Origin of the sequence: Rubrivivax sp. A210 (assembly GCF_904426505.1) — a bacterium.
In the GTDB taxonomy this organism is placed as follows: Bacteria; Pseudomonadota; Gammaproteobacteria; order Burkholderiales; family Burkholderiaceae_C; genus Rubrivivax.
The window spans coordinates 1-225655 of record NZ_CAJGBN010000056.1; the positions used below are offsets into that span (position 1 = coordinate 1).

194 protein-coding genes, 1 tRNA gene and 2 riboswitches (1 of these 197 cut by a window edge) are annotated in these 225655 nt (G+C 70.3%); of the genes, 90 read left to right on the top strand and 105 right to left on the bottom strand.

Going from position 1 to position 225655, the window contains the following annotated elements:
• The 11 genes from JMV16_RS19880 to JMV16_RS19930 form a co-directional block, all read right to left on the bottom strand.
• The coding region (locus tag JMV16_RS19880; RefSeq protein ID WP_201496056.1) for a hypothetical protein at positions 1 to 214 on the bottom strand (214 nt) is incomplete at its 3' end.
• A 345-nt stretch (positions 215 to 559) separates the two neighbouring features.
• The gene (locus JMV16_RS19885; protein WP_201496057.1) at positions 560 to 1195 is read right to left on the bottom strand and encodes a tetratricopeptide repeat protein; all 636 of its coding nucleotides are present in this window, start codon (positions 1193 to 1195) and stop codon (positions 560 to 562) included.
• Positions 1196 to 1271: 76 nt separating this feature from the next.
• A complete protein-coding gene (locus tag JMV16_RS19890; protein ID WP_201496058.1) occupies positions 1272 to 1730 on the bottom strand; it encodes a cytochrome c-type biogenesis protein in 459 nt (152 codons plus the stop codon).
• Complete coding sequence (locus tag JMV16_RS19895; protein WP_201496059.1) at positions 1723 to 2247, bottom strand: DsbE family thiol:disulfide interchange protein; 525 nt, start codon at positions 2245 to 2247, stop codon at positions 1723 to 1725. The genes JMV16_RS19890 and JMV16_RS19895 overlap by 8 nt, the downstream gene beginning before the upstream one ends.
• Complete coding sequence (locus JMV16_RS19900; protein ID WP_201496060.1) at positions 2244 to 4226, bottom strand: heme lyase CcmF/NrfE family subunit; 1983 nt, start codon at positions 4224 to 4226, stop codon at positions 2244 to 2246. Before JMV16_RS19900 ends, JMV16_RS19895 begins: the two co-directional genes overlap by 4 nt.
• On the bottom strand, positions 4223 to 4687 hold the full coding sequence (gene ccmE / locus JMV16_RS19905) for a cytochrome c maturation protein CcmE (protein ID WP_201496061.1): 465 nt from the start codon (positions 4685 to 4687) through the stop codon (positions 4223 to 4225). The genes JMV16_RS19900 and ccmE overlap by 4 nt, the downstream gene beginning before the upstream one ends.
• Positions 4688 to 4784: 97 nt before the next feature.
• Entirely contained in the window at positions 4785 to 5543 is a 759-nt protein-coding gene (gene ccsA / locus JMV16_RS19910; protein WP_201496062.1) for a cytochrome c biogenesis protein CcsA, read from the bottom strand.
• Positions 5544 to 5549: 6 nt separating this feature from the next.
• Positions 5550 to 6218, bottom strand: a complete 669-nt coding sequence (gene ccmB / locus JMV16_RS19915; protein ID WP_201496063.1) for a heme exporter protein CcmB — start codon at positions 6216 to 6218, stop codon at positions 5550 to 5552.
• Between the two features lie 150 nt (positions 6219 to 6368).
• A complete protein-coding gene (gene ccmA, locus JMV16_RS19920; protein ID WP_201496064.1) occupies positions 6369 to 7016 on the bottom strand; it encodes a cytochrome c biogenesis heme-transporting ATPase CcmA in 648 nt (215 codons plus the stop codon).
• Positions 7017 to 7023: 7 nt separating this feature from the next.
• Positions 7024 to 8205 (bottom strand): pyridoxal-phosphate-dependent aminotransferase family protein, encoded by a 1182-nt coding sequence (locus JMV16_RS19925; protein WP_201496065.1) that lies wholly within the window; start codon positions 8203 to 8205, stop codon positions 7024 to 7026.
• Between the two features lie 22 nt (positions 8206 to 8227).
• Positions 8228 to 9028, bottom strand: coding sequence for an enoyl-CoA hydratase (locus JMV16_RS19930; RefSeq protein WP_201496066.1), 801 nt, complete (start codon positions 9026 to 9028; stop codon positions 8228 to 8230).
• 176 nt (positions 9029 to 9204) lie between these two features.
• Here JMV16_RS19930 and JMV16_RS19935 point away from each other — a divergent pair, with 176 nt between their 5' ends.
• On the top strand, positions 9205 to 9678 hold the full coding sequence (locus JMV16_RS19935) for a cupredoxin domain-containing protein (RefSeq protein WP_201496067.1): 474 nt from the start codon (positions 9205 to 9207) through the stop codon (positions 9676 to 9678).
• On the top strand, positions 9675 to 10598 hold the full coding sequence (locus JMV16_RS19940) for an ethylbenzene dehydrogenase-related protein (RefSeq protein WP_201496068.1): 924 nt from the start codon (positions 9675 to 9677) through the stop codon (positions 10596 to 10598). The genes JMV16_RS19935 and JMV16_RS19940 overlap by 4 nt, the downstream gene beginning before the upstream one ends.
• A gap of 29 nt (positions 10599 to 10627) precedes the next feature.
• Here JMV16_RS19940 and JMV16_RS19945 read toward each other — a convergent pair whose 3' ends face one another.
• The 4 genes from JMV16_RS19945 to JMV16_RS19960 are packed head-to-tail and all read right to left on the bottom strand — an operon-like array spanning position 10628 to position 15832.
• Positions 10628 to 12331, bottom strand: coding sequence for a diguanylate cyclase (locus JMV16_RS19945; protein WP_201496069.1), 1704 nt, complete (start codon positions 12329 to 12331; stop codon positions 10628 to 10630).
• Between the two features lie 27 nt (positions 12332 to 12358).
• Positions 12359 to 14005, bottom strand: a complete 1647-nt coding sequence (locus tag JMV16_RS19950; RefSeq protein WP_201496070.1) for an acyl-CoA synthetase — start codon at positions 14003 to 14005, stop codon at positions 12359 to 12361.
• 56 nt (positions 14006 to 14061) lie between these two features.
• A complete protein-coding gene (locus tag JMV16_RS19955) occupies positions 14062 to 15366 on the bottom strand; it encodes an O-acetylhomoserine aminocarboxypropyltransferase/cysteine synthase family protein (RefSeq protein WP_201496071.1) in 1305 nt (434 codons plus the stop codon).
• A 4-nt stretch (positions 15367 to 15370) separates the two neighbouring features.
• The gene (locus tag JMV16_RS19960) at positions 15371 to 15832 is read right to left on the bottom strand and encodes a CoA-binding protein (protein WP_201496072.1); all 462 of its coding nucleotides are present in this window, start codon (positions 15830 to 15832) and stop codon (positions 15371 to 15373) included.
• A 149-nt stretch (positions 15833 to 15981) separates the two neighbouring features.
• Positions 15982 to 16116: riboswitch (glycine riboswitch) on the top strand.
• Between the two features lie 50 nt (positions 16117 to 16166).
• Here JMV16_RS19960 and gcvT point away from each other — a divergent pair.
• From gcvT to gcvP, 3 genes are all read left to right on the top strand, one after another.
• Entirely contained in the window at positions 16167 to 17312 is a 1146-nt protein-coding gene (gcvT, locus tag JMV16_RS19965; RefSeq protein ID WP_201496073.1) for a glycine cleavage system aminomethyltransferase GcvT, read from the top strand.
• A gap of 30 nt (positions 17313 to 17342) precedes the next feature.
• Positions 17343 to 17723 (top strand): glycine cleavage system protein GcvH, encoded by a 381-nt coding sequence (gcvH, locus tag JMV16_RS19970; RefSeq protein ID WP_201496074.1) that lies wholly within the window; start codon positions 17343 to 17345, stop codon positions 17721 to 17723.
• A gap of 99 nt (positions 17724 to 17822) precedes the next feature.
• Positions 17823 to 20744 carry an aminomethyl-transferring glycine dehydrogenase gene (gene gcvP, locus JMV16_RS19975; protein WP_201496075.1) on the top strand — a complete coding sequence of 974 codons (2922 nt, stop codon included), beginning with the start codon at positions 17823 to 17825 and terminating at the stop codon, positions 20742 to 20744.
• 7 nt (positions 20745 to 20751) lie between these two features.
• On the opposite strand, the gene JMV16_RS19980 is transcribed toward gcvP, so the two are convergent.
• Entirely contained in the window at positions 20752 to 24255 is a 3504-nt protein-coding gene (locus JMV16_RS19980; protein WP_201496076.1) for an EAL domain-containing protein, read from the bottom strand.
• 148 nt (positions 24256 to 24403) lie between these two features.
• Between JMV16_RS19980 and JMV16_RS19985 the strand changes: the two genes are divergently transcribed.
• Together JMV16_RS19985 and JMV16_RS19990 are read left to right on the top strand one after the other, a co-directional pair.
• Entirely contained in the window at positions 24404 to 25795 is a 1392-nt protein-coding gene (locus JMV16_RS19985; protein WP_201496077.1) for an L-serine ammonia-lyase, read from the top strand.
• A gap of 11 nt (positions 25796 to 25806) precedes the next feature.
• The gene (locus JMV16_RS19990; RefSeq protein ID WP_201496078.1) at positions 25807 to 27009 is read left to right on the top strand and encodes a YbfB/YjiJ family MFS transporter; all 1203 of its coding nucleotides are present in this window, start codon (positions 25807 to 25809) and stop codon (positions 27007 to 27009) included.
• On the opposite strand, the gene JMV16_RS19995 is transcribed toward JMV16_RS19990, so the two are convergent.
• The 6 genes from JMV16_RS19995 to JMV16_RS20020 all read right to left on the bottom strand — a co-directional run bounded on the left by JMV16_RS19995 (position 27010) and on the right by JMV16_RS20020 (position 37416).
• Positions 27010 to 30243 (bottom strand): efflux RND transporter permease subunit, encoded by a 3234-nt coding sequence (locus JMV16_RS19995; protein ID WP_201496079.1) that lies wholly within the window; start codon positions 30241 to 30243, stop codon positions 27010 to 27012. It lies immediately after the preceding gene.
• Between the two features lie 9 nt (positions 30244 to 30252).
• On the bottom strand, positions 30253 to 31455 hold the full coding sequence (locus JMV16_RS20000) for an efflux RND transporter periplasmic adaptor subunit (RefSeq protein ID WP_201496080.1): 1203 nt from the start codon (positions 31453 to 31455) through the stop codon (positions 30253 to 30255).
• Positions 31456 to 31609: 154 nt separating this feature from the next.
• Complete coding sequence (locus tag JMV16_RS20005) at positions 31610 to 34522, bottom strand: EAL domain-containing protein (RefSeq protein ID WP_201496081.1); 2913 nt, start codon at positions 34520 to 34522, stop codon at positions 31610 to 31612.
• A gap of 97 nt (positions 34523 to 34619) precedes the next feature.
• Entirely contained in the window at positions 34620 to 35822 is a 1203-nt protein-coding gene (locus JMV16_RS20010) for an MFS transporter (protein WP_310737112.1), read from the bottom strand.
• Entirely contained in the window at positions 35815 to 36915 is a 1101-nt protein-coding gene (gene aroC / locus JMV16_RS20015) for a chorismate synthase (RefSeq protein WP_201496082.1), read from the bottom strand. Before aroC ends, JMV16_RS20010 begins: the two co-directional genes overlap by 8 nt.
• 42 nt (positions 36916 to 36957) lie before the next feature.
• Positions 36958 to 37416, bottom strand: coding sequence for a CBS domain-containing protein (locus JMV16_RS20020; protein WP_201496083.1), 459 nt, complete (start codon positions 37414 to 37416; stop codon positions 36958 to 36960).
• Positions 37417 to 37577: 161 nt separating this feature from the next.
• Here JMV16_RS20020 and JMV16_RS20025 point away from each other — a divergent pair, with 161 nt between their 5' ends.
• From JMV16_RS20025 to JMV16_RS20035, 3 genes are all read left to right on the top strand, one after another.
• Positions 37578 to 39152 carry a methyl-accepting chemotaxis protein gene (locus tag JMV16_RS20025; protein ID WP_201496084.1) on the top strand — a complete coding sequence of 525 codons (1575 nt, stop codon included), beginning with the start codon at positions 37578 to 37580 and terminating at the stop codon, positions 39150 to 39152.
• Positions 39153 to 39228: 76 nt separating this feature from the next.
• Positions 39229 to 40539 carry an O-acetylhomoserine aminocarboxypropyltransferase gene (locus tag JMV16_RS20030; RefSeq protein ID WP_201496085.1) on the top strand — a complete coding sequence of 437 codons (1311 nt, stop codon included), beginning with the start codon at positions 39229 to 39231 and terminating at the stop codon, positions 40537 to 40539.
• Positions 40536 to 41345, top strand: coding sequence for an alpha/beta fold hydrolase (locus JMV16_RS20035; RefSeq protein ID WP_201496086.1), 810 nt, complete (start codon positions 40536 to 40538; stop codon positions 41343 to 41345). Before JMV16_RS20030 ends, JMV16_RS20035 begins: the two co-directional genes overlap by 4 nt.
• A gap of 24 nt (positions 41346 to 41369) precedes the next feature.
• Here JMV16_RS20035 and JMV16_RS20040 read toward each other — a convergent pair whose 3' ends face one another.
• Positions 41370 to 42611 (bottom strand): YihY family inner membrane protein, encoded by a 1242-nt coding sequence (locus JMV16_RS20040; RefSeq protein ID WP_201496087.1) that lies wholly within the window; start codon positions 42609 to 42611, stop codon positions 41370 to 41372.
• Between the two features lie 17 nt (positions 42612 to 42628).
• On the opposite strand from JMV16_RS20040, the gene JMV16_RS20045 reads away from it, so the two are divergent.
• Together JMV16_RS20045 and JMV16_RS20050 are read left to right on the top strand one after the other, a co-directional pair.
• Positions 42629 to 43006 (top strand): DUF2069 domain-containing protein, encoded by a 378-nt coding sequence (locus JMV16_RS20045; protein WP_201496088.1) that lies wholly within the window; start codon positions 42629 to 42631, stop codon positions 43004 to 43006.
• Positions 43003 to 44403, top strand: a complete 1401-nt coding sequence (locus tag JMV16_RS20050) for an FAD-binding oxidoreductase (protein WP_201496089.1) — start codon at positions 43003 to 43005, stop codon at positions 44401 to 44403. Before JMV16_RS20045 ends, JMV16_RS20050 begins: the two co-directional genes overlap by 4 nt.
• 19 nt (positions 44404 to 44422) lie before the next feature.
• Here JMV16_RS20050 and JMV16_RS20055 read toward each other — a convergent pair whose 3' ends face one another.
• From JMV16_RS20055 to tsaD, 25 genes are all read right to left on the bottom strand, one after another.
• The gene (locus JMV16_RS20055) at positions 44423 to 44875 is read right to left on the bottom strand and encodes a DUF1178 family protein (RefSeq protein WP_201496090.1); all 453 of its coding nucleotides are present in this window, start codon (positions 44873 to 44875) and stop codon (positions 44423 to 44425) included.
• Positions 44872 to 45483: an NUDIX domain-containing protein gene (locus JMV16_RS20060; protein WP_201496091.1), complete on the bottom strand. Its 612-nt coding sequence runs from the start codon at positions 45481 to 45483 to the stop codon at positions 44872 to 44874. Before JMV16_RS20060 ends, JMV16_RS20055 begins: the two co-directional genes overlap by 4 nt.
• A gap of 11 nt (positions 45484 to 45494) precedes the next feature.
• Positions 45495 to 46976: an NADH-quinone oxidoreductase subunit NuoN gene (nuoN, locus tag JMV16_RS20065; protein WP_201496092.1), complete on the bottom strand. Its 1482-nt coding sequence runs from the start codon at positions 46974 to 46976 to the stop codon at positions 45495 to 45497.
• Between the two features lie 28 nt (positions 46977 to 47004).
• Positions 47005 to 48483 (bottom strand): NADH-quinone oxidoreductase subunit M, encoded by a 1479-nt coding sequence (locus tag JMV16_RS20070; RefSeq protein WP_201496093.1) that lies wholly within the window; start codon positions 48481 to 48483, stop codon positions 47005 to 47007.
• Between the two features lie 36 nt (positions 48484 to 48519).
• Positions 48520 to 50553 carry an NADH-quinone oxidoreductase subunit L gene (gene nuoL / locus JMV16_RS20075; protein ID WP_201496094.1) on the bottom strand — a complete coding sequence of 678 codons (2034 nt, stop codon included), beginning with the start codon at positions 50551 to 50553 and terminating at the stop codon, positions 48520 to 48522.
• 8 nt (positions 50554 to 50561) lie between these two features.
• Positions 50562 to 50885: an NADH-quinone oxidoreductase subunit NuoK gene (gene nuoK, locus JMV16_RS20080; protein ID WP_201496095.1), complete on the bottom strand. Its 324-nt coding sequence runs from the start codon at positions 50883 to 50885 to the stop codon at positions 50562 to 50564.
• Positions 50885 to 51514 carry an NADH-quinone oxidoreductase subunit J gene (locus JMV16_RS20085; RefSeq protein ID WP_201496096.1) on the bottom strand — a complete coding sequence of 210 codons (630 nt, stop codon included), beginning with the start codon at positions 51512 to 51514 and terminating at the stop codon, positions 50885 to 50887. Before JMV16_RS20085 ends, nuoK begins: the two co-directional genes overlap by 1 nt.
• A 43-nt stretch (positions 51515 to 51557) precedes the next feature.
• The gene (nuoI, locus tag JMV16_RS20090) at positions 51558 to 52055 is read right to left on the bottom strand and encodes an NADH-quinone oxidoreductase subunit NuoI (protein ID WP_201496097.1); all 498 of its coding nucleotides are present in this window, start codon (positions 52053 to 52055) and stop codon (positions 51558 to 51560) included.
• 7 nt (positions 52056 to 52062) lie between these two features.
• Positions 52063 to 53124, bottom strand: coding sequence for an NADH-quinone oxidoreductase subunit NuoH (gene nuoH, locus JMV16_RS20095; RefSeq protein ID WP_201496098.1), 1062 nt, complete (start codon positions 53122 to 53124; stop codon positions 52063 to 52065).
• Positions 53125 to 53130: 6 nt separating this feature from the next.
• Positions 53131 to 55461: an NADH-quinone oxidoreductase subunit NuoG gene (nuoG, locus tag JMV16_RS20100; RefSeq protein ID WP_201496099.1), complete on the bottom strand. Its 2331-nt coding sequence runs from the start codon at positions 55459 to 55461 to the stop codon at positions 53131 to 53133.
• Between the two features lie 4 nt (positions 55462 to 55465).
• Positions 55466 to 56806, bottom strand: a complete 1341-nt coding sequence (gene nuoF / locus JMV16_RS20105) for an NADH-quinone oxidoreductase subunit NuoF (RefSeq protein WP_201496100.1) — start codon at positions 56804 to 56806, stop codon at positions 55466 to 55468.
• The gene (gene nuoE, locus JMV16_RS20110; RefSeq protein WP_236580625.1) at positions 56799 to 57287 is read right to left on the bottom strand and encodes an NADH-quinone oxidoreductase subunit NuoE; all 489 of its coding nucleotides are present in this window, start codon (positions 57285 to 57287) and stop codon (positions 56799 to 56801) included. Before nuoE ends, nuoF begins: the two co-directional genes overlap by 8 nt.
• A gap of 19 nt (positions 57288 to 57306) precedes the next feature.
• Complete coding sequence (locus JMV16_RS20115; protein WP_201496101.1) at positions 57307 to 58560, bottom strand: NADH-quinone oxidoreductase subunit D; 1254 nt, start codon at positions 58558 to 58560, stop codon at positions 57307 to 57309.
• A gap of 1 nt (position 58561) precedes the next feature.
• Positions 58562 to 59161, bottom strand: a complete 600-nt coding sequence (locus tag JMV16_RS20120) for an NADH-quinone oxidoreductase subunit C (protein ID WP_201496102.1) — start codon at positions 59159 to 59161, stop codon at positions 58562 to 58564.
• A 4-nt stretch (positions 59162 to 59165) separates the two neighbouring features.
• Entirely contained in the window at positions 59166 to 59642 is a 477-nt protein-coding gene (locus tag JMV16_RS20125; RefSeq protein ID WP_201496103.1) for a NuoB/complex I 20 kDa subunit family protein, read from the bottom strand.
• 28 nt (positions 59643 to 59670) lie between these two features.
• A complete protein-coding gene (locus tag JMV16_RS20130) occupies positions 59671 to 60030 on the bottom strand; it encodes an NADH-quinone oxidoreductase subunit A (RefSeq protein WP_201496104.1) in 360 nt (119 codons plus the stop codon).
• Between the two features lie 200 nt (positions 60031 to 60230).
• A tRNA-Leu gene (locus tag JMV16_RS20135) sits at positions 60231 to 60315 on the bottom strand.
• A 106-nt stretch (positions 60316 to 60421) separates the two neighbouring features.
• Positions 60422 to 60817 (bottom strand): preprotein translocase subunit SecG, encoded by a 396-nt coding sequence (gene secG / locus JMV16_RS20140; protein ID WP_201496105.1) that lies wholly within the window; start codon positions 60815 to 60817, stop codon positions 60422 to 60424.
• Positions 60818 to 60842: 25 nt separating this feature from the next.
• On the bottom strand, positions 60843 to 61583 hold the full coding sequence (tpiA, locus tag JMV16_RS20145; RefSeq protein ID WP_201496106.1) for a triose-phosphate isomerase: 741 nt from the start codon (positions 61581 to 61583) through the stop codon (positions 60843 to 60845).
• 10 nt (positions 61584 to 61593) lie between these two features.
• Positions 61594 to 62583 (bottom strand): NAD(P)H-quinone oxidoreductase, encoded by a 990-nt coding sequence (locus JMV16_RS20150; RefSeq protein ID WP_201496107.1) that lies wholly within the window; start codon positions 62581 to 62583, stop codon positions 61594 to 61596.
• A 25-nt stretch (positions 62584 to 62608) separates the two neighbouring features.
• On the bottom strand, positions 62609 to 64885 hold the full coding sequence (gene pnp, locus JMV16_RS20155; protein ID WP_201496108.1) for a polyribonucleotide nucleotidyltransferase: 2277 nt from the start codon (positions 64883 to 64885) through the stop codon (positions 62609 to 62611).
• 151 nt (positions 64886 to 65036) lie between these two features.
• Positions 65037 to 65306, bottom strand: coding sequence for a 30S ribosomal protein S15 (rpsO, locus tag JMV16_RS20160; RefSeq protein ID WP_201496109.1), 270 nt, complete (start codon positions 65304 to 65306; stop codon positions 65037 to 65039).
• Positions 65307 to 65489: 183 nt separating this feature from the next.
• Positions 65490 to 66638: a pyridoxal phosphate-dependent aminotransferase gene (locus JMV16_RS20165; RefSeq protein WP_201496110.1), complete on the bottom strand. Its 1149-nt coding sequence runs from the start codon at positions 66636 to 66638 to the stop codon at positions 65490 to 65492.
• Between the two features lie 16 nt (positions 66639 to 66654).
• Positions 66655 to 67941: a branched-chain amino acid ABC transporter substrate-binding protein gene (locus JMV16_RS20170; RefSeq protein ID WP_201496111.1), complete on the bottom strand. Its 1287-nt coding sequence runs from the start codon at positions 67939 to 67941 to the stop codon at positions 66655 to 66657.
• A complete protein-coding gene (tsaD, locus tag JMV16_RS20175) occupies positions 67938 to 68975 on the bottom strand; it encodes a tRNA (adenosine(37)-N6)-threonylcarbamoyltransferase complex transferase subunit TsaD (RefSeq protein ID WP_201496112.1) in 1038 nt (345 codons plus the stop codon). The genes JMV16_RS20170 and tsaD overlap by 4 nt, the downstream gene beginning before the upstream one ends.
• Positions 68976 to 69120: 145 nt before the next feature.
• Here tsaD and JMV16_RS20180 point away from each other — a divergent pair, with 145 nt between their 5' ends.
• Complete coding sequence (locus JMV16_RS20180) at positions 69121 to 70797, top strand: AMP-binding protein (RefSeq protein ID WP_201496113.1); 1677 nt, start codon at positions 69121 to 69123, stop codon at positions 70795 to 70797.
• Positions 70794 to 72545 carry a thiamine pyrophosphate-binding protein gene (locus JMV16_RS20185; RefSeq protein ID WP_201496114.1) on the top strand — a complete coding sequence of 584 codons (1752 nt, stop codon included), beginning with the start codon at positions 70794 to 70796 and terminating at the stop codon, positions 72543 to 72545. Before JMV16_RS20180 ends, JMV16_RS20185 begins: the two co-directional genes overlap by 4 nt.
• 217 nt (positions 72546 to 72762) lie before the next feature.
• On the opposite strand, the gene fdx is transcribed toward JMV16_RS20185, so the two are convergent.
• From fdx to uvrB, 9 genes are all read right to left on the bottom strand, one after another.
• Entirely contained in the window at positions 72763 to 73101 is a 339-nt protein-coding gene (fdx, locus tag JMV16_RS20190) for an ISC system 2Fe-2S type ferredoxin (RefSeq protein ID WP_201496115.1), read from the bottom strand.
• A 2-nt stretch (positions 73102 to 73103) separates the two neighbouring features.
• Entirely contained in the window at positions 73104 to 74960 is a 1857-nt protein-coding gene (gene hscA, locus JMV16_RS20195) for a Fe-S protein assembly chaperone HscA (protein WP_201496116.1), read from the bottom strand.
• Between the two features lie 14 nt (positions 74961 to 74974).
• Positions 74975 to 75508 (bottom strand): Fe-S protein assembly co-chaperone HscB, encoded by a 534-nt coding sequence (gene hscB / locus JMV16_RS20200; protein ID WP_201496117.1) that lies wholly within the window; start codon positions 75506 to 75508, stop codon positions 74975 to 74977.
• Between the two features lie 102 nt (positions 75509 to 75610).
• On the bottom strand, positions 75611 to 75934 hold the full coding sequence (iscA, locus tag JMV16_RS20205; protein WP_201496118.1) for an iron-sulfur cluster assembly protein IscA: 324 nt from the start codon (positions 75932 to 75934) through the stop codon (positions 75611 to 75613).
• A 4-nt stretch (positions 75935 to 75938) separates the two neighbouring features.
• A complete protein-coding gene (iscU, locus tag JMV16_RS20210; RefSeq protein ID WP_201496119.1) occupies positions 75939 to 76352 on the bottom strand; it encodes a Fe-S cluster assembly scaffold IscU in 414 nt (137 codons plus the stop codon).
• 29 nt (positions 76353 to 76381) lie between these two features.
• Entirely contained in the window at positions 76382 to 77596 is a 1215-nt protein-coding gene (locus tag JMV16_RS20215; RefSeq protein ID WP_201496120.1) for an IscS subfamily cysteine desulfurase, read from the bottom strand.
• Between the two features lie 43 nt (positions 77597 to 77639).
• Positions 77640 to 78173, bottom strand: coding sequence for a Fe-S cluster assembly transcriptional regulator IscR (gene iscR / locus JMV16_RS20220; RefSeq protein WP_201496121.1), 534 nt, complete (start codon positions 78171 to 78173; stop codon positions 77640 to 77642).
• 122 nt (positions 78174 to 78295) lie between these two features.
• Entirely contained in the window at positions 78296 to 78787 is a 492-nt protein-coding gene (locus tag JMV16_RS20225; RefSeq protein ID WP_201496283.1) for a low molecular weight protein-tyrosine-phosphatase, read from the bottom strand.
• A gap of 80 nt (positions 78788 to 78867) precedes the next feature.
• A complete protein-coding gene (gene uvrB, locus JMV16_RS20230) occupies positions 78868 to 80976 on the bottom strand; it encodes an excinuclease ABC subunit UvrB (RefSeq protein ID WP_201496122.1) in 2109 nt (702 codons plus the stop codon).
• Positions 80977 to 81132: 156 nt separating this feature from the next.
• On the opposite strand from uvrB, the gene JMV16_RS20235 reads away from it, so the two are divergent.
• The 8 genes from JMV16_RS20235 to JMV16_RS20270 all read left to right on the top strand — a co-directional run bounded on the left by JMV16_RS20235 (position 81133) and on the right by JMV16_RS20270 (position 87249).
• Positions 81133 to 82350: an amino acid aminotransferase gene (locus tag JMV16_RS20235; protein ID WP_201496123.1), complete on the top strand. Its 1218-nt coding sequence runs from the start codon at positions 81133 to 81135 to the stop codon at positions 82348 to 82350.
• Between the two features lie 194 nt (positions 82351 to 82544).
• The gene (locus JMV16_RS20240; protein ID WP_201496124.1) at positions 82545 to 83825 is read left to right on the top strand and encodes a polyhydroxyalkanoate depolymerase; all 1281 of its coding nucleotides are present in this window, start codon (positions 82545 to 82547) and stop codon (positions 83823 to 83825) included.
• Between the two features lie 7 nt (positions 83826 to 83832).
• Entirely contained in the window at positions 83833 to 84552 is a 720-nt protein-coding gene (rsxB, locus tag JMV16_RS20245) for an electron transport complex subunit RsxB (protein ID WP_411565056.1), read from the top strand.
• Positions 84542 to 85201, top strand: coding sequence for an endonuclease III (nth, locus tag JMV16_RS20250; protein ID WP_201496125.1), 660 nt, complete (start codon positions 84542 to 84544; stop codon positions 85199 to 85201). The genes rsxB and nth overlap by 11 nt, the downstream gene beginning before the upstream one ends.
• Positions 85188 to 85406 (top strand): DUF904 domain-containing protein, encoded by a 219-nt coding sequence (locus JMV16_RS20255; protein ID WP_201496126.1) that lies wholly within the window; start codon positions 85188 to 85190, stop codon positions 85404 to 85406. Before nth ends, JMV16_RS20255 begins: the two co-directional genes overlap by 14 nt.
• Entirely contained in the window at positions 85403 to 85717 is a 315-nt protein-coding gene (locus JMV16_RS20260; RefSeq protein WP_201496127.1) for a cell division protein ZapA, read from the top strand. The genes JMV16_RS20255 and JMV16_RS20260 overlap by 4 nt, the downstream gene beginning before the upstream one ends.
• Positions 85718 to 85968: 251 nt before the next feature.
• Positions 85969 to 86433, top strand: coding sequence for an EVE domain-containing protein (locus JMV16_RS20265; RefSeq protein ID WP_201496128.1), 465 nt, complete (start codon positions 85969 to 85971; stop codon positions 86431 to 86433).
• The gene (locus JMV16_RS20270; RefSeq protein ID WP_201496129.1) at positions 86434 to 87249 is read left to right on the top strand and encodes a sulfite exporter TauE/SafE family protein; all 816 of its coding nucleotides are present in this window, start codon (positions 86434 to 86436) and stop codon (positions 87247 to 87249) included.
• Here JMV16_RS20270 and JMV16_RS20275 read toward each other — a convergent pair whose 3' ends face one another.
• Positions 87250 to 88266, bottom strand: coding sequence for a GGDEF domain-containing protein (locus JMV16_RS20275; RefSeq protein WP_201496130.1), 1017 nt, complete (start codon positions 88264 to 88266; stop codon positions 87250 to 87252).
• Between the two features lie 421 nt (positions 88267 to 88687).
• Between JMV16_RS20275 and rpsU the strand changes: the two genes are divergently transcribed.
• The 5 genes from rpsU (at position 88688) to JMV16_RS20300 (ending at position 92308) form a co-directional block, all read left to right on the top strand.
• Positions 88688 to 88900 (top strand): 30S ribosomal protein S21, encoded by a 213-nt coding sequence (gene rpsU, locus JMV16_RS20280; protein WP_009857718.1) that lies wholly within the window; start codon positions 88688 to 88690, stop codon positions 88898 to 88900.
• 97 nt (positions 88901 to 88997) lie between these two features.
• Positions 88998 to 89459, top strand: a complete 462-nt coding sequence (locus JMV16_RS20285; RefSeq protein WP_201496131.1) for a GatB/YqeY domain-containing protein — start codon at positions 88998 to 89000, stop codon at positions 89457 to 89459.
• A gap of 4 nt (positions 89460 to 89463) precedes the next feature.
• On the top strand, positions 89464 to 89808 hold the full coding sequence (locus JMV16_RS20290) for a TIGR01244 family sulfur transferase (RefSeq protein WP_201496132.1): 345 nt from the start codon (positions 89464 to 89466) through the stop codon (positions 89806 to 89808).
• Between the two features lie 134 nt (positions 89809 to 89942).
• Positions 89943 to 90581: a TRAP transporter small permease subunit gene (locus tag JMV16_RS20295; protein WP_236580626.1), complete on the top strand. Its 639-nt coding sequence runs from the start codon at positions 89943 to 89945 to the stop codon at positions 90579 to 90581.
• Positions 90578 to 92308 (top strand): TRAP transporter large permease subunit, encoded by a 1731-nt coding sequence (locus JMV16_RS20300; protein ID WP_201496134.1) that lies wholly within the window; start codon positions 90578 to 90580, stop codon positions 92306 to 92308. The genes JMV16_RS20295 and JMV16_RS20300 overlap by 4 nt, the downstream gene beginning before the upstream one ends.
• Before the next feature lie 104 nt (positions 92309 to 92412).
• On the opposite strand, the gene JMV16_RS20305 is transcribed toward JMV16_RS20300, so the two are convergent.
• From JMV16_RS20305 to pmbA, 4 genes are all read right to left on the bottom strand, one after another.
• Complete coding sequence (locus tag JMV16_RS20305) at positions 92413 to 93495, bottom strand: TRAP transporter substrate-binding protein (protein ID WP_201496135.1); 1083 nt, start codon at positions 93493 to 93495, stop codon at positions 92413 to 92415.
• Between the two features lie 133 nt (positions 93496 to 93628).
• Positions 93629 to 95116, bottom strand: a complete 1488-nt coding sequence (locus JMV16_RS20310) for a bifunctional serine/threonine-protein kinase/universal stress protein (RefSeq protein WP_201496136.1) — start codon at positions 95114 to 95116, stop codon at positions 93629 to 93631.
• Entirely contained in the window at positions 95106 to 95849 is a 744-nt protein-coding gene (locus JMV16_RS20315; RefSeq protein ID WP_201496137.1) for a metallophosphoesterase family protein, read from the bottom strand. Before JMV16_RS20315 ends, JMV16_RS20310 begins: the two co-directional genes overlap by 11 nt.
• Before the next feature lie 10 nt (positions 95850 to 95859).
• Complete coding sequence (gene pmbA / locus JMV16_RS20320) at positions 95860 to 97236, bottom strand: metalloprotease PmbA (protein WP_201496138.1); 1377 nt, start codon at positions 97234 to 97236, stop codon at positions 95860 to 95862.
• An 85-nt stretch (positions 97237 to 97321) separates the two neighbouring features.
• Here pmbA and yjgA point away from each other — a divergent pair, with 85 nt between their 5' ends.
• Entirely contained in the window at positions 97322 to 97882 is a 561-nt protein-coding gene (gene yjgA / locus JMV16_RS20325) for a ribosome biogenesis factor YjgA (RefSeq protein ID WP_201496139.1), read from the top strand.
• Positions 97879 to 98502 (top strand): molybdopterin adenylyltransferase, encoded by a 624-nt coding sequence (gene mog / locus JMV16_RS20330; protein ID WP_201496140.1) that lies wholly within the window; start codon positions 97879 to 97881, stop codon positions 98500 to 98502. Before yjgA ends, mog begins: the two co-directional genes overlap by 4 nt.
• Here mog and cysE read toward each other — a convergent pair.
• Together cysE and JMV16_RS20340 are read right to left on the bottom strand one after the other, a co-directional pair.
• The gene (gene cysE, locus JMV16_RS20335) at positions 98495 to 99274 is read right to left on the bottom strand and encodes a serine O-acetyltransferase (RefSeq protein ID WP_201496141.1); all 780 of its coding nucleotides are present in this window, start codon (positions 99272 to 99274) and stop codon (positions 98495 to 98497) included. The two genes, mog and cysE, sit on opposite strands and share 8 nt — an antisense overlap.
• Positions 99275 to 99297: 23 nt before the next feature.
• The gene (locus JMV16_RS20340; protein WP_201496142.1) at positions 99298 to 100035 is read right to left on the bottom strand and encodes an RNA methyltransferase; all 738 of its coding nucleotides are present in this window, start codon (positions 100033 to 100035) and stop codon (positions 99298 to 99300) included.
• A gap of 105 nt (positions 100036 to 100140) precedes the next feature.
• Here JMV16_RS20340 and JMV16_RS20345 point away from each other — a divergent pair, with 105 nt between their 5' ends.
• Entirely contained in the window at positions 100141 to 101145 is a 1005-nt protein-coding gene (locus JMV16_RS20345) for an inositol monophosphatase family protein (RefSeq protein ID WP_201496143.1), read from the top strand.
• A gap of 7 nt (positions 101146 to 101152) precedes the next feature.
• On the opposite strand, the gene soxA is transcribed toward JMV16_RS20345, so the two are convergent.
• The 7 genes from soxA to JMV16_RS20380 form a co-directional block, all read right to left on the bottom strand.
• Entirely contained in the window at positions 101153 to 101905 is a 753-nt protein-coding gene (gene soxA / locus JMV16_RS20350; protein WP_201496144.1) for a sulfur oxidation c-type cytochrome SoxA, read from the bottom strand.
• 6 nt (positions 101906 to 101911) lie between these two features.
• A complete protein-coding gene (gene soxZ, locus JMV16_RS20355) occupies positions 101912 to 102238 on the bottom strand; it encodes a thiosulfate oxidation carrier complex protein SoxZ (RefSeq protein WP_201496145.1) in 327 nt (108 codons plus the stop codon).
• A 4-nt stretch (positions 102239 to 102242) separates the two neighbouring features.
• Positions 102243 to 102671, bottom strand: coding sequence for a SoxY-related AACIE arm protein (locus JMV16_RS20360; RefSeq protein WP_201496146.1), 429 nt, complete (start codon positions 102669 to 102671; stop codon positions 102243 to 102245).
• Entirely contained in the window at positions 102668 to 103054 is a 387-nt protein-coding gene (soxX, locus tag JMV16_RS20365) for a sulfur oxidation c-type cytochrome SoxX (protein ID WP_201496147.1), read from the bottom strand. The genes JMV16_RS20360 and soxX overlap by 4 nt, the downstream gene beginning before the upstream one ends.
• A complete protein-coding gene (locus JMV16_RS20370; protein ID WP_201496148.1) occupies positions 103054 to 105225 on the bottom strand; it encodes a xanthine dehydrogenase family protein molybdopterin-binding subunit in 2172 nt (723 codons plus the stop codon). The genes soxX and JMV16_RS20370 overlap by 1 nt, the downstream gene beginning before the upstream one ends.
• Positions 105222 to 105722: a (2Fe-2S)-binding protein gene (locus JMV16_RS20375; RefSeq protein WP_201496149.1), complete on the bottom strand. Its 501-nt coding sequence runs from the start codon at positions 105720 to 105722 to the stop codon at positions 105222 to 105224. The genes JMV16_RS20370 and JMV16_RS20375 overlap by 4 nt, the downstream gene beginning before the upstream one ends.
• A gap of 124 nt (positions 105723 to 105846) precedes the next feature.
• Positions 105847 to 106488 (bottom strand): response regulator, encoded by a 642-nt coding sequence (locus JMV16_RS20380; protein ID WP_201496150.1) that lies wholly within the window; start codon positions 106486 to 106488, stop codon positions 105847 to 105849.
• Positions 106489 to 106704: 216 nt separating this feature from the next.
• Between JMV16_RS20380 and JMV16_RS20385 the strand changes: the two genes are divergently transcribed.
• From JMV16_RS20385 to purU, 4 genes are all read left to right on the top strand, one after another.
• Entirely contained in the window at positions 106705 to 108318 is a 1614-nt protein-coding gene (locus JMV16_RS20385; RefSeq protein WP_201496151.1) for a PAS domain-containing methyl-accepting chemotaxis protein, read from the top strand.
• On the top strand, positions 108318 to 109469 hold the full coding sequence (locus tag JMV16_RS20390; RefSeq protein ID WP_201496152.1) for an HD-GYP domain-containing protein: 1152 nt from the start codon (positions 108318 to 108320) through the stop codon (positions 109467 to 109469). Before JMV16_RS20385 ends, JMV16_RS20390 begins: the two co-directional genes overlap by 1 nt.
• Positions 109470 to 109533: 64 nt before the next feature.
• Positions 109534 to 113859: a PAS domain S-box protein gene (locus JMV16_RS20395; RefSeq protein ID WP_201496153.1), complete on the top strand. Its 4326-nt coding sequence runs from the start codon at positions 109534 to 109536 to the stop codon at positions 113857 to 113859.
• Positions 113860 to 113955: 96 nt separating this feature from the next.
• Complete coding sequence (gene purU, locus JMV16_RS20400; protein ID WP_201496154.1) at positions 113956 to 114822, top strand: formyltetrahydrofolate deformylase; 867 nt, start codon at positions 113956 to 113958, stop codon at positions 114820 to 114822.
• A gap of 17 nt (positions 114823 to 114839) precedes the next feature.
• Here purU and JMV16_RS20405 read toward each other — a convergent pair whose 3' ends face one another.
• The gene (locus JMV16_RS20405; RefSeq protein ID WP_201496155.1) at positions 114840 to 115865 is read right to left on the bottom strand and encodes an SLAC1 anion channel family protein; all 1026 of its coding nucleotides are present in this window, start codon (positions 115863 to 115865) and stop codon (positions 114840 to 114842) included.
• A gap of 32 nt (positions 115866 to 115897) precedes the next feature.
• Positions 115898 to 116188 carry a metal-sensing transcriptional repressor gene (locus JMV16_RS20410; RefSeq protein WP_201496156.1) on the bottom strand — a complete coding sequence of 97 codons (291 nt, stop codon included), beginning with the start codon at positions 116186 to 116188 and terminating at the stop codon, positions 115898 to 115900.
• A 236-nt stretch (positions 116189 to 116424) separates the two neighbouring features.
• On the opposite strand from JMV16_RS20410, the gene JMV16_RS20415 reads away from it, so the two are divergent.
• Positions 116425 to 117060 carry a DUF1080 domain-containing protein gene (locus tag JMV16_RS20415; protein ID WP_201496157.1) on the top strand — a complete coding sequence of 212 codons (636 nt, stop codon included), beginning with the start codon at positions 116425 to 116427 and terminating at the stop codon, positions 117058 to 117060.
• An 85-nt stretch (positions 117061 to 117145) separates the two neighbouring features.
• Here JMV16_RS20415 and JMV16_RS20420 read toward each other — a convergent pair whose 3' ends face one another.
• A complete protein-coding gene (locus tag JMV16_RS20420; protein ID WP_201496158.1) occupies positions 117146 to 118117 on the bottom strand; it encodes a glycerophosphodiester phosphodiesterase in 972 nt (323 codons plus the stop codon).
• A gap of 79 nt (positions 118118 to 118196) precedes the next feature.
• Positions 118197 to 118715, bottom strand: coding sequence for a hypothetical protein (locus JMV16_RS20425; RefSeq protein WP_201496159.1), 519 nt, complete (start codon positions 118713 to 118715; stop codon positions 118197 to 118199).
• A gap of 166 nt (positions 118716 to 118881) precedes the next feature.
• On the opposite strand from JMV16_RS20425, the gene JMV16_RS20430 reads away from it, so the two are divergent.
• The 3 genes from JMV16_RS20430 to JMV16_RS20440 all read left to right on the top strand — a co-directional run bounded on the left by JMV16_RS20430 (position 118882) and on the right by JMV16_RS20440 (position 123182).
• A complete protein-coding gene (locus JMV16_RS20430) occupies positions 118882 to 120489 on the top strand; it encodes a sensor histidine kinase (RefSeq protein WP_201496160.1) in 1608 nt (535 codons plus the stop codon).
• On the top strand, positions 120486 to 121190 hold the full coding sequence (locus JMV16_RS20435; protein WP_201496161.1) for a response regulator: 705 nt from the start codon (positions 120486 to 120488) through the stop codon (positions 121188 to 121190). Before JMV16_RS20430 ends, JMV16_RS20435 begins: the two co-directional genes overlap by 4 nt.
• A gap of 75 nt (positions 121191 to 121265) precedes the next feature.
• Complete coding sequence (locus JMV16_RS20440; protein ID WP_201496162.1) at positions 121266 to 123182, top strand: potassium transporter Kup; 1917 nt, start codon at positions 121266 to 121268, stop codon at positions 123180 to 123182.
• 10 nt (positions 123183 to 123192) lie between these two features.
• Here JMV16_RS20440 and JMV16_RS20445 read toward each other — a convergent pair whose 3' ends face one another.
• Positions 123193 to 126555 carry a DUF748 domain-containing protein gene (locus JMV16_RS20445; RefSeq protein ID WP_201496163.1) on the bottom strand — a complete coding sequence of 1121 codons (3363 nt, stop codon included), beginning with the start codon at positions 126553 to 126555 and terminating at the stop codon, positions 123193 to 123195.
• 103 nt (positions 126556 to 126658) lie between these two features.
• On the opposite strand from JMV16_RS20445, the gene JMV16_RS20450 reads away from it, so the two are divergent.
• Complete coding sequence (locus JMV16_RS20450) at positions 126659 to 127558, top strand: LysR family transcriptional regulator (RefSeq protein WP_201496164.1); 900 nt, start codon at positions 126659 to 126661, stop codon at positions 127556 to 127558.
• A 7-nt stretch (positions 127559 to 127565) separates the two neighbouring features.
• On the opposite strand, the gene JMV16_RS20455 is transcribed toward JMV16_RS20450, so the two are convergent.
• From JMV16_RS20455 to JMV16_RS20465, 3 genes are all read right to left on the bottom strand, one after another.
• On the bottom strand, positions 127566 to 127814 hold the full coding sequence (locus tag JMV16_RS20455; protein ID WP_201496165.1) for a DUF2789 domain-containing protein: 249 nt from the start codon (positions 127812 to 127814) through the stop codon (positions 127566 to 127568).
• Between the two features lie 101 nt (positions 127815 to 127915).
• Positions 127916 to 128683, bottom strand: a complete 768-nt coding sequence (gene eutC / locus JMV16_RS20460) for an ethanolamine ammonia-lyase subunit EutC (RefSeq protein ID WP_201496166.1) — start codon at positions 128681 to 128683, stop codon at positions 127916 to 127918.
• Positions 128680 to 130080: an ethanolamine ammonia-lyase subunit EutB gene (locus JMV16_RS20465; protein ID WP_201496167.1), complete on the bottom strand. Its 1401-nt coding sequence runs from the start codon at positions 130078 to 130080 to the stop codon at positions 128680 to 128682. The genes eutC and JMV16_RS20465 overlap by 4 nt, the downstream gene beginning before the upstream one ends.
• 122 nt (positions 130081 to 130202) lie before the next feature.
• On the opposite strand from JMV16_RS20465, the gene JMV16_RS20470 reads away from it, so the two are divergent.
• Entirely contained in the window at positions 130203 to 130739 is a 537-nt protein-coding gene (locus tag JMV16_RS20470) for a hypothetical protein (RefSeq protein WP_201496168.1), read from the top strand.
• A 37-nt stretch (positions 130740 to 130776) separates the two neighbouring features.
• Positions 130777 to 131181, top strand: coding sequence for a diacylglycerol kinase (locus JMV16_RS20475; protein WP_236580627.1), 405 nt, complete (start codon positions 130777 to 130779; stop codon positions 131179 to 131181).
• Positions 131182 to 131203: 22 nt separating this feature from the next.
• On the opposite strand, the gene scpB is transcribed toward JMV16_RS20475, so the two are convergent.
• Positions 131204 to 131986: a methylmalonyl-CoA decarboxylase gene (scpB, locus tag JMV16_RS20480; protein WP_201496170.1), complete on the bottom strand. Its 783-nt coding sequence runs from the start codon at positions 131984 to 131986 to the stop codon at positions 131204 to 131206.
• 62 nt (positions 131987 to 132048) lie between these two features.
• Entirely contained in the window at positions 132049 to 133986 is a 1938-nt protein-coding gene (locus JMV16_RS20485; RefSeq protein ID WP_201496171.1) for a methyl-accepting chemotaxis protein, read from the bottom strand.
• A gap of 201 nt (positions 133987 to 134187) precedes the next feature.
• On the opposite strand from JMV16_RS20485, the gene JMV16_RS20490 reads away from it, so the two are divergent.
• Together JMV16_RS20490 and JMV16_RS20495 are read left to right on the top strand one after the other, a co-directional pair.
• Positions 134188 to 134961 carry a fumarylacetoacetate hydrolase family protein gene (locus JMV16_RS20490; protein WP_201496172.1) on the top strand — a complete coding sequence of 258 codons (774 nt, stop codon included), beginning with the start codon at positions 134188 to 134190 and terminating at the stop codon, positions 134959 to 134961.
• A gap of 78 nt (positions 134962 to 135039) precedes the next feature.
• On the top strand, positions 135040 to 135288 hold the full coding sequence (locus JMV16_RS20495; RefSeq protein WP_201496173.1) for a DUF3297 family protein: 249 nt from the start codon (positions 135040 to 135042) through the stop codon (positions 135286 to 135288).
• Between the two features lie 369 nt (positions 135289 to 135657).
• Here the strand turns inward: JMV16_RS20495 and soxZ (JMV16_RS20500) are convergent, their stop codons facing one another.
• Together soxZ (JMV16_RS20500) and soxY are read right to left on the bottom strand one after the other, a co-directional pair.
• Entirely contained in the window at positions 135658 to 135969 is a 312-nt protein-coding gene (gene soxZ / locus JMV16_RS20500; RefSeq protein WP_201496174.1) for a thiosulfate oxidation carrier complex protein SoxZ, read from the bottom strand.
• A 36-nt stretch (positions 135970 to 136005) separates the two neighbouring features.
• Positions 136006 to 136473 carry a thiosulfate oxidation carrier protein SoxY gene (gene soxY, locus JMV16_RS20505; RefSeq protein WP_201496175.1) on the bottom strand — a complete coding sequence of 156 codons (468 nt, stop codon included), beginning with the start codon at positions 136471 to 136473 and terminating at the stop codon, positions 136006 to 136008.
• A gap of 104 nt (positions 136474 to 136577) precedes the next feature.
• On the opposite strand from soxY, the gene mutS reads away from it, so the two are divergent.
• From mutS to JMV16_RS20530, 5 genes are all read left to right on the top strand, one after another.
• Complete coding sequence (gene mutS / locus JMV16_RS20510) at positions 136578 to 139178, top strand: DNA mismatch repair protein MutS (RefSeq protein ID WP_236580628.1); 2601 nt, start codon at positions 136578 to 136580, stop codon at positions 139176 to 139178.
• Positions 139175 to 139999: a proteasome-type protease gene (locus tag JMV16_RS20515; RefSeq protein WP_201496176.1), complete on the top strand. Its 825-nt coding sequence runs from the start codon at positions 139175 to 139177 to the stop codon at positions 139997 to 139999. Before mutS ends, JMV16_RS20515 begins: the two co-directional genes overlap by 4 nt.
• A complete protein-coding gene (locus JMV16_RS20520) occupies positions 139999 to 140829 on the top strand; it encodes an alpha/beta hydrolase (protein WP_201496177.1) in 831 nt (276 codons plus the stop codon). The genes JMV16_RS20515 and JMV16_RS20520 overlap by 1 nt, the downstream gene beginning before the upstream one ends.
• Positions 140830 to 140899: 70 nt before the next feature.
• Complete coding sequence (locus tag JMV16_RS20525) at positions 140900 to 142780, top strand: M3 family oligoendopeptidase (protein ID WP_201496178.1); 1881 nt, start codon at positions 140900 to 140902, stop codon at positions 142778 to 142780.
• 112 nt (positions 142781 to 142892) lie between these two features.
• A complete protein-coding gene (locus tag JMV16_RS20530) occupies positions 142893 to 143618 on the top strand; it encodes a nucleotide-binding protein (RefSeq protein ID WP_201496179.1) in 726 nt (241 codons plus the stop codon).
• 28 nt (positions 143619 to 143646) lie between these two features.
• On the opposite strand, the gene JMV16_RS20535 is transcribed toward JMV16_RS20530, so the two are convergent.
• Positions 143647 to 144615 (bottom strand): succinylglutamate desuccinylase/aspartoacylase family protein, encoded by a 969-nt coding sequence (locus tag JMV16_RS20535; protein WP_201496180.1) that lies wholly within the window; start codon positions 144613 to 144615, stop codon positions 143647 to 143649.
• A gap of 130 nt (positions 144616 to 144745) precedes the next feature.
• On the opposite strand from JMV16_RS20535, the gene JMV16_RS20540 reads away from it, so the two are divergent.
• The 5 genes from JMV16_RS20540 to JMV16_RS20560 are packed head-to-tail and all read left to right on the top strand — an operon-like array spanning position 144746 to position 150423.
• On the top strand, positions 144746 to 146539 hold the full coding sequence (locus JMV16_RS20540) for a peptide ABC transporter substrate-binding protein (RefSeq protein ID WP_201496181.1): 1794 nt from the start codon (positions 144746 to 144748) through the stop codon (positions 146537 to 146539).
• A 48-nt stretch (positions 146540 to 146587) separates the two neighbouring features.
• On the top strand, positions 146588 to 147547 hold the full coding sequence (locus JMV16_RS20545; protein WP_201496182.1) for an ABC transporter permease: 960 nt from the start codon (positions 146588 to 146590) through the stop codon (positions 147545 to 147547).
• A 7-nt stretch (positions 147548 to 147554) separates the two neighbouring features.
• Complete coding sequence (locus JMV16_RS20550; RefSeq protein WP_201496183.1) at positions 147555 to 148457, top strand: ABC transporter permease; 903 nt, start codon at positions 147555 to 147557, stop codon at positions 148455 to 148457.
• On the top strand, positions 148457 to 149437 hold the full coding sequence (locus JMV16_RS20555) for an ABC transporter ATP-binding protein (protein ID WP_201496184.1): 981 nt from the start codon (positions 148457 to 148459) through the stop codon (positions 149435 to 149437). Before JMV16_RS20550 ends, JMV16_RS20555 begins: the two co-directional genes overlap by 1 nt.
• Complete coding sequence (locus JMV16_RS20560) at positions 149434 to 150423, top strand: ABC transporter ATP-binding protein (RefSeq protein WP_236580629.1); 990 nt, start codon at positions 149434 to 149436, stop codon at positions 150421 to 150423. The genes JMV16_RS20555 and JMV16_RS20560 overlap by 4 nt, the downstream gene beginning before the upstream one ends.
• On the opposite strand, the gene JMV16_RS20565 is transcribed toward JMV16_RS20560, so the two are convergent.
• Positions 150368 to 151039, bottom strand: coding sequence for a TetR family transcriptional regulator (locus JMV16_RS20565; RefSeq protein WP_201496185.1), 672 nt, complete (start codon positions 151037 to 151039; stop codon positions 150368 to 150370). The genes JMV16_RS20560 and JMV16_RS20565 overlap by 56 nt on opposite strands.
• Before the next feature lie 162 nt (positions 151040 to 151201).
• On the opposite strand from JMV16_RS20565, the gene JMV16_RS20570 reads away from it, so the two are divergent.
• From JMV16_RS20570 to JMV16_RS20580, 3 genes are read left to right on the top strand one after another with little or no spacing between them, the layout of a single operon-like run.
• Complete coding sequence (locus tag JMV16_RS20570) at positions 151202 to 152452, top strand: efflux RND transporter periplasmic adaptor subunit (RefSeq protein ID WP_201496186.1); 1251 nt, start codon at positions 151202 to 151204, stop codon at positions 152450 to 152452.
• 9 nt (positions 152453 to 152461) lie between these two features.
• Positions 152462 to 155665: an efflux RND transporter permease subunit gene (locus JMV16_RS20575; protein ID WP_201496187.1), complete on the top strand. Its 3204-nt coding sequence runs from the start codon at positions 152462 to 152464 to the stop codon at positions 155663 to 155665.
• Complete coding sequence (locus JMV16_RS20580) at positions 155662 to 157080, top strand: efflux transporter outer membrane subunit (RefSeq protein WP_201496188.1); 1419 nt, start codon at positions 155662 to 155664, stop codon at positions 157078 to 157080. The genes JMV16_RS20575 and JMV16_RS20580 overlap by 4 nt, the downstream gene beginning before the upstream one ends.
• Before the next feature lie 12 nt (positions 157081 to 157092).
• Here JMV16_RS20580 and JMV16_RS20585 read toward each other — a convergent pair whose 3' ends face one another.
• The 5 genes from JMV16_RS20585 to JMV16_RS20605 form a co-directional block, all read right to left on the bottom strand.
• Positions 157093 to 157890, bottom strand: coding sequence for a helical backbone metal receptor (locus tag JMV16_RS20585; RefSeq protein ID WP_201496189.1), 798 nt, complete (start codon positions 157888 to 157890; stop codon positions 157093 to 157095).
• Positions 157891 to 157908: 18 nt separating this feature from the next.
• Complete coding sequence (locus tag JMV16_RS20590; RefSeq protein WP_201496190.1) at positions 157909 to 158679, bottom strand: ABC transporter ATP-binding protein; 771 nt, start codon at positions 158677 to 158679, stop codon at positions 157909 to 157911.
• Positions 158679 to 159713, bottom strand: coding sequence for a FecCD family ABC transporter permease (locus JMV16_RS20595; RefSeq protein ID WP_201496191.1), 1035 nt, complete (start codon positions 159711 to 159713; stop codon positions 158679 to 158681). Before JMV16_RS20595 ends, JMV16_RS20590 begins: the two co-directional genes overlap by 1 nt.
• A gap of 130 nt (positions 159714 to 159843) precedes the next feature.
• Positions 159844 to 160716, bottom strand: a complete 873-nt coding sequence (locus JMV16_RS20600; protein WP_201496192.1) for an ABC transporter substrate-binding protein — start codon at positions 160714 to 160716, stop codon at positions 159844 to 159846.
• A 6-nt stretch (positions 160717 to 160722) separates the two neighbouring features.
• On the bottom strand, positions 160723 to 162567 hold the full coding sequence (locus JMV16_RS20605) for a TonB-dependent receptor domain-containing protein (protein WP_201496193.1): 1845 nt from the start codon (positions 162565 to 162567) through the stop codon (positions 160723 to 160725).
• 120 nt (positions 162568 to 162687) lie between these two features.
• Positions 162688 to 162942: riboswitch (cobalamin riboswitch) on the bottom strand.
• 125 nt (positions 162943 to 163067) lie between these two features.
• On the opposite strand from JMV16_RS20605, the gene JMV16_RS20610 reads away from it, so the two are divergent.
• The 6 genes from JMV16_RS20610 to JMV16_RS20635 are packed head-to-tail and all read left to right on the top strand — an operon-like array spanning position 163068 to position 168516.
• The gene (locus tag JMV16_RS20610) at positions 163068 to 164723 is read left to right on the top strand and encodes a CTP synthase (protein ID WP_201496194.1); all 1656 of its coding nucleotides are present in this window, start codon (positions 163068 to 163070) and stop codon (positions 164721 to 164723) included.
• Positions 164720 to 165577 carry a 3-deoxy-8-phosphooctulonate synthase gene (gene kdsA / locus JMV16_RS20615; protein ID WP_201496195.1) on the top strand — a complete coding sequence of 286 codons (858 nt, stop codon included), beginning with the start codon at positions 164720 to 164722 and terminating at the stop codon, positions 165575 to 165577. Before JMV16_RS20610 ends, kdsA begins: the two co-directional genes overlap by 4 nt.
• A gap of 39 nt (positions 165578 to 165616) precedes the next feature.
• Positions 165617 to 166906, top strand: a complete 1290-nt coding sequence (gene eno, locus JMV16_RS20620; RefSeq protein ID WP_201496196.1) for a phosphopyruvate hydratase — start codon at positions 165617 to 165619, stop codon at positions 166904 to 166906.
• A gap of 10 nt (positions 166907 to 166916) precedes the next feature.
• Positions 166917 to 167195, top strand: a complete 279-nt coding sequence (gene ftsB, locus JMV16_RS20625; protein ID WP_201496197.1) for a cell division protein FtsB — start codon at positions 166917 to 166919, stop codon at positions 167193 to 167195.
• Complete coding sequence (gene pnuC / locus JMV16_RS20630) at positions 167192 to 167845, top strand: nicotinamide riboside transporter PnuC (protein WP_201496198.1); 654 nt, start codon at positions 167192 to 167194, stop codon at positions 167843 to 167845. Before ftsB ends, pnuC begins: the two co-directional genes overlap by 4 nt.
• Positions 167845 to 168516: an AAA family ATPase gene (locus JMV16_RS20635; RefSeq protein WP_201496199.1), complete on the top strand. Its 672-nt coding sequence runs from the start codon at positions 167845 to 167847 to the stop codon at positions 168514 to 168516. Before pnuC ends, JMV16_RS20635 begins: the two co-directional genes overlap by 1 nt.
• A 22-nt stretch (positions 168517 to 168538) precedes the next feature.
• On the opposite strand, the gene JMV16_RS20640 is transcribed toward JMV16_RS20635, so the two are convergent.
• The 3 genes from JMV16_RS20640 to JMV16_RS20650 form a co-directional block, all read right to left on the bottom strand.
• Positions 168539 to 169855: a dicarboxylate/amino acid:cation symporter gene (locus JMV16_RS20640; protein WP_201496200.1), complete on the bottom strand. Its 1317-nt coding sequence runs from the start codon at positions 169853 to 169855 to the stop codon at positions 168539 to 168541.
• A gap of 122 nt (positions 169856 to 169977) precedes the next feature.
• Positions 169978 to 170946: an Hsp33 family molecular chaperone HslO gene (locus JMV16_RS20645; RefSeq protein WP_201496201.1), complete on the bottom strand. Its 969-nt coding sequence runs from the start codon at positions 170944 to 170946 to the stop codon at positions 169978 to 169980.
• A complete protein-coding gene (locus JMV16_RS20650) occupies positions 170946 to 171470 on the bottom strand; it encodes a gamma carbonic anhydrase family protein (protein WP_201496202.1) in 525 nt (174 codons plus the stop codon). Before JMV16_RS20650 ends, JMV16_RS20645 begins: the two co-directional genes overlap by 1 nt.
• A 36-nt stretch (positions 171471 to 171506) precedes the next feature.
• Here JMV16_RS20650 and JMV16_RS20655 point away from each other — a divergent pair, with 36 nt between their 5' ends.
• The 4 genes from JMV16_RS20655 (at position 171507) to JMV16_RS20670 (ending at position 175150) form a co-directional block, all read left to right on the top strand.
• Positions 171507 to 172301, top strand: a complete 795-nt coding sequence (locus JMV16_RS20655; RefSeq protein ID WP_201496203.1) for a ferritin-like domain-containing protein — start codon at positions 171507 to 171509, stop codon at positions 172299 to 172301.
• Between the two features lie 39 nt (positions 172302 to 172340).
• Positions 172341 to 173207, top strand: coding sequence for a basic amino acid ABC transporter substrate-binding protein (locus JMV16_RS20660; protein ID WP_201496204.1), 867 nt, complete (start codon positions 172341 to 172343; stop codon positions 173205 to 173207).
• 15 nt (positions 173208 to 173222) lie between these two features.
• Positions 173223 to 173975 carry an amino acid ABC transporter permease gene (locus tag JMV16_RS20665; RefSeq protein WP_201496205.1) on the top strand — a complete coding sequence of 251 codons (753 nt, stop codon included), beginning with the start codon at positions 173223 to 173225 and terminating at the stop codon, positions 173973 to 173975.
• 212 nt (positions 173976 to 174187) lie between these two features.
• Positions 174188 to 175150 carry a porin gene (locus JMV16_RS20670; protein ID WP_201496206.1) on the top strand — a complete coding sequence of 321 codons (963 nt, stop codon included), beginning with the start codon at positions 174188 to 174190 and terminating at the stop codon, positions 175148 to 175150.
• 93 nt (positions 175151 to 175243) lie between these two features.
• Here JMV16_RS20670 and xerD read toward each other — a convergent pair whose 3' ends face one another.
• Genes xerD through JMV16_RS20685 form a run of 3 tightly spaced genes read right to left on the bottom strand, consistent with a single transcriptional unit; the run spans position 175244 to position 177799 of the window.
• Positions 175244 to 176200, bottom strand: a complete 957-nt coding sequence (gene xerD / locus JMV16_RS20675; protein WP_255511430.1) for a site-specific tyrosine recombinase XerD — start codon at positions 176198 to 176200, stop codon at positions 175244 to 175246.
• Positions 176201 to 176207: 7 nt separating this feature from the next.
• Positions 176208 to 177185 (bottom strand): tripartite tricarboxylate transporter substrate binding protein BugE, encoded by a 978-nt coding sequence (locus JMV16_RS20680; RefSeq protein WP_201496207.1) that lies wholly within the window; start codon positions 177183 to 177185, stop codon positions 176208 to 176210.
• Positions 177186 to 177205: 20 nt separating this feature from the next.
• The gene (locus JMV16_RS20685) at positions 177206 to 177799 is read right to left on the bottom strand and encodes a chalcone isomerase family protein (protein WP_201496208.1); all 594 of its coding nucleotides are present in this window, start codon (positions 177797 to 177799) and stop codon (positions 177206 to 177208) included.
• Positions 177800 to 177897: 98 nt separating this feature from the next.
• Here JMV16_RS20685 and JMV16_RS20690 point away from each other — a divergent pair, with 98 nt between their 5' ends.
• From JMV16_RS20690 to JMV16_RS20715, 6 genes are all read left to right on the top strand, one after another.
• Positions 177898 to 178803, top strand: a complete 906-nt coding sequence (locus JMV16_RS20690; RefSeq protein WP_201496209.1) for an AEC family transporter — start codon at positions 177898 to 177900, stop codon at positions 178801 to 178803.
• 319 nt (positions 178804 to 179122) lie between these two features.
• Positions 179123 to 179728 (top strand): cistern family PEP-CTERM protein, encoded by a 606-nt coding sequence (locus tag JMV16_RS20695; RefSeq protein ID WP_201496210.1) that lies wholly within the window; start codon positions 179123 to 179125, stop codon positions 179726 to 179728.
• Positions 179729 to 179746: 18 nt separating this feature from the next.
• Positions 179747 to 182554 carry an XrtA/PEP-CTERM system TPR-repeat protein PrsT gene (gene prsT / locus JMV16_RS20700; protein WP_201496211.1) on the top strand — a complete coding sequence of 936 codons (2808 nt, stop codon included), beginning with the start codon at positions 179747 to 179749 and terminating at the stop codon, positions 182552 to 182554.
• Between the two features lie 407 nt (positions 182555 to 182961).
• Positions 182962 to 183678, top strand: a complete 717-nt coding sequence (locus JMV16_RS20705; protein WP_201496212.1) for a cistern family PEP-CTERM protein — start codon at positions 182962 to 182964, stop codon at positions 183676 to 183678.
• Between the two features lie 63 nt (positions 183679 to 183741).
• On the top strand, positions 183742 to 185739 hold the full coding sequence (locus JMV16_RS20710; protein WP_201496213.1) for a DNA topoisomerase IV subunit B: 1998 nt from the start codon (positions 183742 to 183744) through the stop codon (positions 185737 to 185739).
• Complete coding sequence (locus JMV16_RS20715; protein WP_201496214.1) at positions 185732 to 186289, top strand: GNAT family N-acetyltransferase; 558 nt, start codon at positions 185732 to 185734, stop codon at positions 186287 to 186289. Before JMV16_RS20710 ends, JMV16_RS20715 begins: the two co-directional genes overlap by 8 nt.
• Before the next feature lie 33 nt (positions 186290 to 186322).
• On the opposite strand, the gene JMV16_RS20720 is transcribed toward JMV16_RS20715, so the two are convergent.
• Entirely contained in the window at positions 186323 to 188146 is a 1824-nt protein-coding gene (locus tag JMV16_RS20720) for a CHASE3 domain-containing protein (RefSeq protein ID WP_201496215.1), read from the bottom strand.
• A gap of 177 nt (positions 188147 to 188323) precedes the next feature.
• Between JMV16_RS20720 and JMV16_RS20725 the strand changes: the two genes are divergently transcribed.
• From JMV16_RS20725 to JMV16_RS20750, 6 genes are all read left to right on the top strand, one after another.
• Positions 188324 to 190363, top strand: coding sequence for a methyl-accepting chemotaxis protein (locus tag JMV16_RS20725; protein ID WP_201496216.1), 2040 nt, complete (start codon positions 188324 to 188326; stop codon positions 190361 to 190363).
• Between the two features lie 127 nt (positions 190364 to 190490).
• Positions 190491 to 192809 carry a DNA topoisomerase IV subunit A gene (gene parC / locus JMV16_RS20730; RefSeq protein WP_201496217.1) on the top strand — a complete coding sequence of 773 codons (2319 nt, stop codon included), beginning with the start codon at positions 190491 to 190493 and terminating at the stop codon, positions 192807 to 192809.
• Between the two features lie 115 nt (positions 192810 to 192924).
• Positions 192925 to 194757 (top strand): FAD-dependent oxidoreductase, encoded by a 1833-nt coding sequence (locus tag JMV16_RS20735; protein WP_201496218.1) that lies wholly within the window; start codon positions 192925 to 192927, stop codon positions 194755 to 194757.
• Between the two features lie 83 nt (positions 194758 to 194840).
• Complete coding sequence (locus JMV16_RS20740) at positions 194841 to 196694, top strand: 2-oxoacid:acceptor oxidoreductase subunit alpha (protein ID WP_201496219.1); 1854 nt, start codon at positions 194841 to 194843, stop codon at positions 196692 to 196694.
• Entirely contained in the window at positions 196691 to 197746 is a 1056-nt protein-coding gene (locus tag JMV16_RS20745; RefSeq protein ID WP_201496220.1) for a 2-oxoacid:ferredoxin oxidoreductase subunit beta, read from the top strand. The genes JMV16_RS20740 and JMV16_RS20745 overlap by 4 nt, the downstream gene beginning before the upstream one ends.
• A gap of 206 nt (positions 197747 to 197952) precedes the next feature.
• Entirely contained in the window at positions 197953 to 198627 is a 675-nt protein-coding gene (locus JMV16_RS20750; protein WP_201496221.1) for a PEP-CTERM sorting domain-containing protein, read from the top strand.
• A 4-nt stretch (positions 198628 to 198631) separates the two neighbouring features.
• On the opposite strand, the gene JMV16_RS20755 is transcribed toward JMV16_RS20750, so the two are convergent.
• Both JMV16_RS20755 and JMV16_RS20760 read right to left on the bottom strand, forming a co-directional pair.
• Positions 198632 to 199111 (bottom strand): disulfide bond formation protein B, encoded by a 480-nt coding sequence (locus JMV16_RS20755; RefSeq protein ID WP_201496222.1) that lies wholly within the window; start codon positions 199109 to 199111, stop codon positions 198632 to 198634.
• Positions 199108 to 199566 carry a RidA family protein gene (locus JMV16_RS20760; protein WP_201496223.1) on the bottom strand — a complete coding sequence of 153 codons (459 nt, stop codon included), beginning with the start codon at positions 199564 to 199566 and terminating at the stop codon, positions 199108 to 199110. The genes JMV16_RS20755 and JMV16_RS20760 overlap by 4 nt, the downstream gene beginning before the upstream one ends.
• Before the next feature lie 44 nt (positions 199567 to 199610).
• On the opposite strand from JMV16_RS20760, the gene JMV16_RS20765 reads away from it, so the two are divergent.
• The 7 genes from JMV16_RS20765 (at position 199611) to JMV16_RS20795 (ending at position 213304) form a co-directional block, all read left to right on the top strand.
• Positions 199611 to 202031 carry a DNA internalization-related competence protein ComEC/Rec2 gene (locus tag JMV16_RS20765; protein ID WP_201496224.1) on the top strand — a complete coding sequence of 807 codons (2421 nt, stop codon included), beginning with the start codon at positions 199611 to 199613 and terminating at the stop codon, positions 202029 to 202031.
• A gap of 209 nt (positions 202032 to 202240) precedes the next feature.
• Positions 202241 to 203572 carry a sensor histidine kinase gene (locus JMV16_RS20770; RefSeq protein WP_201496225.1) on the top strand — a complete coding sequence of 444 codons (1332 nt, stop codon included), beginning with the start codon at positions 202241 to 202243 and terminating at the stop codon, positions 203570 to 203572.
• Between the two features lie 153 nt (positions 203573 to 203725).
• Positions 203726 to 207289 (top strand): DUF2126 domain-containing protein, encoded by a 3564-nt coding sequence (locus JMV16_RS20775; RefSeq protein WP_201496226.1) that lies wholly within the window; start codon positions 203726 to 203728, stop codon positions 207287 to 207289.
• Positions 207290 to 207297: 8 nt separating this feature from the next.
• Positions 207298 to 209859, top strand: coding sequence for a circularly permuted type 2 ATP-grasp protein (locus JMV16_RS20780; RefSeq protein WP_201496227.1), 2562 nt, complete (start codon positions 207298 to 207300; stop codon positions 209857 to 209859).
• 25 nt (positions 209860 to 209884) lie between these two features.
• On the top strand, positions 209885 to 210823 hold the full coding sequence (locus JMV16_RS20785) for a transglutaminase N-terminal domain-containing protein (RefSeq protein WP_201496228.1): 939 nt from the start codon (positions 209885 to 209887) through the stop codon (positions 210821 to 210823).
• A 25-nt stretch (positions 210824 to 210848) separates the two neighbouring features.
• Complete coding sequence (locus JMV16_RS20790; protein WP_201496229.1) at positions 210849 to 212285, top strand: circularly permuted type 2 ATP-grasp protein; 1437 nt, start codon at positions 210849 to 210851, stop codon at positions 212283 to 212285.
• A 53-nt stretch (positions 212286 to 212338) separates the two neighbouring features.
• On the top strand, positions 212339 to 213304 hold the full coding sequence (locus JMV16_RS20795; RefSeq protein WP_201496230.1) for an alpha-E domain-containing protein: 966 nt from the start codon (positions 212339 to 212341) through the stop codon (positions 213302 to 213304).
• On the opposite strand, the gene mltB is transcribed toward JMV16_RS20795, so the two are convergent.
• Genes mltB through JMV16_RS20815 form a run of 4 tightly spaced genes read right to left on the bottom strand, consistent with a single transcriptional unit; the run spans position 213291 to position 218378 of the window.
• The gene (gene mltB / locus JMV16_RS20800) at positions 213291 to 214367 is read right to left on the bottom strand and encodes a lytic murein transglycosylase B (RefSeq protein ID WP_236580631.1); all 1077 of its coding nucleotides are present in this window, start codon (positions 214365 to 214367) and stop codon (positions 213291 to 213293) included. The two genes, JMV16_RS20795 and mltB, sit on opposite strands and share 14 nt — an antisense overlap.
• A gap of 11 nt (positions 214368 to 214378) precedes the next feature.
• Positions 214379 to 216466, bottom strand: a complete 2088-nt coding sequence (locus tag JMV16_RS20805; RefSeq protein WP_201496288.1) for a transglutaminaseTgpA domain-containing protein — start codon at positions 216464 to 216466, stop codon at positions 214379 to 214381.
• Entirely contained in the window at positions 216466 to 217449 is a 984-nt protein-coding gene (locus JMV16_RS20810) for a DUF58 domain-containing protein (protein ID WP_201496232.1), read from the bottom strand. Before JMV16_RS20810 ends, JMV16_RS20805 begins: the two co-directional genes overlap by 1 nt.
• Before the next feature lie 2 nt (positions 217450 to 217451).
• Entirely contained in the window at positions 217452 to 218378 is a 927-nt protein-coding gene (locus JMV16_RS20815) for an AAA family ATPase (RefSeq protein WP_236580632.1), read from the bottom strand.
• Between the two features lie 85 nt (positions 218379 to 218463).
• On the opposite strand from JMV16_RS20815, the gene JMV16_RS20820 reads away from it, so the two are divergent.
• Genes JMV16_RS20820 through pap form a run of 3 tightly spaced genes read left to right on the top strand, consistent with a single transcriptional unit; the run spans position 218464 to position 222296 of the window.
• Positions 218464 to 219357: a histone deacetylase family protein gene (locus tag JMV16_RS20820; protein WP_411565060.1), complete on the top strand. Its 894-nt coding sequence runs from the start codon at positions 218464 to 218466 to the stop codon at positions 219355 to 219357.
• 23 nt (positions 219358 to 219380) lie between these two features.
• A complete protein-coding gene (locus JMV16_RS20825) occupies positions 219381 to 220634 on the top strand; it encodes a mechanosensitive ion channel family protein (protein WP_201496234.1) in 1254 nt (417 codons plus the stop codon).
• A 48-nt stretch (positions 220635 to 220682) separates the two neighbouring features.
• The gene (pap, locus tag JMV16_RS20830) at positions 220683 to 222296 is read left to right on the top strand and encodes a polyphosphate:AMP phosphotransferase (protein ID WP_201496235.1); all 1614 of its coding nucleotides are present in this window, start codon (positions 220683 to 220685) and stop codon (positions 222294 to 222296) included.
• A 6-nt stretch (positions 222297 to 222302) separates the two neighbouring features.
• Here pap and pdxH read toward each other — a convergent pair whose 3' ends face one another.
• Positions 222303 to 222935 (bottom strand): pyridoxamine 5'-phosphate oxidase, encoded by a 633-nt coding sequence (gene pdxH / locus JMV16_RS20835; protein WP_201496236.1) that lies wholly within the window; start codon positions 222933 to 222935, stop codon positions 222303 to 222305.
• A gap of 140 nt (positions 222936 to 223075) precedes the next feature.
• Here pdxH and JMV16_RS20840 point away from each other — a divergent pair, with 140 nt between their 5' ends.
• Complete coding sequence (locus tag JMV16_RS20840; protein WP_201496237.1) at positions 223076 to 223663, top strand: NTP transferase domain-containing protein; 588 nt, start codon at positions 223076 to 223078, stop codon at positions 223661 to 223663.
• Here JMV16_RS20840 and JMV16_RS20845 read toward each other — a convergent pair.
• Positions 223576 to 224280: a gamma-glutamylcyclotransferase gene (locus JMV16_RS20845; RefSeq protein WP_236580633.1), complete on the bottom strand. Its 705-nt coding sequence runs from the start codon at positions 224278 to 224280 to the stop codon at positions 223576 to 223578. The two genes, JMV16_RS20840 and JMV16_RS20845, sit on opposite strands and share 88 nt — an antisense overlap.
• 107 nt (positions 224281 to 224387) lie before the next feature.
• On the opposite strand from JMV16_RS20845, the gene edd reads away from it, so the two are divergent.
• A protein-coding gene (edd, locus tag JMV16_RS20850) for a phosphogluconate dehydratase (RefSeq protein ID WP_201496238.1) crosses the window boundary here: on the top strand, positions 224388 to 225655 show its 5' portion. Its footprint extends 550 nt past the window's final position; only the first 1268 of its 1818 coding nucleotides appear in the window; it begins with the start codon at positions 224388 to 224390; the stop codon falls past the right edge of the window.

Genomic DNA, 225655 nt, shown 5'->3' on the forward strand with positions numbered 1-225655 from the left:
TGCCCAAAATGTAGTTCGGGTCGGTGATGCTGATGCTCACCGTCACCGCACTCGCCACCGTCGCCTCTATGCTCAACGGGCTCAGGCTCGGCGTGCCCAACACGCCGGCCTGGGCCAGCAGGGGCATCGCAAGCATCAGCCCGTTGGCCAGACGCCGGGTCTGCCTTACGGCGCACTCCGTCAGCTTGCGCACCCACCCTGCGTCCTTGCCCATAGGCGCCTCCCCTGCTCCGTGCTGACCTCAACCGAATGACTGCTGCTCGGCTCGCGGCACGGGGCCGGACTTACTGCTCGAGAGGCGCCTATCGGCTCGCCGGGGCCAGATTTGCATCACAGAGCCGCGGCTTTCGCGGGCCGCATGCTGCAAGCTGGCCTTTGAAATGACGGTATCACGCAGCCTGCGACAACTCTCCTTCGCACGGAGGAGGCAGCCCCCCTCAGTCGCGGGGGTTGGGCCTATTGAAACGTGGGGGGCCGCGGTCGGTGCCCGCGGCAATGGCGGCGCCAGACCGGCTGCTGGGCGGTGTCGGCCCTCTTGGAACCAAGACCGCCGAGCCACTCAGCGAAGGCTGCGGCCCGAGGCCGGCTTCCCCGCCGGCGCGACATCGGATGCCGGGCCGCCGCGACGCCGGGCTTCGGCGATGGCGCCGCGCAAGGCTTGGGCATGCGCGGCATCGGGCTCGGCGCCACGCAGGGCGCGCTCCCAGAAGACGATGGCCTCGGGGTACCGATTGCGGCTGAACGCGATGGTGCCGGCAAGGGTCAGGGCCTTGGAATTGTTGGGGTCCAGGCGCACGGCCTGCATCACCAGTCGCTCGGGCTCGCCGGCCAGCGAACCCTGTTGGACCGTGCCCAGGCTGTCGGCATAGTCGGCCAGGGCCTGTGCGTTCCTGGGTTGCAGCTCGGCAACGCGCTTGAAGGCGGCCACCGCCTCGGCGGGGTGTTCGAGCGACGCTTGCACGCGCCCGAGCAGCGTCCAGGCTTCGGCATCATCGGGTTCGACCTTCAGCCGCTCGTTCAGGTCGGTGATCAAGGCCCTGGCCTGGGCCGCATCGGGCTTTGCAGCGGATTGAGACTCGACCATGCCCGGCTCGTCGCGCCAGCCCGCCGGGTTGCCCATCGCGCCATAGCCCGCCAGACCCACGGCCAGCACGAAGAGGCCTACCGACACCACCAGGCGGCGCGGTGGACGCACGGGGGCGGGGGCAGCGGGAGAGACGGCGGGTGAAGCGTCGGGTGAAGCGGCGGCCTCGGGTGGCAGCAGGGGCGGGCTAGCGGAGGCTGCCGTCGGCGTTGGCATCGTCGGGGGTGTCAGGGTCGAAGGCGTCGTCGCTCGCGCGCTGGCGGCGGCGCAGCGAGACGACCAGCGCCGTGAGCGCGCCCACCATCAGCAGCGCCGGCCCCACCCATAGCAGCAGAGTCGTGGCCTTGAAGGGCGGCTTGTAGAGCACGAAATCGCCGTAGCGCTCGGTCATGTAGGCGCGGATCTGGTCGTCGCTCTGGCCTTTGACGATCATCTCGCCGATCTGCTTGCGCAGGTCGACCGCGAGGTCGGCGTGCGAATCGGCGATGGTCTGGTTCTGGCACACCAGGCAACGCAGTTCGGCCGCCAGCGACATGATGCGCTTTTCCAGTGCCGGGTCGGGCACCGCTGGCGCGGCCTCGCGCGCCAGCGCCGGCTGCAGCGCCGCCAACACAAGGGCCAGGATCAGGAGCAGTTGTCTAGGCATTGAGTTTTCTCACCAGGGGCTCGATGCGGTCGCGCAGCACCTCTTCGGTGACCGGGCCGATGTGCTTGTAGCGGATGACGCCCTGGCGGTCGATCACGAAGGTCTCGGGCACGCCGTAGACGCCGTAATCGATGCCGATGCGGCCGTCGGCGTCGATCACCGAATCGGTGTACGGGTTGCCCAGGCGCTGCAGCCAGTCGAGCCCGGCCTTGCGCTCGTCCTTGTACTGGAGACCGTAGATGGGCACCACGCCCCGCTGCGCGAAGCGCACCAGCACCGGGTGCTCGGCGCGGCAGGCCACGCACCACGAGGCCCAGACATTGAGCATCCACACCTTGCCCGCCATGTCCTGCGGCTTCAGGGTCTGCGCCGGGTTGGACAGCAGGCTGGCGCTGAAGGCCGGCGCCGGCTTGTCGATCAGCGGCGAAGGCACCTCGCGCGGGTCCAGGCGCAGGCCGAAGGCCAGGAAGGCCGCCAGCACGATGAAGAGGATCAGGGGCCAGAGAAAACGCGTCATGCGGTGCTCCCGGCGGCCCCGGTGGCGGCCGCCGTCGCGGCCTGGCGCGAGCGGTAGCGGCGGTCGGTGGTGGCGAGAATGCCGCCGGCCATCATGATCAGGCAGCCCATCCATATCCAGCTGATGAAGGGCTTGTAGAGCACGCGCACCACCCACTCGCCGCTGGGCAGTTGCTCACCCATCGACAGGTAGAGATCGCGCGCCAGATCGCTGTGCACCGCGGCCTCGGTCATGGGATTGGACTGCACGCGGTAGATGCGCTTCTCGGGGAACAGTGTGGCCACGGCCTGGCCGTCGCGCGTGATCTCGATGCGTGCGCGCGCCGCCGTGTAGTTGGGGCCGGGAACCTCGCGCACCTCGGTCATCTTGAAGCTGTAGCCGCCGACCTCGGTGGTGTCGCCGGGGCCCATCTTGACGTCGCGCTCGGTCTCGTAGGTCTTGACCATGGTGACGCCGAAGGCGAAGGCGGCGACACCGATGTGGGCCAACATCATGCCAACCATGGCGCGCGGCAGCTGGCGGGCGCGATGGCCGATCTGGCCCAGGCTGCTGCCGGCCGGCAGCAGGCGGGTCTTGAGGTCGACCAGCAGGCCGGCGACGATCCAGAAGGCCATCATCAGGCCTCCGGTGGCAACGAGCGAGATCTTGCCGGCGGCCAGACCCACGGCCAGGGCCAGCGCCACTACGAGGACCGCGGGCACGACCAGGCGGCGCAGCAGCGGGCCGGCCTCGTCCTGCTTCCAGCGCACCAGGGGGCCGAAGCCCATCACCACCACCAGGGGCAGCATGAGCAGGCCGAACACGGTGTCGAAGTAAGGCGGGCCGACGGAGATCTTGCCCAGGTTCAGCGCATCCAGGAACAGCGGGTAGAGCGTGCCCAGCAGCACCGCGCCGCAGGCCGCCGCCAGCATCATGTTGTTGGCCAGCAGCAGAGACTCACGCGAGAACATGCCGAAGCGCTGGCCCAGGCCCACCTTGGCGGCGCGCCAGGCGAAGAGCAGCAGCGAGCTGCCGATCACGATGACCAGGAAGCCGAGGATGAAGAGGCCGCGCCTGGGATCGGTGGCGAAGGCGTGGACCGAACTCAGCACGCCCGAGCGCACGAGGAAGGTGCCCATCAGCGACAGCGAGAAGGCGGCGATGGCCAGCCACACGGTCCAGACCTTGAAGCCGCCGCGCTTTTCGGTCACGGCCAGAGAATGGATCAGCGCCGTGCCCACCAGCCAGGGCATGAAGGAGGCGTTTTCGACCGGATCCCAGAACCACCAGCCGCCCCAGCCCAGCTCGTTGTACGCCCACCAGCTGCCCAGGCCGATGCCGAAGGTGAGAAAGACCCAGGCCGCGGTGGTCCAGGGGCGCGTCCAGCGCGCCCAGGTGGCGTCGAGGTTGCCGCCGATCAGCGCCGCCACCGCGAAGGCGAAGGCAACCGAGAAGCCGACATAGCCCATGTACAGCATGGGCGGGTGGATGACCATGCCCGGATCCTGCAGCAGCGGGTTGAGGTCGCGCCCGTCCATCGCCGCCGGGATCAGGCGGTCGAAGGGGTTGCTGGTCATCAGCATGAAGAGCAGGAAGCCCACCGACACCAGGCCCAGCACGCCCAGGATGCGGGCGACGAAGGGCAGCGGCAGCGTGCGGCTGAAGCGCGCCACGGCCAGCGCCCACAGCACGAGCATCAGCACCCACAGCAGCAGCGAGCCTTCGTGGCCGCCCCAGACCGCGGCAAAGCGGTACTCGGTGGGCAGCGCCGAATTGGAGTTGCTGGCCACGTACAGCACCGAGAAATCGTTGCGCAGGAAGGAAGCCGCCAGGCAGACGAAGGATGCCGTCACCAGCAGGGCCTGCAGCAGCGCCAGCGGCCGCGCCAGCGCCATCCAGCCCGCGTTGCCGCGCTGCGCGCCGACCAGTGGCAGCACGCCCTGGGCGATGGCCGCGCCGAGCGCGAAATACAGCAGCAGGTGGCCCAGTTCAGGAATCACTTGCGGTCCCCCATCACCAGGGTCGAGGCGTTGTGGCTGGAGGTCTTGCCGGCGCTCTTGAGCGCGGCGGCGGCCTCGGGCGGCATGTAGTTCTCGTCGTGCTTGGCCAGCACCTCGCGGGCGACGAAGACGCCGTCGGGGCCGAGCTGGCCCTGGGCGACCACGCCCTTGCCTTCCTTGAACAGGTCGGGCAGCACGCCGGTGTACTTCACCGGCACCGTCTTGGCCGTGTCGGTGACGGTGAAGCGCACGGTCACGCCGTCACGCGCCACGGTGCCTTCCTCGACCAGGCCGCCGATGCGGAAGGTGCGGCCCTGCGGTGCCTCGTTCGCCGCCACCTGGGTGGGCGAATAGAAGAAGACGAGGTTGCTGTTGAAGGCATTGAGCACCAGGCCCACGGCCAGGCCGACAGCGCCCAGCACACCCACGATGATCAATGCACGTTTTTGACGCGGCTTCATGGCCCAGCTCCTTGCACCGGCAGCGCCGGCGGGTTCGAAAAATGACGGCGCGGCACTGGGCCGCGCGCCGACTTGGAGTCGGCTGTCTGTTGGCAGTTCAATCGAAACGCCCCTGGCCCGCAGCCAGTGCGCGCACCCAGTCGGCGTCTGCTTCCGCCTCGATCACGAGGGCCCGTGTGCGCGACCCGATGACAGCAAAACTGTAGGCCCCCAAGCTTAAGGTGATCAAAATCACCGCGCCCAGCAGGGTCGGGCTGAGGCCCGGCATGGCCTCCAGACTTACAGGTGAAGCGCCCTGGTGCTGCGCATGCCACCACTGCACCGAGAACCAGATGAGGGGCGCGCTCACCGCGCCCACCAGGGCCAGCAGGGCACTGGCATGGGCCGCCCGGCGGCCATCGTCGATGGCCTCGACGAGCGCGATGTAAGCGATGTAAAGCATCAGCAGCACGAACTGCCAGGTCAGGCGGGCTTCCCACATCCACCACTGGCCCCAGCCTGGCCGGCCCCAGAAGGCGCCGCTCCACAACGCCAGAAAGGTGACGAGCGCGCCGGTGGGCGCTATGGCCTGCGCCAACATCGATGCCAGGGGCAGCCGGCGCCGCCAGCCAGCCACGGCACAAACCGCCATCAGCAGGTACAGCAGCGCGGCCAGCCAACCGGCCGGCAGGTGGACGAAGGCGATGCGCCAGGCCTCGCCTTGTTGCGCATCGGCCGCAGGAACAAGCAGCGCCAGCCCTGCTCCAGCCAAGCCCAGGGCGGCGGCGGCGCCCCAGCAGATGGGAAGCCAGGCTCCGGCCAGGGCATGAAAGCGCGTCGGTGCGGCCAGGCTGGCCCCGCGCAGGGCGGCATTCATCGCGCTTCAATCCATCGAGATGCGCAGCGCCGCCGCGGTGGCCAGCGGCGCACCCAGCGCGGTCAGGATCAGCAGCGCGCCCAGCACCGAAAAATGCGCGCGTGCCGACAGGCCGCTGTCGATGGCCGCCACCGCGCCGGTGCCGAAGATCAGCGTCGGGATGGTCAGCGGCAGCACGAGCAGGAAGACCAGGGCGGCGCCGCTGCGCAGGCCCAGGGTGAGCGCCGCCCCGACGGCGCCCAGCAGGCTGAGGATGGGCGTGCCGATGAGCAGCGTGGTGGTGAGCGCGGCGATGGCCGGCCCGCTCATGCCGAAGAGCAGTCCGATCAAGGGCGACATCAGCACCAGCGGCAGCCCGGTGCTGAGCCATTGCGCCAGCACTTTGCCGAGCACGATGCCCAACAGGGGCTGCGGCGACAGCAGCATCTGCTCGAGCGAGCCGTCCTGGTGGTCGCCCGCGAAGAGCTGGGTCACGGAGAGCATGGCCGCCAGCAGCGCGCAGACCCAGACCACACCGGGCCCGATCTGGCGCAAGGTCTGCGGTTCGGGGCCGACGCCGAGCGGAAACAGCCCCGCGGCGACGACGAAGAAGCCCAGCGGCAGCAAGGCCTCGACGCGGCGGCGGCGGGCCAGCAGGAGGTCGCGGCGCGTCGTGGCCAGCAGCACATCGCTCATGCGGGGCAGGTTCCGAGAGAGGCTGCGGGCTGGTGCGTGAAATCTGTCATGGCGCGGCGGATTGTAGGGACCGCTTTTTGCAAGGGGCTTGCGTGCGATCAAGGCGGCCCGAGGGCGCGCCGGCCGAGCCCGCGCCCCCCCGGCGAGGCCTCAGCGGCGACGCACGGTCTCGAGATCGAACTCGACCAGCCCGGCCAGCGGCACGCTCTGATGGCTCGTCAGCAACACCGCGCCGCCGCGCGCCGCCTGCGCCGTGATGAGGGCCGACAGCGTCTGCGTGCTGCCGACGTCGAGCGCGTCGTAGGGCTCGTCAAGTATCCACACGCGCGCCTTCTCCTCGAGCGCCAGGCGCGACAGCGCACCGCGCCGGCGCTGGCCCTGCGACAGCGTGCGCACGGCGGCCGTGCGCCGGCTCTGCAGGCCGACGTGGTCGAGCGCCTTCACGGCGCGCGCATCGGCGTCTTCAACCCCGCCCAGGCGGCCGAGGTAGGCCACCGATTCGGCCAGCGTCAGGTCTTCCTTCAGCGCATTGGCGTGGCCGATGTAGAGCAGGCCGTCGCGCGCCTCGGCGCCGGCCTTGCGCATCGGCGTGCCGCGCCACAGCACCTCGCCCGCCGCTGGCGCCGAGAGGCCGGCCAGGATGCGCATCAGGCTGGTCTTGCCGCTGCCATTGGTGCCGCGCAGCCAGGTCACCGAGCCCGCCTTCAGGCTCAGCTCCAGCCCCTCGAAGAGCAGGTTGCGGCCACGCTTGCAGGCGAGCTGCCGGGCTTCGAGCAGGACTTCGGACGGTTCGGACATGGATTCCTCAGGATTGCGCCAGGCGCTGCACCGCGCGCCGCGTGCCGCCGTCGCCAACATTGACACCCAGCGTGAGCAGCGCCGCCTCGACGCCGCCCAGGGCGCCCAGGATCAGCGCCGGGTTGCTGTCGCCCAGGTGGCCGATGCGGAAGGCACGGCCGGCCAGCGGCCCCAGGCCGCCGGCCACGGCAACCTGGAAGCGCTCACGCGCGATGCGACGCAGCGCGTCGACATCGACGCCCTTGACTGCGATGGTGGTCACCGAGACCGAGCGGCAGGACTCATCACGGGAAAAGAAATCCAGCGCCCCGCCCTCGCGCCAGCCCTCCACCGCCGCCTGCACCAGGCCGGCCAGCAGGCGGTGGCGCGCGTGCACCGCGTCCAGGCCCTCGCGGAAGATCAGGCCCAGCGCCGCCTCAAGCCCGAACATCAGGTTCTGCGGCGCGGTGCCGCAGAACTTGCGGTAGGACAGCGGGTCGCGCCGGCGCAGCCAGTCCCAGTAGAAGCGCGGCGCCGGGTTGTGCCGGGCGGCGGCCATGCCGCGCGCATTGACGGCCACGATGCCCAGGCCGGGCGGGCACATCAGGCCTTTCTGCGAGGCTCCGACCGCGACATCCAAGCCCAGCGCGTCCATCGCGAAGGGCGCCGCACCCAGCGAAGCCACGACATCGGCCACCAGCAGGGCCGGATGCCCGGCCGCAGCCATGGCGCGGCGGATCGCGGCGATGTCGCTGGTGACGCCGCTGGCGGTGTCGGTGTGTACCGCGAAGACGGCCTGGATGGCGTGGCCGCGGTCGTCGCGCAACGCCTGCTCGACGGCTTCGACGTCGATCGGCCAACCCTCGCGCCAGGGCGTGCGTACCACGGTGCGGCCCAGGGCCTCGGTCTGCACCGCCCAGGATTCGGAGAAGTGCCCGGTGCCGGGCACCAGCACCGCCTGCCCCGGCGCGGCCAGGTTCTCGACCACCGCCTCCCACACGCCATGGCCGTTGCTGGCGTAAAAGAAGACATCGGCCGCGCTACTGCCCAGCAGGCGGCGCAGGCCGGCCTCGCAGGCGGCGATGTTGGCATCCACGCGCGCATCGCCCAGGTCCATGGGCTGCACGCTCATCGCGTGCAGCACCTCGTCGGGCAGCGGCGTCGGGCCCGGCGAATGCAGCAGGCGGCGGCCGGGAATGCGGTCGGTCATGCGCCGATGTTACGAGGCGCGCTCAGCGTTCCGTGCCGGGCTTGGCGGCCCAGGCCGGCGGGCGCTTGTCGATGAAGGCCTGCACGCCTTCCAGCGCCGCGGCATCCATCATGTTGCAGGCCATGGTGCGGCCGGCGTCCTCGTAGGCAGCGGCGATGCCGGCCTCGAGCTGGCGGTAGAACAGCGCCTTGCCCGCGGCCAGCGCCACCGCCGGCTTGGCGACGATGCTGGCCACCAGGCGCTCGACCTCGGCATCCAGCTGATCGGCCTCAGCGACGCGGTTGACCAGGCCCTTGGCGCGCGCCTCGTCGGCATCGATGAATTCGCCCGTCACCAGCATCTCGAAGGCCGCCTTGCGACCCAGGTTGCGGCTGAGCGCGACGCTGGGCGTGCTGCAGAACAGGCCCAGGTTGACGCCGCTGACGGCAAAGCGCGTGCCACGGGCCGCCACCGCCAGATCGCACATCGCCACCAGCTGGCAGCCGGCGGCGGTGGCGATGCCCTGCACACGCGCCACCACCGGCAGCGGCAGCTTCTGGATAGCGAGCATCATCTTTGCGCACTGCGCGAACAGGCGCTCGTAGTAGCCGAGCGAAGGCTGGGCGCGCATTTCCTTGAGATCGTGGCCGGCGCAGAAGGCGCGGCCGGCGGCGGCGATGACGACCACGCGCGCCGCGCTGTCGGCCGCCACGGCGTCGAGTGCCGCTTGCAGCGCAGCCAGCATGTCCTCGCTGAGCGAGTTGAAGGCCGATGGCCGGTTGAGTGTGAGCGTGACGACGCCACGCGCGTCTTTCTCGTGCAGCACCAGGGGTTCTTGCGACAAAGCTTGCTCCTCGATACGTCGGCTGCCACGCCGGAGGCGGCCTGTGCGGCAATTGTCGCGCCTGCGGGCCGCGCCGGCTCTTCAACTCGGCTCGCGCCTGACGATACTGGCGCGTGCCCCGCGCCGTATCGACGCCACCCCTGCCCTGCTGCCGCGACGCCGACGAGAATCCTGCCATGCCCCGACTGCCTGCCCTGCCCGCCCTTTGCGCCACCGCAGCACTGCTGGCCGCCTGTCAGACCCCGCCCGCCGCAGCGCCCGGCCATGTCACCGACGGCGCCGCCATCGTCGCGGCGGCCGACTGGGACGCGATGGAAACGGTGACGGTGGAACTGGCCGAACACAGCTTCACGCCCAGCGTGCTGCGCCTGCGCGCCGGCAAGCCTTACCGCATCCAGTTGCGCAATGTGGGCGAGAAGGACCACTACTACACGGCGCCGGAGTTCTTCCGCGCGGTGGCCTGGCGCAAGCTGATGGTGGCCCGGCAGGCGGAGATCAAGGTCGACTATGTCAACGCCGCCGAGGTGCTGGCGCGCAGGGGCCAGCTCGACCTCTTCCTGGTGCCGGTGCGCAAAGGCAGCTACCTGGTCGTCTGCACCATCGACGACCATCGCGAACACGGCATGGAAGGCACGATCGTCGTCGAATGAAGAACCTGCACGCCACCCTGCCCACAGCCCTTTCGGCGGCCCTGCTGGAGGCCGTGCTGCTGGCGCCCGCGCCGGCTGCGGCCCAGGCGGCCCAGGCGCTGCCGGTGCCTGCACTGGCCACGCCGCCCAAGGTGGACGGCGACCTGGCCGAATGGGGCAGCGAGGGCTGGCTGGCGGTGGCGGTGAGGCCGGCGCTGGAACGCAAGGACAGGCCCCGCTACGGCCTGGACGAGGCCGACGACCAGAACCACACCGGCAGCCTGACGGTGCAGATCAAGGCGGGCATCGCCGACGGTCGCCTCTTCATCGCCGTGCGCTACCCCGACAGCCGCGAGGACAAGGACACAGCCGCCTGGGAGTGGCGCGACGGCCGCTATGTCCAGTCGCGCCGGTCGGAAGACCAGTTTGCCGTGCGCTTCCACCTCGCCGGCGACTACGACCGCAGCATGCTCAGCGCCCGGGACTACCGCGCCGACGTCTGGCTCTGGTCGGCCGGCCGCAGCAACCCCACCGGCGTGGCCGACGATTACTCGCACAGCTTCACGACCCGCTCCACCGAGGACGCCGCCGAATACAGCCTGCCCGGCGGCAAGACGGCCTACATCCGCAAGCCGCGCGACGCCGGGAGGCCGGCCTACCGCAGCCTGCCGGCACCGCGCGAGCACAAGGGTGATCGCTTGCCCGCGTTTGAAGCCCAGAAGGCGACGGGCAGCGCCGCCGACGTGGCCGCCCGCGGCCAGTGGAAGGCCGGGTTCTGGAGCCTGGAATTCGCACGCGCCCTCCACACCGGCCAGGCCGACGACGTGGTCTTCGTGCCAGGCCAGAAGCTGCTGGGCCAGATCGCGGTCTTCAACCACGGCCGCGACGAGCACAAGTCGGTCTCGGAGCCGGTGCTTTTCGAGTTCGCGCCGCCGCGCTGACGGCCTGGCCGCCGCGGCCCGGTGGCGGCTCAACTGCCTTGATCGAGCGCCACGCTGTGGGCGATGCAGACGCGGTTGCGCCCCGAACGCTTGGCCTGGTACATGGCGGCGTCGGCGGCCTCGATCAGGCGCGACTGCTGGCTGGCATCGATGTCGGGGAATTCGGCAATGCCGATGGAGGCGGTCACGCGCAGGCCGTCGATGGAGAGCCGCTCGATGTCCTGCCGCAGCCGCTCGGCCAGGCTGTAGGCGCCGGCCTTGTTGGTGTTGGGCAGGATGGCGACGAATTCTTCGCCGCCGTAGCGGCAGGGCGAGTCTGGGCCTCGCAGTGCGGCCCGCATCAGGCGAGCCACTTCCTTGAGCACGCGGTCGCCCATGTCATGGCCGTGGGCGTCGTTGAACCGCTTGAAGTGGTCGACGTCGAACAACAGCACCGACAGCGGCAGGTGGTAGCGCTTGGCCCGCTCGAGTTCGGTCTGCAGCGCCTCGTCCAGGTAGCGCCGGTTGTAGAGCAGCGTCAGGCCGTCGGTGTTGGACAGGCGGCGCAACTCGTCCTCGAGCCGCTTTTCCTCGGTGATGTCGCGCAGCAGCGCGGCACTGCCCACGCGCTTGCCCTCGGCATCGTTGATGCGAGCGGCATGTACGCTCAGCACATGCGAGTTGTACTCGAGGGTGTGGGGGCCGTTGTCGGCGTGAGCCTCCTCCAGCCACTGTTCCATCAGCAGCGGCTCGTCGAACAGCTTGAGGAAGCCCTCTTCGACGATGCGATCCTGGCTCTTGCCCAGCAACCGGGTCGCGGCCGGATTGACCAGCACCACCTGGTCGGTGGCATCGGTGACGATGATGGCCTCGCGCGCACCCAGGATGATGGTGGTCAGCTTGTCCTGCTCGAGCCGCAGGCCCTGGTAGGTCTTGAGCAGCTCGTTGGTCATGGTGTTGAAGCTACCGGCCATCTGGGCCAGCTCGTCCTGGCCCTTCACCGGCACCTTTTGGTCGAGTTCGCCGGCCGAGGCGCGCTTCATCGCGTGCGTCATCTTCTCGATCGGCCTCACCACCGAGCGGCGCATGATGGCGCCAGTGAGGAAGAGCGTAGCCAGCAGGGTCGGCGCGAGCACCAGGATGGATGCCTTGCGGGTTTCGTAGATGTCACCCTCCACCGTCTGCAGCGATGCCCCCAGCAGGATGACGCCGCGCACCGCCTGGGTCTGGCTATGGCACTTGTGGCAGGCCTTCTGGTTGACGATGGGTGCCAGGATGCGCAACGAACGCTCGCCGCGCTCGTTGGTGGTGTAGTGCATCACCGGCGCCCGACTCTCGACCGCCTGCAGCAGCTGCGGGTTGTCGGCGGCCAGCTTGCGCTCCTCGGTCTCCTTGTCGCGCTCGCGAAACACCTCGTCGCCACGGCGGCGGTTGACGTCCTGGATGGTGCGGTTGTCGCCGAAGGCCTCGAGACCGTCGACGCGCAGGACGTGGAAATCGTCGATGCCCTCGACCTTGTGCAGTCGGTTGGCGAAGGACTGGGCGATGTCGGCATAGCCGGCCAGCATCACGCTCTGCAGGTTCTGGCTGACGGTCTCGGTCAGCTTGAGCATGTTGCGCTCGTTCTGCGCCAGCACCGCGCGCTCCTGGTAGTTGACGTAGAACCAGGCGATGGCCACCAGCCCCAGCGTCACGGTCAGCCCCACCACCGCGAGGATGCGGTGGCCGATGCGGTTGAACGAGATCAGCGCCATGGGGATGTCGGTGCCGGGCGTGCGGCTCTATTCGAAGGCCGCACCCGAGCGCGCCCGTTCGCGCAGCTGGAACTTCTGGATCTTGCCGGTGCTGGTCTTGGGAATGGGCTCGAAACGGATCTCGCGCGGCACCTTGTAGCCCGCCAGCAGGCCCTTGCAATGCGCCACCAGCTCGGCCGCGGTGACGGTTGAATCGGCCTTGGTCTCGACATAGGCCACCGGCGCCTCGCCCCACTTGGGGTCGGGCCGCGCCACCACGGCGCAGGCCAGCACCGCGGGGTGGCGGTAGAGCGCGTCCTCGACCTCGAGGCTGCTGATGTTCTCGCCGCCCGAGATGATGATGTCCTTGCTGCGGTCCTTGATCTTGACGTAGCGGTCGGCCTCCATCACCGCCAGGTCGCCGGTGTGGAACCAGCCGCCGGCAAAGGCGGCCTCGGTGGCGGCCGGGTTCTTGAGATAGCCCTTCATCACGATGTTGCCGCGGAACATGATCTCGCCCATGGTCTGGCCGTCGGCCGGCGTCTCGGCCAGGCTCTCGGCGTCGAGCACCGTCATGCCTTCCTGCAGGCCGTAGCGCACGCCCTGGCGGCCGTTCAGGCGCGTCTGCTCGGACAGGCTCTCTGCCGCCCACGAAGGCCGCTTGACGGCCACCGCCGCCGGGCCGTAGACCTCGGTGAGGCCGTAGACATGGGTGATGTCGAAGCCGATGCGCGCCATGCCCTCGATCATGGCCGCCGGCGGCGCCGCGCCGGCGACCATGCCGCGCACCTTCTGCCGTATGCCCTCGCGCTGCTCGGCGGGTGCGTTGATGAGCAGGTTGTGCACGATGGGCGCGGCGCAGTAGTGGTCGACGCCGTGCTCGCGCATGGCATCGAGAATGGCCTTGGCCTCGACACGGCGCAGGCAGACATGGGTGCCGCCCAGCAGCGCCACCGTCCACGGGAAGCACCAGCCGTTGCAGTGGAACATCGGCAGCGTCCACAGGTATTTCGGGAAGTGCGGCATGGTCCAGGTGGCCGCGTTGCTGACCGCGTTGAGGTAGGCGCCGCGATGGTGGGTGACCACGCCCTTGGGGTCACCGGTGGTGCCGCTGGTGTAGCTCACGGCGATGGCGTCCCATTCGTCGGCAGGGCCTTCCAGGCGCGCCAGCGGCGCGTGGGCGGCCAGCAGGGCCTCGTACTCGTGCGCGCCCAGGGCGGCGCCGGCGCCGGTGTATTCGCTGTCGAAGACGTCGATCACCACCAGCTGGCGGCCGTGCTCCTGGGCCAGGGCCTTGAGCGCCGGCGCGATCACGGGCGCGAACTCGCGGTCGGTGATCAGAACCTGGGCCTCGCAGTGGTTCATCTGCCAGGCCAGCAGCGGCGCATCGAGCCGCGTGTTGAGGGTGTTGAGCACGGCGCCCAGGGCCGGCACGGCGTAGTGCGCCTCCACCATTTCGGGCGTGTTGGGCAGCATCACGCTCACCGTGCTGCCGTGGCCCACACCCAGGCTGCGCAGCGCCGCCGCCAGCCGCGCCGCACGTCCGCGCGTCTGGGCCCAGGTGTAGCGGCGCGCGCCGTGAACCACGGCCGGCAGGTCGCCGAAGACCTCGGCGCTGCGCTCGACGAAGCTGGTCGGGCTCAGCGCCACGTAGTTGGCCGCGTTCTTGTCCAGATGCTGGTCGTAGATGCTCATGCGCACGCGCTCCCGGTGAGGGGCGTCATCTTATGCCGGCACCAGGGCCGGCCGGCTCAGCCGGTGGCCCGGGCCAGCGCCTGGTCCATGTCCCAGAGGATGTCGTCGATGTGCTCCAGCCCCACCGAGATGCGCACCATGTCGGGCCGCACGCCGGCGGCAAGCTGCTGGGCGGGGTCGAGCTGGCGGTGGGTGGTGCTGGCCGGGTGGCTGATGAGGGTGCGCGTGTCGCCGATGTTGACGAGGTGGCTCATGAACTGCGCGCCCTCGATGAAGCGCACGCCGGCCGCGACGCCACCGTCGCCATCGCCCGCCGACGGCTTGACGCCGAAGGCCAACAGCCCCGAGGCGCCGCGCATCTGGCGCTGCATCAGCGCGTGCTGCGGGTGGCTTTCCAGCCCCGGGTAGTTGACCCAGCCCACGCGCGGGTCGTCGCGCAGGAAGCGCGCCACGGCCAGCGCATTGGCGCAATGGCGCTCCATGCGCAGCGGCAGGGTCTCGACGCCCTGCAGGATCTGCCAGGCGGCCATGGGCGCCAGCGCCGCGCCGTAGACGCGCAGCGTCTCCATGCGGCAGCGCATCGTGAAGCCGAAGTCGCCGAAGGTCTCGTAGAAGCGCACGCCGTGGTAGCCGGGCGAGGGCTCGGTCATGCCCGGAAATTTGCCGTTGTCCCAGGGAAAGCGCCCGCTCTCGACGATCACGCCGCCCAGCGTGGTGCCGTGGCCGGCGAGGTACTTGGTGGCGCTATGCACCACCAGGTCGGCGCCCAGCGCGCAGGGGTTGCACAGGAAGGGGCTGGGCACGGTGTTGTCGATGATCAGCGGCACGCCGTGGGCATGGGCCACCTCGGCGATGGCGGCGATGTCCAGGACGACGAGGCTGGGGTTGCCCAGGCTCTCGGCAAACACGGCGCGCGTGTTGGGGCGCATGGCCGCGGCAAAGGCGGCGGGGTCGGTGGCGTCGACAAAGCTCGTCTCGATGCCGAACTTGCGCAGGCTGACGGCCAGCATGGTGACGCTGCCGCCATAGAGGGCGCCGGCGGCAACGACGTGGTCGCCCGCCTGCAGGATGGTCATCAGCGCCATGGCCTCGGCGGCCATGCCGCTGGCGCAGGCGATGGCGGCGCGGCCACTCTCCAGCGCCGCCACCCGTTCTTCCAGTGCCGCCACCGTAGGGTTGCTCAGCCGCGAATAGACGTTGCCGAAGGTGGCCAGGTTGAAGAGCTGGGCGGCGTGCTCGGCGCTGTCGAAGACAAAGCTGGTGGTCTGGTAGATGGGCAGGGCACGCGCGCCGGTGGCGGCGTCGGGGATCTGGCCGGCATGGATGGCCAGGGTCTCGGGCTTGTAGGCGTGGTCGGCCATGGTGTCAGACCGGCCGCCGCGCCGAGATCACGCGGGTGTTGACGCCGAACCAGTGCAGGCCGCCGAAGAGCCGCGCGTGCTCGATCTTGACGCAACGGTCCATCACCGAATCCAGCCCGGCGGCCCGCACCAGCGCGTCGGCCTCGGCGTTGACGACGCCGATCTGCTGCCACAGCACGCGCGCACCCAGGGCCACGGCGCTGTGCGCGATGGGCAATACGTCGGCGGTCTTGCGGAAGACATCGACCATGTCGATGGGCTCGGGGATGTCCTCGAGCCTGGCGTAGCAGCGTTCGCCCAGGAGGCTGTCGTAGCGCGGGTTGACCGGCAGCACGCGGTAGCCCTTGGCCTGCATGTACTGGGCGGCGAAGTGGCTGGGCCTGAACCAGTCGGCCGACAGCCCCACCACGGCGATTGTGCGGCAGTTCTTGAGGATGCGGCGCAGGGTGGGGATGTCGTCGGCCATGGCACCATCGTAGCGCGGGGCCGCGGTCCCGCTGCTATACACTGGCCGCCACCAGGAGAGAGCTTGGCCGGCACTGCGCCGGCCGGGCCGCCGAAGGCGCAGTGGTGGGACTAAGCCCTCCTCGAACGCTCAGGCACAACGGACTGGTTTTCGACCTCACTGGAGAGAGGCCGGGCGGGTGCAAGGCACACGCCTTCGGCCCACCGAAGGGGCAAGGTCTGGCGGGCCCGAGAAGGGCTGGGCCAGCACCGAATCTCTCAGGTAAAGCGGACAGCGAGGGCCCCCGTCACACCGCCTGCGCGGTGCTTGCGTCGATGCCCTTGGAAGGATGGCCATGTCCGCTGCCGGCTCCACACCTCTGCTCCAGACCCCTTTGCACGCCCTGCACCTGCGCCTGGGCGCGCGCATGGTGCCCTTTGCCGGCTATGCGATGCCGGTGCAGTACCCCACCGGCGTGATGGCCGAGCACCGCCACTGCCGCGCCGGCGCGGCGCTGTTCGATGTCTCGCACATGGGCCAGATTCGCCTGGTGGGCGCCGACGCCGCCGCGGCGCTCGAGACCCTGGTGCCGGTTGACCTGGTCGATCTCGCACCCGGCCGCCAGCGCTATGCCTTCTTCACCAATGCCAGCGGTGGCCTGCTCGACGACCTGATGGTGGTGCGTCCGGAGGCCGCCGCACGCGAGGCCTTCGGCGATCTCTTCCTGGTCGTCAACGCCGGCTGCAAGGACGCCGACCTGCGCCACCTGCTCACCCACATCGCCCACCGCTGCCAGGTGGTGGCCATGCCCGAGCGCGCGCTGCTGGCGCTGCAGGGCCCGGCGGCGGTGCAGGTGCTGGCGCGGCTGCACGGTGGCGTGGCGCAGCTGAAGTTCATGACCGGCGGCCCCTTCGAGCTGGTGGGCGCGCCCTGCTTCGTGACGCGTTCTGGCTATACCGGCGAAGACGGCTTCGAGATCTCGGTGCCGGCCGACAAGGCCGAGCTGCTGGCCGAGGCCTTGCTGGCCCAGGCCGAGGTCAAGCCGGCCGGCCTGGGTGCGCGCGACACGCTGCGCCTGGAGGCCGGCATGTGCCTCTACGGCCACGACATCAACGAGAGCACCAGCCCGGTCGAGGCCGGCCTGGCCTGGGCCATCCAGAAGGTGCGCCGCCCGGGCGGTGCGCGCGCGGGTGGCTACCCTGGCGCGGCCGTGATAGCAAGCCATCTCGCCGGCGCCGCGCCCAGCCGCCGCGTCGGCCTGGTCGGGCTCGAGCGCGTGCCGGTGCGCGAGGGCACGGCCATCGTCGACGGCCACGGCCACAAGCTTGGCACCGTCACCAGCGGCACGCTCTCTCCCAGCGTCGACCAGCCGGTGGCCATGGCCTACCTGCCGCTGGACCACGCCCAGCCCCACCACGAGGTCTACGCCGAGGTGCGCGGCAAGCGCGTGCCCATGCGCGTGAACCCCCTGCCCTTCCACCCCCACCGCTACCAGCGCTGACCCCCCCGCCTTCGACCAGGAGCCCTGCCCATGACGACCATGTACACCCCCGACCACGAGTGGATCAACATCGAGGACCACGAGGCCGCCATCGTCGGCATCACGCACCACGCGCAGGACGCGCTGGGCGACGTGGTCTTCGTCGAACTGCCCGAGGTCGGCCGCAGCTACAAGAAGGGCGAGGTCGCCGGCGTCGTCGAATCGGTCAAGGCCGCGGCCGACATCTTCATGCCGGTGACGGGCGAGGTGGTCGAGGTCAACGAAGGACTGCGCGACGACCCCTCGCTGGCCAACAGCGATCCGCTGGGCCACGGCTGGTTCTTCAAGGTCCACATCACCGAGGTCGGCATGGCCGAGTTCGACCAGCTGATGGACCCGCCGGGCTACGACGCCCTGCTCAAGACGCTCTGAGCCGAGAGCCGAATCCCTGATCCGCCCGGCCCCACCCGGCGGCCTGGCCCAACCCCCGCAGAGAAAGCCCCGGCCCGCGCCGGGCAGAAAGCCTTGCCCATGTCCGCCCTGAAGCCGCTGGCCGCGCTCGAGAACGCCGCCGAATTTGCAGCCCGCCACATCGGCCCCGACGCCGACGACGAGCGCCACATGCTGGCGGCCATTGCCGCCGGCGGGCCGGCGCTGACGCGCGGCGCGCTCATCGAGGCCATCGTGCCGCGCGCCATCGCACGCAGCCAGGCGATGGAACTGCCGCCGCCGGCCACCGAGGCCGAGGCGCTGGCCGAACTCAAGGCGCTGGCCTCGCGCAACAAGCTGCTGAAGAGCTTCATCGGCCAGGGCTACCACGGCACCCACACGCCGGGCGTCATCCTGCGCAACATCCTCGAGAACCCGGCCTGGTACACCGCCTACACGCCCTACCAGGCCGAGATCTCGCAGGGCCGCATGGAGGCCCTGGTGAACTTCCAGACCATGGTCTGCGATCTCACCGGCATGGCCATCGCCAATGCCAGCATGCTGGACGAGGCCACCGCCGCCGCCGAGGCCATGACGCTGGCCAAGCGCAGCGTCAAGAGCAAGAGCGACACGATCATCGTTGCCGGTGACTGCCACCCGCAGACGATCGAGGTGATCCAGACGCGTGCCGCGCCGCTGGGCCTCACGGTGCGGGTGGGCATGGCGCCGCAGCTGATGGAGCAGCACGACTACTTCGCAGTCATCGCGCAATACCCCAGCACCACCGGCCTGATCCACGACCTCGCGCCCCTGGTGCAGCAGGCGCATGCCAAGCAGGCCGCCTTCATCGTCGCCGCCGACCTGCTGGCGCTGACCCTGCTGGTGCCGCCGGGCGAGTTCGACGCCGACATCGTGGTCGGCAACACCCAGCGCTTCGGCGTGCCCATGGGCGCGGGCGGCCCGCACGCCGCCTACCTGGCCTGCCGCGACGCCTTCAAGCGCGCCATGCCCGGCCGCCTGGTGGGCGTGAGCGTGGACAGCCACGGCGACCCCGCCTACCGCCTGGCGCTGCAGACGCGCGAGCAGCACATCCGGCGCGAGAAGGCCACCAGCAACATCTGCACGGCCCAGGTGCTGCTGGCCGTGATGGCCAGCATGTACGCGGTCTACCACGGGCCCGAGGGCCTGAAGCGGATCGCGCTGCGCATCGCCAGCTACACCGCCATCCTGGCCGCCGGGCTCAGGGCCCTGGGCCACAAGGTGGTGACGCCGCAGGCCTTCGACACCCTGCTCGTCGAGACCGGCCCGCGCACCGACACCATCCTCAAGCGCGCGCTGGCCGAAGGCGCCAACCTGCGCCGCGCCAGCGACCTGCACCTGGCCATCTCGCTGGACGAGACCACCACGCGCGCCGACCTGGCCCTGCTGTGGGGCTGGTTCATGGAGTCGGGCCAGGTGCTGCCCGATGTCGCCGCCTTCGAGCAGGGCGTGGAACCCCTGATCCCCGCGCGGCTGCGCCGCACCAGCGCCTTCCTCACCCACCCGGTGTTCAACCGCCACCACAGCGAGACCGAGATGCTGCGCTACATCCGCAGCCTGTCGGACAAGGACCTGGCGCTGGACCGCAGCATGATCCCGCTGGGCAGCTGCACGATGAAGCTGAACGCGACGAGCGAGATGATTCCCATCACCTGGCCCGAGTTCGCCCAGCTCCACCCCTTCGCGCCGCGCGACCAGCTGGCCGGCTATTGGGCCATGAACGACCAGCTCTGCGCCTGGCTGGCCCAGGCCACCGGCTATGCCGGGGTGAGCCTGCAGCCCAATGCCGGCAGCCAGGGCGAATACGCCGGCCTGCTGGTCATCAAGGCCTGGCACGAGAGCCGCGGCGAGGGCCAGCGCGACATCTGCCTGATCCCCGAGAGCGCCCACGGCACCAACCCGGCCAGCGCCCAGATGGCGGGCATGACGGTGGTGGTGACCAAGTGCGACGCGATGGGCAATGTCGACATCGACGACCTGCGCGCCAAGTGCGAGACCCACAGCGCGCGCCTGGCGGCGGTGATGATCACCTACCCCAGCACCCACGGCGTGTTCGAGGTGCGCGTGAAGGAACTCTGCGCCATCGTCCACCAGCACGGCGGCCGCGTCTATGTGGATGGTGCCAACATGAACGCCTTGGTGGGCGTGGCAGCGCCGGGCGAGTTCGGCGGCGATGTGAGCCACCTCAACCTGCACAAGACCTTCTGCATCCCGCACGGCGGCGGCGGCCCCGGCGTCGGGCCGGTGGCGGTGGTGGCCGATCTCGTGCCCTTCCTGCCCGGCCACCGCACGGGCGGCGTGGGCGGCGCGCAAAGCGTGGGCGCGGTGAGCGCCGCGCCGCTGGGCAATGCCGCGGTGCTGCCCATCAGCTGGATGTACTGCCGCATGATGGGCGCCGACGGCCTGCGCAGCGCCACCGAGGCCGCCATCCTGGCCGCCAACTACGTGGCCGCGCGCCTGGCCGACCACTACCCGGTGCTCTACTCGGGCGGCAATGCCGCGCTCAAGGGCGGCGGCGTGGCCCACGAATGCATCCTCGACCTGCGGCCGCTGAAAGAGGCCACCGGCAAGGACCGTGGCATCTCGGCCGAGGACGTGGCCAAGCGCCTGATCGACTACGGATTCCACGCGCCGACGCTGAGCTTCCCGGTGCCCGGCACGCTGATGATCGAGCCCACCGAGAGTGAGCCGCTGGTCGAGCTTGACCGCTTCTGCGACGCGATGATTGCCATCCGCGGCGAGATTGCCAAGGTCGAGAGCGGTGCCTGGCCGCGCGACGACAACCCGCTCAAGCACGCACCGCACACCGCGGCGGCCCTGCTCGCCAGCGACTGGAACCACGCCTACACGCGCGAGGAGGCCGCCTTCCCGCTGGCCAGCCTGCGGCGCCAGAAATACTGGAGCCCGGTGGGCCGCGTCGACAACGTCTGGGGCGACCGCAACCTGTTCTGCAGCTGTCCGCCGCTGGCCGACCTCGCCAGCTGAGCCGGTCTCAGGTCAAGGCCCAGAGCGCGCGCTGCAACTCATCGCGCAGCGCCAGCAGCGCCGGCAGGCCGTCCACGGCCGCCTCGGTGCGGCCGTGGCCTTGCAAGGCCAGCAACTGCGCGGCCACCGCGTGTACGCGGTGGTGGAGGGCATCGACACGAGCCAGGCCGGGCTGCTCGCCATAGAGCGCTTGGCCCTCGCCGTGCAGCCAGACCGAGAAACGGCACTGGCTGTCGCCGAGGTCGGCCGGCAGCGGGCCACGCCCCTGCAGGTGGTCGGCCACGGCACGTATCCAGGCGTTGTGCTCGACGCTGGCCACGATCAGCGGCCTCTCGGCGGGGGCCAGCGTCCGCATGCCCGTCCACTGCGGTGGCGCGCGCCAGCTGGCCAGCCAGGCGGGCAGCTCGGCCGCCGGCATGGGGCGCGCGATGCCGTGGCCCTGGCCCAGCTCGCAGCCCATGCGCAGCAGCATCTGACCCAGTTCCACCGAAGCCACACCCTCGGCCACCAGCTCGCGGTCGAAGGCGCGCGCCAGGCCCATCACGCCCTCCAGGATGGCCAGGTCCTCGGGCTCGTGCAGCATGTCGCGCACGAAGCTGCGGTCGACCTTGATCTGCGCCACCGCCAGGCGCTTGAGATAGGTCAGCGACGAATAGCCGGTGCCGAAATCGTCGAGCGCGAAGCTCACGCCCATCTCGCCGCAGGCCTTGATCACGCGCGCCACCTGGTCGAGGTCACGCAGTTCGCTGGTTTCCAGCAGTTCCAGCTGCAGCCGCCCCGGCGCGACGGCAGGGTGGCGCGCCAGGCTGGCGCGCAGGCGGTCCACGAACTCGGGCTGCTGCAGCTGGTGGGCGCCCACGTTCAGGCTCAGCGGCAGCGCGATGCCCTGGGCCTGCCAGGCCTCGGCCTGGGCCAGGGCATGGTCTATCACCCATTCGCCCACCTTTACGCTGAGCGCGTGGTGCTCGATCAGCGGCAGGAACTGCCCCGGCAGCAGCAGGCCTTCGGTGGGGTGCTGCCAGCGGATCAGGGCCTCGGCGCCGACGACGGCACCGCTCCTCATGTTCACCTTGGGCTGGTAGTGCAGCAGGAACTCGCCCGCCTCGAGCGCGGCACGCAGGCGGTCCAGGCCCTCGATGTGGCCGCGCAGGCTGCGGTCCTGCTCGGCATCGAAGACGACATAGCGGTTGCGCCCGGCCTGCTTGGCCTGGTACATGGCCTGGTCGGCCTGGCGGATGAGCTGGTCGGCCTCGACCTCATCGGCCTGCGGGTAGAAGCTCACGCCCAGGCTGGCCGTCACCTGCAGCAACTGGTCGCCGTGAGCCAGCGGCTGCGAGGCCGCGTCCAGCATGCGCGCCAAGAGCGGCACGCCGGCACTGACGCTGGACAGGTCCCCGAGCACGGCCACGAATTCATCACCGCCCAGGCGCGCCAGCGTGTCGCCGGCGCGCAGGGCCTGCTGCAGGCGCCGCGCCAGGGCCACCAGCAGCTCGTCGCCGCAGGCGTGGCCATGGGCGTCGTTGACGGCCTTGAAGCCATCGAGGTCGAGGAAGACCAGGGCCAGCAGCTGACCGCGCCGCTGCGCCTGCTGCATGGCCTTGTGCAGGCGGTCGGCCAGCAGCACGCGGTTGGGCAGACCGGTGAGCGCGTCGTAGTGGGCGATGCGTTCGAGCCGGTTCTCTTGCGCCTTCAGCGCCGTGATGTCCGAGAAGAGCGAGACATAGTGGCGCGCCCTGCCCTGGTGGTCGCGCACCGTGCTCACGGCCTGCAGCGCGGCGTAGACGGCGCCGCTCTTGTGGCGGTTCCAGAACTCGCCGTACCAGTGGCCCTCGGTGGTGAGGCGACGCCAGAACTCGGCGTAATGCTCGGGCGACTGCAGGCCCGAGCGCAGCATGCGCGGGTTGCGGCCCAGGGCCTCATCGCGGCCATAGCCGGTGATGCGCGTGAAGGCTTCGTTGACGTCGACGATGGCGCCCTCGGGGTCGGTGATCATGATGCCCTCGCGGGCATGGCTGAAGACGCTGGCGGCCAGGCGCAACTGGTCCTCGGCCTGCTTGCGCGCCGAGATGTCGGTGTGCGAGACCACGGCGCCCTCGCCGGCCGGCCGCAGCGGCGCCACCGTGAGCGCGTACCAGCCGTCGTCGCCCACGTCCAGGCGCGGCAGCTCGCGCCTCAGGTGGCGGGCGCGCCCGCTGAGCACGGTGCGTATGGCCTCGCACAGAAGGATGGCATCGCCATGGCGTGGATCGTCCTCGGGCAGTTCGCAGGCCACGAGGTAGTTGTCGCCGACGCGGCTGCCGCGTGGGGCGACGCCATGCTGCTCGGCCCGCCGCCGCCAGGGCTCGTTGACAGCCACGATGACGCCGTCGCGGTCGAGCACGGCAATCTCGGCCAGCACCGAGTCGAGGATGGCGGCCTTGAAGGCCTCACCCTCGCGCAGGCGATCAGCGCCGCGCCTCACCTCCTCGGTCAGGCGCTGGGCGATGCGGCCGGCGGCGGCGCGCGTGTGGATGACCGAGCGCAGCAGCGCGTACAACAAACCGCTGAGCATCAAGCCGGCGGCGAGCGTGGCCCAGGCCGCGGTGTAGTCGATCGCGGCCGCGGCGCGTGCGTCCTCGAATTCAAGCTGCCAGCTGCGGCCGTAAAAGTCCAGGCGGCGCTGCTGCAGCAGCGCGCCCGCGGCGGGAGGCCCCGGGCGGCTGTCGAAGAGCCGCGCGCTGCCGTCGGCGATGTGCAGGTCGACGGCCCGGCCCTCCTGCTCCATCCAATCGCCCAGGATGCCGCGCATGAGATCGTTCATGCGGTAGGGGCTGTAGGCCCAGCCCAGCAGCACCTGGCGGCGCTGGGCGGCGGTGGTGGGGTCACTGCCCTCGCGGTAGACCGGCAGGTAGAGCAGCACGCCGGTCTGCACGTCCTCGCCGGTCTCCTGCACCAGTTGCACCGGGCCCGAGAGCGTGGCTTCGCCGCTGTCGCGGGCGCGCTCCATCGCCGCCCGCCGCGTGGGCTCGGCATACATGTCGTAGCCAAAGGCGCGCAGATTGCGCCCGGCAAAGGGCTCGAGAAACTTGATCGCGGTATAGGCCGGCCGCGCGCCCACCGGCCACACCTCGTAGTGCGGATGGCCCTCATCGCGCACGCTGGCGATGTGCGCGGCCAGGCGCTCGGACGGCAGCCACTCGGCGAAGCCTATGCCCTGCACGCCGGGCACGGTGCGCTCGGGTTGCAGCGTCTCGACATAAGTGCGCCAGTCGCCGCGCGTGACCGGGTGCGAGGCCGAGAAGCGGCCCGCGGCGCCGCGCAGGATCAGCGCATAGGCGCCCAGACGCTCCTGGACCCTGAGCGTGAGCTGGTCGCAACGGTTGGCAAAATGGCGCGTCGCGTCGGCGTCGATGTCGCGCTTGACCACCAGCGCAGCAGCCACCGAAACCGCCAGGCCCAAGGCGAGTGCCAGCACCGCATGCTGGCCGCGCAAGCCGCTCGTCGACGGGGTTGACTCTTCGGAAGGCGGCATTGGCGGTGTACTGCGGGGCTCGAGCGGGTGCGAACCGGCGCTGTCGGGGGTGATGGCCGGAGCCGAAAATTATCCCTGCCGGCCCTTGCATCGACCTTGATCTGGCGCGGTGCCCCAAGCATCGCGCCCTGTGCCCTAGCATCGCGCCATGGCCGTCAGCGTCTTCGACCTCTTCAAGATCGGCATCGGGCCGAGCAGCTCGCACACCGTGGGCCCGATGCGGGCGGCGCGGCTGTTCGCGGCCCGCCTGGCCGCCGACGGCCAGCTCGACGCCACATCGCGCGTGCTGGCCCAGCTGTACGGCTCGCTCGGTGCCACGGGCAAGGGCCACGGCAGCGACAAGGCGGTGCTGCTGGGCCTGGCCGGTTACGAGCCGGACACGGTGGACGTCGACGCCGTGCCGCAGTTGCTGGCGGCGATGCGCGCCCAGGGCCGGCTGCCGCTGCTGGGCCGCCACGAGCTGGCCTTCAATGAGAAGGACGACCTGTTGTTCCATCGCCGCGAGACCCTGCCGCTGCACGCCAACGGCATGCGCTTCACGGCCTTCGACGCCGCCGGCGCCACGCTGGCCAGCCGCGTCTACTACTCGGTGGGCGGCGGCTTCGTGCTCGGCGAGGAGTTGGCGGCCGACGGCAGCCGCCAGCAGCTGATCGCCCCCGACACCACGGTGCTGCCCCACCCCTTCCACAGCGGCGAAGAGCTGCTGCGACGCACGCGCGAACTCGGCTGCGGCATCGCCGAGCTGATGCGCAGGAACGAACGCCACTGGCGCAGCGACGCCGAGATCGACGCCGGCTTGCTGAAGATCTGGCAGGTGATGCAGGACTGCGTGGCGCGCGGTTGCGCCAGCGGCGGCACCTTGCCCGGTGGCTTCAAGGTGAAGCGCCGCGCCAAGGCCTTGCGCGACGCCCTCACCGCCCACCCCGAGGCCGCGCTGCGCGACCCCTTGCAGGTGCTGGACTGGGTCAACCTCTACGCCCTGGCCGTCAACGAGGAGAACGCCGCCGGCGGCCGCGTCGTCACCGCGCCCACCAACGGAGCGGCCGGCATCGTGCCCGCGGTGCTGCACTACTACACGCGCTTCGTGCCCGGTGCCAGCGAGCGCGGCGTGGTCGATTTCCTGCTCACCGCCGCCGCCATCGGCATGCTCTACAAGGAAAACGCCAGCATCAGCGGCGCCGAGGTCGGCTGCCAGGGCGAAGTGGGCGTGGCCTGCAGCATGGCCGCCGGTGCGCTGTGCGCGGTGATGGGCGGCACGCCCGAGCAGGCCGAGAACGCCGCCGAGATCGGCATGGAGCACCACCTGGGCCTGACCTGCGACCCGGTGGGCGGCCTGGTGCAGATTCCCTGCATCGAGCGCAACGCCATCGCCGCGGTGAAGGCCATCAACGCCGCGCGCATGGCGCTGCGCGGCGACGGCACGCATTTCGTGAGCCTGGACAAGGTGATCAAGACGATGCGCGAAACCGGCGCTGACATGATGAGCAAGTACAAGGAAACCGCCCGCGGCGGGCTGGCCGTCAACATCGTCGAATGCTGAGCCGGCGCGCGATGAGAGCCCCTGGCGCCCAACCCGCCCATTCCGCAGGACCGGACCGCGCCGCCTTCGCCATCGCCGCCATGGGCCTGGTCGGCCTGGCCTCGGCGATGGGCATTGGCCGCTTTGCGTTCACGCCGCTGCTGCCGCTGATGCTGCAGGACGGCCAGCTCACCCTGGCGCAGGGCGCCTGGCTGGCCTCGGTCAACTACCTGGGCTACCTGCTCGGGGCACTGGCGGCGGCGCGTTGGCCCATCGCTCCGGCCACGGCGGCGCGCGGTGGCCTCGTCGGTGTCGCCCTCTTCACGCTGGCCATGGGCGCCAGCTCGTCTTTCGGCTTGTGGATGGCCTGGCGGCTGCTGGCCGGCATGGCCAGCGCGCTGGTGCTGGTCGGCATCTCGGGCTGGGCGCTGCAGGCGCTGGCGGCGGCCGGCCGCCCGGCCTGGGCCGGCCTCGTCTTCGCCGGCGTCGGCAGCGGCATTGCGCTGGCCGGCCTGGTGGGCCTGGGCGCGGCGCTGGGCCAGCAGCCACCCGGCCTCGCCTGGCTGCTGCTGGGCACGCTGGCGGCGGTGGCGGCCGGGCTGGGCTGGCGCCACATCGTCGCCGGGCCGGCCTTGCCCACGCCAGCCGCGGCGGCCACAGCGGCTGCCGCAGGCGGCGTCGCCCGCCACTGGCGCGTGATCGTCGCCTACGGCAGCTTCGGCTACGGCTACATCCTGCCCGCCACCTTCCTGCCTGCAATGGCACGCCAGCAGTTTGCCGACCCCGCCTTCTTCGGCTCGGTGTGGCCGCTGTTCGGCCTCGCCGCCGCCGCCTCCACCCTGCTGGCGGCGCGCGTGGCGCGCGGCCTGGCGCCGCATGTGCTGTGGATCGCGTCCCAGTTGCTGATGGCCGCCGGCGTGCTGGCGCCGGCCCTGTCGCCATCGCTGGCGGCGCTGCTGATCAGCGCGCTGTGCGTGGGCGGCACCTTCATGGTGTTGACCATGGCCGCGATGCAGCAGGCGCGCCTGGACGCCGGCGCCGCCACGCCGCGCTTGATCGCGGTGATGACAGCCGCCTTCGCCGCCGGCCAGTTGGTGGGCCCGCTGACGCTGGGGCCGCTTTCGGGCGGCGCGGCGGGCCCGCGCAACGGCGTGCCGCTCGCCGCCAGCCTGGTGGCCGCTGCGGTGCTGGTGGCTGGCGCGGCGCTGCTGCAGCCGCGCAGCACCAGCACCTGATCAGTCGCGGTCGGCCGGCATGGGCAGGGGCCCGGCGGCGCTGCCGCCCGTCACCTCGGCTGCCGCCTCCTCGGCCGCAGCCTTGCGGCCTCGCGCCAGATAGCTGTAGAGCACCGGCACCACCACCAGCGTGAGCAGGGTGGAAGTAAGGATGCCGCCGATGATGGCGCGGCCCATCGGGGCCTGGATCTCGCCGCCCTCGTTGAAGGCCAGCGCCATCGGCAGCATGCCAAAGACCATGGCAGCGGTGGTCATGATGATCGGCCGCATGCGGATCAGCCCCGCCTGCAGCAGTGCCTCGGCCATGCTGGCGCCGGCCTTGCGGGCGTGGTTGGCAAAGTCGACCAGCAAGATGGCGTTCTTGGTCACCAGGCCCATCAGCATCACCAGGCCGATCATGCTGAAGACATTGAGCGTGCTGCCCGAGACCAGCAGCGCCAGCATCACGCCGATCAGCGCCAGCGGCAGGCTGGCCATGATGGCCAAGGGCTGGAGGAAGCTGCCGAACTGGCTGGCCAGCACGATGTAGATGAAGATCACTGCCAGCGCCATCGCGCTCAGCATGCCGGCAAAGGCCTCGTTCTGCTGCTCGGTCTGGCTGCCGCCGATGTCGAAGCGGTAGCCCTGCGGCAGCGTGGTGGCCTTGATGAGCTTTTGCACATCGGCGCCCACGTCGCCGGCCGGTCGGTCTTTCACGCCGGCGAAGATGGCCTCGCGCCGCTGCAGGTTCTGGCGCCTGATCACCTCGGGGTTGACCACCGGCTCGATGGTGGCCACCGCGTCCAGCGTGATCGGCGTGCCGTCGCGCGCAAAGGCCACCGGCAGGCCGCGCATCTGCTCGACGCGCTCGCGCTGCTCCTGCGGCAGGCGCAACAGCACCTCGACCTGCTCGCCGTCGGGCGTGGTCCAGAAGGTGGCGACATCGCCGTTGACGTAGGCGCGCAGGCTGCTGGCCAGCTGCGGCGCGGTGAGGCCGATCTCGCGCACCGCGCCGGGCTTGAGCCGCACGGCATAGGTGGGCAGCCCCGGCTTGACCGACAGCTCGACATCGGCAATGCCGGGAATCTTCTTGACCTGCTCGGCAAAGTCGCTGGCAATGCGCGCCAGGCCCTCGGGGTCGCTGCCCAGGATGGCGACATAGATGGGGCGGTCAAAGCCGACCGAGGCCTCGATGCCGGCGATGCCGGCGATCTTCTCGCGCAGGCTGTCCTCGATCTGCTTTTGCGTGCGCTTGCGTTCGCTGCGCGGCACCAGGCCGATGTTCAGCGTCGCCTGGTTGCGCCCCACTGACAGGCCCGAGCCCTGGCCGCCGACGCTGGTGGAAAGCATCCTCACCTCGGGCAGCGCGGAGACGATCTCCTCCACCTGGCGCACCTTGGCATCGCTGCGCTCCAGGCTCGAGCCCACGGTCATGCGGATGGCCAGCTGGGTGAAGCTCTGGTCGGTCTGGGGCACGAATTCGCTGCCCACCAGGGGCGCCAGGGCCAGGGCGCCGACGAAGCTGGCCCCGCCGATGGCCAGCACCAGGCCGCGCGGGCTCAGCGTGGCCCAGCGCCAGCGGCGCGGCGAGGCGCGGTCACGCTGGCCGTCGGCACCGAAAGCCCGGCCATAGGCCGGCAGGCCGAGCAGACGGTAGCGCCGCGGGCCGAAGATCCAATGGATCAGCCGCTCGTAGAGGCCATGCAGCGCGTCCATGCCGCGGTCCACCGCCGCGATGAGGTGGCCGATGCCGGCGATCTGGCGCAGGTGGGCGCTGGGCGGGTCTTTCCAGACGCTGGACAGCATGGGGTCGAGCGTGAAACTGACGAACAGGCTCACCAGCACCGCCACCACCACGGTGACGCCGAAGGGGTAGAAGAACTTGCCGATGATGCCGCCCATGAAGGCCACCGGCACGAAGACGGCGCAGATGGCAAAGGTGGTGGCCATCACCGCCAGGCCGATCTCGTCCGTGCCCTCGCGCGCCGCGCGGTGGTGGTCCTTGCCCATGTGCAGGTGGCGCACGATGTTCTCGCGCACCACGATGGCGTCGTCGATCAGCAGGCCAATGCACAGGCTGAGCGCCATCATGGTCATGAAGTTGAGCGTGAAGCCGAAGGCGTAGATGGCGATGAAGCTGGAGATCACCGCGATGGGCAGCGTGAGGCCGGTGATGATGGTGCTGCGCCAGCTGTGCAGGAAGAGAAAGACGATGGCCACCGTGAGCAGCGCGCCCTCGATCAGCGTGTGGCGCAGGCCGGTGAGCGAATCCTTGACGAAGTCGCTGGCGGCGTAGATCAGCACCAGCTCCACGTCGGGCGGCAGCTGCTTCTTGACCTCTTCCATCGCCGCCTTCACCGCCTCGCCGGTGGCGACGATGTTGGCGTCCTGCTGCTTGTAGATGCCGAAGTTGATGGCGCGCTGGCCATTGATGCGGGCGGTGGAATCGGGCTCGCGCTCGCGTTCGACCACGCGCCCCAGGTCGCGCAATGCCAGCGGCAGGCCACCCTTGTGCGCGACGATGAGGTCTTCGAACTGGCGCGGGTCGCGCACCTTGCCCTCGACGCGCAAGATGGTGTCGCCGACGGCATTGCTGAGCAGGCCCACCGGCTGGTCGGCATTGGCGTCGCGCAGCGCGGCAGAGATCTCGGCCGGCGTGATGCCGTAGGCGCGCAGCCGCGCGGCGTCGAGGTCGATGCGCAGCTCGCGCACCGCCAGGCCGCTGATGTCCACCCGCGCCACGCCCTCCACGCGCTGCAGCCGCCGCCCTACCACCTGGTCGCCCAGCACCGACAGCTCGCGTGCGCTGCGCGTCTTGGACAGCAGGGCGAAGTTCACCACCGCCTGGGCGTTGTCGTTGTTGAAGCGCGAGACCAGCGGCGCCTTCACGTCGCGCGGAAAGGCCGCCTGCACCGCCGCCAGGCGGTCGCGCACGTCCTGCATGGCGCGCGACATGTCGGCGTTGAGGCTGAATTCGACGCTGGTCTGGCTGCGCCCCTCAAAGCTGCGCGAGCTGATGCGCTTGACGCCGGCGATGCTGTTGAGCGACTCTTCGACCACCTTGGTGACCTCGCGCTCCACCGCCTCGGGCGAGGCCCCCGGGTAGGCGACATCGATGAAGGCGCCGGGGAAGCTGATGTCGGGCATCTGCTCCACGCCCAGGCGGGCGTAGGAAAACAGGCCCAGCACGCACAGCGCCAGCATCACCATGCAGGCGAAGACCGGGTTGTTGATGGAGACGCGGGTCATCCACATGGCCAGCCCCTAGCGCACGACCGGCTGGGATGCCGACGCCACCGGCGCCGCCCGCGCCGCAACCACCAGGGCCTTGGCGCCTTCGCGCAGGTTGTCGAAGCGCGCCGACAGCACCTGGCTGGCCGGCGTCACCCCTTGCAGCACCTCCACGCGGCCCTCGCGCTCGTCGCGCCGGCCCAGGGTCACGGCACGACGCGCCAGCACGCCGTTCTCGATCACCCAGACGTGGTTCTGGCCCGCCGACTGGCCGACGGCCGCGGCCGGCAGCGTCAGGCGCTCGGTGTCGTCGGCCAGCACGGCGCGCACCAGCGCGTACTGGCCGGCGCGCAGCGTCTCCTTGGGGTTGGGCAGCTCGATGGTGACGCCGATGGAGCGCGTGCCGGGCTCGGCCGCCGGCGCAATGCGCGCGATGCGGCCGGCCACCGGCTTGTCCACGCCCTCGACCTGCACCTGCACCGCCAAGCCCGGCGCAATGCGCGCCACCTCGTGGGTGCCAACGCTGCCGGCCAGTTCCAGCCGCACGAGATCGACGATGGTCAGCAGTTGCTGCTCGGGGCTGACCTTCTCACCCGGCAGCACATGGCGCCTGGCCACGATGCCGGCGATGGGCGAGACCAACGCGGCCTCGCGCAGGCCCACGCGCGCCGTCTCCAGCGAGGCCTGGGCGGCGGCCAGATTGGCGCGTGCGGTGTCGAGCGCAGCGCGCGAGTTCTCCAGCGCGATGGGCGAGATGAACTGCTGCGCCGCCAGGCGCTCGTTGCTGGCGTGGGTGCGCTCGGCCTGCACCTGGGCGGCGCGCGCCGACTCGAGGTTGGCGGCACGCTCGGCAATGCGTGAATTGAGATCGGCCAGCTCGATGCGCCCCAGCGCCTGGCCGGCGCGCACGCGGCTGCCCTCGGCCACCGTCAGCTCGAGCAGGGTGCCGCCGGCCTTGGCGCGCACCACGGCGGTCTGCGGCGCCACCAGCGGGCCCGAGAACTCCACGCTGCCGGGCAGGCGGGCCAGCACCGGCTGTACCACCTCGCGGGGCATGAATTCCAGCGGCGTGTCGGGCTTCGTGCCATCCTTGCCCGCCTTGGGCGCAGCCGCATCGGACTTGGCCAGCGCATCGCCCGCGGGCAGCTTGAGCACGCCCTTCGAGAGCCCCACGCCGACGCCCACCCCGGCCAGCGCCACCACGGCCACGCCGGCCAGCCACCACTTCTTTTTCATCATCCGTCCCTCCGCCAGGCCACGGCCATGGGGCCGCGACTGCCGCGCAGTGTAGGGACGCCCGTGTGACTCCGTCATCCCTTGCGACGAAGCGCCGGATGACGGCGATGAATTGCAGGGCGCCGGGCGCGGACGGCGGCCGGGCCGACCGCGCTCAGACCGGGGTGAGCTGTTCGGCCTCCTGCCGCACCCAGGCCTCGAAGTCTTCGGCATCGAGCGGGCGCGAGAAGAGGTAGCCCTGGCCGCGGTCGCATTCCAGGTGCTGCATCAAAGCCGCCTGGCCCTCGGTCTCTATGCCCTCGGCCACCGTGACCATGCCCAGCGTGCGCGCGACACGGATGGTGGCCTCGATCAGCACGCGGTGGTAGTCCACCGTCTCGGCATGGCTGACGAAGCTGCGGTCGATCTTCACCGTGTCCACCGGCATCAGGTGCAGGCAGGCCAGCGAGGAATAGCCGGTGCCGAAGTCGTCCAGCGCCAGCCGCGTGCCCAGCGCCTTGAGCTTGTGCAGCGTGGCCAGCACTGGCTCGTCCTGGGCAGCCAGGCTTTCGGTGACCTCGAGTTCCAGGCAGGCCGGCGACATGCCCAGCTCCTGCAGCAGATCGCTCACCTCGTCCACCAGGCCCAGGCGCTTGAGCTGGGCACGCGACAGGTTCACCGCCAGCTGCCGCGGCGCCGCGGCACCCAGCGTGCGCTGCCAGGCCATGAACTGGCCGCAGGCCTTGCGCAGCACGGTGGCGCCGACGGCATCGATGAGGCCGCACTCCTCGGCCACGCCAATGAACTCGATGGGCGGCACCAGGCCGCGCTGCGGATGGCGCCAACGCACCAGGGCCTCGGCCCCCACCATCTGGCGCGTGCCCAGCGCCATGACCGGCTGGTAGACGACGAAAAGCTCGTCGTTGCGCAGCGCGCGCCGCAAATCGTTCTCCATCGCCATGGCGCGCACCACGCGCTCGTGCATGGAGTTGTCGAAGATCACCCAGCGCCCGCGGCCGGCGCGCTTGGCCTCGTACATCGCGGTGTCGGCATTGCGCAGCACCTGTTCGGCATAGGCCTCGATGGTGGCCGGGTTGTCGGGCTCGGCCCCGCCCACCTCGGCAGCCGCGGCGCCGCCGCCCTGCCAGTTGGCGAAGGCGGTCGACAGCACCACGCCCATGCTGACGCTGCTCTGCACCGGCGTGCTGCCCAGCAGATAGGGCTCGGCCAGGTCGGCGCTCAGCCGCGCCGCGATGTGCTCGACGGCAGCGCGGTCATGTACGCCCTCGAGCACGACGACGAATTCGTCGCCGCCCAGGCGCGCCGCGATGTCGGTGGCCGAGGCCACGCGGGCCACGGCGTCGCCGGGGCGCAGCGCGCGCAGCAGCCTCGCGGCGATCTGGCGCAACAAGTCGTCGCCGGCGCTGTGGCCCAGGGTGTCGTTGACCTGCTTGAAGCGGTCGAAGTCCATGAAGAGCACGGCAAAGCCATAGCCGGCGTGGCGGCGGGCGTGGCGTATCGCCCGCTGCAGCCGCTCCATCACGACCAGGCGGTTGGGCAGGCCGGTGAGCTCGTCGGTGCGCACATGTTCGGTCAGTCGGTCCTGCAGCAGGCGTCGCTCGGTGATGTCGGAGAAGCAGCTCACGACGCCGGCAATGTGGCCGGCCACGTCCAGCCGCGGCTCGGTGTTGACGAGCAGCCAGCGCAGTTCGCCGCCGGGCAGGTGGACGCCCATGGTCTCGCCGTGCAGCGGCACGCCGCTGCGCAGCGTGCGCATCGCCGGGTGCTCGGCGCCGGGGTAGGGGCTCAAGTCCTCACGCACCGCGCACCAGCGCGGATCGACGGAGTCGCGGCCCTGCAACTCGTCGATGCTCAGGCCGAGCAGGCGCTCGGCCTCGCGGTTGGCGTCGACGATGGCGCCGTCGGCGTCATGCACCACCACGCCGGCCGGCAGCGCTGCCCACAGCGCCAGCAGCTTGGACTGCTGCTGCACACGCGCGCTCACGTCGGTGGCCACACGGATGAAGCCGCTCAGGGCGCCCTGCTCGTCGCGCAAGGGGCGCAGGTCGATGTCGAGCCAGACTTCGCGGCCGTCGCGCGTGCGGCGCAGCCATTCGTGGCGCACGCCGTGGCCGTGTTCGAGCGCCGCGCGCAGATGGCGCTCGACGGTGGTGTCGGCATTGGGGTGGGCCATCAGGTCGGGCGGGCGGCGGCCCACGGCCTCTTCCAGGCTCCAGCCGCAGACGCGCGTGAAGGCGGCGTTGACCCACTGGATGCGGTCTTCGCTGTCGGTGATGGTCACCAGCGCCGTGGTGTGCTCGGCCACCAGGGCCAGCATGCGCACCTCGGCCGACTGCTCGGCCAGGCGGCGCGCGTGGCGGGACACCGAGCGCGCCGTCGGCTCGACCACGGTGAGCGAGAGCAGGCCCATCAGCAGCAGCAGCCCGGCCATGCCCCAGGCCATCTCGCGGCGCAGCTGGTCGCCGCGCTGGTCAGCCGTCTGCCGCATCGCCACGGCCAGGCCTTGCGCCGTGGCCAGTGCCGGCTCGACTTCGGACTGCAGCGCGGCCGTCGCCGCCTTGACCCTGTCTGCGTCGGCGTCGCCGGGCAGGCGCAAGACAGCCTGGGCGCGGTACCACAGGCGCTCGCGCGAGTTGGTCCAGGCCTCGAGCGCCAGCTGCAGGCGCGGGCCGGCATCGCCAGCGGGTGCGATCTGGCGCGCGATGGCGGCGTCGAGGTCAAAGGCCTCGGCCGCCGAGCGCGTGAGCAGTGCATCCAGTCTGTCGCGGTGCCGCTCGCGCGCAGCCGGCTCGGCGGCCCACAGCGCCACCTGGCGGCCGATCTGCAGCGCGAAGCCGCCCTGCTGGCCGGCGCGGTCGATGACTTCGTCGTCGTCGGCACCGCTCTTCTGCTGCCTCAGCGTCAGCAGGCCCTGGGCCACCACCGCCAGCGCCATCACCGCCAGCATGACGTACAGCGCCAGGCGCAGACGCCGCCGCGCACCGCGCGCCGCTCGCGCACCGCTGGCCTGCAGGGCTTGCAGCGAGTGGGGCGTGGCCGGCTTGGGATCGGTCAGGTCGCTTGGCAATGCAGGGCTTCCGTTCATAGGCAGGCGCCGGCACCGCGCCGTCACTGCCTGGGTCGGATATCGGCCGCTTGCGGCAGAACCTGTAGAGCCTGCGACCTCAGTCCGCCGTGAACTCGTGCCGCCTGGCACGGCGGGCACAGCCCCAGCCGGCGACGGCGCACAAAGCGGCGGCCCAGAACACCGCAGCAAAGCCCTGGTGCGTGACCAGCCAGCCGCCGGCCAGGCCGCCCAGCACCCCCGGCAGGCCATAGCCCAGCATGGTGTAGAGCGCCTGGCCGCGCCCGCGCAGCCGGCCCGGGAAATAGCGGTTGAGCAGGGCGATGCAGGCGGCGTGGTGGGCAGCGAAAGTGAGCGCATGCGCCGCCTGCGCCAGCAGCAGCACCGGCATCCAGGCGCCGCCGGCCGCGATGGCGACAAAGCGCAGGGCCGTCACGAGGGCAGCGACGAGCAGCCAGCGGTGCGGGCTGAGAAGCGGAAACCACTGGCCCTGGGTCCAGAAGAAGGCAATCTCGACCGCCACGCTCACCGCCCACAGCGCGCCCACCGCCGCCTTGCCATAGCCCAGCTCGACCACGTAGAGCGAGAAGAAGGCGTAGAGCGCCGTGTGGGCCAGCACGGTGAAGAAGATGGAGGCGAAGAACCAGGCCAGCGCCGGCCGCCGCAGCAGATGCAGGGCCGGTGGCGGCGGCTGGTCATGGCGGCCTTCGGCCCGGGTGCGCGGCAGGCGCAGCGCGGCCACCAGCAACAACGCGTTCATCAGCGCCACGAAGGCCGGGAAGATGGCGATGCCGCGCCATTCGAGCAGGGCGCCAAAAGCCGTGACCGAGACGATGAAGCCGATCGAGCCCCACACGCGCACGCGGCCGTAGCGGGCGGGGTCGACGCCCTGGCCGCTGCTGAGCAGCTGCGAGACCACGGCCTCGTAGAGCGGCACGACGCCGCTGTTGGCGACGAAGAGCAGGCCCGTCATCAACGCCACCGGCAGCGCGGCCTGCACGCCCAACAGGCCCAGGGCGGCCAGCAGCGTGCCGGCCGCGGCCAGGCGGATGAGCTCGACGCGGCGGCCACCGTGGTCGCCGGCCCAGCTCCAGGCATAGGGTGCAAAGAGGCGGGTGGCGCTCTGCAGCGCGGCGATGCTGCCGATGGCCAGGGTCGAGAAACCCAGCGACTGGAACCACAGCGGCGCGTAGGGGTTGAAGAGCCCGATGGCGGCGAAGTAGCAGCCGGTGAGCGCGCTGTAGCGCGCCAGCGCGTGCCGGGTCGTGGCGGCAGCCGGGTCGGCCGCTGCAGGCTCAGGGATGTCCGGCCCCCAGGGGCGGCAGCGGCAGCACCACGTCGCCGCACTGGGCGCGCTGGCGCAGCGCGTGGTCCATCACCACCAGGGCCAGCATGGCCTCGGCGATGGGGGTGGCACGGATGCCCACGCAGGGGTCGTGGCGGCCGTGGGTCTCGACCACCGTGGGCGCGCCGGCGCGGTCGATCGAGGCCTTGGGCAGGCGGATCGAGCTGGTCGGCTTGATGGCGATGCGCACCACCAGTTCCTGCCCGGTGCTGATGCCGCCGAGCACGCCGCCGGCGTGGTTGCTGGCAAAGCCCGCGGGCATGAGCTCGTCGCCGTGCTCGCTGCCACGCTGGGCGACGACGCCGAAACCGCTGCCGATCTCGACACCCTTGACGGCATTGATGCCCATCATCGCATAGGCGATCTCGGCGTCGAGCTTGTCGAACAGCGGCTCGCCCAGGCCCGCCGGCACGCCGCGGGCGCGCACCTCGATGCGTGCCCCGACGCTGTCGCCGGCCTTGCGCAGCGCGTCCATCTGCGCCTCGAGTTGCGCGATCAGGCTGGCATTGGCGGCGAAGAAGGGGTTGTGCGGGATGTGCTCGGTGCCCTCGAAGGGGATCTCGGTCTCGCCCAGCGCGCTCATCCAGCCGATGAAGTGGGTGCCGTGCTTTTCGGCCAGCCACTTCTTGGCCACCGCGCCGGCGGCCACCATGGGCGCCGTCAGGCGCGCCGACGAACGGCCGCCGCCGCGCGGATCGCGCAGGCCGTACTTGCGCCAGTAGGTGTAGTCGGCGTGGCCGGGGCGAAAGGTGTCGAGCAGGTTGCCATAGTCCTTGCTGCGCTGGTCGGTGTTGCGGATCAGCAGGCAGATCGGCGTGCCGGTGGTCTGGCCCTCGTAGACGCCGGAGAGGATCTCCACCGCGTCGGGCTCGTTGCGCTGGGTGACGTGGCGGCTGGTACCGGGGCGGCGGCGGTCGAGATCGGGCTGGATGTCGGCCTCGGACAAGGCCATGCCGGGCGGGCAGCCGTCGATCACGCAGCCAATGGCCGGGCCGTGGCTTTCGCCGAAATTGGTGACGCGAAAGAGTTCGCCGAAGGTGGAGCCGGGCATCGCGCCATTGTAGGCAGCGCCCGGCCAGGCCCGGCGCGGGGCTCAGGCGGCCGGTGTGGCCTTGCCTTCTTCGGGCCAGTCGCGGATGTAGGCCTTGAGCATGCGGTTCTCGAAATCTTGCGCGTCGACCACGGTCTTGGCGACGTCGTAGAACGAGATCACGCCCATCAGCGTGCGCATGTCCAGCACCGGCATGTAGCGCGCATGGCGCAGCAGCATCATGCGGCGCACCTCGTCGATCTCGGTCTCGGGCGTACAGGTCAGCGGCGCATCGTCCATCACCGAGCGCACATGGCGGTCACCGACACTGCCGCCGTTGGTGACGATGGCGCCGATGGCCTCGCGGAAGGTGAGCATGCCCACCAGGTCGCCATGCTCCATCACCACCAGTGAGCCGATGTCCAGCTCGGCCATCGTCGTCAGCGCGGCGGCCAGGGTCTGGTCGGGGTGTACGGTGAAGAGCGTGTTGCCCTTGACGCGCAGGATGTCGGTGACTTTCATGGCTGGTCTCGAGCCGGGCAAAGGTGCGGCGGGCCAATATAGCCCACATTGCCGGCCTGCCGGCGCCTCAAGGCGGCGACGCAGGCGCCGATATCGCGGTGTCGGTGCCCTTGCCGCGCGCTCTCCTGGCGGCCCCATCGACACGGGCAGGAGCCACGCCGATGACCTTCTTTTCCACCTTCAAGGGCCGCATGGCCTTGCTGGTTGGCAGCCTGCTGCTGCTGACCGCCCTCGTCGGCGGCGTCGGCTGGATGTCGACCGCCTCGCTGGCCAGCCAGTGGGCCACCTACCGCAGCGACGCCGGCGAGACCATGCACAGGCTGATCGACACGCAGGTCGACATCCTGCAGACGCGGCGCGGCGAAAAGGACATGCTGATCCGCTTCGACCGCCCCGACGCGGTGGCCAAGGGGCGCAAGCGCTGGGAAGAGAACGTCGCCAAGGTGGATGAGGGCCTGCGCGAGCTGGCGCAGCGCGCGCCCACGCCCGAGCTGGCCGCGCGGTTCAAGGATGCGCTGGCCAGCTTCACCAAGTACCGCCAGGGCTTCGCGTCCGTCATCGAAGGCATCGAGAAGAAGGCCTATGCCAGCACCGGCGAGGCCGACAAGGCGGCCAACCCCCACGCCGAGCACCTGCGCGCCGTCGAGCCCATGATCCAGGAGGCGCTGGCGCACACGATGGAGCGCGAGCAGGCGCTGGCCGCCCGCTTCGACGAAGTCACCGCACTGAGCCGCGGCGTGTTGATGGCAGCCTTGCCCATGGCCGTGCTGCTGGGCGCCCTGGGCGGCTGGCTGTTCATGCGCGCCGCGCTGCGCCCGGTGCACCAGGCCACAGCCATCCTGGAGCGCATCGCCGAGGGCGACCTGACGACCCGGGTCGACGTGCGCACCCACGACGAGTTCGGCCACATGCTGGAGGCGCTGGCAAAGATGGAGCACCAGCTCCACGCCACCGTGACCGCGGTACACGAGGGGGCAGCGGCCATGGGCGTGGCCAGCGAAGAGCTGGCCCGCGGCAACCAGGATCTCAATACCCGCACCGAGCAGCAGGCGGCCAGCCTGCAGGAAACCGCCTCCAGCATGGAGCAGATGACGGCCACGCTGCGCCACAGCGCCGACAGCGCCCAGCAGGCGCGCTCGATGGGCGAGGCAGCGTCTTCCGTTGCCGAGCGCGGCGGCGAGGTGATGCAGGGCGTGGTGGCGGTGATGGGCGAGATCAGCGGCAGCAGCCGGCGCATCGCCGACATCATCGGCACCATCGACGGCATCGCCTTCCAGACCAATATCCTGGCCCTGAACGCGGCCGTCGAGGCGGCCCGGGCGGGCGAGCAGGGACGCGGCTTCGCGGTCGTCGCCACCGAAGTACGCAGCCTGGCCCAGCGCAGCGCCGTCGCGGCACGCGAGATCAAGGAGCTGATAGGCGCCAGCGTCGCCAAGGTCGACGACGGCGGCCGCATGGTCGACCAGGCCGGCCAGACCATGGGCGAGGTCGTGGCGCAGGTCAGGCGCGTCACCGAGCTGATCGCGGCCATCAGCAGTGCCGCCGCGGAGCAGAGCACCGGCATCGTGCAGGTCAATCAGGCGGTGAGCCAGCTCGACCAGATGACGCAGCAGAACGCCGCGCTTGTCGAGCAGAGCACGTCCGCCGCCGCCAGCCTGCGCCAGCAGGCCGAGCAACTGGACCGGTCGGTGAGCTTTTTCCAGCTGAGCGCAGCCGACGTGGCCCGGCGCGGCTGAGTGCCTGTGAAGCCCTGAGATCGGCATCGGCCTTGGCCGACAATCGGGGGCCTACAGGCCCACCCGAGACGCGCGCATGGCTGGCTATTCAGACCCCGGTTTCGACACCCTGGCGCTGCACGCCGGCGCCGCGCCCGACCCGGCCACCGGCGCACGCGCCGTGCCCATCCACCTGAGCACGAGCTTCGTGTTCGAGAACAGCGAGCATGCCGCCAGCCTCTTCAACATGGAGCGCGCAGGCCATGTCTACAGCCGCATCAGCAACCCCACCAATGCGGTGCTGGAAGAGCGCGTGGCGGCGCTCGAAGGCGGCTGCGGCGCGATAGCCACTGCCAGTGGCCAGGCGGCGCTGCACCTGGCCGTGGCCACGCTGGCCGGCGCCGGCAGCCACATCGTGGCCAGCAGCGCGCTCTACGGCGGCAGCCACAACCTGCTGAGCTACACGCTGGCGCGTTTCGGCATCGCCACCACCTTCGTCAAGCCGGCCGACGTGGACGGCTGGCGTGCCGCCATCCGCCCCGAGACCCGCCTCGTCTTCGGCGAGACCCTGGGCAACCCGGGCCTGGACGTGCTGGACATCCCCACCGTGGCCGCCATCGCCCATGAGGCCGGCCTGCCGCTGCTGGTGGACAGCACCTTCACCACGCCCTGGCTGATGAAGCCATTCGACCACGGCGCCGACCTCGTCTTCCACTCGGCGACCAAGTTCCTCTCCGGCCATGGCACGGTGATCGGTGGCGTGCTGGTCGACAGCGGCAGCTTCGACTGGGACGCGGCCCACGAGGCATCCGGCCGCTTCGCCGAGTTGAGCGCGCCCTATGGCGGCTTCCACGGCATGGTGTTCAGCGAGGAGAGCACGGTGGGCGCCTTCCTGCTGCGGGCGCGGCGCGAGGGCCTGCGCGACTTCGGCGCCTGCATGAGCCCGCACACGGCCTGGCTCATCCTGCAAGGCCTGGAGACGCTGCCGCTGCGCATGGCGCGGCACGTCGAGAACACGCGCAAGATCGTCGCCTTCCTGGCCGCCCACCCGCTGGTGGCCGGCGTCGGCTACCCGGAACTCGAAGGCCACGCCAGCCACGCGCTGGCCCAGCGGCTGCTGCCGCGCGGCTGCGGCTCGGTCTTCAGCTTCGACCTCAAGGGCTCGCGCCGCCAGGGCCAGGCCTTCATCGAATCGCTGCAGATCTTCTCCCACCTGGCCAACGTGGGCGACTGCCGCTCGCTCGTGATCCACCCCGCCAGCACCACGCATTTCCGCATGGACGATGCGGCACTGGCCGCCGCCGGCATCGGCCCCGGCACCATCCGCCTCAGCATCGGCCTGGAAGACGCCGACGACCTCGTCGACGATCTCAAGCGCGCCTTCAAGGCGGCGGAGAAGGCGCAATGAAGCTCCAGGTCCAGGGCCATGCGGCCTACGCCTACACCGGCGGCCCCGCCTTCGACGCCAGCCGGCCCGGCGTGGTCTTCGTACACGGCGCGCTCAACGACCACAGCGTCTGGACCCTGCTGGCGCGCTGGCTGGCTCACCACGGCCATGCCGTGCTGGCCGTCGACCTGCCCGGCCACGGCCGCAGCGAGGGCCCGCCGCTGCCCGATGTCGAGGCCACGGCCGACTGGCTGCTGGCGCTGCTGGACGCCGCCGGCGTGGCCCAGGCGGCACTGGTGGGCCACAGCATGGGCTCGCTGATCGCGCTGGAAGCGGCGGCCAGGGCGCCGGCACGCATCACGCGCCTGGTGATGGTGGGCAGTGCCTACCCGATGAAGGTCAGCGAGGCGCTGCTGGCCACGGCGCGCGAGCAGCCGCTGCTGGCCATAGACCGCGTCAATGCCTTCTCGATGTCGACCTGGGCCTCCAAACCCTCCTACCCCGGCCCCGGCGCCTGGGTACACGGCGGCAACCGCGCGCTGATGCGGCGCATCCAGGCCCAGGCCACCCAGCGCCTGGGCCTCAACCTCTTCGCCCACGATTTCGCCGTCTGCGACCGCTATGCCGGCGGCCTGGAGGCCGCCGCCCGCGTGGCCTGCCCGGCATCACTGATCCTGGGCAGCCGCGACCAGATGACGCCGCCGCGCGCCGCCGCCGGGCTGGCCACGGCGCTGAAGGCCCGCGTGACAACCCTGGCCTGCGGCCATGCGCTGATGGCCGAGGCCCCCGACGCCACGCTGGCGGCCTTGCGCACGGCCCTGGGCTGAAGCCGGGCCGCGGCAGGACGCGGCTCAGTTCCTCAGGGCCTGCGCCAGGCTCAGGCCGGCGGCGTGCGTGCCGAAGGCTGCGCTGGCGCCGCCCGGCGCGAGCAAGGTGCGTTCGACCAGCGGCGCGACCGGCGTGCGCTCGGGCTCGCAGATCAGCACCTGGCGCGCGCTGCCGCCTTCATCCAGTCGCGCCACCCAGTCGAGTTCGGCCAGCAGGTCGACCAGCGGCTCCAGCACCAGGGGGTCGACGCGCAGGCTCTCGGCCAGGGCCGGCAGGGTCAGGCCGCGCTGCGGCTGGTGGCGCGCGGTCTCCAGCGCGCGCAGCACCTGCAGCGCCAGCTCGAAACGCCAGCCTGGCGCCGACGGTGCGGCCGGCACCTGCATCAGCAGGCTGGGCGCATAGGCGGCGATCACCGCGCCCATCAGCACGATGACCCAGCCAAGGTAGATCCACAGCAGCAGGATGGGCACGGTGGCAAAGGCACCGTAGACGGCCGAGAAGGTGGGCACGGCGGCCACGTACCAGGCCAGGCCCTTCTTGGCGCCCTCGAAGGCCACGGCCACGAAGAACCCGCCAGCCCAGGCATGGGCCCAGCGCACCGTGGTGTTGGGCACGTAGTGGAAGAGCCCGGAGACGGCGGCGGCCAGCAGCAGGAACTGGATCGTCTCGAGCACCAGGCTGACGGCGCCGGGCAGGGCCGAGACCAGGCCCTTTGACGCCGAGACCGCGTAGGAGGTGAGCGTCAGGCTCAAGCCCAGGGCCAGCGGCCCCAGTGTCAGTGCCGCCCAGTAGACCAAGAGGCGCTGCGCCAGCGGGCGCACGCGGCGCACGCGCCAGATGCCATTGAGCGTGCGGTCTATGGTCAGCACCAGGGCCAGCGCGGTGGTCACCAGCATCACCAGGCCGGCCGTGCCCATGCCGCGCGCCTTGGCCGCGAACTGCGTCAGCGCCCGCATCACCGGGCGGGCGATGTTGTCAGGCACCAGGTTTTGCAGGAAGTATTTCTCCAGCGCGCCTTCGAGACCGGAGAACATCGGAAAGGCGGTGAACACCGCCAGCATCACCGTCACCAGCGGCACCAGCGAGATCAGCGTGGTGAAGGTCAGGCTGCCGGCGGTGATGCCGAGACGATCTTCGCGGAAGCGCACGCGCAGCGTGTGCAGCGTGGCCACCCAGGGCCACACCTTGAGGGTCTGCAGCAGCGTCTGCAAGGCGGCGGCGCCGCGCTCGCCGAGGCCGCCGCCCGGGCGAGGGACTGAGGTCATCTGGCTATGATGCCAGCATGAATGAAGCCAAGGCGCCCGACGCCATCGTCAGAAGTGCGCGCGCCGTGGTGCTGGCCGCCCTGCTGGGCCTGGTCGCGCTGGGCCTGGCCTGGGAACTGTGGCTGGCGCCCACCGGCCGCGGCACGCTGGCGCTCAAGGTGCTGCCGCTGCTGCCCTGCGTGGCCGGGCTGCTGCGCCACCGCATGTACACCTTTCGCTGGCTGAGCCTGCTAGTGTGGCTGTATGTGCTCGAAGGCCTGGTGCGCGCCACCAGCGAGGCCGGCCTGGGTCAAATCCTGGCACTGATCGAGGTCGCGCTGTGCCTGCTGATCTTCGGCGCCAGCGGCCTCTACATCCGCCGCCGCCAGCGTGCCGGCCGGGAGCTTGCCGCGTGACCTTGATTGCCGAACTGCGCGCCCTTGTCGGTGCGCCGCAGGTGCTGACCGAGGGCGACCTCACGGCCTGGGAACTGGACTGGCGGCGCCGCTGGCGCGGCAAGGCGCTGGCGGTCGTGCGGCCCGGCAGCACCGCGGAGGTGGCGGCCGTGGTGCGCGCCTGTGCCGCCCACGGCACGGCCATCGTGCCCCAGGGCGGCAACACCGGCCTCGTGGGCGGTGGCGTGCCCGATGCCAGTGGCCGCCAGGTGCTGTTGAGCCTGCAGCGCCTGAACCGGCTGCGCGCCATCGACGCGGCCAACCTGACCCTCACCGCCGAGGCTGGCTGCGTGCTGCAGGCGCTGCAGGAGGCGGCGCGCCAGCAGGGCCTGCTGTTGCCGCTGAGCCTGGCGGCCGAGGGCAGTTGCACCCTGGGCGGCAACCTGGCCACCAATGCCGGCGGCACCCAGGTGCTGCGCTGGGGCAATGCGCGCGAACTGTGCCTGGGGCTGGAGGTCGTCACCGCCAGCGGCGAGGTCTGGCAGTCGCTCACCGGCCTGCGCAAGGACAACACCGGCTACGACCTGCGCGACCTGTTCGTCGGCAGCGAGGGCACGCTGGGCATCATCACCGCGGCGACGATGAAGCTGGCGCCGCTGCCGGCGGCCACGGCCACGGCGCTGGCGGCCTGCGAGACGCTTGACGGTGCGCTGGCGCTGCTGGCGCGCGCACGCCGCCGGCTTGGCGCCGGCCTCACCGGCTTCGAGGTGATGAACCGTTTCTCGCTGGAACTGGTGGCCAGGCACTTTCCGGCCCTGCCGCGGCCGCTGGCGCCGGCACCCTGGACCGTGCTGCTGGAGCACAGCGACACCGAAGGCGAGGAGCAGGCGCGTGCCCGCTTCGAGGCCTTGTTGGGCGAGGCACTGGAGGCCGGCGAAATCGCCGATGCGGCCGTGGCCGAGAGCCTGGCGCAATCGAAGGCGCTGTGGCAGTTGCGCGAATCCATCCCGCTGGCCCAGGCCGAAGAGGGCCAGAACATCAAGCACGACATCTCGCTGCCCGTGTCGGCCATCCCCGAGTTCGTGGCCGCCACCGACGCCGCGCTGGACCGCCGCTGGCCCGGCGTGCGCCTGGTCGACTTCGGCCACCTGGGCGACGGCAATCTGCACTACAACGTGCAGGCCCCTGCGGGGGCCGATGGCGCGGCCTTCCTGGCCGAGCAGGAGCATGCGGTCAACGAGATCGTCTACGACGCGGTGGCGGCGCGCGGCGGCTCCTTCTCGGCCGAGCACGGCGTCGGCGCGCTCAAGCGCGAAGAACTGGCGCTGCGCAAGTCGCCGGTGGCGCTGGCGATGATGCGCGCCATCAAGGCGGCGCTGGACCCTCAGGGCTTGTTCAACCCCGGGCGGATGCTTTAGGCCACGCCCTGCGGGGTGCCTACTGCACCGGGCCGTCGAGCCCGCGCGGCACCGGCACGGCCACCGTCTCTATGCCCTCGTCCTGCAGCTCGGCGCGCTGCTGCGGCGTGGCCTGGCCACGGATGCCGCGCTGGGGCTGTTCGCCGTAGTGGATGCGGCGCGCCTCTTCGGCAAAGCGCTCGCCCACGTCCTCGGTATTGGCCATGAGCGTGCGCACGGTCTGCAGCCAGGCGGCCTGGAGGTCGGCGGCTCTTGGTGGGGCATGAGGTGCGGCCTGCGGCGCGGGTGCAGCGTCCTCGCGCGCACCCGAGAGGTTGAGGCGCGGTGCGCTGGGCATGCGGCTCACCACGCGGTCGGTACACAGCGGGCATTCGATGAGACCGCGGCCGTTCTGGTCCATGAAATCATCGTCGGAAGCAAACCAGCCTTCGAAGCCGTGGCCGTTGGCGCAGCGCAGGTCGAGCACCTTCATGGCGCCGCCATCACAGGCTCGCGTGCCTCTTCGGCACTGCGCCAGCCCAGCGGCCTTCGTCCATCAAGACCCATCTGCAGCCAGCGCAGGCCGATGACGGTCTTCACGTCGGGCAGGTCATCGGCCACGTCCAGGGCCTCGAGCGAGGCCTCGTCGAGCAACACGGTCTCGACGAACTCTCCCACATCGGGCCGTTTGGCGCCGGCGACCAGGCCGCGTGCGAACCAGATCCAGATGCTTTCGGTGGTGTAGGCGGCGGCGTTGTGGATGCGCCCGCCATAGGCCCACTCGCGCGCCGTGTAGCCGGTTTCCTCGGCCAGTTCGCGCATTGCGCAGGCCAGCGTGGTCTCGCCGGGGTCGCGCTTTCCGGCCGGGAATTCGAGCAACACCTTGGCTATCGGGTAGCGGTACTGGCGCACCATCACCAGCCGGCCATCGTCCAGGATGGGCACGACGGCCACCGCGCCCGGGTGCTGGATGTATTCGCGCGTCGCGCTGCTGCCGTCGGGCAGGCGCACCGTGTCGCGGCGGACTTCGAGAAAACCGCCGGAGAGCAGCGTCTGGCCGCCCGTCCGGTGCTCGATCAGATGCGTGTCGTCGGGCGCCACGCGGGCCGGGCTCAGGTGGCCAGCGCCTTGACGATGGCGTCGCGGCACATCGCCATCAGCCCGCCGGAGAGCGGGCCGAACACCAGCACGGCGGCGCCGTTGAGCGCCAGCAATGCCGTCACGCCGTGGCCCCGCGCGACGGGCGCGGTCTGCAGCGGCTCGTCGAACCACATCACCTTGACGACGCGGATGTAGTAGAAGGCGCCGATCAGCGAGAACATCACCGCCAGCACGGCCAGCCAGATGTAGCCCGGCACATTGGTGGTGACCAGCGCCTGGATGACGGCCAGCTTGCCGAAGAAGCCGATCATCGGTGGCACGCCGGCGAGCGAGAACATGAATACCGTCATCACGCCGGCAATCCAGGGGCTGCGCTTGGCGAGGCCGGCGAGATCGGTGATCTCCTCGCTCTCGAAGCCCTGGCGCGACAGCACCATGATGAGACCGAAGGTGCCCAGCGTGGTCAGCACATAGGCCACCAGGTAGAACATGGCCGAGCTGTAGGCATTGCCGGCCGATAGCGTGTTGCCGCTGACGACGCCGGCCGCCAGGCCCAGCAGGATGAAACCCATCTGCGCGATGGTGGAGTAGGCCAGCATGCGCTTGAGGTTGGTCTGCGCAATGGCGGCCAGATTGCCCACCGCCAGCGAGCCCACGGCCAGCACGATGAGCATCTGCTGCCAGTCGAAGGCCAGGCCCAGCATGCCTTCGACGAGAAGACGGATGGTGATGGCAAAGGCGGCGAACTTGGGCGCACCGCCGATGAGCAGCGTCACCGCCGTGGGCGCACCCTGGTAGACATCGGGCACCCACATGTGGAAGGGCACGGCACCGAGCTTGAAGCCGAGGCCGGCGACGACGAAGACGACGCCGAAGACCAGCACTTCCTTGTTGATGCGGCCGGTGCCGATCTGCTCGAAGACCTTGGGGATGTCGAGCGTGCCGGTGGCACCGTACATCATGCTCAGGCCGTAGAGCAGGAAGCCGCTGGCCAGCGCGCCGAGCACGAAATACTTCATCGCCGCCTCGGTGGCCACGGCGTGGTCGCGGCGCAGCGCGCACAGGGCGTAGAGCGACAGGCTCATCACTTCGAGGCCGAGGTAGACGACGAGGAAGTTGTTGGCCGAGCACATCACCGAGATGCCCAGCAGCACGAACAGCGCGAGCATGTAGAACTCGCCCTTGTTCATGTCGCGCTCGGCCAGCGTGGGCCTGGCATAGGCCAGCGTGACCATCACCGCCACCGCGGCGAAGAAGGCCAGCAGCTCGCCCATGGGGTCGACCACCATCAGGCCCTGCATGGCGTAGGTGGTCATGCCCGAGGTAAAGCCCTCGAGGTGCAGCAGGCCGAAGCCGGCGGCAGCAACCTGGGTGAAGCCGTAGGTGGTGTTGCGCTCGGCGTCAGAAATGAAGAGATCGGCCAGCAGCACGACGCAGGCCATGGCCAGCAGCCAGATCTCGGGGTAGACGACGGACCAGTTCATCGAGGTCATGGTGTGTTGTTCTTCCAGCGCCGTCGGTTCAGCTTGCCAGCTTGCTTATGGCCACATGCTTGAGCAGTTCGGCCACGGAGACGTTCATCGCGTCGGTGAAGGGCCTGGGGTAGAGACCCATCCACAGCACGGCGGCGGCCAGCAGGGCCAGCATCAGGAACTCGCGCGCATTGATGTCGCTGAGGTGCTTGACGTGGTCGTTGGCGACATCGCCGAAGTAGACCCGCTTGACCATCCACAGCGTGTAGGCGGCGCCGAAGACCAGGGTCGTGCTGGCCAGCAGCGCGATCCAGAAGTTGTGCTTGACGGCGCCCAGGATGACCATCCACTCGCCGACGAAACCGGCCGTTCCCGGCAGGCCGCAGTTGGCCATCGCGAACAGCACGGCAAAGGCCGAGAAGATGGGCATGGTGTTGGCCACGCCGCCATAGGCCGCGATCTCGCGCGAGTGGACGCGGTCGTAGAGCACGCCGATGCACAGGAACATCGCGCCCGAGACGAAGCCGTGGCTGATCATCTGCACGATGGCGCCGGCCATGCCCAGGTCATTGAAGATGAAGAAGCCCAGCGTCACGAAGCCCATGTGGGCGATGGAGCTGTAGGCGACCAGCTTCTTCATGTCCTGCTGCACCAGGGCCACGAGGCCGATGTAGAGCACCGCGGTCAGGCTCAGCACGATCATGAAGTTGGCGTACTCGTGGGCCGCGTCGGGCGCAATGGGCAGGCTGAAGCGGATGAAGCCGTAGGCACCGAGCTTGAGCATGATGGCCGCCAGCACCACCGAGCCGCCGGTGGGCGCCTCGACGTGGGCATCGGGCAACCAGGTGTGTACCGGCCACATCGGCACCTTCACCGAGAAGGCGGCGAAGAAGGCGAAGAACAGCAGCGTCTGCGCGTTCAGCGGCAGCGGCAGCTTGTGCCAGGTGAGGATGTCGAAGCTGCCGCCGCTCTTGAAGTAGAGGTAGACCAGCGCGATCAGCATCAGCAGCGAGCCGAGAAGCGTGTAGAGGAAAAACTTGAAGGCCGCGTAGACGCGCCGCGGGCCGCCCCAGACGCCGATGATGATGTACATCGGGATCAGCGTGGCCTCGAAGAACACGTAGAACAGCATGCCGTCGAGGGCACAGAAGACGCCGACCATCAGCCCCGAGAGGATCAGGAAAGCGCCCATGTACTGAGCCACCCGCTCGGTGATGACGGCCCAGCCGGCAATCACGACGATCAGCGTGATGAAGGCCGTGAGCGGCACGAACCACATCGAAAGGCCGTCCACGCCGAGGGCGTAGTTGACGTTGAAGCGCTCGATCCAGGGCAGCTTCTCGGCGAACTGCATCGCCGCCGTGCTGCCATCGAAGCCGGTGATGACCGGAATCGTCACCAGGAAGGAGGCCAGCGCCCCCAGCAGCGCCAGGAAGCGCACGGTGCCGGCGTTCTCGTCGCGGCCGACCGCGAGCAGCAGCGTGCCGAACGCTACCGGCAGCCAGATCGCGATGCTCAGCAGACCCATCTCGTGTTCTCTCTTCGGTTTGTTCTGATGGGCCGCTCAGCGCATGAAGCCGCTGAACAAGGGCCACAGTTGCCAGGTGAGCAGGGCGAAGATGCCCAGCAGCATGACCAGCGCGTATTGGTACAGGCGCCCGGTCTGCAGCTGGCGCACGGCGCCGGCCAGCGACCCCACGGCACCGGCCGAGCCGTTGATGGCGCCGTCGATCACGGCTTGATCGCCGCCCTTCCACAGGCCGGTGCCGATCAGGCGCGCGCCAGCGGCCAGCACATGCTCGTTGAACCAGTCCATGTAGTACTTGTTCTCGAGGATGGTCACGACCGGGCTGAGAGCGCGGCCAATGGCGGCCGGAATGGAAGGCTGCTTCAGGTAGAACCACCAGGCGGTGACGACACCGGCCACCGCCAGCCACAGCGGCAGCGTGCCCAGCGAGTGCAGCGCCATCGCGGTGGGGCCGTGGAAGGCCTCGGCCAGTTCCTTCATCGCCGGGTGGGCCGCGGCGTTGACGAAGATGGCGTCCTTGAAGAAATCGCCGTGCAGCATGGGCGTGATGGTCAGGAAGCCGATCACCACCGAGGGGATGGCCAGCAGCACCAGCGGCGCCGTCACCACCCAGGGCGTCTCGTGCGGCGTGGCGTCGTGGTGGCCGTGGTCGTCATGGGCATGGTGGTCATCTTCCGGCGGGAACGGCTTGTGGTGGAAGCGCTCCTTGCCGTGGAAGACCAGGAAGTACATGCGGAAGGAGTAGAAGGCGGTGACGAAGACGCCGGCCGTCACCGCGAACACCGCGAACGAGGTGCCCGGCAGGTGCGTGGCGTGCACCGCCTCGATGATGCTGTCCTTGCTGTAGAAGCCGGCGAACAGCGGCGTGCCGATCAGCGCCAGGCTGCCCAGCAGCGAGGTGATCCAGGTGATGGGCATGTGCTTGCGCAGGCCGCCCATGTTGCGGATGTCCTGGTCATGGTGCATGCCGATGATGACCGAGCCTGCACCCAGGAAGAGCAGCGCCTTGAAGAAGGCGTGCGTCATCAGGTGGAAGACCGCCACCGAGTAGGCCGAGGCACCCAGCGCCACCGTCATGTAACCGAGCTGGCTCAGCGTGGAATAGGCGACGACGCGCTTGATGTCGTTCTGGATGATGCCCAGGAAGCCCATGAAGAGCGCGGTGATGGAGCCGATGACGAGCACGAAGTTGAGCGCGGTGTCGGACAGTTCGAACAGCGGCGACATGCGCGCCACCATGAAGATGCCGGCGGTCACCATCGTCGCGGCGTGGATCAGGGCCGAGATCGGCGTCGGGCCTTCCATCGAATCGGGCAGCCACACGTGCAGCGGGAATTGCGCGCTCTTGCCCATGGCGCCGATGAAGAGGCAGATGCAGATCACGGTGATCAGCATCCAGTCTCCGCCCCAGGTGGGATAGGGGAAGACAATCTTGGCCAGTTCGGGCGCCTTGGCGAAGGCTTCGCCGTAGTTGAGCGTGCCGGCATAGGCGACGACGAGGCCGATGCCGAGGATGAAGCCGAAGTCACCGACGCGGTTGACCAGGAAGGCCTTCATGTTGGCGAACACCGCGGTCGGCTTCTTGAACCAGAAGCCGATCAGCAGATAGCTCACCAGGCCCACCGCTTCCCAGCCGAAGAAAAGCTGGAGGAAGTTGTTGCTCATCACCAGCATCAGCATGCTGAAGGTGAACAGTGAGATGTAGGCAAAGAAACGCTGGTAGCCGGGGTCGCCGTCCATGTAGCCGATGGTGTAGATATGCACCATCAGCGAGACGAAGGTGACCACCACCATCATCATCGCGGTGAGGCCGTCGACCAGGAAGCCGACCTCCATCACCAGCTTGCCCAGCACCGCCCATTCGTAGACGGTGGCGTTGAAGCGGGCGCCGGCCACCACCTGCTGCAGCACCAGGGCCGAGCAGATGAAGGCGATGGCAACGCCGAGGATGGTGCAGATGTGGGCGCCGCGCCGGCCCACGGCCTTGCCGGCGAGGCCGGCGATGAGGGCACCCGCCAGCGGTGCCAGCGGAATGGTGAGCAGAAGGCCCTGAGAGATCGTCGAAGCCATTTGCTTGCTCAACCCTTCAGTTCGTCGAGTTCTTCGACATTGATCGACGCCCGGTTGCGGAACAGCACCACCAGGATGGCCAGGCCTATGGCCGATTCGGCAGCCGCCACCGTGAGGATGAAGAAGACGAAGACCTGGCCCGCCATGCGGTCGGCCTCGGCCGGCAGGTAGTGCGAGAAGGCGACGAAGTTGAGGTTGACGGCCAGCAGCATTAGCTCGATGGCCATCAGCAGCACGATGAGGTTGCGGCGGTTGAGGAAGATGCCGATCACCGAGAGGGCGAACAGGATGCCGCCCAGCGAGAGGTAATGTCCGAGGGTGATAGCGCCCATTACGCGGCCCCGCCTTCCTTGGGCGCCGACGGCGCTTCGACCACCGGCGCGATCTTCACGATGCGCAGGCGGTCGCCCTTGCGCGCCCGCACCTGCTGGCCCGGGTCCATGTGGCGGCTGTCCTTGCGGTCACGCAGGGTCAGCACGATGGCCGCGATGATGGCCACCAGCAGCAACACCGCCGCCAGTTGCAGCGGGTAGAGGTAGTGCGTGTAGATCTCGATGCCCAGCAGCTTGGTGTTGCCGATCTCCAGCGCCTTGGCGCTGGGCGCCGGCGCGCGCAGCTGGAAGCCCCGCATCAGCACCAGGGCCATCTCGAGCGCGATCAGCGCGCCGACCAGGCCGGCCAGCGGCAGGTGCTTCCAGAAACCTTCGCGCAGGCTGTCGGCGTTGATGTCGAGCATCATCACGACGAAGAGGAACAGCACCATCACCGCGCCGACGTAAACCAGCACCAGCGCGATGGCAAGGAACTCGGCCTGCAGCAGCATCCAGATGCAGCTGGCGCTGAAGAAGGCCAGCACCAGGAAGAGCGCGGCGTGTACCGTGCTGCGCGCGGTGATCACGCGCAGCGAGGCCAGCAGCAGAACCGCCGAGAAGACGTAGAAGAGTGCGGTGATCGTGTTCATGTTTTTTGGGGCTCGCCTCCTCGCGAGCCAGCAGCGTCAAGCCTCAGCGGTACTTCGCGTCGGCGGCGCGGTTGGCGGCGATCTCTTTCTCGTAGCGGTCGCCCACGGCCAGCAGCATGTCCTTGGTGAAGTACAGGTCGCCGCGTTTCTCGCCGTGGTATTCGAAGTGGTGGGTCTCGACGATGCTGTCCACCGGGCAGCTTTCCTCGCAGAAGCCGCAGAAGATGCACTTGGTGAGGTCGATGTCGTAGCGCGTCGTGCGGCGGCTGCCGTCGGCGCGTACATCGCTCTCGATGGTGATGGCCATCGCCGGGCACACGGCCTCGCAGAGCTTGCAGGCGATGCAGCGCTCTTCGCCGTTCTCATAGCGGCGCAACGCGTGCAGGCCGCGGAAACGGGGCGACAGCGGCGTCTTCTCTTCCGGGAACTGCACCGTGATGTTCTTGGACAGGAAATGGCGGCCGGTGAGCGCCATGCCCTTGAGCAACTCGGTCAGCAGAAAGCTGGACAGCACATCCTTGACGGCGGCGAGGGTAGACATTTGCTCGTCACTTCCAGATGTTGAAGGGCGACATGATCCAGAGGCCGACGACGACCAGCCAGACCAGGGTCACGGGGATGAAGATCTTCCAGCCCAGGCGCATGATCTGGTCATAGCGATAGCGCGGGAAGGTGGCGCGCACCCACAGGAACATGGTGGCGACGACGAAGACCTTGATCGCCAGCCAGATCCAGCCCGGGATGAAGGACAGGAACTCGACCGGGGGCAACCAGCCGCCCAGGAACATCAGCACGCACAGGGTGCTGACGAGGATCATGTTGGCGTACTCGGCCAGGAAGAACATCGCGAACGACATGCCCGAGTACTCGATCATGTGGCCGGCAACGATCTCGCTCTCGCCCTCGACCACGTCGAAGGGGTGGCGGTTGGTCTCGGCCAGGCCGGCGATGAAGTAGACGATGAAGATGGGGAACAGCGGCAGCCAGTTCCAGGACAGCAGGCCCACGCCCATGCCGGCGAAGATGCCCTTGCCCTGCGACGTCACGATCTCGGTCATGTTCATGCTGCCGGCGACCATCAGCACGACGACCAGCGCGAAGCCCATCGCGATCTCGTAGCTCACCATCTGGGCCGAGGCGCGCAGCGCGCCCAGGAAGGCGTACTTCGAATTGCTGGCCCAGCCGGCGATGATGACGCCGTAGACCTCGAGCGAGGTGATGGCCATCAGGAACAGCAGGCCGGCGTTGACATCGGCCAGCACGACCTCGGGGCCGAAGGGCACGACGGCCCAGGCCGCCAGCGCCGGCATGATGGTCATGACGGGGCCGAGGAAGAACAGGCCCTTGTTGGCCGCGGTGGGGCGGATGATCTCCTTGAAGATCAGCTTCACCGCGTCGGCGATGGGCGTCAGCAGGCCGAACGGCCCGACACGGTTGGGGCCGGGGCGGATCTGGCTCCAGCCGATGGCCTTGCGCTCCCACAGCGTGTAGTAGGCGACGCAACCCAGCAGCGGCAGGATCAGCGCGACGATCTTGACCAGCGTCCAGATCACCAGCCACAGCGTGGGGCCGAGGGTGGCGTTGGCGGCCTGATGCAGGGAATCGAACATACCGGATCAGACCTTCTCGACGGTGACGGTGCCGAACATGGCGCCCAGCGCCGCCGTGGCGGCCAGGCCGGCAGCGATGCGTACGCTGCCGTCGGCGAGGCTGATGTCTTCACGCGCCGGCAGTTCGAGCTTGGCGCCGCCCTGCCCCACCCGCACGCGGCCACCGGCCTGCAGGCCGAGCTGGCGCCACAGCGCGCTGGGCAGGCCGACCATGGGAGGCCGGGCGTCGGCGGTGAGCTGCAGCGAGGTGGCGCGGCGCACGCTGGCGTCGGTGGCGTAGATGGGCACGTCGGCGACGCGCTGCAGGCCGGCCGGTGTGGCGGCGGGAGCCGTCAGCACGGCGCCGCCGTTGTCCAGGCGCCCGGACAAGGTGGCGAGGTTGCCCAGGGCCTCGGCGCGCACTTGCTCGGCCGATTCCTGGTCGAAGCCCGGCAAGCCGAGCAGATTGCCCAGCACGCGCAGCACCTTCCAGCCCGGGCGCGCATCGCCCTGGGGCTTGACGACGCCATGGAAGCTCTGCAGCCGGCCTTCGGCATTGACGAAGGCGCCGGCGGTCTCGGTGAACGGGGCGATGGGCAGCATCACATCGGCCACATCGGCGGCCACATCCTTGAAGGCGGTGAGCGCGACCACCAGGCCCGATTCGGCCAGGCTCTTGCGCGCCGCGGCGGCATCGGCCGCATCGAGCACCGGCTCGGTGTTGAGCAGCAGCAGCGCCTTCATGGGCTGGCTCAGCATCTGGCCGGCATGGCGGCCGCCGGGGCCGGGCAGGGCGCCGACGAGCTGGGCGCCGACCGCGTTGGCGCCTTCGCCCAGATAGCCGCAGCTGGCACCGGTCTGGGCCGCGATCCACTGCGCCAGCGCCAGCAACGAGCCGGCCTGGGGATGCTGGGCAGCGGCGTTGCCGAGCAGCAGCGCCACGCGCTCGCCCGAGAGCAGGGCGTCGGCGATGGCCTGGGCTTCGGGGCCTGCCTTGCCGGCCATCGGTGCGGCCACGCCCTTGGCGGCAGCGATGGCGGCAGCCACGTCGGCCAGGCCCTGCACCCAGGCGGCGGGCGCCAGGGTCAGGCGGGCGGCCAGCGGCAGCAGCCAGTCGTCGTGCACTGCGTGCAGGCTCATCACACGGGCGCCGTGGCGGGCGGCCTGGCGCAGGCGCTGGGCAAAGAGCGGGTGGTCCTTGCGCAGGAAGGAGCCGATGACGAAGGCGCGGTCCAGCTTGGACAGCGCCGCCACCGAGGTACCCAGCCAGCGCGCACGGCCGGCCGGCGCGGTGTTGCCGAAGTCGGCGTGGCGGGTGCGGTGATCGATGCTCTGGCTGCCGATGCCACGCACCAGCTTGGCCAGCAGGTGCAGTTCCTCGACGGTCGACGAGACATGGCCTATGGCGCCGATCTCGTTGACCGCGCCGGCGCCGAACTCGGCCTTGACGCGCTTGATGCCGTCGGCCACATAGCCGAGGGCGGTGTTCCAGTCGACGGCCTGCCAGGTGCCGTTCTGCTTGATCATCGGCTGAGTCAGCCGCTGCTCGCTGTTCAGGGCCTCGTAGCTGTAGCGGTCGCGGTCGGCAATCCAGCACTCGTTGACCGCGTCGTTCTCGAGCGGCACGACGCGCATCACCTTGCCGGCCTTGACCTGCACCACCAGGTTGGCGCCGGTGCTGTCGTGCGGGCTCACGCTCTTGCGGCGGCTCAGCTCCCAGGTGCGGGCGCTGTAGCGGAAGGGCTTGCTGGTGAGGGCGCCGACCGGGCAGATGTCGATCATGTTGCCCGACAACTCGCTGTCGACGCTGCCACCGGCGACGGTGGTGATCTCGCTGTGCTCGCCGCGGTGGATCATGCCGAGTTCCATCACGCCGGCCACCTCTTGGCCGAAGCGGACGCAGCGCGTGCAATGGATGCAGCGGCTCATCTCTTCCATGCTGATGAGCGGGCCGACATCCTTGTGGAAGACGACGCGCTTTTCTTCGGCATAGCGCGACGCGGTGCCGCCATAGCCCACCGCCAGATCCTGCAGCTGGCATTCGCCGCCCTGGTCGCAGATGGGGCAGTCCAGCGGGTGGTTGATGAGCAGGAACTCCATCACCGACTGCTGCGCCTTGAGCGCCTTGTCGCTGCGCGTGCGCACGACCATGCCGTTGGTGACCGGGGTCGCGCAGGCCGGCATGGGCTTGGGCATCTTCTCGACGTCGACCAGGCACATGCGGCAGTTGGCGGCGATCGAGAGCTTCTTGTGGTAGCAGAAGTGCGGTATGTACACGCCGGCCGCGTCGGCCGCGTGCATGACCATGCTGCCGTCGGGAACGGAGACCTTCTTGCCGTCGAGTTCGAGTTCGGCCATGGCTTTATGCGCTTTGCGGGACCATGCAGGTCTTGTGTTCGACGTGGTAGACGAATTCGTCGCGGAAGTGCTTGAGCATGGCCTGCACCGGCATCGCGGCGGCATCACCCAGGGCGCAGATGGTGCGGCCCTTGATGTTGTCGGCCACGTTGTCGAGCAGCGCCAGATCCTCGGGCTTGCCCTTGCCGTGCTCGATGCGGTCGACCAGGCGCCACAGCCAGCCCGTGCCCTCGCGGCAGGGCGTGCACTGGCCGCAGCTCTCGTGCTGGTAGAAGTAGGACAGGCGCAGCAGGCTCTTGACCATGCAGCGGGTGTCGTTCATCACGATCACCGCGCCTGAGCCCAGCATGGAGCCGGCCTTGGCGATGGCGTCGTAGTCCATCGTCAGCTCCATCATGGTCTTGCCGGGCAGCACCGGCGACGACGAACCGCCGGGGATCACGGCCTTGAGGCCGCCGCCCTTCACGCCGCCGGCCATCTCGAGCAGGGTGGCGAAGGGCGTGCCCAGCGGGATCTCGAAGTTGCCCGGGCGGTTGACGTCACCGACGACGCTGAAGATCTTGGTGCCGCCGTTGTTGGGCTTGCCGCACTCGAGGTACTTCTGGCCGCCGTTGTTGATGATCCACGGCACCGCGGCAAAGGTCTCGGTGTTGTTGATCGTGGTCGGCTTGCCGTAGAGGCCGAAGCTGGCCGGGAACGGCGGCTTGAAGCGCGGCTGGCCCTTCTTGCCCTCAAGGCTTTCGAGCAGCGCCGTCTCTTCGCCGCAGATGTAGGCGCCGAACCCATGGTGGGCGTGCAGCTGGAAGCTGTAGCTGCTGCCCATGATGTTGTCGCCCAGGAAGCCGGCGGCACGCGCCTCTTCGAGCGCGGCCTCGAAGCGCTGGTAGACCTCGAAGATCTCGCCGTGGATGTAGTTGTAGGCCAGCTTCACGCCCATCGCGTAGGCGGCGATGGCCATGCCCTCGATCACGATGTGCGGGTTGTAGGCCAGGATGTCGCGGTCCTTGCAGGTGCCAGGCTCTCCCTCGTCGCTGTTGCAGACCAGGTACTTGGGGCCCGGGTAGGCGCGCGGCATGAAGCTCCACTTCAGGCCGGTGGGAAAGCCAGCGCCACCACGGCCGCGCAGGCCGCTCGCCTTGACCTCGGCGATCACCTGGTCGGGCGTCATCCCTTCGCCGCCGTCCTTGCCCAGGATCTTGCGCAGCGCGCCATAGCCGCCGCGGGCGACGTAGTCCTGCAGGCGCCAGTTCTTGCCGTCGAGGCCGGCATAGATCTGGGCGCCGATGTGGCGGCCGTGGAAGCAGGTCTCTAGACCCTTGGCCTGGAACTTGGACAGGTCAAGCATGGTCAGCCTTCAGCATCGCGAGCAGTTCGTCGAGCTTGTCATTGCTCATGAAGCTGAGCATCTGGCGGTCGTTCACCAGCAGCACCGGCGCATCGGCGCAGGCGCCCAGGCATTCGCTGGGCTGCACGGTGATCTTGCCGTCGGCCGTCGTGCCGTAGGGCTCGACGCCCAGGCGCTTGCAGACATGGTCCAGCGCCTTGTCGCCGTCGCGCAGCTGGCAGGGCAGGTTGGTGCAAACGTTGAGCTTGTAGCTGCCCACCGCCTGCTGGTTGTACATGTTGTAGAAGGTCGTGACCTCGTGTACCGCGATGGGCGCCATGCCCAGGACGGCGCCCAGCGCCTCTTCGGACTCGGGCGAGACATGGCCTTGCTCATGCTGGATGATGGCCAGGCAGGCCATCACGGCCGAGACCTTTTGATCTGCGGGGTACTTGGCCACTTCCTTCGCGAAGAGGGCCAGGGTGGTGTCGGAAAACATCATCGGTCGCTCGTTCTGTCGCTTATCGGTCGATCTCGCCGAACACGATGTCCATGGTGCCGATGATGGCCACGGCGTCGGCAATCATGTGGCCGCGCGCCATCTCGTCGAGGGCGGCCAGATGCGAGAAGCCAGGCGGCCTGATCTTCAGGCGGTAGGGCTTGTTGGCGCCGTCACTGACGAGGTAGATGCCGAACTCGCCCTTGGGGTGCTCGACCGCCGCGTAGACCTCACCCTCGGGCACATGCATGCCTTCGGTGAAGAGCTTGAAGTGGTGGATCAGCTCTTCCATGTTGGACTTCATGTCCACACGCGCGGGCGGCGCCACCTTGTGGTTGTCGGTGATCACCGGGCCCGGGTTGGCGCGCAGCCAGGCGACGCACTGCTGGATGATGCGGTTGGACTGGCGCATCTCCTCGACGCGCACCAGGTAGCGGTCATAGGTGTCGCCATTGACGCCCACCGGCACATCGAAGTCCATGCGGCCGTAGACGTCGTAGGGCTGGTGCTTGCGCAGATCCCACTCGATGCCGGAGCCGCGCAGCATGGGGCCGCTGAAGCCGAGGTTGAGCGCGCGCTCGGGCGTGACGACGCCGATGCCGACGGTGCGCTGCTTCCAGATGCGGTTCTCGGTGAGCAGGGTCTCGTAGTCGTCGACGTTCTTCGGGAAGCGGCGGCAGAAGTCGTCGATGAAGTCGAGCAGGCTGCCCTGGCGATTCTCGTTGAGCGCCTTGATCGCCTTCTCGTTCTTGATGCGGCTGACCTGGTACTGCGGCATGCGGTCGGGCAAGTCGCGGTAGACGCCGCCCGGGCGGAAGTAGGCCGCGTGCATGCGCGCACCCGACACCGCCTCGTACATGTCGAAGATGTCCTCACGCTCGCGGAAGCAGTAGATGAGGATGTTCATCGCACCGCAGTCGATGCCGTGCGCACCCAGCCAGAGCAGGTGGTTCAGCAGCCGCGTCAGTTCGGCGAACATCACACGGATGTACTGCGCGCGCACCGGCACCTCGATGCCGAGCAGGCGCTCGATGGCCAGGCAATAGGCCTGCTCGTTGACCATCATCGACACGTAGTCGAGGCGGTCCATGTAGGGCAGGTTCTGGATGAAGGTCTTGCTCTCGGCCAGCTTCTCGGTGGCGCGGTGCAGCAGGCCGATGTGCGGATCGGCGCGCTGGATGACCTCGCCGTCGAGCTCGAGCACCAGGCGCAGCACGCCGTGCGCGGCCGGGTGCTGGGGGCCGAAATTGAGCGTGTAGTTCTTGATGTCGGCCATATCAGTGCAGACCGCCGTAGTTGTCCTCGCGCACGACGCGCGGCACGATCTCGCGCGGCTCGATGCTCACGGGCTGGTAGATGACGCGCTTCTTCTCGGGGTCGTAGCGCATCTCGACATGGCCGGTGACCGGGAAGTCCTTGCGCATCGGGTGGCCGATGAAGCCGTAGTCGGTGAGGATGCGGCGCAGGTCGAGGTGGCCCTCGAAAAGGATGCCGAAGAGATCGAAGGCCTCGCGCTCGAACCAGTTGGCACTGGTCCAGAGTTCGGTGACCGAGGCCACCGCGGGCATCTCGTCATCGGGCGCGTAGACCTTCAGGCGCACGCGCCAGTTGTGGGTGATCGACAGCAAATGGGAGACGATGCCGTAGCGCCGACCCTCCCAGGGCTGGTTCTGGTATTCCGAGTAATCGAGGCCGCAGAGGTCGATCAGCTGCTCGAAGCGCAGCGTGGCGTCGTCGCGCAGCAGCTTGGCGATCTCGTGGTAATCGGCGGCATCCACGGTGACCGTGATCTCGCCGCGGTCGCGCACCAGCGCCTTGAGCCGGGGGCCGAGTGCGGCTTCGAGCGCCGCCTGCAGGTTGTCGAGCTTGAGCGTCATCGTGTCAGCGGGCGATGGTGTTTTCGCGCCGGATCTTGGCCTGCAATTGCAGGATGCCGTAGAGCAGCGCTTCGGCCGTGGGCGGGCAGCCGGGCACGTAGACATCGACCGGCACCACGCGGTCACAGCCGCGCACCACCGAGTAGCTGTAGTGGTAGTAGCCGCCGCCATTGGCGCAGGAGCCCATGCTCAGCACCCAGCGCGGTTCGGCCATCTGGTCGTAGACCTTGCGCAGGGCCGGCGCCATCTTGTTGCACAGCGTGCCGGCGACGATCATCAGGTCGCTCTGGCGCGGGCTGGGGCGGAACAGCATGCCGAAGCGGTCGATGTCGTAGCGTGCCGCGCCGGCGTGCATCATCTCCACCGCGCAGCAGGCGAGGCCGAAGGTCATGGGCCACAGCGAACCGGTCTTGGACCAGTTGATCAGCGTGTCGACCGAGGTGGTGACAAAGCCTTCCTTGAGAACGCCTTCGATACCCATAGATGTTGTCTCCTGGTGACCTTGACGGTCATTCCCAATCGAGCGCGCCCTTCTTCCATTCGTACACGAAGCCGACCACGAGGATGCCGAGGAAGACCATCATCGCCCAGAAGCCTGACGCGCCGATTTCGCGCAGCGACACGGCCCAGGGGAAGAGAAAGGCGATCTCAAGGTCGAACAGGATGAAGAGGATGGCAACGAGGTAGTAGCGCACGTCGAACTTCATGCGCGCGTCCTCGAAGGCCTCGAAGCCGCATTCATAGGGACTGTTCTTGGCCGCGTCGGGGCGGTTGGGGCCCATCACGAAGCCGAGCACCTGGGGCACGATGCCGATGGCAACGCCCACGAGGATGAAGAGGATCACGGGCAGGTAGTTCTGGAGTTCCATCGCGTCGTCAGCATTCGGTCAGGTTGCAATCGACCACAAAAAAGCGCGCCGGGCCAGTCGCCGTGCGACTGCGTCGGGCGCGCCCTTGAGCGCCTTGTGTGCGTCTCAGGTGCCGGTGCCTTTGCCTGGGCTCATACCTGGGCCAATACCGGACCTGACTTCATGCACCCAATGTGTCTCGCTCCGGGTTCCCGTTGTTCTGGTGCCGACGGCGAGACTCGAACTCGCACAGCTTTCGCCACTACCCCCTCAAGATAGCGTGTCTACCAATTTCACCACGTCGGCAAGACGTTCTTCTTACTCGGGTCTGCTACCCGGCGGCCTGAGGATGTGGCCGCTGGCAAGCTCAAAATTCTAGCGTGAAAACTGCGCGTTTCCAGCCAATGACCGACTACTTGGATGCGGCCGCGGCGGGCGCAGGAACGGGCAGCGGCACGGTCACCGTGGACGGCGCCGAGGCGGCACCCGGGATCACGGCCGCATCGGGCGCGCTGGCGGCCACGGCGGCGCGGTCAAGCACGCTCGAGCCCGCGACACCGCGCGCATCGCCACGGCTGCCCAGGTAGGTCAGCGCCAGCGTACACAGGAAGAAGGCGGTGGCGCAGGCGGCCGTTGCGCGCGACAGGAAGTTGGCGCTGCCGGTGGCGCCAAACAGGCTGCCCGAGGCTCCGCTGCCGAAGGAGGCACCCATGTCGGCGCCCTTGCCGTGCTGGATCAGCACGAGGCCGATCATGGCCAGCGCCGACAGCAGTTGCACGGCCAGGATGAGGGTCATCCAGATTTGCATGATCAAAAGTCTCCGCGATATGAACTCAGGGGGCGGCGCGACAGATGGCGATGAAGTCGGCCGCCTTGAGCGCCGCCCCGCCTATCAGTCCGCCGTCGATGTCGGCTTGCGCGAACAGCGTGGCCGCGTTGTCGGCCTTGACGCTGCCGCCGTAGATGATGCGCATCTGGTCACCGCGGCCGGTGGCCGCCTGCAGCTGCGCGCGCAGCACGGCGTGTACGGCCTGCGCCTGCTCCGGCGTGGCGGTGCGGCCGGTGCCGATGGCCCACACAGGCTCATAGGCCACCACCATCTCGGCGGCGCAATGGGCCAGTTGGTGGATGACGACCGAGAGCTGGCGCTTGACCACGGCCTCGGTCTGGCCGGCCTCGCGCTCGGCCAGGGTCTCGCCGACGCAGACGATGGGCGTGACGCCGCGGGCCAGTGCAGCCTGCGCCTTGAGCGCCACCAGGGCATCGCTTTCGGCGTGGTAGGCGCGGCGCTCGGAGTGGCCGACGATGGCGTAGCGGCAGCCGCACTCGTGCAGCATGGCCGCCGAGACCTCGCCGGTGTAGGCGCCCTGCTCGTGCGCCGAGACGTCCTGCGCTCCCCAGCGGATGTCGCTGCCGGCCAGCGTGGCGGCAGTCTCGTTGAGAAAGACGAAGGGCACGCAGACGGCGACATCGGCGCCATAGGGCCGTCCGCCCGCCAGCGCGGCCAGCAGTTCGGCATTGGCCGGACGGCTGCCATGCATCTTCCAGTTGCCCACCACCAGATTGCGTCGCATCGTTCTTCCTTCAGTCCCAGGTGAGGACGATCTTGCCCACATGCGTGCTCGATTCCATCAGCGCGTGCGCCTCGGCGGCACGCGCCGCCGGGAACACCTGGTGGATCACCGGCTTCACGCGCCCCGATTCGAGCAGCGGCCAGGCCTGCTCGCGCAACTGCCGCGCCAGCACCGTCTTGTAAGCCACTGAGCGCGGGCGCAGCGTCGAGCCGGTGATCGTGAGCCGCTTGCGCAGCACGAGTCCGGCATCGATCTGCGCCTTGACGCCGCCCTGGACCGCGATCAGCGCCAGGCGGCCGTCGTCGGCCATGCAGTCGATCTCGCGCGCCAGGTAGTCGCCGGCCACCATGTCGAGCACGACATCGGCGCCGCTGCCGCCGGTGAGGCGCTTGACCTCGGCGGCGAAATCCTGCGTGCGGTAGTTGATGGCGTGGTCGGCGCCGAGGGCCAGGCAGGCGGCGCACTTGTCGTCGCTGCCGGCGGTGACGATCACGCTGGCACCCATTGCCTTGGCCAGCTGGATGGCGGTGACGCCGATGCCGCTGGAGCCGCCCTGCACCAGCAGGGTCTCGCCCGCCTTGAGGCCGGCGATCTGGAACACGTTCTGCCAGACGGTGAAGAAGGTCTCGGGCAGGCTCGCCGCCTCGACCATGTTCAGCCCCTTGGGCAGCGGCAGGCACTGGCCCGCCGGCGCGACGCAGAACTCGGCATAGCCGCCACCGGCCACCAGCGCGCAGACCGCGTCACCTAGGGCCAGGCCGGCAGCCGCCAGATCGTCGGCGGCGCCGCCGGCCACGGTGCCGGCGATCTCGAGGCCCGGCAGGTCCGACACGCCAGGCGGCATCGGGTACAGACCCTTGCGCTGCAGCACATCGGGGCGGTTGACGCCCGAAGCCTGCACCGCGATGAGCAACTCGCCCGGGCCAGGCTCGGGCGTGGGCCGCTCACAGGGCCGCAGGACGTCGGGCCCGCCGGGAGCCGAGATCTCGATCGCGCGCATCGCTGGTGCTGCTGGCTCGGCCTGATTACTCGGGCTGCTTCGGTGCCTCGTCGGCCGGGGCCGGCGCTGCATCGGCCGGCGCGGCATCGCGGCGCGGGCGGTCGTCGCGGTCGCTGCGCTCGCGGCGCGGGCGGTCGTCGCGGTCGCGGCGCGGGGGGCGGTCGCCCCGGTCGCCACGCGGCTCGAAGCGCTCTTCCGGCATGCCCTCGGGCCGCTCGATCAGGGCCTTCATGCTCAGCTTGATGCGGCCCTTCTCGTCGGTCTCGAGCACCTTGACCTTGACCACCTGGCCCTCGGCCAGCAGGTCGGTCACGTTCTCGACGCGGTGGTGGGCGATCTGGCTGATGTGCAGCAGGCCGTCCTTGCCGGGCAGGATGTTGACCAGGGCGCCGAAGTCCAGGATCTTGGTGATGGCGCCTTCGTAGACCTTACCGATCTCGGCCTCGGCCGTGATCTCGGTGATGCGCTTCTTGGCGAACTCGGCCTTGTCGGCATCGGTGCTGGCGATGGTGATGGTGCCGTCTTCGCCAATGTCGATGGTGCAGCCGGTCTCTTCGGTGAGCGCGCGGATGGTGGCGCCGCCCTTGCCGATGACGTCGCGGATCTTCTCGGGGTTGATCTTGAGCGTATAGAGGCGCGGCGCGAACACGCTCACCTCGGTCTTGGCACCGCCCACCGATTCGACCATCTTGGACAGGATGTGCAAGCGCGCTTCCTTGGCCTGGGCCAGGGCGACCTGCATGATTTCCTTGGTGATGCCCTGGATCTTGATGTCCATCTGCAGCGCGGTGATGCCGGCGTTGGTGCCGGCCACCTTGAAGTCCATGTCACCGAGGTGATCTTCATCGCCCAGGATGTCGGTCAGCACGGCGAAGCGGTTGCCGTCCTTGATCAGGCCCATGGCGATGCCGGCGACGTGCGCCTTCAGCGGCACGCCGGCGTCGAGCAGGCTCAGGCAGCCGCCGCAGACCGAGGCCATCGACGACGAGCCGTTGCTCTCGGTGATCTCGGACACCACGCGCAGCGTGTAGGGGAAGTCTTCCTTCTTCGGCAGCACGGCGATCAGCGCGCGCTTGGCGAGGCGGCCGTGGCCGATCTCGCGCCGCTTGGGGCTGCCCACGCGGCCCGTTTCGCCGGTGGCGAAGGGGGGCATGTTGTAGTGCAGCATGAAGCGGTCTTCGAACTCGCCGGCCAGCGCGTCGATGCGCTGGGCGTCGCGTTCGGTGCCCAGCGTCGCGGCCACCAGGGCCTGCGTTTCGCCGCGCGTGAACAGCGCCGAGCCGTGGGTGCGGGGCAGCACGCCGGTGCGGATCTCGATGGCGCGCACCGTGCGCGTGTCACGGCCGTCGATGCGCGGCTCGCCGGCCAGGATCTGGCCGCGCACGATAGCGCTCTCGATGTTGAACAGCAGGCCCTCGACCTCGACCTTGTCGAACTCCAGGCCCGCGGCCTTGAGGCCGGCCAGCACATTGGCCGTCACTTCGCGGCAGGCCTGGGTGCGCGCCTGCTTGCTGCGGATCTGGTAGGCGGCGCGCAGCGGGCCTTCGGCCAGCTCGGTGACCTTGGCGATGAAGGGCTCGTTCTTGGCCGGGGCGGTCCAGGTCCACTCGGCCTTGCCGGCCTCGCGCACCAGTTCGTTGATGGCGTTGATGGCCACCTTGCCCTGGTCATGGCCGAAGACGACGGCGCCGAGCATGATCTCTTCGCTCAGCTGATCGGCTTCGGACTCCACCATCAGCACGGCGGCCTCAGTGCCGGCCACCACCAGCTCGAGCTGGCTGCCGGCCAGTTGCGTCTGACCCGGGTTGAGCACGTACTCGCCATTGACATAGCCCACGCGTGCGGCACCGATGGGGCCGTTGAACGGGATGCCGCTGATGGCCAGTGCGGCGCTGGTGCCGATCATGGCGGCGATGTCGGCCTGCACCTCGGGGTTGAGGCTCAGCACATGGACGACCACCTGCACTTCATTGAAGAAGCCATCGGGGAACAGCGGGCGGATGGGGCGGTCGATCAGGCGGCTGGTCAGGGTTTCGAGCTCGCTGGGGCGGCCTTCGCGCTTGAAGAAGCTGCCCGGGATCTTGCCCGCGGCATAGGTCTTCTCGATGTAGTCGACCGTGAGCGGGAAGAAATCCTGCCCGGCCTTGGCCTCGGTCTTGGCGACCACGGTGGCGAGCACCACGGTGTCGTCCATGGACACCATGACGGCGCCGCTGGACTGGCGCGCGATTTCGCCGGTTTCCATCGTGACCGTGTGCTGGCCCCACTGGAACGTCTTGCTGACCTTGTTGAACATGCTCATGCGATGTCTTCCTCGGAAGGTGGGCAGCGCAATGCCATTCCAGTGAAGCCAGTCAGGCGTCTTTGGAATGACACAGCCAATGCGGCCCGGGGTGGGAAAGGGTTGATTGACGGGAGCCGCCACGCGGCGGCCCCATCACGGTGCTTGCGGCTTACTTGCGCAGGCCGAGCTTGGCGATCAGCGACGTGTAGCGCTCGGCGTCCTTGCCCTTGAGGTAGGACAGCAGGCGCTTGCGCTGGTTGACCATCTTCAGCAGGCCGCGGCGGCCGTGGTGGTCTTTCAGGTGGAGCTTGAAGTGCGGCGTCAGTTCGTTGATGCGCGCGGTGAGCAGGGCGACCTGCACTTCGGGGCTGCCGGTGTCGGCGGCGCCGCGGGCATGCGTCTTGACGATGTCGGCCTTGATGGCGGTGGCGAGGGTCATGCGATTTCCTTGGGAATCATGGGTGGAAACCGCCGCGCCGGGCGCACCCCATGATGGGAGGCGCTCGCCTGGAGGTTTCCGTTCGTCGACTTGCGGAACACCAGTGAAACCGACCGGTGCCGTGCTTTTCCTCGCTGCCTTTGCCGGGGCATCAGCCCCAGCCGAACAACAAGGAACCGATGATTATAGCCCGAGAGCCGTTTGCAGCCGCAGCAGGCCCTGGTCGAGCCGCTCGGGCTCGCGCGAGGCGAAGCACCAGCGCAGCCAGCCCTCGCCCTCGCTGCCGAAGGCGGCGCCGGGCGCCAAGCCGAGGCCGTGGTCGGTGACCAGGCGCTTGGCCAGGGCCAGCGAATCGTTCTCGCCCTCGACGCGGAAGAAGGCGTACATGCCGCCCGGCGGGCTGGCCACGGCCAGGCCCGGCAGCGCCTGCAGGCCGGCCAGGAGGCGGTCGCGGCGGGCCTGCATGCGCGCCGTGAGCGCCGGCACGAAATCGTTGGCCAGCGCCAGCGCCGCCTGGGCGCCGCGCTGCACGAAGACCGGCGCGCAGGAGCTGTTGAACTCGAGCAGCTTGCCCACGGCATCCATCGCCTGGGGCGGCAGCACCATCCAGCCCAGGCGCCAGCCGGTCATCAGAAAGCTCTTGCTGAAGCTGTGCACGACGACCAGGCGGTCATCGGGCGCGGCCACGTCCAGGAAGGACGGCGCGACGCCGCCGCCGGCGTAGTAAAGCCGCTCGTAGACCTCGTCGGCGACGATCCAGGTGCCGGTGCGGCGGCAATGGTCCAGCAACGCCTGCTGCTCGGCGCGGGTCAGCGTCCAGCCGGTGGGGTTGTTGGGCGCATTGACCAGCAGCACGCGCGTGGCCGGCGTCACCGCATCCAGCAACTCCTGCAGGTCGAGCTGCCACTGGCCCTGGCGCGGGTGCAGCGAGACGCGTCGGACCCGCGCGCCCAGGATGGCCGGCTGGGCCGAAAGGTTGGGCCACACCGGCACCACGGCGACGACCTCGTCGCCGGGGCCGACCAGCATCTGCATCGCCAGCATCAGCGCCGTCACGCCGGATGAAGTGACGGCCACGCGGGCCGCGTCCACCGTGCCGTGCAGCGCGCTGGCATAGGCGGCGATGTCGGCGCGCAACTCGGCCAGGCCGAGGTTGTGGGCATAGAAGGTCTCGCCACGCCGCAGCGATGCGGCAGCCGCTTGCCGGATGGGCTCGGGTGTGACCTCGTCGCTCTCGCCGAACCAGAAGGCCAGCACGTCGCTGCGGCCGAGGCCGGCATTGGCGACTTCGCGGATCTTGGAGGCGGGCAGGTTCTCGATGGCGGGTCGCAAGCAGGACTCCTTGGTTCTATTCAGGCCGCGTCATGCGGCAGGTATGGGGCTGGGACACGGCGTTGGCATCCAGGCGGCGCAGCACGCGGAAGCCATAGCCCGAGCCCTCGACATCGTGGGCCACGCCGGGCGTGCCTGCGCGGTCCATCACGCTCACCAGCAGCGGCTGCTGCAGTTGGTGGTCGGCGGCACGCATCTGGGCCTGGTGCAGGCCGCCCAGCCAGCCGGCATCGAGGCTGGCGCCTTCGAGGGCGCGCGCCACCGCGGCGGCCTCGGCGCTGCCGGCGCGCGCTATGGCCACCGCCAGCATCTCCACCAGGGCCTGCATGCGCACATGGACGTAGTCGTCCTGGGGCAGCGGAAAGCGGCGCTTGAAGTCGGCGCGGAAGGCCTCGCTGGCGGCGCCGCCGGCATTGGGCTGCCACTCGGCCACGGCCAGCACTTGGCCGACGCCGGCCTCGCCCAGGGCCGCCGGCGCGCCCAGGGCATTGCCGTAGAAGGTGTAGAGCCGCGCCGTCGAGCCGACATCGCGCAGCGCGCGCACCAGCAGCGTCAGATCGTTGCCCCAGTTGCCGGTGAGCACCGCCTGGGCGCCGCTGGCGTGGATCTTGGCCGCATAGGGCGTGAAGTCGCGCACGCGGCCCAGCGGGTGGAGTTCATCGCCGACGATGGCGATGTCGGGCCGCAGCTGGGCCACGCGCTCGCGGGCGCCGCGCGCCAGCTGCTGGCCAAAGCTGTAGTCCTGCCCGATGAGGTAGAGCTTCTTCACCGCCTTGTCTTCGCGCAGCACGTCCAGCAGCGCGGCCAGGCGCATGTCGACATGGGCATCGAAGCGGAAGTGCCAGAAGCTGCAGCGCTCGTTGGTGAGCGCCGGGTCCACGGCCGAGTAGTTGAGCAGCAGCGCGCGCCTGCCCGGCTCGCGGGCGTTGTGCTTGTCCAGCGCGTCGACGAGTGCTGCCGTCACCGCCGAGCCATTGCCCTGGGCGATGTAGGCAATGCCCTGGTCGAGTGCGCCGCGCAGCAGGGCCAGGGCCTCGTCGACGCTGCCCTTGCTGTCGAAGCGCAGCAGCGCCAGGGGCCGCGCCCCGCCGGCCAGGCGCACGCCGCCGCGCTGGTTGACGCGCTCCACGGCCCACAGAAGATTGCGGAAGACCGCCTCGCCGGCATTGCCGAAGGGGCCCGACAGGCCCTCGATCATCGCGATGCGCAGCGGCTCACGCGTGGTCTGGGCGCGGGCCGGCGCGCTCAGGGCCGTTGCCAACGCGGCAGGCAGCGCCAGCAGGGCGCGTCGCTTGGGGTTCATGGGTTCAGCTCCTGCAGCGGCCAGCGCGGCTTGACGTCGAAGGCGCCATCGCTGCGCACGTCGGCCAGACCGTGCTGCAGGCGCAGCGCGGCGGCCAGCGCGATCATGGCGCCGTTGTCGGTACACAGCGCCAGCGGGGGGTAGTGGACCTGGGCCCCGATGCGTGCGCAGCCGCGGTCCAGCGCCCCGCGCAGCGCGTGGTTGGCGCCCACGCCGCCGGCGACGACGAGGCGGCGGCGGCCGGTGGCGGCCAGCGCGCGCAGCGACTTGGTGACCAGCACCTCCACGATGGCGGCCTGGGTGGCGGCGGCGATGTCGGCCGCGGTCTGCTCCGACAGCTCGGGCCCCAGCTTGCGCGCCAGCGTCATCACCGCGGTCTTGAGGCCGGCGAAGGAGAAATCGAGGTCGTGGCTGTGCAGCAGCGGCCTCGGCAGCGTGTGGGCCTTGGGATTGCCGCTGGCCGCCAGCCGGGCCAGCTCGGGCCCGCCCGGATAGCCCAGGCCCAGCAGCTTGGCACTCTTGTCGAAGGCCTCGCCGGCGGCATCGTCGATGGTCTCGCCGAGCAGCCGGTAGTCGCCCACGCCCTTCACGTCCATCAGCTGCGTGTGGCCGCCCGAGACCAGCAGCGCGACAAAGGGAAAGCGCGGCGCGTGCTCGGCCAGGAAGGGCGAGAGCAGATGGCCCTCAAGATGATGCACGCCCAGCGCCGGCCGTCCCAGCGCCGCGGCCAGCGCCACCGCGGTGCCGGCACCCACCAGCAGCGCCCCGGCCAAGCCCGGGCCGCGCGTGTAGGCCACGACGTCGATCTCGGCCAGCGTGCAGCCGGCCTGGGCCAGCACCTGGCGCGTGAGCGGCAGCACGCGGCGGATGTGGTCGCGCGAGGCCAGCTCGGGCACGACGCCGCCGTAGTCGGCATGCATCGCCGCCTGGCTGTGCAGTGCCTCGGCCAGCAGGCGCGGCGGGCCGACGTCGCGCGTCTCGACCAGCGCGACGCCGGTCTCATCGCAAGACGACTCGAATCCCAGCACTTTCATGGAGGGGCGAGTCTAGGGCCTGCGACAGGCCAGCCTTGCATGAGCCCCTTCGGATGGGCGTCTCCTTGGATAGTCCCACTAGGCAAGCGCCGCAGGCCCCCGCTACGCTGGCCCGCCCTGCCCTGCCACCACGGAAGCACACACCATGACCGCAGCCAAGCTGATCCTCGACCACGCGCTGGACCATGCGGCCGCGCACGGCGACCGCATCTTCCTGAGCCAGCCGGTGGGCGGCGGCCTCGTCGTCGACTACCGCTGGGACGAGGTGATGGACCAGGCGCGGCGCATGGCGGCGCACCTGCAGGGCCGCGGCCTGCCGCGCGGCGCGCGGGTGGCCATCCTGTCCAAGAACTGCGCCCACTTCATCATCGCCGAGCTGGCGATCTGGCTGGCCGGCTGCACCACGGTGGCCATCTTCCCCACCGAGACCGCCGAGACCGTGCGCCATGTGCTCGAGCACAGCGAGTCCAGCCTGCTCTTCGTGGGCAAGCTCGACGGCTGGCCACAGCAGCAGCCCGGCGTGCCCGCGGGCCTGCCCTGCATCGCGCTGCCGCTGGCGCCGGCCACGGCCTTCGAAGCCTGGGACGCGATCATCGCGCGCACGCCGCCACTGGCAGGCAGGCCGACGCGCGGCGCCGACGAACTGGCGATGCTGATCTACACCTCGGGCTCGACCGGCCTGCCCAAGGGCGTGATGGTGAACTTCGGCGCCTTCACGCGCGCCGCCGTCGGCATCGTCGCCGACCGCCACGAGCGCATCGGCACCGGGCCCAGCCGCATGCTCTCTTACCTGCCGCTGGCGCACAGCTTCGAGCGCTCCTGGGTCGAGGGCGCCTCGCTCGTGGAGGGCGGCGTACATCTCTTCTTCGCCGAGGCGCTGGACACCTTCGTGCAAGACCTGCAGCGTGCCCGCCCCACCCTCTTCATCTCGGTGCCGCGGCTGTGGCTCAAGTTCCAGCAGGGCGTCTACGCCAAGATGCCGCCGGCCAAGCTCGACCGCCTGCTCGGCATCCCCATCCTCGGCCGCATCGTCGCGCGCAAGGTGCTGGCCGGCCTGGGGCTGGACGCCGTGGTGCAGGCCGGCAGCGGCTCGGCGCCCATTCCGCCGGCCCTCATCGCCTGGTACCGCCGGCTCGGGCTCAAGCTCTTCGAGGGCTATGGCATGACCGAGGACAACTCCTATTCGCACAGCTCCAAGGACGGCTTCAGCGAGCCCGGCTGGGTGGGCGTGCCGCTGCCCGGCGTGGAGGTCAAGCTCAGCGACGAGGGCGAGATCCTGATCAAGTCGCCGGGCCGGTTCAGCGGCTACTACAAGGACCCCGAGCTGACCGCGGCCTCATTCACCACCGACGGCTTCTTCCGCACCGGCGACCTGGGTGAGCGCCGCGCCGACGGCATGCTGCGCCTGACCGGCCGCGCCAAGGAATTGTTCAAGACCGCCAAGGGCAAGTACGTGGCGCCGGCCCCCATCGAGAACCTGCTCAACGCCCATCCGATGGTGGAGCTGTCGCTGGTCTCTGGCGTCGGCCAGCCCTCGGCCTACGGCCTGGTGGTGCTGGCCGAAGATCTGCGTGCGCGCCGCGATGACGCGGCCTTGAAGGCCCGCGTGCAGGCCGAGCTGGAACAGTTGCTGAAGCAGGTCAACGGCCAGTTGCCCGAGCACGAGCACCTGTGCATGCTGGTGGTGGCACGCCAGCCCTGGTCCATCGACAACGGCCTGCTCACGCCGACGATGAAGATCAGGCGCAGCCGCATCGAGGCCGCCATCGCGCCGCGCGTCGAGGCCTGGTACGCGGCCGGCGGCGGCGTGCATTGGGAATGAACGACAGGGCCAGGCCCCGCCACGGCGGCGACGCCGTGGCCGAGGCGCTGCAGGCCCAGGGCGTGGCCTGCCTGTTCACGCTCTGCGGCGGCCATATCTCGCCCATATTGAGCGCGGCCAAGGCACGCGGCATCCGCGTCGTCGATGTCCGCGACGAGGCCACGACGGTGTTCGCCGCCGACGCCACGGCCCGGCTCACGGGCCGCCCCGGCGTGGCCGCCGTCACCGCCGGCCCGGGCATCGCCAACACCGTCACCGCACTCAAGAACGCGCAGCTGGCGCAAAGCCCGGTGGTGCTGATCGGTGGTGCCGCGCCCACCGCGCTGCAGGGCCGCGGCGCGCTGCAGGACATCGACCAGCGGCCCCTGGTCGAGCCCCATGTCAAGCGCTGCTTCAAGGTGGGCCGCGTGCGCGACCTGGCGCCGGCGCTGATGCAGGCCTTTGCGCTGGCCCAGGCGGGCGTGCCGGGCCCGGTGTTCGTCGAATGCGCCGTCGACCTGCTCTACGACGAGGCACTGATCCGCCAGTGGTATGCCGACGCCGCCGGCAAGGGCCTCAGCCTGGCCGACCGCGCGCTGCGCTGGTATCTCAATCGCCACGCCGCGAAACTCTTCGACGGCAGCGCGGCGCCGGCCAAGCTGGATGTGCAAGTGCCGGCAGTGCCCGTCGCTGGCGCTGGCGCGCTGGCCCGCGCGCTGGAGGCGCTGCGACGGGCCGAGCGGCCGCTGCTGGTGCTGGGCAGCCAGGCGGTGGTCGAGGCCGCCCAAGCCGAGCGCCTGGCCGAGGCCGTGGCCCGCCTGGGCATTCCCGTCTACCTCTCGGGCATGGCGCGCGGACTGCTGGGGCGCGAGCACCCGCAGCAGCAGCGCCACCAGCGCCGCCTGGCGCTGCGCGAAGCCGATTGCGTGCTGCTGGCCGGCCTGCCCTGCGACTTCCGCCTCGACTACGGCAAGCATGTGCGGCGCGGCGCGACGCTGATCGCCGCCAACCGCAGCGCCCGCGACGCGCGCCTGAACCGCCGCCCCGACGTGGCCGCCATAGCCGACGCCGGCCGCTTCATCCAGGCCCTGGCCCAGGGCCTGGGCGCAGCGCCGGCGCGCTGGGCCGCCTGGACCGCCACCCTGGCCACGCGCGACCAGGCGCGCGAGGCCGAGATCGCCGCCCAGGCCGCGGCCGACGGCGAACACGTCAACCCGCTGGCCTTGCTGCGCGAACTTGATGCCGTGGCGGCGGAGGATGCCGTCTTCGTCGCCGATGGTGGTGACTTCGTCGCCACCGCCAGCTATGTGCTGCGCCCGCGGGGGCCGCTGGCCTGGCTGGACCCAGGCGCCTTCGGCACCCTGGGCGTGGGCGCCGGCTTTGCGCTGGGCGCCAAGCTGGCACGGCCGCGGCAAGAGGTGTGGATCCTCTTCGGCGACGGCGCCTGCGGCTGGGGCCTGGTCGAGTTCGACAGCTTCGTGCGCCAGGGCATCGCCGTCATCGCCGTGGTCGGCAACGATGCCGGCTGGACCCAGATTGCGCGCGAGCAGGTCAAGCTGCTGGGCGACGACGTCGCCACCGTGCTGGCGCGCACGGCGTACCACGAGGTGGCTGCCGGCTTCGGTGCGGCGGGCCTGCTGGTGAAGCACGCGCACGAGGTGGTGCCGGCGCTGGCGCGGGCGCGCGAGCTGGCCAGTCAGGGACGGCCGGTGCTGGTCAATGTCTGGCTGGACAAGACCGAATTCCGCGAGGGTTCGCTGTCGATGTAAGCCGTCTCACGGTGCTGCACGGTGGCGCGCGGCAACGCACCATGAAGAAGCGGCGGGGCCGCGCGCTGGTGCAGGCCGGACCCACCGCAGCCCCGAAAGTCCAGGCACGCTGCTTGCTGAAAGAGTGATGACACCGGTCCGGTGTCTGTCTATCTCCTCAGCAGGGCACGAGCCCGTATCAGCCCCTTCGGCGCAGGCCGGAGGGGCTTTTTTTTCCTCAGTGCTTCTCTCGCGCGTGATTGATCGAGTAGCGCGGAATCTCGATGGTCACGTCCTGGTTGGACAGGATGGCCTGGCAGCTCAGGCGCGAGGTCGGGGTCAGGCCCCAGGCGCGGTCGAGCAGGTCTTCCTCGCTCTCGTCCATCTCGCCCAGCGAGGCCCCGCCCTCCTTCACGACGACGTGGCAGGTGGTGCAGGCGCAGCTCATCTCGCAGGCATGCTCGATGGCGATGCCGTTCTCGATCAGGGCCTCGCAGACCGAGGTGCCGGCGGGCGCCTCGATGCTGTCGCCCTGGGGGCAGTACTCGGGGTGGGGCAGGATCTTGATGATCGGCACGGTCAGACGTCCTCGACTCGGCGGCCGGCGAGTGCCTGGCGTATGCCCTGGTTCATGCGGCTGGCGGCAAAGGCCTCGGTGCCCTCGGCCAGGGCCTTGACGGCGGCCTCGATGGCGCCGGCGTCGCTGCCGGCGGCGACGGCCAGCGTCTGGTTGATCAGCGTCTCGATGGCCGCCTGCTCCTCACCGCTGAGCAGTGCGGCGTCGGCGGCGAGCGCGGCGCGCGTGGCCAGCACCATGCGCTCGGCCTCGACCTGGGCCTCGCGCAGCGCGCGTGCGGCCATGTCGTCCTCGGCATGGGCAAAGCCGTCCTTGAGCATCTGCGCGATCTGGTCGTCGGCGAGGCCGTAGGAGGGCTTGACGGTGACCGCCGCCTCGACGCCCGAACCCAGCTCGCGCGCCGCCACGCTGAGCAGGCCGTCGGCGTCGACCTGGAAGGTGACGCGGATGCGCGCCGCGCCGGCGGCCATCGGCGGGATGCCGCGCAGTTCGAAGCGCGCCAGCGAGCGGCATTCGCTCACCAGATCGCGCTCGCCCTGCAGCACATGGATGGCCATCGCGGTCTGGCCGTCCTTGAAGGTGGTGAAGTCCTGGGCCTTGGCCACCGGGATGGTGCTGTTGCGCTCGATGATGCGCTCGACCAGGCCGCCCATGGTCTCGAGACCGAGCGAGAGCGCGATCACGTCCAGCAGCAGCAGCTCGCCGTCGCGCGCATTGCCGGCCAGGGCATTGGCCTGGATGGCCGCACCCACGGCCACCACCTCGTCGGGGTTGAGGTTGGTCAGCACCTCACGGCCGAAGAGCTCGCTCACCGCCGCGCGCACCAGCGGCATGCGCGTGCTGCCACCCACCATCACCACACCCTGCACCTCGTCGCGCGCCACCTTGGCATCGCGCAGCACCTTGCGCACCGCAGCCAGCGTGCGGTCGACCAGGGGCCGGGCCAGCGCCTCCAGCCGCGCCCGGCTGACCTCGACGTCGACCGCGCCGCCGGCCAGCTCGGCACGCCAGCGCACGGCATCGGCCTGGCTCAGCGTCTCTTTCGCAGCACGCGAGACCACCAGGGCCAGGCGCTTGTCGCGCGCACTCTCGGCGCGCACGCCGGCCTCGGCCAGGGCCCAGTCGGCCAGGGCGCGGTCGAGGTCGTCGCCGCCCAGCGCGGCGTCGCCGCCAGTGGCCACGACCTCGAAGACGCCGCGGGTCAGGCGCAGCAGGCTGATGTCGAAGGTGCCACCGCCCAGGTCATAGACGGCGTAGAGGCCTTCGCTGGCGTTGTCCAGGCCGTAGGCCACCGCGGCCGCCGTGGGCTCACTGATCAGGCGCAGCACGTTCAGTCCTGCGAGCTGGGCCGCATCCTTGGTGGCCTGGCGCTGGGCGTCGTCGAAATAGGCCGGCACCGTGATCACGGCGCCGAACAAGTCGTCGGCAAAGGTGTCTTCGGCGCGCTGGCGCAGGCTGGCCAGGATCTCGGCGCTCACCTCGACCGGCGATTTCTCGCCGTCGCGCGTGGCCAGGGCCACCATGCCGGGGCGGTCGACGAAGCGGTAGGGCAGGCCGCCGCGGTCGGCGATGTCGGCCAGCGTGCGGCCCATGAAGCGCTTTACCGAGACCAGGGTGTTCTCGGGATCGTCGGCCTGGGCCGTGCGGGCGTCGAAACCGATCTGGCGCCGGCCGTCGCCCAGGTAGCGCACGGCCGAGGGCAGGAGCACGCGGCCCTGGCCGTCGGGCAGGCATTCGGCAACGCCGTGGCGCAGCGCCGCCACCAGCGAATGCGTGGTGCCGAGGTCGATGCCGACGGCCACGCGCCGCTGGTGGGGGTCGGGCGCATAGCCCGGTTCGGAAATCTGCAGCAAGGCCATCGCGGGCGATCTATTTATCTCGAAGAATCAAGGGTGTCCAGCGCGTCCAGGCGGCGCTCGATGTCCTGGCGGAAGCGCGCCACGAACATCAGCGCGCGCACCTGCGCGGCGGCGGCGGCGGTGTCGCCGCGGCCGTCGAGCATCTCGGTCAGCTCGGCCAGCAGGCGCTGCTCGTCGCTCGCCACGGTGGCATCAAGGCGTTCGACGGCGGCACTGTCGGCGGCATCGTCCAGGGCCTCGCGCCATTCCATCTGCTGCATCAAAAAGGCCGCCGGCATGGCCGTGTTGCGCTCGGCATCCACCGCCACGCCGCGCAGCTCGCAGATGTAGGCGGCGCGACTCAGCGGGTCTTTCAGGCGCTGGTAGGCCTCGTTCACGCGCACGGCCCATTGCATGGCCAGGCGCTGGGCGGCGGCGCCCTCGGCGGCAAAGCGGTCGGGGTGGACCTGGGCCTGCAGCTCGCGGCGGCGCGCATCGAGCTCGGCGCGGTCCAGCGCCTGCCGCTGCGGCAGGGCGAAGAGCGTGAAGTCGTCGTCGCTGAGCTTCATTCGAGGTTTTGGCCGTGGAAATACGCATTGTCGCGGCAGCCGCAGAGGGCGCCGCGCAGTTCGGCCTGGCTCATGCCCGCCGGCCGGGGCCGGCGCGGGCCATCAAACGCGGAACGACTCCCCGCAGCCGCAGCGGTCTTTCTCGCGCGGATTGTGGAAGCGGAAGCCCTCGTTCAGGCCTTCGCGCACGAAGTCGAGCTCGGTGCCGTCCAGGTAGGGCAGGCTCTTGGGATCGATCAGCACCTTGACGCCGTGGCCTTCGAAGATGATGTCCTCGGGTGCGATCTCGTCGGCGTATTCGAGCTTGTAGGCCAGGCCCGAGCAGCCGGTGGTCTTGACGCCCAGGCGCACGCCCACGCCCTTGCCGCGCCGGCCCAGATAGCGTGTGACATGGCGCGCCGCGGCTTCGGTGAGAGTGACGGCCATCGGCTCAATGTCCTGCGGCTGCGGTCTCGCCGGCGACGCCGTGCTTGGCCTTGTAGTCCTGCACCGCCGCCTTGATGGCGTCTTCGGCCAGGATGGAGCAGTGGATCTTCACCGGCGGCAGCGCAAGCTCTTGCGCGATCTGGGTGTTCTTGATGCTCACCGCCTCGTCCAGGGTCTTGCCCTTGACCCATTCGGTGACCAGCGAGCTCGAGGCGATGGCCGAGCCGCAGCCATAGGTCTTGAAACGCGCGTCCTCGATGAGGCCGGTCTCGGCGTTGACCTTGATCTGCAGCTTCATCACGTCGCCGCAGGCCGGCGCGCCGACCATGCCGGTGCCCACCGAATCGTCACCCTTGTCGAAAGAGCCGACGTTGCGCGGGTTTTCGTAGTGTTCGACGACCTTTTCGCTGTATGCCATGTTGCTGCTCCTGAGTACTGTGTCGAGGTCTAGTGCGCCGCCCACTGGATGGCGCTGATATCCACGCCGTCCTTGAACATCTCCCACAGCGGCGAGAGTTCGCGCAGCTTGGCCACGTTGTCCTGCAGCGTGGCGACGGCGTAATCGATTTCCTGCTCGGTGGTGAAGCGGCCGATGGTCATGCGCAGGCTGGAATGCGCCAGTTCGTCGCTGCGGCCCAGCGCGCGCAGCACGTAGCTGGGTTCCAGGCTGGCGCTGGTGCAGGCCGAGCCCGAGGACACAGCCAGGCCCTTGACGCCCATGATCAGCGACTCGCCCTCCACATAGTTGAAGCTGGCGTTGAGGTTGTGCGGCACGCGGCGCTCGAGGTCGCCGTTGATGAACACCTGCTCGATGGTGGAAATGCCCCTGAGCAGGCGCTGTTGCAACCCGCGGATGCGTTCGCTCTCCGCGCCCATCTCCAGGCGTGCGATCTCGAAGGCCAGGCCCATGCCCACGCACTGGTGGGTGGGCAGCGTGCCGCTGCGCATGCCACGCTCGTGGCCGCCGCCGTGCATCTGCGCCTCAAGCCGCACGCGCGGCTTGCGCCGCACGTAGAGCGCGCCGATGCCCTTGGGGCCGTAGGTCTTGTGGCTGGCCAGGCTGAGCAGGTCGACCGGCAGCGTGTTCATGTCGATGGCCACCTTGCCGGTGGCCTGGGCGCCGTCGACATGCAACACGATGCCGCGCTCGCGGCACAGCGCGCCGATGGCCGGGATGTCCTGGATCACGCCGATCTCATTGTTGACCAGCATCACCGACACCAGGATGGTGTCCTTGCGCAGCGCGTCCTTGAACTTGTCGAGGTCGAGCAGGCCGTTCTCCTGCACCTCGAGGTAGGTGACCTCGAAGCCCTGGCGCTCGAGTTCGCGCGTGGTGTCGAGCACGGCCTTGTGCTCGGTCCTGACAGTGACGATGTGCTTGCCGCGGCTGGCGTAGAAGTGCGCCGCGCCCTTGATGGCGAGGTTGTTGCTCTCGGTGGCGCCGCTGGTCCAGACGATCTCGCGCGGATCGGCATTGATGAGCCGGGCCACCTGCTCACGCGCCTTCTCGACCGCTTCTTCGGCCTCCCAGCCCCAGGCGTGGCTGCGGCTGGCCGGGTTGCCGAAGTGCTCGCGCAGCCAGGGAATCATCGCGTCGACGACGCGCGGGTCGCACGGCGTCGTCGCGCCGTAGTCCATGTAGATGGGGAAATGCGGGGTCATGATCGCAGGAGGCTCTTTGCTGCTATGGCTTTGCTTGTTTCGCTTACTTCGAGAAGGCGCCACCCAGGGCGAACACCGAGTTCGGCGCCGTCACCTTGATGGGCTTGACCACCGGCACGTTGGAGATGGCGCGCTTGACCGGCGATTCGTCGATGGCCACGCCCTTGGCCAACTGCTCCTCGACCAGCTTCTTGAGGGAGATCGAGTCGAGGTATTCGATCATCTTGGCGTTCAGGCTGGCCCAGAGGTCGTGCGTCATGCACTTGCCGGTGTCCTCGCCCATGCAGCCCTCGCGGCCGCTGCAGCCGGTGGCGTCTATGGGCTCGTCGACGGCGACGATGATGTCGGCCACCGTGATCTCGCCCGCAGCCCGGCCCAGCGAATAGCCGCCGCCGGGACCGCGCGTGCTCTCCACCAGTTCATGCCGGCGCAGCTTGCCGAACAGTTGCTCAAGGTAGGACAGCGAAATCTGCTGGCGCTGGCTGATGGCCGCCAGGGCCACCGGCCCGGCGTTGGCGCGCAGCGCCAGATCGATCATGGCCGTGACGGCGAAGCGGCCTTTGGTCGTGAGTCTCATGGGCAATCTCCTGGCGCACAGTGCGCCGCGGGCAAGGAAGCGGACAGGCCTGGGGCGGCGTTTTTGACGCTTTCGCGAACCTGACTAATGCAGTCAAGTATAGCAGAAGCCGACCGATTTGATCAGGCTTTGCCACCGCGGCCCGCCGCGCGGCCGAGTTCGCCGCGCGCCAGGCGCGGCAGCAGGCGCTCGCAGGCGTCCTCGACCAGGTCGAGCACATGGTCGAAACCGGCCGGGCCGCCGTAGTAGGGATCAGGCACCTCATGTACGCCGTCGGCGCGGCCGGCAAAGGGCAGCAGCAGCTGGCAGCGTTCGGCGGTGCCGGCCGGCGCGCGCTTGTGCAGCCAGGCCAGGTTGGCCTCGTCCATGCCCAGCAGCCAGTCGAAGCGCTCGAAGTCGGCCGCCTCCACCGGCCGGGCGCGCAGCGGCTTCAGGTCATAGCCGCGCTGGGCCGCATGGGCCGTGCTGCGGGGGTCGGGCGGCTCGCCAGCGTGGTAATCGGTCATGCCAGCGGAATCGACCCGCACGCGCTTGTCGAGGCCTGCGCGCTGCAGCTTGCCGCGCAGCACCGCCTCGGCCGTAGGTGAGCGGCAGATATTGCCCATGCAGACCATGAGGATGCGAACTTCCACGTCATTTCCTTCGCGGGGGGCGCCACTGGCGCCCACACCCAGCCATTGCTTCACCAGCCGCCTCATTGCGGGCGCCCCGTCGCCGGCAAGGGCAGCACATCGGGCACGGCGGCGCCGAAGGCCTGCTCGCGCAGCAGCGCCAACTGGTCGCGCACGCGCGCCGCCTTCTCGAACTCGAGGTTGCGCGCGTGCTCGAGCATCTGCTTCTCGAGCAGCTTGATGCGCTTGCCGAGATCCTTCTCCGACATCGCCTCCACCTCGGCGGCCGCGCGGGCGGCCTTGAGATCGTCCTTGGCCGTCTTGTCGGAAACGACGCCGTCGATGAGATCGCGGATGCGCTTGTTGACGCCCTTGGGCGTGATGCCCATGGCCAGGTTGTGGGCGATCTGCTTGGTGCGCCGCCGCTCGGTCTCGCCGATGGCGGCGCGCATCGAGTCGGTCATCTTGTCGGCGTAGAGGATGGCGCGACCATGCAGGTTGCGCGCGGCGCGACCTATGGTCTGGATCAGGCTGCGCTCGGCACGCAGGAATCCTTCCTTGTCGGCGTCGAGGATGGCCACGAGGCTGACCTCGGGCAGGTCCAGCCCCTCGCGCAGCAGGTTGATGCCCACCAGCACGTCGAAGGTGCCCAGGCGCAGGTCGCGCAGGATCTCGACCCGCTCCACGGTGTCGATATCGCTGTGCAGGTAGCGCACCTTGACGCCGTTGTCCGAGAGGTAGTCGGTCAGCTGCTCGGCCATGCGCTTGGTGAGCGTGGTGATGAGCACGCGCTCGCTTTTCTCGACGGTGTCGCGAATCTCCTGCAGCACGTCGTCGACCTGGGTCGCGGCCGGCCGCACCTCGACCTCAGGGTCGACCAGGCCGGTGGGCCTCACCACCTGCTCGACCACCTGGCCGGTGTTGGCCTTCTCGTAGTTGCCGGGCGTGGCCGAGACAAAGACCGCCTGGCGCATCTTGCGCTCGAACTCCTCGAACTTGAGCGGCCGGTTGTCGAGCGCGCTGGGCAGGCGAAAGCCATATTCCACCAGCGTGGTCTTGCGCGCCCGGTCGCCGTTGTACATGCCGCCGAACTGGCCGATCAGCACATGGCTCTCGTCCAGGAACATCAGCGCGTCGGCCGGCAGGTAGTCCACCAACGTGGGCGGCGGCTCGCCCGGCGCCGCGCCACTGAGGTGGCGGGTGTAGTTCTCGATGCCCTTGCAGTGGCCCACCTCCTGCAGCATCTCGAGGTCGAAGCGCGTGCGCTGCTCGATGCGCTGGGCCTCGACCAGCTTGCCGGCCTTGACGAACTCGTCCAGGCGCGCACGCAGTTCGTCCTTGATGGTGGCGATGGCATCGACCACGCGCTCGCGCGGCGTCACGTAGTGGCTGCTCGGGTAGACCGTGAAGCGCGGAATCTTCTGGCGCACGCGGCCGGTCAGCGGGTCCAGCAGCGACATCGCCTCGACCTCGTCGTCGAAGAGCTCGATGCGCAGTGCCAGCTCGCTGTGCTCGGCCGGAAAGACATCGATGGTGTCGCCACGCACGCGGAACGAGCCGCGGCCGAACTCGATCTCGTTGCGCTTGTACTGCATGCGGATCAGCTGGGCTATTGCCTCGCGCTGGCTCAGCTTGTCGCCCACGCGCAGCGTCATCACCATCTTGTGATAGTCGCTCGGGTTGCCGATGCCGTAGATGGCGCTGACGCTGGCCACGATGATGACGTCGCGGCGCTCGAGCAGGCTCTTGGTGGCGGAGAGCCGCATCTGCTCGATGTGCTCGTTGATGGCGCTGTCCTTCTCGATGAAAAGGTCGCGCTGCGGCACATAAGCCTCGGGCTGGTAGTAGTCGTAGTAGCTGACGAAGTACTCGACCGCGTTCTTCGGAAAGAACTCGCGGAACTCGCTGTAGAGCTGGGCGGCCAGCGTCTTGTTGGGCGCGAAGACGATGGCCGGCCGGCCCAGGCGGGCGATGACATTGGCCATCGTGAAGGTCTTGCCCGAGCCGGTCACCCCCAGCAGGGTCTGGAAGGTGAGTCCGTCGTTGATGCCTTCGGCCAGCAGGTCAATGGCCGCCGGCTGGTCGCCCGCCGGCGCAAACAGCTGCAGCAGCTGGAAGGGCGAGCCGGGAAAGCTGACGAACTCGCCGGCGGCTTCGGCCGGCGGTTCGGTCACGGCGGCAAGCGGTGGCATGAATGCAATCTCCCTGGGATTTCCCGGATAGGGGCCACTTACAATCGGGCCCACGCGGCGCACGCTGGCGCCGCGATCAACCGCGTAGCGTAGCGCAGCGCGCCGGGGCAAGCCCGGCGTCGCGCGCCGCCCGCGCCAGCCCAGGAAGAAGCCCACATGTCCGCCCCGCTGCCCGTTTCCCTGTTCAACGCCGTCGAGATGGCGCCCCGCGACCCCATCCTGGGCCTGAGCGAGCAGTTCAACGCCGACCCCAACCCGGCCAAGGTCAACCTCGGCGTCGGCGTCTACTTCAACGACGAGGGCAAGCTGCCCGTGCTGCGCTGCGTGGCCGAGGCCGAGAAGCAATTGCTCGAGGCGCCCAAGGCCAAGGGCTACCTGCCGATTGACGGCATCGTGGTCTACCAGAAGGCGGTGCAGGCCCTGGTATTCGGCGCCGAGAGCGAAGCCGTCAAGAGCGGCCGCGTCGCCACCGTCCAGGCCCTGGGTGGCACCGGCGGCCTCAAGGTCGGCGCCGACTTCCTGCGCCGCCTCAACCCGCAGGCCACGGTGCTGATCAGCGACCCGAGCTGGGAGAACCACCGCGCGCTGTTCACCCAGGCCGGCTTCACGGTCGAGACCTTCCCCTACTACGACGCCGCCACGCGCGGCATCCGCTTCGACGCCCTGGTGGCGGCGCTGGGAAGCGCGGCCACCGGCAGCATCGTCGTGATGCACGCCTGCTGCCACAACCCCACCGGCTGCGACCTCTCGCCCGCCCAGTGGCAGCAGGTGGCGGCGCTGTGCGCCGAGCGCGGTCTCGTGCCCTTCCTCGACATGGCCTACCAGGGCTTCGGCGAAGGCATCGCCGAGGACGGCGCTGCGGTGCAGACCTTCCTCGCCACCGGCGCCAGCTTCTTCGTCGCCAGCTCCTTCTCGAAGAGCTTCTCGATCTACGGCGAGCGCGTCGGCGCTCTCAGCGTGGTCTGCGCCAACGCCGACGAGTGCAAGCGCGTGGTCTCGCAGCTCAAGCTGGTGATTCGCGCCAACTACTCCAATCCGCCCACCTTCGGCGCCCAGCTCGTAGCCACCGTGCTCACCACGCCGGCGCTGCGCGCGATGTGGGAAGAAGAGCTGGCCGGCATGCGCCAGCGCATCCGCGCCATGCGCGAGGCCCTGGTTGGCAAGCTGCGCGCCGCCGGCGTGCAGGGCGAGCTCGACTACATCACGCGCCAAAAAGGCATGTTCAGCTACTCTGGCCTGAGCGCGCCACAGATGCAGCGCCTGCGTGGCGAGTTCGGCGTCTACGGCCTCGACTCCGGCCGCATTTGCGTGGCCGCCATCAACAACCGCAACATCGACGCCGTCGTCGCCGCCATCGCCCGCGTCATGCAATAAGGCCGATTCGGGCCCGGAACGTGCTTCGGACGGTGGAATTGCCCCTGCAAACCTGCTCGGCCAGGGGCAAGATGCCATAATCCGTTGCCGTTTTGCTGCAGTGCAGCAAAGTTGTTGCCGGCGTCAGCGCGGGCGCAGCCTGGGTCGCGCATGATGCGGAGGGCGCCCGCCACCATCCAGCCTGGAGACAGTCGATGCTGTATCAGATCTACGAAACGCAACGCGCGCTCATGGCGCCGTTCTCCGAGTTCGCCAGCGCGTCCGCCAAGCTGTTCGACCACCCGCTGTCGCCCTTTGCGCACTTCCCGATGGCGCAACGCATGTCGGCCAGCTTCGACCTGCTGCACCGCCTGGCCAAGGAATACGAGAAGCCGCCCTTCGCCATCACCGCCTCCACGGTGGGTGGGGTCGAGGTCGCGGTGCAGGAGCAGGTGGCGCTGAAGAAGCCCTTCTGCCGCCTGCTGCGCTTCAAGCGCTTCACCGACGACTCGGGCGCGCTCGAGACCATGAAGGCCCAGCCCACGGTGCTGGTGGTGGCGCCGCTGTCGGGCCACCACAGCACGCTGCTGCGCGACACCGTCAAGAGCCTGCTGTGCGACCACAAGGTCTTCATCACCGACTGGACCGACGCGCGCATGGTGCCGCTGTCCGCGGGGCCCTTCCACCTCGACGACTACGTCGGCTATGTGCAGGAGTTCATCCGCCACATCGGCCCCGAGGTGCATGTGATCTCGGTTTGCCAGCCCACGGTTCCGGTGCTGGCGGCGGTGTCGCTGCTGGCCAGCGGCGGTGAGCCCACGCCGCGCACGATGACCATGATGGGCGGCCCCATCGACGCGCGCAAGAGCCCCACGGCGGTCAACAACCTGGCCATGAACAAGAGCCATGGCTGGTTCGAGGCCAATGTGATCTTCGCCGTACCGCCCAACTTTCCGGCCTCCGGCCGCCGTGTCTACCCCGGCTTCCTGCAGCACACCGGCTTCGTGGCGATGAACCCCGACCGCCACCTGAGCAGCCATTACGACTACTTCCGCGACCTCATCCGCGGCGATGACGACAGCGCCGAGGCGCACCGCCAGTTCTACGACGAATACAACGCCGTGCTCGACATGCCGGCCGAGTACTACCTCGAAACCATCAAGACCGTGTTCCAGGACTTCGCCCTCGTCAACGGCACCTGGGAGGTGAACGGCGAACCAGTGCGGCCTCAGGACATCACCACGACCGCCCTGCTCACCGTCGAAGGCGAGCTCGACGACATCTCCGGCGCCGGCCAGACCAAGGCCGCCCACGACCTGTGTACCGGCATCCCGGCCGAGCGCGGCTTCCACTACGACGCCCTTGGCGCCGGCCACTACGGCATCTTCTCGGGCCGGCGCTGGCGCGAGAAGGTCTACCCGCAGGTGCGCGACTTCATCTCGCGCTTCGACGTCGCCGCCAAGGCCGCTGAAGTGAAGGAATTGCGCGCCGGATAATCCGGCGGTGACCCCGCCCGACGCCGCGCCCTCCCACATCGACCGACCCGCCGATCCTGCCGCCCTGGCCGCGCGCCTGGACGCGGCACTGCCGCAGACGCAATGCACGCGCTGCGGCTACCCCGATTGCCGCGCCTATGCCGAGGCCATGGCGCACGAGGGCGCGGCCATCAACCGCTGCCCGCCGGGCGGGGCCGAGGGCATCGCCCGCCTGGCTGTCCTGACCAGCCGTCCGCGGCTGCCGCTGGACCCCAGCCACGGCCATGAAGGCCCGCGCGCCCTCGCCGTCATCGACGAAGCCTGGTGCATAGGCTGCACGCTGTGCATCAAGGCCTGCCCGGTGGACTGCATCGTCGGCGCTTCCAAGCTCATGCACACGGTCATAGCCGCCCAATGCACCGGCTGCGAACTCTGCGTGCCGGCGTGCCCGGTCGACTGCATCGCGATGGTGCCGGTTACCGGCACAAGCAGCGGCTGGCAGGCCTGGAGCCCGGCGCAGGCCGACGAGGCGCGCGCACGCTACGACTTCCACCGCTGGCGCGTCGAGCGAGACCTGCGTGACCACGAGGCCCGCCTCGTCGCCAAGGCCCAGGCCAAGCTGGCCGATCTGGAAGGTGCCAGCCGGCTCACCGACCCGGCGGCGCTGGCCGCCAAGCGCGCCGTGATCGAGGCCGCCCTGCAGCGCGCCCGTGCCCGCCGTGCTGAGACAAGTCCCGATGAAGACTGAAGCCATCGAGCCCTTCTTCGCCACCCTGGCGGCGGCCAACCCCAGCCCGCGCAGCGAACTGGAATACGCCAGCGTCTTCGAACTGCTGGCCGCCGTGCTGCTCTCGGCCCAGGCCACCGATGTCGGCGTCAACAAGGCGACGCCGGCGCTGTTCGCGCTGGCACCCACGCCGCAGAAGATGGTCGATCTGGGCGTAGCGCGTGTCACCGAGCTGATCCGCACCATAGGCCTCTTCCGCACCAAGGCGCGCAACCTGGTCGCCACCAGCCAGATCCTGGTCATGCAACACGGCGGCCTCGTGCCGCGCTCGCGCGAAGCCCTCGAGGCCCTGCCCGGCGTCGGCCGCAAGACCGCCAACGTAGTGCTCAACGTGGCCTTTGGCGAGCCGACGATGGCGGTCGACACCCATGTCTTCCGCGTCGGCAACCGCACCGGCCTGGCGCCAGGGCGCAACCCGGCGGAGGTTGAGGCGCAATTGCTGCGGCGCGTGCCGCCGCGCTATGCCGTCGACGCCCACCACTGGTTGATCCTGCACGGCCGCTACGTCTGCCAGGCACGCGCACCGCGCTGCCAGGCCTGCGCCGTTCGCCAGTGGTGCGACCACGGCGCTTCTACAATGCCCGCGGGAGACAACGATGGGCCAGCTTGAAGACCTTGCCGAACGCGTCGAGCGCCTGCTGCTCAGGCACCAGGAGCTCAAGCGCACGAGCGCCCTGCTCGAACAGCAACTGCAGGCCGTGAGCGCCGAGCGCGACAGCCTGCGCTCGCGCCTGGCGGCGGCGCGCGCCCGCGTCGACGCCCTCATTGAACGCCTGCCGGCCGAAGGCGGCAAGGCTGGCGCCACCACCCCATGAAGCAGGTCGAAGTCAGCATCCTCGGCCAGGTCTATGTGCTCGGCTGCCCCGAAGGCGGCGAGGCCCACCTGGCCACCGCGGTGGCCGCGGTCGACCGCGAGATGACCACCATACGCGAGGCGGGCAAGGTGAGGGCGCGCGAGCGCATCGCAGTGCTGGCGGCGCTGAACCTGGCCTACCAGTTGTCCGAGCGCGGCATTCCGGTGACTGCGCCCGCAGCCGCGGGCACGGCAGCCGGCGCTGCGGCCGACATCGAGGCCCTGGTGCGCCGCATCGACCAGGCCCTGGGCGAAGACGGCCGCCTGCTGTGATTTTCGGCGCGCACGCAGGCGCGGTTTCGAGGTCTAGAATGGACTCGTCCGTCGTGTCCCGTGGGCTCAATATTTCCTTGAACCGATGCTCATTGAGCCAGGGCTTGGAACATTGCCAGGCTGGTGTGATCGTCTCGCGTCAGATGAACCCGAAGCTTGGCTGACCTCGCCCACCTGAACTTCCCTGAGGGTTCAGGAATGCGGCTCACGGTTCACGGCGGACACCCCTTCCACCCGTTCTTCCGCAAGCCATGACGCGCTACTGGCTCATGAAGAGCGAACCCGACGAGGCCTCCATAGCCGACCTCGCCGCGGCCTCCGGCCAGACCCTGCCCTGGACCGGCGTGCGCAACTACCAGGCGCGCAACTTCATGCGCGACCTGATGCAACCGGGCGACGGCGTGCTCTTCTACCACTCGTCCTGCCCCGAGCCCGGCATCGCCGGCCTGGCGCGCGTGGCCGGCCATCCCGCGCCGGATACCACCCAGTTCGACCCCGCCAGCCCTTACCACGACGCCAAGTCCGATCCGGCCGCGCCGCGCTGGCTGCAACTCGACGTGAAGCTGGTGCGCAAGACGCGACTGCTGCCGCTGGCCGAGATGCGCCAGGCCGAGGAACTGGCATCGATGCGGGTGCTCCAGCGCGGCAACCGCCTGTCCATCACCCCGGTCACCGAGGCCGAGTGGCAGGCCGTGCTGGCGCGGCTGGACGCCTGATTGGACCTCGGCGCCACCCTCGTCGTCGAATTGCTGGCCCTGGGCGCGGCGGTCGGCTTCCTGGCCGGGCTGCTGGGCATTGGTGGGGGCATGGTCATGGTCCCGATCATGACGCTGCTGCTCACGCAGCGCGGCGTGCCTGCACCCCTGGCGGTGAAGATGTCCATCGCAACCTCGATGGCCACCATCATGTTCACCTCGCTGTCCAGCGTGCGCGCCCACCACCGCCTCGGCGCGGTGCGCTGGGAGATCGCACGCGCCATGGCGCCCGGCATCGTGACGGGCGGCCTGCTCGCCGGCGCCGGCGCCTTTGCGCTGCTCAAGGGCCAGGGCCTGGCCTTGCTGTTCGCAGCCTTCATCGGCTATTCGGCGCTCAAGATGATGCGCAACACCGCGCCGCGCCCGGGCCGCCAATTGCCCGGCGCCTGGGCCCAGGCCGGCGTCGGCGTCGGCATCGGCTTTGCGTCGGCCCTGCTCGGCGCCGGCGGCGCCTTCATGTCCGTCCCCTTCATGACCTGGTGCAATGTGCCGCCGCGCCAGGCCGTGGCCACGGCAGCCGCCATCGGCTTCCCCATCGCCCTGGCCAGCACTGCTGGCTACCTGATCAGCGGGCGCGATCTCGCGCCGGCGCTGCCGGGCGCCTTCGGCTACCTCTACCTGCCGGCCCTGGCCGTGGTGTCGGTGGCCAGTGTGACACTGGCGCCGGTGGGCGCGCGCACGGCGCAGCGCATCGACGTCACGCTGCTCAAGCGCTTGTTCGCGCTGATGCTGCTGGCGCTTGCCGCCAGCATGCTGCGGCAGGCCTTCGCGACCTGATCAGCCCTGGTCGAAGCGGATCGCGGCCAGCGTGACCTGGTTGCCGCCGCGCCGCCGCGCCTCGGCCAGCGCCGCCTCGCAGGCCGCCGTCAACGCGTCCTGGGTATTGGCCGTGTGCGGGAAACTGGCCACGCCCAGCGCCACCGTGAAGCCGAACTCCTGGCCCTCGTGTACGACGACCTGGGTCGCGCACTGGCGGCGCAGGCCTTCCATGCGCGCATGCGCCGTGGCCAGGCCCACGCCCGAGAGCAGCACCGCGAAGCGCTGCGCCTCGTAGTGGCAGGAGGCATCCATGGCCCGCGTGCCACCACGCAGCAGCCGGCCCATGGCCTCGAGCACGCGGTCGTCGCCGGCACTGCCCAGCGAGCGCGCCTTGGCACCAGCAGGGTCGATCTGGATGAAGACAATGGCGAACTCACGATGCTCGCGCGTCGAGAGGTCGACCTCGCGGCGCAACTGGTCTTCGAAATGGCTGCGCCGGTGCAGGCCCGACAGCGGCTCGCGCAGCGCCTGGTCGCGGATCTCGCGCCGCAGTTGGTCATTCGCGCGCTGCTGCTGCTCGATCTGCTCAAGGGCAGCACGCAGCTGGGCCTCGCGCTGGCGGCGCCCGGCCAGGTCGCTCCAGATGCAGCACAGCCAGCGGTGGCCATTGCCGTCGACCGCGCCGACGATGCGCAACACCTCGAACTCGCGCCGGTTGCCGCGCCATTCGAGGCGATGCTCGCTCAGCAGCGGTTCGTTCTGCGCCTGGGCGGTCAGCTCGGCCGCGCGCAGGGCTGTCGCCAGCGGGGCATCGAACAGCTCGGCATCGCTGCGGCCGATGATCTCGCCGACCGGGCAGCCGATGAAAACGGCCATGGCCTCGTTGACGTGCAGGTAGCGGCCTCCCGCCTGGTCCTTGACGGACAGCAGTTCGCCGCGCGCCGCCAACGCGCTTTCGAAGGCGCTGCCGAGCAAGGCCGAGAGGTCGCGCTTGACGGCGGCGCCGAACGCAGGGGATTCGACAGGCAGGGTCATGGGTTGAACATTCGGGCCGCGCGCCCCCGCACTGGGGCCGCACCATTCTGCAGCGTTGACTCTATGTTGGTGGGGCGGGTGCGGCAGAGCAAGCAACTTCGGCGGCTTATTCCCTAGATTGACCCTTGGCAACGGCCATATTACCCTGGCCTGTATCCAGCGCGACTCAGGTCTATCCTCCATCGTCAGACTGTCGTTGCCCCGCTGCACGATGCGGCTGGCGCGGCGAGTTGAATGCAGTCTATAATTTCGGGCTTTGCTGAGACACACGAGTTCCGCGCGCCCGCTGCGACACCAGTCTCCCTGCTTCCACCCCGGCACCTGCCCGGGTGGCAACGCGGAGGGAACTGGTCCAAGCCCTAAGAATGGGCGAGCAGGCAAACAGGCGCGGAGCGTGTACAACACCTGGATCCCCGTACCCATGACCACCATTCGCGTCAAAGAAAACGAGCCGTTCGACGTTGCCCTGCGCCGCTTCAAGCGCACGATCGAGAAGATCGGCCTTTTGACCGAGTTGCGGGCACGCGAGTTCTACGAGAAGCCCACCGCCGAGCGCAAGCGCAAGAAGGCGGCCGCGGTCAAGCGCCACTTCAAGCGCGTGCGCAGCATGCAGCTGCCCAAGAAGCTTTACTGATCCCGCTGTCGCCGGCTGCCGGCCCGCGCAGCCTGCCGGCCAGACCCAAGCCCGCGCGGCCCGCCGCAGCGGGCTTGTTCCGTTCAGGAGCCCGTCCATGAGCCTCAAGGATCGCATCACCGCAGACATGAAGGACGCCATGCGCGCCAAGGATGCGGCGCGCCTGTCGACCATTCGCATGCTGCTGGCCGCCTGCAAGCAGCGCGAGGTCGATGAGCGCATCGTGCTCGACGACGCCGCGGTGGTCGGCCTCGTCGACAAGCTGATCAAGCAGCGGCGCGATTCGATCACGGCCTTCGAGCAGGGCGGACGCGCCGACCTTGTCGAAAAGGAAACGGCCGAGGTCAGCGTGCTCGAGGCCTACCTGCCGCAGCGTCTTTCGGCCGAACAGGTGGCCGCAGCCGTGGCCTCGTTGGGCGCCGAGTTGGCCGCCGAACAGGGCCGCGCGCTGGGCCCCGGCGACATGGGCCGCGTGATGGCCGCCGCCAAGGCCCGCCTGAGCGGCCAGGCCGAGATGGCCCTGGTCTCGGCCGCGGTCAAGCAACTGCTGGCAAAGTAAGGCCATGAGCACATTGCCCTTCCGCCCGGTTTCGCCCGACGTCTGCGTCGCCCCGCAACTCACGCCCTCGGCCATGGCCGAGGCCGCGGCGGCGGGCTTTCGCAGCGTGGTCAACAACCGCCCCGACTTCGAACACGGCCCCGACCAGCCCACCAGCGCCGCCATCGAGGCCGCCGCCCGCGCCGCCGGGCTTGAGTACCGCCACCTGCCGGTGGACGGCGGCTGGCAGTCGCCCGAGGAGATCGCCGCCTTCGCGCGGCTGATGCAGGAGTTGCCGCGGCCCATCCTGGCTTTTTGCCGCTCGGGCGCGCGTTCGAGCCGCCTTTTCGCCGCAGCGTCTTCGATCTAGCCCGATTCGGTCGCCAGAATAGGGGCATGCCCGCGTGCCTGCCGGCCCAGGTGCAGGCCGGCCGTGGGCCGTCATCCCATAGAGTCTGCTGTTCGCCGCGCACGGGTGGCGCAGCGCAAAGAGGAGGAAGCCGAGTGGGTGCATTTCTGCGACTGTCCAACATCATCGACGCCTGCACCGAGTGGGTGGGCCGCTGGACCTCATGGCTCATCTTGGCGGCGGTGCTGATCAGCGCCGTCAACGCCGTGGTGCGCAAGGCCTTCAACGTGGGATCGAACGCCTTCCTCGAGATCCAGTGGTACCTGTTCGCCGCGGTCTTTCTGCTGGCGGCGGGCTACACCCTGCTGCGCAACGAGCATGTGCGCATCGACGTGATCCTGCACCGCTTCAGCAAGCGCACGCAGATCATCATCGAGGCGGTTTGCATCGTGCTGTTCCTGTTTCCCTTCTGCATCAACGTGATCATGCTGGTGTGGCCGCTGGTGGTGCAGGCCTACGTCACAGGCGAGATGTCGTCCAACGCCGGGGGCCTGATCCGCTGGCCGGTGTATGCGCTGGTGCCGCTGGGCATGGGCCTGCTGCTGGCGCAGGGTGTGTCCGAGTTCATCAAGCGCATTGCCTTCCTGCAGGGCCTGATCGACGACCCGACCAAGAGGAAGGTCGCCAAGACCGCCGAGGAAGAACTGGCCGAGTTCGTGCGCGCCAAGGCCGAGGCCGATGAGGCCGCCGCCGCGGCCGCCCTCGCCGCTGCCGCCCAGGGAGCGCGCAAATGATGGAGTTCCTGTCGGCCTACATGGCCCCCATCATGTTTGCCTCGCTGGTGGTGTTCCTGCTGGTGGGCTACTCGGTGGCCTTCTCGCTGGCCGCCTGCGGCCTGTTCTTCGGCCTCATCGGGGTCGAGTTGGGCCTGATGCCGGCCACGCTGCTGCAGGCGCTGCCGCTGCGCATCTTCGGCATCATGCAGAACGACACGCTGCTGGCGATCCCGTTCTTCACCTTCATGGGCCTGATCCTCGAGCGCTCGGGCATGGCCGAGGACCTGCTGGACACCATCGGCCAGCTCTTCGGCCCCATCCGCGGCGGCCTGGCCTATGCGGTGATCTTCGTCGGCGCCATGCTGGCCGCCACCACCGGCGTGGTGGCGGCCTCGGTGATCAGCATGGGCCTGATCTCGCTGCCCATCATGCTGCGCTACGGCTACGACCGGCGCGTGGCCGGCGGCGTGATCGCCGCCTCGGGCACGCTGGCGCAGATCATCCCGCCCTCGCTGGTGCTGATCATCATGGCCGACCAGTTGGGCCAGAGCGTGGGTGACCTTTACAAGGGCGCTTTCGTCCCAGGCTTCATCCTCACCGGCCTGTATGTCGGCTACATCGCGTTGGTCACCATGTTCCGGCCCACCTGGGCGCCCGCCTTGCCGCCCGAGGCGCGCACCATCCGCGAGCCCGACGGCAGTTCGGGCTTGCGTTCGCTGGGCCTGCTGGTGCTGGCTTCCACGGCGCTGGCCGTGCTGTTCGCCAAGTCGCGCCCGGCCAGCACGCCCACCGACGAGCTGATCGTGGTCTCGATGTGCGTGGGCGTGGGCCTGGCCTTCACGCTTTCAGTGATCAACAAGGTCTTCAAGATCGGCCTGCTGTCGCGCATGGCCGAGCGCGTGACCTTCGTGCTGATCCCGCCGCTGGGCCTGATCTTCCTGGTGCTGGGCACCATCTTCCTGGGCATCGCCACGCCCACCGAGGGCGGCGCCATGGGCGCGATGGGCGCGCTGATCATGGCCATTGCGCGCAAGCGCCTGGACATGAAGCTGATGCGCCAGGCCATGGACTCGACCATGAAGCTGTCGTGCTTCGTGGTCTTCATCCTGGTCGGCTCCACCGTGTTCAGCCTGTCGTTCCAGGCCGTGGACGGCGCGATCTGGGTCGAGCACCTGCTCGGTGGCCTGCCCGGCGGCGCGGTCGGCTTCCTGATCGTGGTCAACATCCTGATCTTCGTGCTGGCCTTCTTCCTCGATTTCTTCGAGCTGAGCTTCATCGTCGTGCCACTGCTCGGGCCGGTGGCCATCAAGCTGGGCATCGACCCGGTGTGGTTCGGCGTGCTGCTGGCGGTGAACATGCAGACCTCGTTCATGCACCCGCCCTTCGGCTTTGCGCTGTTCTACCTGCGCAGCGTGGCCCCGGTCGAGGACTACAAGGACCGCATCACCGGCCGGCCCATCGCCCGCGTCACGACCGAGCAGATCTACTGGGGCGCGGTGCCCTTCGTGATCATCCAGATCGTCATGGTGGGCCTGATCATCGCCTTCCCCGGCATCGTCACGCGCGACACGCACAAGGCATCAGAAGGCAACATGGAAACGCTGCAACAGCTGATCGATGCCGACACGCAGCAGGGCGAGAAGCCCGAGCCGACCATGCCCGAGGCCGACAAGCCGGCGGCGGCAGAGGAAGACCCAATGGAGGCCATCAAACGCGCCAACGAGGCCGACAAGGCCAGGAAGTAGGGACTCGGACACGGGCTCTCCACGCACCGCAAGCGCGGTGCGTCCCAAAGAAAAGGGCCCCCGCGGGGGCCCTTTGTCTTGCAAGGCTGGCGGGAGCCGCAGCCTTATAGCTTCTGCGCCTGCATGAAGTCGTCGAAACCAGCTTCGGTGAAACGGAACCAGAGGTTGGCGTCGCGACGGAAGGAGGCGTAATCCTCGTACACCTTCTTCCAGGCCGGGTTGCTGGCCGACAGTTCGCTGTACAGCGCCATCGACTCCTTGAACGCGGCCTCCATCACGTCCTTGGGGAAGCGGAACAGCTTGGCGCCATTGGCGACCAGCCGCTTGAGCGCAGCCGGGTTGCGCGCGTCGTACTTGGCCTGCATGTCGACGTGGGCATAGGCCGAGGCGGACTCGACGATGGCCTTGTACTCGGGGCTCAACGCGTCGTAGGCCTTGCGGTTGAGGAAGAAATCGACCTCGGGGCCGCCTTCCCACCAGCCCGGATAGGCATAGAAGGGGGCTACCTTGTAGAAGCCCAGCTTCTCGTCGTCGTAGGGGCCGACCCACTCTGCGGCGTCGATGGTGCCCTTCTCGAGCGCCTGATAGACCTCGCCACCGGGAATGTTCTGCGGCACGCCGCCCAGGCGTTCGACCACCTTGCCGGCAAAGCCGCCGATGCGGAACTTGAGGCCCTTCATGTCGGCCAGCGTCTTCATGTCCTTGCGGAACCAGCCGCCCATCTGCGCGCCGGTGTTGCCGCCGGGGAAGCTGATGATGCTGTACTGGGCGTAGAACTCGCGCATCAGCTTCAAGCCGTTGCCTTCAAACATCCAGGCGCTCATCTGGCGGCTGTTGAGGCCGAAGGGTATGGCGGCGCCGATGGCGAAGGTCGGGTCCTTGCCGAAGAAGTAGTAGGGCACGGTGTGCGAGGCCTCGATGGTGCCGTTTTGCACCCCATCGACCACGCCGAAGGCCGGCATCAGCTCGCCCGCGGCGTGCACGCTGATCTGGAACTTGCCGCCCGACATCTCGCTGACCTTCTTGGCGAAGACCTCGGCGGAACCGAAGATGGTGTCGAGCGACTTCGGAAAGCTCGAGGCCAGGCGCCAGCGGATATTGGCCTGGGCATGCACGATGGCCGGCGCGCTGGCGGCAGCCAGGACACCGGCCAGGCCGGCGCTCCTGACGAATGATCGACGTTCCATGAGGTTCTCCTGTAACGGGGCAAAGGGGGGAGGTAAACGGTGAATCGCGCGGAATTCTAGAGTCGCGACCCGCCCGGTCCGGGTGGGTTTTCCCGCTCGGATTGTGCGCCTCGCAAAGGGCCATTCAGGCCCCTCAGGCCCTCACCACGGTGACCGTGCATTCGGCCTGCGCCACCACCTGCGAGCTGACGCTGCCGAGGTAGCGCCGCATCGCCGAATTGCCGCGCGCACCCATCACGATGTGGTCGGCCTGGTTGCGCTCGGCGAACTCGACGATGGCGCCCGCCACGTCAGGGGCCTCGAGCACATGGAAGGTCAGGCGGCCATCGTCGAGATCGAGCTCGCGGCTGATGGGCCGCGCCCAGTGCTTGAGGCCGACGAGCTGGCGCACATGCACGCTGCGGCCCTGCTCGTCGACGAGTTCGTCCATGCCGATGCGCGCCGTCTTCATCACGCTCACGCAGGCCAGGCGGGCGCCAGGCTCGGTAACCATGATGCGGCGCACCGTCTCGCGCAGTTGCTCCAGAAGTGCCGGCGCGGCGTTGTCGACGTCGACCGCGGCCATCACGATGGGGCTCTTCATCAGCTGCGTGGCCACGCCCAGCCTGGGGCGCTGCGCCGGCTCGGAGCCGATGGCAAAGAACCAGCGCTTGAAGCGCAGCAGTGCTCCGCTGCCCTGCAGCCGCTCTGCACGCGCCGTCAACGGCACCTGGTGCGGATCCTGCAGCGCCAGCGCGAGCTGGGCCGCGCTCTGCCAGCGGCGCTCGGGCTTGACCTCCAGGCACTTGAGGATCACCTCTTGCAGCCACGGCGGGCAATCGCGGCGGATGGCGCGCGGCGGCACCGGGTCCACATACAGGCGGCGGCGCAGGCCGCGCACCGAATCGGGGGCGCCGAAGGGGCGCTCGCCGGTGGCAAAGTGGTAGAGGATGACGCCCAGCGCGAAGAGGTCGGAGCGCGGGTCGTTGCGCACGTACTGCACCTGCTCGGGCGACATATAGGGCCCGGTGCCCATGGGCAGGGCGAACTCTTCTTCCAGCAGGTCGGGCAGACGGTCATGGCGCGAGAGGCCGAAGTCGACCAGCACCACGGTGCCGTCGGGACGCTGCAGGATGTTGCTGGGCTTGATGTCCAGATGCACCAGGTGCTGGCGGTGCAGCTCGTGCAGCGCCGTGGCCACGCGCGAACCGATCTCGATCACCTCGTCGATGGCCAGCGGCGCCTCGTCCAGCCGCGGGCGCAGCGAGACGCCGTCGATGCGCTCCATCACGATGTAGGGCGTGCGCGTGAAATCGCCGCGCGCCACATAGCGCGGCACATGCGGCCCCTGCAGCGCCGGCAGGATCATGCGCTCGACCTCGAAGCCGACGATGGAGGCCGGGTCCTCGCCGCCCTTGATGCGCGGCACCTTCATGATCAGCGGCAGGCCTTCGGTGCCGGGTGGCAGCAGCGGCGCGCCTTCGCCCCTTGCCTCGCCCCCGACCTCGCCTGCCACGGCACTCACCCGCCACAGATGGGCCATGCCGCCGGTGTGCAGCTTTTCCTCGATGCGCCAGCCGTCGACCACGTCGCCGGCCTTCAGCGGCGCGGTCTGGGTGTCGGTTGCGCCCTCAGCGTCCATCGGCCAGCCGCGTGGCCAGCGCCTGCGGCAGATCGGCGGCGCGGATCTTGGCGCCCGCGCCCTCGTGGTCATAGGGCACGCGCCAGTAGGTGATTTCGCGCCGGGCGTCGTCATAGACGGCGTAGCAGGCGGCCGGATTGCCGTCGCGCGGCTGGCCCGCCGAACCGGGAATCACCAGCCACTGCCGCGGCGGCAGCAGCGGGATGGGCTCGCCGGCCACCGGCGTGAAATCGCCCGTCTTGCCCGCCGGCGACAGGTGAAACAGCTGGGGCTCGTGCATGTGGCCGACGAAGGTGATGCGCTGGCGCGTGGCCTGCATGCTGCGCTGCGCCTCGCCGCGGCCCTGCACATAGTCCCAGGCCGCCGGATCGTAGGCATTGGCGTGCACGAAGAGCAGTTCGCCCAGGGTGATGCTCAGCGGCAGGTTGGCGAGGAAGGCGAGCTGCGCCTCGTCGAGCTGGGCGCGCGTCCACTCGACCACGCGCTTGGCGTCCAGGCGCATGGTCGGCGAGGCGCCGCGCACCACGGCCATGTCGTGGTTGCCCTGCACCGCCAGGTCGCCGCCGCGAACACGCTCGGCCACCATGTCCACCACCCAGGCGGGGTCGGCGCCGTAGCCGACGAAATCGCCGACGAAGGCATGGCGGGTGATGCCCTGCCCTTGCGCATGGTCCATCACCGCCTCCACCGCCTCGCGGTTGGCGTGCAGGTCGGTGATGACGGCGATGCGCATGGGCGGCGGCTCAGGCGCCGGCCAGCTTCATGCGCGAGACCAGGATGGAGCCCACGGTCTTGCTGCCCTGGGTGTAGGCGTCGGCGCCGACGGCCGCGATGTCGCGGAACATCTCGCGCAGATGGCCGGCGATGGTGACCTCGTGGACCGGATGCACGATGCGACCACCTTCGACCCAGAAGCCGGCGGCGCCGCGCGAGTAGTCGCCGGTCACGTAGTTGACGCCCTGGCCCATCAGCTCGGTGACGAAGAGGCCGCGGCCCAGCTTGCGCAGCATGGCGTCGAGGTCGTCGCCGGGCGCGGTGAGGCGGCTCGTGAGGCTCAGGTTCTGCGAGCCGCCGGCATGGCCGGTGGTGGTGAGGCCGAGCTTTCGCGCCGAATAGCTGGACAGGAAATAGCCCTGCACCACCCCGCCCTGCACCACCTGGCGCGCCCGCGTGCGTACACCCTCGTCGTCGAAGGGCGCGCTGCCCTTGCCCTTGGGCTGGTGGGGCTCTTCATGGATGTCGATGTGGTCGGCCAGCACCGGCTGGCCCAGGCTGTCGAGCAGGAAGCTGGCCTTGCGGTAGAGCGCACCGCCCGAGGTGGCCTGCACGAAGGCGCCCAGCAGGCCCGCGGCCACCGTCGACTCGAACAGCACCGGCACCGTGGCGGTGGCAACGCGGCGCGACTTCAGCCGCGCCAGTGCGCGCTCGGCGGCATAGCGGCCAATGGCTTCGGGCGCGGCCAGGTCAGCGGCATCGCGCATCGTGCTGTACCAGCCGTCGCGCTGCATGTCGCGGCCCTTGCCGGCGATGGGCGACACCGAAAGATAGTGGCGCGAGCTGGCATAGCCGCCGCGAAAGCCGCGCGTGTTGCCGGCCCAGAAGTGCGCCTGCTGGGCCGAAACGCCAGCACCTTCAGAATTGGTGATGCGGCGGCTGACCGCCATCGCCGCGGCCTCGCAGCGCCGCGCCAGCTCGGCCGCCTCGGTGGGCGCGATGGCCCAGGGATGGAAGAGGTCGAGGTCGCGCGCAACGTCTTCGGGGCTGGCCAGGTCTTTGGCATCGGGCAGGCCGGCGGCCGGGTCAACGGCTGTGAAGCGGGCGATGTCGTAGGCCGCCTGCACCGTCTGCTTCAGGGCCGCAGCAGAAAAGTCGGACGTGCTGGCGTTGCCGCGGCGCTGGCCCAGGTAGACGCTGACGCCGAGCGACTTGTCGCGGTTGCGCTCGACGTTCTCGAGCTCGCCCTTGCGCACCGAGACCGACAGGCCCACGCCCTCGGACACCTCGGCCCCGGCGTCGCTGGCGCCCAACTTGCGCGCCAGCGCCAGCGCCTCTTCGACGATCTGCTGGAACTGGTCCCGGCGGTAGCTGAATACCGATTCGGCGCGGCTGGAATGGGGCATCGGCAAGGGCGGGACAAGGCAAGCGGGAGTGCGCACTTATGATACCGGCCCACCCCCGACCCCCACCAACCACACAGGCTCGCCCATGGCTCGACGCGCCGCGCCGCACCGCGGCATCGACATCCACTACGGCGACAGCGACGTCGCCGACGGCGCAGACGCACGCCCGAGCAAGACCCAGCTCAAGCAGAAATCGCACGAACTGCAGGACCTGGGCGAGGCCCTGGCCGCACTGCCCGAGGAGCGCCTGGCCGGCCTGGAAATGTCCGACGCACTGCGCGATGCCCTGGTCACCTGGCACCGCACCAAGTCGCACGAAGGCCGGCGACGCCAGATGCAGTACGTGGGCAAGCTGATGCGCGGCGCCGACGAAGAGGCGTTGCGCGAGGCGGTGGCCCAGGCCACGCTGGGCTCGGCCCAGGCCGCGCTGGCCCTGCACGAGGCCGAGCGCTGGCGCGCCGAACTCATCGCCGACGACGACGCCATGACACGCTGGCTCGATGCCCACCCCGACACCGACACCCAGCAGCTGCGCAGCCTGGTGCGCGCCGCGCGCCGCGATGCCGCCGCGCTGCCGCCCGAGGCGCGCCAGCCCAAGAGCTTCCGCGAACTCTTCCAGTACATCCGACCCCGCTTGAACCCATGAATGACGACGAATTCGACCCGCTGCGCATCGGCGTGGTCTCGATCAGCGACCGCGCCTCCAGCGGCGTCTATGCCGACCAGGGCATCCCCGCGCTCAAGGACTGGCTGGGCCGCGCGTTGCGCAACCCGGTGCAGTGGGAAGAGCGGCTGATCCCCGATGAAGAGGCGCAAATCAGCGCCGCGCTGCGCGAGCTGGTGGACGTGGCCGGCTGTGATCTCGTGCTCACCACCGGCGGCACCGGCCCGGCACCGCGCGACGTGACGCCCGAGGCCACGCTGGCGGTGGCCGACAAGCTGATGCCCGGTTTCGGCGAGCAGATGCGCCAGGTGAGCCTGGCCTTCGTGCCCACCGCCATCCTGTCGCGCCAGGTGGCGGTGATCCGCGGCAAAGCACTCATCATCAACCTGCCCGGCCAGCCCAAGGCCATCGCCGAGACGCTGCAGGGCCTGCCCGAGCGCAGCCCGCCGGTACACGGCATCTTTGCCGCCGTGCCCTATTGCATCGATCTGCTGGGCGGGCCTTACATGGCCAGCGACGAGGCCGTGTGCAAGGCCTTCAGGCCCAAGGCGGCGCAGCGCGCACCGGGGCAGACACGCACGCGCACTGCCGGAGCTACTTGACGAGGCGGTTCAGCCGCTCGGCGTCAAAGCTTTCGGTGGTGTGGGCGTCCTGCGGCACGCAGTCGGCGGCCGGCAGTTCACGGGCGCGGGCCGAGAGCTTTTCTATCGCCGCCCACAGCAGCGCGATCTGGTGCTCGTGGCCGGCGGCGTTGTCGATCAGGCCCTTCATGGCCTGCGACACCGGGTCGTCGCCCTGGCTCACGCCATAGGCGCTGAAGCCCATGCGGGCCGCGGCGGCCTCGCGCGCCGCTTCCGCATCGGCCACGATGATGCGCGCCGGATTGCCCACCGCCGTGGCCCCCGGCGGCACCGGCTTCACCACCACCGCGCCACTGCCGACGCGGGCGCCGTCGCCCACCGTGAAGCCGCCCAGCACCTGCGAATTGGCGCCAACGATGACGCCGCGGCCCAGCGTCGGGTGGCGCTTGGCGCCCTTGGCCAGCGAAGTGCCGCCCAGCGTGACGCCTTGGTAGATGGTGCAGTCGTCGCCGATCTCGGCCGTCTCGCCGACGACCACGCCCATGCCGTGGTCGATGAAGACGCGCCGGCCAATGGTGGCGCCGGGGTGGATCTCGATGCCGGTGAGAAAGCGCGCCAGGTGCGAGGTGAAGCGGCCCAGCCAGCGCCAGCCCAGGCCCCAGAAGCGGTGCGCCCAGCGGTGCAGGAGGAGGGCGTGCAGGCCCGGGTAGCAGGTCAGCACCTCGAAGCCGGAGCGCGCCGCGGGGTCGCGTTCGCGGATGCAGGCAATGTCTTCGCGCAGGCGGGTCAACATCGGCTCAGTGTAGTGGCCGGCCTTCAATCCTGCTGGCGCCGTGACGCCACGGCGCGTGCGATGCCGCGCAGGATGTGCACCTCGTCCTGCGTGATCGCGGCGCGGTTGAGCAGCTGGTTCAGGCGCGGCATCAGCTTCTTGGGCGCCGCCGGGTCGAGAAAGCCGACGGCCTCGAGCGTGGCCTGCCAGTGCGCCAGCAGGCCGGCGATGGCGGCGCCGTCGGCGAGCGCGGCATCGGTGGTGCGCGGCATCACCGCATAGCCGCCCAGGGCCTGGCGCCAGTCGTAGGCGATCAACTGCACCGCCTGCGCCAGGTTGAGCGAACCGTAGTCGGGGTGGGTGGGGATGCTCAGGCAGGTGTGGCAGCGGTAGACATCGTCGTTGTCCATGCCGGTGCGCTCGGCGCCGAAGACGAAGGCCACGCGGTGCGCGCCCGCCGCCAACGTGGCCAGGTGCTCGCGCGGCGCCCGGGTGGGCGGGCCGAAGTCGCGCGGCGTCATCGCGGTGGCGCAGGCGTGGCTGATGCCCTCCAGCGCCTCGGCCAGCGTGGGCACGACGCGCGCCGCGGCCAGCACATCGGTGGCGCCGCTGGCCAGCGCCAGCGTCTCGTCGCGTACCAGCACATCGGCAAAGCGCGGCCGCACCAGCACCAGATCGGCAAAGCCCATCACCTTCATGGCACGGGCCGCCGCGCCCACGTTGCCGGCGTGGCTCGTGCCTATCAGCACGAAGCGCGTCGCGTCGGCAAGGGATTCGGGCATCTCGGAGGGCATGGCCGCTAAAATCAAGGGTTTTCGCGTGGCCATTGTCCCCCGGCCACCGCGCTCTTTTTCATCCCCACCCCAGCCCCCAACCCGCAGGCCACCATGTCGCAAGCGCTCCACCCCATGCTCAACATCGCCATCAAGGCGGCCCGGTCGGCGGGGGCGATCATCAACCGTGCGGCGCTCGACCTCGAGGTCGTCAAGGTCGGCAGCAAGGGGCCCAATGATTTCGTCTCCGAGATCGACCGCGCGGCCGAGGAAATCATCATCCAGACCCTGCTCGAGGCCTATCCGGGCCACGGCATCCTGGCCGAGGAATCGGGCCGCACCCACGGCGCTCGGCACAGCGAGTACACCTGGATCATCGACCCGCTGGACGGCACCACCAACTTCCTGCACGGCTTCCCGGTCTACGCCGTGTCCATCGCGCTGGCCCACCGCGGCCAGGTGCAACAGGCCGTGGTCTACGACCCCACGCGCAACGACCTCTTCTTTGCCAGCAAGGGACGCGGCGCCTTCTGCAACGACCGCCGGCTGCGCGTCTCGCGCCGCACGCGGCTGTCGGATTCGCTCATCGGCACGGGCTTCCCGTTCCGCAAGGGCGACAACTTCAAGCGCTACCTGAAGATGTTCGAGGAAGTGATGCACAGCTGCGCCGGGCTGCGCCGCCCCGGCGCCGCAGCGCTGGATCTCTGCTATGTGGCCGCCGGCTACTACGACGGCTTCTTCGAGACCGGCCTCAACCCCTGGGACGTGGCCGCGGGCTCACTCATCATCACCGAGGCCGGCGGCCTGATCGGCAACTTCACCGGCGAGAGCGACTACCTCTACCAGCGCGAGGTCGTGGCCGGCAACCCCAAGGTCTACGGCCAGCTGGTGCAATTGCTGACGCCCTACACCCGCGTCATCAAGGAAGAGCCGGCCGCCGCGCCGGCCGAGGGCGCAGCCACCGGCAACGCAGAGGCCGTCCCCAACGCCACCCAGGCCTTCGTCAATGCGGCTGCCGACGCGGCCCCCGCGCCTGAAGCTGCAGCGCCGGCTGCGGCGCCGGCGCGCAAGTCGGTGCGCATCCGCAAGCCGGCCGCGGGCGAGGACGCGCCGATCTGACGTCGGCTCAAGGCCGCAGCGCCACGCCTTCCAGCACCATGCCGGCGGCGCGCCGCGCCAGATAGACCTCGAGCGCCAGCCACTCGTCGGCCCCCGCCGCGAAGGGCTCGGCGCGCACCCCAGCCAGGCAGCCGCGCAAACGTCGCTGCAGCGAGCCCAGGCCCTGCCATTCGAGGCGGTAGATGGGATAACCCGTGGGATGCCCCTGCGGAATGGCCGCGCCGCCCAGGCGCAGGCCGGCGCGCTCGTCGTGGCAGTGGGCGCAGGCCAGGTTCAACTGGCCGAAGCGCTGGCGCCAGAGCGCCTCGCCGCGCGCCGACCAGGGCATGAGGCGGGCGTCGTCCGGCGGCGCCAGCGGCCGGCCGCGCGAGCGGTGGGCCAGCCAGGCCGAGAGCGCCAGCACCGCCGGCCCGTCAGCGCCCTCGGCCGCCTCGCCCTGGTGGCGCTGGCGGCACTGGGCTATGCGGCCGGCCAGCGTCAGCGGGCGCGCCAGCCGCTCGTCCCAGGCCGGGTAGCGGGCGGCCACGCCATCCATCGCCTCCGGCGCAGCATGGCAATCGGCACAGCGGCGGCCGTTGGCACCGGCCTCTGTCCAGCGCGAGCGGCCTTCTGCCACCCAGAGCTGGCCTGGGTTCTGGGTGTCGTCGCGCTGCAGGGCCTGCAGTGCCGGGCTCATGAAGTCGACGCCGGGGCGGCGCGCGGGCTGGGCCTGGGCCAGCCCGCAGGCGAGCAGGGCGCAGGCCGCGAGCAAGACCCGCATCGACGCTCAGCCCAGCACCAGCCGCCGCGTCTCGCGGTGGACGAGGCCGTGGTCGCCCTGCCAGCTGAACTGCAGCTCGCCGTCGCGCTCGGCGCGCAAGGTGAAGGCGAGATAGGGGTTGGCGGCGATGGCAGGGTAGAGATCGGCGGCAAAGACCAGGGTGCCGTCAAGCCGGCACTCGAAGCGGGTGACGATGTCGCGCGGCAGCAGCCGGCCCTCGGCGTCAGGCCGGTGGCCGGTTTCCATGGGATGGGCCATCGAGGCTCGGATCGCTATCACCGCGCCGCGCAAGGCCGGGCTGGGCAGGTGGATGAGGGTGCGCACCGTCGCCATGCGGCTACTCGATGCAGGCGGCCAGGGTCACGATGACATCAACCTCGTGGCGCCAGACGCTGCCATCGGCCATGCGGGCCAGCGCGGCCAGGCGCTGGCTGGTGGCCAGCCGCATGCGCGTGGCCACCTCGGCGCGGCCGCTGGCCGGGCCGAGGTGGAAGACGGCCACGTCACGCTGCGGATTGCGCTCATTGAAGAGGGCGATCTGGGTCACATGGTCGGCCGCCGTCATGGGGCTGGCCACGCGCACCGTCACCGGCACGGCGTTGCCGTTCTCGACCAGGGGCGCAATCTCCAGCACCACGCGGCCGTCGCGCGGCGCCTCTCCGCCGGCCCAGGCGCGCACCGCGGCGTCCAGGGCCGGCGCGGCAGCGCGCGCCGCGGGCGCCACAGCCAGCAGGGCCAGCGACAGGCACTGCCGGCGTATGTTCAACGCAGCGTCTCCAGGTAGGCGATCACGTCCTCGAGCTGCTGGGCATCGAGCAGCGGCCGGCCGCGCCGCACGCCGGCCACGCGCGCCAGGCCTTCGGTGCGCGTGGCCGAGGGCATCACGGTCTGCGGGTTGAATCGCGCCGGATCGATCAGGCGCTCGCGCAACTGGGCGGCAGAGAAGCGCGCGCCGACGCCAGCCAGATCGGGCGCCAGGTTGCCGGCCTGCACGGCCGCCACGCCCGGCACCGGGTGGCACAGCACGCACAGGCCGATCGCGCGGCTGGCGACGATGGCGGCGCCGCGCGCCGGGTCGCCCGCCGCAGCGGGGCTGGACGCCGCAGCCCCGACAACGGCGGCCACGGCAACCACCCCCAGCACCGGCATCAGGCGCGCTTGAGGCTGTGGCGCGACAGCGGCAGGTCGCGGATGCGCTTGCCCGTGGCGGCGAAGATGGCGTTCAGCACGGCCGGCGCCGCCACCGCGATGGTGGGCTCGCCAACGCCGCCCCAGAAGCCGCCCGAGGGCATGACGATGGATTCGACCTTGGGCATCTCGGCCAGGCGCAGCGCCGGGTAGCTGTCGAAATTGGTCTGCACGATGCGGCCGTCCTTCACCGTGCAGGCGCCGTAGAGCGCCGCCGACAGGCCATAGACGAAGGAACCCTCGACCTGGGCCTCGATCTGCTGCGGGTTGACGGCGTGGCCGCTGTCGGTGGCGGCCACGATGCGATGCACCTTGAGCACGCCATCGGCACTCACCGAGACCTCGGCGCAGGCCGCCACATAGCTGCCGAAGCCGTGGGTCTGGGCGAGGCCCCGGAAGACCTTCTGGCCGGCTATATCGGGCGCCGGCTTGCCCCAGCCGGCGCGCGCCGCCACCGCCTCGAGCACGGCCAGGTGCTTGGGGCTGTCCTTCAGCAGCTCGCGGCGCAACACCAGCGGGTCGCGGCCGGTGGCGTGGGCGATCTCGTCGATGAAGCTCTCGACATAGATGGCGTTCTGGTTGAGGTTGACGCCGCGCCAGAAGCCCGGCGGCACATGCGGGTTGCGCATGGCGTGGTCGATCAGCAGGTTGGGCACGCTGTAGCCGAACATGGCCTCGCCGCCGCCGTTGTTGAGGCCCTGGAAGACCACCGGGTCCTTGCCGTCCTTGACGTTCTGCGGAAACACCGCGGCCAGGATGGACTGGCCCGAGATGCGCATGTGCAGCGCCGTCAGCCGGCCCTTGTCGTCGAGGCCGGCGCTCAGCTTGCACTGAGTGATCGGGTGGTAGCGGCCGTGGACCATGTCTTCCTCGCGCGACCACAGCAGCTTGACCGGCGTGCCCGGCAGCTGGCGCGCGATCTGCACCGCCTGGCGCACCCAGTCGTGTACCGCGCCGCGGCGCCCGAAGCCGCCGCCAAGATGGACCTTGTAGACCTCGCAGGCGGCTGGCGCCAGGCCGGCGGCCTCGGCCGTGGCGGCCAGCGCGGCCTCGCCGTTCTGCGTGGGCGTCCAGACCTCGCAGCGCTCGGGCGTCCAGCGCGCCGTCGCGTTCATGGGCTCCATCGTGGCGTGGTTCTGGAACGGATAGCTGTAGGTGGCCTCGATGCGGCGCGCCGCCGCCGCCAGCGCTGGCGCCACCGCGCCCTGGCTGTTGCCCACCGCGGCCTGCTCGGCCGTGAGGCCGGTCTTGAGCATGGCGTCGATGTCGGCCTGCTGCACCTTGGCATTGGGGCCCTCGTCCCATTCGATGGGCAGGGCGTCGAGCGCGGTCTTGGCATGCCACCAGGTGTCGGCCACCACGGCCACGGCGCTGTCGCCCACCGCCAGCACCGCCTTCACGCCGCGCCGCTTGGTCACCGCGCTGGCATCGAAGCGCTTGAGCTTGCCACCGAAGACCGGACAGTCCTTGATGGCGGCATTGAGCATGCCGGGCAGTTGCAGGTCGGCGCCATAGACCTGGCGGCCGTTGGTCTTGTCGGCCGTGTCCAGGCGCGCCAGGCGCTTGCCGGCCAGGGTCCAGTCTTTCGGATCCTTGAGCGTCACCTCGGCCGGCGGCGTGAGCTGGGCCGCCGCCAGTGCCACGGCGCCATAGCTGGTGCGACGGCCGCTGCCGGCGTGGCTGATGAGGCCGCGCTCGGCCTTGCATTCGGCCGCCGGCACACCCCAGCCATTGGCCGCGGCCTGGATGAGCATGGCGCGGGCGGTGGCGCCGCCCTTGCGCACGTATTCGTGCGATTCGCGGATGCCGCGGCTGCCGCCGGTGGAGAAATTGCCCCACACGCGCTTGCGTGCCAGGTTCTGGCCCGGCGTCGGGTATTCGGTGGTGACGCGGGTCCAGTCGCAGCCCAACTCTTCGGCCACCAGCTGGGCCAGGCCGGTGAGCGTGCCCTGGCCCATCTCGGAGCGCGCGATGCGGATCACGACGCGCTCGTCCGGGTGTACCACGACCCAGGCGTTGATCTCGGGCGTGCTGCCCTGCTGGGCTGCGGCCTCGGTGGGGAAGCCGAAGACGAAGGCGCCGGTTGCTGCCGCGCTGCCCAGGAAGCCGCGGCGCGAAACGACAGCACTCATGCCTGCCCCCGCTGCAGGTGGATGACCTCGACGGCGGCGGTGCGCGTGGTGATGCCGGCGGCCAGCTTGATGCCCTCGCGCACCCGGTTGTAGGTGCCGCAGCGGCAGATGTTGGTGATGGCAGCGTCGATCTCGGCATCGGTGGGGCGCGGCTTGTCCTTCAGCAGCGCGGCGGCTGCCATCAGCATGCCGCTCTGGCAATAGCCGCACTGCGGCACGTCGAGCTGCACCCAGGCCTTCTGCAGCGCGTGGCCGCCGTCGGGCGACAGGCCCTCGATGGTGGTGATCTTCTGCCCCGGCCGCAGCGCCGACACCGGCACGGCACAGCTGCGAACCGGCGCGCCGTCGATGTGCACGGTGCAGGCGCCGCACTGGGCGATGCCGCAGCCGTACTTGGTGCCGGTGAGGCCGAGCTGCTCGCGCAGCACCCACAGCAGGGGCGTGTCGGGCTCGGCATCGTGGCTGCGCAGGGCGCCATTGACATGGAGGTCGGGCATGCGGCGGGCTCCGGTGGATTGGGTGACGCGGGCGATGATGCGTCGCCCGCCATGTCCTTGCAATCCGGGTGGTCGAGCGGGAAGCCGGGCCGACGGCACGGCGGCCCCTGCGCGGAGCGGACGGCTAGAGCTCGTGGCCCGGGATCAGCCCGGCGCGCAGCGCGAAGCGCACCAGCCCGGGCAGGTCGTGTACCTTCACCTTGGCCATCAGGCGGCTGCGGTAGGACTCCACCGTCTTGGGCGACAGGTGCAGGGCCTCGGCGATCTCGGCGCTGGTCTGGCCGTTGACCACGCGCACGATGACCTGGCGCTCGCGCGCCGACAGCGCCGCCAGCAGCTTGTCGTCGCTGTCGGTGGTGAGCCCGGCAATGGCCAGCTCGGCCACCCGGCCCTGGAAATGGCGCCGGCCCTGGGCCACGGCGGCGATGGCGGCCAGCAACTCGGCGCCGCTCGAACCCTTGAGCACATAGCCATCGACGCCCAGGCGCACCGCCTCGGCGACATCGCGCGCCTGCGTCGACATGGTGGCGACGATGGTGCGCACGGGGATGGCGCGCCGGCGCAGCTCGGACAGCAACTCGAAGCCGGAATGGTTTTCGAGGAAGAGGTCGACGATCAGCAGCTCGGGCTGCAATTGCTGGATTTCAGCCAGCGCACGCGTCGGTTCTTCGGCCTGGCCGACGACCCGGTGGCCGTGGGCCTCGAGCAACGATGCAAACGCCTCGCGGACGATGAGGTGGTCATCGACCAGGTAGAGACGAGCCAAGGGATCCCCCGTACTTCTTTGCGTGGCCGCTGCGGGTGGCGGGCCATACACGGTGATTATTGGCCGCATCGGGGACTTTCCGCACGGAAGCGCACGAGAACCCCGCAGGCCCGATCCAGCTTTCCCGGCAAGGCCGGGCCGCGGCAAGGGCGATAAGAGGGGACGTGCTGCCCGCACGGCCGCCGGCCTGGGTTCGCGCAAGGGAGATTCTCGAAAATGCGTCTCAACGAACCCGTCACCGGCAGCGAGTACCGCTTCCCGGCCGGCGAAACCCTGGTTTCGGTGACCGACCTCAAGGGCCGCATCACCTATTGCAACGGCTCCTTCATCCAGGTCAGCGGCTTTGCCAGGCACGAACTGATGGGGCAGCCGCACAACATCGTGCGCCACCCCGACATGCCGGCCGAGGCCTTCCGCGACCTCTGGGACACGGTGCAGGCGGGCCTGCCCTGGACCGGGCTGGTGAAGAACCGGCGCAAGAACGGCGATCACTACTGGGTGCAGGCCAATGCCACGCCCATGATGGACGGCGACCGCATCACCGGCTTCCTTTCGGTGCGCACCGTGCCCGAGCGCGAGGCGGTGGTGGCCGCCGAAGGCCTGTACGCCCGCATGCGGGACGACGAGGCCAACGGGCGCAGGTTCTATGCGCTGCGCCACGGCGAGCTGGTGCGCTGCGACTGGGTCGGCCAGGCGCTGCGCCGCCTCAACCCGGGGCCGGCCGGCCGCGTGCTGCTGCTGCAAGTGGCGGCCGCAGCGGCGGTGCTGGGCGCGGCAGCACTGCTGCCGGCGCCGGCCGCCTGGGCCACGGGTGCCCTGATCGCGATGGCGGCGGCCCGCCTGGGCTGGCAGCTGACGCTGGCGCCGCTGGTGGGCACGGTGGTGGCCGCCAACCGCCTGGCGGCGGGCGATCTGGTGGTGCCGGTGCCCACCGGCTCGCCCGGCATCGCAGGCCAGATGCAGAAGGCCTTGCAGCAGCTTTCGGTGAACCTGCGCACCGTGGTACTGGATACCCGGCGCGAGATCGAGCAGGTCAACGAGGCGGCGCACGAGATCGCATCGGGCAACCACGATCTCTCGTCGCGCACCGAGAGCCAGGCCAGCAATCTGGAGCAGACGGCGGCCTCGATGGAAGAGATCACCGCCACCGTGCGCCAGAGCGCCGACGCGGCCCAGCAGGGCGCGCAGATGGCCGAGCAGTCGGCCAGCGTGGCGCGGCGCAGCCACGAGGCGGTGCAGGCGGTGGCCTTGACCATGGGCGAGATCTCCGAGTCTTCGCGCCGCATGGGCGACATCGTCCACGTCATCGAGGGCGTGGCCTTCCAGACCAATATCCTGGCTCTCAATGCCGCCGTGGAGGCGGCGCGCGCCGGCGACGCCGGGCGCGGCTTCGCGGTGGTGGCCTCGGAAGTGCGGGCGCTGTCGCAGCGCACTGCCGCCGCGGTGCGCGAGATCCGCGATCTCATCCACCAGTCGGCAGCCCGCGTCGAACTCGGCAACACGCGCAGCACCGAGGCGCGCGAGCGCATGGACGAGGCGCTGACAGCGGTGGGCAAGGTGGGCTCGGTGCTGCAGCACATCGCCTCGGCGGCGCGCGAGCAACAAACGGCCATCGCGCAGGTCAACGCCGCCGTGACCCAGATGGACGGCCTCACGCAGCAGAACGCGGCCATGGTGGAAGAACTGGCCAGCGCAGCACAATCGCTGCAGGGCCAGGTCGACGAGGTGCAGTCGTCGATGCGGCTGTTCCGCCTGCAGGCCGGCGACACCACGGTGTCGCAGGACGACGCCGTGGCCATGCGGCGCGAGGCCAAGGCGCTGGCCGCCTGATGTCGGGGATGCCGGACGTGGCCTCACTGCTCATCGTTGACGACAACCCGGCCAATCTGCAGTTGCTCGTGGGCCTGCTGCTGCCGCAGCACCATGTGCGCGCCGCCATCAGCGGCGAGCGCGCGCTGCAGCTCTGCGACCAGGGCCCGCTGCCCGATCTCATCATCCTCGACCTCATGCTCAGCGGCATGAGCGGCTTCGAGGTGCTGCAGCGCCTCAAGGCCACCCCGGCCACGGCCGCCATCCCGGTGATCATCGTCAGCGGGCTCAACGACGGCGAGGCCGAGGAGCGCGGCCTGGCCCTGGGCGCGGCCGATTTCCTGGCCAAGCCGGTGCGGCCCAACACCACGCTGGCGCGCGTGCAGCTGCAGCTCGAGTTGAAGGCCGCACGCGTGGCACTGCAGAACCGCGCCGCCTGGCTCGAGGACGAGGTGCGGCGCCGCATCGCCGAAAACTCGCTCACCCAGGACGCCAGCATCCTGGCGCTGGCCCACCTTTCGGAGACGCGCGACCCCGAGACCGGCAAGCACCTGCGACGCACCCAGGGCTATGTGCGCGCGCTGTGCGATGCGCTGCACCAGCATCCGCGTTTCGAGGCCTATCTGAGCCGCGATCGCATCGAGCTGATGGTGAAATCGGCGCCGCTGCACGACATCGGCAAGGTCGGCATACCCGACGGCATCCTGCTCAAGCGCGGGCCGCTGACGGCCAGCGAATGGGCGCTGATGAAGACCCACAGCGTGATGGGCTGGGAGGCCATAGACCGCGCCGAGACCGAGATTGCGCAGCCGCTGCCCTTCCTCGAGATCGCCAAGCAGATTGCCCGCCACCACCACGAGCGCTGGGACGGCTCGGGCTATCCCGACGGCCGGCGCGGCCACGAGATCCCGATCCCGGCGCGGTTGATGGCGCTGGCCGACGTCTTCGACGCCCTGGTCTCGATCCGGCCCTACAAGCAGCCCTTCCCGATCGAGCGCGCCACGGCCATCATCGAAGAGGGGCGCGGCAGCCACTTCGACCCCGACGTCGTCGACGCCTTCCACGCCTGCTGGGGCCACATCGTCGACATCGCACGCGACCACGCCGACACCGCCGCCGAGGTGCAGGCCCATCTCGAGCGCCTGCGCGCCCACGAGGCCGCCCCGGGTTGACCCCGGCGGGGCGGCGCAGGTTTATGCTGGACGCCGCCCCACCCACGCTGCTGCGGGCCCACGGATGAAAGCACCGCTGTATCCCCCCGTTCCGGCCGCCTGGATGCAGCGCATCCTGGCGCTGGCGGCGCTCCATTTCCTGACCGGATGGCAGGGACTGTCCATGCCCCATTCCGGCCCGCCCGAGACCCTGATCTGGCTGCCCCATGGCATCGCGCTGGTCGCCCTTTGGCGCTGGGGCCCGTCCATGGCCGTCGGCGTGCTGGCCGGCTCCGCGGCGCTGGCCCTGCTGCGCATGCCCGCCGGTCTTCACGCCCTGTGCTTTGTTGGCGGCCAGGTCGGCGCGCCCGCGGCCGTGGCCCTGCTGCTGCGCCAGTTGGGCTTTCGCAGCCGCTTCCGGCGCCGACGCGACGTGGCGGCCTTTCTCGGCGCGGCTTGTGGCGGCATGACGGTGGCCGCCAGCTTCGGGGTCGCCGCGCAGTGGTTCGGCGGCCACCTGGCGGGCACCGCAACCGCCTCCGCCTGGTTCGACTGGTGGCTGTTCGATGTCGTCAGTCTGCTGCTGGCCGCGCCGCCACTGCTGATGCTGTCGCGCACCTCGCTGCGCCATGCTGGCGCCGGGCTGGCTCGCCACGAGGCGGTGCTGGCTCTCGTCATTGCCTTCGGGTCGGCCATCCTGGTCTTCTCGGTCGGTCCGCCGGCGCCGGAAAACGCCTGGCTGCATGACCCACTGGTCTTCGTGCCCTTCATCCCGGTGGCCTGGCTGGCCGTGCGCTCCGAGCACGGGCTCCTGCCTTCGGCCGCCGTGCTGGCGCTGGCCGGCATTGCCGCCCTCGGCACCGCGCAGGGCTTCGGGCCGGTCGGTGACCACGGCGGCAGCGCAGCGGCGGTGACGGAGTTGCGCGCCTACCTCATCTCGCTCAGCGTCATCGTGCTGCTGCTCGGCGCCCTGGCGGCCGAGGCCGGCGAGTCGGGCCGGCGCTTCGACGAACTGCTCACCCTGGGCAGCGAGGCGGTGATCCTGGGCCGGCCGGACGGCCGCGTCGACTGGGCCAACCCGGCGGCGCAGGCGCTGTTCGGCGCCAGCGAGGCGCAGATGCGCCAGCGCGGCCAGACCGGGCTGCTCGAATCCGCGCCCGGCGTGGCCACCGACGCCGCCCTGCCGGTGGTGCTGGGCCGCCGCGGCGACGGCAGCAGCTTCCTGGCCGAGACCAGCACCACCGTCTACACCGGCAGCGATGGCATCCCGCGCAGCATGATCCTGGTGCGCGACGTGAGCGAACGCCGCCTGCGCGAGCAGCAGCTGGGCGAGTACGTCGCGGCGGTGCAGCAGGCCGCCGACGGCATCGCCATCCTCGATGGCCAGGGCCGTGTCCGCCATGCCAACGCGGCCTGGGCCCGCATGCACCGGCTGGCGCCCGAGAGCCTGCCCGGCCAAGACCTCGCCATCTTCCACACCCCGGCGCAGATGCAGGACGACGTCGAGCCGGTGCTGCAGACCTTGCGCCAGGCCGGCAGCTTTGTCGGCGAGGTGGGCCACAGCCGCGCTGACGGCAGCTCCTTCCCCACCTGGATGTCGGCCAGCATGATGCAAGGGGCCGATGGCGGGCCCGGCGGCATCGTGGCCATTGCGCGCGACATCAGCGAACTCAAGCTTGCGCAGGCGCGCTGGCAGGATTCGGAAAGGCGCTTCCGCCGCATCCTCGACCGCCTGGCCACGCCGGTGTTCAGCATCAGCCGCGACGCTCGCATGGTCTATCGCAACCAGCGCTTTCTGGAGGACATCGGCTACGGCGAAGACGAGGTGCCGGACTTCGAGACCTGGGTCGAAGTGGCCTACGTCAGCGAAGCCCAGCGCGAGGAGGCCCGCGACAGCTTTGCCGACGCCTGCAAGGCGCTGGCGGCCAGGCTGGAGCTGCCCACGGTCATGCGCAGTGTGCGTTGCAGGCATGGCGCCGTGCGCCAGTTCCAGGTCTCCCGCATCCCCATGGACGACGAGATCGTCACCACCTTCTTCGACCTCACCGACCTGCTCGAGGCCAAGGAAGCGCTGCGCACCAGCCAGAACTGGCTGCAGGAGGGCGAGCGGCTGGCCGCCACCGGCGCCTGGCACGCCGACCTCGACAGCGGCCAGGTCCACGTCACGCCCGGGCTGCTGGCCGTGCTGGGCATGGCGGCCGACGCCAGCCTGAGCGTGGAGGAACTGCTGCACCTGGGCCCGGCCGACATCGAGGGCGACGCCGCGCGCACGGCGGCGCAGCGCCGGCTGGCACGCGGCGAACCGTTCAGCGGCAAGTTCCAGACGCGGCGCGGCGACGGCCAGGCGATCTGGCTCGACTACCGCGTCGTTCCCGACGCCAGCGGCGGCCGCGCCGTCACCGGCGTGCTGCAGGACATCACCGAGCGCAAGCGGGCCGAACTGGAGCTGGACATCTACCGCCAGGGGCTGGAACGCCGCGTCATCGAGCGCACCGCCGAGCTGGCCCAGGCCAACCAGGCGCTGACGCAGGCGCGCGACACCGCCGAGGCGGCCAACCGCGCCAAGAGCGCCTTCCTGGCCAATATGAGCCACGAGATCCGCACCCCGCTCAATGCCATCCTGGGCCTCGGCCAACTGCTGCTGGATGGCGACTGGGAGCCGCGCACACGCAGCCAGCTGCAGCGCATCGATGCCGCCGGCCAGCACCTGCTGGGCATCGTCAACGACGTGCTCGACCTGTCCAAGATCGAGTCTGGCGGGCTCACGCTGGAGCAACGACCCTATGCCCTGGCGCCGGTGGTCGAGCGCACGCTGGCGCTGCTGGGTGGCCGCGCCGACGCCAAGCGCATCGGCCTCGTGCAGGCCATCGACGCCGCCCTGCCACCCTGGATGCTGGGCGACGCACTGCGCCTGCAGCAGATGCTGGTGAACCTGGTCGGCAACGCAATCAAGTTCTCGCACCGCGGCCAGGTGCTGGTGCGCGCCGCCGCCGCGGGCGGCACGCCGCCGCAATGGCTGATCGAGGTCAGCGACGAAGGCATAGGGCTGGACGAAGAGCAGCAGCAGCGCCTCTTCCAGCCCTTCACCCAGGCCGACGAATCGACCTCGCGGCGCTTCGGCGGCACGGGCCTGGGCCTGAGCATCGTGCGCCACCTGGCCACGCTGATGGGCGGCAGCGTCGGCGTGCGCAGCCGCATCGGCGCCGGCAGCACCTTCTGGATCAGGCTGCCGCTGCAGTCCGCCGCAGCCCCGGGCTTGGCGGCGGCAGCGCCCGAGGAAGGCAGTGCAGCCTCCTGGTCCGGCCTGCGCGTGCTGCTGGCCGAGGACAACGAGATCAACCGCGAAGTGGCCGTGGACCTGCTCACGCGCAGCGGCCTTGCCGTCGACACCGCCGTCGACGGCCTGGAGGCGCTGGCGCGCGCACGCAGTGGCCGCTATGACCTGGTGCTGATGGATGTGCAGATGCCCTTGATGGACGGCCTGCAGGCCACGCGCGAGATCCGGCACCTGCCCGGCGCCGCCGGCCTGCCCATCGTGGCGATGACGGCCCATGTCTTTGCCGAAGACCGCCAGGCCTGCCTGGACGCCGGCATGAACGACCACCTGGGCAAGCCCATCGACAGGGCACGGCTGGGCGCCGTGCTGCGCCGCTGGCTGCCGGCGTCCGCGCCCGCCCCATCCACACGCGCCGATGGCGTGCCCGACGCGCTGGCGGACATGGCGGCCAGCCGGGCCGCCGGCCTGGACCTGGCGGCCGGCCTGGCCTCGACCGGCGGCAATGCCACCACCTACCGCCGCATCCTGGGCCTGTTTGCCGTGCAGCACGGGCAGGACGCCGAACAGCTGCGCCAGCACATCGCCCAGGGCCAGCCCGAGGCAGCGCGCAAGCTGCTGCACAAGCTGCGCGGCGGCGCCGCCACCATAGGCGCCGGCGACGTGGTGCGCGAGGCCGGGCGGCTGGAGGCGGCGCTGCCCCAGGACGCGCAGGACAGCGGCATCGAGGCGTTGGCCCAGGCCCTGGAGCGGCTGGCCGTGGTGCTGCCCGCCGCCACGGCCCCGCAGCCAGCTGCGCCGCCAGCATCCAGGCCGGCAGCCGCATCGCCGTGGGCTCAGCCGCCGGCACCCACACCCGCAACAACAACTGCACCCGCGCTGGATTCCGCACCGCCCACGCCACCGTCCCCCCCCGCAGAGGCCGAGGCCGCGCTCGACCGCCTCGAGCAGCTGCTGCTCGGTTCCGACGCCGGCGCGCTGGCCTGCTGGGACGACCAGCGCGCGCTGCTGCACCAGCGGCTGGCCGACGCGGCACCACCCATCGAGACGCAAATCCAGCGCTTCGCCTTCGACGAGGCGCTGGCGCTGCTGCGCTCATCCCGCAAGCCGCAGGCCGCGCCCGGGCGCCCGGGCTGAGCACTTGAGCGCTCCAGCCCCGGCGTCCACCCGCATTGCCGAGCCGGGCGGCCACGCGACAATGCCGCCGCCGAGCCACCCTTCACGCCCGCCACCATGACGACGACCCCGCACTGCATCCTCACCATACGCTGCCGCGACGCGGTGGGCATCGTCGCCGCCGTGGCCTCGGCGCTGGCGTCGAGCGAGGCCTTCATCACCGAGTCCAGCCATTTCGGCGACGAGGGCACGGGCCTGTTCTTCATGCGCACCGTCTTCCGCCCCACCGGCACGCGCTTCGTCACGTTGGAAGACTTCCGCGTCGCGCTGGCCCCGGTGGTGCAGCGCTTCGAGATGCAGCTGCAGCTCTTCGACGCCATGCGGCGCATGAAGGTGATGCTGGCGGTGTCGAAGCACGGCCACTGCCTCAACCACCTGCTGCACCGCTGGCACAGCGGCGAGCTGCCCATCGAGGTGGTGGGCGTGGTATCCAACCACGACGAGATGCGCCGCCTGGTCGACTGGTACGGCCTGCCCTACCACCACCTGCCGGCCGGTGACAAGCCGGCGCAGGAGGCGCGGCTGCTCGAACACTTCTCAGAGGCCGGTGCCGAGCTGCTGGTGCTGGCGCGCTACATGCAGGTGCTCAGCGACACGCTGTGCCAGCGCCTGGAAGGCCGCTGCATCAACATCCACCACAGTTTCCTGCCCAGCTTCAAGGGCGCGCGGCCCTACCACCAAGCCCACGAGCGTGGCGTCAAGGTGGTGGGCGCGACGGCTCACTATGTCACCGCCGATCTCGACGAGGGCCCCCTCATCGAGCAGGACACGGTGCGCGTGGACCACACGCTCGATGCCGACGCCTTCGTGCGCCTGGGCAAGGACGTCGAGAACGTCGTGCTGGCGCGCGCCGTGCATTGGCACGCCGAGCACCGCGTGCTGCTCAACGGGCGGCGCACGGTGGTGTTCAGGCACGGGGCCTGAACGGCCGGTCGGCCGGCCTAAGGCGCCACCGCCAGCTTCAGCGGCACGGTCTCCGGCGCCAGCAGGCTGCCGTCGCGCAGGCCGCGCAGCGTGGCGAGGCTGAGCGCAGCGATGAGCAGCGAGACCACGGCCAGCAGCGCCACCGCCAGCATGGCAGGCCAGCCCGAGGGCGCCAGGCGCAGGCTGAGCGCGGTGAAGGCAGCAAGCGGAAAGCTCATGCCCCAGTGGGCCAGGCCGAAGGGTTGCTGGACGATGCGCGGCATCAGGGCCAGCACCCACAGCAGGCAGAAAAGGGCCATGCCCCACAGCGACCAAGCCAGCAGCGGCGGCGCACCGAACTGCAGCAGCGCCAGCCCCACCACCGCCGGCGGCGCCACCAGGATGAAGGCGGCCGGCATCAGGCGCTCGGGCCACAGACCCTGCACGGCAACGCGCACCAGCAGCAGCGCCGTCAGCACCGGCCAGAACAACAGCCCGATGCCGAACTGCGCCGCCGCCCATTCGGGTCGCCCCAGCGGCACACCGGCCAGCGGCACCAGCACATTGCCGACGATGGGGATGAAGAGCGCCGGCGTCACGCTGGCCCAGCCCAGGCCTGCACCAGCCGTGGCGCCTGCCGTACCCCCACCGCCGCGCCACCAGCGCGAAAGTACCCAGACCGTGACTCCCAGTTCGGCCAGCGCGCCAGCCCACCACAGAGCCTCGACCAGTGGCGCCAGCGGCCCTGCATGGAGGCCGCCGGCGACGGCCACGGTGGCCAGCAGCAGCACGGCGATGGGCAGGGCGGCGACGAAGGCGTGGCGCACCGGATGGCGGCAGTCATCGGCCCAGGCCTGGGGAAAGAGGCGCCAGCGCAGCAGCGTGCAGGCGGCCAGTGCCAGGAAGACCAGCGCCGCCAGCACGCCCAGCACCCAGCTCAGCGCGCCCGCGGCCTCGCCCATGGTGGGCACGGCGCGCTGCCAGGCCAGCGCCAGGCCGCAAAGCCCCATCACCACGGCATACCAGGCCGGCACCAGATGCTGCAGCGGCTGCCAGCGGCGCACCGCTGCGCCCGCAGAACCTGCCCCGGGAGCCGTCACCGCAGCTTGCCCAGCAGCACCTGGACGTCGTCGAGCACGGCACTGAGTTCGCTGCCCTGGCCTTCGTCCATGCCCAGCCGGGTCTGCAGCTCGGAGTGCATGAAGCACACCGTCATGCGCACATAGGCGCTGTCCAGCGCCTTGCGCACGGCGGCCATCTGGGCTGCGATGTCGAGGCAGGATTCGCCCTCGCTGATCATGCGCTGGATGCCGCGCAACTGGCCCTCGGCACGCTTGAGGCGGTTCAGGATGTCGGTGCGTTGGTCTTCGTCGATGTGTTCGTTCATGGATCGGCCTGCAAGGAGGCGGGCATGACAGCGCCCGTCCGCCGGGCGAATATTGGCACGCGCCGCGGCGCCCGCATGCCAGAGGCCGAGGCGAACGCTCCCTCATTGCGCCGCTGCAGCCCGCCTCCCCCCTAGATCAACCCATGCGGCGACCCGGGCAGGGCTTGTGACTATGGCCGGCGGCGCCGCGCCGGGCCATGCTGGCGCTCCCTTCACGCCCCACCCCGGAGCCGCCCATGCAAAGACGCCTCGTGCTTGCCCAGATCGCCCGTATCGGTCAGATCACCCTCTTTGCGGCGGCCCTCGCCGGCTGCGCCGCCCTCACACCCGACTCTGGCTGGGTCAGCCTGCTCGACGGCGGCAAGGGCCTGGCGGAGAACTTCGACCGCGTCGGCGACGCCAACTGGCGCACGGTGGACGGCCTCGTCGTCGCCGACAAGGGCAAGGGCGGCTTCCTGGTGAGCAAGGCCAGCTACAAGGATTTCCTGCTGCGCGCCGAGTTCTGGGCCGAGACCGACACCAACAGCGGCCTCTTCCTGCGCCTGAGCGATCCGCTCAAGATCACGGCCGACAACTCCTACGAGGTCAACATCTGGGACATCCGCCCCGACCCGAAGTACGGCACCGGCGGCATCGTCGGCTTCGCGGCCGTGCCGGTGCCCGTGGTCCACAAGGCCGGCGGGCGCTGGAACAGCTACGAGATCGAGGCCCGCGGCGCCCAGCTCACGGTCAGGCTCAATGGCGTCGTCACCACCACGCTGCAGAACGACAAGTTCGCCAGCGGCCCGCTGGCACTGCAGTACGGCGCCGGCGTGCAGGGCGCCACCGGCGGGCCCATCAAGTGGCGCAAGGTGGCGATCAAGCCGCTGTAGGCCCTCATACGGGTTCGCATTCGACCGTGTAACCAGGCGGGGAGCCGAAGACAGTGCGCCAGCACGGCGAGGCGACCCAACGACGTTAGACGGTTGAAGGCGAATCCGTACCGGCCAGCACGGCGGCGACACGGTCGGGGTAGTCGGTGATGATGCCGCTCACGCCGCCGTCGCGCAGCACCCGCATCTGCAGCGGGTCGTTGCAGGTCCAGACATTGACGGCCAGGCCCTCGTCGACGAGGGCGGCCAGCGCCGCGGCGTCAATCTCGCCGGCCACCGAGCCGAAGCCCAGCGAATCGAAGCCGCCGTAGCAGCCCGGGTGGTAGGCATCGGCGTCCAGCAGCGCGAGGTAGCGGCCGATCCGGGCCAGCCGCTCGCCGGCCAGCACGGCGGTGGCGACGCCCTGATCCAGTACACGCACCGCCAGCAGCTGTTCGTGGTCGAAGGACGAAACCAGCACGCGGCCGGCCAGGCCGTGGTGAGCCACACGCGCCATCACGGCACCCGCGATGCCGGGGTACAGGCGCGGCAGCGACTTGATCTCGATGTTGAGCAGCAGCCCGCAGGCCTCGGCCAGCTGCAGCAATTCGTCCAGCGACGGCACATGCACGCGGCCCGAGGCGTAGAAGGCCTCGTCGGCCGGGCTGATGTGGGCGGCGCGCTCGGCCGCCGTGATCGACTGCAGGAAGGCCTGGCGGCGCGGCGCGGCCAGCGCCAGCTCGTCGGTAAACCAGCGCCCGGCGTCCAGTGCCTGGATTTCGGCCAGCGAGTGGTCGGAGATGAAATGCGTGGCCGCCTGCGGCCAGCGCTGGGCGGCGTCGGTGCAGCGCCGCAGGTCGTCGTCGTGGTGCACCACGAGCTGACCGTCGCGGCTGACATGTACATCGCACTCGACCATCTGGCAGCCCAGGCGGGCCGCCTTCTCGAAGGCCGGCAAGCTGTTCTCCGGCGCGTAGGCGCGGGCGCCACGGTGGCCGATGTTGAGCTGGGCCGCGCCCACCGCCGCGTGCAGGGCCGCGATGCGGCGGCTGGCGAGTCTGCCGGTGCTGCGGGTCATGGCCTGGCATCCCCTGCGGCGCAACGGCGCCGCGTGGGCGGCATTGTCCCGCGTTGAACGCCGGCCTCTTGCCGAATCATCAATGGCCGGAGCGGGCGCCGGATCGTGCGCCGAAGCGCACCGGCAGCACGTTGCTGCCAGCCTGGGCGTACTCGGCCAGCAGCGCGCCCTCGGCGGCGGCGCCGTCGGCCAGGGCATCGGCCGCCGCCCACCAGCCGCGCGGCAGCTCGCCACGCTGGCGCGCCAGGCTCGCGGCGGCGGCGGCCTGCCGGGCGCGGGCGGCGTGGATCTCGGCGTGCAAGTCCAGCAACTGCTGCACATGGCGCAAGGGGGCCAGCGCGCGCTGCAGGCCAACCTGGGCCAGCGCCGCGGCATAAAGAGCGCGGCCTCGCGCCGTGAGCATCACCGCGCCGCAGGTGATGAGCGACACATAGCGCGCATCGATGTCATGGGGCGCGCCGTGGCGGGCGAGAAAGTCGCGGTCTTCGACGCAGAGGTCGGGTACAGGCTCGTCGCCCGCGCAGACCGCATCGGCGCCCAGGCAGGCGGCTTGGGCGCCGGCAGAGCGCCGGGCCAACGGGAACTTCAGGACTTGCATGGCGGCACCGTCCTACTCAGAAACACCGCCCCAGTAGACACCCAGGGTGCGACGGCGGCGGCGCGATATCGCCGCCAATTGCCTTGCATCTCAGCCGCACCACGGCCCCCCGGCCGACCGCGCTCCCTATGCTTTCCTGATGCAGTCTGCACTACGCTAGGCCACCATGGACGCCGCTCCTCGCCTGGACGCCCCACCCGCCGGCCCGCAGGAGCTGCCGGCCGACCTGACCCGCGCCCTGCTGGCCTGGGCCGGCGGCTGGTCGGCCATGTTCTGGCTCGACGGCCGGCTGGACCTGGCCAATCTGGCGCTGCTGCTGGTGCTGAGTTCGGCAGTGGCCACGCTGTGGCTGCCCGGCTGGCTGAGCGCCGTCGCCAGCGTGCTGGCAGTGGCCGCCTTCAACTGGGCCTTCGTGCCGCCGCGCCACAGCTTTGCCGTCGATCTGGACCAGCACGCGCTGCTGCTGGTGAGCCTGCTGGCTGTCAACGCCATCGTCTCGGCCCTCGTCGTGCGCCAGCGCCGGCAGGCCGAGGCGGCGCACCGCATGGCCGCCCGGGAGTCCCGCCTGCGCCGCTGGGGCGACATGCTGCGCGAGGCCGACGATCCGGCCGCCCTCGTCGGTGCCCTGCAGGCGGCGCTGGGCGAGGCGGCGCCGCAGGCGGTGACCGTGGCCGTGCGCCAGCGCCTGGATGCCGGGCCCGACGACACCTCGACCCTGCAGGCGGGCGAGGCCGACGACGACCAGCGTGCCGGCCTGGCCCTGTGCATGCGCGAAGGCCGGGCGCTGGGCCCGGGGAGCGGCCGCCACGAGGAGCAGCCCGACCTCTACCTGCCGCTGCGCGGACGCGGCCTTACGCTGGGCGCGGCGCTGCTGCACGGAGGCGGCAGGCGGCGCATCGATGCCGACCTGCGGCCGCATCTGCAAGCCCTGTGCGACCAGCTGGGCACGGCGCTGCAGCGTGCTTCGGGTGAGCAGCAGGCCCGGCGAGCGCGCGAACTGGCGCAGCAGCAGGGCGTGCGCAATGCCCTGCTGGCGGCCATCTCGCACGACTACCGTACGCCGCTGGCGGCGATCATGAGCGCGGCCTCGGCGCTGCAGGAACAGGCCGAGCGCCTGGCCCCGGCGCAACGGCGGCGGCTGGCCACGGCCATCGTCGACGAGGCCGAGCACCTCGGCCGCCTCACCGACAACACGCTGCAGCTGGCGCGCCTGGAAGCACCGGGTGTGGTGCTGTGCTGCGACTGGGAATCGGCCGAGGAGATCGTCGGCGCCGTGCTGCGACGGGCGCGCCGGCGGCCGCAGGGCGAACGCCTGCGGGCGCGGCTGGAGCCCGGCCTGCCGCTGCTGTGGTGCGACGCGCTGCGGGTGTCGCAACTGCTGGAGAACCTGGCCGACAACGCGCTCGCCTACAGCCCGCCCGCGGCGCCGGCCGAAATCCTGGTGCGGCGCGTAGATAGCCAGATCATGCTGGCCGTGCGCGACCGCGGCCCGGGCATCGCGCCGGCCTGGCGCGAGCGCGTGTTCGAGGTCTTCCAGCGCGGCGACGAGGCCAGCCGCGCGCAGGCGCTGGAGGCCAGCCGCCAGGGCTCGGGCGTGGGCCTGGCGGTGTGCCGCGCCATCGCGCGTGCCCACGGCGGCGAGCTGAAGCTGCGCCCGCGCGGCCACGGTGGCTGCGCCTTCGAGTTCCTGCTGCCGATGCGCGTGGCACCACCTGCGGCGCCACCCGAGGACGAAGCGCCGTCCACGCCGCCCGCCGCGGACGCGACCCGATGAGCCTGACCATCCTGCTCGTCGAAGACGACCGCGAACTGCGCCAGACCCTGCGCGAATCGCTCGCGGTCGAAGGCTATGTGGTGCATGCCGCCGCCAGCCTGGCCGACGCACGCGCCCTGCTGGCCCACGCCGGTGCCGAGGGCGGCATCGACCTCGTGCTGCTCGACCTCGGCTTGCCTGACGGCGACGGCGAGGATCTGCTGGCGGCCCTGCGGCGGCGCTGCGCGGCGCCGGTGATCGTGATCTCGGCGCGCGAGGCCGAGGGCCAAAAGATCAGGCTGCTCGACGGCGGCGCCGACGACTACCTCGTCAAGCCCTTCGGTCTGGGCGAGTTGCTGGCGCGCCTGCGCCTGGCCCTGCGCCACCGCGGCCGCGACAGCCGGGCTGCCGTGCTGCGCTGGCGCGCCGGCGCGCTCGACATCGACCTCGCGGCGCGGCGCGTGCGGCGCCAGGGCGCCGAGGTCCACCTCACGCCGACCGAGTTCAAGCTGCTCGCCCGCCTGGTGCGCCAGGCCGGCCAGGTGGTGACGCACCGCCAGCTGCTGGCCGATGTCTGGGGGCCTGAACACACCGAACAGACCCACTACCTGCGCCTGTACATGGCGCAGCTGCGCGCCAAGCTCGAGGACGACGCGGCCGAGCCGCGCCACTTGCTCACCGAGCCGGGGGTGGGCTACCGAATCGCGGAACCGGCCGACTGAACCGGGCGCGCACTTATGCGTTCCTGATGGCCGCGCGGCCATCGTGGCGACATTGCCACCGCCGGATCGTCCCCGATGACCACCACCACCGCTGGCCTGCCCCCGCAAGCCGAAGCCGCCCCGGGCCCGCGCCGACAAGGCCGGGCCGCGCTGACCTTGGGCGCCGTCGGCGTCGTCTACGGCGACATCGGCACCAGCCCGTTGTACACGATGAAGGAGGTCTTCGCGCCGGCCACCGGCGTGCCGCTGGATGCCCACCACCTGATAGGCGCCGTTTCGGTGATCTTCTGGGCGCTGATGCTGGTGGTGACGCTGAAGTACGTGATCCTCATCCTGCGCGCCGACAACCGTGGCGAGGGCGGCGGGCTGGCGCTCACGGCGCTGGCGGCCCAGGCCGTGCGCGAGCGGCCGCGCTGGCGCGCCGCGCTGCTGCTGCTGGGCGTGTTCGGCGCCACGCTCTTCTACGGCGACAGCGTCATCACGCCCGCCATCTCGGTGCTGGGCGCGACCGAGGGCCTGGGCCTGGTGGCGCCCTCGCTCGCGCGCTGGGCGGTGCCGGCCAGCATCGCCATCGTGCTGGCGCTGTTCCTGGTGCAGCGCTACGGCACCGGGCGCGTCGGCCGCTGCTTCGGGCCCGTCATCGTGCTGTGGTTCCTGGTGCTGGGCGCGACCGGCGTGGAGCAGATCGCCCGCCAGCCGGCCATCCTGGCCGCGCTCGACCCGCTGCGGGCCTGGCAGTTCCTGGCCGAACGCGGCGGCCACCTGCTCGCCGCGGTCGGCGCCATCGTGCTGGCACTGACCGGGGCCGAGGCGCTGTATGCCGACATGGGCCACTTCGGGCGCCGGCCCATCCAGTGGGCCTGGGCCGGCCTGGTGCTGCCGGCGCTGGCGCTCAACTACCTGGGCCAGGGCGCGCTGCTGATGGCCGAGCCGGACGCCATCGAGAACCCCTTCTACCGCCTCTTCCCCGAGGCCTGGGTGCTGCCGGCCCTGGTGCTGGCCACGCTGGCCGCCATCATCGCCTCGCAGGCCGTGATCTCGGGTGCGTACTCGATGACGCAGCAGGCCATACAACTGGGCTTCCTGCCGCGCATGACGGTGCGCTACACCTCGGCGCGCGAGGCCGGGCAGATCTACATGCCGGCCGTCAACTGGGCGCTGCTGGCCGGCGTGGTGGCGGCGGTGGCCGGCTTCGGCAGTTCATCGGCGCTGGCCGGCGCCTACGGCATCGCGGTGACGCTGACGATGATGATCACCACCGTGCTGACCTTCTTCGTCGTCAGCCGCGGCTGGGGCCTGCCGCTGCCGGTGGCGGCCGGCGCCACGCTCTTCTTCCTGGCCATCGACGCCCTGCTGGTGGCCGGCTGCGCGGTGAAGCTGTTTGACGGCGGCTGGTTCCCGCTCGTGCTGGGCCTGCTGCTGTTCGGACTGATGTGTACCTGGGCACGCGGGCGGGCGCAGTTGCTGGCCAGCATCCGCCGCGACGGGCTGGAGTTGCTGCCCTTCATCGAGGCGCTGGAACAGGAAACGCTGCCACGCGTTGCGCGCACCGCCATCTATCCGGTGGCCGACCCCGACCATGTGCCGCAGGCCCTGCTGCACAACCTCAAGCACTACCAGGTGCTGCACGAACGCAATGTGATCCTGACCGTGAGCTTCCGCGAGCAGCCCTGGGTGCCCATGCACGAGCGCGTCACGGTCGAGGCGCTCGGCCGCGGCTTCTGGCGCGTGCGGCTGCATTTCGGCTTCATGAACATTCCCGATGTGCCCAGGGCGCTGACCCTGGCCGGGCCGCTGGGGCTTGCCATCCCCGTCTTCGAGACCAGCTACTTCCTCAGCCGCGAAACCGTGGTCCCCGCTGCGGGCGGCGGCATGGCGGGCTGGCGCGAGCGCCTGTTCGCGGCCATGAGCCGCAATGCCGGAAGCGTGATCGACTATTTCCGCCTGCCCGGCCACGCGGTGGTCGAACTGGGCACGCGGATCCAGCTCTGAGGGGGGTCGATCAAGGCGGCTTTGCGCCCGCCGTGCGCGCCGCAAAGCCCAGCGCCACCGCGCCGCCTTCGGCCGGGCGCTCGGCCGGCAGATCGACCTGCAGCCGGGCCTCGGCCACGCCGGCCGCCAGCAGTGCGGCGCGCACGCCAGCCGCCCTTTGTGTGGCCAGCGCCGGCAGGGCGGCGCCATCCAGCGGCTGCTCGGCGCGCAGCCGCGCCAGCATCCGCTCGTGCAACGAAGGCTCAGAAGCCGGCGCGGCTCGCAGCACGGCCAGGGCTGGGGCGCCGAAGCGCTGGCCAAAAAGCCGCTCCAGTGCCGCCTGCGTGCCCCCCTCGGAGGTCACCACCGGGCCCGGCGCTTCGCCCTCGTCCAGCGCGCGGCCTGCGGCCTGGCCGATGTCGCGGCGCAGGGCTTGCTCGCGCAGCGCCTCGCCATCGGCCGCCGGGTCGTAACCCGGCTGCAGCGCCAGCTGCAGCGCCGGGCGCTGCGCCAGGGCCTGCACCAGCTTGACGATCTTCTCGCGCTCCGGCGGCGCCAGCCGGGCCTGGCCGGGTTCGAAAGCCACCCCATCCAGCGCTTCGCCGCCACCCCCCGGCAGCAGGGCCGCGAGCGCGCGGAAGGGCGAGGTGATGACGCGCGTGAGCAGCGTCGTGAAGGCCTTCCAGGCCAGCGCGCCAAAGCCGAACTGGGGGTCGTCCAGGCTCCCCGAGACCGGCAGGCCGAGATCGATGCGGCCGTCGCCGTCCTGCAGCAGGGCCACAGCCAGGTCCAGCGGCAGATCGGCCGCGCCGGGCGCCTGCACGCGCTCGCCCAGCACCATGCGGTCCATCACGACACGGTTCTCACCCTGCAGCTGGCGCTCGGCAATGCGGTATTCGAGGGTCAGCGAGAGCTTGCCCGAGGCGATGCGGCGGCCGGCAAAGGTGGCGGTATAGGGCGTCAACGAGGTCATCTCGACATTGCGAAAACGCAGCCTCAGGTCCATGAAGGCAGCGGGATCGAAAAGCTGCAGCTGGCCGTGGAGGCGGGCGTCGCCGAAATCGTCGACGCGGCCGTCCAGTTCCACCGCGGTGCGTGCGCCGGGCGCGTTGGCGATGCCGACGATCTGGCCTTGCAGATCGTGGATGCGGGCGCCGAAGGGCAGCACCAGGCTGAGGTCGGAGAAATCGATCTGGCCATGGCTCAGGCGCAGGCGGGCGATGGCGATCTTGAAGGCGCTGTCGGCAGCGGGCCTTCCGCCAGCGGTGGCCACCGGGCTGGGTGGTGGAGGTGGTGGAGCGGGCGCAGGCGGACCGGCCAGGTCAGGCGAGAGCGCACGCACCAGGTTGAGTGTGCGGTCCTTGTAGATGGTGAAGGTGCCGCCCAGTCCATCCAGGCGCAGTTCGCCCATGGACAGGCCTGCCTCCGAAACCGCCAGCGCGGGGGACGACAACTCCTTGAATCCGAACAGGGCGGCGCCAGAGGCGCGCTCGTCCAGCCGCAGCTCTCGCAGCGCGGCACGACCGGCGTACTGCCAGTGCGCGCCGGCCAGTTGCAGCCGGCCCCGCGCATCCAGGCTGCCGCCACGAAGTGCCAGCGCCGTGTACCGGGCCAGATAGGGCGCGGCCGGCGCCAGCACCAGGGCGGCAACATCGAGGTTCAAGTCGAGCGCCGGCCGCCCGGGCCATACCGTGCCACGCGCCGCCAGGCGACCGCCGCTGGCGAGCTTCAGTTGCAGGGACAGCGGCAGCGGCGCGTCGAGATCGCCATCGAACGCAGCCCATTCGGCCTGCACTTCGCGCAAGACCAGGCTGGCGGCAGGGGTGACGCTGCGGTCGCCGGCCTTCAGCTCGAAGCCCGCCAGCTTCACCGGGCCGCTGCTGATGCGCCAGGCTGGCGATGGCGTGGCGGCCGGTGGGGCTGGCGGCACGGGCTGTGCCGGCTGCAGCGCCTGCATGAGCACCAGGCGGCCCTTGGCATCGCGCTCCAGTTCCACCCGCCCGCCCTGCAGTGCCAGCGCCCCCAGGGCCAGGCGGCGCTCATGCAAGGCCAGGCGGCTGTCGGCCAGCTTCAGGCTGTCCAGCGTGAACCAGGGCAGGCCCGCGCTGGCCAGCTTCAGTCCGCCGGCATCGATGCTCAGGCCCTCGACCGTGAGGCGGGGCGCGGCGGTATCGAACTCGGCCTCGGCGCGCAGGGCCAGGCCCAGGCGCGCCACTTCGGCTGCCAGCGGCTGGGCCAGGCTGACATCGTCCAGGCGCAGCGCCAGATCCTTGATGCCGGCTGCGGCCACGCGCAAACGCCAGGGCGGGCCCGGCGACTCGCGGGCGGGCGCGGCGGCCGGCTGGGGCTTGAGCCAGGCCTGCAGGTCGAGATTGCCGCGCGCATCGCGCTTCAGCGCGAGGTGGCCGCTGTTCAGCGCCAGGCTGTCGATCTCGATGCGGCGCGCGCCGAGGTCGACGCGGCCGCCGTCCAACGCCAGTTCGCCCAGTGCCAGCGCGGGCTCCTTGGCCTCGCGCCCGTGCACGGCCAGGCCTTGCAGGCGCAGGCGAATCCTGTCGAGGCTGGCCTCCACCGGCATGCCGGCCGCCTGCACCACACGGTAGGCCATCGCCACGCCCAGCCGTCCCTGCGGCGGCGCAGTGTCCAGCAGAGTCTGGAGATAAGGCCACAGCGTTTGGAGCGCCAGGCCGTCGAGCTTGACCTCGCCGCTGGCATTCAGGGGCGCCAGCGCCAGGCGGCCTTCGGCGCTGAGCGTGGCACCGTGCTCGCTGCGCGCCTGCAGGCGGTGGCGGGCCGGCTCGGCGGCAAAGGTAGAGAGGCCTGCGGCGTCGAACTGCAGCGCCTCGATGGCGGCGTGGAAACCACCGACCGGCAAGGCATCGTCGACCACGATACGACCGTCGGCGACACGGAGCCGGGCCAGTTCAACACGAGGCGGCGATGACGCGGCCTCGGCGGTGGGCGCAGCCTGGGGCGGGCCGGCCAGGGCGCTGAGAAAGCGCGCCCAGTCGCTGCTGCCATCGGCGCCGCGCTGCCAATGCAGCACCGGCGTGCGCAACTCGATGGCCTCGATCAGCAGCGCGCCGCGCCAGAGGCTGGCGCCGGCCAGATCGACGCCCAGCCCGTCCAGCGCCAGCAGCGGCGCGCCGTCAGGCGTGTGCAGCTTCAGGCCCTGCACTTCCAGCGCCAGCGCCCAGGGCCGCCACTGCACGCGCTCCAGGCTCAGGCGGTGGCCGCCATGCTCGGCCAGCCATTGCGTCGCCCAGCGCCGCGCCAGGGGCTCGAAGGCGAAGCTGGCCAGGGCCTGGTAGGCCAGCAGCAGGGCGGCCAGCGCCAGGCCCGCGCCCACCAAGAGGCGGCGCAGGCGCGGCGTGTTCGCAGTGGGCTCGTTCATGCTCCAGGCGAAGCCTAAAGCAACTGCGGTGGCCTCGCGGCCAGCCGCCCAGGCAGCGGCATGCGATAAACCGCGCCTGCACCAGCCAGCCAGCGCCGCCGCCATGGACAAGTTCATCGAGATGCAGACCTTTGCCGCCGTCGTCGACGCTGGCAGCTTTGTGCGCGCCGCCGAGGCCCTGGGGCAGAGCAAGGCCGCGGTCTCGCGCTATGTGGCCGAACTCGAGGCGCGCCTGGGCGTGCGCCTGCTGCACCGCACCACCCGCAAGCTCTCGCTCACCGACGAGGGCCAGGTCTTCCACCTGCGCTGCAAGACGCTGCTGGCCGACCTTTCCGAGGCCGAGGCCGAGATCACCTCGCGCAGCGGCCAGGCCAGCGGGCTGCTGCGCGTCAACGTGCCGGTGACCTTTGGCATCCTGCACCTGGCGCCACTGTGGGCCGCCTTCGGCGAACGCCATCCGGGGCTGACGCTGGAAGTGACGCTGGCCGACCGCATCGTCGATCTGGTCGAGGAAGGCTACGACCTCGCGGTGCGCATCGCGCGCCTGCCCAGCTCATCCCTGGTGAGCCGCAAGCTGGCCTCGACGCGCATGATCCTGTGCGCCGCACCGCGCTACCTGGCCGAGCACGGCGCGCCGGCCCATCCGTCCGACCTGGCCGGGCACGCGGTGCTGGCCTACACCCTGCTGTCGGTGGGCGAGCAATGGGGCTTCGAAGGGCCCGAAGGCCCGGTCTCGGTGAAGGTGGCGCCCTGGCTGCGCAGCAACAGCGGCGACACCTGCCGCGCCGGCGCGCTGCAGGGCCGCGGCATCGTGATGCAGCCTTCCTTCCTGGTGGAAGACGATGTGCGCGCCGGCCGCCTGGTGGAGGTGCTGCCGCAGTACCGCGGCATGGCGCTGGACATCGTTGCCGTCTACCCCAGCCGCCAGCATGTGGCGCCCAAGGTGCGGCTGGTGATCGACTTCCTGGCCCAGGCCTTTCGCAGCCCGCCCTGGCGCGGCTGACGGGCGATCAGGCGGCGGCCGGGGCGCGGCGCAGCAGGGCGTCGAACTGGTCGACGATCTCGGCCCAGTCGGCGTCGTCGGCGATGGTCTCGCGCAGCATGCGCGCCTGGGAAGGGCTCCAGAAGGGCGCGTCGGCCAGGCGCAGGGTGCCGGGCAGCGGCGCGTGGCTGGCGATGAACTCGCGCATACCGGCCGTGTCGGTGGGCAGGCCGAGCTGGGCGAAGAGTTCGGACAGGCGGTGGTGGATCGCTTCCATGAGTGGCCTCCCTGGTGCTGCGGCAGCATAGGGGCCGCCGGTGACGCAGCGCCGGCAGCCGGCCCAAGACCCTGACGGCGGCAGGCGTTGCGCGGCCGGCCTCAGCCCGGCGGCGCCAGCAGTTCGATCTCGCTCTCGTCCTTGAGCGCCACGCCACTGAGGCGCCGGCGCAACGCCTCACGCAGCAGCCAGGCGATGCGCCCGGCCGCCCTGTCCATGGCCAGGCCGGCGGGCCGGATATTGCTGACGCAGTTGCGCTGGGCATCAAGCCGGCCGACGGCCGGGGCAAACGTGAGGTAGGCGCCCAGGCTGTCGGGCGAGCTCAGCCCCGGCCGCTCGCCGACAAGGATGAGGCTCATGCGCGCCTGCAGCAGCGCGCCGATCTCGTCGGCCAGCGCGACGCGGGCCTGGGTGGCGATGACCACCGGCGCCCAGCTCAGCGCGCCGCCCAGGGCCTGGCGCAGCTCGCGCAGCAAGGGCAGGCCGTGGTTCTGCACCGCGATGGCCGAGAGGCCGTCGGCCAACACCACGGCCAAGTCGACCGGCGCCGCGGCCAGCGCCTGCAGCCGCAGCGCATCGGCATCGGCGAGGCGGCGGCCGAGGTCGGGCCGGCGCAGGTATTCGGGCCGGCTGGCGGCGCGGCTTGTCACGCGGATGCTGTCCCAGCCCTCATCAATCAAGGCCTGCCGCAGCGCGGCCCCATCCAGCGCCACATGCACCGCATCACGCGCCTGGGCGTGGGCGGCGGCAAAGGACAGCACCGCGGCCGTGGGCAGCGCCACGCCGCTGCGGCCCAGCGCGATGCGCGCTGGCGTGTGGCGGGCCAGTTCGGCCCAGGGGTCGGGCAGGGGCGATGCAGGCGCGGTCACAAAGCCACCCCCGGCAACAGCCGCGCCAGCGAGGCCGCCAGCGCCGGCGCCGCGGTCGGCGGCTGCAGGCGGCCGTCGGCGCCGGTGATGCCCATGCGCTGCAGCCAGGCCTCGAACTCCGGCGCCCGCTTCAGGCCCAGCAGGCGGCGCACGAAAAGCGCGTCGTGGAAGGAGGTGCTCTGGTAGTTGAGCATCACGTCGTCGGCGCCCGGCACGCCCATCACGAAGTTGACGCCGGCGGTGGCCAGCAGCACCAGCAGGTTGTCCATGTCGTCCTGGTCGGCCTCGGCATGGTTGGTGTAGCAGATGTCGCAGCCCATGGGCAGGCCCAGCAGCTTGCCGCAGAAGTGGTCTTCGAGGCCGGCGCGGATGATCTGCTTGCCGTCGTACAGGTACTCCGGCCCGATGAAGCCGACCACGGTGTTCACCAGCAGCGGCCGGTAGCGCCGCGCCACCGCATAGGCGCGCGCCTCCAGCGTCTGCTGGTCGACGCCGTGGTGGGCGCCGGCCGAGAGCGCGCTGCCCTGGCCGGTCTCGAAATACATCACGTTGTCGCCCAGGCTGCCTCGCTGCTGCGCCAGCGCCGCGGCATGGGCCTCGTCGAGCAGCGCCAGGTCGATGCCGAAGCCGCGGTTGGCGGCCTCGGTGCCGGCGATGGACTGGAACACGAGGTCGACCGGCGCGCCGCGTTCGATGGCCTGCAGCGTATTGCTCACATGCGTGAGCACGCAGGCCTGGGTGGGAATGGCGTGGCGCTGCAGCAACTCGTCCAGCAGGTGCAGCAGCCGCGTCAGTTCGGGCAGGCTGTCAGCGGCCGGGTTGATGCCGATCACCGCATCGCCGGCGCCGTACATCAGGCCGTCGAGCACGCTGGCCAGGATGCCGGCCGGACTGTCGGTGGGATGGTTGGGTTGCAGCCGCACCGCCAGATGGCCGGCCAGCCCCAGCGTGTTGCGAAAGCGCGTGACGACGCGGCAGCGCGCTGCCACCGCGATCAGGTCCTGGTTGCGCATCAGCTTGCTCACCGCGGCCACCATCTCGGGCGTCAGGCCCGGCGCCAGCGCGGCGAGCGTTGCGGCGTCGGCGGCATCCGACAGCAACCAGTCGCGCAGGCCGCCCACCGTGAGGTGGGCCACCGGCGCATGGGCGCGTGCGTCGTGGCCGTCGATGATGAGGCGGGTGACGGCGTCGTCCTCGTAGGGCACCAGGGCCTGCTGCACAAAGGTGGCCAGCGGCAGGTCGGCCAGCGCCTGTCGCGCCGCGACGCGCTCTCGCGCGCTGCCGGCGGCAAGGCCGGCGAGCTGGTCGCCCGAGCGCTCGGGCGTGGCCTTGGCCATCAGCTCGCGCAGATCGGCGAATCGAAAGCGCTCGCCACCCACCGTGGCAGCGTGCGTCATGGGCGGGAATCCGGGCCGTTCATGGCCGGCAAGGGTAGCCGAAAGTGCCCGCGCGCCAGCGCACTTGCGCGGCGCCGAATAAACGGTATAAACTGTTTATACCGTAAAAGGAGACTGCAGCCATGAACATCCAGAACATGCCGGCGCCGGACACCGAGACGCCATCCCCGCTGCCCGCCGAAGCTGTCAAGCCTGCTTCCCCGCCGCCCAAGGTCGCGCGGGCAGCCAAGGCGCCGAAGGCTGCCAGGGTCGACAAGGCCGCGAAGCCCGCCAAGCCCGAGGCAGCGCCGCGCAAGAAGGCGCAGGCCTCCCTCAAGCCCGCGGACAAGCCGGTCATGCCGCCTGCGCCGGCGAAGAAGGTCACCAAGCCGGCGACGCCGCCCCAGGGCACCAAGCCCGTGGTCGAAGCCAAGCCGGTGAAGAAGCCGGCCAAGCCGCGGCCCCAGCTGGTGCGCGACAGCTTCACCATGCCCGAGGGCGATTTCGGCCTCATCGCCGCGCTCAAGGCACGCGCGCTCACAGCGCACCGCGCGGCCAAGAAGAGCGAGCTGCTGCGCGCCGGCCTGCAGGCACTGGCCGCACTGGACGCAGCGGCACTGGCCGCCGCTCTCGACCGCCTGGCGCCAGTCAAGACCGGCCGGCCGAAGAAGGGCCGCTGAGGCCGGGGCTGCAATGATCAACGCCATGCCTGACGCCATGAGCGAAACTGCGGCCATGAAATCCGCCAGCGCCTTCAGCCTGCTGCGCGTGGTCCGCGCCGCGCGTTATTCCGGACAGGGTTTTGTCCTCGCCTGGCGTGACGAGGCCGCCTTTCGCCAGGAGTTGATGCTGGTGGTGGCGCTGGCGCCGCTGACGCTGTGGCTGCAGCTGCCGCGGCTGGACACGGTGCTGCTGCTGGCCCTGATGGCCCTGGTGCTGGTGGCCGAGCTGCTCAACTCCGGCATCGAGGCCGTGGTCGACATGGCCGCGCCTGAATTCAATGCTCTCGCCGGCAAGGCCAAGGACTGCGGCAGCGCCGCCGTCTTCGTGGCCCTGCTCACCCTGGCCGGCGCCTGGCTGGTGCTGGCCGGGCCGGCGCTGTGGCAGCGCATCGCCGCCTGAGCCTCGCGGCCGGAACCGTGGCCTAGTCGCCGCGGAACACCGGCTTGCGCTTTTCCTTGAAGGCGCGGATGCCCTCGGTGTAGTCGTGGCTGTCGTAGACCGCGCGCCGCAGACCCTGGATGCGCTCGTAGCCCTGCGGTGACATCGGCTTGGCGCCGGCCAGGATGCGCAGCTGCTCCTTCATCACCGCGATGCTCAGCGGTGCGTTGTCGGCGATGTCACCCGCCAGCGCCAGCGTGAAGGCCTCCAGCTCGCTACTGGGCACGACATAGTTGATCATGCCCAGGCGCTCGGCACGTTCGGCCGAGATCGGCTTGGCCGTGTAGGCCATCTCGCGCACGATGCGCGGCGAGGCGGCATTGAGGAAGGTGAGCATGCCGCTGATGTTGTAGGGCACGCCCCACTTGGCCGGCGTCACGGCGAAGGTGACCTCGGGCGCGGCGACGATGAGATCGCAGGCGAAGACGGTCTCGCAGGCGCCACCCCAGACGCCACCCTCCAGCATGGCGATCACCGGCGCCGGGTGGTTCTCGATCTCGCGCACCAGGTAGCGCAGCGGGTCGTCCCAGCCCAGCGGGTCGCGGCGCGACTCGGGCAGCTCGGCGATGTCGTGCCCGGCCGAGAAGACGGGCGCTCCGGGCTGGGCGCGCAGGATGGTCACGCGCAAGCGGCGCTGGGCGAAGTCGGCCAGCGCCGCCATCACCTCGTCGACCAGTGGCTTGCTCAGCGCATTGCGCTTGGCCGGGTTGTCGAGCGTGATGATGCCGATGGGGCCGCGGACTTCGGTGTGGGTGCTGCTGGGCATGCGGGTCTCCGGTGGAGGGCCGATTGTCGCGGCCCGCCCTTCGAAGACCGCGTCGGCGCGCCTCAGGCGGCGTGGTCGGCCAGCTTGAACGAGTCGACCACGGCCACCAGCTGCTGCGCCTGCTGGCGCAGGCTCTCGGCCGCCGCCGCACCCTCCTCCACCAGGGCCGCGTTCTGCTGCGTCACGCGGTCCATCTGGGTCACGGCCTCGCCGACCTGGCCGACGCCGCTGCTCTGCTCGCTGCAGGCGCTGCTGATCTCGGCCACCACGTCGCAGACGCGGCGGATCGCGGCCACGACCTCGTTCATCGTCGCGCCCGCTCGGTCGACCTGGGCCGTGCCGAGCTCGACGCTCTCCGCGCTGCGGGTGATGAGTTGCTTGATCTCGCGCGCCGCCTCGGCCGAGCGACTGGCCAGCTGGCGCACCTCGCCGGCGACCACGGCAAAGCCGCGCCCCTGCTCGCCCGCCCGCGCCGCCTCGACCGCGGCGTTGAGGGCCAGGATATTGGTCTGGAAGGCGATGCCATCGATGGTGCCGATGATCTCGGAGATGCGCTGCGAGCTGGTGGCAATGCCCTTCATCGTCTGCACCACCTGGCCGACGGCCTCGTTGCCACGCTGCACCGCCGTGCTGGCGCTGCGCGCCAGCTGGTCGGCCTGGTTGGCGTTGGCGGCCGTGTTCCTGACCGTGGAGCCCAGCTGGTCCATCGTCGCCGCGGTCTGCTCGAGCGCGGCAGCCTGCTCCTCGGTGCGGCTGGAGAGGTCGAGATTGCCCTGGGCGATCTCCGAGCTGGCACTGGCCACGCTCTCGGCGTTCTGGCGCACCCCGGTCACCACTGTGGTCAGGCCAGCGCTCATGGCGTCCAGCGCGCGCAGCAGTTCGGCAATCTCGTCATGGCCTTCGGCCTTCACCTTCATGCGCAGGTCGCCCGCAGCCACGGCCCGGGCCAGGCCCAGGGCGCTGGCCAGCGACGCGGTCGTGGTGCGCGTGGCCACCGCCATCACCCACAGCCCCAGCGCGGCCAGCACGCCCAGGCCACCGAGCAGCAGCCACAGGCTCTGGCGTGCCGCGGCGGCTTCGCGGTGGAGTTGTTCGCCCAGCAACTTGAAACCGGCGTCGATGAGCTTGAACTGCAGGTCGATGCTGCGCGTGTAGGTGGCGAAATACTCGGCCGCCGGATGGCTCAGCACCTCGGCACGCAGGATTTGTTCGTCCAGCAGCTTGTGCGCCTGCTGCGCGGCGGCGGCAGCGGCGGAGCGGGGCTCGGCCAGGGTCGCACCCAGGGCCGCGTCGTAGCGGGTGACAAGGCCCAGCAGTTTCTCGGCCTCGGCGCTGCTGCGCGCCAGCGCGCCGGACATGGCCTCGAAGCGGGCCTTGTCCTCGGGCGGGGCCGTGCCACGGGTGAGTACAGCGGCGCCGCGCGCCCGCATCTGGCCCAGATCCTCGGTGATGCGGGGCAACGCTTGCAGCATTGCGGTCTGCAGGAAGTACAGCGGCGGCGACTCCTCGAACACGATGCCGCTGACATGGCTGATGTCCTCGAGCAGGGCCAATTCCTCGGCGATCAGTCCGGTGTGGCGGCTGAAGCTCCGGGGGGTGTCGATGGCACGCGCCGCGACATCGGCCGACAGTTGCTTCCAGCCCTGGGCGATGCGCGCCAATCCGGCGACGAGCTTGTCGTCACCCAGCGCGGCAAGCGCGGCCTGCACCTCGCCAAAGGCCTTGTCCACCTCGGCCTGCTTGGCCTGGCGCGAGCCTGCCATGGCCGCATTGCCGGCCAGCATGCCGGCCGAGAGGCCGCGGTGCTGCTGGGTCAGGCGCACAAGTTGAAGGGTGGCGCCCGAAGGTGCGATGCCGCCGGCCTCGGCCTCGGCCGTGTGGACGCGCTCCAGGCGATCCTGCACCACCAGCACGCCCGGCACGGCCAGCATCAACGTGCCAATCAAGCCCAGCAGCAGGAACTTGTGGGCCATGCGGAGATTGCTGATGAGTGACTTCATGACCTGTGCCTCCGGCCCTGCCGTTGCAATTGCGAACTGCCCTCGACGACAACCAAGCCACCGTCGCCCGGCCAGGGCAGGCACGGGCACGGCGGGCGGATGCGACCATCCCCCGAGGGGTCATCGGCGGTGCGGCGGAAAAATGAAGCCGACTAGCATGGCGGCCGCGGCAATTGGACGCGACGCGACAAGGATGAACGTATGCGCTGGATGCGTTGGGCCCGCCAGGGCCGGCCCGAACTGGGCCTGATCGAAGGCGACACCGTGGCCGTGTACGAGGGTTCGCTGTTCGATGCGCCCAGGGCCACTGGCGAGCAACTGGCACTGGCCGACGTCGCCGCCGCCGACTGGCTGCCGCCCTGCCAGCCCGGCCAGATCGTCGGGCTGTGGAACAACTTCCGTGGCGCCGCCGCCAAGAACGGCTGGGCCGAGCCGGCCGAGCCGCTGTACTTCCTTAAGTCGCCGGGCAGCGCCACCGGCCACGGGCAGCCCATTGCCGCACCGCCGCCCGCGGTGGGCCGCGTCTTCTTCGAGGGTGAACTGGCCGTCGTCATCGGCCGCCCCACCCACCGCGTGACGCCGGCCGAGGCCTCCGCCTGCATCTTCGGCTACTGCTGCGCCAACGATGTCACGGCGCTCGAACTGCTGCAGCGCGACGCCAGCTTCCCGCAATGGACGCGGGCCAAGAGCTTGCCCGGCTTCGGCGCCTTCGGCCCCTGGATAGAGACCGATTTCGACCCCGCCGCCGCCGGCCTGCGCACGCTGGTGGGCGGGCGCGAGCGTCAGAACTACGCCTTCGCCGACATGTTCTTCGCCCCCGCAGCCATCGTCTGGCACCTGTCGCAGGATCTGGTTCTGGCGCCGGGCGACGTGATCCTCTGCGGCACCTCGCTGGGCGCGATGCCGATGAAGCCGGGCAGCACGGTCGAGGTGGTGATAGACGGCCTGGGCACGCTGCGCAACGTCTATGGCTGAGGTCTGCGGCCGGGGCCTGGAGCCGCACCTGCCGCGGCTCCGGGACAATGCTGGCTTTTGCCGACCCGACCCCAAGCCATGAGCGACACCGCCGACCGCCCCGCCATCCCCGACCGCCTGAGCATCGATCCGCGCAGCCCCCACCATGTGGCCGCGGTGTTCGAGCACGACATCGGCATCCGCCTGAACGGCAAGGAGCGTTCCGACGTGGCCGAATACTGCATCACCGAAGGTTGGGTCAAGGTGCCGGCCGGCAAGTCGGTGGACCGCCGCGGCCAGCCGCTGCTGATCAAGCTCAAGGGCAGCGTCGAGGCCTATTACCGCTGACGCAGAAGCGGGCGCACAAAAGAAAATGCCCTGCGAGGCAGGGCATTTCTTGGCGCCACTGAAGGTGGCTTGCCACATCACACGGGGGCGATGTTGGCCGGCAACTAGATGCCGGTGCAGGGGTGAGTGCTGGGGTGAGGCTTGGCTATGAGACTGCCCTCCTTTCACTGCTTCCAGCGACGCTTCGGTATCTGAACCGAGTCACAGGCCTGTCGCTGTATGGCCCCAGTAGACGCCTATCCGCGCGCCGCGTCAAGCCACCCCCGGCAGGCGGCGGCAAAGCCCTTGCGCTCGATCAGGAAGCTGGCAACGGGCCGCCCCGGCAGCCGCCGACTGCGCCAGACTCATGGGTTAGCAACCGTCTCGCATTCAACTCACGGTGGCTTCGTCGCTGCGGCGCTCGCCGCGGTTGTCGACCCAGGCAATGGCGATCTTGTCGCCCGCCTTCGCGCCCCTGAGGTTGAACTGCAGGAAGGGGTTCTTGGCCATCGAGGTGCCCCAATGCGCGGTAAGCACCGTCCTGCCATTGAGCTGGGCCGTGACCTCGCGGATGTACCAGGCCGGAACCAGCTTGCCGGACGTGTCCTTGCGCTGGCCGGTTTCCATCTCGTGCGCCATCAGCACGCGCACGGTGGCCTTGTCGCCTGCCATCTGGGCGCGAATGCGCATCGGCTCTGCCATGTTCGATCTCCTGTTCGTGTGCTGGCCAGGGCCGGCTCAGCCGCCGCAGCCGCCCAGCGTGACCTTGATGTCCTTGACCGCATAGAGAACCTTGCCGTCGCCCATCATCGCCACCGCATAGACATTGGACGACTGGGCCATCTTCACGCGCGTCGAGACACTGGCCTCGACCCCCTCGCCCAGGTGGAAGATGGCCGACAGCATGGCCGGGTTCTTCTCGACCAACACCAGCAGACGCTTGACGCCTGCCAGCGTGGCGGCGGCCACCAGCGGCACGACGGCGCCGTTCTCGGCGACATCGGGTCCGCTGATCGTGACCTCCTTGCTCTCGGCCGGCGCCGCCGCACCCAGGGCCTTCATCAACTCGGCCAGGCTGCGGGCCTCGAAGGCGGCGCCGGGGTAGCCGGCCGGCTGGGCCCGCACCAGTTCGGGCAGCAAGCCCAGCGTGGCCAGCATGCCGGCCAGGCGGGCCGAGCGGGTGATCATCTGTCTTCGGTCTTGCATCTGAGCGCACTCCTGATGCTGCCTATCATCGCGCAGCCAGGCCCCTATAGTTGCCGCCTTTCCCCGCCCTGCCTGGCCACGCGCCCCAGAAACCCGTGCAAACCATGAGAGCCGATGCCGCCGGCAACGCGCCAGCGGATCTCGCCGGCCACACGCCCATGATGCAGCAGTACCTGCGCATCAAGGCCGGCTTCCCCGACACGCTCGTCTTCTATCGCATGGGCGATTTCTACGAGCTGTTCTTCGACGATGCGCGCCGCGCCAACCGGCTGCTCGACATCACGCTTACCACGCGCGGACAGAGCGCGGGTGAGCCGGTGGTGATGGCCGGCGTGCCGGTCCACAGCGTCGAAGCCTACCTGGCGCGGCTGATCCGCCTGGGCGAGGCGGTGGCGGTGGCCGAGCAGGTGGGCGATGTCGCCACGGCCAAGGGGCCGGTCGAGCGCAAGGTGGTGCGCGTCGTCACGCCGGGCACGGTGACCGACAGCGAGCTGATGGCCGAGCGCGCCGACACCCTGCTGCTGGCCATACACAGGCAGCGCGCCACCTGGGGCCTGGCCTGGCTGGGCCTGGCCAGCGGCCAGCTCGGCGTCACCGAATGCGGCGAGCGCGAACTGGGCGGCTGGCTGGCGCGGCTGGACGCGGCCGAGATCCTGCACGAAGGCGCCGAATTGCCGGCCACCGTGCTGCAGGCGCGCGGCGCCCGCACCGCGCGGCCGCCGTGGCAGTTCGACAGCGCCCTGGGCGAGCGCAAGCTGCGCGAGCAGCTGCAGGTGGCCTCGCTGGCCGGCTTCAACGCGCAGGAGCTGAAGGTGGCCCACGCCGCGGCGGCAGCGCTGCTGAGCTTTGCCGAGCACACCCAGGGCCAGGCCCTGGCCCATGTGCGCAGCCTGCAGGTCGAGCGCGCCGGCGAGCTGCTCGACCTGCCGCCGGCCACCCATCGCAACCTCGAGCTGGTGCAGACCCTGCGCGGCGAGGAGGCACCGACCCTGCTGAGCCTGCTCGACACCTGCCGCAGCGGCATGGGCAGCCGCCTGCTGCGCCACTGGCTCACCCACCCGGCGCGGGACCGCACCGCGGCGGCCGAGCGCCATGCCGCCATCGCGCAATTCATCGCCCAAGGCTGCGAGCCCTTGCGCGAGGCGCTGCGCGGCGTCAGCGATGTCGAGCGCAGCACCGCACGCACCGCGCTGCGCCAGGTGCGCCCGCGCGAGCTGGCCGGGCTGCGCCAGACCCTGGCCCTGCTGCCCGTGCTGCGCGAACGCGCGCCGCGCGGCACGCCGCTGCTGGACCGCCTGCATGAGGGCCTGGCGCCGGCGCCCGATCTGGCCGCGGCCCTGGCCACGCTGGCCGACGAGCCGGCCGTGCTGCTGCGCGACGGCGGCGTCATCGCGCCCGGCGTCGATGCCGACCTCGACGAGCTGCGCGGCATCAACAACAACTGCGACGCCTACCTGCTGGACCTGGAGGCGCGCGAGCGCACGCGCACCGGCATCACCAACCTGCGCGTGCAGTTCAACAAGGTACACGGCTTCTACATCGAGGTCACGGCCTCGGGCCTGGACAAGGTGCCGGCCGACTACCAGCGCCGCCAGACGCTGAAGAACGCCGAGCGCTACATCACGCCCGAGCTCAAGAACTTCGAGGACAAGGCGCTGTCGGCGCAGGAGCGCGCGCTGACGCGCGAGAAGTTTCTCTACGAGCAACTGCTCGATCAGCTGCAGCAGTTTCTCCCCACGCTGCAGGCGCTGGCGCGTGCGCTGGCCGCGCTCGACGCCCTGGCCACGCTGGCCGAGCGCGCCGCCACGCTGGGCTGGTGCCGGCCCGAGTTCGTGCCCTATCCCTGCATAGCGATCGAAGCCGGCCGCCATCCGGTGGTCGAGGCCCGCCTGGCCGAGACGGCCGGCACGCCCTTCATCGCCAACCATTGCCGGCTGGACGCGCGCACGCGCATGCTGGTCATCACCGGCCCCAATATGGGCGGCAAGAGCACCTTCATGCGCCAAGTGGCGCTGATCGTGCTGATGGCGGCCATGGGCAGCTATGTGCCGGCCAGCGCCTGCCGCCTGGGGCCTGTGGACGCCATCCACACCCGCATCGGCGCGGCCGACGACCTGGCCAATGCCCAGAGCACCTTCATGCTCGAGATGACCGAGGCCGCCGCCATCGTGCACGGCGCCACCGAGCAAAGCCTGGTGCTGATGGACGAGATCGGCCGCGGCACCAGCACCTTCGACGGCCTCGCCCTGGCCGGCGCCATCGCCACCCAGCTGCACGAGCGCAACAAGAGCTTCACCCTCTTCGCGACGCACTATTTCGAGCTGACCGACTTTCCCAGCCGCCACGAGCGCGCGCTCAACCTGCATGTGGGCGCGGTGGAAAGCGGGCACGACATCGTCTTCCTGCACCAGATCGAGCCCGGCCCGGCCAGCCGCAGCTACGGCGTGCAGGTGGCGCGCCTGGCCGGCATGCCGGCGGCCCTGGTGCGCCAGGCGCGTGCCACGCTCGAGGCCCTGGAGGCCAAGGCCCAGCAGGGCCAGGCCCAGGTCGATCTCTTCGCCGCGCCGCCGCCGGCCATGGCCGCCGCCGAGCCTTCGGCGGTAGAGAGTGCGCTGGCGTCAATCGAGCCTGATAGCCTCACGCCCAGGGAGGCGCTGGAGGCGCTGTACCGCCTGAAACAGCTGCACAAAGAAAGCAAGTCATGACCTATTGCGTCGGCATCCGGCTCAACGCCGGCCTCGTCTTCCTGTCCGACTCGCGCACCAACGCGGGACTGGACGCGATCAGCACCTTCCGCAAGATGATGATCTACGAGAAGCCGGGCGACCGCTTCATGGTCATGCTCTCGGCCGGCAACCTGTCCACCAGCCAGAGCGTGCGCGAGATCCTGCAGGTTGAGAAGATCGACAACGGCGACGAGCCACCGATCACGATCTGGAACGCCAAGAGCATGTTCGACGCCACGCGCGTGCTGGGCGCGGCGGTGCGCCGCGTCTACAGCCAGGACGGCCCCTCGCTGCGCGCCGCCGGCATCGACTTCAACGCCAGCATGATCTTCGGCGGCCAGATCGCGGGTGAGGCGATGCGCCTGTTCCTCGTTTATTCGGCCGGCAACTTCATCGAGGCCACGCGCGAGACCTGCTTCTTCCAGATCGGCGAGAGCAAGTACGGCAAGCCCATCCTCGACCGCGTGCTGACACCGGCCACGCAGCTTGACGAGGCCGCCAAGTGCGCCCTGGTGTCGATGGACAGCACGCTCAAGTCCAACCTCAGCGTCGGCCTGCCGCTGGACCTGATGGTCTACCGCGCCGACGCGCTGCAGTCCGACGAGCATGTCTGCATCGATGAGCACAACCCGTACTTCCAGATGATCCACACCACCTGGGGCCAGCGCCTGCGCGAGGTCTTCGAGGGCATCGAAGACCCGCGCTGGGACGGCGGCGTCGCGCTGCATCCGCTGATGGTGGGCAGCGGGCGTTACGAGCAGATGCGCAAGATCGCCACGCCGGGGGAGCGCATCGTCTGATGGCGGCAGCCGTGCCCGGCGGCCAGGCCGGCACCCTGGTTTTCAGCCATGCCAACGGCTTCCCGGCCGGCACCTACCGCCTGCTCTTCGAGATCTGGCGCGCGGCCGGCTGGCGGGTGCTGGCGGTGGAGCGCTACGGCCACGACGAACGCTGGCCGGTCAGCAGCAACTGGCCCCATCTGCGGGATGAACTGCTGGCCTTCATCGCCGCGCAGGCGCCGGGTGAGAAGGTCCACCTCGTGGGGCATTCGCTGGGCGGTTATCTCAGCCTGCTGGCAGCCTGCAAGCGGCCCGAGATTGCCGCCGGGCTGGTGCTGCTGGATTCGCCGCTGCTGGGCGGCTGGCGCGCGCACAGCCTTCACGCGATGAAACTGAGCCGGCTGCTGCCGCGCATCACGCCCGGCCGCGTCTCGGTGCGGCGCCGCCGCCAATGGCCCTCGGCCGCCGCCGCCCACGCCCACTTTGCGTCCAAGAGCGCCTTCGCGCGCTGGCAGCACGAGGTGCTGGCCGACTACATCGCCTGCGGCCTTGAGCCCGACCCCGAAGGTGGCAGCCCCGATGCCGTGCGCCTGGCCTTCAGCCGCGAGGTCGAGACGCGCATCTACAACACCCTGCCCCACCACCTGGACGGCCTGATGCGCCGCCACCCGCCGGGCTGCCGGGCTGCCTTCATTGGCGGCACGCGCTCGACCGAATTGCACCGGGCCGGCCTGGCGACGACACGCGCGCTGGTGGGCGAGCGCCTGTCGTGGATCGAGGGCTCGCACCTCTTTCCGATGGAGAAGCCGGGCGCGGCAGCGGCGGCGGTGCTGCACTGGCTGACCCCCTGAGCGCGGGTATCCACGTTCCCCACATGAGTGGCAACGGCGACGAGAATCGCGCCCTTGTTCGGAGGGCTTGATGATCAAGAATCGAATCCTTTCCCTGACGGCCCTGGTGGTGGTGGCCTGCGCCGCTGCGCCGGCCCTGGCCCAACCGGCCCCATCGGCCGCACCCGCGGAGGGCGCCATGCCCCTGGTGTGGGACTTGACCCGCCTCTTCCCGAGCGACGAAGCCTGGGACCGCGAACGCATCGCCCTGGCGGCCGAAATTGCGGCACTGCGCGGGCTGAAGGAGGGCTTCGGCCGCGACGCCGCATCGATGCGCGCCGCGCTCGACCAGATGTCGGCCGCCAACCGCCGCCTCTCAAGGCTGTGGACCTATGCCAGCACCCAGGTGTCCACGGCCAACGGCGAGCGCCGCAACCTCGAGCGCAGCGCGCTGATGTCGTCGCTCTGGGGCCAGTTCAGCAGCGCACTGGCCTGGGTCGACCCGGCCATCCAGGGCCTGGGCGCGGCCAAGGTGGCGGCCTGGCAGGTCGCCGAGCCCGAGTTGCAGCGCCATGCCACCCGCCTGCGCAAGACGCTGGCCGAGGCATCGCACACGCTGGCGCCCGAGGCCGAAACGGCGCTGGCCGCGCTCACACCCGTGCTGGGCTCGTTCTCGGGCACGCGCGAACTGCTCATCAATGCCGACATCGAATGGCCCAGCCTCACGGTCGACGGCCGCGCCGAGCGCCTGTCCGACACCGGCTATGTGCGCCTGCGCGCCCACCCCGACCGCGGCGTGCGCAAGCAGGCCTTCGACAGCTTCTGGAAGACCTATGGCCAGTACGAGAACACCCTGGGCGCCCTGCTCGCCCAGCGCGTGCAGGCGGGCGTGATCAACGCGCAGCTGCGCAAGCATCCCACCGCGGTGGCGGCCTCGCTGGCCGGCGTGGAAGTGCCCGAGGCGGTGATGCGCAAGCTGGTGGCCGAGGCCAACAAGGCCCTGCCCACGCTGCACCGCTACTTCAGGCTGCGCCAGAAGCTGCTGGGCCTGCCCGACCTGCACTACTACGACATCTACCCCAACCTGGTGAGCACGACGCGGCGCTACCCGGTGGCCGAGGCCGCCGCCGTCACGCTGGCGGCCATGAAGCCGCTGGGCGACGAATACCAGGACCAGCTGGGCCTGGCGCTGCGCTCGCGCACCATGCATGTGAAGCCGGCACCGGGCAAGCGCAGCGGTGCCTATGCCGCCAGCGTCTACGGCCAGACGCCCTTCATCTTTCTCAACCACAACGACGATTTCGAGAGCCTGGTGACCTTTGCCCACGAATGGGGCCACGGCATGCACTCGGTGCTGGCGCAGCGCGCCCAGCCGTATGAAACCGCCAGCTACCCGCTGTTCCTGGCCGAGATCGCCTCCACCACCAACGAGGTGCTGCTCACTGAACACATGCTGGCCCAGGCCGCAAGCCGCGACGAGCGCATCTTCATCCTCACCGAGGTGCTCGAGCGCCTGCGCGCATCGTTCTTCCGCCAGACCATGTTTGCCGAGTTCGAACTGCTGGCCCATGACGCCCAGCAGCGCGGCGAGGCACTCTCGGGCAAGCGCTTCACCGAGATGTACTGCGGCCTGCTGCGCAAGTACCACGGCGCCGACGCCGGCGTGATGGCCATCGACCCGGCCTACTGCCGCGAGTGGGCCTACATCCCGCACTTCCACCGCCCCTTCTACGTCTACGCCTACGCCACCAGCGCAGCGGCGGCGCAATTCTTCGGCGAGCGCATCGCCCGCGGCGTACCCGGCGCACGCGAGGCCTACCTGGGTGTGCTGCGCTCCGGCAGTTCGGTGCCGCCGCACGAGTTGCTGCAGCGCGCCGGACTCGACCTCAGCAGCGCCACGCCCTACGAGGCGCTGATCCAGCGCATGAACGCGGCGCTGGACGAGATCGAGAAGCTGCTTGCCAAGGGCTGAGGCGCGCGGGGCGGCTCAATTCGGCTGAAGTCTGAGCATTCTCAAAGCACCGCCAAACGCTGGCCGGAGCGGGCTGACGCGGGCCGGGGCCGACCACTATGATGCCGGCACCATGAAACGCCACATCGCAATCATTCTCATTCTGGCCGCAGCCGCGGTCGGTTCCCCGGCCCCCGCGCTGGCACAAGCGCCCTTGAAGGGCGAGGTGCTCGAGGTGCGCGACACCGAGAGCTACACCTATCTGCGCCTGAAGACCAAGGAAGGCGAGACCTGGGCCGCCGTGACCAAGGCCAACGTCGCCAAGGGCGCCCAGGTGAGCATCGAGGCACCGATGGTGATGCACAACTTCGAGAGCCGTGCGCTCAAGAAGACCTTCGACAAGATCGTGTTTGGCTCCATCGCCGAGCCCGGTGCCGCGGGTGCCGGCGCGGCCATGACCGCAGCGCCCCATGGCGGCGCTGCGCCGGGCGCGATGGCCATGCCCAAGCCCGCCCCTGCTGCCGCGCAGGCCCCCATCAAGGTGGCCAAGGCCAGCGGCAAGGACGCGCACACGGTGGCCGAGATCGTCGGCGGCAAGGACAAGCTCAAGGACAAGAGCATCACCCTGCGCGGCCAGGTCGTGAAGGCCAATATGGGCATCAAGGGCAAGAACTGGTTCCACCTGCAGGACGGCAGCGGCAATGCCGGCGCCGGCACCAACGACGTCGCCGTCATCTCCAGCGACCAGGCCGCCGTCGGCGACGTGGTCACCGTCAAGGGCAAGGTCAAGACCGACGTCAAGGTCGGCCCGGGCTACGAGTACGCGGTGCTGGTCGACGAGGCCTCGGTGCGCAAGTAGGGCGCCGCCGGTCCACAGACCGGAGCCGTCAATCTTCCCAGCGGCCCAGCCGCACCGCCGTGGCGCCCGGCGCCAGCCGGCGCGTGGCCGGCATCACCAGCACCGTGTCGTCGTGGGGCGCGCGCCAGACATGGTCGCCGTCCTCGGCGATGACCGTGCCGGCCTTGGGCACGGCCGAAAGCCCCACGGCCGGCACCAGCAGCCGAAATGCGCTGCTTCGCGCCACCACGGCCTCGCTCACGCGCACCAGGCGCTGGCGCGGCGGCAGCGCCAGCCGCGTGTGCGCCGCCACCCAGGCCGCATCGGCCAGGCCGCTGAGGCCGAGAAAGCGCACCAGCGTGTCGATGGCCACCTCGGCCGCGCCGCGCTCCCAGTGCTGGCCGCATTCGATGAGCAGGGCGCGCTTCGCGCTGGCCGGATCGGCAAAGCCGCCGCGGTCGACCATGCGCAGGCCGGCCGGGTGGCCGGTGTCAATGAGCAGATCGCCCGGCACACCCAGTTGGCGCGCATAGGCGGCATTCTTGTCGGCCTGGCCGCACACCATCAGCGGACGGCAGGGTTCGCTCATGCTGTGGATGTCCAGCAGCCGATCGGCCGCGTCGACATAAGGCCGCAGCGCACGCGCCCGCCGCAGCTCGGCGCTGTCGCGCGGGCCGTCCAGCCTCTCGTCGCTCCAGACGCGGTTGTAGTCCTCGTCGACGCAGCGCGAAGCGAAAGGATCGCCGGCGTCGAAGCGGGCATAGGCCTGCACGTTGGCGAAGGCCAGCGTCAGCCGCCCCGCTTGCGGGCGCCAGCCGCTGGCGGCGATGTGGCGCAGCAGCCAATCCAGCGCGATGGCGCCGCAGATCTCGTTGCCATGGGTCAGCGCCTGCACCAGCACGCACGGGCCGGGTGCGCCGCTGTCGAGTTGATGCACCCAATCGACGCCGCTGCCGCCCTCGCGCCAAGGCTGGATGTCGGGCGGGCTCAGTTCCAGCGGCGGATTCTTCTCTGCCATGCGACCTCCCGGTCGGGATAGTGGCGACCCCGATGGCCGCCCGTCGGCGAGCCTATAGCATGGCCGCCCAGGCGCCTTGGTGGCGCAAAAGCTGCTTCCCAGCGGCATGTCATTGGCAACCGGAGGCCTCATGCACGAAAACCAACTGCGCCAGATGATCGAAGAGGTGCGCGAAGGCGCCCTGCCCCGGCGCGGCTTCATCCAGCGCCTGGTGGGCCTGGGCCTGAGCGCGCCGATGGCCGCCATGCTGCTGATGCACGCCGGCGTGGCCAGCGCGCAGACTGCGGCGCCGCCCTACAAGCCCACCAAGCGCGGTGGCGGCGGCGCGCTGCGCGTGCTGTGGTGGCAGGGCACGACCCTGCTGCAGCCCCACTTCGCCAACGGAACGAAAGACCAGGAAGGCTCGCGCATCTTCTACGAGCCGCTGGCCGTGTGGGACGCCGACGGCAACCTCGTGCCGATACTCGCCGCCGAGATCCCCACGCGCGAGAACGGCGGCCTCTCGGCCGACGGCAAGAGCGTCACCTGGAAGCTCAAGAAGGGCGTCACCTGGCACGACGGCCAGCCCTTCACCGCCGACGACGCCGTCTTCACCTGGGAATACGTGCGCGACCCGGCCACCGCGGCCGTGACCAATGGCGTCTACAAGGACGTGACGGTGGTCAAGATCGATTCGCACACCATCAAGGTCAGCTTCCCCAAGCCCACGCCCTTCTGGGCCACCGCCTTCGTCGCGGCCGAGGGCATGATCATCCCCAAGCACCTGTTCGGCCCCTATGCCGGCGCCAAATCACGCGAGGCGCCCAACAACCTCAGGCCGGTGGGCACGGGCCCCTACAAGTTCGTCGATTTCAAGCCGGGCGACATGGTGCGCGGCGAGATCAACAACAACTACCACATGCCCAACCGGCCCTTCTTCGACACCATCGAGATGAAGGGCGGCGGCGACGCGGTCTCGGCCGCGCGTGCCGTGCTGCAGACCGGCGAATACGACTACGCCTGGAACCTGCAGGTCGAGGATGAAGTGCTCAAGCGCATGGAAAGCGGCGGCAAGGGCCGCGCCTACATCGTGCCCAGCGGCGACATCGAGTTCCTCCAGCTCAACCCCACCGACCCGGCGACCGAGGTCGACGGCGAGCGCTCCAGCGCCAAGACCCGCCACTTCGCCTTCAGCGACCCCGCGGTGCGCCAGGCCATGGCCCTGCTGGTCGACCGCCAGAGCATCCAGGAATTCATCTACGGCCGCACCGGCGTGGCCACGGCCAATTTCCTGAACAACCCACCGCGTTACCGCAGCCCCAACAACAGGTTCGAGTTCAGCATCGACAAGGCCGGCCAGATCCTCGACGCCGCGGGCTGGAAGAAGGGCGGCGACGGCATCCGCGAGAAGAGCGGCAAGAAGCTCAAATTCGTCTTCCAGACCTCGGTCAACGCGCTGCGCCAGAAGGAGCAGGCCGTCATCAAGCAGGGCTGCCAGAAGGCCGGCATCGAGCTTGAGCTGAAGTCGGTGACGGCCAGCGTCTTCTTCTCGTCGGATGTCGCCAACCCCGACACCTACGGCAAGTTCTACGCCGACATGCAGATGTACACCACCACCATGACCCAGCCCGACCCCGAGCGCTTCATGGACCAATACCTGTCGCGCGAGGTCTCGTCCAAGGCCAACAAATGGCAGGGCCGCAACATCTGCCGCTGGGTCAGCGAGGAATACGACAAGACCTATGCCGCCGCCGAGCAGGAACTCGACCCGGTCAAGCGCACCGCCCTCTTCATCCGCCTGAACGACCTGCCGGTGAAGGACGGCGTCATCATCCCGCTCATCAGCCGCCCGCGCGTGCGCGGCGCCAGCAACAAGCTGGTGACCTCGCTGACCGGCTGGGACCTCGATTTCGCCGGGCTGCAGAACTGGTACCGCGAAGCCTGAACAGCCCGCCACGGCCTCGGGGCCGCCTGAAGAACTGAAACGGAATCCGTGGGCCCCTACATCCTGCGTCGACTGCTGATTGCGGTGCCCAGCCTGCTGGGCATCAGCGTCGTGCTCTTCACCGTGCTGGCACTGGCGCCGGGCGACCCTTTCGAGGAACTCGCCACCAATCCCAATGTGCCGGCCGAGGTCAAGCAGATGCTGCGCGCCAAGTTCGGGCTCGATGACCCGGTGTGGCAGCGCTATTTCCGCTGGCTGGCGGCCATGCTGCAGGGCGACTGGGGCTACTCCTTCATCAGCCGCGTCGATGTCGACCAGCTCATCGCACAGCGCGTGCCGGTGACGCTGGCCATCATCGGCGCCTCGCAGCTGCTGGCGCTGTGCGTGGCGCTGCCGGTGGGTGTGATCTCGGCCGTGCGGCCCTATTCCTGGTTCGACCGCATCGCCAGCACGCTGGCTTTCATCGGCTTCTCGCTGCCCACCTTCTTCACGGGCCTGCTGCTCATCCTGCTGTTCTCGATCACGCTCGACTGGCTGCCCTTCGTCTACCGCGCCGACATCGCCGGCAGCGGCTGGCCCTGGTGGTGGGCCCACATCAAGCAGGCCATCATGCCGGTGATGGTGCTGGGCCTGTTCCAGGGCGCGAGCTGGATGCGCTATGTGCGCTCGGCGGTGCTCGACGTGATCCGCCTCGACCACGTCACCACCGCGCGCAGCAAGGGCCTGGCCGAAGGCACGGTGGTGATGAAGCACGTCGTGCGCAATGCGCTGATCCCGGTGGTCACGCTGGTGGCGTTGCAGATGCCGGCGGTGTTCGGCGGCGCCATCGTCACCGAGCAGATCTTCCGCATCCCCGGTATCGGCAGCCTGCTGATCGACGCCATCCTGCGCAATGACACGCCGGTGATCATGGCCGTGACCTTTGTCTTCAGCTGCCTGGTCATCTTCTTCAACCTGATTGCCGACCTGCTCTATGGCTGGCTCGACCCCCGCATCTCCTACCGCTGAGCCCACGGTGGCGCACGCCGCGCCACGCGCGCAGGTGGCCTCGCCCTGGGCCGAGGCCTGGCGGCGCTTTCGCCGCCACAAGATGGCGGTGGCCAGCCTGGCGCTGCTGCTGCTGATGGTGGCCGCGGTGGTGCTGGGGCCGCTGGCCTGGCGCCTGGCCATCAACGACATCGACTTCAGCGCTCGCCTGGCCACGCCCTCGCTGGCCCACCCCATGGGCACCGACGACCTCGGCCAGGACATCCTGGCGCGCATGCTCTACGGCGGGCGCATCAGCATCGCGGTCGGCCTGGCGGCGATGACCATGGCCATCTTCGTCGGCGTGCTGGTCGGTGCGGTGGCCGGCATCTCGCGCGGCTGGGTCGACACCGCGCTGATGTGGCTGACCGACCTCTTCCTCAGCCTGCCCCAGCTGCCACTGCTGCTGCTGGTGATCTACCTCTTCCGCGATCGCCTCAAGGCCGTCTTCGGCACCGAAGTCGGCGTCTTCATCCTCATCGTGCTGGTGATAGGCTGCTTCCGCTGGATGCCGGTGGCACGGCTGGTGCGGGCCCAGTTCTTCAGCCTGCGCGAAAAGGAATTCGTCGAGGCGGCGCGCGCCCTGGGCGCCAGCGTGCCACGCCAGGTGCTGCGCCACATCCTGCCCAACAGCCTGGGGCCGGTGATCGTGGCCGGCACCATCGACGTCGCCGCGGCCATCATCGCCGAGAGCACGCTGAGCTTTCTGGGCCTGGGCTTTCCGCCCGACATCCCGACCTGGGGCCGCATCCTCTTCGACAGCAAGGACTACCTCGACATCGCGCCGCACTGGGCGCTGTTTCCGGGCCTGGCGATCTTTCTCACCGTGCTGACGATCAACTTCGTCGGCGACGGCCTGCGCGACGCGCTCGACCCGCGCCGGGTGATGTGATGGCCTTGCTCGAGATCAAGGGCCTCAAGACCCATTTCAAGACCGATGACGGCTGGCTGCACGCGGTCGACGGCGTCGACCTCGCGCTGGACGCCGGCGAGACGCTGTGCGTGGTGGGCGAATCGGGCTGCGGCAAGAGCGTCACCGCCAAGACGGTGATGAAGCTGATCGACATGCCGCCGGGCAAGATCGTCGCCGGCCAGGTGCTGTGGCAGGGGCGCGACCTGGTGCCGATGTCGGCGGCCGAGATGCAGAAGATCCGCGCCAAGGAGATTGCCATCATCTTCCAGGAGCCGATGACCTCGCTCAACCCGGTCTACAGCGTGGGCGAGCAGATTGCCGAGAGCGTGCGCCTGCACGAGGGCTTGTCGCGCAAGGAGGCGATGAACCGCGCCGTCGAGATGCTGGGCCTGGTGCGCATCCCCACGCCCGAGCGGCGCGTGTACGACTACCCGCACCAGTTCTCGGGCGGCATGCGCCAGCGCGTGATGATCGCCATCGCGCTGGCCTGCAACCCCAAGCTGCTGATCGCCGACGAGCCGACCACGGCGCTGGACGTCACCATCCAGGCCCAGATCCTCGACCTCATTGCCGAGCTGAAATCGCGCCTGGGCATGGCGGTGATGCTGATCACGCACGCGATGGGCGTGGTGGCGGAGACGGCGCAACGCGTGGTCGTGATGTATGCCGGCCAGGTGGTGGAAGAAGCGCCGGTGGACGAGCTGTTCGCGCGCCCGCGCCACCCCTACACCCAGGGCCTGATCCGCAGCATTCCGCGCATCGACACCGCGGCCACGCACAAGGTGAGGCTCGAAGCCATCGCCGGCACCGTGCCCAGGCTCATCGCGCCCGGCCCCGGCTGCCGCTTCGCCGCGCGCTGCCGCCACGCGCGGCCGGCCTGCAGCCAGGCCACGCCGGCGCTGCGCGAGGTGGCGCCCGGCCACAAGGTGGCCTGCATCCTCGAAGGAGGCGGCACTTGAGCACACCGACCGCGCCGCTGCTCAAGGTGGAGAACCTGGTCAAGCACTTTCCCATCCGTGGCGGCTTGCTCGGGCGCGAGGTCGACCGCGTGTACGCGGTGGACGGTGTGAGCTTCGAGCTGGCCGCCGGCGAGACCCTGGGCGTGGTTGGCGAATCGGGCTGCGGCAAGAGCACCACCGGGCGCTGCATCCTGCGCCTGATCGAGCCCACCTCGGGCACGGTCACCTTCGACGGCCGCAGCGTCACCGGCGCCGACAAGCAGCAGCTGCGCGCGCTGGCGCGCGAGATGCAGATCGTCTTCCAGGATCCCTACGCCAGCCTCAACCCGCGCATGACGGTGGGCGCCATCGTCGGCGAAGCGCTCACCATCCACAGGCTCACCAGGACGGCGCGCGAATACGAAGACCGCATCGTGCAGCTGCTCGAGACCGTGGGCCTGGCCGCCGACCACATGCGGCGTTATCCGCACGAGTTTTCGGGCGGCCAGCGCCAGCGCATCGGCATTGCGCGGGCGCTGGCGGTAAGCCCGCGCCTGCTGGTCTGCGACGAGGCGGTGAGCGCGCTCGATGTCTCGATCCAGGCCCAGGTGATCAACCTGCTGGAAGACCTGCGCGGCCCGCTGGGCCTGAGCTACGTCTTCATCGCCCACGACCTCAGCGTGGTCGAGCACATCAGCCACCGCGTGGCGGTGATGTACCTGGGCCGCATCGTCGAGATCGCGCCGTCGCGCTCGCTCTACACCGACCCGCGCCACCCCTATACCGAGGCGCTGCTGGCGGCCGTGCCCATCCCCGACCCGCGCGTCAAGCGCAAGAAGGTCCATCTGCAGGGCGACGTGCCCAGCCCCATCCACCCGCCCCCCGGCTGCCACTTCCACACTCGCTGCCCGCTGGCGCAGACCGAGCAGTGCCGGCTTGAGCGGCCACCGCTCAAGCCGGTGGGGGAACCGGGCTCGGGACACTGGGTGGCCTGCCACCTGCGCTGAGCGGCGATTTCAGGCCCTGCAGGTAGCGGTCCACCGCCTGCGTGCCCACGCGCACCAGGTCGAAGGCCTCGTTGTCCAGCATCCAGTTGGCCATCAGCCCGTCGACCAGGGCGTGCAGGCCTATGGCGGCAGCGCGCGCCGGCACGCCGGCGTCGATCTGCCCCAGCCTGGCGGCCTGGCGCAGACCGTGCTCGACCTGGCGCAGCCGCTCGGCCAGACCGGCGACGCGACGCTCGCGCACGCCCGCCGTCTCCTCGACGTACTCGACCTTGAAGAGCGCGATCTCGAAGGTGCGGCGGGCCAGCGGGTCGGTGGCCGTGACCTTCAAGGCCCCCAGGAAGGCAGCGCGGATGCGGCCCAGCGGGTCGTCGTGGCCGGGCTCACCGCTGGCGCGGATCTCGCGATCAAGCGGCATCGTCACCCGTGTCAGCAGCGCATTGAAGAGATCGGCCTTGCCCTCGAAATGCCAGTAGATGGCGCCGCGCGTCAGGCCCGCGGCCTGGGCGATGTCCTGCAGCGAGGTGCGCGAGACGCCCTGCGCCAGAAAGCACTGCTCGGCGGTGTCGAGGATGAGCTCGCGCGTCGCCTGGGCTTCCTCCTTCGTGCGCCTCACCATGCCAAAAGCCCTTTCTGCCCGGTCTCCAACATACATTCAACCTTGTATGTATAGTAGACCCCGCAGCTCGCGCTGTCACCCCGCATACACCCCGTCCGGACCCACCGCCCTCTGCGCCGGTCCGTCGACACCCCACCGGCCACGAGCCGAAAGGTCTGCCCCATGAGCCTCTGGCCCCCTCATTCCAGGCGCGCTTTGGCCTTTGCCCCCTTCGCCGGCGCGGCCTGTGCTGCCGCCCTGCTGGCCGCCTGCAGCCCCGGCACCCAGGCCCCGGCCGGCGGACCCGGCGCGCCGCCGCCGCCCGAGGTGGGCGTGGTCACGGTGGCGCCCGGCGTCGTGGGCCTGGAAACCGAGTTGCCCGGCCGCACCGAGGCCTCGCGCGTGGCCCAGGTGCGGGCCCGCGTCGCCGGCATCCTGCTGCAGCGCCGCTTCCGCGAAGGCGCCGAGGTGCGCGCCGGCCAGGCGCTGTTCCAGATCGACGCCGCGCCCTACCGCGCAGCCCTGGCCGCGGCCGAGGCCGGCGTGGCGCGTGCCGAGGCCAATGTCGCCCAGGCCCAGGCCCTGGCCGAGCGCTACAAGCCGCTGGCCGAGGCGCGCGCCGTCAGCCAGCAGGAATACGTCAACGCCGTGGCCGCGCACAAGCTGGCGCTGGCCGACGTGGCCGCCGGCCGCGCCGCGCTGCAGACGGCGCAGATCAACCTCGGCTACGCCAGCGTGACGGCGCCGATCTCGGGCCGCATCGGTCGCGCCCTTGTCACCGAGGGTGCCCTGGTGGGCCAGGGCGAGGCCACGCAGCTGGCGCTGATCCAGCAGATCGACCCGCTCTACGTCAACATCACGCAGCCGGTGGCCGATGTGCTGCGCCTGCGCGCGGCCATCAGCGGCGGCAAGCTGCGCGCGGCCGAGTCGGCCGCGGTGCGCGTGCTGCTCGAGGACGGCAGCGTCTACCCGCTGGCGGGCAAGCTGCTGTTCAGCGATCTCACGGTCGACCCCAGCTCCGGCCAGATCACGCTGCGCGTCGAGCTGCCCAACCCCAAGGGCGCGCTGCTGCCCGGCATGTATGTGCGGGCGCGGCTGGAGCAGGCCGCCGCCGCCGGCGCCGCGCTGCTGCCGCAGCAGGCGGTGCAGCGCTCGGCCCAGGGCGACAGCGTCCAGGTGGTGGGCGCCGACGGCAAGCTGAGCCCGCGCAAGGTGCGCGTGGGCCCGGGCAAGAACGGCCAATGGGTGGTGCTCGAAGGCCTGCAGGCGGGCGAGCAGGTGATGGTCGACGGCTTCCAGAAGCTGCGCGGCCCCGGCCCGGTGAAGCCCGTGCCCTGGTCGGCGCCCGGCACGGCCAGGCCCGCATCGGGGGCGGCGGCAGCCTCCGGCGCTGCACCGGCAGCGGCACCCGCCTCAGCGGCCTCGCGCCCGTAAAGGCAGGACATGGCCGCCTTCTTCATCGACCGCCCCATCTTCGCCTGGGTCATCGCGCTGTTCGTGCTGGTGCTGGGCGGCGTGTCCATCACGCAGCTGCCGGTGTCGCAATACCCGCCGGTGGCGCCGCCGTCCATCGTGGTCTCGGCCGGCTACCCCGGCGCCAGCGCGCAGACGCTGGAAGACAGCGTGCTCTCGGTGATCGAGCGCGAGATGAACGGTGCGCCCGGGCTGATCTACATGGAATCCGTGGCCCAGGCCGACGGCAGCGGCAACATCACGCTGAGCTTCCAGCCCGGCACCAGTGCCGACCTGGCGCAGGTGGAGGTGCAGAACCGCCTGGCGCGCGCCACGCCGCGGCTGCCGGCGGTGGTGACGCAGCAGGGCGTGCGCGTGGACAAGTCGCGCAGCAACTTCCTGCTATTCGCCATCCTGTCATCCACCAACCCGGCCTACGACCCCATCGCCCTGGGCGACTACGCGGCGCGCAATGTGCTGCCCGAACTGCAGCGCGTGCCCGGCGTGGGCCAGGCCCAGCTCTTCGGCACCGAGCGCGCCATGCGGGTCTGGGTCGACCCCGCCAAGCTGCAAGGCCTGCGCCTGTCCAGCGCCGAGGTGGTGGCCGCCATCCGCGCCCAGAACGCGCAGGTGGCTTCAGGCTCCATCGGCGACCTTCCCAACGTGGCCGGCCAAGGTATCGCGGCCACGGTGGTGGTGCGCGGCCAGCTGGGCACGGTGGAGGAGTTCGGCCGCATCGCGCTGCGCGCCAACGCCGACGGCTCGACGGTGCGCCTGGCCGACGTGGCGCGCATCGAGCTGGGTGCGCAGGGCTACGCCACCCAGGCACGCCTGAACGGCAATCCGTCCACCGGCATCGGCGTGCAGCTCTCGCCCACCGGCAATGCGCTGGCCACCGCGGCGGCCATCCGCGTGAAGATGGACGAGTTGCAGCGCTACTTTCCGCCGGGCATGAGCTACAGCATCCCCTACGACAGCTCGCGCTTCGTCAAGATCTCCATCACCCAGGTGGCGATGACCCTGCTCGAGGCCGTGGGCCTGGTGTTCCTGGTGATGTACCTGTTCCTGCAGAACTTCCGCTACACCGTGATCCCCACCATCGTGGTGCCGGTGGCGCTGCTGGGCACCTTTGCCGTGCTGCTGGCGCTGGGCTATTCCATCAATGTGCTGACCATGTTCGGCATGGTGCTGGTCATCGGCATCGTGGTCGACGACGCCATCGTGGTGGTCGAGAACGTCGAGCGCATCATGAGCGAGGAAGGCCTGCCGCCGCGCCAGGCCACGCGCAAGGCCATGGGCCAGATCCAGGGCGCCATCATCGGCATCACCGTGGTGCTGATCTCGGTGTTCGTGCCGCTGGCCTTCTTTGCCGGCTCGGTGGGCAATATCTACCGCCAGTTCTCGGCCGTGATGGTGGCCTCCATCGCCTTCTCGGCCTTCATGGCGCTGTCGCTCACGCCGGCGCTGTGCGCCACCCTGCTCAAGCCGGTGCAGGCCGGCCACCACCTCGAGAAGGGCGGCTTTTTCGGCTGGTTCAACCGCTTCTTCAAGCGCCGCACCCAGCACTACGAAAGCGTGCTCGGCGGCATGGTGCGCAAGGCCGGGCGCTACCTCATCCTCTACGGCGTGATCATCGGCGCCGTGGGTTGGGTCTACCTGCGCCTGCCCACGTCCTTCCTGCCGGCCGAAGACCAGGGCAACATGATCGTCAACGTGCAGCTGCCGCCGGGTGCCACGCAACAGCGCACGCGTGCAGTGATGGAGCAGGTCGAGGCCTACATCCTCAAGCAGCCCGAGGTGAAGAGCATGGTCGCGGTGCTGGGTTTCAGCTTCTCGGGCCTGGGCCAGAACGCCGGCCTGGCCTTCGTCACGCTCAAGGATTGGGACGAGCGGCCCGACCCGGCCAATTCGGCACAGGCCCTGGCCGGCCGCGCCTTCGGCGCGCTGATGGGCATACGCGACGCCTTCATCTTTCCGCTCAGCCCGCCGCCCATCCCCGAGCTGGGCACGGCCTCGGGCTTCAACTTCCGCCTGCAAGACCGCGGCGGCATGGGCCACGACGCCCTGGTGGCGGCGCGCAACCAGCTGCTGGGCATGGCCGGGCAGAGCAAGCTGCTGGCCCAGGTGCGCCCCGACGGCCTGGAAGACGCGCCGCAGCTGCAGGTGGAGATCGACCGCGACAAGGCCGCGGCCCTGGGCGTGGGCTTCGACAGCATCAACGCCACGCTGTCGACGGCGCTGGGTTCGGTCTATGTCAACGATTTCCCCAGCGCCGGCCGCCTGCAGCGCGTGGTGGTGCAGGCCGACGCGCCGGCGCGCATGCAGCCGCAGGATCTGCTGCTTCTCACCGCCAGCAACAGCCGCGGCGACCCGGTGCCGCTGGCCGCCTTTGCCAGCACGCGCTGGATCACCGGCGCCATGCAGACCGTGCGCTACAACGGCTACCCCGCCATGCGCCTGGGTGGCAGCGCGGCGCCGGGCTACAGCACCGGCGACGCCATGGCCGAGATGGAACGCCTGGCGGCGCAGCTGCCGGCCGGCTTCGGCTATGAGTGGACCGGCATCTCGCGCGAAGAGAAGATCGCCGGCAACCAGGCGCTCGTCCTCTACGGCTTTGCCATCCTGGCCGTCTTCCTGTGCCTGGCGGCGCTGTACGAGAGCTGGTCCATCCCGTTCTCGGTGATCCTGGTGGTGCCGCTGGGCGTGTTCGGCGTGGTGCTGGCCACGCTGATGCGCGGCTACGCCAACGATGTGTACTTCCAGGTCGGCCTCATCACCATCATCGGCCTGGCGGCCAAGAACGCGATCCTGATCATCGAATACGCCAAGGACTTGCAGGCCCAGGGCAAGAGTCCCATCGACGCCGCGCTGGAAGCCGCCCATTTGCGCTTCCGACCCATCGTGATGACCTCGCTGGCCTTCATCCTGGGCGTGATGCCGCTGTTCCTGGCCAGCGGCGCCGGTTCGGCCAGCCAGCGCGCCATCGGCACCGGCGTGGTCGGCGGCATGATCAGCGCGGTGACGCTGTCGGTGCTGTTCGTGCCGGTCTTCTTCGTCGTCGTGCGCCGCTTCTTCAAGGGCAGCGAACGCCAGCGCCGCCTCTACGCGCACGAGATGGATGGTCCCGCTGCACCCGCTATGCCCGCTTCACCCGCCGCACCCCCTGCGGTGCCGCCCGCCAGGAGCGACGCATGATGCCGCGCACCCTTGCCCCGCTGGCCACGGTGATGGCCTGCCTGCTGGCCGCCGGCTGCAGCACCCCCCCGCCGCAGCCGGCCTACCAGCGCCCGGCCGCCCCGGTGGCCGCGGCCTTTCCGGTGCCCGAAGTGGGTCCGCCGCCGGCCGCCACCGGCCCGGCCGCGGCCGAGATCCCCTGGCAGCAGTTCCACGGCGACCCGCGCTGCCGCCGTCTCATCGAACTGGCGCTGGACAACAACCGCGACCTGCGCATCGCCGTGCTCGCCATGGCGCAGGCGCGCGCCCAGCTCGGCCTGCGCCGCGCCGACGAGACGCCCACGGTCAACGCCGGCATTGGCGCCACGCGCCAGGCCACGAATGGCGGCGGCAGCACCGGCACTTACAGCGCCGGCCTGCTGGTGACGTCCTGGGAGGTCGATTTCTTCGGCCGCCTGAACGGCCTGTCCGACGCCGCCGCGGCCCAGTTGCTGGCCAGCACCGAGGCGCGCAAGGCAGCCCAGATCAGCCTGGTTGGCGCCGTCGCCAGCGCCTGCCTGACCGTGCAGGCCGACGAGGAACTGCTGCGCGTGACGACGCAAACGCTGGACACGCGCACCGAAACGCTGCGCCTGACCAAGCTGCGCGTCGACCAGGGCGCCGGCTCGCAGATCGAGCTGCGCGCGGCCGAATCGCTGCTCGAATCAGCCCGCATCGCGCTGGCCCAGACCCAGCGCCAGCGCGCGCTGGACGAGAACGCGCTCGTGCTGCTGGTGGGCCGCCCGCTGCCCGACGACCTGCCCGCGGCGCCGGCCTACGGCAGCGCGCCGCCGCTGCAGGATTTGCCCGCCGGCCTGCCGTCGGAGTTGCTGGCGCGCCGCCCCGACGTGCGCCAGGCCGAGCAGTTGCTGCTGGCCGCCCGCGCCAATGTGGACGCCGCCCGCGCTGCCTTCTTTCCGCGCATCAGCCTCACCGGCAGCCTGGGCCTGGCCAGCACCGAGCTGAGCCGCTTGTTCAGCGGCGGCCTGGCCTGGAGCCTGGCACCCCAGCTGCTGCAGCCGCTCTTCGACGGCGGCCGCAACCAGGCCGGCCTGGACGCGGCCAAGGCCGGCAGCGACATCGCCGTGGCCCAGTACGAGCGCACGCTGCAGACCGCCTTCCGCGAGGTGGCCGACGCCCTGGCCGGCCGCGCCACGCTGGGCGAGCAGCTGCGTGCCCAGCAAGCACTGCTGGCGGCCGAGCAAGACCGCGCCGCCCTCACCGAGCTGCGCCAGCGCCATGGCGCCGCCAGCAGTCTGGACGTGCTGGACGCCCAGCGCTCGCTGTTCGCGGCCCGGCAGGCGCTGGTGCAGACCCAGCTGCAGCAGGCGCTCAACGGGGTGGCGCTCTACCGCGTGCTGGGCGGCGGCTGGATCGAGCCGACCGCGGCGCGCTGATCCGTTTTCGGATCAGCAGGCCTGGGCCGCGGCCCAGGCCGCCAGCGCGCGGTGCAGCTGCTCCAGCCCGTCGGTCAACGCCGCCGGCCCCGGCTGCAGGATGTCGCAGCTCTTGATCTCGTGCAGCCGGCCCCATGCCACGGCCGGCACGGCGGCCCAGCCGGGCCGGGCAGCGAGATGTTCGGGCCGGAATTTCTTGCCGCACCAGGAGCCGAAGATCACGTCCGGCGCGCGCCGCGCCGGCTCGGCCGCATCGGCAATCACGCGGTCGCGGCCCATGGCCTGCAGGGCCAGCTCGGGGAAGACATCGTCGCCACCGGCCAGCGTGGCCAGCTCCGACACCCAGCGGATGGCGCTGATCATCGGCTGGTCCCATTCCTCGAAGTAGACGCGCGGCCGGCGTGGCCAACGTGCCGCCGCGGCAGCGATTTCGGCGTGGCGGGCCAGGCAGCGAGCCATCCAGGCCTCGGCGCGGTCCTGCGCGCCCACCAGGGCCGCCACCATGCGCATCGTGGCGATGATCTCGGCCACGCTGCGCTGGTTGGTCACCCACACATTGAGCCCGGCGCGTATCAGCTTGTCGGCCAGCGCCGCCTGCATGTCGCTGAATCCGATCACCAGATCGGGCTTCAGTTCGACGATGCGCTCTATCTTGCCGTCGAGAAAGGCCGAGACACGCGGCTTCTCCTGGCGCGCACGGCGCGGCCGCACCGTGTAGCCGCTGATGCCGACGATGCGCGCCTCCTCGCCCAGCAGGTAAAGCCACTCGGTGGTCTCTTCGGTGAGGCAGACGATGCGTTGTGGGCCCATTGCGCAAGCCTACAGCGCCTACAAGGCTGGAACTGCCACCCAGCGCGGCCCCTGGGTCGTGGCCACGCGCTCGATGCTGAAGGCGTCGCCGAACACCGCCACCAGGGCCGCCTGCAAGGCAGGGTCGGCCGGTGCGCCGTCGGCCACCAGGCGGCCGGCCTCCAGCACCAGCAGGCGGTCGGCGGCCAGCGCGAGGTTGACGTCGTGCAGCACCGCCAGCACCGCCTGGCCGGCCCGTGCGCGCGCCGCCAGGCTGCGCAGCAGCGCGCGTTGGTGAGGCGCGTCGAGGTGGGTGGTGGGCTCGTCCAGCAGCAGCACGCCGGCGCCGACCGCCAGCGCACGCGCCAGCAGCACGCGCTGGCGCTCGCCGCCAGAAAGCTCGCCCAGGCGGCGCCCGGCCAGCGCGCTGCAGGCGGTTTCTGCCATCGCGGCCGTGATAGCCGCGGCGTCCTCGGCATCGGCCGTGCCGAGCAGGCCGCGGCGCGGCAAGCGGCCCAGCGCCACGACGTCGCGCACGGCGATTTCGCCCTCGGCCTCGCCCACCTGGGCCAGCCAGGCCAGGCGCCGTGCGCGCTCGCGCGCCGGCCAGTCGGCGAGCGGGCGGCCGTCCAGCCTCACCTCGCCGACCGAGGCTGCGCGCAGGCCGGCCAGGGCCTGCAGCAGGCTGCTCTTGCCCGCGCCATTGGGCCCCACCACGGCGGCCCACTCACCGCCGCGCAAGGCCAGCGTGACGCCGTCGACGACCACGCGGCCGCCCAGCTTCAGGCTCAGGCCGGTGCAGCTGATCATCAGCGCTTGCGCAACAGGGCCAGCAGGTAGGCGCCGCCAAAGACCGCGGTGAGCAGGCCCACCGGCAGCTCGCGCGGGGCGATCACGCTGCGCGCGGCCACGTCGGCGGCCAGCAGCAGCACGCCGCCAGCCAGCGCCGACAACGCCAGCAGCGCGCCGTGGGTGACGACGACGCGGCGCCGCACCAGGTGCGGCGCCACCAACCCGACGAAGGCCACCAACCCGGCCTGGGCCACGGCGCTGCCGGTGGCCAGGGCCACCAGGGCCAGCAGGGCCAGGCGCAGGCGCGGCAGGGCCAGGCCCAGGCTGGCGGCACTGGCTTCGCCCAGCACCAGGGCGTCGAGCACGCGCGCCAGCGGCACCGCCAGCGGCAACACCACCACCAGGGCCGCACCCAGCCAGGCCACGCTGGCCCAGCCGAAGAAGCTGGTGGTGCCGAGCAGGAAGACCTGCTTGCCGCGCAGCGCCTCGGGGGCGAGCAGGATGATCAGGTCCGACAGCGCCGTCAGCAGCACGCCCACCACCACGCCGGCCAGCAGCAGCACCATGGGCCGACCGGCGCCGCGTGCCAGCACCAGGGTCAGCAGCATGCCGCCCAGGGCGCCGGCAAAGGCCGCGCCCACCAGGCCCAGGCGCAACAGGGCCGAGGCCGCCGCGGGGCCGAATTCGCGCCCGATCAGGCCGCCCGCTGCCAGCACCAGCACCACGCCCAGGCCGGCGCCGGCCGCCGATCCCAGCAAGTAGGGATCGGCCAGCGGGTTGCGGAACAGGCCCTGGGCCAGCGCCCCGGCCAGGCCCAGCAGCGCGCCGGCGAAGAGCGCGCCCAGGGTGCGCGGCGCGCGGATGCTGGCGATCAGCTCGGCGTCGGCCGCCCAGTCCAGCGACCAGCCCTCGGCCCCGGCCGACAGGCCCGCCGCCACCAGCAGCAGCGCGGCAGACGCCAGCAGCAGGGCCAGGCGCTGGGGCGGGCTCAGGGCCGCGGTGGCGCCAACCGGGTCGATGCCGGGCGGTGGCAGGGTCGGGGTCCAGCTCATGGGACGAAGCTCCGCGCTGCGCGCTGCGGCATGAGCGCTTGGTGAGCTGAGGCCGGACACGGACAGTCCCTGCGGACTGTCCGTGCCTGCCGAAGGCCATTGGCCTGCGGCCGATGGCGGCCCGGCGCGCTCATGGCAAGTCCTCCAACCGGCGCAGACAGGCAACGATGGCCTCGGCGGCCTCGCCCAGGCGCGGGCCGGCGCGCATCAGGGTGTCGAACTCGGCGCTGGCAAAGCCGCAGGTCTGGCGTCGGCGCAGCGCCTGCAGCGCGGCCCAGCCGGGGCGGGCGGGCATCTGGGCCAGTTCGTCGGCGCTGGCCATCAGCAGGGCCGGCTGGGCGCGCAGCACGAACTCCGGGTTGAGCTGGGGAAAGGGGCCCAGCGCGGCCGGCACGATGTTCACCAGCCCCAGGCCCGCCAGCAGTTCGCCCACGAAAGAGGCCTCGCCGGCCGCAAAGGGCGTGGCCGCGACCTCGAAATAGACGCTGCGCCCGCGCAGCCGCGCCGGCACGCCGGCGGCCGCGGCGGCGATGCGGCGTTCCACCGCCGCCACCAGGGCCGGCCCGGCCGCCGGCTCGCCCAGGGCCTGGGCCACGGCGGCGATGGCGCGGCGCGTGCCGGCCCAGTTGCGGGGTTCCAGCGCCAGCACCGGCAGGCCCAGGGCCTCGAGCCGCTCGACCGCACGCGTGGACACCGCGGCCAGCACCAGGTCGGGCTTGAGCGCGGCCAGGCGTTCGATCTGGGTGTCGTCCAGGCCGCCCAGCTTGGGCAGGCTGCGCAGCGCCTCGGGCCAGGTCGAATAGCGGTCGGTGCCGACCAGGCGGGCGCAGGCCTGCAGCGCACACACCGTTTCGCTGAGCGAGGGCGAGAGCGAGACGATGCGCTGCGGCACCCGCGCCAGCGTGACGCTGTGGCCGCGGTCGTCGACCACGGTCACCGGCGCGGCCAGGGCCGCGGCCAGCGACAGGGCCATCAGCGAGGCGGCAGCGATGCGCAGCAGCATGGCCGCCTACTTCGGTGTGTAGCGCAGCGTGACGAAGGTTTCGCGGCGGGGCTGGTCGTAGCCCAGCGCCGTCTCGTAGGCCTTGTCGCCCGCATTGTTGAGCTTCAGGCCCAGCGCCAGTTCGCGCGAGACTGTCCACTCGGCGCGCAGATCCAGCGTGGCATAGCCGGCCAGGCGCGCGGTGTTGGCCGCATCGTCGTAGCGCGACGAGAAGGCAGCCAGCGTCGCACCGGCGGACCAGGGCCCGCGGGTCCAGTCGACGCCCAGCCGCAGCGCGTCCTGGGCCCGGCGCGGCAACTGCTTGCCGAAGCTGGCGCTGCCCGCAGTGTTGTTGCGCGGGTCGATGTGGTCGAGTGCTGCCGACATCGCCAGGTCGCGCCAGCGGCCTTCGTAGGCCAGCGTCACGCCGTCGATGCGTGTACGCGGCAGGTTGGCCGGCGTTGCGCCGCTGGTGATGAAGCCGCGGTAGCGGTTGTCGAAATAGGTCGCACGCACACTGTGGCCACTCGCTGTCCACTGCAGACTCAGCTCGCCGTGGCGGCCCGTTTCCGGGCGCAACAAGGGATTGCTGAAGCCCGGAAAGTAGAGGTCGCCAAAGCTGGGGGCACCAAAGCTGGTGCCGTAGGTGGCGCCCAGGCGCCAGGCTGGCGACAGCGCGTAGCCGTAAGCCGCTGCACCGGTGGTCGCACCGCCGAACTGCGAGTTCCGGTCGTGGCGCAGGCTGGCGTTCCAGGCATGCGGGCCGGCCCCACCGTCCAGGCCCAGCGCCACAGCGTCGATGTCGCGCCGGCTGACCGTGAACGGCTCGCCCGGACGGCTGACCGATTCGCTTTGCCGCTCGACCATCAGCAGCGCGTTGCCCAGCGGCGTCGCCACGGTGTTTTCCCAGCTCAACTGGCGTATGCGCGACTCGATCAGACCCAGGGGGGAGAAGGGGTCTGCCGTGCTGAGCGTGTCGTAGCCGTCGACGGACTCGGATGCGCTCAGGCGCATCTGCCAGCCAGCGCTGACGCGCCCGCTGGCCGAAATACCGACGACGTCGTTGCTCAGTCGGGCGCGCGCATCGACGCCGGGGCCGTCATCGATGCGCGTGACGCCGCGCGAGTGCAGGCCCAGCAGTTCCAGCCGCCAGTCGGCCGTCGGCCGCCAGCCCAGCCGCAAGCCGCCGCCGGTCTGGCCAAAGCCGTCGCGATCCGGATTGAAGGCGCCGAAGGGCTCCTTGTCGTTGGTGGCCGAGACGCCTTGCACATAGGTTCTCTGCACCTGGACCGCGGCGTCGATGCTGCCATTGCCATAGGTGGCACCGCCTGCCACCTGGCCATAGCCGTGTGAGCCGGCGCTGGCCAGGGCGTTGGCCGTGACCCCCTGGCTGCCACGCCGTAGAAAGACCTGGATCACCCCGCCCATGGCGCCGCTGCCGTACAGCGAGGACATCGGCCCGCGAACGATCTCGATGCGATCCACCGCCTCCAGCGGCAGGTTGTCGAGCGAGGGCGTGCCGGACGTGGCAGAGCCGACGCGAACGCCATCCACCAGCAGCAGCGTGTGGCGAGACTGCAGCCCACGGATGAAGAGCGAGGCGTTCTTGCCAAGTCCCCCGCTGCTGCTGAATTGCAGACCGGCTTGCTGCGACAGCAATTCCACGAGCGTGCGGCCGGCGGCACGGTCCAGCATCGCGCGATCGATGACGGTGACCTCAGCCACGACCTCGTTCACCCGCACCGGGGTGCGGGTCGCGGTGACGACGACACTCGAATCGACCTGGGCGGCCGCGTGATGCGCCGCGACACAGGTCAGCAAAAGGGAAAGCAGGCGCGCGAGCCGGCGGCGCCCATAGGCTTTGGCAAACATTTCATCCTCCATCCGCACGCCCCGTGCGGTCTAGACCAGCGGGCTGGGCCGTGAAGGATCAAAGGCAGAAAAGGGTGCGAAACCATCGGCCGCACCGCTGTCTGCACCGCCCACCGCAGCGCCAGCATCCATGCACCGGGCCGGTATCCGGGCTCGCGAGTGCCGGACGGGAGGAGATTCCGTCCGGAGGCCTGCCGCGCCTTCCCAGTTCCAGAGGTGGAACCAGTGGCCTGTCGTGCGGCACGCTCCTCGCTGACCGTTGCGGGGGCAGCACCGGAATCGCGCTGGGTCGAACATCCGACCCGCGCTCACCGGTTTCCCGTTCAACCCGACGCCCTGAACGGGGCGGCAGGCACCTGGTGCAAGCCCCGCGATGCTAGCGCAGCGCCTTTGCCGCCCGCTGACGCCCGCATCCGCTCGACCCGGCCGGCCGCCGCCCACCCCACCGATATACTTGCGATTTCCACCACGGCACACGCTCAAGGCGGGTGCTGCACGCAATGACCAAGTTCGTCTTCGTCACCGGCGGCGTGGTGTCCTCGCTGGGCAAGGGCATCGCAGCGGCATCGCTGGCGGCCATCCTCGAGTCGCGTGGCCTCAAGGTCACCCTCATCAAGCTGGACCCCTACCTCAACGTCGACCCGGGCACCATGAGCCCGTTCCAGCACGGCGAGGTCTTCGTCACCGACGACGGTGCCGAGACCGACCTCGACCTCGGCCACTACGAGCGCTTCATCACCACCAAGATGAAGCGCGCCAACAACTTCACCACCGGCCAGATCTACAAGAGCGTGCTCGAGAAAGAGCGGCGCGGCGACTACCTGGGCAAGACGGTGCAGGTGATCCCCCACGTCACCGGCGAGATCCAGGAATTCATCAAGCGCGGCGCGGCCGAGGTCGACGTGGCCATCGTCGAGATCGGCGGCACCGTGGGCGACATCGAGAGCCTGCCCTTCCTCGAAGCCGTGCGCCAGATGAGCCTCAAGCTCGGGCCCACCAACAGCGCCTTCGTGCACCTGACCTATGTGCCCTGGATCGCCGCCGCCGGCGAGCTGAAGACCAAGCCCACCCAGCACACGGTGCAGAAGATGCGCGAGATCGGCATCCAGCCCGATGTGCTGCTGTGCCGCGCCGACCGCACCATCCCCGACGACGAGCGCGAGAAGATCAGCCTCTTCACCAATGTGCAGCCGCACGGCGTGATCTCCATGCCCGACCTCGACACCATCTACAAGGTGCCGCGCGTGCTGCACGAGCAGGGCCTGGACGAGCTGATGTGCATGAAGCTGCAGCTGCTCACCAAGCCGGCCGACCTGCGGCGCTGGGATTCGCTGGTGCACGAGGTCGAGCACCCGCAGCACACGGTGAAGATCGCGATGTGCGGCAAGTACACCGATCTGTCGGACAGCTACAAGTCGCTCAACGAGGCGCTGCGCCACGCCGGCATCCACAACCACGCCAAGGTCGAGATCGAGTACGTCGACGCCGAGACGCTGACGCCGCAGACCATGGGCCAGCTCGCGCCCTTCGACGCCATCCTGGTGCCGGGCGGCTTCGGCAAGCGCGGCATCGAGGGCAAGATCTGCGCCGCGCAGTTTGCGCGCGAGAACCGCGTGCCCTACCTGGGCATCTGCCTGGGCATGCAGGTGGCCACCATCGAGTACGCGCGCCATGTGGCCGGCATGGCCGACGCCAACAGCACCGAATTCGAGCCCGGCTGCGAGCACCCGGTGATCGCCCTCATCGAGGAATGGCAGGACCGCGACGGTTCGATTCAAAAGCGCACGGCCAGCTCCGACCTCGGCGGCACCATGCGCCTGGGCGCGCAAAGCTCCGACGTCACGCCCGGCACCCTGGCCCACCGCATCTACGGCGCTGTGGTCACCGAGCGCCACCGCCACCGCTACGAAGCCAATGTGCGCTTTCTGGATCGCCTTCAGCAGGCCGGCCTGGTGATCAGCGCGCTGACCCAGACCGAGCAGCTGACCGAGATCGTCGAGCTGCCCACCGCCGTCCACCCCTGGTTCATGGGCGTGCAGTTCCACCCCGAGTTCAAGAGCACGCCCTGGGGCGGCCATCCGCTGTTCACCAGCTATGTCAAGGCGGCGCTCGAGCACCACGCGCGCCGCGAGCAACCCGTGAAGGCCGTGGCATGAAGCTCTGCGGTTTCGAGGTCGGCGTAGCCCGCCCCTTCTTCCTCATCTCCGGCCCCTGCGTGGTCGAGAGCCTGCAGCTGCAGATGGACGTGGCCGGCCGGCTCAAGGAGATCACCAGCGAGCTGGGCATCCCCTTCATCTTCAAGAGCAGCTACGACAAGGCCAACCGCAGCAGCGGCAGCAGCTTCCGCGGCCCCGGCATGGAACGCGGGCTCGAGATCCTGGCCCAGGTCAGGCGCGAGCTTGGCGTGCCCGTGCTCACCGATGTCCACGCCGAGAGCGAAATCGCCGCGGTGGCCGCGGTGGTGGACGTGCTGCAGACGCCGGCCTTCCTGTGCCGCCAGACCGATTTCATCCGCGCCGTGGCGCAGAGCGGCAAGCCGGTCAACATCAAGAAGGGCCAGTTCCTCGCGCCGCACGACATGAAGAACGTGCTCGACAAGGCGCGCGCCGCGGCGCGCGAGGTGGGGATCGATGAAGACAGCTTTCTCGCCTGCGAGCGCGGCGCCAGCTTCGGCTACAACAACCTGGTGTCCGACATGCGCAGCCTGGCCATCCTGCGCGAGACCGGCGCGCCGGTGGTCTTCGACGCCACCCACAGCGTGCAGCTGCCGGGCGGCCAGGGCACGAGCAGCGGCGGCCAGCGCGAGTTCGTGCCGGTATTGGCGCGCGCCGCCATCGGCGTGGGCATCGCCGGCGTCTTCATGGAGACGCACCCCGATCCGGCCCACGCGCTGAGCGATGGCCCCAATGCCGTGCCGCTCAAGCACATGAAGGCCCTGCTGGAACAGCTGCTCGCGCTCGACCAGGTCGTCAAGCGCCAGCCGCTGCTGGAAAATGATTTCGGCTGCTGAGGCAGCACCTCTCTCTCATCCTCTGGAGAAGACAAAACCATGAGTGCCATCGTCGATATCGTCGGCCGAGAAATTCTCGACAGCCGCGGCAACCCGACCGTCGAATGCGACGTGCTGCTGGAAAGCGGCACGATGGGCCGCGCCGCCGTGCCCTCCGGCGCATCCACCGGCAGCCGCGAGGCCATCGAGCTGCGCGACGGCGACAAGAGCCGCTACCTGGGCAAGGGCGTGCTCAAGGCGGTCGAGCACATCAACACCGAGATCAGCGAAGCGGTGATGGGGCTTGATGCCAGCGAGCAGGCCTTTCTCGACAAGACCCTGATCGACCTCGACGGCACCGAGAACAAGGGCCGCCTGGGCGCCAATGCCACGCTGGCCGTGAGCATGGCGGTGGCGCGCGCCGCGGCCGAAGAAAGCGGCCTGCCGCTGTACCGCTACTTTGGAGGCATGGGCCGCATGCAGCTGCCGGTGCCGATGATGAACGTCATCAACGGCGGCGCCCACGCCAACAACAACCTCGACCTGCAAGAGCTGATGATCATCCCCGTGGGGGCGCCCAGCTTCCGCGAGGCCGTGCGCTACGGCGCCGAGGTCTTCCACGCGCTCAAGAAGATCATCCACGACAAGGGCATGCCCACCAGCGTCGGTGACGAGGGCGGCTTCGCCCCCAACGTGGCCAGCCACGAGGCCGCCCTGCAACTCATCATCGAGGCCATCGAGAAGGCCGGCTACAAGCCCGGCGAGCAGATCGCGCTGGGCCTGGACTGCGCCGCCAGCGAGTTCTACAAGGATGGCAAATACCACCTCGAAGGCGAAGGCCTGGTGCTGAGCGCCGCCGAGTGGACCGACATGCTCGCCACCTGGGCCGACAAGTACCCCATCATCAGCATCGAAGACGGCATGCACGAGGGCGACTGGGCCGGCTGGAAGCACCTCAACGAGCGCCTGGGCAAGAAGCTCCAGCTCGTCGGCGACGACCTCTTCGTCACCAACACCAGCATCCTGCAGCGCGGCATCAGCGAGGACGTGGCCAACTCCATCCTCATCAAGATCAACCAGATCGGCACCCTCAGCGAAACCTTCTCAGCCATCGAGATGGCCAAGCGCGCCGGCTGGACGGCGGTGGTCAGCCACCGCAGCGGCGAGACCGAGGACAGCACCATCGCCGACATCGCGGTGGGCAGCAACGCCGGCCAGATCAAGACCGGCTCGATGAGCCGCAGCGACCGCATCGCCAAGTACAACCAGCTGCTGCGCATCGAGGAAGACCTCGGCGACGTCGCCAGCTACCCCGGCCGCGCCGCCTTCTACAACATCAAGGCCCGCTGAGCCGGCACGCATGCGCTGGGCCTCGGTCGTGCTGGCCGCCTTGCTGCTGGCCGTGCAAGGCGACCTCTGGTTCGGCAAGGGCAACCTGCCCTATGTCGTGAGCCTGCACAAGCAGCTGGATGCGCAGCGCGCCGCCAATGCGGCGGCGCGCGAGCGCAATGCGCGCGTGGCCGCCGAGGTGAGCGATCTGAAGGAAGGCCTGGAGATGGTGGAGGAGAAGGCGCGCGCCGAACTGGGCATGGTGCGGCCCGACGAGATCCTCGTCCAGGTCAGCGGCCGGCGGCCGTGATCGACGGCCTGCTGCAGACCGCCGCCCCGCTGCTGGCGCCCGCCTTCACGCTCTGGGGCAGCGCGGTCACCTGGCTGGAGATCGCCGCCTTCGTGCTGTCGGTATGGATGGTGCTGTGCAATATGCGCGTCAACCCGCTGGGCTGGCCGCTGGCCATCGCCTCGTCGGCGCTGTACGCGCTGTTGTTTGTCGGCAGCAAGCTCTACGGCGAGGCCGGGCTGCAGCTGCTGTTCATCGCCATGGCGGGCTGGGGCTGGTGGCAGTGGCTGCGCGGCCACGGCGAAGGTGGCACAGCGCTGCAGGTGGGCCGGCTCACGCCGCGCCAGCGTGCGCTGGCCCTCGCCGCCACGCTGGCGGCCTGGCCGCTGCTGGCCCTGCTGCTGCGCCAGGGCACCGACAGCGACGTACCCTGGCTGGACGCCCTGCCCACCGTGGCCAGCGTCACCGGCACGCTGCTGCTGGCCAGGAAGCGCATCGAGAACTGGCCCACCTGGGTGGCGGTGAACGTGTTCACCACCGGCCTGATGGCCTACAAGTCCCTGTGGCTCACGATGCTGCTGTACGCCCTCTTCACCCTGATGGCGCTGGTCGGCTGGCGCGCCTGGCAGCGCCTGGCGCCGCCGGCCACACCGGCCGTCGCGCCAGCCTGATGCCGGCCTTGCGCATCGCCATCGTCGGCGCCGAAAGCACCGGCAAGACGACGCTGGCACAAACCCTGGCCGCGCGCCTGGGCGCCGAGACCGGACGGCGCGTCGCCTGGGTGCCCGAGCTGCTGCGTGAGTGGTGCGAGCAGCACGGCCGCACGCCGCTGCAGCAGGAGCAGGCGCCGCTGGCGCGCAGCCAGCATGTGCGCATCGCAGCCGCGGCGGCGGCGCACGACATCGTCGTCTGCGACACCACGGCGCTGATGACGGCGGTCTACAGCCGCATCGTCTTCGGCGACCGTTCGCTCGATGCCGAGGCCGCCGAGCTGCACCGCAGCGGCGTCGCGCTGACCCTGCTGACCGCGCTGGACCTGCCCTGGGTGGCCGACGGCCTGCAGCGCGACGGCCCCCATGTGCGCCAGCCGGTGGACGATGCACTGCGCGAGCTGCTGCTGGCGCAGCGCCTGCCCTTCGCGGTGGTGGCCGGCGCCGGCGAACGCCGCATCGCCCATGCGCTGGCCGCCGTGGCGCCGCTGCTGCGGGGCCTGCCCGAGGGCAGCGCCACCCGCCGTGGCCTGTTCACCGGCCTGGGCGAACCGGGACGCGAGGCCCGGTGCGGCTGGGCCTGCGAGTGCTGCGACCCGGCGTCGGAACAAGCCCTGCTGCGGCAGCGCTGAGCCGCCGCAGCCGGCGGCTGGTTCAGGCCGCCATGTGCTGGTCGACCGCGTCCAGCACCTTTTCAGGCGCCTCGGCCTCCTCGTCGGTCTCGTTGTCGAGCTGGCGCCGCAGCCTTTCAGTGTCGAGGTCGCCGGTCCACTTGGCGACGACGACGGTGGCCACGCCATTGCCGATCAGGTTGGTGAGCGCACGCGCCTCGGACATGAAGCGGTCGATGCCCAGGATCAGCGCCAGCCCGGCCACCGGCACGCCGCCCACCGCCGACAGCGTGGCCGCCAGCACGATGAAGCCGCTGCCGGTGACGCCGGCCGCGCCCTTGCTGGTGAGCAGCAGCACCGCCAGCAGCGTGAGCTGCTGCGTCATCGTCATCGGCGTGTTGGTGGCCTGGGCGATGAAGACCGCGGCCATCGTCAGGTAGATCGAGGTGCCGTCGAGGTTGAAGGAATAGCCGGTGGGAATGACCAGGCCGACCACCGACTTGCGCGCGCCCAGGTTCTCCATCTTGGCCATCATGCGCGGCAGCACCGACTCCGAAGACGAGGTGCCCAGCACGATGAGCAGCTCTTCCTTGATGTACTTGATGAACTTCCAGACCGAGAAGCCGTGCGCCCGCGCGATGCCGCCCAGCACCACGAAGATGAAGAGCAGGCAGGTGGCGTAGAAGGTGGCCATCAGCTGGCCCAGCTGCAGCAGCGACGAGACGCCGTACTTGCCGATGGTGAAGGCCATCGCGCCGAAGGCCCCGATGGGCGCCACCTTCATGATGTAGCCGACGATCACGAACAGTACGTGCGAGAACTTCTCGATGAAGTCGAACACCAGGGTGCCGCGGCCGCCGAACTTGTGCAGCGCGAAGCCGAACATCACGGCGAACAGCAGCACCTGCAGGATCTCGCCCTTGGCGAAGGCGTCGACCACCGTCGACGGGATCACGTTGAGCAGGAAATCGGTCGTGTTCTGCATCTTGCCCGGCGCGGTGTAGGCGGCAATGCCCTTGGTGTCGAGCGAGGCGACATCGATGTTCATGCCCTTGCCGGGTTCGACGATGTTGATGATCAGCAGACCCACCAGCAGGGCCACGGTGCTGACAACCTCGAAGTACAGCAGGGCCAGGCCGCCGGTCTTGCCGACCTTCTTCATGTCTTCCATGCCGGCGATGCCCACCACCACGGTGCAGAAGATGATGGGCGCGATGATCATCTTGATCAGCTTGATGAAGCCGTCGCCCAGCGGCTTCATGGCCGCGCCGGTCTGGGGCCAGAAATGGCCCAGCAGGACGCCGATCACGATGGCCGTGATGACCTGGAAATAGAGCGACTTGTAGAACGGTTTGTGCATGGTCTCGCCTCCGGCGGCCCCGGGCCGCGCGACGCGAGTGTCTGCCTTCCGCTGCTGAAAGTCGTCCGTATTTGCCGCAACCCACGGCCGCGGCAGGGACTCGGCTCACGCCCGCTCCAGCCTCAGTTCACCGCCTGCGAGCCCGGCGCCTGGCGCCCCGGTGGCGTGAAGATGCCGGCCACGTCGACGGCGTCGAAACGGTACTGCAGGCCGCAGAACTCGCAGCCCACCTCGACCCGGCCGCGCTCGGCGATGAGCCCGTCGCTTTCCTCGCGCCCCAGCGACTGCAGCATGCCCGTCACGCGCTCGCGCGAGCAGCTGCAGGCAAAGCGCGGGCGCATTGGCTCGAACACGCGCAGCGGCTCTTCCCAGAACAGCCGGCGCAGGATCTGCTCGCTGCCCAGCGTCAGCAACTCCTCGCGCGTGAGCGTGGCCGCCAGCAGCGCGATGCGCGTGAAGGCCTCGGACTGGCCGATCTCGTCCTCGTTGCGCCGGCCACCCTGCCCACCACCGAGATTGCCCTCGCCTTCCACCGGCAGGCGCTGGATCAGCAGGCCGGCGGCCACGCGCTCGTCGGAAGCCAGCACCAGCCGGGTGTCGAGCTGCTCCGACTGCAGCATGTAGTGCTCCAGCACCTGGGCCACCTGCTGCAGCGGCTCGCGCTGGTCGCCGTGCAGCGGCACCACGCCCTGGTAAGGCTGCTGACCGGGCAGCTTGTCGCGCGGGTCCAGCGTGATGGCGCAGCGGCCCTTGCCGCCCGGGTTGCACAGCGCCGCCAGTTGGGCGCCCGGTGGCACCGCGCCCACCACGGTGGCGGTGGCGCGGAAGGCCAGGTCGGGTTGGACCTCGGCCACCGCCAGCTTGACCGGGCCGTCACCGTGGATCTGCAGCAGCAGGGCGCCGTTGAACTTGATGTTGGATTGCATCAGCACGCCGGCCGCCGCCAGCTCGCCCAGCAGCGTGCGCACCTCGGGTGCGTGGGCGCCCACGGTCTGGCGTCGGCGCAGCAACTCCTGCCAGGCCTCGTCCAGGTACACCAACATGCCGCGCACCGGCAGGCCCTCGAAGAGGAACTTCACGAGCTCGCTCATCAGGCAATCCGCTTCATCGTGCGCGCGTGGCGCTGGGCGTTGGCCACGTAGTGCAGCGCACCGCTGCGCAGCCGCGCCAGCTGCTCGGGGCCGAGCGGACGCACCGCCTTGGCCGGCGCACCCAGGATGAGCCAGCCATCGGGGAATTCCTTGCCCTCGGTGACGACGGCGCCGGCACCCACCAGGCAGTGGCGACCGATCTTCGCGCCGTTGAGCACCACGGCCTGGATGCCGATCAGCGCCCCATCGCCCACGCTGCAGCCGTGCAAAGTGACCTGGTGGCCCACGGTCACGTCCTCGCCCAGCGTGAGCGGCGAGCCGATGTCGGTGTGCAGCACGCTGCCATCCTGCACATTGCTGCGCGCACCTATCGTGATCCACTCGTTGTCGCCGCGCAGCACCGCGCCGTACCAGACGCTGGCGCCCTCGGCCAGGGCGACGCGGCCGATGATCTGGGCGCTGTCGGCCACCCAGGCCCCGGGTGCAATGCGGGGCACGTCGTCCCCAAGCTGATAAATGGCCACGGCGACCCCTGCGTTGCGAAGCCGATAATTCTAGGGATGGAGCTACGCGCCGCGGCCCTCGATGCCTGGAGACTGCCCGACCCCGCGGCCAAGGCTGCCGCCGTGCAGGCTTTGGCCGCCGCGGCGCCGGCGCCCGACCCGGCACTGCGGCTGCACGCCGAAGGCGCACCGGGCCATCCGCCACGGCCGCTGTTGGTGCCGCTTTCGTCCCTGCCCCGCCGCAGCCCCTTCACGGTCGAGGGCCGGGCCGCGCTGCTGCACGCGGTGGCCCACATTGAGTTCAACGCCATCAACCTGGCCCTGGATGCGGTCTGGCGCTTCGCCGCCATGCCGCCCGCCTACTACGCTGACTGGCTGCGCGTGGCCGCCGAAGAGGCCACCCACTACGGCCTGCTCGCCCAGCATCTGGCGACACTGGGCCATGCCTATGGCGACTTCGACGCCCACGACGGCCTGTGGGCGATGACGGCCAGGACGGCCGGCGACATCGTCGCCCGCATGGCCCTGGTGCCGCGCACGCTGGAAGCGCGCGGCCTGGACGCCACGCCGCCCATGCAGGAAAAGCTCAAGCGCGCCGGCGACCACGGCGCGGTGGCCATCCTCGACATCATCCTGCGCGACGAGATCGGCCATGTCGCGGTGGGCAACCGCTGGTACCGCTGGCTGTGCGAGCGCGACGGCCTGGAGCCTCTGGCCCACTACGCGCGGCTGGCGGCGCAACACCAGGCGCCGCGTTTGCGGCCGCCCTTCAACCAGGCGGCCCGGCTTGCCGCCGGCTTCAGCGCGGCAGAAATCGCGGCGCTCGAATCGGCGCCGGAATCGGCGCTTTGACCCCTTAAACTCGGGCCCTTTCATCGAGGCCCAACCACCATGACCCTGCTCAGCACCCGCCGTTTCCTGCAGATTGCCGGCCTTTCGGCCGCCGCCCTGCTGCTCGCCGCCTGCGGCAAGAAGGAAGCCCCGCCCGCGCCGCCCGCGCCCGCCGCCGTGGCCTCGGCGCCCGCGCCGACCCCGGCCAAGGTCTATGTGGTCGGCACCGATGCCGCCTACGCTCCCTTCGAGAGCCAGAACGAGAAGGGCGAGATCGTCGGCTTCGACATGGAAGTGGTGCAAGCCGTCGCCGCCAAGGCCGGCTTCGAGGTCAAGCTCGTCAACACGCCCTGGGAAGGCATCTTCAAGGCGCTCGAGCAGGGCGACCGCGACATCGTCGTCTCGGCCGTCACCATCACGCCCGAGCGCAAGCAGACGCTGGACTTCTCCGAGCCCTACTTCGACGCCCAGCAACTCATCGCCGTGGGCGAGAAGAGCAAGGTCACCAAGTTCGCCGATCTGAAGAAGCTCAAGGTCGGCGTGCAGACCGGCACCACCGGCGACGAGGCCGTGAGCAAGCTGCTGGGCAAGACCAGCGCCAACATCAAGCGCTTCGAAGGCACGCCGCTGGCACTGAAGGAACTTGAGTCCGGCGGCGTCGACGCCGTGGTGGCCGACAACGGCGTGGTCATCAACTACCTGGCCAACAACCCGGGCGGCAAGTTCAAGTCCATCTCCGACAAGGAGTTCGCGCCCGAGCAGTACGGCATGGCGGTGAAGAAGGGCAATGCCGAACTGCTGGCCAAGATCAACAAGGGCCTGGCCGACATCAAGGCCGACGGCAGCTACGACAAGATCTACACCAAGTACTTCGGCGCCCCGCCCGCTGCAGCGGCAGCCGCCCCGGCCCCGGCCGCCTCGAAGTAAGACGGAAAGAAGGCGATGGATCTTCGCTGGGAGATCCTCGCCGGCTATGGGCCGCTGTTCCTGGCCGGCCTGTGGATGACGGTGGAGCTCACGCTCGTGGCCATCGTCGTCGGGCTGGCGCTCGGCGTGGTCTTCGGCCTTGTCAGCACCTCGGCCGACGCGCCGCAGCCGCACAGCCTGGCGGCACGGCTGCTGCTGAGCCTGGCCCGGGGCGTGACGCGCCTTTACGTCACGTTCTTCCGCGGCACGCCGCTCTTCGTGCAGATCCTGCTGGTTCACTTCGCCCTGATGCCGGCGTTGATCCACCCCGACCACGGCCTGCTGCTGGCCGGCGAGGGCGCGCGCAGTTTCCGCCAGGAGCACGGCGCCTTCTTCTCGGGCTGCCTGGCGCTGAGCCTCAACGCCGGCGCCTATATCAGCGAGATATTCCGCGCCGGCATCCAGAGCATCCACCGCGGCCAGACCCAGGCCGCCTACAGCGTGGGCCTCACTCACGGCCAGGCCATGCGCTTCGTGGTTCTGCCGCAGGCCTTCCGGCGCATGGTGCCGGCACTGGTGAACGAGGGCGTCACGCTCATCAAGGATTCCTCCCTGGTCTCGGCCATAGGCCTGGCCGAGCTGGCCCTGGCGGCCCGCACCGTGGCCGGTTCCTATTCGCGCTATTGGGAGCCGTACCTCGCCATTTCGGCGATTTACCTGGTGTTGACGCTGACGCTGTCGTTGCTGGCCCAGCGCCTCGAAGCCCCGGCCCACCTGCGCGGCCGCTGAGCCCCTTATTGGGGCATCGCCCCAGCACGGGGCACTGCGCGTGTGACGCCGCCCCGACTGTTGTAATAAAGCTGCAACATGGGCGGGTTTCCAGATTACCGAGGGGTAAAGCGAGGGTTTATCCGAGCTTGCCCCCATAAACTGCTAGCCGTGGCGGGTCATTACGACCGCCCGAGTTTCCAATCCATCGTCATCCCAAACAAAGGATCCGCATGAAGCGCACTCTCATCGCCGCCGCCCTGTCCACCCTGTTCGTTGGCGCCGTCCACGCCGAGTACTCGATCTACGGTCTCCTCGACGCCAGCATCGGCAAGAGCATTCCCGATGACATGACCGACAAGCGCGTCAACTTCCACTCCGGCGGTGACAGCGACAGCGGCCAGGGCAACTCGACGACCCGCATCGGCGTCAAGGGCAGCACCGATGTCGGCTCCGGCATCAAGATGAACTTCAAGCTGGAAACCGGCGGCATTGGCGCCGACGGCGCAATCACCAGCGCGGTGTTGTTCAACCGCCAGGCTTGGCTCGGCGCCTCCGGCAGCTTCGGCGAAGTGCGCTTCGGCCGTCAGGATTCGGTGCCCTTCCAGGCCCTCATCGACTACGACTACAACGGCTTCTCCAATGGCGTCACGGCCATCGGCTACGCCGGCGTGCCCTGGGCTGCCGGCCGCCAGAGCCGTTCGCTGCAATACATCTCGCCGACGGTCGGCGGCCTTAAGGGCCAACTGGGCCTGCAACTGAAGGACAGCGACCGCACGGTCACCAACTCCAAGGACGTCGTCTCCGGCGCGCTGACCTACACCGCCGGCGGCCTGTCGGGCAGCGTGGCCTTCCAGTCCAAGGATGTTTCGGGCGGCAACAACTACTTCGGCGCCGCCGTCGGCTATGACTTCGGCATGGCCAAGGTCAGCGTCGGCTACCACGACGTCAAGGATGTGAAGGGCATCTCCCTGGCCGCCCAGACCACGGTCGCCGGCTTCAACCTCGGTGCCATCTACGCCACCCAGACCACCGACAAGACCGACGACGCCAAGGGCCAGGCGATCGAGCTCTACGTCAACAAGGAAGTCCTGAAGAACACCTACGCCTACTTCGAGCTGGGCAATGCCGACACCAAGGTGGCCGGCGCCAAGAAGGGCACCGGCTACGCCCTCGGCGTGATCTACGTGTTCTGATCAACCTGCGGCGCCCCGCGCGCCGCACCGTCGACAAGACCGCAAGCACCCTCCCGGTTCACGCCGGGAGGGTGTTTTTCCTTGTGCCCGGCCTCAGCCGCGCGGATGGTGGGCCGCGTGCAGCAGGCGCAGCCGCTCGCGCGCCACATGCGTGTAGATGGTGGTGGTGGCGATGTCGGCATGGCCCAGCAGCATCTGCACCGCACGCAGGTCGGCGCCATGGTTGAGCAAATGGGTGGCGAAGGCGTGCCGCAGCGTGTGCGGCGACAGCGGCGTGTGGATGCCGGCCTGCAGCGCATGGCGCTTGATCAGGCGCCAGAACATCTGCCGCGTCATCGCCGCGCCGCGGCGCGTGACGAAGAGCGCCTCGCTGTCCTGGCCGCCCAGGATGGCCGGGCGCGCCTCCACCAGGTAGCGGCGCAGCCAGTCATGCGCCTCGTCGCCGAAGGGCAGCAGGCGCTCTCGCGCGCCCTTGCCGCTGACGTGTACGACGCCGGCGTCCAGAGCCAGACGCACTGCCGGCAGTTGCACCAGTTCGCTCACGCGCAGGCCGCTGGCATACATCAGCTCGATCATCGCGCGGTCGCGCAGACCCAGCGGCGTGTCCACATCGGGCGCGGCGAGCAGGGCCTCGACCTGGGCTTCCGACAGCACCTTGGGCACGCGCAGCGGCTGGCGCGCGGCCAGCAGGCGCAGCGTGGGATCGGCCGCCACCAGGTGCTCACGCAGCGCCCAGCGGAAATAACGCTTGAAGACGGTGAGCCGCCGGTTGGCGGTGGTGGCCCGCGTGGCCGCGTGCCGGTGGGCGATGAAGCCCAGCAGGTCGGACTCAGTGCTGGTGTCCAGGGCCCTGCCCTGCTCGGCCTGCAGCCACGCGGCGTAGAGGCTCAGGTCGCGCCGGTAGGCGGCCAGCGTCAGCGGCGCCAGGCCGTCCTCGATCCACAGCGCGTCGATGAAGCGGTCTATCGACGCCTGGGAAGCAAGCTGCGAAGAAGCCGCCGAAGAGGCCTGGGGGCAGGCCTGTCTGACCGTTGCCGGCGTCGCAGTCACGCGCCCATCAATCGAGCTTGAGCCCCTGCTTGGCGACGACGTTCTTGTAGACCGCGTACTCGGCCTTCATCTGTTCGGCAAACTGCGCCGGGGTGTTGCCGATGACGATGGAGCCGGTGTCCTCAATGCGCTTGCGCACGCCGGCGTCCTCGAGCGTCTTCTTCACCGCGCCGGCGATCTTGTCGACCACCGCCGCGGGCGTGCCCTTGGGCGCAAGCACGCCGTAGTAAGCCATGCGGTTGACCGGCTCCAGCCCCACGTCCTTGAAGGTGGGCACGTTCGGCAACTGCGCCAGGCGCTGCGGCGCCGCCACCACGATGGCGATGAGGCGGCCGTCCTTGATGAAAGGCAGGGCCGAGGGCAGGTTGTCGAAGATGATCTGCACCTGGCCGGCGACGGTGTCGTTGAGCGCCGGGCCCGCGCCGCGGTAGGGGATGTGGGTCATGAAGACCCCGGCCAGGCTCTTGAACAGCTCGGTCTGCAGGTGGCCGATGCCGCCGGTGCCCGAGGAGCTGTAGCTGTACTTGCCCGGGCTCTTCTTGAGCTCGGCGATGAAGCCCTTGTAGTCGCGCGCCGGAAAGCTGGGGTGAACCGCGATCACATTGGGCGTGGCCGCGATGTTGGTGACCGGCATGAAATCAGTCGCCGGGTCATAGCCGATCTTGGGATTGATGGCCGGGTTGGCCGCGGTGGTGGACACCGTGGCCATGCCCAGGGTGTAGCCGTCAGGGGCTGACTTGATGAGTTCGAGCGCACCGATGGAACCACCGCCGCCGGCCTTGTTCTCGACCACCACGGTCTGGCCCAGGGCTGCGCCCAGCTTCTCGCTCACCGTGCGCGCCACGATGTCGGTGGTGCCGCCGGGCGCAAAAGGGACGATCAGCCGCACCGGCTTGGTCGGGTAGGCCTGGGCCTGGGCGGACAGAGGCGCGGCCAGCGCCAGCAGGGCAGCGGCGGCCAGATTGAGCAAGCGCACGGGGGTCATGGGGGCTCCGGTTTGGGGGTTCAGCGCGGCAGGCCGAGCAGGCCGGCACGCATGCGGGCATCGTAAGGCCGCTCGCCGATGAAGGCACGCAGCAGCGCGGTGTAGAAATCGTCACCTGCCAGGGGTTCGGCCTGGAGTTTGCCATTCACGGCGAAGAGCAGGCCGCGGCCCGGATGCAGGTCGAGATCGACCACATCGCCGGCCTTCACCTTGCCCAGCGCCGCGATGCTGGCGCCCAAGGCCTGCAGCCGGCCCGCCAGGCGCGGCAGTTCGGCCGGCGGGCTGTTGCGCTCGACGCCCTGGCGCAAGGCCTTGACGAATTCCGCCGCCGGCGCGTCGTGCTTCATGCGCAGTTGCAGGCGCTTCGGGCCGGCCATGGCCAGCGCCGCCGCCGCGCTGCCGGCCGATTCGGCCAGGTAGAGCGCGACCAGGTAGACCCTGAGCCACTTCACGCCGCGGTAGCCGGTGCCATTGAGCAGCAGATCGGCATCGGCCACGCGCAGGCGGCGCTCGAAGCGCTCGCCCTCGTAGACGATGGCGCCGCTCTGGGCCCGCAGTGGCGGCACGGCGGCCAGCAGCGCGGCCAGCATCAGGGTTCGGCGTGGGATGTCCATGGCAGAAGTGGACCCGCAGTGACGGGTGAAGTTCAGCAGCGATGCTGCCACGGCGCCATGTCCTACCCATTTGCAGCGCGATGGCGATACTTCGTGCCATGGACGACGCCCTGCTGCTGCTGCCCGATTTCCTGCTCATCCTGGCCGGCTTCGTGGTCTGCCGCCGCACGCCACTCAACCGCCCGGTGTGGGATGCGGTCGAGCGCCTCGTCTACTTCCTGCTGTTCCCGGCCCTGCTGTTCCAGTCCATCCTGCGCCATCCGCTGTCGCTTGCCAGCGCGCTGCCGCTGGCCGGCGCCGGCCTGGGCGTGGTGGCGGTGGGCGTGCTGGCGGCCTATGGCCTGCGCGGCCTGCCCGGCGTCGACGCGCGCCTGCACGCCTCGGGCGCGCAGGTGGCCTTCCGCTTCAACTCCTATGTAGCGCTGGCGCTGGCCGAGCGCCTTTCGGGCGGCCAGGGCCTGGGCTGGATGGCGCTGCTGATGTCGGTCTGCGTACCGCTGTGCAATATCGCCGCCGTCTGGCCGCTGGCCCGCCACGGTGGCCAGCACTACCTGCGCGAGCTGGTGCGCAACCCGCTCATCGTCGCCACGCTTGCCGGCCTGCTGTGCAACCTGCTCGGGCTCCGGCTGCCGGAGCTGGCATCGATCACCCTGTCACGCATTGGCTCGGCGGCCCTGCCCCTGGGCCTGATGGCGGTGGGCGCGGGCCTGCAACTGGGCGCGCTGCGCGAAGCCCCTGGGCTGGCCGCCGCCCTGCTGGCGATACGCCACGCCCTGCTGCCGGCCTGGGCCGTGGCGCTGGTGGCCATGCTGGCATTGCCGCTGGGCCAACAGGCGGTGGTGGTGGCCTTCGCCGCCATGCCCACGGCGTCGAGCTGCTATGTGCTGGCGGTGCGCATGGGCGGCCACGGCGGCTACGTGGCCGGACTGGTGTCGGTATCGACGCTGCTGGCCATGGTGGGGCTGCCGCTGTGGCTGGCGCTGTGGCGCCTGTCGACGGCTTGAAACGCCCGCCGCCGGGGCAGGCGAAAGCGTGCATCCTGCTCGTCCGCCTCGCACCCGCGACTCAAATTCCCCCTGCCTGCTGCCGGTATGACGTTTGCACGGCGCATCAAGGCTCGCCCGTGCTTGAATGTAAGTTGATGTAACAAACTTGCTTCCAGGCACCCGCTCAAGGTGCTACCGAGCTGCAGCGGCATGAGGCCGCGGCGGTCGGCCGGAGGCCTTGAAGTAGTGGGGCGCGGTAGTGAAGACTTTCCTGAACAAATCCTGGGTCGGCCTGGCCTGCGTGCTGGGACTTGCGGGTCCGGTGCATGCGATGTCGATGCAATTCGATGCCGTCGGCGACTCGTTCGCGGTGTCATTCGCGCCCGATGCCAACGCATCGCGCAGCCTGTCGGCCACCCTGGTCTACACGCTCGAAGGCTTCAGCAATGGCGATGCCGACTTCAGGATCGACGTCCAGAACACCTCCAGCGGCGCCGGCAACAACGCCCTCGCCAGCTTTGGCGTGGTGGCCATCACGCCGCAGCCGCTGCTGGTCAATGACGCTGACCTGGCCTGGGACACCTTCACCAACCGCACCCTTTCCGGCCAGCAGGTCGATTTCTGCGCCCGCGTCGACATGGGCATCAGCGAGTTCGCCACCGGCGCTCCGCGCATCCAGTGCAACAACACCAGCTTCCGCTACGGCGTGTCGGCGGGCGAGACCAGCAGCCTGAACGTCACGATGTCCTTCGGCGGCGCCTTCGACCTGGCCCACAACGACATCAGCTTCGACGGCTTCGTCGTCCGCTTCATCGATGTTGGCGCGGCCTTCGGGGTGCGCGCGCTGGCCGGCGTCTACAACGCCGTGCCCGAGCCTGTCTCGCTGGCGTTGGCCCTGCTGGGCCTGATGGCCATCCCCGCCTTCCGCCGCCGTCGCGCCTGAGCCGGCGCCGGGTTCGCCATGAGACAGCCCCGACAGCACTCGCCATCAGCGCCGCGTGCGCCGCGCCTGCAACTCGCCGCAGCCGCCGCGCTGCTGTGCCTGCTCACCGCCTGCTCACGGCCCGATCCGGCGGCCCTGGCCCAGTCTGCGGCGCAACGGCTGGAACGCGACGACCTTGCAGGCGCCGTGCTCGACGCCCGGGCGGCCCTGCAGGCCCGCTCCGACAGCGCTGGCGCCCGCCTCACCCTGGCCAAGGCCTTGCTGGCCTCGGGCCAGCTCGAGGAAGCCGCCACCGAGTTGCGCCGGGCGCGTGAAGGCGGCTCGCCGCTGCGCGAGACGACGCTGGCCCAGGCCGCGCTGCTGCTGCGCCAGGGCGATGCGCGGGCGGTGATCGCGCTCGGCGCCACGGCCCGGCTCGAAACGCCGGCGGCGCGCGCCGACCTGCTGGTGCTGGTGGCGCGAGCCCATGCCATGCAGCAACGCGACGACGCGATGGCGGCGGCCCTGGCCGAAGCCCTGCGCCTGGCACCCGAGCACACCGGGGCACGCCTGCAGCTGGCCCGCCTGGCTGGCGCCAAGGGCCAGTGGGCCAAGGCCGAAGGCCAGGTCGATGCGGTGCTGGCGCGCGACGCAAAGCAGGCCGAGGCCTGGCTGCTGAAGGGTGAGATCGCGCTGCAGCGCAAATCCGACGACAAGGCCGCCGAAGCCCTGCTGCGCAAGGCCATCGAGTTGCGGCCCGGCCTGCAGGCGGCCCACGCCCGCCTGATCCTGCTGCAACTGGCGCGCAAGGACCTGGCCGCGGCCACCACCCAGGCCCAGGCCATGGCCCGCGCGGTACACGGCGATCCGCGCACCGACCACATGCAGGCCCTGGTGGCCCTGGCCACCGGCCACCTGGAGCGCGCACGCGGCATGGCGCAACGCGCCACGCGGGCTGGCGACAGCTTTCCGCCGGCGCTCTACCTGGCCGGCATCATCGAACAGCGCGCCGGCGCCACGGCCCATGCCGAGAAGCTGCTGGCCCATGCGATGAAGCTGATGCCTGCCGCGCCCGAGCCGCGGCGCGAGCTGGCCGCCCTGTACGCCAGCCAGGGCCAGGGCGCGCAGGCGCTGGACATCCTCACGCCCCTGCTCAAGCCGCAGTCCACGGATGTCGCGACCTGGCGCGCGGCCGGCCAGATCCACACCGTGCTGGGCGATTTCCGTCGCGCCGATGCCGCCTTCGCACGCGCCACCCGCCTCGACCCGCGCGACGCCGCCACCCGGTTGCAGAACGCGCAGTCGCTGCTGGCGCGCGGGTCGGTGGACCTGGGCATCGCGCAGATGCAATCGGCGGCGCGCCTGGGCGGCGACCACGGCGCCGACATGGCCCTGGTGGCGGCGCAGATGAGCCGCGGACGGCACGACGCGGCGCTCGAGGCCCTCGATGCGCTGGACCGCAAGCAGCCGCCCGGCGCGCTGAGCCAGCATGTGCGCGGCCAGATCCTGGCCGCCACCGGCAAGACCGAGGCGGCGCGCAAGGCCTTCGAGGCCGCGCTGGCCAAGGACGCCACCTACCTGCCGGCCGTACACGGCCTGGCGGCCCTGGATGCCCGCGCCGACAACCTGGCCGCAGCGCGGGCACGCTACGAGGCCGTGGTGCAGCGCGATCCGCGCGCTGCCCCCGCTCTGCTGGCCCTGGCCAACATCACGCGCATGGCGGGCGGCAGCCGATCCGAGGCCGCGGGCTTTCTGGACAAGGCGGTGCGCATCGACCCGGGTGCCGTGAATGTCTGGCGCCAGGCCCTGGACCACCACCGCCGCGCCGGCGACACCGAAGGCCTGGTGGCGCGCGCCCGCGACGCCGTGGCCGCCGTGCCCGAAGACGCCGACCTGCTGCTGGAGCTGGGCAGCGCGCTGACCTCGTCGCGCGATCCGCAACAGGCGTTGACGGTGCTGGAAAAGGCCGTGCGCGTGGCGCCGGGCTCGGCGGCGGCCCGGCTGCGTCTGGCCCAGGCCCTGATCGACGCACGCCGCCCGGAGAAGGCCGCGCCCCAGATCGGCAAGGCGCTGGCACTGGCGCCCGACTGGGCTCCGGCCCTGCGCAGCAACCTCGCCCTGCTGGCGCAGGATGCCAAGCCCGAGAAGGCGCTGGCCTTTGCCCGCCGCACCCAGGCCCGCCTGCCCAAGAGCGCCATCGGCTGGCAGCTCGAGGCCGAACTGGCGCAGCAGCGCCAGGATTCGAAATCCGCCATCGCGGCCCTGCGCACCGCGGTGGCCAAGGCAGACGGCAACGAATCGGCCCTGCACCTGCACCGCGCGCTGATGGGCGCCGGCCAAGCCGCAGAGGCCGACCGCTTCGCCCAGGCCTGGCTCAAGGCCCATGCCGGCGACGAGGCCATGAACACCGAACTGGGCCATCTGTCGCTGCGGCGTGCCGACTGGGCTCTCGCCGAAACCCACTACCGCGCCGCCCTCGGCAGCCATCCCGGTTCGCCGCTGCTGCTGAACAACCTGGCCTATGTGCTGTTGCAGCGCAAGGACTCGGGCGCGCTGGCCATGGCCCAGCGCGCCGTGCGCGGCGCACCCGACCTCGCGCCGGCGGTGGACACCCTGGCCCTGGCCTATGCGGCCAACGCCCACCTCGACAAGGCCATCGAATGGCAGAAGCGGGCGGTGGCGCTGGCGCCCAAGACAGGCCTGTTCAGGTTGCAGCTGGCCCGGTTCCACCTGCGGGCCGGCGAAAAGGACAAGGCCCGCGAACAGTTGATGCGCCTGCAGGATCAGGGCTCGGACTTCCCGGCCCAGGACGAGGTCCGTCGCCTGCTGGGGCGGATCGAGGCCTGACGGCGGAGACACCCGCCGAAGAAAGGCTCGCAAACCTTCAGCGGCCTTTCGGCCCCCCCCCGACCGGCGCCCCTTGGGCGCCGGTTGTCCTTGGGCGCGACCTTCGCTCCTGCACCAGCACGCGGCCGCCCTCGCCTGGCGCGACGGAACCTCGCCCCTGTCGGGCAGGCCCATGGCCGGCCCGCGCGTGCCGTGCGCCCCGGGCCGCGGATGAAGCCGTGCAGGAACGGGCACAAATGCGCAGCAGCCCTGGTCTGGTTGGCCGCTCTTAAGGCGCTCCAATCTTAAAAATTTGATACTTAGTGTCACTAAACGTCATCAGGTGTCAAACATTGAAGATTCTTCGAAATGCAGCTGGCACCGGAGGCGGTTTCCCAACCCTGCCCTCACGGGCGCAAGGAGTACGCATGTCCAGCAAGTTGAAAACGGCCCTGGCTGGGGCGATCGGCATGATCTGCACGGGTGTTGCAGTGGCAGCGCCAGTGACTTTCGACGCGGTGGGCGACACCGCCAAGGCGCAGTTCAGCCAGAGCGGATCGACGTCGATGGCAGCGAGCATGGTGTGGACGCTGACCAGCGCGGCCGGGCGCGACCTGAGCTTCCATGTGGTGCTCGACAACCTCTCGGCTTCCGGCTCGACGCCCAAGCTGGCCGGGTTCGGCCTCACCAATCTCACGCCCAACCCCAGTTCGGTGGGCGACGACAGCACGCTGTGGGACACCTACGCCACCGAGAAAGTGTCGCTGGGGGGCCAGGAGGTCGAGTTTTGCAGCCGTTTCGATGGCGCCTCCAGCAACTCGACCCAGGTCAAGTGCGACAGCAGCAGCACGCTGGGCCTCGCCGCGGGCGGGCATAGCGAGTTCAACCTGACGCTGCGCTTCGGCCCGAACTACAGCTTCCAGCGCGACCACGTCCGGTTCGACAGCTTCCTCGTTCGCTTCACCCAGGCAGGCAGCGGCGAGAACTCGGGCCGGACGCTGAGCGGTGGCGGCACGCTCTTCACCCTGCCGGGCAGCGGCAGTCTGCTGCAGAGCGGACCGACTCATGCCGTTCCCGAGCCGGCCACTTTCTGGCTCGCCGGGCTGGCCCTGCTGGCACTGCCGCTGCGCCGTCGCGCCGCCTGACGCTCGCTCTCAGCCCCGCCCGCGGCGAGGCTCCGGGGGTGCCTGCCTAGAATGGCCCCCCCTATGCCCAGCACCAAGAACGGCCCCATCTACGCCGAAGCCTCGATCCGCGTGCTCAAGGGCCTCGAGCCCGTCAAGCAGCGGCCGGGCATGTACACGCGCACCGACAACCCCCTGCACATCGTGCAGGAGGCCATCGACAACGCAGCCGACGAGGCCCTGGCCGGCGTGTGCAAGCGCATTGCCGTCACGTTGCACGCCGACGGCTCGGTCAGCGTCGACGACGACGGCCGCGGCATCCCTTTCGGCCTGCACCCGCAGGAACAGGTGCCGGTGCTGGAGATCGTCTTCACGCGGCTGCACGCCGGCGGCAAGTTCGACAAGGGCGCCGGCGGCGCCTACAGCTTCAGCGGCGGCCTGCACGGCGTGGGCGTGAGCGTCACCAATGCGCTGGCGACCCGGCTGGCAGTGACGGTATGGCGCGAGGGCCAGGTGGCCACACTCGCCTTCGGCGGCGGCGATGTCGTCGAGCCGCTGGTGCTGCGCAAGGCCACGGGCAGCGAGCGCCGCCACGGCACCTGCGTGCGCGTCTGGCCCGACCCGAAGTACTTCGAGAGCCCCGAGCTGCCGCGCGCCGACCTCATACACCTGCTGCGCAGCAAGGCGGTGCTGATGCCGGGCGTGACGGTGTCGCTGACGGTCGAGAAGCCGGGCCAGAAAGACCCCGAGACGCAGAACTGGAAGTTCGAGGCCGGCCTGCGCGACTACCTGCTGCAGAGCCTGGCGGCCGAGCCGCTGATCCCGCTCTTCGAGGGCGCGCAGTACGCCGAGGCCAACGAGACCGAGAACTTCGCCGAGGGCGAGGGCGCGGCCTGGTGCGTGGCCTTCACCGACGAGGGCGGCCTGCTGCGCGAGAGCTACGTCAACCTGATCCCCACGGTGGCCGGCGGCACCCATGAGTCGGGGCTCAAGGACGGCCTCTTCGGCGCCATCAAGGGCTTCATCGAACTGCACGCCCTGCTGCCCAAGGGCGTGAAGCTGATGCCCGAGGACGTGTTCTCGCGCGCCAGCTTTGTCCTCTCAGCCAAGGTGCTGGACCCGCAATTCCAGGGCCAGATCAAGGAAAGGCTGAACAGCCGCGACGCGCTGCGCCTGGTCAGCAGCTTCGTCAAGCCGGCGCTCGAACTCTGGCTCAACCAGCACGTCGAGCAGGGCCGCAAGCTGGCCGAACTGGTGATCCGCCAGGCGCAGACGCGCCAGCGTGCGAGCCAGAAGGTCGAAAAGCGCAAGGGCAGCGGCGTGGCCGTGCTGCCGGGCAAGCTGACCGACTGCGAAAGCCGCGATCTCCTGCACAACGAGGTCTTCCTGGTCGAGGGCGACAGCGCCGGCGGCAGCGCCAAGATGGGCCGCAACAAGGAGACGCAGGCGGTGCTGCCGCTGCGCGGCAAGGTGCTCAACACCTGGGAGGTCGAGCGCGACCGGCTGTTTGCCAACAACGAGATCCACGACATCGCGGTGGCCATCGGCGTCGACCCGCATGGCCCCGCCGATGCGGCCGATCTGTCCGGCCTGCGTTACGGCAAGGTCTGCATCCTCAGCGACGCCGACGTCGACGGCTCGCACATCCAGGTGCTGCTGCTGACGCTCTTCTTCCGCCACTTTCCGCGCCTGGTCGAGGCCGGCCATGTCTACATCGCCAAGCCGCCGCTGTACCGCATCGACGCGCCGGCGCGCGGCAAGCGGCCGGCGGCCAAGCTCTATGCGCTGGACGACGGCGAGCTCGAGGCGGCGCTGGACAAGCTGCGCAAGGAGGGCGCCAAGGAAGGCAGCTGGACCATCAGCCGCTTCAAGGGCCTGGGCGAGATGAACGCCGAGCAACTGTGGGAGACCACGCTCAACCCCGAGACGCGGCGCCTGTTGCCGGTGGGCTGGCTCGTGAACGGAGCCCAGGACTTCGAAGCCACCGTGGGCATGCTGACCAAGCTGATGGGCAAGGGCGAGGCGGCGGCCCGGCGCGAGCTGATGGAGCTGCACGGCGACGCCGTGGAAGTCGATGTCTGACGAGGCCGCCACGCCGGCGGGGCCACCGCTGCGCCTGCGCCCGACCATGCTGTCGGACCTGGACTTCGTGATCTCGGTCGAGAACGACCAGCGCAACCTGCCCTTCATCACCCCCTGGGACCGCACCCAGCATGAGGGCGCGGTGCGCATCCCCGATTTCCGCCACTTCATCGTCGAGGCCGGCGTCGATGGCTCGCGCGACGGCTTCGTCATCCTGCAGGGCTGCCGCAACCCGCACAGAAGCGTCGAGTTGAAGCGTGTGGTGCTGCAGAGCAAGGGCCGCGGCCTGGGCCGGCAATGCGTGCGCATGCTCAAGCGCATGGCCTTTCGCGACCTGCGCGCGCACCGCTTCTGGCTCGACGTGAAATCGCTCAACACGCGGGCGCTGGCCCTTTACGCCAGCGAGGGCTTCGTCGAGGAAGGCCGATTGCGCGAGAGCGTTCGCATCAGCACCGATCTGGCCGAGGGCTACGACAGCCTGGTGGTGATGAGCCTGCTCGACCGCGAATTCCAGGCGCGGCAAGCGCTGGGGCTGGAACTCGATCCCTGACCGGGGCGTGAATCCGTCGGTGTCGAGCCCAGGTCAGGGCTTGAACTCGTCGGTGGGAAGCGTGAGCACGAAGACACGTCCGCGCTCGCTGCCGGCACGGGCCGCAAGGCTGCCACCCATCTTCTGCGCCAGCTTCTGCGACAGCATCAGGCCCACGCTCAGGCCTGGCCCCGGTGCCGTGCCTGACGGGCCGGCAGCATGGTCCGGGGCCGGCAGCAGCGGCGCGAACAAGGCTGCCGGGTCATCCGTCGCCTCGGCCTCGTCGTGTACCTCGATCAGGATGTTGCCCTCGCGCACCTGCTTCTTGGCGTGCAGCGCCACCGTGCCATGCGCGGTGGCGGCGATGGCCTCGTGCAGCAGCTTGCGCAGCAGGCGCTCGACGCGCCGGGTGTCGCCGCGCGCATAGCCCAGGTCGTCGGCCAGCTGCAGGGCCAGGCCCAGGCCCTTGCGCTCGGCCTCGGGGCGCAGGCGGGTCGCGGTCTCGTTGAGAACCTCCCAGACGTCGAAGGCCTCGTGTACCAGCGCCACCCGGTCGGCCTCGAGCGCACCGTACTCCAGCACGTCCAGCACCGCCTCGTTGAGGCGCTCGGCCTGCGCCTGCAGCGCCGCCAGCGGCACACGCTGGCGTGGCGGCGTGGCGCCGTCGTCGTGCAGCAGCACGCCGGCGCGCGCCAGCAGCGTGGCCGCGGGCAGGCGTAACGCAAGCTCGACGGCAGCCACGAAGGCGGCCTGCAGGCGCTCGGCCGCGTCGGCGCGCTCGACCGCCTGTTCCAGCTCGGCGCGGCCCGACTTGAGCGCCTCGACCTGGCGGGATACCGCGGTGCGCAGGCGCTCGGAATCGCTGATGTCGCGCACGACGCAGACCATGCTGCGGTCCTGCGGCGACCACTGCGCTGCCCACTGCAGATGGACAACGCTGCCGTCCTTGCGACGCCAGCGGTTGCGCAGCACCTGGGCCGCCGTGCCGCGCGTGATGGCAGCCAGCTGGGCCTCGGTGCGGCGCTGGTCTTCGGGCAGGGCGTGCTCGATGGCCGGACGGCCGGTCAGCTCCTGCGCGCTCCAGCCCCACAGGCGCTCGCCGCCGGCGCTGATGCGCGTGATGCGGCCCTCGTCGTCGAGCAGGCAGGCGGCGTCCAGCGCCAGCTCGAACAGACGCTGCCACTCGCTATCGGCACGGCGCTCGCCCATGGTCGAGTCGACGGTTTCATTGCGGGCGCGGCGCAATGCCGCGCTCACCGTCTGCAGCCGCCACAGCGCAAAGCCGGCGATGCCCATTGCGGCCAGGCTGCAGGCCAGGGCCGCCCCCTGGGCCTGGTTGACACTGTTGGTGATGCGCGTCTGGCTGGCCTGGCGCTCGCCCTCGGCGTGCAGTTGCAACTCGGTCAGCGCGGCACGCACGCGCTCGTCCAGGCGCCGACCTTCGCCCGTGGCCTCCCAGGCTGCCACCGCCGCAAGGCCGCCGCGTCCGCCGCGCAGCGCGATCGCCTCGGCCATGCCCTCGAAGCGGCGCCCCAGCAGCGCGCCCAGCGCGATCAGGCGCTCGTAGCGTTCGACGCTGGGCGCATCGGTGCTGCGCAGCTCGGCCAGGCGGGCGTCGACGCCGTCCTTGGCACGCCTGTAGCTGTCCAGCAGCGCCGGGTCGCCGGTGAGCACATGGCCGCGCATGTGGGACTCGGCCTCGTAGGTGCTGGCCTGCAGCGTGGCCAGCAGGGCCAGCACGCGCTGCACGCGCGCCAGATTGGCGCCGTCGGCGCTCAGGCGCGCGGCGCTTTGCCAGGCAAACAGGCCGAAGCCAGCCAGAAAGGCCAGCGCCAGGCCGATGGCGGCAAGGGCTGCATGCTGGAAGGGCCTTTTCATCGGCGGCGAGGATACTGGAGCCGCCGCCGTTGCAGCGGGGCGACCACCGCGTGCGGGCAGTGCGGCGGGTCTTTTTGACGATGACGCCCCGCCAAGCCTCAAGTTGGTGCATGTTCCGACCGAAAGCAAGGGGGATTGCGGGCCCCCCGGCCTCGCACGGATCTTCAGAACGCACCCATGGCCGCAGTCCTTCGCGCAGACTCCGCAGCAATTACCGCCGCCGCGCCCGCCGACGACGGCTTCTTCGCCCACCATGGTTTCTGGTCGCCCGGGGTGCGGCTGTTCCGCAAGCTGCACTTCCTGTCCAAGGCGCTGATCATCTCGCTGGCCTTCGTGCTGCCCAGCGGCGCACTGGTGGGCTGGCTGATCAAGCACCAGGCCGACGATGCGATGCAGGCGCGCATGGACAACGCGCGCCAGCACGTCGAGGTGGCGCATGGCATCGTCGTCTGGGCCCACGCCCAGGTGGCCGGCGGCGGCATGAGCGAGGCCCAGGCGCAGCAGCTCGCGCGCAAGCTCATCGCCGCGTTGCGCTACGACACCAGCGAGTACTTCTGGATCAACGACATGCAACCGCGCATGGTCATGCACCCGATCAAGCCGGCGCTCGACGGCCAGGACGTGGGCGAGATGAAGGATCCCAACGGCCTGGCGCTGTTCAGGGCCTTCGTGGCCAAGGTCAAGGCCGAGGGCAAGGGCTTCGTCGAGTACCAGTGGCCCAAGCCCGGCAGCGAGCGGCCGGTGGACAAGATCTCCTATGTCCAGGGCTTTGCGCCCTGGGGCTGGGTCATAGGCACCGGCCTCTACGTCGGCGACCTGCGCGAGGTGCTGTTGCGCGAGCTGGCCTGGGTGGCCGGCGTGGTGGCGGTCTCGTTCGCCCTGGCGAGCTACCTCTTCCTGAGCTTCTACCGGGTGATGGACGGCGGCCTGAAGGAGACCCGGCGCCACCTGCGCGCCATCACCGCCGGCGACCTCACCACCTCGCCCTCGCCCTGGGGCCGCGATGAGGCGGCGCAGCTGATGCTGGAGCTGCGCGCGATGCAGGACGCCCTGCGCACCATGGTGCGCAGCGTGCGCGGCGCCAGCGACGTGATCGTCCATTCGAGCAGCGAGATCGCCGCCGGCGCGATGAGCCTGTCGGCGCGCACCGAGCAGGCGGCGGCCAATCTCGAGGAGTCGGCGGCGTCGATGGAGGAAATCTCGGCCACGGTGAAGCTGACATCCAAGAGCACCGAGGACGCCGCCCAGGTGGCGCGCCACAACGCCGAAGCCGCTGGCGAGGGTGGCCAGGTCATGCTCGAGGTGGTGCAGACGATGGAAGCCATCCGAGGCTCGTCGGCCCAGATCGGCGACATCATCGGCACCATCGATGCCATCGCCTTCCAGACCAATATCCTGGCGCTCAATGCCGCGGTGGAGGCGGCGCGCGCCGGCGAGCAGGGGCGCGGCTTCGCCGTCGTCGCCAGCGAGGTGCGCGTGCTGGCGCAACGCAGCGCCGGCGCGGCGCGCGAGATCAAGGTGCTCATCGGCCGCAGCGTCGAGCAGGTCGAATCGGGCACCGAGGTCGTGCGCAAGGCCGGCACGCGCATGGAGGACATCGTCGCCTCGTCGCGCCGGGTCGATCAATTGCTCAGCGATGTCGCCCGCGGCGCTCAAGAGCAGAGCCAGGGCGTCGGCCAGATCGGTGTGGCCGTACAGGAACTCGACCGCATGACGCAGGAGAATGCGGCGCTGGTGGAGGAAACCGCGGCGGCCTCGATGGCCATGAAGGGCCAGGCCGAGGCGCTGGCCGACGAGGTGGCCCGCTTCCGCCTGCCGGCCCAGGCGGCGGCTTCCGCCGCGGCGCTGACGGCGGCGCCGGGCGCCGGCTTCGATTTCGACCAGGCCATCGACGCGCACCGGCAATGGAAGGTCAAGCTGCGCAGCGCCATCGCCGGCCATGAAAAGCTCGATGCCGACAAGATCTGCCGCGACGACCAGTGCCCGCTGGGCAAGTGGCTGCACGGCGACGGTGGCCAGCGCTGGGGTGGCCGGCCCCGCTTCGTCGAACTCATGGACAAGCACGCCGGCTTCCATCGCGCCGCCGGGGCCGTGGCCCTCACCATCAACAGTGGGCGCTACGAACAGGCCGAGCGGCTGATGGGCGGCGACTCGGACTTCTCGCGCGCCTCGATCGCAGTGTCGACGGCACTGGCGGCGGCCAGGCGGGAGTTCTGACCCGGGTACTGCCGCGGTCTCTGGCCGCGCCCGCGCCGAACCTGGACGCCAGGCCCGGGCCACCAGGCCATGGACCACAATGCCGCTCCCGGCCTTTTCCGGTGCCGGGCGCCGCCCCTGCCCTTCCATGACCGACCTGTTCACGCCGCCGCCCCCCGACCCTGCCGAGACCCTTTCGCTGGCCGACTACGCCCAGCGTGCCTATCTCGAATACGCGCTGTCCGTCGTCAAGGGCCGCGCCCTGCCCGATGTCTGCGACGGCAACAAGCCGGTGCAGCGGCGCATCCTGTACTCGATGTTCCGCATGGGCCTGGGCTGGACCGGCACCGGCGCCAGCGGTGCGCCCAAGCCGGTGAAGAGCGCCCGCGTGGTGGGCGACGTGCTGGGCCGCTACCACCCCCATGGCGACACCGCGGCCTACGACGCGCTGGTGCGCATGGCGCAGAACTTTGCCCAGCGCTACCCGTTGATCGACGGTCAGGGCAATTTCGGCAGCCGCGACGGCGACGGCGCCGCGGCCATGCGCTACACCGAGGCGCGCCTGGCGCCCATCGCGCGGCTGCTGCTGGACGAGATCGACGAGGGCACGGTGGACTTTCGGCCCAACTACGACGGCAGCACCGAAGAGCCGTCGCAGTTGCCTGCCCGCTTGCCGTTCGTGCTGCTCAATGGGGCCAGCGGCATCGCCGTCGGCCTGGCCACCGAGGTGCCCAGCCACAACCTGCGCGAGGTGGCGGCAGCCGTGGTGGCCCTGCTCGAGGACGAGGGCCTGAGCGACGACGCGCTGCACGCCCTGCTGCCGGCGCCCGATTTCCCCGGCGGCGGCCAGATCATCAGCCCCGCGGCCGACATCCGCGAGGCCTATCGCACGGGCCGCGGCAGCCTCAAGCTGCGCTCGCGCTGGGTGATCGAAGAGCTGGCACGCGGCCAGTGGCAGCTGGTGGTGACCGAGCTGCCGCCTGGCACCAGCACGCAGAAGGTGCTGGAAGAGATCGAGGAGATCACCAACCCCAAGGTCAAGGCCGGCAAGAAGGCCCTGGGCGCCGAGCAGGTGCAGCTCAAGCAGACCGTGCTGGCGGTGCTGGATGCCGTGCGCGACGAGAGCAGCAAGGACGCCCCGGTGCGCCTGGTCTTCGAGCCGCGCAGCCGCACGGTGGAGCAGCAGGAGCTGATCACCACGCTGCTGGCCCACACCAGCCTGGAAAGCAGCGTGCCCATGAACCTCACCATGGTGGGCCTGGACGGTCGCCCGGTGGGCAAGGGCCTGCGCCGCATCCTGACGGAATGGATTGCCTTCCGCCTGACCACGGTGGAGCGGCGCACCCGCCACCGGCTGGCCAAGGTCAACGACCGCATCCATGTGCTCGAGGGCCGGCAGCTGGTGCTGCTGAACATCGACGAGGTCATCCGCATCATCCGCAATGCCGACGAGCCCAAGCCGGCGCTGATCGCCCGTTTTGCGCTCAGCGACCGCCAGGCCGAGGACATCCTCGAGATCCGGCTGCGCCAGCTGGCGCGGCTTGAGGCCATCAAGATCGAGCAGGAGCTGGCCGAGCTGCGCGAGCAGCAGGGCAAGCTGTCTGCAATCCTGGCCAGCCCGGCGCTGCTGCGCCGCACCGTGATCCGCGAGATCGAGGCCGACGCCAAGGCCCACGGCGACGACCGCCGCACCCTGGTGCAGGAAGAGAAGAAGACGGTGGCCGAAATTCGCGTCGTCGACGAGCCGGTGACGGTGGTGGTCAGCGCCAAGGGCTGGGTGCGCGCGCTCAAGGGCCACGAGATCGAGGCCGCCACGCTGGCCTTCAAGCCCGGCGATGCGCTCTATGGCCGCTTTGCCTGCCGCTCGGTGGACACGCTGCTGGCCTTCGGGGGCGGCGGCCGCGTCTACAGCGTGGCCGTCAGCGGCCTGCCCGGCGGGCGCGGCGACGGCGTGCCCATCACCTCGCTGATCGACCTCGAGGCCGGCACCCAGGTCGTGCATTACCACGCCGGTGCCACCGGCGAGACCCTGCTGCTGGCCAACAGCGGTGGCTACGGCCTGCTGGCGAAGGCGGGCGACATGGTCGGCCGCAACCGCGGCGGCAAGGCCTTCCTCACACTCGATGCGACCGAACGCCTGCTGCCGCCGGCCGTCGTGGCCGCAGCCCATCGCCAGGTGGCCTGCCTGGCCCAGGACGGGCGGCTGCTGGTCTTTGCGCTGGACGAGCTGAAGCTGCAGTCCAACGGCGGCCGTGGCCTCACGCTGATGGATGTCGATGCCACGGAGCCGCTGCTCTCGGCCGTGTCCTGTGCCGAGGTGCTGCGCATCCTGGGCAGCGGTCGCGGCGGCAAGCCGCGCGACGAGGTCTACAAGGCCGGCGCGCTGGCCGACCACCTGGGCCGGCGGGCACGCAAGGGGCGCAAGGTCGAGGGCTTCGTGAAGGTCTTGCAGCTGTTGCCGGCCTGAAACGAACGCCTTTCCTGGCGGGGCCGCGCCAACCTTGGCGGGATTAGACTGCGCGCCATAAAGAAGCGGCCCGCACGCTCGCCGCCGACGACGCGGGCCCGCCAGGAGACAAGACTTGCCTGCCACCGACATCGGCGATCCGGCCTATTTCCACAAGGTCGTCGATTGCCAATGGGCCTGCCCGGCCCACACCCCGGTCCCCGAGTACATCCGCCTCATCGCCCAGGGTCGTTTCGACGACGCCTACATGGTCAACTGGGTCAGCAACGTCTTCCCCGGCGTGCTGGGCCGCACCTGCGACCGCCCCTGCGAACCCGCCTGCCGGCGCGGCCGGGTGGAAGAGAAAAACCTCGCCAAGCCCGAGCCGGTGGCGATATGCCGCCTCAAGCGCGTGGCGGCCGACTTCAAGGGCGACGAAGTGCGGGCGATGATTCCGCGCCCGCTGCCCCGCAACGGCAAGAAGATCGCCTGCGTGGGCGCCGGCCCGGCCAGCCTGACGGTGGCGCGCGACCTCGCCACGCAGGGCTATGCGGTGACGGTCTTCGACGGCGAGCGCAAGGCCGGCGGCTTCATCCGCAGCCAGATCCCGCGCTTCCGCCTGCCCGAGAGCGTGATCGACGAGGAAGTGGGCTACATCACAGGCCTGGGCGTCGAGTTCCGCGGCGGCCAGCGCATCGCTTCGATGCAGGCCCTGCTGGCCGAGGACTGGGACGCGGTCTTCGTCGGCTGCGGCGCACCGCGCGGGCGCGACCTCGACATCCCCGGCCGCCAGGAGGCGGCAGCTGACATCCACATCGGCATCGATTGGCTGGCGTCCGTGTCCTTCGGGCACATCAGCAGCGTGAAGAAGCGCGTCATCGTGCTGGGCGGCGGCAATACCGCGATGGACTGCTGCCGCTCGGCGCGGCGTTTGGGCGCCGACAGTGTCAAGGTGGTGGTGCGCAGCGGCTTCGACGAGATGAAGGCCTCGCCCTGGGAGAAGGAAGACGCCCAGCACGAGGGCATCCCCATCATCAACTGCCATGTGCCGCTGGCTTTCGTGTACGAGGGCGGACGCCTCACCGGCATGCGCTTTCAGGTCGTGCGGCCCGAGTTCGATGCCAAGGGCCGACGCCGTCTCGTGCCCACCGGCGAGCCCGAGGTGCTCATCGAGTGCGACGAGGTGCTGGTGGCGGTGGGGCAGGAGAACGCCTTCCCCTGGATCGAGCGCGACTGCGGCATCGCCTTCGACGAGCAGGGCATGCCGGTGCTGGACGCCGCCACCTTCCAGACCACGCTGCCGCGCGTCTTCTTCGGCGGCGACGCCGCCTTCGGGCCCAAGAACATCATCACCGCGGTGGCCCACGGCCACGAGGCGGCGGTGTCGATAGACCGCTACGTCCACGACGAGGACGTGCGCCAGCGCCCGCCGCCGCATGTGAACCTGCTGTCGCAGAAGATGGGCATCCATGAGTGGAGCTACGACAACGCGGTCAGCGACGACCTGCGCCACAAGGTGCCCTGGGCGGCGGCCGAAAAGGCGCTGGCCAGCATCCGCGTGGAGGTCGAACTCGGCTTCGACCTCACCACCGCTTTCAAGGAAGCGCAGCGCTGCCTCAACTGCGACGTGCAGACGGTGTTTGCCGACAAGCTGTGCATTGAATGCGACGCCTGCGTCGACATCTGCCCGATGGACTGCATCAGTTTCACCGCCGACGGCGACGAACAAGACCTGCGCCAGCGCCTCAAGGCCCCGGCCGCGAATGCCGAACAGGCGCTCTACGTGAGCGGGCCGCTGAAGACGCGGCGCGTGATGGTCAAGGACGAGGACGTCTGCCTGCACTGCGGACTGTGCGCCGAGCGCTGCCCCACCGGGGCCTGGGACATGCAGAAATACCTCTTCAATCCGACCAAGGCCGGGCCGGGTTGCCGTGATTCCAAGCACCGTGTGCGTCCTGTGGGAGCCTGAAATGAAACAACCCCCACGCTCTCTCCGTTCGCTGCCCCCCAAGGGGGCTGTCAGTACCTTCGGAACGGCCGGGCGGTACTGACATGACCATCCAGCGCATCGAGGCAGTGAACGACTTCGTCGTCAAGTTCGCCAACGTCAACGGCTCGGGCTCGGCCTCGGCCAACGAGTTGTTCGCCAAGGCCGTGCTGCGCATGGGCGTGCCGGTGAGCCCACGCAACATCTTCCCCAGCAACATCCAGGGCCTGCCCACCTGGTACGAGGTGCGCATCTCCGAACGCGGCTGGCTGGGCCGGCGCGGCGGCATCGACATGATGGTGGCGATGAACCCGCAGACCTGGGACGCCGACGTGGCCGAGGTCGAGAGCGGCGGCTACCTTTTCTACGACAGCACACGCGCGCTGCCGGCCTCGGCCTTCCGCCGCGACATCAACTTCATCGCCATGCCGGTGACGGCGATCTGCAACGCCACCTACGAAGATCCGCGCCAGCGCACGCTGTTCAAGAACATCATGGTGCTGGGCGCGCTGTCGGTGCTGATGGATGTCGAGGGCGAGGTCATCGAGCAACTGTTCACCGAGCAGTACAAGGGCAAGGAACGCCTGCTCGAATCGAACGTGCGCGCGTTGCAGGCCGGGCGCAGCTTCGCCCGCGAGCACCTGATGCCACCGCACCGCGATGGTGTCGGCCTGCGCGTGAAACGCGCCGACGCCGTGGGCAATCGCATCTTCGTCGACGGCAACAGCGCCGCCGCCCTGGGCTGCGTCTACGGCGGCGCCACCGTCTGCGCCTGGTACCCGATCACGCCCAGTTCCTCGGTGGCCGAGAGCTTTGCGGCCTATTGCAAGAAGCTGCGCCACGACCCCGCCACCGGCGAGGCACGCTACGCCATCGTGCAGGCCGAGGACGAGATCGCCTCCATCGGCATGGTGGTGGGCGCGGGCTGGAACGGCGCACGCGCCTTTACCGCCACCTCGGGCCCTGGCGTCTCGCTGATGACCGAGTTCATCGGCCTGGCCTATTTCGCCGAGATCCCGGTGACCATCATCAATGTGCAGCGCGGCGGGCCTTCCACCGGCATGCCCACGCGCACCCAGCAGGCCGACCTGCTGAGCACGGCCTATGCCTCGCACGGCGACACCAAGCATGTGATGCTGCTGCCGCAGGATCCGAACGAATGCTTCGAGTTCGCAGCCACGGCGCTGGACCTGGCCGACCGCCTGCAGACGCCAGTCTTCGTGATGACCGATCTCGACATCGGCATGAACCAGCGCCTGTGCGAGCCCTTCCACTGGGACGACGCGCGCCGCTACGACCGCGGCAAGGTGATGAGCGCCGAGGAACTGGAAGCCGGGCGCGACTTCGGCCGCTACAAGGACGTCGACGGCGACGGCATCCCCTGGCGCACGCTGCCCGGCACGCATGAGAGCCGCGGTGCCTACTTCACCCGCGGCACCACGCGCGACCCCTATGCGCGCTACTCCGAGGCCGGGCCCGACTACCTCTACAACGTCGAGCGGCTGCAGAAGAAGTTCGTCACCGCGGCGCTGCTCGCACCCCAGCCCGAGGTGCGCGCCGCGGCGCGCAAGACGCGCCTGGGCGTGCTGTACTTCGGCTCCACCACGCCGTCCATGGACGAAGCCCTGGTGATCCTGGCCGAATCCGGCATCCACATCGATGCGATGCGCCTGCGCGCCTTTCCCTTCGCGCCCAGCGTGGCCGAGTTCATTGCCGCCCACGACCCGGTCTTCGTGGTCGAGCAGAACCGCGATGCGCAGATGCGCTCGATGCTGATCAACGAGCTCGAGATCGACCCGCTGCAGCTGATGTCGGTGCTGCACTTCGACGGCACGCCCATCACCGCCCGCTTCATCGTCAAGACGATCACCCGCCACGTCCACACGCTGGCCGTCGCACCCCGGGAGCGCATCAAGTGACCTACATCGCCAAACCCCGGATGCACCATCCGAGCCTGACGAAGAACGCCGTCGGCTACACGCGGCGCGACTACGAAGGCAAGATCAGCACCTTGTGCGCCGGCTGCGGCCACGACTCCATCTCCGCGGCCATCGTGCAGGCCTGCTGGGAGCTCGACATCGCGCCGCACCGCGTGGCCAAGCTCAGTGGCATAGGCTGCAGCAGCAAGACGCCTGATTACTTTCTCGGCGCCAGCCACGGTTTCAACACGGTGCATGGCCGCATGCCCAGCGTGCTGACCGGCGCCGCGCTGGCCAACCGCACCCTGCTCTACCTGGGCGTCAGTGGCGATGGCGATTCGGCCAGCATAGGCCTGGGCCAGTTCGCCCACATCATGCGCCGCGGCGTGCAGATGGCCTACATCGTCGAGAACAACGGCGTCTACGGCCTCACCAAGGGCCAGTTCTCGGCCACGGCCGACCGCGGCAGCCTGAGCAAGAAGGGCCAGCGCAATGCCGACGCGCCCATCGACCTGGTGGCGCTGGCGCTGCAACTGGGTGCCACCTACGTGGCGCGCGGCTTCTCGGGCGACAAGGCCCAGCTGGTGCCGCTGATCAAGGGCGCGCTGCGCCATGGCGGCGCCGCCTTCGTCGACGTGGTCAGCCCCTGCGTGGCCTTCAACAACCACGCCGGCAGCACGCGCAACTACGACCATGTGCGCGCCCACAACCAGGCCGTCAACCGCATCGACTTCATCGACCTCGCACCCGAGATCAATGCCGCGCAGGCGCCCGGCGAAGTGCTCGAACTGCCGCAGCCCGACGGTGGCGTGATGCGCCTGCGCCGGCTGCACGCCGACTACGACCCCACCGACCGCATCGTCGCGCTGACCCAGGTGCAGGCGCTGCAGAAGGCGGGCGAGATCGCCACCGGCCTGCTCTACGTCGAGCCCGGCGCGGCCGACCTGCACGCCGCGCTCAACACGGTGCCGCAACCGCTCAACACGCTGGCCGAGGCCGATTTGTGCCCAGGCGCCCAGGCGCTGGCAAAAATCAATGGGGCCTTGCGCTGAACCCCTGCGCCTCCCCCTAAGCTGAACCGGCATTAATTCACGCCCGCAGCGACAAATCGCCAAAGGCGTGAATAGCGCACCCGCTGCAGCCCCCGCAAGCCGGGGTTCGGCGGCCTGTGACAGGATGTGTTTTCGAGGCTGCGCGGGCAGACTGCTTCCATCGCCAAAGGGCGCCCAAAAGGCCCCTCGCAACCTTGGAAGTCACCATGAATTCGCGTCTTATCAGCCCGCTGCTGGCCCTCGTCCTGGCGGCAGGCGTCACCGCCTCGCAGGCCGCCAGCGTCAGGTTCACCGGCTGGGCCTTCGGCACCGGCAACAACGTACACGCCTCGGCGCCGATCTACAACGGCCAGGCCGGCGGCTTCTCGACCGTGGTCGACGGCAACGCCATCCAGACCTATTGCGTCGAGCTGTCGCAGAGCTTCTTCTGGAACACCACCTACACCGATTTCAGCCAGCGCACGGCGCTGGACTACTTCGGCAGCGCCAGCGGCAAGGCCCAGAAGCTGGGCCGTTTGCTCAGCTATGTGGCCGACAACACCGGCGCGGTGGACAGCGCGAGCGAGTCGACCGCCATGCAACTGGCGGTGTGGAACATCGTCTACGACAACGACCTGGCGATGGGCGGCGGCAGCTTCACCGACACCAGCAGCTTTGCCGGCCATGCCAACAGCCTGCTCTCGGCCTCGGCGAACTGGACCAACAAGATGAATGTCTGGGTGCTGGGTTCGCCCTCGCGGCAGGATCAGCTGCGCTGGTCGGTGGCGCCGTTGGGCAGCACCCTCAACAGCGTGCCCGAACCGGCCAGCCTGGGCCTGGTGCTGCTGGCGCTGGGCGGTGCCGGCGTCGCCGCGCGTCGCCGCCGCAGCCGCAGCCGCTGAAAACCTAGCGCAGCCGGCCGAGCAGGATCAGCAGCGAGACCACGCTCAGCAGGCTGAACAGCGTCAGGCTGTAGAACTCGTAGGGCACGCCCAGCAGCGTGGCCTTGGCATCGGCGCAGCTGGCATAGGCGGCAAACACCTGGGGCAGCAGGGCGTCCAGGCCGGTGGCACCGACGATGCGGTCGGCCAGCGTCAGGTTGCACGAGGCACTGGCCGAGGCCACGAAGTGCTGCCACAGCGCCGCGGCCACGCCGCAGCCGGCCACCAGCAGCATCGTCAGCGCGGCGATGCGGCGCGCAATGGCGCCGCCCAGCGCCAGCCCGGCCACGGCCGCCAGCGCAACGGTGAGGAAGATCAGGCGCTGCAACACGCACCAAGGGCAGGGCAGCATGCCCAGGCCGTGCTGCGTGAAGAGGGCCGTCGCCACCGCCGCGGGCGGCAGCAGGGCGCCGGCGGCGAAGCCCTGGGTCGCACCCAGCTTCATGCGACTTCCGCGATCAGCTCGATCTCGACGCAGGCGCCCAGCGGCAGTTGGGCCACGCCGAAGGCGCTGCGCGCATGGGTGCCGACCTCGGCGCCGAAGATCTGGCCCAGCAGTTCGCTGCAGCCGTTGGTGACCAGGTGCTGCTCGGTGTAGGTGGGCGTGCTGTTCACCAGGCTCAGCACCTTGACGATGCGGCGCACGCGCGCCAGATCGCCCACCGCCGCCTGCAGCGTGCCCATCAGGTCGATGGCCACGGCACGCGCCGCAGCCTTGCCTTGCTCGGTGTCCATGTCCAGGCCCAGCTGGCCGACCCAGGGTTTGCCATCGCGCTTGGCGATGTGGCCGGAGATGAAGACGAGCTTGCCCGTGTACACGAAGGGCGTGTAGGCGGCGGCCGGCACGGCCAGCGGCGGCAGCGTGATGCCGAGAGATGAGAGGCGCTCTTGGATGCTCATGGCGGGGGTCCGAATCGGTGCGGCGGCCATCCTACACTGCGGCCATGGAGCGAAGAGCGGCGCTGTGCGGGCTGGTGGCCGCCCTCGGCTGGCTCGCCGGAACGGCGCTGCAGTTGCAGCTGCCGGCGCTGTGGCAGCCCCTGCCGCTGCTGGCCCTGGGTGCTGCCGCCGGCGTCGCCGTACTGCCGGCACTGCGGCTGTGCCCGCGCCTGCCGGCCCTGCTGGCGCTGGCCCTGGCCTGCGCCGCGCTGGCCTTTGTTGCCACCAGCGGCCGCGCCGCGTTGCGCTTGGCCGACGTGCTGGACCCGTCGCTGGAAGGCCAGGATCTCATTGTCACCGGCATCGTCGACGATCTGCCGCAGACCGGCCTGGACGGCACGCGATTCGTCTTCGCCACCGAGTCGGCAAGCTGGCGCGGCCGGCCGGTGGCCGTGCCGGCGCGGCTGGCCCTGGGCTGGTACCGCGGCCCCGACGAGGATGCCCTGCTCGGCGGCCCGCCCGAAGAAGTGCGCGCCGGCCAGCGCTGGCGGCTGCCGCTGCGCCTGCGCCAGCCGCACGGCCATCTCAACCCGCACGGCTTCGATCTGGAACTGTGGCTGTTCGAGCGCGGCCTGCGCGCCAGCGGCCAGGTGCGCTCTCGCGCCGGCGAACCGGCGCTGCTGCTGGCTGCCGTCGCCGGCCGCCCGCTGCAGCGCGCCCGCCAGGCGGCGCGCGACGCCATCCAGATGCAGGTGGCCGATCCGCGCGCCGCCGGTGTGCTGGCGGCGCTGGCCATCGGTGACCAGGCGGCCATAGGTCGCGCCGACTGGGACTTGTTCCGGACCACCGGGGTCGCCCATCTGATGTCGATCTCTGGGCTCCACGTCACGATGTTCGCCTGGCTCGCCGGCCTGCTGATAGCCCGCCTCTGGCGCCTGGGCCGGCGCCTGCCGCTGGCCTGCCCGGCCCAGCAGGCCGCGCGCTGGGGCGGGCTGGCCGCGGCGGCGGCCTACGCACTGCTGGCAGGCTGGGGCGTGCCGGCCCAGCGCACGGTCTGCATGCTGGCCCTGGTGGCGCTGCTGCGCGGCGGCGCCCGGCGCTGGCCGCTGCCGGCCGTGCTGCTGGCCGCCGCGCTGGCCGTGGCCCTGCTCGACCCCTGGGCCCTGCTGCAGGCCGGCTTCTGGCTGTCCTTCGTCGCCGTCGGGCTGCTGGCGGCATCGGAGCCGGTGCAGCCGGCCCTGGTCGACGCCCCGGCTGGCTGGTGGCCGCGGGCGCGACGGGCTCTGCGCGAAGGCCTGCGTTCCCAGGCCGTGGCCACGGTGGGCCTGGCGCCGCTGTCGCTGGTCTTCTTCCAGCAGCTCTCGCTGGTGGGCTTCGGCGCCAACCTGGTGGCCATTCCGCTGGTCACGCTCTTGATCGCGCCGCTGTCGCTGCTGGGCCTGCTGATGGCACCGCTGTGGCAGCTGGCGGCGGCGCTGGTGCAGGGCCTGGCGTGGCTGCTGCAGGGCCTGGCCGGCCTACCCTGGGCGCAATGGCAGGCCGCGGTGGCGCCGCCCTGGGCCGTGGCCTGCGGCCTGCTGGCCGGCCTGCTGGCGGTGGCGCCGCTGCCCTGGCGGTTGCGCCTGCTGGCCCTGCCGCTGATGCTGCCGCTCGTGGCGCCGCCGCTGCAGCGGCCGGCGCCGGGGCGCTTCGAGCTGGTCGCGGCCGACATCGGCCAGGGCACGGCCGTGCTGCTGCGCACCGCGAACCATCTGCTGGTCTACGACAGCGGGCCGCAGTACGCCCGCGAGTCCGATGCCGGCGGCCGCGTGCTGGTGCCCCTGCTGCGCGCCCGCGGTGAGCCGCGCATAGCCTTGCTGGTGCTGAGCCACCGCGACCTCGACCACGTGGGCGGCGCCGCGGCGCTGTTGGCGGCCCTGCCGGTGGCGGCACTGTCGACCTCGCTGGAAGACGGCCATCCCTTGCGCGCCAGCGGCCCACCCCACACGCGCTGCCTGGCCGGCCAGGTCTGGAATTGGGACGGTGTGAACTTCCAGGTGCTGCACCCGCGGCCCGAGGACTACGACAGCGCCGCCAAGCCCAATGCGCTGAGCTGCGTGCTGCATGTGCAGGGGGCAGACCGCAGCGTGCTGCTCACCGGCGACATCGAGGCGCCGCAGGAAGCGGCCCTGCTGCGGCGCAGCCCCGAGGCGCTGCCGGCCGATGTGCTGCTGGTGCCGCACCACGGCAGCCGCACGTCATCAACCGCCGACTTCATCGCCGCCGTGGCGCCGCGCCTGGCCCTGGTGCAGGCGGCCTACCGCAGCCGCTATGGCCACCCGGCACCGGCCGTGCTCGCGCGCTATGCGGCCCAGGGCGTGGCGGTGCAGCGCAGCGACCTCTGCGGCGCCTGGACCCAGCCCGCCGACGGCCCGCCGTCCGCAGCCTTCTGCGAGCGCGAGCGCGCCAGGCGCTACTGGCACCACCCAGGGCGCTTCACGCCCTGAAGCGGCGGGGAAACCGCACCCGACCTTGATCGACCGCAGGCGCCCGTCCCCCGGCCGGGGTCGAGAATGACGCCCGCTCCCACCCGCTGCCAAACCGACACCATCGCGGCGCCATCGCGGCGCCAGCCCACCATGCACCACCCGCCACCACCGCGTGCCACGCCCGCCCGCCGCTGCCTTGCCGCACGCACCCTGGGACGGGCCGCGCAATGACGCTGCCCACCGCCAGCGTGCTGGTGGTCGAGGACTCGCGCTCGGCGCTGCGCCTGCTCACCGACATCCTGATGGCCGCCGGCTACGAGGCGCTGGCGGCCGATGGCGGCGAGGCCGCGCTGGCGCTGGTGGAGCGCCGGTTGCCCGACCTCATCCTGCTCGACATCTACATGCCGGGCATCGATGGCTTCGAGGTGCTGCGCCAGCTGAAGGCAAGCAAGCGCACGCGCGCCACGCCGGTGGTGCTGCTCAGCGCGGCCACTGAAACGGCGCAACGGCTCAAGGGCTTTCGCCTCGGTGCCATCGACTTCATTGCCAAGCCCTACCAGCGCGAGGAACTGCTGGCGCGCGTTCACACCCATGTCGAGCTGGCACAGGCGCGCGCCGCGCTCGAACAGCAGGCGGCCTCGCTGGCGCAGACCAACACCCGGCTGCAGCAGGAAGTGGCCGAGCGCGTGGCCGCCCAGACCGCGCTGCAGGCCCAGCTCGAGGCGGTGCGCGCGATGCACGAGCAGCTGGCCCAGGCCCAGGCCCAGCTGCTGCAGGCCGAGAAGATGTCGGCCATCGGCCAGCTGGCCGCCGGCGTGGCGCACGAGTTGAACAACCCCATAGGCTTCGTGCAGTCCAACCTGGGATCGATGGCCGCCTACGTGGATGACCTGCTGGGCCTGCTCGACCTCACCACGCGCTGCCTGCGCGAGCACGTCGACCCGGCGCGGCTGACGGTGGTCGAGCAGACGCGGCGCGAGCTCGACGTCGACTTCCTGGCGCGCGACATGCGCCAGCTGCTGGCCGAATCGCGCGACGGCGTCGACCGCGTGCGCAAGATCGTGCTCAACCTGAAGGAGTTTTCCCATGTCGGCGACAACGAATGGGTCTGGACCGATTTGCGCAAGGGCCTGGACAGCACGCTGGCCATCGTCTGGAACGAGCTGAAGTACAAGGCCGACGTGAACCGCAGCTACGGCGAGATGCCCGAGATCCTGTGCATCCCCTCGCAGCTGAACCAAGTCTTCATGAACCTGCTCGTCAATGCGGCGCAGGCGATCGACGGCCACGGCGAGGTCGATGTCCGCACCGGCAGCGTGGGCGACGAAGTCTGGGTCGAGATCGAGGACAGCGGCCGCGGCATCGCACCCGAGCACATCAACCGTATCTTCGAGCCCTTCTTTACCACCAAGCCCGTGGGCCAGGGCACAGGGCTCGGGCTTTCGCTGTCCTACGGCATCGTGTACCGCCACGGCGGGCACTGGACGGTGCGCAGCACGCCGGGCGAGGGCACCTGCATGCGCATCACGCTGCCGCTCAAGCCGCCGGCTCCAGCCTGAAGCCGCTATCTCGCACGCGCCCTTGCTGGCATCATCCCGCCATGGTGGCCGCGCCGCGGCCCCCGCTTTTACACTGTCCGCAAACTTGGGTGGCCCGCAGCTTGCATCGTTCGCCGATGCCCCCATAGCAAACCGGCCCAGGAGCTACGCCCCGTGTCCATCCATGTCGCGCTGAACCACGTCACGCACTACCGCTACGACCGCCCGGTCACGCTTTCGCCCCAGGTCGTGCGCCTGCGCCCCGCGCCGCACTGCCGCACCCGCATCCTCGGCTACTCGCTGCGCATCGAGCCCGGCGACCACTTCATCAACTGGCACCAGGACCCCTTCGCCAACCACCTGGCGCGCCTGGTCTTCCAGGAGAAGACGCGCGAATTCAAGGTCACCGTCGACCTGGTGGCCGAGATGTCGGTGCTCAACCCGTTTGACTTCTTCCTCGAGCCCGAGGCCGAGAACTTCCCGTTCACCTATGGGCCCGAGCTGGCGCGCGATCTGCTGCCCTATCTGGACAAGGCGCCGCTGACGCCGCGCTTCGCCGAGTTCGTGGCCAGCATTCCGCGCACCGAACAGCGCACCATCGATTTCATGGTGGGCCTCAACCAGCGCCTGCAGAAGGACATCAAGTACCTGATCCGCATGGAGCCCGGCGTGCAGACGCCCGAGGTCACGCTGGTCAACGGCAGCGGCTCCTGCCGCGACACCGGCTGGCTGATGGTGCAGACGCTGCGCCACCTGGGGCTGGCGGCACGCTTCGTCAGCGGCTACCTGATCCAGTTGAAGCCCGACGTGAAGTCGCTCGACGGCCCCTCAGGCACCGAGATCGACTTCACCGACCTGCACGCCTGGTGCGAGGTCTACCTGCCGGGCGCCGGCTGGATCGGCTTCGACCCCACCTCGGGCCTGCTGGCCGGCGAGGGCCACATCCCGGTGGCCTGCACACCCGAGCCCAGCACCGCCGCGCCGGTGAGCGGCGCGGTGGACGAGAGCGAGGTCGAGTTCTCCCACCACATGGAGGTGACGCGCATCCACGAGTCGCCGCGCGTCACCCTGCCCTACACCGATGGCCAGTGGGCCGACATCCTGAAGCTGGGCCACGAGGTCGACTTGCAGCTGCAGGCCCAGGACGTGCGGCTGACCATGGGCGGCGAGCCCACTTTCGTCGCCGTGGACGACCGCGACGCACCGGAATGGAACACCGACGCCCTCGGCCCCACCAAACGGGGGCTGGCCACCGAATTGGTGCACAAGCTGCGCGCCAAGTACGGGCAGGGCGGCTTTCTGCACTTCGGCCAGGGCAAGTGGTATCCGGGCGAGCAGCTGCCGCGCTGGGCGCTGAGCATCTGCTGGCGCGCCGACGGCCAGCCCTGCTGGAACGACGCCAGCCTTTTTGCCGACGAGCGCGACAACCACCAGTACACGGCTGACGACGCCAAGGCCTTCGTCCAGGTGCTGACGCGGCGCCTGGGCATCGAGCCCAAGCACGTCCAGCCCGCCTACGAGGACACCTGGTACTACCTCTGGCGCGAGCGCCGGCTGCCGGTCAACGTCGATCCCTTCGATGCGCGCCTGGACGACGAGATGGAGCGCGCCCGCCTGCGCCGGGTCTTCTCCCAGGGGCTGGACGCCGTGGTCGGCTACCTGCTGCCGCTCAAGCGCGAATGGCAGGTCGGCACCGCCGGCCCGGCCTGGATCACCGGGCCCTGGTTCCTGCGCGACGAGCGCCTCTACCTGATGCCGGGCGATTCGCCCATGGGCCTGCGCCTGCCGCTGGACTCCCTGCCCTGGGCCGCCGCCGGCGAGCGCCCGTGGACGCTGCCGCAAGACCCCTTCGCGCCCTTCGGCGCCCTGCCCTCGGCCGCGGCCTGGCGCATGCAGCAGGCCTTGCGCGGGCCTGAGGGCGCCGATGCCGGCGCTGCTGGCACGGCAAGCCACGGCGCAGCGGGCGCCAAGTCCGGCGCCGAAGCCAGCGCTGAAGGCGCCGGCGCGGCCTGGTCCGCCTTCGGCACCGCGGGCACGGCCGCCGCCGGCCTGCCCGGCGAGCTGCGCATGGCCACCGAGCACGATCCGGTGACGCCGCACCCACGCAACCCGGCCCTGCTGCCGGCACGCTTCGAATCCGCCGGCGAGCTCACGCGCACGGCGGTCTGCGTGGAGGTGCGCGACCCCCAGCGCGCCAACGGCCCGCGCGCCGAGGCCGCGGCCGAGAAGAAGCTGGGCGGCCGCCGCGGCGTGCTCTACATCTTCATGCCGCCGCTGCGCTTCCTCGAGGACTATCTCGAGCTGGTGGCCGCGGTCGAGGCGACGACGGCCGAACTGGGCCTGAAGATCGTCATCGAGGGCTATCCGCCCCCGCGCGACCCGCGCCTCAAGACGCTGGCGGTGACGCCCGACCCGGGCGTGATCGAGGTCAACATCCACCCCGCCAGCAGCTGGGAACAGCTGGTCGACCACACCGAATTCCTCTACGAGGCGGCGCACCACACACGCCTGTCGACCGAGAAGTTCATGCTCGACGGCCGCCACACCGGCACCGGCGGCGGCAACCACTTCGTGCTGGGCGGCGCCACGCCGGCCGACAGCCCCTTCCTGCGCCGGCCCGACGTGCTGGCCAGCCTCATCACCTACTGGCACAACCACCCCTCCCTCAGCTTCCTGTTCAGCGGCCTCTTCATCGGCCCCACCAGCCAGGCGCCGCGCTTCGACGAGGCGCGCAGCGACCAGGTCTACGAGGTCGAGCTGGGCCTCAACGAGCTGGAGCGCCAGCTCGGGCTCAATGGCAACGTGCCGCCCTGGATCGTCGACCGCACGCTGCGCAACCTGCTGGTCGACGTCACCGGCAACACCCACCGCAGCGAGTTCTGCATCGACAAGCTCTACAGCCCCGACGGCCCCACCGGCCGCCTGGGCCTGCTCGAACTGCGCGCCTTCGAGATGCCGCCGCATGCGCGCATGAGCCTGGCGCAGCAGCTGCTGTTGCGCTCGCTGCTGGCCTGGTTCTGGCGCGAGCCCTACAACGGCCGCGGCGCCACCCGCCTGACGCGCTGGGGCACGGGCCTGCACGACCGCTTCATGCTGCCGAGCTTCTGCGAGCTGGATTTCGACGACGTGATGGCCGAGCTGCGCGAGGCCGGCTTCGCCTTCGACGCCGCCTGGTTCGCGCCCCACTTTGCCTTCCGCTTCCCGCTCATCGGTGAGCTGGCCACGCAGGGGATTGGCCTCACGCTGCGCAATGCGCTCGAGCCCTGGCATGTGCTGGGCGAGGAAAACACCGCCGGCGGCACGGCGCGCTATGTCGATTCCTCGCTGGAGCGGCTGGAGGTCAAGGTCACGGGCCTCAATGGCAACCGCCACGTCGTCACCGCCAATGGCAACGCCCTGCCGCTGCAGCCCACCGGGCGCGTGGGCGAGTTCGTCTGCGGCGTGCGCTACCGCGCCTGGCAGCCGCCCTCGGCCCTGCACCCCACCATCCCGGTCGATGCGCCCATCACCTTCGACCTCGTCGACCGCTGGCACCGCCGCTCCATTGGCGGCTGCCGCTACCACGTCGCCCACCCGGGCGGGCGCGGCTACGACACCTTCCCGGTCAACGCCTACGAGGCTGAGAGCCGGCGGCTGTCGCGCTTCTTCCGCTTCGGCCACACGCCGGGCGAGATGGACGTCAAGCCGGCCGTGCCCAGCCTCGAGATGCCCTTCACCCTCGATCTGCGGCCCCGCTGAAGCAGGCCGTGCAGCAGCAGTTCCAGGGCTCGTTTCCGTTTGACCGCACGCCGGGGCCTGGGCACCCGGCGGCGCATGCCCTGGCCAGCCGCGTGCTGCCGGCCGAGGCCGGCGTGTGGGACGAACTGCGTGACGGCCAGGGCGCGCTGCGTGCAGCATGGCAGCGCTTCGCGCAGACCGTGCCGGCGCCGGCCAGCGGTCTGGAGATGGTCCAGGATCTCGACCGCCGCGTCGAGCAGGTGGGGCAGCGCATTGCCCTCGACGGCGTCACGCACAACGTCTTCGCCGATGGCGGCGTGGCCAGCCGGCCCTGGTCGCTGGAGCTGCTGCCGCTGCTCATCGAACCGGCCGACTGGGCCCAGATCGAGGCCGGCGTGGTGCAGCGCGCCGAACTGCAGGAGCGCGTGCTGGCCGATCTCTACGGCCCGCAGCGCCTGCTGCACGAGGGCCTGCTGCCGCCCTCGCTGCTGCTGCGCCACCCGGGCTGGCTGCGGCCCATGCGCGGCGTGGCGCCGCCGGGCGGGCTGCGGCTGTTCATCGTCGCCTTCGACATCGCTCGTGGCCCCGACGGCCGCTGGTGGCTGATGTCGCAGCGCACCCAGGGCCCCTCGGGCCTGGGCTATGTGCTGCACAACCGCCTCGTCATCTCGCGCCAGTTTCCCGACGCCTTCCGCGACCTGCGCGTGCAGCACATCGCCAGTTCCTACCGTCGCCTGCTCGACACGCTGGAGATCACGGCCCGCCAGGTTTCGCGCCAGGCGCGCGACGGCGAGACGCCGCGCATCGTGCTGCTCACGCCGGGGCCCTATGCCGAGACCTATTTCGAGCATGCCTACCTGGCGCGCTACCTCGGCCTGCCGCTGGTGGAAGGCGGCGACCTCACGGTGCGCGGCGAGCGCCTGTTCCTGCGCACGGTGGAAGGCCTGGAGCCGGTGCATGGCCTGCTGCGCCGCGTCGACGACGACTGGTGCGACCCGCTCGAGCTGCGCCCCGATTCGGCCCTGGGCGTGCCGGGCCTGATCCAGGCCGCACGCGCCGGCACGGTGGTGATGGCCAATGCCCTGGGCAGCGCCTTTCTCGAATCGCCCGCCATCCAGGGCTTCATGCCCGGCATTGCCGAAAGGCTGACCGGCGCGCAGCTGTTGCTGCCCTCGCTGCCCACCTGGTGGTGCGGCGAACCGGCGGCCTGGGCCGATGTGCGTGGCGGGCTGCATGACAAGATCGTTCGCTCCACCTTCCCCCGCGGCGGCCTCGCGTCCCAGGTGGGCCAGGCCGCGGCGGTGGCCGAAGACCCCGATGCCTGGACCGTGCAGGGGCGGCTGCGCTACTCGCGCGCACCCATCTGGGGCAATGGAGCGGTCACGGCCCGCCCCTCCATGGTGCGCGTTTATGCGATTGCCGACGGCGGCGGACGCTGGCATGTGCTGCCCGGCGGCATGACGCGGGTGGCGCAGCGCGAGGAAGGCAGCGTCTCCATGCAGCGCGGCGGCACCAGCCTGGACACCTGGGTGCTGACCGAAGGCGCGGTCGACAGCTTCTCGATGCTGCCGCAGCGCCTGCAGGTGGACGACATCGTGCAGCGCCGCCGCCCGGTGAGCAGCCGCACCGGCGAGAACCTGTTCTGGCTGGGCCGCTACACCGAGCGCACCGAGCAGCTGGTGCGGCTGGCGCGCGCCACGCTGACGCTGATCGACGCCGACACCGACGTGCCGCCGGCTGTGCTGCAAGCGCTGTCGACGCTGGCCATCAGCGCCGGGCTGGCACCCCCGGGCGTGCCGACGCTGCTGCAGTCGTCCCACCTCTTCGAGCGCGCCGTGCTCGCCGGCCTGGGTGACGAGACCGGCGCCACCAGTGCGGCCTACAACCTGGCGGCACTGGAGCGCGCCGGCATGGCCTTGCGCGAGCGCCTGTCGTCGGAGCACTGGGGCCTGATTGCCGCCATGCGCGAGGGCTTCCAGCACACGCTGCGCAGCGCCCACGGCGAACTGCCGACGCTGGCCCAGGTGATGCCGGCGCTCGACCGTCTGGCGCTGGAACTGGCGGCCGTGACCGGCGCCCAGAGCGACCGCATGACGCGCGACCACGGTTGGCGCCTGCTCACCGTGGGCCGGTTGATTGAACGCCTGGGCGGCGTCTGCGCGCGCCTGGAGGCCTTTGTCGCCGCCGGCGCGCTGGCCAGCGCCGCCGGTATCGACCTGCTGCTCGAGCTCTTCGACAGCGTCATCACCTTCCGGGCCCGCTACCAGCGCCACGAAGACCTGCTGGCGCTGGCCGACCTGCTGGTGTTCGACAGCGCCAACCCGCGCGCCTTTGCCGGGGTGCTGCGCCGGCTGCGCACCGAGATCGGCAAGCTGCCCGGCCTGCCCGAGGTGCTGCAGCCGTTGCGTGCCCTGCTGCCGGCCGAGGGCGCCGGGCTCACGCTCGAAGACCTGCGCGACGCCGACGACGCCGAGATCGCCCGCGCCCTGCTGGCGCTGGCCCACGACCTGCGCGGCGCCGCGGTGGCGCTGGCCGAGCGCGTGGGCGAACGCTATTTCACGCTCGCCCAGGGCATGGATCAGCGGGTCTAGCAGGACATTGGCGAAAACGATGGCGATGGAACTGACGGTCCAGCACGAGACCCGCTACGACTACACCGCGCCGGTGTCGCTGGCCCATCACCTGGCCCATCTGCGGCCCCTGCACGACGCCCACCAGCAGGTGCTGGCGCACAGCCTGGAAATCGAGCCGGCGCCGGGCCAGCAGCGCGACAGCGTCGACGACCAGGGCAATGCGCAATGCCATTTCAGCCTCGCCCAGCCGCACCGCCGCTTGCGCGTGCGCGCCGCGAGCCAGGTGCGCGTGCGGCCACGCTTTGCCGCGCTGGCACCGGCGGCGGGGCCGGCCTGGGACACGCTGGCGGCCCGGCTGCGCTACGTGGCCGGCGCACCCTTCGTGCCCGAGCTCGAGTACGCGCTGCCATCGCCCTATGTGCCGCGCCTGCGCGAGCTGCGCGACTTTGCCGCCGCCAGCTTCGCGCCCGGGCGGCCCGTGGCTGACGCCGCCATCGAGCTGATGCGGCGCATCCACGCCGGTTTCCGCTATGAAAGCCGCAGCACCGACATCGACACGCCTCTCACGCGCGTGCTCGAGCAGCGGCGCGGCGTGTGCCAGGACTTCGCCCACCTGATGGCCGGCATGCTGCGCATGCTGGGCCTGCCGGCGCGCTATGTCAGCGGCTACCTGCTGACGCACGCGCCCGAAGGTGGTGCGCGCATGCAGGGTGCCGACGCCTCGCACGCCTGGGTCCAGGTCTGGTGCCCGGGCACGCCCGGCGTGCCCGACACGGGCGCGGGTGCCGGCTGGCTCGATCTGGACCCCACCAACGACGTGGTGCCCGGCAGCGGCCATGTGCGGCTGGCCATCGGGCGCGACTTCGGCGACGTGACGCCGCTGCGCGGCGTCATCCGCGGCGGTGGCCGCCACACCCTCACCGTGGGGGTCGATCTGCGCCCCACTGGCCAGAACCCGCAGAGCGGGCCCGGGGATTGCTAGAGAGCATGCCAAGGAAGCTGGGACGATGAAGACGCCATTTGATGAAATGAACACCGCCGAACGCGCGGTGCGCGAGCACTACCGCGTCTACGACGCCTGGCTGCAACGCCAGCCGCCCGAGACCATGCGCACGCGCCGGGCCGAGGCCGAGATGATCTTCCGCCGTGTCGGCATCACCTTCGCGGTCTACGGCGCCAAGGACGAGGACGGCTCCGGCACCGAACGCCTGATCCCCTTCGATCTCATCCCGCGCGTGATTCCGTCGCAGGAATGGATCTCGATGGAGGCCGGCCTGCGCCAACGCGTGGTGGCCCTCAACCGCTTCATCCACGACGTCTACCACGGCCAGGAAATCATCAAGGCCGGCATCGTGCCGGCCGAGCAGGTGCTGCAGAACGCCCAGTTCAGGCCGGTGATGATGGGCGTCAACGTGCCGGGCAATGTCTATTCGCACATCGCCGGCGTCGACATCGTGCGCGCCGGCAATGCCGACGGCAGCGGCAGCTACTACGTGCTGGAGGACAACCTGCGCGTGCCCAGCGGCGTGAGCTACATGCTCGAGAACCGCAAGATGATGATGCGGCTCTTCCCCGAGCTGTTCGCGCGCCATCGCGTGGCGCCGGTGGCTCATTACCCCGATCTCTTGCTCGAAACGCTGCGCGCGGTGGCGCCGGCCGGCGTGAGCGAGCCCACGGTGGTGGTGCTCACCCCCGGCATGTACAACAGCGCCTACTTCGAGCACGCCTTCCTGGCCCAGCAGATGGGGGTCGAACTCGTCGAGGGCCAGGATCTGGTGGTGCGCGACGGCTTCGTCTACATGCGCACGACCCAGGGCCCCAAGCGGGTCGACGTCATCTACCGCCGCGTCGACGACGACTTCCTCGACCCCAAGGTCTTCCGCAAGGACAGCACCCTGGGCTGCGCCGGCCTCATCGACGTTTACCGCGCCGGCAACATCGCGCTGTGCAATGCCGTCGGCACCGGCATCGCCGACGACAAGAGCATCTATCCCTACGTGCCGAAGATGATCGAGTTCTATCTCGGCGAGAAGCCCATTCTCAACAACGTGCCCACCTACCTCTGCCGCGACGCCGACGACCTCAAGTACGTGCTGGCGAACATGGGCGAGCTGGTGGTGAAGGAAGTGCATGGCGCCGGCGGCTACGGCATGCTGGTGGGCCCGGCCGCCACCAAGGCCGAGATCGCCGAGTTTGCCGAGGTCGTGAAGGCCAACCCGACGAATTACATCGCCCAGCCCACGCTGTCGCTGTCGAGCTGCCCCACCTATGTCGACAGCGGCATCGCACCGCGCCACATCGACCTGCGCCCCTTCGTGCTCTCGGGCACCAGCGTGCAGATGGTGCCGGGCGGGCTCACGCGCGTGGCCCTGAAGGAAGGCTCGCTGGTCGTCAACAGCAGCCAGGGCGGCGGCACCAAGGACACCTGGGTTCTCGAAGACTGAGTGCAAAGACTCAGCACGAAGACCGAGTACGAAGATTGAGTGGAGATCAAGAGATGCTTTCGCGAACCGCCGACCACCTCTTCTGGATGGCCCGCTACATGGAGCGGGCCGAAAACACGGCGCGGATGCTCGATGTCAACTACCAGACTTCGCTGCTGCCGCAGAGCACCGACATGGCCGAGCAGGGCTGGCGCGGCCTGCTTTCGATCAGCGAGCTGACCTGGAGCTTCTCGCAGAAGTACCAGGCCGTCGGCGCGCGCAGCGTCATGGATTTCATGGTGCGCGACGAGACCAACCCGTCCAGCATCGTGGCCTGCCTGCGCGCGGCGCGCGAGAACGCGCGTGCGGTGCGCGGCGCGCTCACCACCGAGGTCTGGGAGACGCAGAACCAGACCTGGCTCGAGTTCAACCGCATGCTCAAGGACGGCGCCTTCGAGCGCGACCCGGGCAGTTTCTTCGAGTGGGTCAAGTTCCGCTCGCACCTGAGCCGCGGCGTCACCGTGGGCACCATGCTGCAGGACGAGGCGCTGCACTTCCTGCGCATCGGCACCTTCCTCGAGCGCGCCGACAACACGGCGCGGCTGCTCGACGTCAAGTTCCAGGCGCTGGCCGGCGGCGATTACTTCGGCCCCGGCGCCAGCAAGGAGGGCATGGAGGTCGATTTCTACCACTGGAGCGCGATCCTGCGTTCGGTCTCGGGCTTCGAGATCTACCGCAAGGTCTACCGCAACGTGATCCACCCCGAGAAGGTGGCCGAACTGCTGATCCTGCGCCCCGACATGCCGCGCTCGCTGGCCGCCTGCATGAACGAGGCGGTGGCGAATCTGCAGCTGGTGGCCAACGAGCAGAGCGGCGAGACGCTGCGCCGCGCCGGCCGCCTGAAGTCCGACCTGCGTTATGGCCGCATCGACGAGATCCTGGCCACCGGCCTGCACGCCTACCTGACGCAGTTCCTTGACCGCGTCGGCGATCTGGGCGTGGGCATCAGCCGCGACTTCCTCGTACCTATGGCGGCGTGACGGGTCGCGCGGCTTTTGCCGCCGCCACGGCCTGTCCCAGCTCGATCACCGCCATCGCGTAGTAGCTCGACGCGTTGTAGCGCGTGAGGGCACGGAAGTTCACGGTGCCGGCCACATAGCTGGGCGGCTGTTCGCCGTTGTGCAACTCCACCAGCGCCAGCGGACCCTCGTGGGCGCGGCCATCGTCGGACAGCGCAGCACCCTTGTCGGCCATCTGCGTGGCACTGAAGCTGGGCGCGATGTCCGGCGCCAGCAGCGCGGCGCGGTTCTCGGCGTCTGCCGGCGGCACCACCTCGTAGCGCGCCGGCAGGCCGCGCTGCCAGCCGGCGCGCTGCAGGTATTGCGCCACCGAGCCGACGATGTCGGCGCGGCTGCGGTAGAGGTCGACATGGCCGTCGCCGTCGAAGTCGAGCGCGTGGCGGTTGATGCTGCCGGGCATGAACTGCGGCCAGCCGATGGCGCCGGCAAACGAGCCCTTCACCGTCTGCGGGTCGACCCCCTCTCGCGCGCACAGCACGAAGAACTCGGCCAGTTCCTGGCGGAAAAAGGCGCGGCGGTCGCTGCGGCCGGCGGGGAAATCGAAGGCCAGCGTGGACAGCGCGTCGATGACGCGGAAATTGCCGGTGATGCGGCCATAGTAGGTCTCGACGCCGACGATGCCCACCACCACCTCGGCCGGCACGCCGAAGCGTTCTTCGGCCTGGGCCAGCCAGTCGGCGTTGTCCTGCCAGAACGCCAGGCCGGCGGCGATGCGCTGCGGCTCGATGAAGCGCTCGCGGTAGGCGGCCCAGTTCTTGGCCGTGGCCACGGCCGGCGGCATGATGAGCTTGCGCACCGCCTCGATGCGGTGGGCGCGCGCCAGCTGCGTCGCCAGCCAGCGCCGGTCCAGGCCCTGGGCCGCGGCGGTCTCGGCGGCAAAGCTGCGGATCTCGGCACGACCGGCATAGGAGGGCTCGCGCTTGTTGTTGACGGCGTGGCTGCCGTGGCGGGCGCTGGCCGGGGTGGCGATCAGCAGCGCGGCCAGGGCCAGCGAAGCCAGTGGATGAGGGGCGGTCAGGCGCAAGACGATCAGGCTCAGCTCGGGATGGAAGGCGGCGAGTTTAGGGGCGACCGCTGCGCTTTTTCCGCCTTCGCCGCCTTCGCTGCGGCACGGGCCGCACGGGCAAAGCGCGGCCACCATAGCGCATCGGGCGTGGCGGTGGCGGCGGCGCCGTAGCGGCGGCGGTCGAGTTCATCCAGCAGTGCGGCCAGGGCCTCGCCGCGCCCATTGAGGGCGGCGCGCACCAAGCCGGCGCGCGCCCTGGGTGCATGGTGTACCTGCACCGCCACGCCCAGCCTCGCCAGCCGTGCCTGCACGCGGCGTTGCAGCCTTTGCCAGGGGTCTTGGCGGCGGCGGTCCCAGGCGGCCCAGGCGGCGCCGGTCAGCGCGCCACCGCTGGCCAGGCCTATCAGCAGGTAGGCCAGGTCCTGCCAGTCGGGCGCCGCAAAGCCAAGGCTGCGCAGCAGGTCAAACTGCTGGCCGCGCGCATAGCCCAGCACCCACTGGTTCCAGCGGTTGTTGGCCGCTTCCCAGGCGCCGCGCAGCGCGGCCAGCAGGTTGGGGTCCAGGGTGTTGATGGCGCCGGCCACCAGGCCCGGCGGCGCCGCCAGGCTGCGCCCCCGCCGCACGCGGTCGGGCGCCACGGCCGCGGTCGGGTCGACGCGCTGCCAGCCGCTGCCGGCCTGCCAGATCTCGGCCCAGGCGTGGGCGTGGCGCTGGCGCACGATCCACCAGCCGTCCACCGGCGCCGGATCGGTGCCCTGGTAGCCGGTGACGATGCGCGCCGGCACGTCCAGCGCCCGCATCACGATGACGAAGGCGCTGGCGAAGTGCTCGCAGAAGCCGAGCTTGCGGTCGAGCCAGAACTCGTCAATGGCATCGCCCTCGTAGACGCCCGGGGTCAGCGTGTAGCTGTAGCCGCCGCGGGCGATGTGCTGCAGCACGGCGCCGGCCAGGGTGGCCGCGTCGGCCTCGGCCAGCTCGGGGCGCTGGCGCAGCTGCTGCGCCCAGTCGCGCGTGCGCGGGTTGGCGCCGGGCGGCAGCGCCAGGTGCTCGGCGAGGCCGGGCACGGGCGCACGCGGGCCGTGGCGGTGTTCCAGCCAGGCGCTGGCCTGCAGGCGCAGCCGCTCGTCGACCGGCCGGTCGGTCTGCCACTGGCCGTCGCCGCGCTGGCTGGCCACCCAGCCAGGAACGAGGGGCGCGCTGTCGGCGCGATCAGGCGTCATCTCCAGCAGCGGCAGCAGCGGCAGGCGGCTGGGTTCCAGCGTCATCTCGTAGCGCAGCGGTGCGCCCACGGTCTCGAGCTCCAGCCGCAGCCGGCCGCCCTGGGCAAAGCCGGTCAGGCCGCGTGTCCACTGGCGGCCGTCGAAGCGCACCAGCACCGGGCCGCGGAAATACATCTGGTCCGGCCTCGGCACGGTGTCGGCAAAGCGCAGACGCAGCGCGATGGAATCGTCTTCGGCCACCTCGGCGACACCGCCCAGGCGCATCGAGCCCGACAGGCCGGTGCGACCGGCTGCATCCTGCGGCAGGCTCCACAGTGGCGCGATGCGCGGAAACAGCAGGAAGAGCACGGCCATCACCGGCAACGCCAGCAACGCCGTGCGCGCCGCCACGCCGCCGGCCCGGGCCAGCGGGGGCCGGCCCACCGGCATATGGGCCAGCACCAGGGCCGTCAGCAGGGCCCACACGGCCACCAGCAGCCACAGGCCGATGAGCAGGGTCTGCGAATAGAGGAAGTGAGTGAGCACCAGGAAGAAGCCGAGGAAGAACAGCACCAGGGCGTCGCGGCGCGCACGCAACTCCAGCGTCTTGAGCGTGACCAGCATCACCAGCAGCGTGATGCCGGCTTCCTTGCCCAGCAGCGTGCGTTCCTGCCACAGCGTGAGGCCGCAGGCCAGCAGCAGCAACACGATCAGCGCGGCGCGGTGGGGCAGGCTGCCGCCCAGCAGCGCGATGCGGCCGCGCCACAGCAGCACCGCGGCGGCGATGGCGCCACACCACAGCGGCAGGTGCAGCAAATGGGGCGTGATGGTCCAGGCGATGACGGCGAGCTGGAACAGCGTGTCGCGCGTCTCGCGCGGCAGGTGGGCGCTGCGCTCCTGCAGGCCGGCGATCCCCATCACGCCCACTGCCCCAGAAGATCGAGCGCGGCGCGGCGGTGGGCCGCACCCTGGCCGGGGGGCTGCTCGCGGCCGGGCAGGCGCAGGCCGGCGGTGATGCCCTCGCGATCAGCCGTCAGCACCCAGGCCGCCAGCCGCGCCAGGCGGCGCTCGGCATCGCCGGTGGTGTCCTGCCAGTCCAGCCAGAGCTCGCGTGCGGCGCTGCCGGCGGTCTCGCGGCTGACCATTTCGCCGCTGTGCGCCACCTTCTTCCACACCACCTGGCGCATGGTGTCGCCGCGCCGCCAGGGGCGCACGCCGTCGAGCTCGCTGCCGCCGCCGCGGCGCGCGGGTTGCGGGTCGCCGGTGCTCGAGCCACTGGCCGGCAGCGGCGGTTCGGGCTGCTCCGGCCGCGGCCAGGCCAGCAGGCGCGAAGCCGGCCGCCACACGGTCCAGGCGCGGAAGAGGCCGAAGGGGAAGACCGTCTCCAGCTGCAGCGTCGGCAGGCCATGCCAGCCGCGCCGGGGCGGCACGAAGCTCAGGTGGGCCACGGCCTGGCCGCCTGCCGGTGCGTCGGTCCATACCGTGGTGGCGGCGTCGTCCTCGTGGCGCAGCGCCAGCGCATAGCGTTGGCCGCCGGGGTTGCTGATGACCACCTCCAGCAGGGCCGGCGCGCCGGCGTGTACCGGCGCCGGCGGCCGCAGATGCAGCGTCAGGCCGCGCAGGTTGGCGTGGGTCAGGTGCATGGACACCAGGGCCGAGCTGGCGAGCAGAAAGGTCAGCGCATAGCCCAGGCTGAGCTGGTAGTTGATGGAGGCCACCAGCATCACCACCAGGGTGGCGGCGAAGGTGAAGCCGGCGCGCGTGGGCAGGATGTAGATGTTGCGCTGGCCCAGGGTCCAGCTGTCCTTGAGCGGCAGCCGCGCCTGCAGCCAGGCTCGAAAGCGCCGCCGCGGCGACAGCGTCGACAACCAGGCCCGGGCGGCCGGAGGCGGGGCAGCCACGGTCAAGGGATGGGTATTGCCTCGACCATGGCCCGAACCTGCTCCACCGCGCCGCGCCCGGAGGCTGCCACCGGCAGCAGGCGGTGGGCGATAGCCTGGGGCAGCATGGCCTGGATGTCGTCGGGTGCCACGTAGTCGCGCCCGGCCATCAGGGCGCGGGCGCGCGCCACCCGCAACACGGCGATGCCGGCACGCGGCGACAGGCCCTGCACGAACCAGGCGCCCGAGCGCGTGGCGGCGATCAGGGCCTGCAGGTAGTCCAGAAGGGCCGGCGCGGCACGCACGCCGGCCACCGCCTGCTGCGCCGCCAGCAGCGCCGCCGGCGGCAGCAGGGGCTGCAGCCGCGCGGCGGCCAGGCGGCGGTCGCCACCGGCCAGCAGCTCGCGCTCGGCGGCGTGATCGGGGTAGCCCAGGGTGATGCGCAGCAGAAAGCGGTCGAGCTGGCTCTCGGGCAGCGGGTAGGTGCCGAGCTGGTCGCTCGGGTTCTGGGTCGCGATCACGAAGAAGGGGCGCGGCAGCGCCCGCGTCTCGTTCTCGACCGAGACCTGCTGCTCTTCCATCGCCTCGAGCAGGGCGCTCTGGGTCTTGGGGCCGGCGCGGTTGATCTCGTCGGCCAGCAGCACCTGCGCGAACACCGGCCCGGGGTGGAAGACGAAGGCGTCGCGCGCCCGCTCGAACACGCTCACGCCGATGAGGTCGCTGGGCATGAGGTCGGCGGTGAACTGCACACGGCGGAAATCCAGCCCCAGCGAGACCGCCAGCGCGTGCGCCAGCGTGGTCTTGCCGACGCCGGGCACGTCCTCGATGAGCAGGTGGCCGCCGGCCAGCAGGCAGGCGACGGAGTCCTCGATCTGCGGCCTTTTGCCGACGACGATCGTGCTAATCTGGTCGACCAGCCGAGACAGCTGGCGCGTAAGGCTCTCGTCCATGCGCGGGACCATACTCGAAAAGCGAAAGCGCGATCCCACCGTGAGCACCGTCTTCTACACCCACCCCGCTTGCCGCCTGCACGACATGGGCGCAGGCCATCCCGAATGCCCGGGGCGGCTGGACGCCATCAACGACCAGTTGCTGGCCACCGGCCTTGACATCGCGCTGACCTTCCGCGATGCCCCCGAAGCCACCATCGAGCAGATCGAGCGCGCCCACACGGCGCACTACGTCACCGAGATCAAGGACCTGCTCGAGCAGGTGCGCGATGGCGGCGTCACCAAGGCGCTGGACCCCGACACCGTCGCCTGCCCGGCCACGCTGTCGGCGGCGCTGCATGCCGCCGGCGCCGCCGTCGCGGCCACCGACGACGTGATCGCCGGCCGCGCACTCAACGCCTTCTGCGCCGTGCGCCCGCCCGGCCACCACGCCACGCGTGACGAAGCCATGGGCTTTTGCTTCTTCAACAACGTCGCCATCGCGGCCCGCCACGCGCTGGACGTGCATGGCCTCGAGCGCGTGGCCATCATCGATTTCGACGTCCACCACGGCAATGGCACCGAGGACATCATCGCCGGCGATGACCGCGTGCTGATGTGCAGCTTCTTCCAGCACCCGCTCTACCCCTACAGCGGCGCCGTGCCCAAGGGCACGAACATGGTCAATGTGCCGGTGCCGCCCTATACGCGCGGCGCCGCGGTGCGCGAGATGATTGAGACGATGTGGATGCCGGCGCTGCACCGCTTCGCGCCGCAGATGGTCTTCATCTCGGCCGGCTTCGACGCCCACCGCGAGGACGACCTCGGCCAGATGGGCCTGGTCGAGGCCGACTACGAATGGATCACCCAGCGCCTGGTGGACGTGGCGCGCCGCCACAGCCACGGCCGCATCGTGTCCTGCCTCGAAGGCGGCTACGCGCTGAGTGCGCTGGCGCGCAGCGTGGCAGCGCATGTGCGCGTGCTCGCCGACGTGCATTGACCTGGTAGGGCGCTGCGGCAGCCATGGACCGTCCGCCGACGGCCGACGAGCTCGACCGGCTCGTCCACGCCCTGCTCCAGCCCACCGCGGCCATCGAGCTGGCGGTGCTGGTGGCCTGCTTGCTGGGCGGCTGGGCGCTGGTGCGCGGGCTGCGCGGGCCTCAGGCCGAGCGGGGCTCGATCTGGTTCGGCCACCGCATCGTCGACGGCGCCCTCTTCCCGCTGCTGACCCTGTTGCTGGCGCTGACCGCGCGCTGGGCGCTGGCCGGGCAGGTGCCGATCGCGGTGTTCAAGCTGGTCGTGCCCATCCTGGTCTCGCTGGCGGTGATACGGCTCACGGTGCGCGTGCTGCGTGCCGCCTTCCCGGGCTCGCAGCTGATGCGGGTGGTCGAGCGCAGCGTGTCCTGGATCGCCTGGCTGGCCATGGTGCTGTGGATCACCGGCGTGCTGCCGCTGATGCTGGCCGAGCTGGACGACATCCACTGGAAGATAGGCGCCAGCAAAGTCTCGGTGCGCAACCTGCTGGAGGGTGCGGTCACCGCGGTGCTGGTGCTGGTGCTGGCGCTGTGGGTATCGTCGATGTTCGAGGCGCGCCTGCTCAAGGGCGCCACCGACAACCTCAGCATCCGCAAGATGGCGGCCAATGCGCTGCGCGCCGTGCTGCTCTTCGTGGGCGTGCTCTTCGCCGCCTCGGCCGCCGGCATCGACCTCACGGCGCTGGGCGTGCTGGGCGGCGGCCTCGGCGTCGGCATCGGCCTGGGCCTGCAGAAGCTGGCGGCCAACTACATCAGCGGCTTCGTGATCCTGGCCGAGCGCAGCATGCGCATCGGCGACATGGTCAAGGTCGACGGCTTCGAGGGCCGCATCACCGACATCAGCACCCGCTACACCGTGATCCGCGCCCTCAACGGCCGCGAATCCATCGTGCCCAATGAGATGTTGATCACCCAGCGCGTCGAGAACGCCTCGCTGGCCGACCCCAAGGTGCTGCTCACCACCGTGGTGCAGGTGGCCTACGGCAGCCCGCTGCCCACGCTGATGCCCCAGTTGGCCGCCGCCGCCGGCCGCGTGGCGCGCGTGGTGGCCGACCCGGCGCCCTCGGTGCAGCTGTCGAATTTTGCTGCCGACGGCCTGGAGCTGACCATCGCCTTCTGGATTGCCGACCCCGAGAACGGCCAGGGCAATGTGCGCTCGGCCGTCAACCTGGCGCTGCTGGAAGCGCTGAACGAGGCCGGGGTTGACATTCCATTTCCGCAGCGCGTGGTGCGCCAGGCCTGATACGGTCGGAGATGACGCCGCGGTGCGGCGGGCTCGGAAGGAATCGCGATGTTCGAATCGGCAGAGATCGGCCACAAGATTGCCAAGGAGGCCTATCGCCTGGCCCTGCCCGAGTTGCGTGCGGCGCTGCTGCAGGCGCAGATCGAGCTGGTGCAGCGCAAGAAGACCTCGGTGCTGCTCATCATCAGCGGCCAGGACGGCGCCGGCAAGGGCGAGACCATCAACCTGCTCTACGAGTGGATGGACCCGCGTTTCATCTCGACGCTGGCCTTCTCCGAGCCCACCGAGGAAGAGCACGACCGACCGCCGATGTGGCGCTACTGGCGCTCGCTGCCGCCGCGCGGGCGCATGGGCATGTTCGCCGGCTCCTGGTACTCCGATCCCATGCGCGACCGCATCGAGGGCCGGCTTTCGATCAAGGAACTCGACGCCCGCGCCGAGCAGATCAACCGCTTCGAGGCCATGCTGGTCAACGAGGGCGCGCTGATCCTCAAGTTCTGGCTGCACCTCACCAAGTCGGCCCAGCGCAAGCGGCTCAAGGCGCTGGAGGCCGACCCCCGCACCGCCTGGCGCGTGACGCAATGGAACTGGGACCGCCTCGAGAGCTTCGACGAGGCGCAGGAGACTGCCGGCCATGTGCTGCGCGTCACCAACACACCCTGGGCGCCCTGGGCCGTGGTCGAGGCCAGCGACGACCGCTACCGCGAGCTGACAGTGGGCCGCATCCTGCTCGAGGCGCTGCGCCAGAAGCTGGACTGCGAAGAACGCCCGCAGCCGCCGGCAGCGCCGCTGGTGCGCGTGGACACCGACGGCCGCAACCTGCTGACCGAACTCGACCTTTCGCTCGTGCTCGCGGAGCGCCCCTACGAAAAGGAACTGGCGCGCTGGCAGGGCCGGCTGTCGGAGCTGGTGCGCGACCCGCGCTTCAAGGATCACGCCGTGGTCTGCGCCTTCGAGGGCGCCGACGCGGCCGGCAAGGGCGGCGCCATCCGCCGCCTGTGCGCGGCGCTCGACGCGCGCCAGTACCAGGTGATACCGATAGCTGCGCCCAGCGAGGAAGAACGCGCCCAGCCGCACCTGTGGCGCTTCTGGCGCCACATCCCGCGGCGAGGCCGCCTGGCCATCTTCGACCGCACCTGGTACGGCCGCGTGCTGGTCGAGCGTGTCGAGGGCTATTGCAGCGAGGCCGACTGGCAGCGCGCCTACACCGAGATCAACGACTTCGAGCACGAGCTCACCGGCGCCGGCGTCATCGTGCTCAAGTTCTGGCTCCAGACCAGCCGCGAGGAGCAGCTGCGGCGCTTTCGCGAGCGCGAAGAGGTGGCGCACAAGCGCTTCAAGATCACCGAGGACGACTGGCGCAACCGCGACAAGTGGGACGCCTACCAGCGGGCGGTGTGCGACATGGTCGACCGCACCAGCACCGGCGACGCGCCCTGGACCCTGGTCGAATCGAACGACAAGTACTTCGCCCGCGTCAAGATCCTGCGCACCCTGTGCGAACGGATAGAGGCAGCGCTGCAGGCCGGGCCGCACGGCATGGCGAGGGCCGACAACGACGCGGCGGCAAAGAAGAGGGCTGGCAAGCCGGGCAAGGCCAGGCCCAAGAAGGCATTGGGCAAGCAGGCGGCCAGGCCAGCGCGCAAATCGGCAGGCAAATAGGGCGCCTCAGGGCGCCAGGCGCTCGCGCACCCAGGCCTCACCCTCGAGCCGGTAGCGCAGGCGGTCGTGCAGACGGCTCTTGCGGCCCTGCCAGAACTCCCACAGCTCGGGCCGCAGGCGGTATCCGCCCCAGTGCGGCGGGCGCGGCGGGTTGAGCGCGTACTGCGCAGCGGCCTTGGCGGCGCCGGCCACCAGCAGGGCGCGCGAAGTAATCACCTGGCTCTGCGGCGAGGCCCAGGCGCCCAGGCGCGAATCGAGCGGGCGCGTCTTGTAATAGGCATCGGACTCGGCCGCGCTGGTCTTCTCGACGCGGCCCTCGATGCGCACCACCCGCTCCAGCTCGACCCAATGGAACTGCAGCGCGGCCAGCGGATGGGCGGCCAGTTCGCGGCCCTTGCGGCTGTCGTAGTTGGTGTACCAGACGATGCCTTGCGCATCGAAGCCCTTGACCAGCACCACGCGGGTCGACGGCCGGCCGTCGGTGCCCACCGTGGCCAGGGTCATCGCATTGGGCTCGGGCAGCTGCGACGACAGCGCCTGCTCGAACCAGCGCTCGAATTGCTTCAGCGGGTCGGCCTCCGAGGCCGATTCGTCGAGCGCGTCGCGCTCATAGCTCTTGCGCAGATCGGCGATGTCCATCGCTGCAGTATAGAAAGCTAGGGGGTTAGCGTCCCCGGGGAAGGCCGTAAGTGAACCCCCCACTATCCCGCGGCGGGCGGGGCGGCCATTCTCGTCTCAGAGGAAAAGCGCCCGCAGCCCAGAAGCCGGCCCCAATAACGATGAGATTCCGTCCCACCATCGTCGTGCCCGCAGCGGGCCGCGGCAGCCGTTTTGCCGGCCCGCAGCACAAGCTCGAGCAGCCTTTCGGCAGCGCCACGGTGCTGGGCTGCACCGTGCGCCAGGCCGTCCAGACGCAATTGCCGGTGGTGGTGGTCACCACGGCGGCACTGCAGCACCTGGTGGCCGAATTCCTGGCCACGCGCGACATCGTGGTGCTGAGTCCGGCCGACGCGGCACGCGGCATGGGCCACAGCATCGCAACAGGCATCTCCGAGCGCTCGGGTGCGCCGGGCTGGCTGGTGCTGCCGGGCGACATGCCCCTGGTGCGCCCGTCCAGCATCCTGGCCGTGGCCACGGCGCTGGAGCAGCATGCGGTGGTCTGCGCCCAGCACCGCGGCCGGCGCGGCCACCCGGTGGGCTTTGCCGCCGAGCTGTATTCCGAACTGATCCTGCTGCGCGGCGACGAGGGCGCGCGCCGCCTGATTGCGCGCTACCCGGCTCAGGGGCTGGAACTCGACGACCCCGGCGTGCTGCTCGACGTCGACACCTCGTCCGACCTCGAAACCCTGCGCCGCACCTCGGGCTGAAGCAGGCCATGGCGGCGCGCGAGCGCCACCAGGCGCTCGATCTCGCGGTCGCGCACGCCGCGCTCGCGCAGCGCGGCCGAGGTCTCGGCCAGGTAGTCCAGCGTGCTGCCGCAACGCCCGCGCGCATGGCGCAGGATGTGCAGCACCTCGTCGTCGGGCAGGTGGGGCAGGAAGGCCTCGCTGCGCCGGCTCAGCGTGAAAGCCAGCGCCAGCACCGTGCCCTCGCGTGTGCGACAGGGCAGCAGGCGCGGGTCGTAGACGCCAGTGGGCATCTCGCGCGCCCACAGGCGCTCAAGTTCCTCGTCGCCGTTCTCGGGCCGCAGCCGGTAGACCATGCCGCGGCAGGCGCCGCCCGGCAGCAGCGCGAACACCAGCCCCGGCTGCTGCGGCGTGCCGCGGTTGATGCGCGAACGCATGCGCAGCGCGCGGTGCCAGCCATGCACCAGGGCGGGGCGGTGCTCGGCGGCGTCGAACTCGGGACGCCAGATCAGCGAGGCGTAGCCGAAGATCCAGCGCTCGCAGCGGCCCTGCCACTGCCGGCGCAGTTTCTGCAGCGACTCGGCCGGGTCGCTGACCATCAGTTCGGGGTCTATGGGCGCCTGCACGGCCGCCAGCATCGCACGGTTACCCGGCCCCCGGCAATGGCCCTGACGGCACCAGCGATGGCGTTGACGATGTAACTCAGTTACTTGATAATGGACAGACAGGTTACAAGGTCGCCCGCATGAAGCAAGCCCTCATCGACGTCACCCAGCGCATTGCGCAACGCAGCGCGCCCACCCGGCAGGCCTATCTGTCCCGCATCAACCGGCTGGTGAACCGGCCACCTGGCGCCGAGCGCATGGGTTGTGCCAATGTCGCCCACGCCTTCGCGGCCCTGCCCGGCGGCGACAAGTTCCGCGTCGTCGCCGAGAAGGCGCTCAACATCGGCGTCATCACGGCCTACAACGACATGTTGTCGGCCCATCAGCCCTACGAGGGCTATCCGGCGCTGATCCGCGACGAGGCACGCCGCCTGGGCGCCACGGTACAGGTGGCCGGCGGCGTGCCGGCCATGTGCGACGGCGTCACCCAGGGCCTGCCCGGCATGGAGCTGAGCCTGTTCTCGCGCGACACCATCGCGATGGGCACGGCCGTGGGCCTCACCCACGATGTCTTCGACGCCGTGCTGCTGCTGGGCGTGTGCGACAAGATCGTGCCCGGCCTCTTGATCGGCGCGCTGCACTTCGGCCACCTGCCCTGCGTCTTCGTGCCCGCCGGGCCCATGAGCAGCGGCCTGTCGAACAACGAGAAATCCAAGGTGCGCGAGCAGGCGGCACAGGGCCTGGTGGGCCGCGCCGAGCTGCTCAAGGCCGAGAGCGCGGCCTACCACGGCCCCGGGACCTGCACCTTTTACGGCACGGCCAACAGCAACCAGATGCTGCTCGAGGCCATGGGCCTGCATGTGCCGGGCGCGGCCTTCGTCCACCCCCACGCCGGCCTGCGCGAGGCGCTCACGCGCGAGGCGGTGCGCACCGTGCTCTCGATCACCCGCGCGCAGCGCTTCCTGCCCATCGGCCGCCTGGTCGACGAGCGCGTCATCGTCAACGCCATGGTCGCGCTGCTGGCCACCGGCGGCAGCACCAACCACCTCATCCACTGGGTGGCGGTGGCGCGCGCCGCCGGCATCCTGATCGACTGGACCGACTTCGCCGACCTCGCCGCCGCCGTGCCGCTGCTGGCCCGCGTCTACCCCAACGGCAGCGCCGACGTGAACCAGTTCCAGGCCGCAGGTGGTCCCGGCTATGTGTTGCGCGAGCTGATGGCGAGCGGCGCGCTGCACGCTGACGTGGCCACCGTCAGCGCCCGCGGCATGGCTGCCTACGCCGAGGTGCCGGCGCTGGACGGCGGCGGCCAACTTGCCTGGAGCGCCCTGCAGCAGATCAGCGGCGACACCAGCGTGCTGCGCCCGGCCAGCGAACCCTTCTCGGCCACCGGCGGCCTGCGCCTGTT

What these genes read in the sequence shown, in the direction of transcription:
- JMV16_RS19890 (WP_201496058.1), bottom strand. Translation starts at nt 1,730, where the DNA reads ATGCCTAGACAACTGCTCCTGATCCTGGCCCTTGTGTTGGCGGCGCTG.
- JMV16_RS19895 (WP_201496059.1), bottom strand. Translation starts at nt 2,247, where the DNA reads ATGACGCGTTTTCTCTGGCCCCTGATCCTCTTCATCGTGCTGGCGGCC.
- ccmE (WP_201496061.1), bottom strand. Translation starts at nt 4,687, where the DNA reads ATGAAGCCGCGTCAAAAACGTGCATTGATCATCGTGGGTGTGCTGGGC.
- ccsA (WP_201496062.1), bottom strand. Translation starts at nt 5,543, where the DNA reads ATGAATGCCGCCCTGCGCGGGGCCAGCCTGGCCGCACCGACGCGCTTT.
- ccmB (WP_201496063.1), bottom strand. Translation starts at nt 6,218, where the DNA reads ATGAGCGATGTGCTGCTGGCCACGACGCGCCGCGACCTCCTGCTGGCC.
- ccmA (WP_201496064.1), bottom strand. Translation starts at nt 7,016, where the DNA reads ATGTCCGAACCGTCCGAAGTCCTGCTCGAAGCCCGGCAGCTCGCCTGC.
- JMV16_RS19925 (WP_201496065.1), bottom strand. Translation starts at nt 8,205, where the DNA reads ATGACCGACCGCATTCCCGGCCGCCGCCTGCTGCATTCGCCGGGCCCG.
- JMV16_RS19935 (WP_201496067.1), top strand. Translation starts at nt 9,205, where the DNA reads ATGCCCCGACTGCCTGCCCTGCCCGCCCTTTGCGCCACCGCAGCACTG.
- JMV16_RS19940 (WP_201496068.1), top strand. Translation starts at nt 9,675, where the DNA reads ATGAAGAACCTGCACGCCACCCTGCCCACAGCCCTTTCGGCGGCCCTG.
- JMV16_RS19945 (WP_201496069.1), bottom strand. Translation starts at nt 12,331, where the DNA reads ATGGCGCTGATCTCGTTCAACCGCATCGGCCACCGCATCCTCGCGGTG.
- JMV16_RS19950 (WP_201496070.1), bottom strand. Translation starts at nt 14,005, where the DNA reads ATGAGCATCTACGACCAGCATCTGGACAAGAACGCGGCCAACTACGTG.
- JMV16_RS19955 (WP_201496071.1), bottom strand. Translation starts at nt 15,366, where the DNA reads ATGGCCGACCACGCCTACAAGCCCGAGACCCTGGCCATCCATGCCGGC.
- JMV16_RS19960 (WP_201496072.1), bottom strand. Translation starts at nt 15,832, where the DNA reads ATGGCCGACGACATCCCCACCCTGCGCCGCATCCTCAAGAACTGCCGC.
- gcvT (WP_201496073.1), top strand. Translation starts at nt 16,167, where the DNA reads ATGTCCGCTGCCGGCTCCACACCTCTGCTCCAGACCCCTTTGCACGCC.
- gcvH (WP_201496074.1), top strand. Translation starts at nt 17,343, where the DNA reads ATGACGACCATGTACACCCCCGACCACGAGTGGATCAACATCGAGGAC.
- gcvP (WP_201496075.1), top strand. Translation starts at nt 17,823, where the DNA reads ATGTCCGCCCTGAAGCCGCTGGCCGCGCTCGAGAACGCCGCCGAATTT.
- JMV16_RS19980 (WP_201496076.1), bottom strand. Translation starts at nt 24,255, where the DNA reads ATGCCGCCTTCCGAAGAGTCAACCCCGTCGACGAGCGGCTTGCGCGGC.
- JMV16_RS19985 (WP_201496077.1), top strand. Translation starts at nt 24,404, where the DNA reads ATGGCCGTCAGCGTCTTCGACCTCTTCAAGATCGGCATCGGGCCGAGC.
- JMV16_RS19990 (WP_201496078.1), top strand. Translation starts at nt 25,807, where the DNA reads ATGAGAGCCCCTGGCGCCCAACCCGCCCATTCCGCAGGACCGGACCGC.
- JMV16_RS19995 (WP_201496079.1), bottom strand. Translation starts at nt 30,243, where the DNA reads ATGTGGATGACCCGCGTCTCCATCAACAACCCGGTCTTCGCCTGCATG.
- JMV16_RS20000 (WP_201496080.1), bottom strand. Translation starts at nt 31,455, where the DNA reads ATGAAAAAGAAGTGGTGGCTGGCCGGCGTGGCCGTGGTGGCGCTGGCC.
- aroC (WP_201496082.1), bottom strand. Translation starts at nt 36,915, where the DNA reads ATGCCCGGCTCCACCTTCGGCGAACTCTTTCGCGTCACCAATTTCGGC.
- JMV16_RS20020 (WP_201496083.1), bottom strand. Translation starts at nt 37,416, where the DNA reads ATGAAAGTCACCGACATCCTGCGCGTCAAGGGCAACACGCTCTTCACC.
- JMV16_RS20025 (WP_201496084.1), top strand. Translation starts at nt 37,578, where the DNA reads ATGACCTTCTTTTCCACCTTCAAGGGCCGCATGGCCTTGCTGGTTGGC.
- JMV16_RS20030 (WP_201496085.1), top strand. Translation starts at nt 39,229, where the DNA reads ATGGCTGGCTATTCAGACCCCGGTTTCGACACCCTGGCGCTGCACGCC.
- JMV16_RS20035 (WP_201496086.1), top strand. Translation starts at nt 40,536, where the DNA reads ATGAAGCTCCAGGTCCAGGGCCATGCGGCCTACGCCTACACCGGCGGC.
- JMV16_RS20040 (WP_201496087.1), bottom strand. Translation starts at nt 42,611, where the DNA reads ATGACCTCAGTCCCTCGCCCGGGCGGCGGCCTCGGCGAGCGCGGCGCC.
- JMV16_RS20045 (WP_201496088.1), top strand. Translation starts at nt 42,629, where the DNA reads ATGAATGAAGCCAAGGCGCCCGACGCCATCGTCAGAAGTGCGCGCGCC.
- JMV16_RS20055 (WP_201496090.1), bottom strand. Translation starts at nt 44,875, where the DNA reads ATGAAGGTGCTCGACCTGCGCTGCGCCAACGGCCACGGCTTCGAAGGC.
- nuoN (WP_201496092.1), bottom strand. Translation starts at nt 46,976, where the DNA reads ATGACCTCGATGAACTGGTCCGTCGTCTACCCCGAGATCTGGCTGCTG.
- JMV16_RS20070 (WP_201496093.1), bottom strand. Translation starts at nt 48,483, where the DNA reads ATGGGTCTGCTGAGCATCGCGATCTGGCTGCCGGTAGCGTTCGGCACG.
- nuoL (WP_201496094.1), bottom strand. Translation starts at nt 50,553, where the DNA reads ATGGCTTCGACGATCTCTCAGGGCCTTCTGCTCACCATTCCGCTGGCA.
- nuoK (WP_201496095.1), bottom strand. Translation starts at nt 50,885, where the DNA reads ATGGGCGCTATCACCCTCGGACATTACCTCTCGCTGGGCGGCATCCTG.
- JMV16_RS20085 (WP_201496096.1), bottom strand. Translation starts at nt 51,514, where the DNA reads ATGAACACGATCACCGCACTCTTCTACGTCTTCTCGGCGGTTCTGCTG.
- nuoI (WP_201496097.1), bottom strand. Translation starts at nt 52,055, where the DNA reads ATGTCTACCCTCGCCGCCGTCAAGGATGTGCTGTCCAGCTTTCTGCTG.
- nuoH (WP_201496098.1), bottom strand. Translation starts at nt 53,124, where the DNA reads ATGTTCGATTCCCTGCATCAGGCCGCCAACGCCACCCTCGGCCCCACG.
- nuoG (WP_201496099.1), bottom strand. Translation starts at nt 55,461, where the DNA reads ATGGCCGAACTCGAACTCGACGGCAAGAAGGTCTCCGTTCCCGACGGC.
- nuoF (WP_201496100.1), bottom strand. Translation starts at nt 56,806, where the DNA reads ATGCTTGACCTGTCCAAGTTCCAGGCCAAGGGTCTAGAGACCTGCTTC.
- nuoE (WP_236580625.1), bottom strand. Translation starts at nt 57,287, where the DNA reads ATGATGTTTTCCGACACCACCCTGGCCCTCTTCGCGAAGGAAGTGGCC.
- JMV16_RS20115 (WP_201496101.1), bottom strand. Translation starts at nt 58,560, where the DNA reads ATGGCCGACATCAAGAACTACACGCTCAATTTCGGCCCCCAGCACCCG.
- JMV16_RS20120 (WP_201496102.1), bottom strand. Translation starts at nt 59,161, where the DNA reads ATGACGCTCAAGCTCGACAACCTGCAGGCGGCGCTCGAAGCCGCACTC.
- JMV16_RS20125 (WP_201496103.1), bottom strand. Translation starts at nt 59,642, where the DNA reads ATGGGTATCGAAGGCGTTCTCAAGGAAGGCTTTGTCACCACCTCGGTC.
- JMV16_RS20130 (WP_201496104.1), bottom strand. Translation starts at nt 60,030, where the DNA reads ATGGAACTCCAGAACTACCTGCCCGTGATCCTCTTCATCCTCGTGGGC.
- secG (WP_201496105.1), bottom strand. Translation starts at nt 60,817, where the DNA reads ATGCAAATCTGGATGACCCTCATCCTGGCCGTGCAACTGCTGTCGGCG.
- tpiA (WP_201496106.1), bottom strand. Translation starts at nt 61,583, where the DNA reads ATGCGACGCAATCTGGTGGTGGGCAACTGGAAGATGCATGGCAGCCGT.
- JMV16_RS20150 (WP_201496107.1), bottom strand. Translation starts at nt 62,583, where the DNA reads ATGCGCGCGATCGAGATCTCGGCTCCCGGCGGGCCCGACGTCCTGCGG.
- pnp (WP_201496108.1), bottom strand. Translation starts at nt 64,885, where the DNA reads ATGAGCATGTTCAACAAGGTCAGCAAGACGTTCCAGTGGGGCCAGCAC.
- rpsO (WP_201496109.1), bottom strand. Translation starts at nt 65,306, where the DNA reads ATGACCCTCGCCACCGCCATCAAGGCCGACATCGTCAAGACGCATGCC.
- JMV16_RS20170 (WP_201496111.1), bottom strand. Translation starts at nt 67,941, where the DNA reads ATGAACCCCAAGCGACGCGCCCTGCTGGCGCTGCCTGCCGCGTTGGCA.
- tsaD (WP_201496112.1), bottom strand. Translation starts at nt 68,975, where the DNA reads ATGAAAGTGCTGGGATTCGAGTCGTCTTGCGATGAGACCGGCGTCGCG.
- JMV16_RS20180 (WP_201496113.1), top strand. Translation starts at nt 69,121, where the DNA reads ATGACCGCAGCCAAGCTGATCCTCGACCACGCGCTGGACCATGCGGCC.
- JMV16_RS20185 (WP_201496114.1), top strand. Translation starts at nt 70,794, where the DNA reads ATGAACGACAGGGCCAGGCCCCGCCACGGCGGCGACGCCGTGGCCGAG.
- hscA (WP_201496116.1), bottom strand. Translation starts at nt 74,960, where the DNA reads ATGGCCTTGCTGCAGATTTCCGAACCGGGCTATGCGCCCGACCCCCAC.
- hscB (WP_201496117.1), bottom strand. Translation starts at nt 75,508, where the DNA reads ATGAAGCTCAGCGACGACGACTTCACGCTCTTCGCCCTGCCGCAGCGG.
- iscA (WP_201496118.1), bottom strand. Translation starts at nt 75,934, where the DNA reads ATGGCCGTCACTCTCACCGAAGCCGCGGCGCGCCATGTCACACGCTAT.
- iscU (WP_201496119.1), bottom strand. Translation starts at nt 76,352, where the DNA reads ATGGCATACAGCGAAAAGGTCGTCGAACACTACGAAAACCCGCGCAAC.
- JMV16_RS20215 (WP_201496120.1), bottom strand. Translation starts at nt 77,596, where the DNA reads ATGACCCCGCATTTCCCCATCTACATGGACTACGGCGCGACGACGCCG.
- iscR (WP_201496121.1), bottom strand. Translation starts at nt 78,173, where the DNA reads ATGAGACTCACGACCAAAGGCCGCTTCGCCGTCACGGCCATGATCGAT.
- JMV16_RS20225 (WP_201496283.1), bottom strand. Translation starts at nt 78,787, where the DNA reads ATGGTCTGCATGGGCAATATCTGCCGCTCACCTACGGCCGAGGCGGTG.
- uvrB (WP_201496122.1), bottom strand. Translation starts at nt 80,976, where the DNA reads ATGCCACCGCTTGCCGCCGTGACCGAACCGCCGGCCGAAGCCGCCGGC.
- JMV16_RS20235 (WP_201496123.1), top strand. Translation starts at nt 81,133, where the DNA reads ATGTCCGCCCCGCTGCCCGTTTCCCTGTTCAACGCCGTCGAGATGGCG.
- JMV16_RS20240 (WP_201496124.1), top strand. Translation starts at nt 82,545, where the DNA reads ATGCTGTATCAGATCTACGAAACGCAACGCGCGCTCATGGCGCCGTTC.
- nth (WP_201496125.1), top strand. Translation starts at nt 84,542, where the DNA reads ATGAAGACTGAAGCCATCGAGCCCTTCTTCGCCACCCTGGCGGCGGCC.
- JMV16_RS20255 (WP_201496126.1), top strand. Translation starts at nt 85,188, where the DNA reads ATGGGCCAGCTTGAAGACCTTGCCGAACGCGTCGAGCGCCTGCTGCTC.
- JMV16_RS20260 (WP_201496127.1), top strand. Translation starts at nt 85,403, where the DNA reads ATGAAGCAGGTCGAAGTCAGCATCCTCGGCCAGGTCTATGTGCTCGGC.
- JMV16_RS20265 (WP_201496128.1), top strand. Translation starts at nt 85,969, where the DNA reads ATGACGCGCTACTGGCTCATGAAGAGCGAACCCGACGAGGCCTCCATA.
- JMV16_RS20275 (WP_201496130.1), bottom strand. Translation starts at nt 88,266, where the DNA reads ATGACCCTGCCTGTCGAATCCCCTGCGTTCGGCGCCGCCGTCAAGCGC.
- rpsU (WP_009857718.1), top strand. Translation starts at nt 88,688, where the DNA reads ATGACCACCATTCGCGTCAAAGAAAACGAGCCGTTCGACGTTGCCCTG.
- JMV16_RS20285 (WP_201496131.1), top strand. Translation starts at nt 88,998, where the DNA reads ATGAGCCTCAAGGATCGCATCACCGCAGACATGAAGGACGCCATGCGC.
- JMV16_RS20290 (WP_201496132.1), top strand. Translation starts at nt 89,464, where the DNA reads ATGAGCACATTGCCCTTCCGCCCGGTTTCGCCCGACGTCTGCGTCGCC.
- JMV16_RS20300 (WP_201496134.1), top strand. Translation starts at nt 90,578, where the DNA reads ATGATGGAGTTCCTGTCGGCCTACATGGCCCCCATCATGTTTGCCTCG.
- JMV16_RS20305 (WP_201496135.1), bottom strand. Translation starts at nt 93,495, where the DNA reads ATGGAACGTCGATCATTCGTCAGGAGCGCCGGCCTGGCCGGTGTCCTG.
- JMV16_RS20310 (WP_201496136.1), bottom strand. Translation starts at nt 95,116, where the DNA reads ATGGACGCTGAGGGCGCAACCGACACCCAGACCGCGCCGCTGAAGGCC.
- JMV16_RS20315 (WP_201496137.1), bottom strand. Translation starts at nt 95,849, where the DNA reads ATGCGCATCGCCGTCATCACCGACCTGCACGCCAACCGCGAGGCGGTG.
- pmbA (WP_201496138.1), bottom strand. Translation starts at nt 97,236, where the DNA reads ATGCCCCATTCCAGCCGCGCCGAATCGGTATTCAGCTACCGCCGGGAC.
- yjgA (WP_201496139.1), top strand. Translation starts at nt 97,322, where the DNA reads ATGGCTCGACGCGCCGCGCCGCACCGCGGCATCGACATCCACTACGGC.
- mog (WP_201496140.1), top strand. Translation starts at nt 97,879, where the DNA reads ATGAATGACGACGAATTCGACCCGCTGCGCATCGGCGTGGTCTCGATC.
- cysE (WP_201496141.1), bottom strand. Translation starts at nt 99,274, where the DNA reads ATGTTGACCCGCCTGCGCGAAGACATTGCCTGCATCCGCGAACGCGAC.
- JMV16_RS20340 (WP_201496142.1), bottom strand. Translation starts at nt 100,035, where the DNA reads ATGCCCGAATCCCTTGCCGACGCGACGCGCTTCGTGCTGATAGGCACG.
- JMV16_RS20345 (WP_201496143.1), top strand. Translation starts at nt 100,141, where the DNA reads ATGTCGCAAGCGCTCCACCCCATGCTCAACATCGCCATCAAGGCGGCC.
- soxA (WP_201496144.1), bottom strand. Translation starts at nt 101,905, where the DNA reads ATGCGGGTCTTGCTCGCGGCCTGCGCCCTGCTCGCCTGCGGGCTGGCC.
- soxZ (WP_201496145.1), bottom strand. Translation starts at nt 102,238, where the DNA reads ATGGCGACGGTGCGCACCCTCATCCACCTGCCCAGCCCGGCCTTGCGC.
- soxX (WP_201496147.1), bottom strand. Translation starts at nt 103,054, where the DNA reads ATGCCGGTGCTGGGGGTGGTTGCCGTGGCCGCCGTTGTCGGGGCTGCG.
- JMV16_RS20370 (WP_201496148.1), bottom strand. Translation starts at nt 105,225, where the DNA reads ATGAGTGCTGTCGTTTCGCGCCGCGGCTTCCTGGGCAGCGCGGCAGCA.
- JMV16_RS20375 (WP_201496149.1), bottom strand. Translation starts at nt 105,722, where the DNA reads ATGCCCGACCTCCATGTCAATGGCGCCCTGCGCAGCCACGATGCCGAG.
- JMV16_RS20385 (WP_201496151.1), top strand. Translation starts at nt 106,705, where the DNA reads ATGCGTCTCAACGAACCCGTCACCGGCAGCGAGTACCGCTTCCCGGCC.
- JMV16_RS20390 (WP_201496152.1), top strand. Translation starts at nt 108,318, where the DNA reads ATGTCGGGGATGCCGGACGTGGCCTCACTGCTCATCGTTGACGACAAC.
- JMV16_RS20395 (WP_201496153.1), top strand. Translation starts at nt 109,534, where the DNA reads ATGAAAGCACCGCTGTATCCCCCCGTTCCGGCCGCCTGGATGCAGCGC.
- purU (WP_201496154.1), top strand. Translation starts at nt 113,956, where the DNA reads ATGACGACGACCCCGCACTGCATCCTCACCATACGCTGCCGCGACGCG.
- JMV16_RS20410 (WP_201496156.1), bottom strand. Translation starts at nt 116,188, where the DNA reads ATGAACGAACACATCGACGAAGACCAACGCACCGACATCCTGAACCGC.
- JMV16_RS20415 (WP_201496157.1), top strand. Translation starts at nt 116,425, where the DNA reads ATGCAAAGACGCCTCGTGCTTGCCCAGATCGCCCGTATCGGTCAGATC.
- JMV16_RS20420 (WP_201496158.1), bottom strand. Translation starts at nt 118,117, where the DNA reads ATGACCCGCAGCACCGGCAGACTCGCCAGCCGCCGCATCGCGGCCCTG.
- JMV16_RS20425 (WP_201496159.1), bottom strand. Translation starts at nt 118,715, where the DNA reads ATGCAAGTCCTGAAGTTCCCGTTGGCCCGGCGCTCTGCCGGCGCCCAA.
- JMV16_RS20430 (WP_201496160.1), top strand. Translation starts at nt 118,882, where the DNA reads ATGGACGCCGCTCCTCGCCTGGACGCCCCACCCGCCGGCCCGCAGGAG.
- JMV16_RS20435 (WP_201496161.1), top strand. Translation starts at nt 120,486, where the DNA reads ATGAGCCTGACCATCCTGCTCGTCGAAGACGACCGCGAACTGCGCCAG.
- JMV16_RS20440 (WP_201496162.1), top strand. Translation starts at nt 121,266, where the DNA reads ATGACCACCACCACCGCTGGCCTGCCCCCGCAAGCCGAAGCCGCCCCG.
- JMV16_RS20445 (WP_201496163.1), bottom strand. Translation starts at nt 126,555, where the DNA reads ATGAACGAGCCCACTGCGAACACGCCGCGCCTGCGCCGCCTCTTGGTG.
- JMV16_RS20450 (WP_201496164.1), top strand. Translation starts at nt 126,659, where the DNA reads ATGGACAAGTTCATCGAGATGCAGACCTTTGCCGCCGTCGTCGACGCT.
- JMV16_RS20455 (WP_201496165.1), bottom strand. Translation starts at nt 127,814, where the DNA reads ATGGAAGCGATCCACCACCGCCTGTCCGAACTCTTCGCCCAGCTCGGC.
- JMV16_RS20465 (WP_201496167.1), bottom strand. Translation starts at nt 130,080, where the DNA reads ATGACGCACGCTGCCACGGTGGGTGGCGAGCGCTTTCGATTCGCCGAT.
- JMV16_RS20470 (WP_201496168.1), top strand. Translation starts at nt 130,203, where the DNA reads ATGAACATCCAGAACATGCCGGCGCCGGACACCGAGACGCCATCCCCG.
- JMV16_RS20475 (WP_236580627.1), top strand. Translation starts at nt 130,777, where the DNA reads ATGAGCGAAACTGCGGCCATGAAATCCGCCAGCGCCTTCAGCCTGCTG.
- scpB (WP_201496170.1), bottom strand. Translation starts at nt 131,986, where the DNA reads ATGCCCAGCAGCACCCACACCGAAGTCCGCGGCCCCATCGGCATCATC.
- JMV16_RS20485 (WP_201496171.1), bottom strand. Translation starts at nt 133,986, where the DNA reads ATGAAGTCACTCATCAGCAATCTCCGCATGGCCCACAAGTTCCTGCTG.
- JMV16_RS20490 (WP_201496172.1), top strand. Translation starts at nt 134,188, where the DNA reads ATGCGCTGGATGCGTTGGGCCCGCCAGGGCCGGCCCGAACTGGGCCTG.
- JMV16_RS20495 (WP_201496173.1), top strand. Translation starts at nt 135,040, where the DNA reads ATGAGCGACACCGCCGACCGCCCCGCCATCCCCGACCGCCTGAGCATC.
- soxZ (WP_201496174.1), bottom strand. Translation starts at nt 135,969, where the DNA reads ATGGCAGAGCCGATGCGCATTCGCGCCCAGATGGCAGGCGACAAGGCC.
- soxY (WP_201496175.1), bottom strand. Translation starts at nt 136,473, where the DNA reads ATGCAAGACCGAAGACAGATGATCACCCGCTCGGCCCGCCTGGCCGGC.
- mutS (WP_236580628.1), top strand. Translation starts at nt 136,578, where the DNA reads ATGAGAGCCGATGCCGCCGGCAACGCGCCAGCGGATCTCGCCGGCCAC.
- JMV16_RS20515 (WP_201496176.1), top strand. Translation starts at nt 139,175, where the DNA reads ATGACCTATTGCGTCGGCATCCGGCTCAACGCCGGCCTCGTCTTCCTG.
- JMV16_RS20520 (WP_201496177.1), top strand. Translation starts at nt 139,999, where the DNA reads ATGGCGGCAGCCGTGCCCGGCGGCCAGGCCGGCACCCTGGTTTTCAGC.
- JMV16_RS20525 (WP_201496178.1), top strand. Translation starts at nt 140,900, where the DNA reads ATGATCAAGAATCGAATCCTTTCCCTGACGGCCCTGGTGGTGGTGGCC.
- JMV16_RS20530 (WP_201496179.1), top strand. Translation starts at nt 142,893, where the DNA reads ATGAAACGCCACATCGCAATCATTCTCATTCTGGCCGCAGCCGCGGTC.
- JMV16_RS20535 (WP_201496180.1), bottom strand. Translation starts at nt 144,615, where the DNA reads ATGGCAGAGAAGAATCCGCCGCTGGAACTGAGCCCGCCCGACATCCAG.
- JMV16_RS20540 (WP_201496181.1), top strand. Translation starts at nt 144,746, where the DNA reads ATGCACGAAAACCAACTGCGCCAGATGATCGAAGAGGTGCGCGAAGGC.
- JMV16_RS20555 (WP_201496184.1), top strand. Translation starts at nt 148,457, where the DNA reads ATGGCCTTGCTCGAGATCAAGGGCCTCAAGACCCATTTCAAGACCGAT.
- JMV16_RS20565 (WP_201496185.1), bottom strand. Translation starts at nt 151,039, where the DNA reads ATGGTGAGGCGCACGAAGGAGGAAGCCCAGGCGACGCGCGAGCTCATC.
- JMV16_RS20570 (WP_201496186.1), top strand. Translation starts at nt 151,202, where the DNA reads ATGAGCCTCTGGCCCCCTCATTCCAGGCGCGCTTTGGCCTTTGCCCCC.
- JMV16_RS20575 (WP_201496187.1), top strand. Translation starts at nt 152,462, where the DNA reads ATGGCCGCCTTCTTCATCGACCGCCCCATCTTCGCCTGGGTCATCGCG.
- JMV16_RS20580 (WP_201496188.1), top strand. Translation starts at nt 155,662, where the DNA reads ATGATGCCGCGCACCCTTGCCCCGCTGGCCACGGTGATGGCCTGCCTG.
- JMV16_RS20585 (WP_201496189.1), bottom strand. Translation starts at nt 157,890, where the DNA reads ATGGGCCCACAACGCATCGTCTGCCTCACCGAAGAGACCACCGAGTGG.
- JMV16_RS20590 (WP_201496190.1), bottom strand. Translation starts at nt 158,679, where the DNA reads ATGATCAGCTGCACCGGCCTGAGCCTGAAGCTGGGCGGCCGCGTGGTC.
- JMV16_RS20595 (WP_201496191.1), bottom strand. Translation starts at nt 159,713, where the DNA reads ATGAGCTGGACCCCGACCCTGCCACCGCCCGGCATCGACCCGGTTGGC.
- JMV16_RS20600 (WP_201496192.1), bottom strand. Translation starts at nt 160,716, where the DNA reads ATGCTGCTGCGCATCGCTGCCGCCTCGCTGATGGCCCTGTCGCTGGCC.
- JMV16_RS20605 (WP_201496193.1), bottom strand. Translation starts at nt 162,567, where the DNA reads ATGTTTGCCAAAGCCTATGGGCGCCGCCGGCTCGCGCGCCTGCTTTCC.
- JMV16_RS20610 (WP_201496194.1), top strand. Translation starts at nt 163,068, where the DNA reads ATGACCAAGTTCGTCTTCGTCACCGGCGGCGTGGTGTCCTCGCTGGGC.
- kdsA (WP_201496195.1), top strand. Translation starts at nt 164,720, where the DNA reads ATGAAGCTCTGCGGTTTCGAGGTCGGCGTAGCCCGCCCCTTCTTCCTC.
- eno (WP_201496196.1), top strand. Translation starts at nt 165,617, where the DNA reads ATGAGTGCCATCGTCGATATCGTCGGCCGAGAAATTCTCGACAGCCGC.
- ftsB (WP_201496197.1), top strand. Translation starts at nt 166,917, where the DNA reads ATGCGCTGGGCCTCGGTCGTGCTGGCCGCCTTGCTGCTGGCCGTGCAA.
- JMV16_RS20635 (WP_201496199.1), top strand. Translation starts at nt 167,845, where the DNA reads ATGCCGGCCTTGCGCATCGCCATCGTCGGCGCCGAAAGCACCGGCAAG.
- JMV16_RS20640 (WP_201496200.1), bottom strand. Translation starts at nt 169,855, where the DNA reads ATGCACAAACCGTTCTACAAGTCGCTCTATTTCCAGGTCATCACGGCC.
- JMV16_RS20645 (WP_201496201.1), bottom strand. Translation starts at nt 170,946, where the DNA reads ATGAGCGAGCTCGTGAAGTTCCTCTTCGAGGGCCTGCCGGTGCGCGGC.
- JMV16_RS20655 (WP_201496203.1), top strand. Translation starts at nt 171,507, where the DNA reads ATGGAGCTACGCGCCGCGGCCCTCGATGCCTGGAGACTGCCCGACCCC.
- JMV16_RS20660 (WP_201496204.1), top strand. Translation starts at nt 172,341, where the DNA reads ATGACCCTGCTCAGCACCCGCCGTTTCCTGCAGATTGCCGGCCTTTCG.
- JMV16_RS20665 (WP_201496205.1), top strand. Translation starts at nt 173,223, where the DNA reads ATGGATCTTCGCTGGGAGATCCTCGCCGGCTATGGGCCGCTGTTCCTG.
- JMV16_RS20670 (WP_201496206.1), top strand. Translation starts at nt 174,188, where the DNA reads ATGAAGCGCACTCTCATCGCCGCCGCCCTGTCCACCCTGTTCGTTGGC.
- JMV16_RS20680 (WP_201496207.1), bottom strand. Translation starts at nt 177,185, where the DNA reads ATGACCCCCGTGCGCTTGCTCAATCTGGCCGCCGCTGCCCTGCTGGCG.
- JMV16_RS20685 (WP_201496208.1), bottom strand. Translation starts at nt 177,799, where the DNA reads ATGGACATCCCACGCCGAACCCTGATGCTGGCCGCGCTGCTGGCCGCC.
- JMV16_RS20690 (WP_201496209.1), top strand. Translation starts at nt 177,898, where the DNA reads ATGGACGACGCCCTGCTGCTGCTGCCCGATTTCCTGCTCATCCTGGCC.
- JMV16_RS20695 (WP_201496210.1), top strand. Translation starts at nt 179,123, where the DNA reads ATGCAATTCGATGCCGTCGGCGACTCGTTCGCGGTGTCATTCGCGCCC.
- prsT (WP_201496211.1), top strand. Translation starts at nt 179,747, where the DNA reads ATGAGACAGCCCCGACAGCACTCGCCATCAGCGCCGCGTGCGCCGCGC.
- JMV16_RS20705 (WP_201496212.1), top strand. Translation starts at nt 182,962, where the DNA reads ATGTCCAGCAAGTTGAAAACGGCCCTGGCTGGGGCGATCGGCATGATC.
- JMV16_RS20710 (WP_201496213.1), top strand. Translation starts at nt 183,742, where the DNA reads ATGCCCAGCACCAAGAACGGCCCCATCTACGCCGAAGCCTCGATCCGC.
- JMV16_RS20715 (WP_201496214.1), top strand. Translation starts at nt 185,732, where the DNA reads ATGTCTGACGAGGCCGCCACGCCGGCGGGGCCACCGCTGCGCCTGCGC.
- JMV16_RS20720 (WP_201496215.1), bottom strand. Translation starts at nt 188,146, where the DNA reads ATGAAAAGGCCCTTCCAGCATGCAGCCCTTGCCGCCATCGGCCTGGCG.
- JMV16_RS20725 (WP_201496216.1), top strand. Translation starts at nt 188,324, where the DNA reads ATGGCCGCAGTCCTTCGCGCAGACTCCGCAGCAATTACCGCCGCCGCG.
- parC (WP_201496217.1), top strand. Translation starts at nt 190,491, where the DNA reads ATGACCGACCTGTTCACGCCGCCGCCCCCCGACCCTGCCGAGACCCTT.
- JMV16_RS20740 (WP_201496219.1), top strand. Translation starts at nt 194,841, where the DNA reads ATGACCATCCAGCGCATCGAGGCAGTGAACGACTTCGTCGTCAAGTTC.
- JMV16_RS20750 (WP_201496221.1), top strand. Translation starts at nt 197,953, where the DNA reads ATGAATTCGCGTCTTATCAGCCCGCTGCTGGCCCTCGTCCTGGCGGCA.
- JMV16_RS20755 (WP_201496222.1), bottom strand. Translation starts at nt 199,111, where the DNA reads ATGAAGCTGGGTGCGACCCAGGGCTTCGCCGCCGGCGCCCTGCTGCCG.
- JMV16_RS20760 (WP_201496223.1), bottom strand. Translation starts at nt 199,566, where the DNA reads ATGAGCATCCAAGAGCGCCTCTCATCTCTCGGCATCACGCTGCCGCCG.
- JMV16_RS20765 (WP_201496224.1), top strand. Translation starts at nt 199,611, where the DNA reads ATGGAGCGAAGAGCGGCGCTGTGCGGGCTGGTGGCCGCCCTCGGCTGG.
- JMV16_RS20770 (WP_201496225.1), top strand. Translation starts at nt 202,241, where the DNA reads ATGACGCTGCCCACCGCCAGCGTGCTGGTGGTCGAGGACTCGCGCTCG.
- JMV16_RS20785 (WP_201496228.1), top strand. Translation starts at nt 209,885, where the DNA reads ATGGAACTGACGGTCCAGCACGAGACCCGCTACGACTACACCGCGCCG.
- JMV16_RS20790 (WP_201496229.1), top strand. Translation starts at nt 210,849, where the DNA reads ATGAAGACGCCATTTGATGAAATGAACACCGCCGAACGCGCGGTGCGC.
- JMV16_RS20795 (WP_201496230.1), top strand. Translation starts at nt 212,339, where the DNA reads ATGCTTTCGCGAACCGCCGACCACCTCTTCTGGATGGCCCGCTACATG.
- JMV16_RS20805 (WP_201496288.1), bottom strand. Translation starts at nt 216,466, where the DNA reads ATGGGGATCGCCGGCCTGCAGGAGCGCAGCGCCCACCTGCCGCGCGAG.
- JMV16_RS20815 (WP_236580632.1), bottom strand. Translation starts at nt 218,378, where the DNA reads ATGGACGAGAGCCTTACGCGCCAGCTGTCTCGGCTGGTCGACCAGATT.
- JMV16_RS20820 (WP_411565060.1), top strand. Translation starts at nt 218,464, where the DNA reads ATGGGCGCAGGCCATCCCGAATGCCCGGGGCGGCTGGACGCCATCAAC.
- JMV16_RS20825 (WP_201496234.1), top strand. Translation starts at nt 219,381, where the DNA reads ATGGACCGTCCGCCGACGGCCGACGAGCTCGACCGGCTCGTCCACGCC.
- pap (WP_201496235.1), top strand. Translation starts at nt 220,683, where the DNA reads ATGTTCGAATCGGCAGAGATCGGCCACAAGATTGCCAAGGAGGCCTAT.
- pdxH (WP_201496236.1), bottom strand. Translation starts at nt 222,935, where the DNA reads ATGGACATCGCCGATCTGCGCAAGAGCTATGAGCGCGACGCGCTCGAC.
- JMV16_RS20840 (WP_201496237.1), top strand. Translation starts at nt 223,076, where the DNA reads ATGAGATTCCGTCCCACCATCGTCGTGCCCGCAGCGGGCCGCGGCAGC.
- JMV16_RS20845 (WP_236580633.1), bottom strand. Translation starts at nt 224,280, where the DNA reads ATGCTGGCGGCCGTGCAGGCGCCCATAGACCCCGAACTGATGGTCAGC.